Origin of the sequence: Enterococcus sp. DIV0170 (genome assembly GCF_051710765.1) — a bacterium.
Classification (GTDB): Bacteria; Bacillota; Bacilli; order Lactobacillales; family Enterococcaceae; genus Enterococcus_A; species Enterococcus_A raffinosus.
Window position 1 is genome coordinate 1 of the sequence record NZ_JBIOLG010000002.1, and the last position, 230,686, is coordinate 230,686.

The following is a 230,686-nucleotide window of genomic DNA, read 5'->3' on the forward strand; positions in this document are numbered from 1 at the left end:
GATAACAGATGTACCATTGGTGCTGCATGGCGGCTCTTCATCCGGCAATACGAATTTGAATCGCTGCGCCTTAAACGGTATTGCGAAGATCAATATTTTTACCGATTTCCTTAACGCGGCCTATAAAAAGAACATGGATAGTAAGCCAAAAGATTATTTAGAAATGAAATGGCTTTCGAACGAAGCGATGGCGGAGACACTAGAGTCCTGCTACAAAGTTTTCGCGACAAAAAACGCAAAATAAAAAAAGAGGTGAAAAGAAATGACCCACAAAATTAAGACCCCATTTTTCGTTTTCAATCCAAAATCTTATCTCTACGGTGAGGAATTAGTAGCATTAGCCAAGCATGCCGATGTACTAGCGGTGAAGCATCCCGAATGCTCCGTTTTGGTAACGGTTCCTTTCACAGATATTGCGGCTGTGAAGAACGCGACTGAGAATATCATCGTTACGGCGCAGCATATGGACGGGATTTATCCTGGGCGAGGCATCGGGCATGTCCTGCCTGAGTCCATCTATCATGCAGGAGCACGGGCGGTCTTCTTAAATCATGCCGAACGTCCGATGACCGTTGCTGCATTAGCGCAATCAATCAAACGAGCAAAAGAGCTAGGCATTCAAACCATCGTCTGCGCAGATTCAATCTCCGAGGCAAAAGCTGTAGCTGTTATGGGGGCAGAGGTCATTTTATGCGAACCAACAGAGCTGATTGGTACAGGAAAAACCAGCGACAGCAGCTATATTGAACAAACAAATCAAGCGATTAAAGAAATCGATGACACGATTTTAGTGATGCAGGCAGCAGGAATCAGTAAAGCGGAGGATGTCTATCGTACGATTGAGTTAGGCGCCGATGGAACAGGCTGTACCAGTGGCATTACCAATGCCGATTCCCCAGCAGAGATGCTGACGGATATGGTGGAAGCCTTAGTAAAAGCCTATAAAGAAAGAGGTTAAAAAAATGACAGTAAAACATGAACAACTATCCCTTGACACTCAAGCAGGGAAAGTCACGTATTTAGATATCACGCTGCAGCTAAGAAAAGCCATCAAACAATCAGGAATCAAAGATGGTTTTTGTGCGATTACCACTCCGCATACGACCTGTTCAGTGATTTTCGAAGAATATGTACACGATAAAGACTGGAAAGGCGACGAATTCCTGCAAGTCGATCAAAATCGAATCTTAGACAAATTAGTCCCAAGACAATACACAGAATCGGACTACTTATATCCCGGACCAGCCCACGTGGAATTCTTAAAGGACTTGGCCGCAAAAGACCCAAATTACTTGCCAGACCCAGTCTCTATTTTAAACGCCGATGCCCACATCAAAGGATCTCTATTTGGCGCCAGCGAAACAGTGATCATCAAAGATGGCGAACCATTAATCGGTTCGGTCGGCTATATGTATTTTGTTGATTGGGATCAAAACCGCGAACGGACACGGACCTGTAATTTAATGATTATGGGGGAATGAGTCTTATTGAGGAGCACTGATGGTTAATTGCTGTCAGTGTTTTTTTTTGTACTCGTTACGTTATTAGGTGATTGTTCAAGCAACATTGTAGACCGCCACGAATACACGTATACTAATGATTAAAAGAAAAAGTGTCTGTGACAGAGGAATCATGAAAGAAATGGGGAAAATGGAAAGGCAATGTTGGATGAAAAGATTTTTATTGAGGTCAATGGGACTCAGCAAGGAATGTTTTTACAAAGTAAACAGATAGAAAATCCGGTCTTACTGTTCTTGCACGGAGGTCCCGGATCACCGGAGATTGCCTTCACTCAGGACCATCCGACAGGACTAGAAGAATTATTTACCGTTTGCTGGTGGGAGCAGCGAGGTGGTGGACTCTCTTACCAAAAAAATACGCCAAAAGAAAAAATGACGATTGAGCAGATGATTGCCGATACACTTGTGGTAACGGACTATTTGCAGAAACGCTTCGCAAAGGAAAAAATTTATCTAATTGGGCATTCTTGGGGAACCTTGCTTGGCACGATGACCGCTCAAAGAAGGCCAGACTTATTTCATGCTTATATTGGGATCGGTCAGATGGCGAATCAGCTAGAATCAGAACGGCTAGCGTATACGTATATGCTGAAGGAATTTCGGAAAAATAAGAACCAAAAAATGATCAAAAAGCTCGAAAAGTTTCCCGTTGATCAGGGGGGTGAAGTGTCTACTGCGTACATTTCTGCAAGGAGCGCAGGGATGATGAAGCTGGGAGTTGGTTTCATGCGCAATTGCCGATCAAGTATGAAAATTGGCAGCATGCTAATGCGGTTCAAAGGGTACACATTGAGGGAAAAGGTTCAATTTATGCGGGGCAACTCCTTTGCGTTAACCTGTTTATGGGATGAGATCATGACCATTGATCTAGCCAAAGAGGTACCTGAATTAGCGATTCCAGTCTATATTCTCCATGGCCGTTTTGATTACCAAGTCTCCTACGCCCTTGTCCAAAAATACGCTCAGAAGCTTAAATCACCAATGGTTGGTTTCTATACCTTTAATCATTCCGCTCACAGTCCTTGTTTTGAAGAAGCAGAGAAAATGTGCAAAATTTTGCAGGAAGACGTTTTACAAAATCGGATCACGTTAGCGGATCCTCTTTAGCGTGCCATTGAACTGATAGCAGAGATTGAAGATTTATCATGCAAAAGGAGACAGCATGAGGAGAGCTCGGGTATGTCTAAAGTAAAAACAGCAGGACAGAAACGATTGACAATACATAGATGACCGTCTATATTATAAACATAGATGATCATCTATGTAAGGAGGAAACACCAATGAATTATGATGAAATGTCTAAAACGCTAAAGGCGCTTGCTGATCCGAAACGGCTTAAAATCGTTGATCTTTTGTCTTGTGGCAGTTTATGCGCTTGCGATATCTTGGATCATTTTGATTTTACTCAACCAACCCTATCGCATCATATGAAAGTGTTAGAAAAAGCTGGTGTTGTCCTCGTGACTAAAGAGGGAACATGGCACCATTATCAACTGACGGATCGTTTTGTTGACCAATTTATGGGTTCAATGATGCAATTATTTTCAGCGAAAGAGGATTGCATTTGTAAAAAAATAAACTGTGATTGTAAAGGAGAGAAAAATGATGAAAAAATTGGAACTATTTGAACCAGCAATGTGCTGTTCAACAGGGATTTGCGGCCCCTCTGTGGATGAGGAGTTGTTGATGGTCACTTCAGTGTTTGAAACATTTGAAGGGTTGGATTCAATCGACGTGTCACGTCATAATTTAACCAGTGATCCGGACGCGTTTGTGAACAACCCTACAATATTGAAATTACTTCAAGAAAAAGGGAATGATATTTTGCCTGTAACCCTGCTAGATGGAGAAATTGTCAAAGAAGGCTCATATCCTAGCTTAGAAGAATTTGGAAAATACGGAGATGTGCATTTTGTGACTCAACCAGCAAACAATACAGGCGGGTGCTGTGGTGGAAACAGCGGAAATGAAGGCTGTTGCTAATGGCCTTCTCCAAAACAAACGAAGGAGGAGATGGCATGCGCCAATACATTCCCCAAAAATTGGGATTAACTAAATATCTGTTTTACACTGGAAAAGGCGGTGTCGGAAAAACAACGACGGCCTGTGCCACAGCGACTTCATTGGCGCAAGAAGGCAATCAGGTCATGTTGGTTAGTACCGATCCGGCTTCAAACCTGCAGGATGTTTTTCAAACCACATTAACCAATAAACCGACAGCGATTGAAGGGATCGATCATTTGAAGGTAGCGAACTTTGATCCAATAACTGCTGCTGAAGAGTATAAGGAAAGTGTTGTTAGTCCCTATCGTGGAATTCTTCCTGATAGCGCTTTAATAAATATGGAAGAACAGCTTTCGGGCTCTTGCACCGTGGAGATCGCAGCGTTTAACGAATTTGCTAACTTTTTGACTGATGGAGAAGTCGCAGACCAGTTCGATTATGTCATTTTTGATACGGCACCGACTGGTCATACATTAAGAATGCTCCAATTGCCTTCTGCATGGAATAATTTCCTTGATGAAAACACGACAGGTGTTTCCTGCTTAGGCCAGTTATCCGGGTTAGGTGATAAAAAGGACATGTATGAAAAAGCTGTAGAAACCTTGAGCGATGCTGCCCAAACGACCTTGATCTTAGTTGCTCGTCCGCAATCTGCTCCTTTGATTGAAGCAGCACGTGCATCAGAAGAATTGCTGAAATTAGGTATTAAAAATCAAAAGTTAGTGATTAATGGCTTGTTAGAATCTCATGACGACGCTATTTCCCAAGAAATTTATAAAGAGCAGCAGGATGACTTGAGTACTATGCCAGACACGTTGACTAAATTCGAAAGCTACTACATCCCCCTTAGACCATATAATGTCACAGGAATAGAGAAGCTCCAATTGCTATTAAAGGATCAGCAGCCTGCTATTGTGGAAGAGGAGCAAGAACATGCTGAGTTCCGTAATTTGGATGCAATTGTCGACGCGTTTATTCGTACAAATAAAAAAATCATTTTTACCATGGGGAAAGGCGGAGTAGGCAAGACCACTATTGCCATCAAAATTGCTGAGAAGTTTGCGCAATTAGGCAAGAATGTTCATTTAGCTACGACAGATCCAGCAGATCATCTGAATCTATTTTTATCAAAGGATTTACCTATCTCAATTAGTCACATTGATGAGGAAAAGGAACTAGAAGCCTATAAAGAAGAAGTGCTTACCAAAGCTCGTGAGACAATGAAAGCAGATGATGTTGCCTACGTTGAAGAAGATCTACGCTCTCCTTGTACACAGGAAATTGCAGTATTCCGAGCATTTGCGGAAATTGTAGACAAAGCGGAAAATGAAGTGGTTGTAATTGACACAGCGCCAACAGGACATACCTTACTTTTACTAGACTCTACTCAAAGCTATGCGAAAGAAGTTGAAAGGAGTTCTGGAGAAGTTCCCATTGCCATTCAAAAACTATTACCGCGACTTCAGAACGAAGAAGAAACGGAAGTATTGATGGTCACCTTACCAGAAACAACGCCTGTCTATGAATCAATGAGGTTGGATGAAGATTTGGAGCGTGCCAAAATTGCCCATACCTGGTGGCTAGTGAACCAAAGCATGCTTGCAACGAATACGCAAAATGCTATTTTGAAAGCCCGTTCCTTCAATGAATTGGAATGGATCGAAAAAGTTTCAGATCTTTCAAAAGGAAAATTCGCTGTTGAAGAATGGCAACCAAACTTTAGCCCATCAAGGGTATAATTTTTAATCTATACATAGATGTTTGTCTATATATAGGTTTCTTGATGACGAGTAATTAAATGGAGGAAAGCAGTAATGAAAAAAATTTATTTCTTGTGTACGGGTAATTCTTGCCGTAGTCAGATAGCGGAAGGGTATGCGCGCAAACTTTTGCCGAAATCAGATGTTGAGATCAGAAGTGCAGGGCTTGAAACCCACGGCTTAAACCCTAGATCCGTAAAGGTAATGGCTGAAGATGGAATTGATATTTCTAATCAGACATCTGATTTGATAGATATGGATTATTTTGCAAAGGCAGACTTGATCGTCACCCTTTGCGGAGATGCAAAGGATAAATGCCCGACCATTCCTAAGGATGCTGCCCATGAGCACTGGGACTTGAAAGACCCAGCGCAAGCCACCGGTTCTGAAGAAGAAATTCTATCTGAATTTAGGAGAACGAGGGATCTAATTAGAGGAAAGATTATTAGTATGGGTTAAACTAAGCGACGCCATACGCTCGTTTTCAATAGAGGCTTGTCTGAGGAATAAAAAGTTAAGATGGTGAATTCTTAATCGGCTACATCTATTTTGTCGATTAGGATCAAAATCGCGAACGACAGGAACCTGCAATTTAACGATTATGGGCGAATAAACTTGGTTGTGGAGCACTGATGGTTGTTTACCGTCAGTGTTTTTTGTTTGAAATCCACCTGCTTTGCGAGTAGTTCAAAAGAATTTTTAGTCTTGTAAAAGGACCTCTCGAAAGAAAAGAATAGCAATTGGTTTATCGAATTTTGAATTTTTAATGTTAAAGGATAAAGAAAGTTTCGTAGATAAAAAAACTTTTAATACGTGTGAAAAAAAGAAGCCTAAAAAGAACAATGGAGACGAAGCAATAAAATCAAATGCCTGCGATGAAAATAGTTCGGGTTAATTGTTGCTAGCATAGCTATTTAAGGAGAGCAGAAGGAACAGTTAATTTTTAGAAGGAAAATTAACTTTATGGATGTAAAAATTATCTGTAACTGGATAGTTTTGTAGGAACTTAATCTTTGAAGATTACAAATAATTCCTTGAACTATAAAAATAATATATATATAATCAAAATAGTTTAATGAAATAAGGAGCAAAGAAAGAGGGAATAAAAATGAAAAAAAGAGTATCTTTATATTTGAGTCTCGTCATCATGATCAGTTCATTTTTGACAGTCTCGTTCATTGCGTTGGCAGAAACAACTGACTCAAGCCAAAGCACACAGCAAACGCTCTACAATGACTCTGAATCAGTAGTCAACAAGATTAATGAAGATGCTTTATCGGTCTCAACTCAAAAGGAGAAGGAAGTTGTTTCTTCAAACTCTCAAGAACAAGCTACTTCAACAAGTGAGAAAATAGATCGAAGACAGCAATCCAATTCAACTACTAATCAACCACGAGGCCCCTCATCTCGGAAGGCAGTTGCTAATATCGTAGATAGTATTTCTTTAACCGATTCGGCAGGCAATCCACTGACTGAAGTCACTCAATATACGGAGATTCGGGTGAACATTGCTTTTTCATTGCCGAATAATGAAGTGAGTAACGGTGACACAAGTACAATCACATTGTCATCAGAATTCATGTTAGAAAGCAATATCACATTCAATGTGACTAATGCCTCTGGAGATATAATAGCTGTTGCAAACACAAATGCTAGCAATAATACAGTTACATTGACCTATACGTCTTTTGTCGAAGAACACTCCAATATTTCTGGGAAATTGCATTTTATTAGTAAAATTGATACCAGCACAGTAGAGAATAAAACGGATGTTCCTATATATATTGATGTTGAGGGTGAACAGATATTTGCCGGGGACATTCATTTTGAGAATCAAGGAGATGATGAAAATGAAAAATTTTCGAAATTTTCTTGGTTTACAAATGCTGAAGGCACAGAAATATACAATGAATTACGAGTAAATCCATCTGGAAATACTTACTCGGATGTAACGATAGAGGATATTTTAAAAACCGATGGATTGTCTTATATGAAAGACACATTTTCCATTAAAGTAGGCAATTGGGAATTAAATAGTAATCATATTTGGATTTTTGAAGAAGAAGAAAATGTTACGGACCAATACACTATTGAGTTTAGTGAGAAGGGATTTTCGATTCATTTAGGAGATATAGGAAATAAAGAGTACCAAATATCTTATAAAACAAAATCGGACCACGAACCTATTGAGGGTGAAAAATTTACAAACTATGCTCGTATGACTGATAATCAAGTCGTTATAAACGATGTCGAGGTAACTCGAACTTATCAATCAGGTAGTGGTGAAGCAGATGGGTACAACTACACAATTGAGATCCATAAAACAAATGAAACAAATGAACGATTAGCAGGAGCGGTATTTGAGATTACTCGAGATAGAACAGGAGTAGTTGTGGGAACTATTGAGACAGATGAGAACGGTCACGGACTCATCCATCAGTTATTGAAGGATAGTTATACCCTGAAAGAAACCCAAGCTCCTCCTGGATATGTTTTATCAAGTGATGAAATTAAGATTTCTCCTGATGATTTTGGAAGTGATCGATCCGTTTTAAAAACAATCATAAATAAAAAAGAAACGCCTACGATAAACGTTTCTGGAGTAAAAAAATGGGAAGACAACAATAATCAAGCGGGAAAAAGACCAGAAACGATAACAGTAAATCTATTGGCAGACGGCCTACAAGTTGATTCAAAGAAAGTAAGTGAAGCCGACAATTGGTGTTATGAGTTTAAAGAGTTACCAAAATTTAACAAGGATCGTGAAATTATTTATACAGTAACAGAGGATAGTGTGGCACACTATACAACCCAAATAAAAGGTTTCGATATTACGAATACGTATCAAGACGGAAAAACAAGTCGCACGGTTACGAAACATTGGGAAGATAATAACGATCAAACCCATCTTCGCCCAGAGAATATCATGATTCAGTTATACGCGAATGGTCAAAAGCAAGGGGAACCAGTGCAATTGAGCGAAAAAATGAATTGGACGTTTACTTGGGATAATCTCGACTTGAATGATCCGTTTGGAAACCCAATTCAATATACGATTAAAGAGGTAGCTATTCCGGCTGGCTATACAGCATCAATAGCTGGAGAAAAGACTGGGAACCTGTTGATTACGAATACACTTAAAAAGAAAGCCGAAAAAAATAACTCGGAAAAAACGCAGGACACAACAACTTCTTTTACTAGTTATGGGTTACCAAGAACTGGTGAAGAAAAAGGTTGGTGGCTCACCATAGTGGGTGGACTTTTAGTAGCGAGCATAGGCGGAGGCCTATATTTGAGAAAGAAAGCAAAGGAATAAATTAGCTAAAATGAAGAAACATCCCTTCCTTATTTTGTTCATCGATGTTTAAGTCTGTGTAAAAGCTTATCAGTAGAATAAAAAAAAGCGTTCCTGTTATGAAGGATTCCCTATGAAGTAGAAAAGGAAAAAAATTCCAAAACTACTTTATAGGGATTTTTGTGTCAAGAATTTTGAAGAAGAAGGATTCGGTCATCCCTTATGTTATGTAACCTATGAGTTATGATAAAAGGGAAACAGGTGAAACAACTACACTTGTTTCCCTAACTCTTTATCTACGAAGCATAAAGAATTCTCTTGCAGCCAAAGCATGAATTCTATCTGAATGGATGATTTTTCCAAAAAGATCTTCGGGGTCAACATTGAACACATTCATTGGGGGAGCATCGACTGTCCCTCAATGAGAAAATCATAGCGTGGTATCAGAATCAGGCATCCTCGTCATTTTTGGTTTTCAAATTTTAAGCAATTGTTTACAATTGTTCTTTAGTGCTGAACAAGCATTACTGATAAAAATATTATCATATCGAAAATGTAATGTAGCATAAATGAAATCCATAAATTTCTTGTTCGAATATAGACGCCAGTCATAAACAATCTTTCGACGCCAATGATTAAGAACATTTGCGCAAGATGCCAATTGTATGCATCAAAGTGTAGAAGACTAAATAGGACGCCAGATAATATCCAAGCTAAGCCTATAGCAGTTGATCTTTTCAAATATCTAAAAAGAATAGCATTTATTGTTAAGAAGAAGAAGATACTTATTATTTCTTCGATCATTAAATTACTGAAATTATCTAAGGCAAGTATGGAGAATACTTTTGGTGTATGGGGTAGTTTAGCATATTCGAGTGCGGCCCGATTTTCAGTAGTCAAATTCAAAGCAGCAAGAACCGATGACATGGTTAATGAATAAACTACTTGTGATAAAAATATTAATAGGCCTATCTTTAAATCAGCCCATCGTGGAATTTTAAATAATTTAAAAGGTGAATAAGTGGTGCAAAGCCAATAGCTAAGTAAAAACAAAAAAATCAATACATTAGGTACTAGCAGTTTTGTCAATAAAGACTCAGAATTAAATAAGTGAATTTTTCCTATTCCAACCAATAAATAAAGGGAAAAAATTCCAGCCGTCAATAAAAAAAGTCCAATCAATCTTCGATTTGAAACGGTGTTGTCACTTAAGGGTAGTTCTTCCGTAGTCTCTTTGCGTTCTAAAAAAAATAAGTCATTCATAATAAAGCTCCTTCTAATTTAACATAATGAAAAAAGTATCATATAAAATTAGAATTGTCATTGATAACGACTGGTATTTTATTTTCACAGTGATCATTCTTATTAAGGGGATCATCTTTTGTATCAATTAACTTTTGTCAATTTGTACAAAAGTAGGAAACTACTCCAATAAAATAAGAAACTGTATTTTCTTATTTTTAATAGTTCAGTAAGTCTTTCTCAAATATGTTTATACGCATCTTTCCAATACATGTCTTGACAGCATCTTCGGTATGGTGTTACATACAAGGATGCTATTTTAAAAAAACAAGTATACAGGTGGGATTAACATTATGCTGGGAAAAAATATGGCTCTTTTAACTGATCTATACGAATTGACTATGATGCAAGGCTATTTTAAAAATGGTGATAAAAACAAAATTGCTGTTTTTGATATGTTCTATAGAAAGAATCCATATAATGGTAGTTACGCAATTATAGCTGGTTTAGACCAAGTAATCCAATACATCAATAACCTTCATTTCTCAAAAGAAGATATTCTTTATCTTAATTCTCTCGGGATTTTTGAAACGGATTTCCTTGACTATTTAAGTAATTTTAAATTTACAGGATCAATATGGTCTGTTCCTGAAGGAAGTATTATTTTTCCACAGGAACCAATCGTAAAAGTTATAGGACCTATCATTGAAGCCCAACTTATTGAAACAGCCTTGCTTAATATTGTAAACTTTCAAAGCTTAATTGCTACAAAGGCGTCTAGAGTATGTTTTGCAGCTCAAGGAGATGAAGTGATGGAGTTTGGTGCTCGACGCGCTCAAGGACAAGATGCAAGTGTCTATGGAGCTAGAGCAGCGATAATTGGAGGATGCAGCGGAACATCTAATGTGCTAGCAGGCAAGCTATTCGATGTCCCTGTAAAGGGAACAAATGCACATTCATGGGTTATGCGTTTTTCAGACGAGTTAAGTGCCTTTCAAAAGTTTACTGATGTTTATTCGAAGAATTTTACTCTTATTTCTGATACTTACGATACATTAAAAAGTGGGATTCCTAATGCGATTCACGTGTTTAATGCGTTAAAGAAAAAGGGAATTCATCCAAACTTCTATGGAGTAAGGCTGGATTCAGGGGATCTGACTTACTTATCAAAAGAGGCTAGAGATATGTTTGATCGTGCTGGTTTTTCAGATGCAAGTATTATTGGAAGTAGTGATTTAGATGAGTTTTCAATTACATCTTTGAAATCTCAGGGGGCGGAGATCACACATTGGGCCGTGGGGACAAGTTTGATTACGTCGAAAGGTTGTTCCTCTTTTGGCGGTGTTTACAAGCTATCAGCTATACAGGAATCTGGAGAAATTTTTTCTCCCAAAATTAAGATTTCAGAAGATCTAGAGAAGGCTACCTATCCAGGTAATAAAAAAATATTTCGTATCTATGATAAAAAAAATGGATTAATATGTGCCGATTTAATTTGTTTGGAGAATGAGTATTTTCGAGAGGATAGGGATATAGTGGCTGTTAATCCTCTAAACAACAATGAGAAGATCGAGCTTTCCTTCAAAGATTTCAATATAAAAGAACAACTTATAGAAATTTTTTGTAAAGGGGAAAAGAGCTATATATCACCCTCTGTATGGGAAATAAGGGAATTTTGTCAAAAGGAATTAAAAACTTTAAATTTTGAAAATCGTCGTTTAACGAATTCTCAAAAGATACCAGTGTTGATCTCTGAAAAACTTTATACTAATAAAGAATTATTACTTTCACAAAAATAGCTGGATACAGTAAGGTAAAGGAGAACTTCTATGAAACAAAACAAAAATTTATCATATAAACATGCCCATGTAATAGCTACAACCAGAGGGGTAGCTTTCGCCGTGATAGCGGCTATATATTTCATTTTAGGTGAGGTATTTTCTGAAAATCTCTGGTGTGTATATTTAGGTTTTTTGCTAACAATGGCTTTAGGTACGGGTGAGACCGGTGAAGGAAAAATTATTAATTATTTATGCAGCTTCTTGATTGGCTATGTTTATGCCATACTATTTTTTAGTATTAAGTCAGTTTTATCAGGAATTCTTCCGAATCTCCCTACTGTTATTGTCAGTGAGTTTCTAATTACTTTTGTAGTTATTTTTGCACATTTAGCCATCTTTAGGGAATCAAAATTCAATGTAATACCGATGATATTCGCAGCTGTCACAACGGTTTTTGCAGCAGGTAGTATTTCAAAAGTTCCCTATTATGGGCTTTCCACAATCATCGGAATATTGATTGCATTTGCAACAGATAGAGTGATTCACATAGTCATGAAAAAAATTAACATTTGAAATACTTTTTTTCAAAAGAGATATTCTTTTTATGATAGTTAAGAAGCACCTTTTGTGAAGGATATCTAAACTATTTCCACTGGATTTATTAATTAGTAAGGGGGATAGCAAAGAAGATCTTTCAAAAAAATCGACACTGTTTATAAGAAAAACAAGAACAGACTGGGAAGAAGAATCAACGAGGATGGAACAAAAGTTGCTTTCTCGTCAAACTATTTTGTGTACCCAATAATTCTACAATTTACTAATGAAGCCATTAAGAGTCACCCATGGCGGTGAAGCAATTTCTGTCTTCACTCGTTTACGACTGAAGACGCCGTTAATAAATTAGGTAGTTTTCCAAGTACAATTACTATAAAATAAATGGTAGCTAAATAAATTTTAATGGTGGAGGAGAAAAAATGGCTAGTGCAGAATGGTATCAAAAAAGAGACGGGCAAGCAGAGCACTTGGTTTATCTGGATAATGAAGGAAAAGAACTAGAAAAACTGATAAATGGGACAAAATCAATGATTATCCGCGGGGCTGCAGGAAAGAAGAGTCCTCTTGGTGGTCGAGCAAAAGAGGGAGATATTCTCTATTTTGTTGAAAAAGGTGGAAACCTGGAGGTAACTTATCGCGGTGTCTTAACCAAAGTGGTAGAAAAATACAAAATGACCCCAGAAGAGTCTACGGCGTTCATCAAAGATTTTGGAGAAGAACTTAATCTATCCGAAAAGCAAAAGACGAGATGGTACGGGAAAAAGTGTATAGGACTCTATGAGGTCGACCATTTAGAGCAGATCGAGCCCTTTTATTACAATAGAGAAAAGAATATGGATGATTGGGTAATTACTGATGATATCAATGATATTAAGAAATGAGTATTCTCTGTACCTCTAAAGTGAAATAAATAACTTTCTCCAATGCATAAAATAGTCAGAGGAATTGCATCCGCATTTTCCTCTGACTATTTTTTTCTATTTATTAGGAAGGTCGTCTTTTTGCCTTTGAGAAATTTAAATTATTGAGTCAGCTGAATATAGCGATTTCCCGGGGAATACATATTTATGTTCAAAAAAAGATTACTATAGTCTTCTCTTGCTAAAATATAGCCAGTAGTCATGGTGACCGTTTCACCTGGAGCAATTGGCTGATCGTCTGACTCATCATCAACGATCAGATTATCCACGACTTTTCCAACAGTTTTTGGCAATGGATGAGCAGGGACGTCTATATAACGATAGGTATTGAAAGGATCTGATAGATCTTTTCGAACTAGGTGAGTCTCTTTGGGTAATTCCGTGATGCTATCACCTTGTTTGACTAACTGTTCTACTTGCGGAAGAACAGATGTATGGTTTATCGTTTTTTCTTGTATATTTTTGACTTTTATCTCGATTTCTAAATATTTAGGATGTATTTCAAATTCTCTGATTTCTCTATTCAAAGTGTTTTCACCATCACCATACGCGTATTCTGTTGCTATAATCGGTTGAAGCTTGCCCTTTTTGTCCCACTTTTCACCAAAGTCTTGTTCCTCATAGGTTCCCGCTTTCATTCGCTTCTTTAGTATCGACAGGTATTCCGGTGCGATCGTATCACTAATTGCTACCTTAGATACAGTAATTTCCTCTATGGGTGTACCGTAGATATCCACCCTGTTGATTGCTTCATTGAGTTGTACGACTTCATCTTTGTTGTTGCTATCTAAGATCATTGGGTCCACCGTTTCAATCCGCTCTGCCGCATCCGCAGGAGTCAGATAGTCTTGGACGAAAGTTGCTTCTTCCTTGGTCTTCACATTGACAAGGGAAAGCTGGTCAAGAATCTTAGTTATCTCTTTTTCCGAAATGTCTCCATAACATTTTAGCTCAACAAACTTATTTTGCTTTTCAAAAAATTTTCTCCCTATTCTCACTTCTATCCCACCAAAAGGATCAGATTTTTCCAAAATATAGGCAGAGCCTTTTGAAAGCTTGATCTCCTTATAGTTCTTAACGTAATCATCAATAACAGTATCTTTATTGTTTAGCGCATAAAGGGTAAAGGTGACCCCTCGTGTCTTTTCCAAAGCTTCTAAATAATCATCACTATCCGAGGACACAGTTATTTTCTCTTCAAAGTACAATTCTCTTGAGTCTTCAGAAATGGTTAGATATTTCGGCGCATAGCCAGCGACCAGTCGATAATTACCAGTATCTGGCTGCTGAAGAGCTGGTTTTTCGATTTTCGTTGTAAGTTGATAGTTCTGTTTTTCAGTCGTGATTTCCCATAATTTTGCTGCAACATAGGTTCCTACTGGAAGAAAAAGTACTACGAGCACGGCAATCATTAATAACTTACGCTTAGAAAAAGTAGCTAAAACAATGGGGGCTTTCTTTTTCACGCGTGTCTTGTGTACAATAGTCTCTTTATTCTCAGCGGAGTAGCTGCTACCGTAATAGTCTAAAATTTGGTCAAGTGCTTCATCAGAAAGCTCCCCTAGTGGGTGTTCATCATATTTTTTTACCACTTTTATCCACTCCTTTATTTAGTGAAAATAAATAGTCCCTATCATCTTCGTCAAAAGCTTGCTGCAATAGCCTTTTTCCACGATAAAGATAATTATTCACTGTCTTTAGAGGAATATTCAGCTCCTCGCTAATCATCATGGGCGTGTTTTCAAAAATATAGCGCTGTAAACAAATTTCACGCATGGGACTGTTCAACGTGCCAATCAAATAAGCGATTTCTTCCACAAATGCGCGATGATCCTCCGATGCGGGTACATTATCGAGTGTGAATTCATCATTAAGCAGGTAATCTTTCTTGCTACGTTGGAGTTTATTGATGCTTAAGCTCCTTGTGATCAATATTAGATAGTTTTTGAGCGTTCCCCGACTGGACTGATACTTTGTCGGAAATTTCCAGATTCGAAGAAACGCATCACTGACGATTTCTTCAATATCATGCGGATCATGATTTTTCCCAAGGATGGATAAAGAAACGACCCAAAGCAGCTTTGAATACCTGTCAATCAGCATTTCGAACGCTTCTTCGTCCTGCTGTATAATTTTTTGCAACAATTCTAAGTCTTCCAAAAAACAACCCTCCCTTTCAATTATTCCTATCATAAATATATACACAGTAAGAACAGAGATATACTAGAAATTTTTTTAATTTTCTACAAGTCAATGGAAGAGAGTAAAGCTGATAATTAGGCAATAGTCTAAACAGGTAAAGAAAACGCTGTCTATTCTTTTTTTCGAACAGAACATAATGATCTTTGCTTTGGGAACTCGTTCTATTTACTAGGTGATTGTAGTTAGAACCTGTCATTGTTAATAAAATGGATACTGATAAAAAATTCAGTTCCTAACCGACTCATAAATGCAATCTTTACAGACGAATGACAAACGTCAAGTTGAAAGCCATAATCTTTTTTATGGAAGGCGAGAGAAGGGGGGATTTATCTATTAATAAGGATTCTTTTGCCGATAAGATTTTTCTCATGCTCTTAGTTCAATAGTTTTAAGAAATCCTTGATAAGTGTAGTATAAGTGCAGCTTACAAAAATGAGTGCTACCAGTGGAATCAGACGAAATCACATTAATCGATACGATGTTTTATCTAAGGGGTGGTTATCCGTCGAAAAAATCTAATAGCAACTCCTGAACCGATAACAGTTCTGTGGTAAAACTCCGTGTTTAAGTGATCAGCGAATTTTCTCTATAGGTTATCGAAACCACATAAATTAAACTACTCATACATATCCATTTTGTTTGAAATAAATGGATCTATCTATTTTAAATAACAACAACCCACACTCGTTTTTTTTTGAGTGTGGGTTGTTTCTTAAATGGTATCCAGTGTTTATTAAATATCTCTGACAGTCATTTTACTTGGGAAAATTTCAATATAGGTGAAAATAAACAAACGTATTATTGGGTATTCTAGTATAATTCAGAATATTAATAATGGATTGTTAATTGTTTCTAATCTTGGCAACAAATTTCACTGAGTTCTATTCACTTTCTGTTTTGACTACTTAGCAAACAGAGAGATGAGCCAAGTAAAGATATTGCCTCCTTCATCCCAGAAGGCAAATACTGAGCCTCGAGCGATTTCTTTCGTATAAAAACCAGTCATTTCTAATCCTTGAGTAACCCACGGGGCCATGTGTGTAGCGATGAGAGCAGTCAAGATAATCCATAATGAAGTCACGATTGTTGTGTGAACAAGGTTTCCTCTAGTATAGGGCACTATCGCACCTATGTAATAAGGAAGTGCCATCAAGCTTGCTATCGGAATAAAACCAATACCCGGTACGATGAATGACAATACGACAGAGATAGGAACCATAAGTACGAAAGTAGACATTACTGATGGATGCCCTAACAGGATCGCACCATCTACAGCGATATTAAGCTCTCTGCCTTTGAATCTTTTTTTCATGAATATGGTAACAGCTGTGGAAAGAGGGACCATACCTTCTAACATTAAACCAGCCATTTTTGGGAACAGTCCTAGTGTTGCCGCTAGCATCATAGCGGTGGTCAGTGAACCAGCAATATCATAACCAGCAATGAGTGATAAGATTAATCCTAAAATGAAGCCAATAGTCATATTTTCCCCAAATACACCAAACTTATCTTTAAGATCATCTGACTGTACATCGACTTTATTTAATCCAGGAATTTTATCAATCAACTTCATTATTAACATCGAGAAAGTGGCTGGTAGTGTAGCAGCAGTTGAGATAAGGGTGATATTTCCTATATCATTAAATTCTTGGAAACGCTTAGCGTGAAGGTCAGCCAGTTTCAGACTGATGATCATGCTCAACAATGCCAAACCAATGCTTAGCGGGATATTTTTTGTAATGACCCATGCAATCAGCCCAACATAGTTTCCGTGCCAAATGTTATGCACATCTACCCAGAGTGTCTTCGTCAACTTCAAGCCGATCAAGACGATATCTATCAGGATAATGGCAAACATGACGATGAAATTCCCTGGCCACACTTGGATATTTGCCGCTGCGCCATACCCTAAATCTACAATATTTAATGACAAGCCGAGTCTTTCACTCATAGCCGTGGCCACTGGTGATAGATGTTCTATGGCTATGCTCATCAATGTGTTAATTCCTATAAGACCGACACCAAATGATAGACCACTTCTTATCGACGATTGAAATCCTGCTTGGAAAATGAGTCCAAGCAAAGCAATAACGATAGACATAAATACAAATGACGGTAATGTTAATATATAAGTACCAATCGAGCTCAGAATATCCATATGTTTCCTCCCCAGGTGCGTACTAATGCTCATCTTAGTGAGCGGCGATCATTTCCTGCATAACTCAAGCTTAGTCCCTGCCCTAAGGGACTTTATTTAAGCTGAGTTGTTGTGATTATTTGGTCATTATTCTTCGCTTAATAGCTGTACGAGCTGTTCGATAACTTCCGCTTGCCCTGCTTCATCCCCAGTAACATAGGAGATTCCATTAATAACTGGGAAATCATGCTCGCCCTTGTAATTCGTAGAACTTACTAAGATATCGATCTTGTCCTTGTATCGCGTGATATCTCCCATCATGCCGTGTTGAATGTTGACGTTTTTGATCTTTCTTTTTTTAAATTCTTTCCGAATGCCATCTGCAGCCATGAAGGAGGTTAATTTCCCCGCGCCGCAGCAAACAAAGATAAATTTCTTATTTGCCATGTACTTCACCGTTTCCTTTCTTGCCTATATTAGGCTTTAACATTAATACCAATCAATCATTTTCCGATGATTCCCTGTACTTTTCCACCTCGCTTTCTACATACGCTGCTAGCTGCTCTGCTGTTTTTGCTTGCATGATCATTTGTGGAAATTCTGGACTCTTGAATAAGGTCACGATATCACTGAGCAGCTTAATATGCAGTTGTGAATCTTTGCTGGCAAGCATAAATACGATTTCTACATCTATGGTGGTTTCTGGATCTACCATAGATTTAAAGGGAATGGGCTGTGTGAGTGTAGCCACGGCGATTCCATCCTTCAAGACATTTTTGGGATAGGCATGAGGGACAGCGAAGCCATAGGAAACGCCCTCGACTTTCAAGCCCGTTGGAAATTCATTCTCTCGATCTAATAAATCTTGAAGAAATGCTTCTTTTGCATAGCCGTTTACGACAATCTTTGAAGTCATCTGCTTAAAAAGATCGTTCTGGTCAATGGCATTCAAGGAACAAGTGACAAGGTCTCTATCTAGTTTCATAAGTTTATCCTTTCTTACCCGTGGGCAGCGAGAATTTTCACGTTTCCTTCTAGCGTAAATTCTTCTACAGCAGATGTCAGTACAAAGCAATCGCCTTCGTTTAGTGGCTGTCCATCAATTGACCCTTCACCTTCAATGACAAAGCAGGCATAATAAGGCTTCTTCATTGGAACTGTACCTTTGTCCTCGCAGGTAAGTAATCGAGTGCTGAAGTTCTCGTTATCTGTAAGAAGACGTTCGTTCACACCATCATAATCACTTAGCTCTGTAGTATAGCTCATTTCTTCATATGGAATAAGAACGTTGTCGTAAAACTTCTCTTTTTGAAGCGGGCGTTCTTTGCCGTCTGCGTCTTTTCTGTGATAGTCGTACAGTCTGTATGTAAGGTTGCTAGCTGAACAGACTTCTATGAAGGTGGTGCCTTTTTGTAGTGAATGCAGTGTACCTGCGAGTAAATTGAAAAAGCTACCTTTCTCAACGGGGCTGCGAAGAAACAATTCATCAAAACGTTCGGCTTCAGCTAACTGTTTGAATTCCTCCAGTGTTTGGGCTGTATGTCCAAGGATTACATCTGCGGGTTCCTGATCTACATCCACGATGTACCAACATTCCGATTTGCCATGGGTATTCTCACGCTTCATCGCGTATTCCTCACGAGGGTGGACCTGGATACTTAGATCTTCGCAGGCATGCCCGATTCCCATCGAAATAGCTGGATGCTCCCAAGTCGGCTTCAAGGGACCGAATAACTCAGGCTGGCTCTTGAATAAATCATATAACTTTTCACCGTCATGAACGCCTCCGACGATTTCGTTTGAAAACTCAGGTGCAATCGCAAAAGCTCCGATGATAGCGATATTGCTCGTATCGATCCCTTCGTCAATACAGGAGGGATAGCGTCTGGCAATACTGCCGTCTCCCCATATAGCGCTTACATATGATGGTTTTAAAAATAAAATACATTCATTGTCTTTCATTACTTTTCCACCTTACTTCCTTTATTTATCAGACGTTGTGTCTAAGTTCATTATACACACCATCAGATAGTCAAATATTTTTCTTCATGTTACTTTGTAACTATGTTACTACTTACGATTTTATCATGGTTTTGTGAATTGTCAATAAAAAAAAAGTATTTAGAATGCTTGTTTTTTACCTGTTTTATAATAATTAGAGATAATTATTTTGAAACCTGATGTTGACAACGGTTTTAAATTAGGTACAATGTTAGTATGTCGTAACATAAAGATTGGAGAAGAGAATATGTACAAATCAAAGTATGATGGAAAGTCGTTGTATGATTGCAAAAGCCGATTGTCAAATTTCGATACGAATCCGAAAATGAGCTGTAATTATGAAGAAACGGTTTTAATTGAAGGCTATGAAGACATCGCGAAAACGTTAAAAGCAGAAGTTCAAAACGAACTGAACCTCAAGGATCGTGTCACACTGGTGGTTGATTGCTACCATGGTGTTGATATGAAGGAAGTTCGATCCGAACTTTTAGCGAAAATGGACGCAGTGGTGATCATTGATGCAGCCGATTGTTTACTTGCTCCTGAAGTTTTGGATCAGAAATTCGAAAAATTTATCAATCCCTCCGATCGTACGTATGGTGTCTATGCGGTCGCTGATGTAGAAGATTACTATGATGCCAGTAAAGTTGATGCTGCCAGAAAGGAGCTGCAAAGTGCTAAAGGGTTAGTAGTAGTATTTGGGATCGCTGCTTCTTACATTGCAGAAGGGGATATTTTAGTATATGGGAATATCACCCGTTCAGGGATCTCGGCACGCTGGTCGGACGGTCTAAGTAATTGGGGCGCAAACAACGCGGACCTGGAAAAAATCCAAAAAGAAAAACGCGGAACATTCTTAGATTGGCAAGTATTAGATAGATATAAACGAAAATTGCTTAATCGCATGGCTTATATGGTAAGCTTTGAAAATAAAGGAGCACCAGTCATGGTCAACGGCGAAGCGTTTCGTAAAGAAATCACTTATATGTCAAAAAGACCATTCAAGTGTGTACCAATGTTCCTGCCAGCAGTATGGGGCGGTGACTGGATTCAAACTGTGATCGGAGCAGGGAAAGATCAGCCGAACATGGGCTGGGGGATCACCGGTATGATCGATATCCAATCAATCAATCTGGAAAATCATGGACAGACCATCACATTTCCAGCGCAGGATATGGTCGCTATGAAGCCAACTGAGTTCTTAGGAAACAAGATCTTTTACTTCTGGGGCTACAAATGCCCGCTACATGTGAACTTCTTGGATACATGGAACGGTGGAAATCTGAGTCTGCAGGTCCATCCGACGACTGATTATGCGTATGAGGTTTTCAATTCCAGCTACGGGCATCACGAAAGCTACTATATTTTAGACGCAAAACCAGAAGCAAGTGTCTATCTAGGGATGAAGGAAGGTACGAAGGTCGATGAGTTCGTCGAAGCGTTAGAACAAGCGCAGGAAACAGGTGAAATGGATGATGGAAAATATGTCAACCAAATCCCAGTGAAAAAACACGATCATGTATTCATTCCTGGTGGCACTGTGCATAGTTCGGGTCAAGGGTCATTGGTCTTGGAAATTGATGCCTTCACTTTTGCAACATTTAAGCTCTGGGATTGGGGCCGTGTAGATTTGGATGGTAAGCCGCGGCCTATAAACATCGATCACGGAAAACATTGCATCCAAGAAAAATTCCAAGGTGATTTTGTCTACGACCGACTGATCTCAAAACAATTTGAAGTAGACAGAGGATACGGTTGGCGGAAAGAGGATACCTCTACGATCGATTATGAACCGATGACGGTAAATCGCTATTGGTTCACTGAAAGAATTAACTTTGAAACGAATGATAACATTATTATCCTGGTGCTGGCAGAAGGTGAAGAGGCGATTGTTGAGAGTACCGATGGTTCATTTGAACCACTAGTGATTCACTATGCTGAGGCGATGTTCGTACCAGCAGATGCCCATAAATACACGGTACGACCGTATGGTAGATCAGAAGGTAAAGAATTGGGACTGTTAGAAATCTACTATCCAATGTAAAAAAGGAGGTCATTATGAAGAAAGTTGTTCATTTTGGAGCTGGAGCATTAGGCAAAGGTCTGGTAATACCAGTGCTTCACGATAGTGAAATCGAAGTTATTGTGGTGGATGCAGATAAGGAAGTTGTAAACTATTTAAATGAAAGACAGGCATATACCATGCATGTTCCAGGAGAAGAGGCCTGTCCTATGCGAGAAATACCCGTAGATCACGCATACTTGCTGGGTGTTGAAGATACTGATATTGTAGATGTGATCGCTTCTGTCGATACCGTGACGACCTCTGTTCGTCGTGAGAACCTAGCGGCTGTAGCACGAATGGTGACTGAAGCGTGGGGAGACACGAAGGAAGATAAAAAAGTGATTTGCTGTGAGAATATCGAAAATGTCTCCAACTTATTCAATAAATTATTGGTAGAAGCTAATGAGAAAAACCTCAATCTGGGTCATATCATTGTGCCGGATACGATTGTCGATCGAGGCTGTGCACCTGATCCAAGTGATCGGATGGCCGTATATACGGAACCTTTCTTTGAAATCAGTGTCGACGCCAATGTATTGGCGAATAGTGGGATCAAGCTGATCGCTTCTGTCGAAAATATCGAAAAAGATTTCATGCGGAAACGGTTCTTACTCAATACTCATGTGGATCTGACCTCTTATTTCGGGATCGAAAGAGGACTAACTGGCTTTGGCGCTGCGGTGAGAGATGAAGAGCTTCAAAACTACCTTGCCCCATACATGGAAATAATAAAAGCCGCCTTGCAGAGTACCTATAATATGAGTGAGGAAGAATATCAAAAATGGGTCGATTTCTATCATAACAGATGGGCCTCATCCGATAATTCACGACCTTTATCATCTATTGCTAGAAGTATCTGGGCGAAACTAGATTATACTGAACGTATCGTCTATCCTTTAGTTTTAGCAGCTGAACATGGATACAATATCGATGCAGGTTTAGTATTGGTAGCAGATGTGGTCAAAGCAGAAATAAATAATGAGCGAATTACACAGATAGAAGCCGAAGAACGTTGTAAGAAGTTATGGTGTGTTAGCAGCATCGGCGAATCTATTTACCAAGGTGTCTTCACATTAATTTGACAAATTGTTAGTTTACTGGTTATGCCCGATATGCTAATATGTAGATATATAATGACATAATAACAAAAGGAGTCGGCATATGGAAATCAACAAAAATATACCTGTGCCTCTGTACTATCAGCTAAAGGAACTATTACAAAATGATATAGCTAAGGGTAAGTATAAACCAGGGGATCTAATACCAACAGAAGTTAAATTGATGGAGCGCTATGATCTTAGCAGGACGACCGTGAGACAGGCGATCAACGCCCTTGTGTACGAGGGATACCTTGATAGAAAAAAAGGCGTGGGTACAACTGTTCTATCTCGGGATGATTCGAATGATCAAGGAAATCTGCCAAATCAGATTAAAATGAATGGATATGCTGTATCTACAAAGCTTCAAGGGCTAGAATCAGTCCGTGCTGACAGCTCTATTGCAGATAAATTAGATATAAGTATGAATGAAAAAGTCTATGTAATGGAGCGGGTGCGCTATGGAGACGATATTCCATTGGTATACTCTAGAACGTTCATTGCAGAGAAGACTGCGCCAAAATTACGGGATAATATCGATACTGCCTTTACGGGATTTCATAACTACCTCTTTTCAATCGGTAGAGCAGTAAAGCAGATCAACAGAGCCTGTGAAGGTGGTATCACCGATGAAAAAACGGCGGAGCTTCTTGGACTAAAAACAAATGCACCGATTATTATACTTACTGATCAGTGTTTTAGCTCTAGTGGAAAGATAATTGAATACACAGTGTCAATCGTAAATACGAATGTGCTAAAGCTTAATGAAACGATAAATCTATGAGTACGATTAAATTAATTGATAACTCTGAGCTGTCTGAGAGCTTATTCCAAAAGGGCATTCGATATTATGACATTATGAATAGCAATAGTGAGTGTGTCGGCTATTGCTATTTTATTTATAATGAAGCTTTACTAGAGCAGACTGGGAGTATAGGCTATCATATTCATACTGAACATAGAGGAAAAGGATATGCTACCTCAGCAGTAGTGGAATTAATCAACTATATAAACGAGGGTAGTATTTTATTCATCAAAATTGATGAAAGTAATAAGGCATCTAAAAAAGTGATTCGCAAAGCTGCGGCACATATTGGAGCTATTGTGGAGGATACATCGACAGGTGTACGACTTCGAAAGTAAACGAATGCAGCATGTTAATTTAGCTATCTATGACGAAGATGTTGACCAGTTGAATAAATCTGTACCCAGATAGTTATTCTTCGCTTCCTCATACCACTTGTAGAAATTCCTCTTAGAGAGTGACCCCCAATTTCTCTGAGACGATTAATAGATAGTGGCGGCTATCAGTAGCGCATGAAATGTCTATTTGGATATCTTCGTAGGCTCGCCACCAATACATGTTTTTCAAATAAAGTGAAAAAAAGGATCAAGAAATGAACCGACCTAAAAGTTAGACCCAAAATCTAACTTTTGGAGGTCGGTTCAATTGTGATCTTTTTTCTTTTATTGATTAAAATACTTGCCATTTCTATTCAAAATTTATAAAATCCCTCATTTTTTGATTCTAGCTTTACTAGTTGCTCATTCTCCTTATTGGACAATGGTTTTTTTATCAAGAAAAAATTGATATGCTACAGAAATCTTAATGATTAGGAACAAAAAGAGTTACAATTATGGTAAAGGCAAGAAAAAGAGAGTAAAGGAGAACCAAGATGGAAGAAATCTATAGAAATGCCCATAAGTATTGTACAGGAAATAGAAAACTGCTAAAGAAATCTGGTCTATGCGGCTGCTTTTATTGCGGGGCCCTTTTTGAGTATGAAAAGATTGATTCGTGGATTCAGGATGCTTCTGGTGATACGGCAGAGTGCCCTAATTGCGGCATTGACTCTGTTCTGCCAAAAAGTGATCAATATACCTTATCAGAAGAATTTTTAGAAAAAATGAGAGAAGTCTGGTTCTGGTAAAGGGAATAGAGTTAGTGACCGCGTTGAAGAATTGAGCGACGTGCTGAAAAGAGCTTATTCGGAATTTTTATCATTTGATTATAAAAAGTGCAGACTCATCAAATCATTTTTTGACATTTTGCTATAATACGGATATCAGTGTCTCACGAAGCGATATATTCGTGGAAACAGAATTTGAAGAAAGGCTGTAAGTGCTATGTATACAATGCTCTCTCTTTTGTTTTTTCTGCTTACTTGTTTATTTATTATTCTGGGAGTGCAATTCCATCGTGGAAGATGGTTAAGACTACTTGCTGGAAATACTTTTGGTGATTTACCTAAAGAAAAGACATTATTGGCAAGTAAAGAGACTAGCCATCTTATGTATTTCTCCGCGGTGTTTTGCTTGTTTATTTGGTGGTGGCTTACTTTCAGTAAAAACCGCTTATTATTTTGGTGTGGAGTTGGACTTGCGTTAATTGTTTATGGGATAACCTTGATTAAATCTTTAAAGGAATGGCTTCGAACGGGCTACTGATTGAATAATTTATAACACCTGCGACAACCAACATCGTCGCAGGTGTATTTGTCTCTAGTCGTCACGGATCACGCCCGCTCAACCAGTGGTTGACTAGGGCGATGATCAGCCCCACAAAGAGCGGAGCGAGGACATATCGAATCAGCTCGCTCAAGGTGCATCACCTCCTCTCCGATGTGGAGGCTGACGACTTGAGCAAGATAGACCTACGCATTGTTTATTTGAGAAGGGCAAAATTTAGCTGCTGGGATCACCGTTTCGAGAACGGATATCTGGATCGTCCTTGTTTCGATTGATTTTTTGACGAAGCCAAGCGGAAAAGCCTTTTTGCCGACTCTCTTGTTCGGGAACATTCGACTGCGCAGCCGAAAGATCAGAAGAATTCTCAGCAGCAGTATTTTCTAATGATGTAATTGTTTTTTCTCCGATTTGTGGTGCAGGTATTATTAATGAAGGGAAGTCGTTTCTTGTTTCTGCTGGTTCTTCCAAACTTTTAGCAATCGCAGTTCTCGATGTATTAAACAAATAGTCGCAGCTGTTTCCTGTTTTAACAGCGGGCATTTCCGGTTCTTTCTCTATTTTTGGAGAAGGAACCGTTTTTTCTTCTTTAGGTTCCTTTTCTTTATCAAAAATCTCGGTTTCTTTAGTAGTAATGATCTTCGCTGTCACCACGGAATCAAATAGTTTTACGCCATTTTCTTCAAAAATGTCTAATGTCGTTAAGAGTTCGCAAGCTTCTTTGATCACTGGTATTGGCAGATCATTCTTTAAATTGTTATATTTCCAGTCATGTGTTGCGCCCAGACCGTTGGTAAAGGTCGCCACTAAATCCTGTCTCATAGCTTTCTTTTCCTTTCTCAATTTTTTTGCGTAGGTCATCTTCTATCAAGGTTCATTCGTTTCATCGGGACGGACTTTGGCAATCAAGGAACGGACAAGGGACACGGCTTTTTCACCGAAGTTACGGACTGGGAAGGTTCTCAGTTTTAAGGCTTGCCACTCTGGGGCCATGAAGTAATCTTGAAAGTAGTAAAAGAAGCGCTTCATGGTGCGAGTAGCTTTCGTATTCATGAAAATCTCACGGACAAGATCTTTCAGAATGAAAGCAAACTCTTCCGCACCTAACTGGTGTCTCACACGTAAAGCTAAAATGTATTTAATCGTTAGGCTGCTGTTTTGTGTACTGTAGTAATACTCTTTGATGCGTTTTTCTAAGGTTGTTGATTTCAAATGGAACAATTGGCGGTACGAAAGGGTCAGTTCATTCATTAAAATAGTTCCTCCGTTTCATAGTTTGTTAATATCGGCCGGTGACTTAACGATAAGGTACAAAATAAAACTAGGTCAAAACCGTGAAAATTACATTTAGGGGCCAATTTTGCAGAGGCAACGACTAAAATATTTTGAATAATCCTGATTTCATAGGCTTTTGAAAAAAAGAAGCACCAAATCCCCTGCAAAATTCAGGTCCAAATGCAGAATTCAGCACTTTGACAACGGAGAGGTTTTTATGCTTGCAGAAGAAATGTTGATATATAGGCATTTATTGGTAAAATATTATTTGAAATTGGTTAGTTAAAATAATTGCTTTCTATTTTTCTTTAGTTTTTCTTAATATATTTTGGTTGGAAACGAAGAAAGATTCCTTCTATTGGTATAAACAGGTAATCGAATCAAATGGGGAAGTCATGTAATTAATACAATTGTTTAGTTTTAAACAAGTACGGCTTTCTACTTAATAAAAATAATAAGGGAACAAACCGCACTCGCAGTTTGCTCCCTTATTTTGACTATTCTATGCTACTTTCACTCTTCTTAGGCAACGTAACAATAAACTCAGTCCCTTCACCCACCGTACTCGTAACCGTAATGTCTCCTTGATGCTGCTGCGTGATCAGCTTGGCAATGGATAGTCCTAAGCCCAAACCATCTGGATTTTTCTTTCGCGAGTTGGTGACTCGGAAGAAGCGATCGAAGAGTTTCGTGACATTCTCTTCAGAAATGCCGATGCCTGTATCCTTGACAGAGATTTGAGTATCCTTTGGTAAATTTTTAAGGGTTAAGGTGATTTGTCCTCCTTCATTGGAATATTGATAGGCATTATCAAGCAGAATCATCACTAATTGATTGATTCTTTGCTGATCACCATAGAAGGGAACCTCAGAGGCTAGATTAGCCTTTAATTGAATGGTCTTATTTTGACAGACTGGTGAAAATTTTTCTACGATGCTTTTTAACAAGCTATCTAGTGAGAAAACTGTTCGCTGGATTTCCTCTTCTCCCGTATCCGCGCGAGAGATAGTAAGTAGATCAGAGACTAAGCGTTCCATGTGCTGCTGTTCGATGTGGATATTTTCCAGCCACTTCATTTGGCTGGCGACGGTTTCCTCAGGGCTATCCATCACGATTTCTAGATTGGTTTGAATGACTGCTAGCGGTGTTCGAAGTTCGTGAGAAGCGTCCGCGGTAAAATCCAATTGCTTCTGCCAAGCATTTTTGATAGGCAAGACCGCTTGTTTGGAGATCAGGTAACTGCTGACAAAAGCGATCGCTATACAAAAAATCGCGACAAAAAATATGCGATGGAGTGATAGCTCGTTCTTGGTTCCCGCGAAGATGGTCACTGACAGTACAGTGATCAATAGTAGGACTACCAACATATTAAATAGGATGAATCGAAGTCTTAATGTTTTAAGCATGCTGCCACTCCTTTAGCGCGTAACCAACACCACGAATGGTTTCCAAATTCAGCTCTGCCGCTGAAAAATCGATTTTTTTGCGAAGGTAATAGGTATAGAGATCGACATTTTTTAACTCCACCTCTGAATTAAAGGGCCAGACGCGATCGAGAATTTGTTCCTTTGTGAGTGTTTGGCCCTTGTTTTGAATGAAAAGTGCCAATAATTGGGCTTCCTTTAGACTAAGCTTTACTTGAGTTTGTCCGATTTGGACTTCGCAATCTTTGCTGTTTAACACAAGCGTTCCCGCCTTTAAGTGATCGTTTTGAACGATGTTTTCATTTCTTCTGCTCAATGCACGGACGCGGGCGATCAATTCACTGTTAGCAAAGGGCTTGATCAAATAATCATCGGCGCCAGCTTCCAAACCTTCCACCCGATTCGCCACAGAATCCTTGGCTGTCAAAAAAATGACAGGCGAGGCAATCTGCTGACGACGTATTTCCTTTAGAATCTCCACGCCTTCCTTATTAGGCAGCATCCGATCTAAAATAATCACATCATAAACACCCGTCTCCGCTAATGCTTGCGCTTCTAATCCATCACCGCTGACATCTACGACATAGCCTTCTTTTTTCAAAATATGCGTAATTGCTTCCGCTAAACGTTCTTCGTCTTCCACTAATAAAATTTTCAAGAAATGGCACCTCCTTCATTGAATTCTTTCTTCTATATAAGTATACGGGATGTTTGTTTGAAATTCATTTGAAGGTTGAAAACATTTTTTTGATTCAAACGAGATTCAAACAAAGCTTCGGCATAATGAAGGTAACATGAAACAAGGAGGAGTTTTCAAAATGATTGAAATGACGAATGTATCAAAGATTTATCAAACAGGAAAGGTGGCCTCGCAAGCACTCAAGGAAATCTCTTTGACAATTGAGCAAGGCGAATATGTGCTTTTAACCGGGCGGTCAGGCAGCGGGAAATCAACTTTATTAAATATTTTATCGGGTGTGGATCAATTAACCGAAGGGAATGTCGTGATCAATCACCAACACATCTCATCGTTGAGGGAAGAGGAGTTATCTAGCTGGCGGGGAAAAGAATTAGGGATAATTTTCCAATTTTTCCAGCTTATTCCGACGCTTTCAGTGATGGAGAATCTCTTATTACCAATGGATTTGATAGGGGCTGTACCGTCAGAAGAGCGTGAAGCCAAGGCCTACGCGCTGCTTGAAATGGTAGGACTGGAAAAGCATCAGGACAAACTACCAAGTGCCTTATCTGGCGGCGAGCAGCAGCGAGTAGCGATTGCCCGTTCACTGGCCAATGATGCACCGCTTATTTTAGCCGATGAACCGACGGGGAATTTAGATTCAGTGAATGCAGAGAGTATTTTCTCTTTATTGCGTGAATTGCATTTGCAGGGAAAAACAATTGTGATGGTCACACATGAGCGGGAAGAAATTGACGGAGCGACGCGTAAAATTACCTTGAAGGATGGCCATATTATTGAAGATAAGATGATTGGAGGTTATGAGCATGTCTTGGCTGCTGTATAGGATGGCGTTTCGGGATTTATTCAACAATCGAAAGAAATCAGTGTTGGCGTTGCTGGCGATTTTAGTGGGAATGATTGCTTTTGGTACTATGCTGTTTTCTAACGAGCTTATCACCAACGAGATTACGACCACTTATTCATCGATTAATCCCTCATCGGCTACATTGAATGTGGACAAAGTAGATGAGCGCATGATCAAACTGACAAAAGAATTTGAGGGAATTACTGGCTATGAGACGAAATCTTTTCATCAGTTAAGAGGAAAAGATGCGAAAGGAAATTGGAAAACAGTCGAGCTTTTTTCAGCTGAAAATTATGCTAACTTGAGAATTAACAAGGTCTTTGCGATGGATGGGAAGAAAAATCCAAAGAAAGATGAGATGCTGATTGAACGGGATGCCATGCTGGTTGCCGATAAAGGAATCAATGATACATTGACAGTCCAACTGCCTAATAAGGTAGAAAAGAAACTGTCGATCTCCGGTGTTGTTAATGATATTAGTGTCCACCCGGCAACCATGCACAATACCATTTACGCCTATGTTTCCCCAGAAACTCTTTCATCAATGGGGTTGTCACAAAATCGGATGGATATCAAAGTTTCAGGAGATGCCTATGATCGAGAGCACATTGTTGCTGTTAGTAATGACTATATGCGGATGCTGGAAAGTAATGGCTATCAGATCAAGAATGTTCTCATTGATGATACACCAGGAGTGAGTATGCATTTGGAAGAGTATAAGACGGCTTTGTTTCTACTTCGTACCTTTGCCTTTATCGCACTGGCATTTAGTTGTCTGATCATGAGCAGTTTGATCACATCGATCTTTTCACAATTAGTAAAACAGATGGGGATTTTAAAATCATTTGGAGCGAAAAGCCGACAGATCGTCTTGGCTTATCTGGCGATAATTCTATTGCCGATCGTTGCAGCAAGCGGCATCTCTTTACCTATTTCACAGCTTTTAGCGCGATTGATTTCAGAGAAATTGCTTCGAATCAGTAACCTATCTTTGGTTAATCAATCAGTCCCACTGTTGTTATCAGGCTTCTTTATTGGTTTGATGCTCATATTGCCGATAGGTAATATCTATCCAAGTATTTCGAAGGGAACAAAAGTCACCATCCGTAAGGCCTTTTCAGGTGTAGCAAATGACAATATAGAAGGAAAGAATCTTTTAGGTACGTCCTTTTTCGAACGCCCTACCAGGCTGTCTATCAGAAATGCGTTTCGTAAAAAAAGTCGTCTAGTAATGAATGTTGCTACTTTGACGATGAGCGGCATTTGTTTCATCACGGTCTTGATTGCGATGCTATCAGTTCAGTCTACGTTGAATACCAATCTTGATTCATTTGATTATGAATATCGCTTCTTGACCAGTTCAAAAGAAGATACAGCAGCAAAAGAAAAATTAGCTTCAATGAAGAAAATCCAAGATTACGAAATGTGGGGCAGCATCAACGGAAAGTATTTGGCAAATGGCGATAATCAGGATAAGACGTATTCAATCATGGGGCTACCCAAAGAAAATAAATTTATCCGTCCTGATATGATGGAAGGAGAATGGTTGAGCGGCTTGAAATCCGATCAGATTGTTGTGAGTCATGGATTTATCAATAAACACCCGAGGGTGAAGCTAGGGGATAAAGTATCGTTAGATATGCAAGGTCAGAAAGCGACCTTTACTATTGGCGGTGTGATGAAAGATTTGACGGGTGCAACGATCTATATGAAGCAAGAAGTTTTGGACAAGACAGTGTCCACAAGTAAACAACAGCGGATTTTTCAAGCAACCTTAAATAGCAAGGCAAAGAGAAGAGAGCGCGTAAAGATGATTCATCAAGTAGAAGAAAAGCTTCTGGAGGATGGTATCTCCATTTTACAAAGTGAAACTAAGAGTGATGCCGCCTCTATTTTAAGCAGCCACTATATGCCGACCTTTCAAACGTTGCTGATTGTTATTGTTATGGTCGCGGTTGTTTCAGGTTTTGGTCTTGCTTCGACCACGAATATTCAAACGTTGGAGCGTGTGAAAGAGATCGGTATCATGAAATCCTTCGGCGCAACTAGAAAACAAATTCTTAAGTTGATTACGGCAGAAAATTTATTCATCACGTTATTAAGCTGGGTATTGGCCGCTGTTTTATCAATTCCAGCAATTCTGTTGAGCACCGATTATTTTAGCAAAGTGACTTTGGAGGCACCGATCCAACTCTCATTTTTCAATATCGTTCTTAGTTACGTCATCTGGCTGATTGTCATCCTGATCATTGGCCGAAGAGCGAGCAAAAAGCCTGCCTCAAGAGCAGCGAAAATGACCATCAAGGCTTGTTTGATTAGTGAATAATGCATTGTTCGTATATGAGAAAGCATGCATGAATGGGCAATCGCTTTGAAGTCTTCACGAAGCTGAAGAATGGCTCGATGTAAATTTGAAAAAGAAAAAATGGACGTCTCGTAAGGGGACGGTTTTTTTTGTATTTAAGAGTGCATTAAAAATAAAGGTCCTGCATAGTGGATTTCAGCACACTTTTTAATCAGATTATTTATTTTTTAATGTTTATTGGTTGAGTGGAATAATCATAAATATTAATTGTAATAATTGAGAAACTATTATTCCGTAACTTATCATAGATTTATTGTCAAATAGTAAGCTTAAATAATGCGTATTTGGATATTGTGAGCTGAATATTTCAAAAATAAAATAAATCAAGTTATGATGATTTATGTAAGGTGATTTACTTTTACTAAAAAAGCTTTTAATTTTCTGTTAAAAATATGGATAAAATATTGGAAATTAAAAGAAAGATTAGAAAAGTGATCCGCATTAGCAACATAATTTATTACTGAGTTCCTATTATGAAGGAGGTGTACAATTATGAATCGTGGAATAAAAGCAATCGGGATTATCATCTCAGTTATCTTGATGTCAGCTCTGCTGATGGTTATCGCAATCAGTTCTCCTTATATGAATTTGCCGTTTGGCATTCATCGTACGGAATTTATCAGAAATTCTCTATCTAATTACTTTCTTCGCGAGTACTTATTTTGGGTAGCGTTAGTCTTCTCAATAATCTTACTGATTTTCATTCTTTTCCTTATCTTTTATCCAAAGGTCAAACAAACATTTGTACTGAAAGAAGAGAAGGGACGTCTTTCCTTAGACAGAAAAGCGATCGAAGGATTTGTTCGGACGAAAACGCAGAATGTCGGATTTGTTGCTTCACCAGATGTGAAGGTGCGTGCGACAAAAAATAAGATCAGGATCAAAATCAAAGGCCAATTGAACCGCACATCTGCCCATATCGGAAAAACAGAAACATTGATGAAAGAAATTCAACAGGAACTACAAGAAATCCTAGGTAGTCAGGAAAAAATCAAAGTGGATGTTGCTTATAAGTCTTTTGATGATGAGCAAGACAAGAACACAGCCGATCACTCACGAGTAAAATAGTACAACGCAACGCTCAAATGGGAGCAATCAATTACACGAATAAGGAGGGAGCCGCTTGAAAGATTTAATGAATCAATACAAACTCCCGATTATTTTCGGGATCGCAGGGTTAATTTTAGCCATATTGCTGGTAGCGATCGGTTTTTTCAAAACATTGTTGATCGTTTTATTAACTGGATTAGGCGCAGCACTGGGCTATTACCTGCAGCAAACCAATTTATTAGATGAATATTTTAAACAAAACAACCATTAGGAGGAAAAGTATCATGGAAAACAATTTTCAAAACAAAAATGTAAACGATAAAACAGCCGTATCAGGACAAACACCAAACAAAGCGTCAGAAGTCAAAGGTGAATTAACGTATGACGATAAGGTTATTCAAAAAATCGTTGGCACAGCGATTGAACAAATTGATGGGTTATTAACCGTAGATGGCGGATTCTTCTCAAATATCGCTGAAAAATTGGTCAATACAGATAACGTAACGACAGGTATCGAAACAGAAGTCGGTAAAAAACAAGTAGCTGTGGATATGGATGTTGTGATTGAGTATGGAATAGACATTCCAAAAATTGCGGATCGTATCAAAGAAGTCATCCATGATGAAGTGGAAAAGATGACACATTTAGATGTGATCGAAGTAAATATCAATGTCGTGGATATCAAGTCTGAAGAAGAGTATGAACAAGATAGTGAAACGGTTCAAGACAAAGTAACTAGTGCAGCGAAGACAACAGGTGAGTTTGCTTCAAAACAAACAGACAAAGCAAAAGGTGCAGTGAACCGCGGCACAAACAAAGCGCAAGCAAAAATCGAAGAAAATCGTGAACCACGAGTAAAATAAGTGTATTGTAGGAGGAATTTGTCATGGGTTTATTATGGTCATTAATTATCGGAGCAGTTATCGGTGCAATCGCTGGAGCGATTACAGGTAAAGGAAACAGCATGGGATGGATCGCAAACATCATTGCTGGTCTAGTAGGTTCAGCGTTAGGTCAAGCAATATTAGGTTCTTGGGGACCTTCATTGGCTGGAATGGCGTTAGTACCATCAATCATTGGAGCAGTCATCTTAGTCCTAATCGTCTCATTTTTCTTAGGTAGATCTAAATAGATATCTAGATTAAGAACACGGCGCTAAGATAGGAATCAACAGAAGTCGAGCACCTTTAAATGAAAAGATACAGCTCCTTGATGAAGCTTGTACCCAGTAATTAATAAGTGAAGTTTACCGAGTGTTTCCCCCGAAGAAGATTTTTATCTTATATGAGAAAATGGGTATATTGTTCAAGCATCAACGGAGGAAGGAAAGCATGAAATGTGCTTTCCTTTTTTTGTTCATTCTCTTGTATGCAACAGTAAGGTCCCTTTTTAAATACTGTTCCTCTTCTGAGCTCAATTCTTTTAAAGGATTGAGCTCTTTTTTTTACGAAAAATAGTGTTTCTCTCCGTTTGTTATTAAAGCTGCTATTTCTCTTTTTTGGTTCCTATTCTTGGACTTGGGTCCAAAGAGTGGAAGGAGTATTGTAACGGGTTTCATATGTTGGTAGTCTGAGGTCAAGAGATACGTATACTCAATAAATTGAATGGAGAGAAACGATGAAAAGTAAATTTTCTCAGACGATGCAGGATTTTTCTCGAGCGGTAATCGTTCCAGTGAAGTTCATGGCGGTAATGGGGCTATTCTTGGCAGTTTCTGTTATTTTACAATTGGAATTCATGCCGAATGTTTTGCAGACCTTTGGCGGGCTGATCAAAACAATGATGGACAGCATGTTAAATAATTTAGCATTGATTTTCTGTGTAGGAATCACTGCTTCGCTAGCGAAAAAGAAAAAAGTTGAGGCTGCTCTGATATCATTGATCGCGTTTTTATTCTTTTTGGCAGCAAACAATGCGTGGCTGACGCTGACGAATCAATTGGCTGAAGCAGGGGATATGGGTCTTTTTGGGACAGGACAGGCTGTAGTTTTAGGCTTTCAAGTTGTCGATATGAATGTCTTTTTAGGGATGTTGGTTGGCTGTATCGTCGCGTTTATTCACAATCGCTTTTCAGATAAGGAATTTGTGGACTTCTTGAGTATTTATGGTGGTTCACGCTTTTCCTTCATGATTCTGATCCCGGTTATTTTAGTGACAGCGATTGGAATGAGCTACATTTGGCCGGTGGTGAATGGCTGGATTTCTTCCTTGTCAGGCTTTATCTTGACGACAGGCTTGTTGGGCGTGTTCATTTATTCGTTCGGTAATCGATTCTTGATTCCGACGGGGTTACATCATTTATTATGGATGCCATTTTGTTTTACTGCGTTAGGCGGTACCGCAAAAATTGGCGGTCAGGTTTACAATGGTGCGGCAAATATTTTTTACGCAGAAATGGCCAATGCGGGGTCAATTACCAGCTTAGACCCATCGTTACGCTTTGCGACGTTTGGCTTTGTGAAGATCTTTGGCTCGATCGCGGTTTCTCTTGCATTGATCCACTGTGCGAAAAAGCAGCGCAAAGAGGAAGTGAAAGGGATGATCCTGCCGTCAATGTTCGTTGCGGCAGTAGCCGGCATCACGGAGCCGTTAGATTTCTCCTTCTTATTTGCTTCACCGCTGCTATGGCTGGTTCATAGTTTACTAACGGCGGTATCAGAAACAATTCTGTGGGGAATCGGTGCCAGAACCTATATGCTGTATGGCTTGATTGACACCTTTGTCTCTAATTCTGTGTTTAGCCCTTCTGTCACGAAATTTTACTTGGTGATTCTTGTTGGAGTCATCATGTCAGTCATTTGGTACTTTGTGTTTATCTTGTTGATTAACAAGTTAAATATTAAAACACCGGGTCGAGAAGATGAGGAATCAGAAGAAGCAGTACTAGTAAATGAAACGAATGGCGAGTTTACGGCAGATGGCAGCGCAGACTTTGACTTAGTTGTTGCTGGATTGGGTGGAAGAGAAAATATAGAAAGTATTTCCAATTGCTTTACCAGATTAAGGGTCACGGTGAAAGACGAAGCGCTGGTTGATTCGGCTCAATTAGAGAGAATCTCTCAGCAAAAGGGTGTTGTTTTAAATGGAACGAGTGTCCAAGTCATCATCGGGATGGGGGTTCAAGGATTTAAAGAAGATATCTGTGAGAGATTAGGTATGAGCGAATCATAAATTATAGAGAGTCAATTTGAAAGGAAGAGAAGAATGAAGTTGGAAAAACAGTCAGTCGTAATTGCAGGTGGGGGAAGCACCTATACCGCAGGAATCGTCATGATGCTTATCGAAAATCAGGAGAAGTTTCCTTTGCGCAAATTAAAATTTTACGATAATAATAAAGAACGTCAAGATATTGTTGCGAAAGCCTGCGAGGTGATTGTAAAGGAACGCGCGCCAGAAATCGAATTTTTAGCAACAACGGATCCTGAAGAAGCCTTCACCGACGTTGATTTTGTGATGGCCCACATTCGAGTGGGTGGCCTTGCAATGCGTGAACAAGATGAGAAGATCCCTTTGAGGCATGGGGTTGTTGGCCAAGAAACCTGCGGGCCTGGAGGAATGGCTTACGGGATGCGCTCGATTCCAGGAGTGGTGGAATTGATCGACTACATGGAAAAGTATTCGCCAGAAGCTTGGATGCTCAACTATTCGAATCCAGCAGCGATTGTAGCGGAAGCGACACGTAGAATGCGTCCAGAGGCAAAGATTATCAATATCTGCGACATGCCTGTTGCAATCAAGAAGTCCATCGCGGATATTGTCGGCTTAGAAAGTGAAAGCGACATTGTCGATCGTTATTATGGATTGAATCATTTTGGCTGGTGGACAGAAATGACCGACAAACAGGGCAACGATCTTATGCCGAAATTGAAGGAGCATGTAGCAAAATATGGCTATGCCGCTGCCAAGGGAGAAGGCAACCCATTACTAGAGGAAAACAGCTGGATGGATACCTTCCAAAAAGCCAAGGATGTTTACGCAGTTGATCCGCTGACTGTTCCAAATACGTATTTAAAATATTACCTATACCCTGATTACGTGGTGGCTCATGCCGATCCAAACTATACTCGCGCCAATGAAGTGATGGATAATCGCGAGAAAAATGTGTTTGCGGAATGCGAGCGAATCGCTGCGGCGCAAACAGCTGAGGATACAACGATCGAAGCAGGTGAACATGCTGAATTTATCGTCCAACTGGCCGGAGCGTTAGCCTACAATACTTATGAACGGATGCTTCTCATCGTTAAAAATGAAGGGGCGATCGCCAATTTATCTGATGATGCGATGGTAGAGGTTCCCTGCATTGTCAGCAAGCGCGGTTACGAGCCGTTATGTATGGGGAAAATCCCCCATTTCCAAAAAGGAATGATCGAACAGCAGGTAGCGGTTGAAAAATTAGTCGTGGATGCCTTTGAGCAAAGGTCGTATCAAAAGCTTTGGCAGGCGATGACACTATCTAAAACTGTTCCTTCTGCGGCAGTGGCAAAAGAGATTTTAGATGAAATGATTGAAGCAAATGGCGACTGGTGGCCAGAATTAAAGTAAATCTGCAATGAAGGTATGAATGGTTGGCAACGATCGTTCATACTTTTTTTCTATAGGGAACACGCTGCATTCGTTTTAGGATAAAATAAGATGAAAGAGTAAGGAGGCTGGCTATGCTTTTTTCTGATATTGTCAATCAACATTATGAGGCATTAAATGAAGTGGATCTCCAAATGGTGAAATACATCCATGCACATCCAAAAGAAATGGCGACAATGGGAACCAATGATTTCGCGAAAATATGTCATTCTTCAAAATCATCCGTGATTCGTTTTACGCAAAAGCTGGGCTTCACTGGGTTTAGCGAGCTGCGGAATTTTTTAAAGTGGCAGAATAACCCCAGTGATGCACAAAAGGAGACGAGCTTCAAAACTCGTATTTTTTCTGATGCGGAACGGACAATCAATTATCTCAAAACAAACAACTGGGAAAACATTTATAAGGCGCTGGAAAACAGTCGAAACGTCTATCTATTAGGAACCGGTGTCACCCAGCAAAACCAGGCGGCAGAATTGCAGCGATTATTGTTGCTAATCGGGAAACCCGCGCAAATGATCCCGGCGTCCTCTCAATCCAATGAATTCAAACGGATCATGGAAAGCATCAATGAAGACGATTTGATTTTTGTTTTGTCATTATCTGGAGAGAATCAACATCTCTTTAATGTGTTAAATGTTCTTTCCACCTATCGTTCGACGATTGTCTCGATTACAACTATGCAAAATAATTTATTGTCTGGCAGAGCAGATTTTTCGCTGTATGCCTCAAGTAGTCGCAGCCCGAACCCGACAGACTGGTGGTTGCAGACTGCCTCCTCATTTTTCTTATTGATTGAGGCCTTTGCTTTTGGCTATGTGGATTATTGTCGGAATAAAAAGTAACCGTGTTCACAGGATTGTCTTTAATCGCAAGAGATAACCCTCTATAATGAAAGAAAGGAGGCGTTTGGAATGAAGAAAATAGCTCGCGTTGTTGGACTCTTTTTCACTTGTTTGTTACTTTTTGGTTTTTCTCTTGAAGCTTCCGCAAGTGTTGCTGTCTATCGGTTGTATAACCCGAATTCTGGTGAACATTTTTATACGCCTGATTTGTCAGAGGCAAGGCATTTACGAAGTGTTGGCTGGCGCGAGGAACAGATTGGCTGGTTTGCGCCGAATTTTCATACAGGAGCGCCTGTCTATCGACTGTACAATCCAAATGCCGGGGATCATCATTATACGATGAACAGCTATGAAGCGGCACACTTAGTAAGTGTCGGGTGGAGAGATGAGGGTGTTGCTTTTGTGTCCGCTTTCTCTAATCACCCACGAGTGCCTATTTATCGGTTATATAATCCAAACGCAAAAGCAGGTGCCCATCACTACACGCCGAATTCGAATGAACGGGATCATCTTGTTCGAGTTGGCTGGCGTTCAGAAGGCATTGGCTTCTATGCAGAAACGGCTGAATAGAAAAAAGCATGCAGTCCGCTGCATGCTTTTTCTGTCTAAAGGGATTGTTCGTTTTTAGTAAATGAGGAATAAAACCGTGAAAGTTCTTTTTTTGTCCTGAAAACAAAGTAGAATACAAGATTTAAATGGAGTTATTAAGGAAAAGAATCAAAACTTAATATTATATGGATTGTTTTGCAGAAATGTTCATGTTTTTTTGCTTTTAGGATTTATTCATGTTATGGTAATTAAGTAATACTTTGATATGTGACTAGGTAGTTATCTAGATAATTTAAGATACTTTTTCTTACACGTCATTTTTTATTACAAAATAAACACAGTTGATGTGTAATTGGAGGTACTTTCTATGAATAAAGGTACAGTAAAATGGTTTAATGCAGACAAAGGTTTTGGTTTCATCACTGGAGAAGACGGAAATGATGTTTTCGCACATTTCTCAGCAATCCAAGGAGACGGATTCAAATCTTTAGACGAAGGTCAAGCAGTAACGTTTGACGTTGAAGAAGGCCAACGCGGCTTACAAGCTTCAAACATCGTTAAAGACTAATAATTGTTTATCGACGGATGACTAAGAAGATCGGAAACGATCTTCTTTTTTTATAATATTTGAAGGAGGATATTCAAATGGCGAACACCTATGGATTCAAATCTCCAAAGCCCTCATTTTTAGGGGAGCGCTTCTCAATTGGACAAGAAGTATATTTCGAATATAAAAAGGAAACACAACTAGGAATTGTGAAGAATAAATTAAACAATTCAGCGATCGTTAAAATCATCAAAAGTGAAACAGAAGATTTCATTGATTTTACAACGGTTGTTAGTTATGGGGAACTAGTCGATCCTGAAAATAATTTTTAAATCAGCGGATAAAACAACGACCTTAGCGAATAAGCTAAGGTCGTTTTTAATCGTCAAAAAATTCGATGACTCCGATGGTGCCATTTCCTCGGAAAAGAATGCGATAATTTTTATAGGATAATCCATCCTCATACATCCGGGCATAGACTTTCACGGCATGCTCAAAGGAATCCTTATTGATCCCCAAATAATCGGCGCATTCCCAAACGGTAGAGAAACGTTCTTTATAACAGTCAATGATGTCCTGCGGCGATACCACCAAAGTTGCTCCGACATCACGGGCTTTTTGTTCTTGTTTGCGTTTTTCCTTGGTATCCTGGGGGGTAATATCACCGGAACTAGTCAAGTAGTGGGCGATCTCCTCCGCGACTGTATCGGTCAATTCTTCAGAGGTTTGGCGTGGATTCAGATAGACATGGTTGTCGATATACAATCCTTTTTGACCATCTGGCATAGCTGGATCAAAAATATAATTGATTCCTGGAAAATGAGCCATTAATTTTTCTGCTTTATCCATCCAATCAATCCTTCTTTGCGTGTTTCTGCTTAATAAAATCAATATAGTTCAAAATATCTTCCATTTGTTCCTCAGTCACTTCATCATCAATATGAGCCGCGACAGTCATCTGTTTGGTGGAAAAAGAAGACTTTTGTTCTCGTCCGTGCAAGTAATCTAAAGTCACATTAAAAAAATCAGCGATCCTATTTTGCATCTCTATATCGGGCGTTCGTTTTCCTTGTTCATAGGAAGCGTAAGTCGTTTTAGCGATCCCTAATTCTTTAGCCATGTCCATCTGAGTTAGGTGAGGTGTTCTTTTTCTTAATTTTTTTAATTGTTGTGCAAACATAGTCCCACTCCCTTCTTCCCTATAGTACCACGAAATGTCGTAGATTTTCTATAAAAAACAGACGATATGTCGACAAAATGATTTACATAGTACGCGTAATGTATTACCATTAATCTACAAAAAAGAATTTTACGTCGGTTCAGAGAAAATTTAGTATTAAAAATAATTTACTATTTCTCTGATACTTCAAGTAATAGTTATTTTAAGGAGGAAAGACCATGGAAAAATGGAAGAAGGATTATTTAAAAGGCATTTTGCAGGATTATCCTAAAATGGAAGATTATTATTTAGAAAGAAAAGAAAAACTGCTTTTCCATAGTAAAGAGACCCATCAACACTCAAATAAAGGGATCAAAGATAAAAAGCTGTTGATTTCTATCTCTTTAGACCGTCAGCTGATTAATTTAGAGCGAAACCAAAAGATCATTTCAATGTGTTTAGAGACGGCAACTGAAGAAACAAGAGAAATCATCGAACGCTTGTATATGTCCAATAAGCAAAAAGGAACGCTCGACTTAGTCGCAGATCAAGTCTTTTTAAGCAAGCGGCAAGTGATTCGCTTGCGTGATGCCTTTTTCGAAGAGCTAGCTGAACATCTAGGAATTTGATGTCTTTTTTTTGGCAACAAATCGAACATAAGTTCGTATATAGTTTAGATAGATCAAACAGGAAGGGATGAAATGTATGAAGAAACGAAGGCATAAGTAATCGCTTGAGGTAAGTAGGAAGCAGTAATTTTAAGGGTTCGGAAGGATTTTTGGTAGACAGTTTTTCTATTTTCAGGTGTTAAATGGCGCGTTTTCAGTGTGGATAGAGAATTTCGAAATCACGTATAGATTCAATTGTTCTTCTGAATGATCAAGAAGTAATGAACAAGAAAACAGAATAATTTTAGGAAAGCTGGTGAAGCATGGATGATTTTATTTCAACGTTTCTCAATAATCCTGAAAGCATCGGATTTCCAGTGCTTTTTGTCTTTCTCTTAGTATGGGTGATGAAACAAAACAATGCGCGAGAAGAACGCTATTTACAAACGATCGACGAGTTGACGGAATCACTCAAGCAAGTAGAGAGAATTGAGACAACGGTCAATCATATTAATGAGAGGATAGGAGAACATGGATAAGGTTTTGACACATATTTTGGCGACAGGAGTTAGTTTTTCACCAATCATGATGATTATCACGGAAGCTGTAAAGCAGACACGCTTATTGGAGACACGCTATTTGCCGATTGTATCGCTAGCATTGGGAGCGACTTTGGGCGTGGCTATGGCATTTCTTTTTAATCAATCAATAGGAGAATTGGCATTAGGTGGACTGGTTGCAGGAGGTATGGCATGTGGGCTGTATGACGCGACCAATAAGTATAGTTTGAGAAGTGAAGAGAGATTATGAGCGTTGATATCGATAGGGCAATTGGAGCTATGAATGAATTAATGGAAAAAAAGGTTACTTATTCTATGGAAGGAAGTCGAGTTGGTATAGATGGAACAGCAGATTGCTCAGGAGCAATTTATAGTTCTTTGCGAAAAGCTGGTGCTAGTGATGCTGGTTGGATATTAAATACGGATTCTATGCACGAGTGGCTTGTTCAAAATGATTTTAGCTGTATTGCTCAAAATACGACATGGAATATGAAGCGCGGCGATGTGATAATTTTTGGTCTTAAAGGCTCTTCAGGTGGAGCAGCAGGACATATAGTTATGGCCATAGATGAAAAAAAAGTAATCCATTGCAACTATAACGCAAACGGTATTTCGCTAAATAGTGAAACTGAGATGCCATACACAATGGGATGGTATGTTTATCGATTGGAAATTAAAAATTTACCATTTGCAAATTCAGCTACTTCAGATAGCAGCAATGGTATCGCCATTGATAACATTAATTTTAGCCAAGCTCAAATGATGGTTTCATGGTTACAAAACAGGTATTCAGGAATATTATTGCGTGAACAAGTTCAGTCAAAGAGACAAAGAGATAACCGTTTTACATTGGTAATAATTGTAAACAGTGCCTGGAAAAGCGACCATACAATTAATCGCATGAAGCAAGAATTAGCAACTTTCTGTCCGGAATATATGCAAGAAAATATTGCGATTGTTGATGGAGATAAAGAATGGAACAGGATTGAAGCACGCAATTTAACTCAGAAACAATCAGATAAGATGCTCCCTCATATGCGTAGTTTTTTGAAAGATATTTTGTTATCGGATCAAGTTTATGGAGAAGAGAATAGCTATGGCTCGTGGGATGTCAGAATTCGTGGCGAAGGTTTTACTAATGAGGATATTCGGATTGTATTAAGGGAGATTCAAGTGGAAGGAAATAAGGTAAATATCCCTAGCGATCATATAAAAACTTTTAAGTATTAAACAAATTTATATAAGAAAAGAGGAGTTATTATGGAAAATACAGAAAAAACACAAGCGTTAAAAGCAGGTTTTACAGAAGAACAATTCGAGCAAATTATGACCATTCCTAAAGTTTCTTCTGAGGAGATGCAAACTTTAACCGTAACGCGTGCAGCTATGACGAGTGACCAAACAAAAGTAGTGAACAAAGCAAAAGAGCAATTAGGAAAACCTTATGTTTGGGGAGCTTCAGGACCAGGATCATTTGACTGCGGTGGTTTAGTCAAATATGTTTATAAACAAGCAGTAAATATTGAACTTCCCATGGGAACATTTAACCAAGAAACATATGGAAAAGAAGCCAGTTTAGGTTCTCTGCTTCCAGGTGATTTACTATTTTATGGGACTCGAGGAAATACTTATCATGTAGGTATCTACATTGGAAGTAACCAGATGATCCATGCACCTCAACCAGGGCAAAACGTGACAACTGTAGATATTAAATATTTCTATCCAAGTTTTGCGCGAAGATTACTAAGTGATGCACCAGTATTGAAACAGATGGAATTTACTGAAATTGGCAGAACAGTCATGATCAATCAAATTGAAAAAGAGATCGATACTTTGCCTTGGGGGAAAAAAGGATATGGAAAATTAGGTACTACAAAATCCATTCAAGGTAAAGTAGTTCAATTAACACAAGAAACAGGTTCCTACGCGTATACGCCAGATCTAAAAGGTTGGGTAGACAAAAAAGGAATGGTAGAAGTCGTAAAGACTAATTGTTCAGGTAAAATTGAAAATGGAGGCTATCAAATCAATCCTCTTCCTTGGTTTAACGGTGTGCCAGTTCTTGGGTATACCAAAGATTATATAGGAAAACAAGTAGTTGTATCTGCGAGAAATGGTTCCTATTATTATGTTGCATCATTAGGATGGATTGACAAAAAAGCATTCAATCAAAGTTTAATTAATCAGGTGGATTCTGTAGAAAATAGTAATACGATTACTACTAAAAAACTTGTAGTGACTGAAATTGAAAAAAATGCAGTTATCAATACTACTGAAAAAGAGATTGATACTTTGCCATGGGGACAAAAAGGATATGTAAAACTGGGAACAACCAAATCAATGTCGGGTAAAGCTATCAAACTTACACAGGATTCAGGATCTTATGTGTTCAGTCCAGATTTGAAAGGCTGGGTTGATAAAAAAGGGTTAACAATTAAGTAATATAAAAAAGAGAGGACTGAATTTCACTAATGTTAAAGTGAGATGCAGTCCTCTTTTAAAAGAATCATTGTTAAAATAAGATTTAACTTTTTTCCGCCGCAACAATCAGCATCATTGGCCGCCGCATTTCGTCTTTCATCCCTGGGATGTCCATCATATTTTCAGAGGGCATCGGCTCAACGATGCGCTTGATTTGAAAGCCATTGGTTAACAGATTATCCAAATAACTGGTCAGCGTGCGATGGTATTTTGTCACATCGCTGCCGAGAAAATGCGCAGTTCGCTGTCCTCCGTAAAAATAATTATCGACAGGGAAATGCAGGATAGTACCGTTTTCATCATAAACCCAATCTTGTGAACCTTCAGCAGTAAAGATTGGATGCTCGACTGAAAAAACTAATTGTCCGCTTGGGACTAACCATTTCGCAATGTTTTTTGTGAGCTTTTCAAAATTGGCAATATAATGAATCGCTAGTGAGCTGATCACAACATCAAAACTTTCCGGTTCAAAGGTGACTTCATCAATACTGGCATGAAGATAAGTAATAGTATCGAAAGTATTCTTTTCACGAGCCACGGCGAGCATTTTTTCAGATAGATCTACGCCTACTACAGAGGCAGCCCCATGCTCAGCGGCATAAAGGCAATGCCATCCATAGCCGCAGCCAAGATCCAATACCCGCTTTCCTTCAAAATCAGGCAGCAGCGCTTTTAATGTCTGCCACTCACCGGCACCATCTAGTCCCTGCTGGCTGCGATTCATTTGGCTGTAGCTTTCAAAAAATTTCTCATTATCATAAATATTAGTCATCGTAATTCCTCCATGTAATTTTTAATGATCTTAAACTACATGGAGTCCATCTCTTTTGTGTGCAATCATTTTTTATTCCTCGCTTTCTAAATTTCGTTCATCCAATAAGTGCGGTCGATTGGTTCGACAAAAATCTCAAATTGGATGGACTCGCTTTCAATAATATGAGTAATCCCATGGACCAGCAAAAATTTCTCTGGTTCCTTCAATTGTAAGGTATCGCCCACCTGAGGGATCAAAGTAAGATCGATTGTCCGCTCTTCTTTGCGGGTGAGGATATTCTTTAAGTTGGCTTTATACATGTCCTTTCCTCCAATTGCACTGTGTGTCAACATACCTAGTTTAACACACAAAAGCTAGAGAAAAAGAAGGATTTCAATAGAAAGTAGGGTATTTTTAGGCGTCGATACTAAACAAAAAAAGACCGGCCCCAAAAGGCAACGGTCCGCAAGTGAAAAAACAAATTCTATAAAGGATGGGTAATACCCGCTTATAACTATAATTGGAAAAGGCTTTCTTTGCAACTTTTTTGCTCAAAAAAAGGCCGTCGCAGGGCAACGACGGCCGGAGTCCTGGGAAGGAACTCGGATAAACAAATGAACTACTGTAACCTTAACGGATTGGCAAAAGAGATACAAGAAAAATGCTCACAATAGAAAAAATAGTTTGGATTTTTAGACGTTCCTGTATGTAAGGATCTTTTCTTGTTTGGATCAGTAGAAAAAAGGTGATTTCGTTTCACAGTTTTCTTGTTTTCCTTTATACTTAAATAAAGGAGGCGGTTACAATGCTTGATAACTACAAAAATATTTTAGTAGCAATTGATGGGTCTGAGCATTCAGAACATGCTTTTGCTGAAGCAGTTGAAGCGGCTAAACGCCATGATGCTAAGTTGAATGTTATTTCAATCATTAATGACAGTGAACTCTCCACAAGCGCGTTTTCTTTCAGTAAAATTTACGCGGCAGAAAAAGAACAAGTTGAAAAAGAACTATTGAAAAAAGTACATGATGCGTCTCGCAAAGAATTTGAAAATATTGAACCATTTGTTGATTTAGGCAGTCCAAAGGAGAAAATCGTTGAATTTGCAAAGGACAATGATGTAGATATGATTTACCTTGGAGCTACGGGAAAAGGGGAAATCAGTTTATCACGCATAGGCTCTACTGCGGCGTATGTTGTGAACCATGCCCCATGTAGTGTGACGGTGATTCGATAATTGAAGTAAGGAGCGGATAGTATGATTGGTAGATATAAAAATATTATGGTGGCTGTTGACGGATCGGATCAGTCTGAGGGGGCTTTCTTTGAAGCAATCGGTGCGGCTCGACGAAATGAGGCCAAATTGTATGTTGTCCAAGTCATTGATGATTCCAGTATTTTAATGAGCAGTGCCCAGCCGATGGATGATATCCTGGCTGAAGAAACACAACGGGCAAAACAATACCTAGAGAAGCTGGCTGAACGGGGACGTTATCAAAATATGGAGCTCGTTCAATATATCGGAAATCCTAAAAAAGCGTTGACGGAAGAATTGCCGAAACAATATGGGATTGATTTAATTTATGTTGGAGCTACTGGTAAAGGTCGTTTCCAACGGTTACTAGTAGGATCTACCAGTGGGTATATCGTGAATCATGCACCTTGTAACGTAATGGTGGTAAGATAAAGAAGTTTTGGCGGATGTTTTAAATTCGCCAAAACTTTTTTTCTCGTCACAAGTATAGTCAATTGGTTACATTTTGGTCAAAAGACGTGTCACAATTCCAAGGATCAAAATACGAAAAATATTGTTTGTATAAGTGTAACCAGTTTTTTTAATTTCTTCGATAAATTTGTTTAAGCAAAAGACTTCGGGAGAAACGGAGAAGTGATTTTTTGAAACACTAAAGCCTATGATAAATGTTTCATGGTGAGTAAACACAGGCTGATTCCAAGCAATACGTGTCTCGAGTTCAGGAAAATCCTTTAGTATTTTTGGAATAAGTCTCGCAGTTTTTCTCGTTGTTTTACATTTTCAATTGTTTCTAAAAATTCTACCAAGTTTTCCATAGAGAGCCTCCTTTTTATCGAATTTTAACAAAATAGAAGATTAAACTGAATTAATTAGTTTGCTTTTCGACGGATTTTGATGATCCATTAACACCTGACTAAAGTAGTGCTGATGAAAATCCCCACGATCAGTGAACCAGCTCTGTAATAGAGGCTGCTGACTCAGTGTCTGTAGAAAAGGCGTGTTTGCCAGTTCGATATAACTGAGGGGATTTCCGCTTGTACGAGTCGTGATCATATACTCACGCCGCAGGTAGCATAAGGAGTAGAGCGCCTTTTCAGCTTGATTCAAGAAACTACGCTTCTGAAAAGGAAGCTCTAAGACCAATCCATTGATCAATTCCGCATAGCATTTTCCTTGAATCATCTCCTCCTCATAGACCTCCAGCGGGTTCAACCAAGCCCCGTTCTCCGGTGATTCCAAAGGGCACAGGATATAGTGCCAACTCACAAAAGGAACCTTATAAGAAGGAAACCCCTCGATCAGCTTAAAACAGCGCTGCGTCACCGAATAATCAAAAAAAGGATGCGAAGAATAAAAAATTCTCAAAGCTTCCATGGGACTGCCGCTAAAAAAAGAATGCTCATTCTCACGAATAATCACGGTTCCCAAGTCACAAGGAGCCGACAATAGCGCTGTAATCGATTTCAAATCAAGGTGATTAAAATCCGACGCATCCTCTAACAAATTCAACCAATCCACAGACATCCTCTTGTTGTACAAAACCCTTTCAAAATACTTTTCATTTGACATGTGCATCACTCCTCAATTCTTAATAGCTACAGTATATCTAAAAATAACTATTCAATTTCCTTAAATTATTTAAAGGATAACGCATCGGGAAACGTCTTACAGAAATTGACTTATGGAAACAATTGAAATCACATTTAATTTTCGTTCTAATTAGATGGAAAATCCGCCAATAATAGTTAATATTCATTGACTATGTTCGTTATTTATTTTAAAATTTAAGTTTCTTGTGAAAAAAGAAAAATGACGTTTTCTAACGAACAATGAGGAAGAAATAAGGAGTTAAAGGACAAAGAAAAACCATCAGAGAAGGATTCTATTTGATGGTTGGAATTGATTTTGTTGTTTGTAAGACAAAGTGGAAAAGTAAGGAAATCACTTTTAATTATCAATTATTCATTTTACTTGTTTTAAATAAAAACAGGAAAAATGACAAATAATCAGAATAAAATATCTCATGTCGGCTTATCATTAGCTTTTCATTACAAATTATAGGATATTATAAAAAGAATTGCAATAATAATTTAAAAGTTATTCTTCTTTTTTTGATTTTTTAGATTAGTTAATAGTGGAATTCATCTAGAAAGTTTAATGAAAAGTAATAATTGCAATGACCGTCAGATATACTCGTCAAACTAGATAGAAAGAGTGGTTATTTTATGAACAGCCGATCAAGAAAAGGTGACAATATCTACTATAGGAAGGATGGAAGATGGGAAGGACGATATAAAACTGGTAGAAAGAGTAACGGCAGGCTTAAGTATGGTTACGTGTATGGAAAAACCTACTCTGATGTCAGAGAAAAGCTGTTCCCGTTAAAGCAGCAGTCGGAAAGAATGATCGAACTATATGGAAAAAGTTTGATAACTTATCACGAATGGATTGTCCAATGGAAAAAGGATGTTCAAAGAACAATTAAGGCATCAACGTACTCAGATTACTGCTACAAACTCTCTCGGTACCTTCTTCCAAAATTAGGAGAGCTGCCGTTGTATCAATTATCAGCAGAGCGAATCCAGGAAGTTATTGATTTATTCGTTGAAAAAGGACTTTCACCGAATAGCATTCAAATAATTATTTGTTTATTACGGAAGACACTCAATGATGCGAAAAAATACGGGATTGTATATAAAAATCCTTGTGAGAATGTTCAATTACCAAAAAAAAATATACAGAAAGTTCGTGCATTGACGATTGAACAACAAAGAACTCTAATAGAAGCGATAGAGGATTCGAAAGAAGATAAAGCACAGGCTGTAACATTGTCGTTAAATACTGGAATGCGGATTGGTGAGGTTGCAGCACTAAAATGGGAAAATGTCGATTTTGCAAGAGGGATTATTTCAGTCAATAAAACATGCAATCGAATACAAGATGTTCTAGGCCGAAAGACAATAGTGAACTATGACTCGGTAAAAAGCGATGCTTCTCAAAGAATCATTCCTATGAATCAAAAAGTTCAACAATTACTAGAGAGGTTGAAAGAAAAAAATACAAGTGAATTTGTATTCTCAATAGGCAGTAAAGGATGTGAACCACGTGTATTAACTTATCATTTCCATCAAATTAGGAAACGAGCAAATCTTGAAGGCATCCATTTTCATCAACTACGTCATACATTCGCAGCTCGCTGCTTAGAAGCTAAAGTTGGAATTGCATCTGTCAGTGCATTACTGGGTCATTCCTCAACAAAAATGACACTTGATGTATATTCTGACTCAATGTTAGAAGAACGGACCATGGCTGTGTATGCTATTGAGAATCTTGCTGTTTGATTGAAAATTATTAAATTTAAAATAAAGCTTAATGAAAATAACTTAATTTTTCCCGATGGCATAGAATTTCTATGCCTTTTTAAAGTAAGCGCTAACATTAATTTACTTTTGGATAATACTAAAATAAATTGGTAGTTGATCATAATATTAAGAGAATATTAAGAATTACTCGTGAAAAAAATGCGCTTCTGTTATTTAATCAGGTGTTTTCAATTGGATAAAAATCGTCAATATAAGCCGTCAAAGGTATTTGTTAGCTTTGCTAAGCCTTTATTGAATTAGTACTTATTATTATTTAAAACAAGATAACTCGAATTTGACTCATCAAGTTAGTATAACATGCTATTCCATATTATTTTGTTACCTTTTGGTATCAATGAGGATTTCCTCTTGATATATAAATCTCGAAAAAAATCAAAAAAAGGAGAGAAAAAGAGATGAAGAAAAAATTATTAGCTGGATTATTAGCCAGTGCAAGCGTATTAGGTGTTTGCATGGCAGGAGGGACTGCGTTAGCTGGTGAAACAGACACTGTTACTACAGATGCTGGAATTGGGTTTACAGACTACAACCCAGGTACAAGCGGAGATGACCTAGAAATCAAGTGGGCACCAGGTAATTTGGATTTCGGTAGTGCTAACAAGGTGAATTCAAGTGCGACAGTATACAACGAAGATTCAGCTGCAAAAAAATATGTGGTTGTAAATGACAAGCGTACAGAAAGTAATTCAGACAAATGGGAATTGAATGTTTCTCTAAGTGAGCTTATGAGTGGTAGTGCACAATTAACTGGTGCTACGCTAGAATTCGGTGCTGCTACACAAGCTTACCAAGGAACTGCTGCACCAGAATCACCAGGTTCAATTGTTGAGCCAACTGCTGCTCATACGGCTACAGTGCCTAGTGCAACGCAAACTTTAGAACAAGGTGGAACTGCAAAGAAAGTTATGGAAGATAACGGATCATCAACTTCATCTTATAAAGGGACTACTGCTTTAGAGATGGACGGAATCAAAATGAACGTTCCAGCTGGCGTTGCAAAAGAAGGTAGACAATATTCAGGGACTCTGACTTGGTCTCTGGATGACACACTTTAAAAAAAGTAAGAGAAAGAGGAGCAGGAGGCATCTCCTCTCCCCTTTTTTATTGGAGGAGGGCGTCATGATGGAATGGGAAAAAGGGAAAAAAGTAAGTCTTGTCTTTCTTTTTTTATGGATGAGTTTCTTTTTCCCAATTGCTGGACAGGCTGAGGAAGCAACACAAAATCCTGCGGGTTTCACTGTGGAGAGTGTGATTCCCGATAATCAAGTCGATAAAACAAGGACATATTATTACTTAAAAGTTGCACCCTCAAAAAAACAAACGATTCGAGCAAAGGTTATCAGTACCCAAAAAGACCCAGTAACAGTAGATATTAACGTCCATGATGCTGTTAGTAGTTCTGTTGGTGCGATTGATTATGCAAAAAAGAATCCAAAATTAGATGAAAGTTTAAATGATCCAATTACTGATTTAGTCAAAGTAAAAAACAATCTAAAAAAAGTAACTGTCCAAAACTTTGAAGAAAAAACTATTGAGTATGAAATCAATGCACCAAAAGAAAGATTTTCTGGAGTTAAGTTGGGTTCTTTAAGATTTGTTCGAATGCCAGATCAAAAAGAGAAGACTAAAAACGGGTTGTCATCAGAATATGCGCGAGTAATTGCTTTGATGTTGACGGAAGATGAAAGTACCTTTAATAGTGGAGCCGATCTACAGGTAAGAAAGGTTCAGTTAGCTTTATCCAATGGTCGAAAAGCAATCAGCGCAAACATTCAAAATGATCAACCAAAGGTGGCACAAGATTTAACTCTAAAAGGTAATGTAGTAAAAAAAGGGGAAAAGAAAATTATAGCCAAGCGTGAGATAGAAAATTTCTCTGTAGCACCTAATTCGAATTTCAATTTCGAAATTCTATTAGGCTTGGATCGTTTCGCACCAGGCACTTACATTTTTAAAGGGGAAGCCAAGGGTAAGGAGAAAACTTGGAGCTGGAAGAAGGAGTTTAAGGTAGGAAATAAACATGCCAGCAAAGTGAATGAAAAAACAGTTTATCGAATTCACATTCCCAAATGGGTACCATTTGGAGGCGCAGGGTTGATTCTTTCGATGATAGGGTTGATTGCGTATTTGGTTCGTCGTCAGCGGCAATGGCTGAAAGGGAGTAATTAATATGAAGAAAATCATCTTTCTTTTATGTTTGATTATCGTCAGTTCATTTCCGATTTCAGCGCAGGGAGCAGAGGCTTACTTTCCAGTTGGGATAGGTTTTGCTAAAGAATCAGTTAAGCGAGAAGCTGATCCGCCAATCAATGTGCCGACTGAAACAAGATACATCGCTTCAGGGAATACGTTTCGCAGCAGAAGACTGCCTCAGACAGGAGATAGTCATACGCATGGAGTGCAGTTCTTAGGTTTGTTATGTTTATGTTCCTGTTTTTGGGGATTTCTAGTTACTCAACTGAGAGAGGAGGAAGAGAATGAATAAATTCAGTAAAATTTTATTTTTTGGTGGTTTATTCCTTTTTCTTTTTCCAACGAGCTTAGTAACAGCTGAGCCTTTGAAAGAGTCTTCTACAAATGAATCCACTCTTGGTTCAGTGTCGGAGGATCTATTGCTGAAGAATGATCAAACGGTAGAGTTAACACGTTCATCACAAGAAGAGAGTACTGATACTTCAAGTGATCTAATTGAATCTAAAGATACTCTGGATCCTATTATTGAAGGAAGTCAAGCTTCTGAAATACAAAACCAAACTGCGGAATCGATAGTTACTCAAGCAGAAAGTGATGTATTAATAGAAGGCTTACCAGGAGATGCTTCTTATGATATTGATAAAAATTTTGCAGATGCAATAAGAAGAGACCTGAAGGCCGCACCTCGACCGATGACAAGAACGTTTATGAAGAGTATCACTAGTTTAGATGTTAGTAATCAAAATCTTTCTAGTCTAAAGGGCATTGAACTTGCAACAGCTTTATGGCATTTGTTTTGTCAGGACAACCAGTTAACAAGTTTGGATATAAGTAAGAATCAGAGACTAGGAACTTTGGAGTGTCAGAACAATCAATTAACTAGTTTGGATATAAGCCAGAATTCTATAAATTATCTCACTTGCAGCAACAATCAAATAACGAGTTTTGGAGAGGGCCCACTTCCAGCTTCCACAGGCAGGTTGATATGTGATAGAAACCAGTTGACCAGTTTAGATACAAGCAAATGTAGAGCTCTGGCGATATTGATATGTGGTAGTAATCCTTTGACCAGTATCGATCTGAACCAGTGTGTTGGTCTAACGGAATTTGATTGCTCAAATCTCCCTCAATTAGACATTCTAAATCTAAGAGACTGTAAAAATTTAGAAAAACTAAATTGCAGCAATAACCAATTACAAACATTGAGTGCTGATTTTTTTTTAATTCCCAACTTAAAAGAGCTTTATTGTTCTAATAATCAATTGACCAACTTGGATGTCAGCCGATTTACTGGACTGCAGAAACTTGAATGTCAGAATAATCAATTGAGTCAATTGACTAATAGTGGAAATAAAAAATTAGTCTCCCTCAATATCAATAACAATAATATGACTGACCTTAACATGAGCGATTATGAACAGCTAGAAACACTTAACTGTAGCAACAATCAATTGACTAAATTAAATCTAACAAAATGTATCGCACTCAGCGAATTAGATTGTAGTTCAAATCAGCTAGCTGATTTAACTCTGAGTTCAAGCAAAAATCTGACAAAACTGGATTGTAGTAATAATCAGCTAAAGGATATTACTAGCGCAAATGGACTGAACCTGTTAACTACTTTAAATGCTAAAAGTCAAGCCGTCACAGCACCAAGACCGTTCATCACTGAAGGGAAAGCGACAATCGATGTTTTACGTACGACAGCTCAAACAGGACTAACTTCGACAAACGGAACAATTTCTCCAACACCTGTCTTTAATTACAGTGGCGATAAAATTTTGTTGTCAAATCTTACCACTGCTTCACTAGTTGGGAAGCGTATTAATTTTTTTTACAATGGCAGCAAGCTGTCTGAAGGGGCTTCATCGGGAACTAAATCTTTTGATGGAACGATTTCTTTTTACGATATTAGTGAACTAAGCAGTGAACTAAAGCCGAGCCAGCGGAAAATCCATTCAGGTCAAATGGTTGAATGGACATGGAAGATTAAAAGTTTGGCACCAATCAAAGCACAAGATGTGCGAGCAACATTGAATTTACCTGCTGGATTAAAAATTGATCAAACAAGTATCAAAAAGAATGGTGTTGCGGCAAGCATGAGTGATATTGATGGGACTAACAATTTAGGTGTGTTAAATGAGGGGAGCAGCATTACCTTTACATTTAAGACTACAGCAACAGGTCGTGTTGATGATCAATTGAAGGCAAACGGGCGAGTGGAATGGAAAGATGAAACAAATGCTGGTCCATATGTCAAAGAAACAATTAATGAGATTCAAATTTTTGATGATCAGCAATCTTATACACCAAAAGATGATAAAAACCTAGCTCTAGTTTCTACACCATTGTATTTCAATTATGGAATACAAGACATATATTCCACGACAAGGACGCATTCTCTTGACTCAACACGCTATCAGACAAATACGAATGTCGAAACAAAGGGTTTTTATACCCGAATGAAGGATGACCGCCCAACAAGTACCGGATGGAAGTTAACGGCACAACTATCTGACTTCACTGACATTTATGGACGAAAAATGCCGAATAGCGCAGGGGCTTCTGTAAACTTCAATAATCTGTCTATCGAACGAATCATTAATCGCGATACTTCACAAGAAACAATCGATCCTCTTCAGCCTGGAAGACCGAGTACAGTGGAAAAAAATGCGACGTTGATAGTCGGCCAATCTGCCAAAATATTAATCTCAGCAAAAACAGGAGAAGGTCAAGGAACTTGGCAACTGCGAATGCCTTTCAGCCAGATTACATTGAGGTTACCAGCGAATGCTGGAGAAAAAAGTACTGTTTATAATGCGAAATTAACTTGGTCGTTAAACGATACACCATAGTGAAGGGAGAAATATTCAATGACGATTCCATTATGGCTTGGTGTTTTTTGTGCAACCGCAGTGATAAGTCTAGTCACTTTTTTGATGTTTTTTATTAAGGATAGTCAACTTCGAATAAAGTATGGGAAAAAGTCGACAATTTTATTAGCAGATTGCGGCTTGCTGTTCATTATGCTGTTAGCAATTGCTGGGGCAATTTTTCTATATCTTGATTGGCAAGCCCAGTTGAATTACTTTTTATCAAAATAATATGATTGGAGGGGTGAAAGAAGCTCCTTCAATCATTAATGAAGGTGGTTAATGCTATGAGTCCAATTTTAATTTTGACAAAAAATTTATTAGTGGAACAAACTTTACAAGAACAACTGCAATACCTTAGCTATGAGATATTTTGCTCAGTTGAACTGCTCAACCGTTTAAAGGTAAGTGATCATTATGATGAAGGAAAAAACAATGATTTAAAACTACTGTTCAAAAATTTTCAAGCTATCATTTTAAGCGAGACAATTTCAGATAATGATATACAAGTCTTAATTCCCCTTATCCAAGCAGATAACCGAGTACTATTTCGCAAATTGAACAGTAAACCTTCTAAGAAAGAAGAAGAACAAATCACAAAGATGGGAATCGACGGCTGGATTATTGCGGACCATTCAATTGATTATTTAAGGGAACAGATGGCAGAAAAACTATCGGTGAATCAAAGAGAAGAGCAAAATATTGTTTTTTTATATCCTAATCAAAGAGAGTCGGAGAATTTCGTCTGGCTTAAGAACAGCTTATCTAATAAGGAGAGATCAGTGTTTGACTGTTTAATTCTAGCCGAGGGTGCGGTGGTTACACGAGAAGAGTTATGTACTTGTTTGTGGAATGATGTTCCCAATAATTCACATCTATCTCAGATTTCCGTACTTATAAAACGAATCAAGTTAAAATTAGAGCAAGCTGGTTATGATCCAGAAATACTTAAAACGGTTTGGGGTAGCGGTTATCTTTTATCCACTAAAAGCATTACACATGAATACTTAGAAAAAGTGAGATGACCGAGCAAAATGTCATCTCTTTTTTTATCACACTAGACAGTCGATCTTGAAGTATACTAATTATCGATTGAAAGCATGTAAGCGCCGAACCACTGAGTACCTACAATCAAAAACCACCTCCGACTATACTGACAATACAAGTACAAATCGGAGGTGGTTGCTTTATGAAAGAAAAGCAAGAGGTCGTCGCCATTAAGCTTGAAGGTCAGCCGCAAGGAAAACGCGCAATTCCCGCTAAGATAGGAATAAAAATTAAGGCGGAAACGCATGATATTTTTATCTACAATGGCGCTAGTCAATATCTTGTGCAGACGATATTGAAGGAGCTGATGGCTCATGATACTTGATTATCAAAAAGTCGCTCATATTTTTATTGTTTGCGGAAAAACAGATCTAAGGAAAGGAATCGATGGCTTGGCTGCCATCGTCCAGTATGAGTACAATCTGGATGTTTACGATGATGCTCTTTTCTTATTTTGTGGCGGCAGACGAGATCGTTTTAAAATGTTGTATTACGAAAAAGATGGTTTCCTTCTTTTATACAAGCGCTTGGATCAAGGACAACTTCGTTGGCCGAGATCAAAAAAAGAAATTCGTTGCCTTACGCACCAACAGATTCGATGGTTATTAGAAGGATTAAGCATTGATCAGCCAAAAGCAATTTCTGTTGGGAAACGTGGTATTTTCTAATTTAAAGAAACAAAGGAGAATCAGCAAGAAACCTTGATTTCATGCGATTTCTCCTTCTTTTTGTATCTGGTTAATGGTATAATAATAACAGAATATATATTTTGAAAGTGGTGCATTTACTTGTTAAGTCAAGCAAATGATAAAAACGGAAAAAACGAAACCACCACACAATTAATCGCTATGCTTCATGAGCAAATGCGTACAATTCAAGAACAATCAAAAGTAATTGACACACTGACTGGAGAAGTACAATTACTCAGAGAACAAATTACTTACTTAACCAATAAACTTTATGGAAAATCCAAGGAATCCTTGCCAGAACAACTCTCTGGTCAGATAAGCTTGGATCTATTTGATGTACCTACAACTCCGCCGCCTCTTACAGAAGAGATCACCATCAAAGCTCATCAACGAAAAAAAGGACTGAAAGCAAAGAAACTGGCGAATTTCCCAACAAAAGAAATTCATCATGAGTTGACAGAAGATGATCGTCTTTGCGCTCACTGCGGAACCTTGATGATTGATATGGGAACGAAAAAAGTTCGAGATGAAATTTCCTTCCATCAAGCACGAATCGAAACGCTTCAGCATGTCCAACACAGTTATTGTTGTAAAGTGTGTGAACAAACAGGAGAAACTTCTCTAAAAAAAACGTCTGTTCCAAAGCCGCTTCTCCAAAATAGCTTGGCTTCATCAAGCGTAGTGGCCGAAACGATTCGCTTAAAAGGTGCCTGCCTATCGGCAGGAAGAGTATTGGCAACAATTAGGCTTGGATATTTCACGAGATAATATCTCGAACTGGCATATTCGAGTGAGCCAAGACTACTTGTCTCTTATAGTCGAACGATTTCATCAGGAATTATCAAAGAGGGACATTGCTTACGCAGACGAGACGACCTATCGAGTGCTGGAGAGCAATAAGACAAGCACCTATTATTGGATCTTTAGTAGCTCTCTTCAAGAAAAAAATCCAGTCGCAATTTATCATCATAGTGAAACTCGCAGCAAGGAAATTCCCAAAGATTTCTTGAAATTGTATGGGGGATACCTTCATTGTTATGGTTACACTGGTTATGATGACCTTCCCAACATTTTCACCGTTCGGTGTTGGGCTCAAGTTCGCAGGAAATTCTATGAGGCTATGCCCAAAGCTCAAGGCGAGACAGAACATCCAGCTGCTCATGTCCTGGCAGTCTTTAAGACTTGTTTCCAAAAAGAGCAAGACTGGAAAAACCTGCCCACAGAGGTGCGCCTTCAGAAAAGAAAAGAAGAATTAAGACCATTGCTCAACCAACTTTTTTCTTATATCGCAACAATTCCAGCTGTTCCAAAATCGAAATTAGATAAAGCAATTCAGTACATGGGGAAACATCGAATCTCGATGGAGCGGGTATTTGAAGATGGTCGTCTGGAGTTAACGAACAATCAAAGTGAGCGATTGGTCAAGGAATTGGTGATGTGTAGAAAAAATCAATTATTTTCTACTAGTTTGAGTGGCGCACAGACATCAGGAGATATCCTAAGTGTCATAAAAACGGCTGAACTTAATGGTCTCAACAGTACAAAGTATCTTCAGTACCTATTTGAGGAGCTGCCAAATTTGCCGGTTCTTACCGCTGATCTTTTAGATGAGTACCTTCCTTGGGCAGTAGGTGTTCAAGAAAAGTGTAAATAATCGAAAAAAAAACGATTCTCGCCTGATTGTAGAATAACAATCGGGCTAAAAGTCGTCTAGGTACTCTGTGTTTCGACGCTTACCTTCAAATTCATTGCAGCAAACACTAGCATCGTATGCGTCGCGACTTTTTCCAAGCCTCGATACTTGGTCCAACGCATCCCATGCTTCTCTTTTGCATCTGCAAATATTCGCTCGATCGTTTCTTTTCTCTTTTTGTAAATCTCTTTATTCAAATCTGTCAGGCGAAGCTGCTCAATTTCATCCATCAAATTCGCCCAAACGTGTCGTGTGATCACTTTTTGATGATTTTTACTTTTCGTGCAGCTTCTTAGCAACGGGCAACTTATGCATTTTTTCGGATTTGATTTGTATTCTCGATATCCCTCTCGGTTGACTGTAGAAAATTTTAACATTTGATCGTTAGGACAAAGATAGCAATCGTGAAACTCATCATAGACAAATTCTTTTTTGGCAACAACCCTTTCTTTCCTTTCGGGCGTGAGTAGGGTAAAATTGGCCGAAGTTTCCAGTGCGTCAAAAAGTGAACAAACTTCGGAGTCTTATAACCGGCATCCGCAATCACTCGTTTGATTTCTGGAAAAAGTCTCTTCGATTGTTTGACGAGTTGGAACGCGACTTGACTGTCATGGATATTTCCGGGAGTCACGATCGTGCTAAGAACAAATCCGTTGTCATCGCAGGATGTATGGGCAGAATAAGCAAACTGTTTTTCTCGTTCGCCTTTGACATAGTAGCCACTTTCTGGATCGGCCTTACTTATTTTTCTTTCTTTCAGCTCCACTTCCTTTTCTAAGTCCAAAGTAAAAGGGCGTTTTCCTGCTTCGATTCGTTGACGATTGATTTCATCTTCTAATTCATCTTGATAGGCCTTCGCTTCGTCATGAGTCATTTCCTTCGTGAACTTATGTTTATTGGCATTGGCTTTGATGTGCGTCGAATCAAGGTATAAGTTATCTTCTGTCACAAAGCCTGCTTTGACTGCTTGTCCCAAAATATAAGCAAAAATGTCTTCAAACAACGTGGTTTCTCGAAACCGCCGGACATAATTTTTACCAAAAGTGGAAAAATGCGGGATGTCTTCTTCGAAGGAAAATCCCAAAAACCAACGATAAGCGATATTAGTATCCACTTCCTTAATTGTTTGTCGCATGGAGCGAATCCCAAAGAGGTATTGGATAAACACTAATTTGATAAGAATAACGGGGTCAATGCTTGGTCGTCCTAGAGTTGAATAAGACTCTTCAACAATTGGATAAATGAACTCAAAATCAATCGCCGCATCAATCTTTCGAACAAGGTGATTATGAGGGACCAGATCATCAATCGTGAGCATCGCGAATTGGTTTCTACCATTCGTATTGTTTTTGGACATCATAAACTATCCCTCCTGTATTCGGTTTCATAAATCCATTATAAAAGAAAAAACTGTAGACAGCATCCATAAAATGGACTTTGTCTACAGTCTGAGGCAATAGAAATATATTTCTATTGCCTTTAAATCAACGTTTAGAAAATTAAAAAAAAATTTATTGCTAGAAGAAGGAGGGAGATAAGATTCAGCAGAGCGCTTGAAAATATTTTTTGCTAAGGAAGTCAAATGAGGAACACAGAAGTGAACATTGCCGATAATTTTAAAATGGATCGAGTCTGAATTCTGACACAAAAAAGCACCTACCGTGGATTCACAGCAGGTGCTTTTAACGCAATTTCGCGTCTTCCATTGAAGAGTCACTCCTTGTTCATATTAAGGAATTCATTTTTTGAGAAAAAATGAGTCTTATTCTCAACCCGTATGTCATTTCACTAACCAATCTAAAGCTTGGAGTGAAACTGAAATCCTTGTTCGTATGAAGGAAATTCTATTTTGTTTTTTGCAATTCTTGTACCGCTTTTTCAATCGTTACACCGGTTGCTACGTGGTTCTTATTGTTTTTATCAAAAACGATAAAAAGATTTAAATCAGTATTCAATGTGACACGGTATTGCATATTTTTGTTATCGAATGTCATAGTCATTCTCCTTTCTTGTAGTGACGAAAGGCAACGATCAAGTTGATAACGAAATTCCAATGATCACTATAGCACAGAGTTAATTAGTTTTACTAATAAAAAGTTTGTAAATGCTCTAAAAGGCAATGAATTTATCAAATCCTTAAAGTGTGTTTTTTAATAAGATAAAAAAGTATTAAACTAGTTTTAGTTTAAGGGTTTTTCTTTGGTACATTTCCTAATAAACCGTATAATTTCCGATGGACTATTAATGTTAGGTGATGGCATGAAGAAAAAGAGAATAATAATACTGTTGTTTTTTATCGCATTACTTGGAGGGATTATCTACTTTGCTAAAGGAAAAAATGAACTGACAGAGCTCATTGAACAGCCACAGCAAAAAAATAAAGTGGTTCTCAATGTTCCTTTGGAAAGTCAGTTTGATGGAGAGGCGTTGGAAAATGGCTGTGAGGTGACGGCGTTATCTATGCTATTGCGCTATTACGGCTATGAGACGAATAAAAATGAACTAGCTGATGAATTAGATTATCAACCGCTTTATACAGAATCAGGAAATCACGGAAATCCTCATCTAGGCTTTGTCGGAGATATAACGGGAGGCGATGAAGCAATGGGTGTTGCGGTTGAGCCTATAGCGAAGTTGGCAAAGGAATATGTAAGCGATGATTATCGCGTGGTGTCTAGTGAGAAGACACCCTTTGATAAACTCATTAATGTTGTTGCCAGCGGGAAACCTGTGTGGATTGTTGCGACGGTGGATTTTCAAGTTCCCAAGGACGATGACTGGCTGCTGTGGGAGACTGATCAAGGGAGTATGTATGTCACACCACTGATTCATTCTGCGGTTATCACAGGTTTTGATCGTGAGAAAGAAATTGTCTATGTAAATGATCCTTATGGGTATCAGAACCGCGAAGTTGATTGGTCTGACCTAGAAGATATTTACAAAGAATCTGACCAGCAATCCCTTTATCTAGAAAAAATATAAACTTTTTACCACTTCGATGCATTTTGAAGTGGTTTTTTATTGTTTTTTGAAAAAAGCCAAACCCACAAATCATTGTTTTACAACAATCTTTTGGTTTGAAAAAGTGCTTACAAATCTTTTTCTGGTTGCTATACTGGAACAAAGGGGGAAGGCACAATGAAAGAACGCTATTATAATATTCTAGCTGCAGTCGATGGTTCACCACAATCGCACCAGGCATTAATGGAAGCAGTTGAAGCCGCACGTAGAAATAATGCACGTTTGTACATCGCACGGGTTGTCAATACTACGGGATTGCTAATAAATAGCGCGACGCCTGTTTCCCAGATTATCGAAGAAGAAAAGCGTGTCGCAATTAAGCAGCTGGAAGAAGAAGTGGCTGGGATTGATTACTATAATAAGCAAATGGTTACCTGTGTCGGGAGTCCTAAGAAGGCTCTTTGTTTTGAATTGCCTGAAATCTATAAGATCGATTTAATTTATATGGGGGCAACAGGAAAAGGAGCAATTGAACGCAGATTGGTCGGTTCTACGACAGATTATGTGGTGAATAATGCGCCTTGTAATGTCATGGTTGTTAAATAGTAGACATCGGCTGCCAGCAGAATACTGCTGGTTTTTCCTTGACCTCACAAGTTGAGGACGTTTAAAAAACCAAAGTATTGTATGAATGAACCGATAAATAGTAAGAAGGGATCAGATGGAGTATACGATCAAAGAGGTAGCGGAAATCTCAGGGCTCAGCATTCGCACGTTACTATTTTATGAAAAGCGAGGCTTGCTAATGCCTGTTTATTTAGATAAGGCAGGTTATCGGAGATATACAGAAAAAGAGATGGATAAGCTGCAGCAGATTTTATTGTACCGATCGGCGGGTGTTCCTTTGAGAGTGATCAAGACTCTGGTGGATCGGCCAGCTGAAAGAATTCTAGAGACCTTGTTAGAGCAAAGAGCTAAAGTGGTGGAAAAACAAGAAGAATTGGCTCGTTTGTTGCAAACTTTTGATAATACACTGCTTTATTATAAAGGGGAAATCAAGATGATGAACAAAGAAAGATTTGGAACACTTCAACACAAATCGTTAATAGAAAATGAAGAGAACTATGGAGAAGAGATCCGAGAAAGCTATGGAGGAGTAGCGGTGAAAAGTTCTAATCAGGACTGGCTAGAAATGAGTGACTTTGATTATTTAAAGATGGATGATATTGAAAATCAACTGTTCGATAAGTTATCCCGATACGTAAAAGAAGGGGGCGTGCCTAGTTCACTAGTAGAGGAGATTTTTTCTTTACATAGATTGTGGCTGCAATATAGTTGGGAAAAATATACAAAGGAAGCCCATCGAAGTTTAAGTGAGTTGTATCTTAGTGATGAGCATTTCACCGATTACTATGATGAGAAATGCGGATTGGGTGCAACAGAAGCGTTATGTGAGATTATTCAATATTATACGAAATAAGGGATTGAGAAGTTTTTCTCAATCCCTTTTTAATGCCAGTAAGCTCAAGGAACGCTGAGCTTCCATAAAATAAAAAAGAAATTTTGTGTTTTAATTCACAAAATTATTGATTTCTATTATTAGCTATGCTATCATCAAAAAAAAGAAGAGGTGATGGGAATGAAAAAAGTAGTTGCAAATCCAATGGAGTTAAGAGATGCCATTCGTTGTGAGAAACAAAATATTTCAATCACAGGCGGCTTTGCTAAGATGATGCAGCCGATAGCGACACAACAGGAAGCGGATGTAGAAGCAATGGAGCTGCCCACATTTATGAAATTGGCTTTAGATCCTGCGACCATGAAGACATTAGCTACCGCATACAAGGTCGCTATGAAAAATGATTCAAAGGGTTTCGAATTAGAATACGTAAAGGTTTAATTTTTTTACCCGCATTTGTGAAAAAAATATCAAACTGATTGCTGACTCATAAAAATAGCGATAAAAAAGATTTTTGAATGTTTGGAAATAGCACTATTTAAGTAAAATAATCTTTTTAATAATCGTATTCTGACATAATTAAAAAAAAAGACACTTTTGTGGAATGAAATTATTTAGTCAGATTCAGAATAAATTTAAAAATGTTAAAAAAACAATTCAAAAAAACACCAAAAAGAAGGACAAATCTGTTAAAATATGAGTATGAGGAAGACCTCTCTCAATCTTTCTTAGCTAGTTTTATTTGACTAGCATCCCCTTTAAGCACCTTGGTGATCAAGGTGCTTTTTTTGAGCCGATAAAAGGAGATAATGAAATTCCTTGATATTTGTAGATGAAAAGGCTTACAATTAAATTGTATAAAGAATAAAGGGGGGCTTTTTATGAAAGAATCATACAAGAAAATACTAGTTGCGGTGGATTCATCGGACCAAGCACGTCGAGCTTTTCAAGAGGCAATTGAAGTTACTCGTAGAAATGACGCGCATTTGTATATTTTGATCGTGTCAGACACCAATCATTTAGGCGCCGAACCATATGCGGTTGAACACATCGTTAAAGAAGCAAGGAAAGCAGCTGGTGCAACGGTCGAATCCTTAGAGGAGCTGATTCCAGAAGATATTTCCTATACATCGATTATTGATGATGGGAACCCAAAAGCCAAAATTGTCGCGTACGCTGAAGAGAAGAAGATTGACTTGATTCTGATGGGGGCGACAGGAACGGGAACATTTTCGCGCTTGTTGCTAGGATCAACAACGGCTTATGTAGTCAATAATGCACCATGCAATGTTATGGTTGTTCGTTAATAGAAAAGAAAGCCAGCACATGATATGCGCTGGCTTTTAGCTTGCTGTTTGGTAGGTTTGAAAATCATTCATGAGTTTTGTTTTTCCTAACACGGCGTATTTTGCAATGATTAATTGTCCGCGAGCATTTCGTTTACCCAGGACAAGAATCTTCATACCGTTTTCGACATCCGCAAGAAAATTCAGTGAGTGAGCCGCGATTAAGCAATGGGTGTTTTCTAGCTGAAAATAGACCAAAGGCTGCTGTGAAAATTGAATGATTTTTAGTTTTGATACGGTTCCTTTAAGAGATTCCATTTTCCTTCCTCCTCGTATGGATACCTTTGAAAACGAGCTCATCGTTCTTACGCTCAAACTGAAAATAAATATCTTTTTTGCGGCCGGTTTTTTTAGCAGGGATAACAAAGTAATCACGATTTTCTTCATCCATCTTAGCAGTAATTTGGCTCAAAAATAATGCTAACGGCAGGGAGTCTTTTACTAGAGAATCATAGGTTCGATAAAAAATTTCAACAGAATCTGGACTAATCATAGACATGGTCATCACCTCAAAATCATTATACGAACATTTGTTCGTAAAGTAAAGTAGTATGCGACTATTTTTCAAAATAAAATACGCAAAAAGAAAAGTATTTCTGCACAGGACGATGCTTGATAAAATAAAAATATCTGCTGTTTAGCAGTCAGTACGGATGAACATGAAAAGATATTTAAGATGGAGTTGACTATGAGAATAGAAAAAAAATACCGACCAATCGATTTGGCAAGGGTGTTTAACCTTCATCCCAATACGATAAGACTTTATGAAAAACAAGGGTTTCTATCTTTGTCAAAACGAGATAAAAATGGCCATCGCCTTTTTTCCGACCTGCATGTCTTGCAGGTAAAAATATGTCGATGTATTTTTGGCTACTCGTTTACAAATAGAAAGATTCGAGACGCTGGAAATAAGGTTATGTGGGCCTCTGGAAAAAAACAATGGCAGTCAGGGAAAGAATATGCAATTGACTATTTGAAGATTATCGAAAATGAATACAAACTTGCTCAAAGAACTGCTGATATTCTACATCATTGGGCAACAGATAAAAATGAAGGGCCCCTCACGTCTAAACAAGATCATCTTTCTAGAAAAGAAGCGGCAGAATTGTTTGGGGTTACCGTAGAAACAGTGAGAAATTGGGAGCGGAATCGTTTGATAAAAGCAAGTGTTACTGGAAATTTAGGAGAAATACGCTATGACGATGAAGAATTAGAAAAGATGACTGTTATCTACATGCTACGTCAAGCTGGTTACAGTATCACGGCGATTCAGAAAAGTATTATGCTGTATGAACAAGGACGAGGAGAACAAGTTTTGAAAGCTCTGAATGAGCCGGTCGATCAAAAGGAGATTCCTACTGAAGATCGGTGGCATTTTGAATTGTCTGTCGGAGATCGGTGGCAAACGGAGCTAAAAAAAATATTGGCAGCCGCAGAAAAGATTCCAGCAATTTTTGATGAGCTTTCTACCTTATAACTGCCTTACAGTTGTACACCACCCCTTTCTGATTCAGTTATTCTATTGTAGAGAAAGATTTCTCTAATACGAATAAAGGGATGGAAAAATGATCAACAAATGGATGAGTAGGATAGCAAAGGAGCGACCCGTAGGCACAACAATAAATAATCGAATACTTGAACAACTTGAAGAGCTGTTTCAGAAGATGGCTTATGAGGTGAAATCCCTTCCTTTTCCTTGCTTTACTTGGCATAAAAGTCATTCATTTATAGTAGTAGATGGGAAGAAGTATCCGGTAATGCCTAGTCCTTTTTCGAGACCCTACAGAGATGAAGCGAAATGGGTAACAGCCGGATCGCTTAAGGAGCTGAAAAGTCTTGATTGTCGAAAAAAAATAGTGTTTCTTCATAGTCAATTAACCAAGGCATCTTTACAACCAAAAGATTATCCTTTTTATTATCCTAATGAACACAAAGAACTAATTGATGCGTTAGAAGATAGTGGAGTAGCTGCGATTGTTGCAGTGACTGGAGAACATCCTACCTATGGCTTAAAGCCCTTTTCCTTATTTGAAGATGGTAATTTTAAAGTTCCCTCCGCCTATATTTCATATGAAGAATGGGAAAAAATGAAGCCCGTGTTTAAAAATAATTTGCTTAAACTGGTCATTGACTCTCACATTGAGCAAGTGAGAAGTCGTCAACTCATTGCACAGAAAAAGGCGAAAAATGCGAAGGGGAATACCCTAGTTTGTGCACATATGGATAGCAAGTATGAGACTCCCGGTGCACTTGATAACGCTGCGGGTTTAGTGATGATGATGCAGACCATGGAATTATTGAAGAAAGAAAACTTAAACTATGCTATTGATTTTGTTCCATTTAATAGTGAGGAATATTACGAAGCAACTGGTGAATTAATCTATTTAAATGATTGTAAACGGAAAAACAAAGAGTTTGCGCTTGTTATCAATATAGACAGTGTCGGAAATGTTGGATCGGGAATTGCTATATCCACCTATAATATGGACAGCAGGTTCGCGGCTATTTTGGAAAAGCTTTGTGATGACAATCCCATGGTAGCAAAGGGGCCAGAATGGTATTCTGGAGACCATGCCATCTATGCGTTCAAGGGTGTGGCAAGTCTAGCAGTGACCTCTCAGGATTTTTTTTCAGGGGGCTTAAAGAGGACACATACTCCAAAAGATATAAAAGATACGGTAGATTACGAGACGCTTGCGCTCGGCGCAAAGTTCATCGCGAAGTTGTTGCGGGCACTTTAGGACAGTTAGCGAATACAGAACGAAGAGACACAGTTGTTCAATTTTGCTGTTTCGCTACATAAATTTTATCAATAGATTCATTTAAATAGAAAAAAGAGCGCAAACCAAAAAAGAAGGCAGACGATTAAAAGTAAGCGATAGATTTTGTGTCGAGGTTGGCGATAGAGCCAAGCATAGATTTTCTTCATATCAGTAATCCTTCTATTCAATGTTTCTAACAGAAAAACTGTTACCAAAAGGAATCCTACCCCATTGAAGAAAAGAAGTAAAGAGTGACAAATTAAAAATACGTGAAAGCACGAAAGACATAATAAAAAAATAAATAATACAGACAAAATCACTGATTGAAATAAGTGTTTATAATGAATTTAATAAAGTTGAGAAGTTGGACAAAACTGAATTATTGTAGCTTATTTACAGGAAGATGGGGGTTTTCTGTTAAAAGTCTTAATTTTATTGTGTCAATTAAATAAGAATTTTATACATAAAAAAAATAATTTGTGAAAATTATCTCAAATTTGTTTTTTTAGTGGTATTATAATCCTCCAGAAAGGGGGGATAGAATGAAATTAAAAGATTTGGAGTACTATATTTTGGATGAGATCGCGAAGAAAAACTTTGGCAATTTAAGTCACCATTTCTTCGAGACTTCTAAAACTGAATTTGAAAATAGTTTAGATAATCTGAAGAAACATGGCTTCATCCAGGGAAATATCTTTGATAGCAATGGCTCTATCAAAAATCAATTTAAGTTTTTCTTTTTGTCTGAAAAAGCAGAAAGCTTATTAAGTAAAAACGTATTCTAAAATCTACTTTGGATCACTCATCATGAGTGATCCTCTTTTCTTGTCATTAAAAACCTTTGTGAAATGGTAATCGTAATAAAAAAAAGAAGCCTCTCAGCTTCTTTTTTACGTGGACGGCTGGAATCGAACCAGCACCTCTGTCTTAAATGCGGACTACATCATTGAACGAGTAAAACACCAAGTTCATCCACGCCTATAAGTATAGCGAAGTCTCAAGCCATTTAAAAGAAGTTCAAGAGCAATAAAAAAAATATTATACTTTGAGTTTTTTTTCGTAATCTCCTGCAAATTCTCTAGCGATCATCCAGCCGTAGCTTTCAGTGATAGCAGCAGCAGTAGAACCGTTAACGATATTTCCGGCGACTGGGAGCTTTCCAGCTAAAAACCTTGCAGTCATTTGCCCAGCCTTTTGCGCTAGAAATTGTGTTGCCAAGGCTCTAGCAGCACCCTCTTCAAGTTTAATATGGAAAACTTTGCCCAACGCAATGACCATTGCCGTTTGAATCGGCAACAGGACAGTAGCATCGGGAAATGGAAGTTGTGCCATTCCTGCACCAACCCCTGCAGCAGCGGTGGAAGCACTGTGAATAATCAAGTGTGCTTTTCTTCGTTGTGAGTTGTTCATTTTATTTCTCCTTTCGGAAAATCAGTGTAGAATTATCTATTCGTTCGTGAAGAAAGTTTAGCACCTTACAGAGTGAAGAACAATTTATTCGATCATCTTTAAAGCAGTTTTAATGATTGTAAAAGTAAAAAAATAAAGAGAAACGACGATTTTTATTTTTCGAAAGAAAAGCAAAATGATAAACTAGGATTTGAAAGGGGCGGTAAAAATGGTTGATGAATATAAAAATATTTTGGTTGCTGTGGATGGCTCTGAACAATCTAAAAAGGCGTTTGACGAAGCAATCAATATCGCGAAGAGAAATAAGGGGAAGTTGACCTTGACGACAGTGATTGATACAGCTAGTTTTACTGGGACAACAGGTGGGAGTTCCATTCCATTGATGCAGGAGGTCCATGAAAAAGCCCAAAGCATTATTAATGAGCTAGAGCAGCACCGTGTGGCAGAGGAAAAAGAAGTTCATTTGACTTCTCAAATCATTGCCGGCAATCCTAAGCGCGAGATTGTCGAACTAGCAGAAAAATTAGAGATAGATTTAATCGTAATAGGTGCAACTGGACTAGGGGCATTGTCATTGCTGCTGGTCGGTTCAACAACTGCATATGTAGTAAACCAAGCACCTTGTAACGTGATGGTCGTAAAATAGATAAACTAAAACCGTCTGACTGAAATGTCAGACGGTTTTTTCGTCTAATGTCATAAGTAATTCATTGCCGTCATCATAGACATACATGGCTTTTGGAAATTCAATGTCTTTATAAGCTTCAACATAAGGGGCCGTGATCCCATCAGAAAAATAAGGGTCACTTTGTGAGTAAACGACACTCAATGTGCCAGCAATTTTGTTTTTAAAAAAATGGAAGCGCTGTGGCGAAGTAAGGGGCAGTCCTTTCATAGGACGCATAAAAATCATGTGCCAAATTTCCTGCTGCATGTGTTCAGGAACAACGTCAAAAGGGACATCACTATGTCGTGGTTTTGTTGGTTCAAACATTTTCTCCATCCTCTCTTTGCTTTATCATAGCAGTTTTTTTTAAGAAAAAAAGTAAAAGCAATCATTTTCTAGAAATTTAGTTCGTTGAAACAGTTTTTTTAGATTAAAAATGATAAAGTAAAATTGAAAAGGGTGGATTAATTAGTAAACACGATTAATTTTTAAAAGTATTGAATGAGGGTGAAAAAGATGCATTATGGAATATTTTTTAATCCGAATGCTGGGGATGGAAATGCAGAAAAATTAGCAGAGCGAATGTGTGAAAAATTGGAACAAGCCGGACATTCCGCAGATTACTTAACCGCTCCTGATCCTGAAAAGGCGGTCGAAACAGTGAAGAAAGCAATCGAGAAACTTGATGGAATAGTGTCCATCGGCGGCGATGGTTCGTTGAATATTGTTGGAACAGCATTTGTTCAAGCAGGAAAAGCAATACCGCTGGGAATTATTCCAGGAGGAACAATCAATAACTTTGCGAAGCGTTGGCACTTGCCTATGGATGAAGAAGAAGCGATGGATGTCATTATCGCTGGTCATCAGCGAAATGTCGGCATCGCTGCTTGTCAAGATCGACAAAAAGCAGTAATCAGTTCCTTCACCTTTGGCTCATTTGCGGATATCTCAAACGAAGTACGCCAAAGTGAGAAGCAGAAATTTGGTTTAATCGTCTATCCACTAAAGGCGATGAAACAAATAGGCAAGGATACGTCTTATCCAGTAGAAATCAAGGCAGACAATTATCACGAAAAACTGAAGGTTTGGTTTTCTTTAGCGACAACGACCCATTCGATTGGGGGAAGGACCTATGTAGATTCAGATTACGACGAACTGCATGTCAGCATTCTGCACAATATGCGCTTTCGGAAGCTTCTTCAACTTTTCCGATTAGTCTTTACAGGACGTCTGAAGGAGTCAGATTCATTGACGTATTTGGAGACAAACAAATTGGAATTAAAGCCTTTGACGGACAAAACCATTTATTCCCGAATCGATGGCGATAAGGGTCCCGCGTTACCGTTAACGGTAGAATTTTTGGCAGACTTTGTGCCGCTTTATGTACCAGAAAAATAAAAGATAGGAGGTTTTTTCAATGGATAAAGGCATGGAAGCATTATTAACGAAAGCCGATACGTTCACCTTAATTACGATCGACAATCGCGGATTTCCTCATGCGATTGCTGTGTCACCGCCGCTTGAACGAAATGGCTTTTACTATTTCAAGTTTTATATCAATGGTGACGGTCGAACAGCAGAGAATATTCGACAAAATCGTAGTGGCAGTCTCTTTTGTTTTGACAAAGAAAAACACGAGAGTATCGCTTTAAAAGGCTATCTTTTTGCTGAAGAGTTGGTCGAATACAAGAAATTAGCTGCTCAGTTAAATGAATTTCAAAAGGAATTGAACTATGAGCATCCAATGATCGCTGTGTTTGAAACGTTGAGTGTGAAGCATTATGAGAATATGCATGGTGAATTTTTAGATGTACCGGAAAAATAAAACGTTTCATCCCTCGAGTTTCAAGGGATGAAACGTTTTTTTTATTCAATTTCAGTAGAGACAGCAGCAGCGGCTTTATCTTTTTTAATGATCGCTGTTAGAACGAATGAGAAGATAATACAGCCTACACCCATTGCGATTGCATACATGAACATCATGTTAAAACCAGCTTTTCCAGGATTTGCATCTAGCCATCCACCAATCATTGTGTACATAAAGACATCTGGTAAATAACCTAAACAAGAGACAATACCTGAAACACGACCAGTCATTTCAACTGGGAAGCCAGCATCATCAATGATAGCAAAATATTGACTGCGAACCACATAGATCAGGAACAAACCGAAGATAAAGTTTGCAATGATTGCGACTAATAATCCTGCACTTTCAGGCAATACCAAGAAGCCTGCGAAGCAGAGTGTTAATAGAGCGGCCCCGCCAATAATAACACGGATACGTGATCCCAGTTTATCTGCGATAATCCCTCCGATAATTCCTCCGGCAGCCTGGACTAAATAACGGACACCACCGAGCGTGGTTCCTCCGGCAACGGATAAACCATAGACATTAATTGCATAGGTGTTGATGTAGCCTAAAATACCATAAATGCTGTATGCAAAAAATACGATCGCTACTAATACCCATGTGCGAGGCATTTTCAACGTTTTAAACATTCCGATGGCAACTTTTGAAATTGGCTCTGTATGAGTTTCGGCTGTCGTATCTTCAATTACAAACCAATTTAAAATACCGATAATAATAACAGCGATTGCACAGACACGAATAGCCCAAGTAGTTCCTAAAACTTCGTTCGAAAAGCGACTGTATACGGCTGTCATTCCGAATACCAATAGAGCATTCAACAGACCACGTAACCCTTCTTGCCAACCAAACAAACGTCCTTGTTCCGAACTGTCTCCTAGCATCCGAGTCGCTTTGATGGCTGCCGACCAATAAGTGATGATGGTAGAAATTCCCATCAATACAAAAATAATTCGGCTTACTTGAAATCCCGGAAAAGTTGAAAACCAAAAACCAAGAACCCCCGTAGCTAAGAAAGAAAAGGTCAGCAATTTACGGGCTGAGAACTTATCGGCTACGATTCCTCCAATAAAGTAAGAAAAGGTCGCCATCGTAGCATAGCCGGATGATAACATCCCCATTTGTGCGTTGGTTAAATTCATAGCTTTCTGGATCGGTACATAAAACGTTTCTCGAATGTAAGGGAGCTGAAAGATAATTCCAGCACCGGCTGACAATAGCAACAAGGTTCCCCATTTTTTTACTGCTTGCTTGTTCATATAACACCCTCCTGTTTGTGAATTTTCTTACAAAAAAACAAAAAAGAAGCAACGCTTAAGTAAGCGTTACTTCTCTCTGGTCTCCAGTAACACCCAAAGTATAGAAGGGAGTGAAAGCGATGTCAACAATTTTTTGTACCCAAAATAGTTCAAAAATATTTTTCATCTAAATTTTTGAGTTTTTTTTGCTTGAATAATGCCGATATATCAATGTTTATTCGAAAAATAGATTTTTTTAGTGTGATTGACGAAAAAGCGGTTATCCCTTAGACTGAAGAAACACAATCATAATGAATCAAGAAATGTTGAGTAAGCAAGATAAAGTCTGAAAAAATATTTTGTTATTCTCAGAAATTTCTCGTACATAGATTTGTGAGCCACGCTAGAATGAAAGCGTATTAAATTACGTTGGTAGGGATATGGGTGAAGATGAAGGAAAAAATTATTCAAATGATGGAGGACAATCCGCTAATTGCTGCCATCAATAATAAGCGCAGTTTTGAGAAGGCATTGACCTGTGAAAGCGACATTATCTTCGTCCTTTACGGAGATGTGTGCAGCATCGTGGACATCGTTGATCGCTTGAAAGAAGCGGGAAAAATCGTAATGGTAGATGTGGACTTGATTGATGGGTTAGCGACAAAGGAGACGGCCGTTGACTATTTAAAACGGGCGACAAAAGCTGATGGTATTATCAGCTCAAAATCAATTCTTTTGCGAGCGGCGAATGCCAGAGGAATGTTTACGATTCATCGTTTCTTTTTGATTGATTCGAAGTCTTATCATAATTTACCGAAACAATTAGGAACATCAAAGGCAGATGTTGTGGAGGTTTTGCCAGGGGCGATGCCTAAAGTTTTATCATGGGTACAAGAAGTTGTAGATGTGCCTATTGTAGCAAGTGGTTTAGTTTGTGATAAGGAATTAGTTATGACGGCTTTGCAGGCGGGTGCAGTTGCCATTTCAACAACCAACATGGATGTTTGGGAAATATAAAAAATGAAAAACGGTAGTTGTTGCTAAGAGGACAGAGAAAAGCGGACACCAGCTTATTTGGTGTTCGCTTTTTTATTTTGATTTTAGTACAAACGGTTAAAACTGAGTAGATTCGGTCGGGAATGAAGAGAATTAATTGCGTCAGTAATTAGCTATCATACAATCGGAGGGAAGATAAATGGAAATCACAGAATTCAGTATGGATCTTTTTTCACTGGATGGAAAAGTTGCCATCGTAACAGGAGGGAATACAGGGATTGGACGAGCATTCTCATTAGCATTAGCCAAATGTGGAGCAAACATCCTTGTGCCTAGTTTGATTGATGACGATGGAACAACACAGAAAATTATTGAGGAAACGGGTTCGTGCTACGTTTTTATGGAAGTGGATCTAACAGAAGAGGGTGTTCCGCAGCAGGTAGTAGAACACTGTGTGGAGGTTTTTGGGACAGTAGATATCTTGGTGAATTGTGCTGGAATGCACCTGTCAGCAGAAGTAACAAAGTTCGATCGTTCAAAATGGGACCCAATGATTCAATTGAATCTGACGGCTGCATTTGAGATGTCTCACGAAGCAGCAAAAGTGATGCTTTCACAAAAAAGCGGCAAGATCATTAATATCTGCTCCTTATTCTCTTTTTTGGGTGGACAGCAATCACCAGCAAATGCTGCAGCAAAGCATGGATTAGTCGGTCTAACAAAAGCTTATTGTGATGAATTGGCAAGTAGCAATATTCAGGTAAATGGTATCGCTCCGGGATATATGATTACTGATAGGACTGAAAGCGAGGATTCGGAAATCACTCAACGCGTCTTGGCCCACGTTCCCACGAACTATTTTGCGGAGGATGTAGACTTGATGGGAGCCTTAGTTTATTTAGCTAGTCCAGCTTCAAATTTTGTTAATGGACATATTTTGTCAGTCGATGGCGGATACCGAGTAAGGTAATCAGTCAATTTTAAACGTCGTGACAGCATTTTTTGTCACGGCTATACATAAGGACGGAGGAATCATTGGTATGATCGAGTTTGAGCAGGTAGAAAAAAGATATGGAGAAAAAGCGTTTGCTGTACAGCCCTTTGACTTAACGATCGAGGACAATCAATTCATCTGTGTTATCGGTACGAGTGGAAGCGGAAAGACTACGTTGGTTCGAATGATTAATCGGATGATTGAGCCCTCAAGTGGCAGTATCAAAATTAACGGACAAGATGTTACTAAACTGAACGAGGACGAATTGCGGAGACAGATTGGCTATGTGATCCAGAATATTGGATTATTTCCTCATATGACAATACGTGAAAACATTATGATCGTTCCTAAGCTGTTGAAATGGAGTGAGGAAAAAAAATCAGGAGTTGCGGAACGGCTGATTCAGCGAGTAGATTTACCCATCGAGTATTTAGAACGAAAACCGAAGAATCTTTCAGGCGGTCAGCAACAGCGAATTGGTGTAATTCGAGCATTAGCTGCTAGTCAAGATATCATTCTGATGGACGAGCCGTTCGGTGCTTTGGATCCAATTACGCGAGATGCGTTGCAGGAGATGATTAAAGGCTTGCAGCAGGAGATGAAAAAGACCATTGTTTTCGTTACGCATGATATGGATGAAGCAATCAAGCTGGCGGACAAAATTATTATTATGGATCATGGGGAGATTGTTCAATATGATACGGTCGATACAATCTTAGAAAAGCCAGCCAACGATTTTGTAGAGGAGCTGATTGGAAAGCGGAAGCGTAATGGGTATTACAATAACGAGATGACTGTATCTGATTTGATGGTGGATCGAGTCGAATCGATCTCCTTAAGTAAATCAATCACCGAAGCAATCCGCCAAATGTCAGAAAAAAAAGTGGATACTTTGCTTGTTGTAGACGATCAAAATTGCTTGAAGGGCTTTATTGATATCAACTTTGTTGAACGAAATATTTCCAAACTTAAACCGACTTCTTCAGTTTTTGAGGTAATGAGAACAGATACGGCAAGTGTGAATCAAAAGGATCGAGTAGCGGATGTCATTGAACCCCTGATTAATCATGTTTTTAAATACTTGCCGGTAGTGGATGACGAGGAACACTTAGTGGGTATCGTGACGCGCTCATCACTAGTGTCGCTTGTACAAGAACAATTGCAGTAGGAGGGGATGACATGAATTTTTGGTCAGAATATGGTAATGAGATTTTATTGAAATTCTGGGAACATTTTTATTTGTCCTTTTTAGCGATTTTTCTTGGCATCCTCGTGGCTGTTCCGCTGGGCGCGCTCTTAACTCGTGTAGAAAAGGGTTCAGAAACTGTGATTAAGGTTGTAGGTGTTTTTCAAACCATTCCGTCACTGGCACTGTTATCGATTATGATTCCTTTTTTTGGGATTGGAAAGATTCCAGCGGTGATCGCGCTGTTTTTATATTCACTGTTGCCAATTCTAAGAAACACCTATGTAGGAATTAAATCAGTCGATGCGACCTATTTGGATGCTGCTAAAGGGATGGGGATGTCTCAGATGCAGCGATTAGTGCAAATTGAACTGCCCCTAGCAATAGGCGTTATTATGGCAGGTATTCGGGTATCGACGGTTTATGTTATCTCATGGACCACCTTGGCATCCTATATCGGGGCTGGTGGATTGGGAGATTTTATTTTTAACGGATTGAATCTGTATCGAATGGATTTAGTATTGATGGGAACAATTCCGATCACGCTGCTAGCCTTACTTTCTGATGCATTGCTTAAACGTTCAGAAGCAAAACTAACGATGGATAGAGGGTGAATCGATGAAAAAGCGCGTGTTATTATTAGCTGCGATGCTCCTGCTTTTCGGAAGTTTTGTCGTGCAAAATTTTTCTAATAAGAATGATACGATCACGGTTGCGGGTGGTGTCACATCGGAATCTCAGATATTAGGGAATATCGTAGTTGAACTGCTTCAGCATTCAACGGATAAAAAGATCGTTTATCTAAATAATCTAGGATCAGCAAACTTGATGCATGAAGCCATGCTTCGAGGGGACCTGGATATTGCACCTACACGTTATACAGGAACAGATTTGATTGGAACTTTAGGACTCCCAACAGAGAAAGACCCCGCAAAAGCACTAAAAATTGTACAACGAGAGTTTGACCAGCGATTTGGCTTTGAATGGTTCCCAAGCTATGGCTTTTCTAATCAGTTTACGTTTATGGTCACGCAAGAAACTGCCCAAAAATATGACTTAAAAACCGTTAGTGATTTAAAAAAATGCGCGGACAAAATGCGTCTAGGCTCCGATCAGACGTGGTATAAGCGAGAAGGCGATGGCTATAAAGGTTATACGGAAGCTTATGATACGAAGTTTCAACGGGTTTATCCGATGCAGGTCGGTTTGCTTTATGATGCACTCGTCTCTAAGGAACTGGATGTAATCTTAGGATACTCTACAGATGGACGAGTGGGCAGTTATGATCTTGTGATGCTAGAAGACGACTTGAAATTTTTCCCACCCTATACAGCAAGTGTTGTCGTCTCAGGAGATACTTTAAAAAAATATCCAGAACTAAAACCACTTTTACTGAAATTACAGAATACGATTGATACAGAAGCGATGCAGCGGTTGAATTATGAATCTGATAATGAACTCCTAGAGCCAAAGCTCATTGCTCGGCGCTTTTTGGAAAAGCATAATTATTTTGAGGAGGGAAGCTAATGTTTGATAATTTGATACAATATTTGAGCGAAAACTCTTCGTACTTGATTACGCAATTTGGCGTGCATGTGTATATCTCTGTGATTGGCGTGGTATTAACTTTTTTAATTGGATTTCCTTTAGGCATTCTATTATCTGAACGACAGAAACTTTCTGATCTTGTGATTGGTCTCATCAATGTGATTCAAACGATCCCTTCCATTGCGATGCTGACAGTTCTCTTGATTTTAATGGGCTTAGGACAAAATACTGTAGTTGCAACCGTAGTTCTGTATTCATTGTTACCTATCGTCAAAAATACGTATGTTGGATTAGTAAATGTAGATCCAATGTATATAGACAGTGCAAAGGGAATTGGTATGAATCGCTATCAAATTCTTTATATGATCAAAATACCATTAGCGATGCCAGTGATATTAGCTGGTGTGCGCAATGCGCTAGTAATTTCAGTAGGGATTACGACGATTGGTTCTTTCGTTGGCGCTGGCGGGGTCGGTGATGTCATCTTGCGTGGAATCGCGATTACGGATGGCGGTCCAATTATTGTCGTTGGAGCAGTCCTATGTGCGTTTATTGCAATAATGATGGATTGGCTATTTGATTGGATCATGAAATAGTGATAAATGTTTAGAAATGAAGAAGACCTCCGCAAGTTATTCGCGGAGGTCTTCTTTCGTTAATTGACGTATGACTTCTTCGATGTACATCAATAAAATGGTTCGAGTTTTTTCATGAGACTTTAAATGCTCATCTTGGTGCGACTTAGTCAAGAAGATGATCTCACTGGCATCAAGAGTTAAATCAGTGTTCATTTCCTCCATTACCAATAAAGACTTGGCATGATGCTTTTTCGCTTCTTCAAACAATGGATCAAAATTCGCGAATTTTCCAGCGACAGAAAAAATCAGTAGCAAAGAGTCCTCCGTTAACAAATCAGGAATCAAGGAAGGCTGACTCACTCGAATGACATTTTTATTGAGAGTAAAATTTAATTTGTACTCAAAATATTCCATACAAAAATTTGTCGGACCATAACCAAAAAGTAAAATTTTATCCGACTGCTGAATCAATCCAGCTAAATAATCTACCGTTGATTCATCAAAATTCTCCATGAAATCCTTGATACGAGCAAATTCGCTATTTAATTTTTTTTGTTTAATTAATTCTTTGCCAGTCAAAAAACGAAAATATTCTTTGTAGCCAGAGAAGCCCATTTTTTTGACAAGTTTAGAAATTTTGGAGGGTGAAACACCTGAAAGCTTTGCCGCTTCCGTGATGGTCAGGTTTGGATTTTCTTTGCTTTCTAGCGTTAAACGATTGTGGATGCTTATTTCTAAATCGTTTAACCGATCCAGCTGTATTTTCATGAGGCATTCCTCCTAATTCTCATTGAGTTATCTTACATTCAGAATAGCATAATCAGGATCTAAAAAGCAAACAACAAGCGGAAAATTTTCCGTTATATTTATAAAAAACAAAAATAAATAGAAAATTTAATCAAATTTTAATGTAAAACAAGAGTCAACCCTTTATACTGAACTCAAGAAAAGCGCTTTCGAAAAAATGATGAATGGAGTTAATTGAATGAATTCTGAAACATTGGTGAAAGAAGCAATTATCAAGGACGTTAAAAAAATCGTTTCTGAAGAACAGGTAGTAACCGATCATGCAACTTTATATGATGCAGCCTCTGACCGCTACCGCAAATACATGAAAGCAAAAGGGGTTCTAGATAACCCGCTGCCAACAGCAGTGGTTTATCCTAACAATGCAGAAGAAGTCAAAGAGCTCTTGATGTATTGTAACGAAAATGACATCAACGTCATCCCTCGAAGCGGACAAACAGCAACGGAAGGCGGATTGGAAAACTGGAAAGATTTGGCATTAGTAATTGATGGCTCGCGTATGAACAAGATTTTAAAAATTGATCCTTACAATATGCAGGCAACTGTTCAGGCGGGTGTTCCACTACAAGCATTGGAAGATGAATTAAGAAAAATCGGGTACACAACAGGGCACTCTCCCCAATCAAAACCGATCGCTCAATACGGCGGATTAGTTGCGACACGATCAATTGGACAATTCTCTACCTTATACGGTGGGATCGAAGATATGGTCGTTGGCCTTGAATGTGTCTTTCCGAATGGGCATATCTCGCGAATCAAAAATATTTCTCGTCGTGCCGGTGGACCGGACATTCGTCATATCGTAATTGGAAATGAAGGAACGTTATGTTACATCACTGAAGTAACAGTGAAGATCTTTAAGTATTACCCAGACAATAATAAGTTTTACGGCTATTTAGTAAATGATGTAGAAGATGGCGTGAAGGTCCTTCGCGAAGTGATGGTAAATGGCTATCGCCCATCCGTTGCGCGAACATATTCACCAGAGGATGCACGCCAGCATTTCTATCATTTCTACGAAGGAAAATGCGTGCTGATCTTTATGGCGGAAGGGCCAAAAGGAATCGTTGAAGCAACAGGCAAGGGAATCGAAGAAGCGGTGGAGAAATTTAAGGATGGTATCGTGAAACAAGTAGATTCTCAATTGATCGAAAATTGGTTCAATCAATTGAACTGGACACAACAAACGATCGATGATGAAATCCAAGGCATGATCGACAATGATAAACACGATGGTTATACGACAGAGGTTTCGGCAGATTGGGAAACAATCACGAAAATTTATAACAACGTCATTGACCGAATTCGTAATGAGTTTCCTCGTGCAGATGATTTAACGATGCTAGGAGGACATTCTTCACACAGCTATTTAAACGGAACGAACATGTACTTTGTTTATAATTACGATATCAATTGCGAACCAGAGGATGAAATGAAGATTTATCACCATCCGATTCAAGCGATCATCGTAGAGGAAACGCTAAAATTAGGCGGTTCTATGTGTCACCATCACGGAATCGGGAAGTACCGTAATGAATGGACAAAAGAAGAGCATCAATCTGCCTACTATATGTTAGAAAGCTTGAAAGAAGTTTTCGATCCGAAGGGTGTTATGAGTTTTGGAAATATTTATCCAGTTCAAGAAGGCTTGAAGTATCAAAAATAAGTACACGATCTGTTCAAGGGCGAAAGCCCTTGAACAAATAATAATACTACGCATTAGGAGGAAATAGCATGAAAATCATCTGCTTAGTCAAATTTGTTCCAGATACAGAGAAATTTGTCTATGATTATAAAACGGATAAAATCGATCGAGATAGCTCCCGTTTAATCTTGAATCCGGATGATAAAAATGCGGTGGCTTTTGCGATGATGCAAAAGAAGCAGAACCCTTCTATTTTTGTTGAAGTTGTAACGATGGGGCCAATGAAGCTGGAGGAACCAACGAAAGATTTTGTACGTTTGGGTGCGGATAAAGCTGTTTTAATCAGCGATCGTCATTTTGCCGGCAGTGATTCATTGGTGACTAGTCAAATTATTTCAAGCTACCTCTCCTCTACAAAATATGATGTACTGCTTACTGGTACGCATACCTTAGATGGCGGAACAGGACATGTCGGACCGCAGATCGCGGAGATTATGGGAATCAATCAGTTTTCCAACATTGTTTCTATTCCATCGCTCACAGAAGAGTGTTCCATTGTTGAAGCTTTTCAAGAGGAAAAAACGTATCATTTAAAAATTAAAAACCCAAGCGTATTGAGCGTCACTCATCAGATGAATCTGCGCCTCGGTTTTGTAAGGTATGAAAATATTGGGAAAAATGTGGAGGACCAATTTGAGCTGGTGACGAATGAAACGTTACAATTGCCAGCTGGAGAAATCGGCGGTAAAGGCTCACCAACTAAAGTGAAAAAAAATGTGGTGGTAAAAAGAGAGCAAGTGGCCCACAAAGTAGTGAAAGTTGACGATCAAGGTATTGATGAAGTGGTTCAGTTTCTAAAAGAAAAGGGGTACTTATAATGTTTAAAGGACTCATTCTGATAGATAATGATCAGGTTGACTATTCATTGGATCTGATAGCTGTAGTCAATCGATTGGCTCAAGGAGAAGCATTTATTTACGGATTAGGGATCAATTTGCCTGAAGAAGTTAAAGGGCTTGATGCATTGATTAACGTTGAAGGACCGTCGATCCAACTAAAGGATAGTCGTGTAATGACAGATATCATTGAGCAGGTTCATAGAGAGTACCAATTTGACAGTATCATTATTTTAGCGACGGAATTTGGACGAATGGTGGCTCCGCGCGTGGCGATGCGACTGGGGGTAGGATTAGTGGCTGATATTACCGACATTCATGTCGACAAACGTGGAAAGAAATTGGTGCGACCCGCTTTTTCAGGCAATATTATGGCAAGTATCGTCTGTGAAACGTCACCAATCATGGCGAGTGTCCATCCTAATGTTTTTCATGCAGAGGATTTAACGAAAATGCCAGAGAAAATCGATTTTTATCCTACAGAATTGAAAGCGTCATCAATTGAAATTTTAGATATTAACGAAAGTGAACATAGCGGTATTGATATTCGGGAGGCTGACGTAATCATTTCAGCAGGCGGAGGATTCTCGGAACCTATTGATCAACTACAGGGGTTGGCGGATGAATTGAGTGGTGTCGTGGCAGTTTCGAAACAGCTAGTTGATCGTAAGAGAGCGCCGCGAGAAATACAAGTCGGACAATCAGGAAAGACAGTGAGTCCAGATTTGTATTTGGCACTGGGCATTTACGGTTCGACACAGCACATTGAAGGATTAAAAAATGTAAAAGAGATTATTTCGGTAAATACGGATTTGGGTGCACCGATGAATCATTTAGCCAGTATCGTTGTACATGGTGATGCAGCGGAATTTGCAAGGAAGCTAAGTACCAGACTTAAGGGATAACCCCCAAGCGGGTGAAAAAACAAAAATAAAGGAAAAGAAGGTAGAAGAATGGAAATCAAAGACTTCAAGATGGATATGTTTCATATCAAAGGGAAAAACGCGATCGTAACAGGCGGAAATACTGGACTAGGACAAGCATTTTCCTTAGCTTTAGCTGAAGCAGGAGCAAATATTTTCATGCCATCGATTATGCCAGATGATCCAGAATTCAATGCTGTGTTAGCAGAGCGTGGAGCAAAAACAGCTTATATGGAAGCAGATATCACAAAAGACGGCGTCTGCCAAGAAGTTGTTGAAAAATGTGTCGCTGAATTTGGCTCTGTAGATATCTTAGTAAACTGCGCAGGAATTTGTCCTTGCGATGACGTAGTGAGCTATGGTCGTGATAAATGGGATCCAACGATCAACATTAATCTAACTGCAGCCTTTGATATGAGCCATGAAGCTGCTAAAGTGATGATTCCTCAGAAGAGTGGAAAGATCATTAATATTTGTTCCATGTTCTCTTTTTTGGGAGGACAATGGGCACCGGCTTATGCTGCATCTAAACACGGCTTAGCTGGTTTGACAAAAGCTTACTGTGATGAGTTGGCACAATACAATATCCAAGTAAATGGTATTGCACCTGGCTACTTCAAAACGCATGCGGCAAAGGCGTCAATTGAGGATCCAGAACGCAGTAAATGGATTGTGGATCACACACCAGAAGGCCGATGGGGAGATGTGGCAGATTTGATGGGTGCAACAGCTTTCTTAGCTTCTGAAGCTTCGCATTTTGTAAATGGACATATCTTGGCTGTTGATGGTGGTTTCTTAGTACGGTAGTCCAGCTATTTAATAGTAGAAACATGAAAAGGAGAGACTATGGAAAAGAAATATATCGTTGGTATCGATGGCGGAAGCCAGAGTGCGAAGATTGTCATTTTTGATTTAGAAGGCAACATTGTTGGCGAAGGAAAAGAAGCGTTGCGTCCAATGCATTTAGGCGAGGATGTCGTTGTTGAGCATCCCGGTGACGACTTGTGGGATGCGCTATGCAGTGCATCAATGAAAGCAATGGATGAGTTTGGTGTACGGAAAGAAAATATTGTGGGAATCGGGTTAGGTTTTATCCGCTGCTGTCGTGTATTATTAAAAAAAGACGGTACTTTGGCACAGCCAGTGATTAGTTGGATGGATAAACGGACCTCAACTCCGTATGTCCATGACAATCCAGACGTTCAATACGTAACCTCTACAAGTGGGTATATCACTCATCGATTAACCGGTGAGTTTAAAGATAATATCGGAAATAATTTTGGTCAATGGCCAGTAGATTATGAAACATGGGACTGGTCGACCGACGAACAAATATTGAAGCAATACAATCTTCCAGAAGAAATGCTGTTTGAAGCCGTTAAGCCGGGGGATAAGCTAGGAACGATCACGAAGGAAGCTAGTAAAAAAACAGGCTTACCAGAAGGAGTACCTGTTTTTGCTACAACTAGTGATAAAGCTGTTGAAGCACTAGGAGCGGGGCTGATTCAAGATACTAGTGCAGTTGTTTCTTTAGGAACCTATATTTGCAGCATGATGATGGGCAAACAAATGCCGCCTAGTGATGCGGTGAATTATTGGGGAATTTTATCTTCCATGCCAGGACGTTATATCTATGAAGGCTATGGCATTCGTCGAGGAATGTGGACGGTTTCCTGGTTCAAGGATCTTTTAGGTGAAAAAATCAGTATTCGCTCTAACTATCAAGGTATTAGCGAAGAAGAATATTTGAATGAACAAGCAGCGAATATTCCAGCCGGAAGTGATGGCTTGATGACAAAGTTGGATTGGCTGGCGAACCCGTGGGAACCCTTCAAGCGTGGTGTGATGATTGGTTTTAACGCCCATCATGATTATCGCTATTTGTATCGTTCGATCTTAGAAGGTATCGCTTATACGATGAAAAATAATGTAACGAATATGACTGATGAACTGGGGCACCCGATCGATGAGGTCATCGTGACAGGCGGTGGGTCAAACAGTGATTTACTGATGCAGATTTTTGCGGATGTCTTCAACCTGCCGATCAAGCGAAATGTGGTGAACGGCAGTGCCAGTGTAGGGGCAGCAATTAACGCTGCAGTTGGACTAGGTATTTATGAAACATATGAAGAAGCCGTAGAAAAAATGGTTAAAGTAAAAGACGTCTTTACTCCAAAGCCAGAAAACGTATCGATCTATAAACAGTTAAACGAAGAAGTGTATCAAAGCTTGACGGATTATACGGATGAAGTATTGAAAAAATCGTATAACGTTTTGCATCCGGAAGGATAATCGATTTTGAAGAAGTAGTTCCGTTAACCAATGGAGCTACTTCTTTTTCTTATGATAAAAAAAGTAGCTTATGAAATTGGATAGACTGACGGTTAACCTAATTTTCGACAAAATGATCTTAAGTATTACGATTGGGGCTGTTGATTTTTTCTATTTATAAAGGAAAATACACTTTGAGCATTTATTCCATCAAAGAGCCTTTCATAGTGATCCATCTACTTACCTATAAACAGGAGAGATTAGTATCATTTTAAATGAACTCAAATTAGTAGTGATTCGAGGGAGTAACCCTGCTATAATAGAAAAAATATTTAAAAAGGGGAGAGGAAATTGAACAAAAAGTCATTAAAGCGCCTGATTGATGTAGCAGCGGGACGAGTACCAGCTGATCTAGTTTTAAAAAATGCCCAGGTGGTCGATGTTTATCAAGCAGAAATCCTGCAGGGAGATGTCGCCATTGTGGATGGAAGAATCGCCGGAGTCGGTAAGGGTTATCAGGGAGCAGAAAGCATTGATTTACAAGGAAAATTTGTTGCTCCAGGATTCATTGATCCTCATATCCATGTAGAATCTTCCTATGTAACACCGGAAGAGTTTGGTCGTCTGCTCGTTCCTCATGGCACAACGACTGTGTTAGCGGATCCCCATGAGATCGTGAATGTTTTAGGGTTGCAGGGGTTGGACTATATGGTGGAGGCTGCTAAAGAAACAGCATTAGATATTCGCTATATGATGCCTTCTTGTGTACCGGCGACGAATATGGAAAATGCTGGTGCAGTAGTGGAAGCCGCGGATATGATTCCGGCATTTGAAAAAAATCAAGTGGATGGCTTGGCAGAATTTATGAATTTCCCAGGTGTAATCAATGCACAAGAGGAGGTATTGGATAAACTGCTAGCCGCAAAAGAACGGAATTTGCGGATTGACGGTCACTCACCAATGGTGTTTGAAAAAGAATTAAATGCCTATGCAGCGGCAGGGATCGCTAATGATCACGAATGCTCAACGGTGCAGGAATTAAAGGATCGGGTTGCTCGCGGGATGTATGTCTTCTTACGGGAAGGCTCGGTTACGCAAAACCTGCGAACCTTATTGAAGGGTGTCACCGAAAATAATTATCAGCGTTGTGTGTTATCGGCGGATGACTTACAAGCGAAAACCATGCTGGAAAAAGGACATTTGGATAACAGCATTCGGATTTGTATCGAGGAAGGAGTTTCACCGATTCGAGCGATTCAGATGGCAACGATCAATGCGGCTCAATGCTGTCAACTGACGGATCGCGGAGCGATTGCGCCAGGATTGAGAGCGGATTTGGTCATTTTTTCTGATTTAACAGAAATAGCGATCGAAGCAACGTATATTGCTGGTGACTTGATCGCTGAAAAAGGGAACTATCTTCCAACTATTACCCGTGTGTCAACGGAAAACGTTCAATCAAGTGTGCATATTGATACCTTTCATAAAGCGCAATTAGGCTTAAACTTGGCCAGTAATCAAGCACGAGCGATTGAAGTGATTCCACAAGAAGCGTTAACAAATGAGGCAATCGTCTTCGTTCAACGAGATGGTGAGGGACAATTTGTATTTGACCCGCAGCAGGATGTAACAAAAATCGCAGTAGTTGAGCGTCATCACAATACAGGAAATGTATTTGTCGGACTATTGAAGGATTACGGACTGAAAAAAGGAGCGATTGGTCTGTCCATTGCTCACGATTCTCATAATTTGATTGTTACTGGAACCAATGACGAGGATATGGCTACAGCGCTGCAAGCACTAAAAGAGCAAGAGGGCGGTGTGGTATTAGTCGAATCCGGCGAAGTGATCGGAAGTATGGCGTTGCCAATTGCCGGATTAATGAGTGACCTTACAGGTGAAGAGGTCGCAGAACAAGAAGCGGAGATCAATCGCTTGGCTCATGATGTATTGGGGGTATCGGAAAAGGTAGATCCGATCATGACACTAGGCTTCATGTCTTTAGCCGTTATTCCCAATTTAAAAATCACCGACATCGGATTGGTAGATGTGACGAAGTTTGAAGTCGTACCCGTATCAGTTGCAGAATAAGAAAAAGCTAGTTGAAAGATTCTTGCGAGAATCTTTCAACTAGCCTATTTTTTTGTTTTGAAAATAGCTGGCAGAAAAATAAAGAAGGATAAAATTACCACACTCACACCAACAGTCAGAACTAATTTTGACCAGCCTAGCTGAGAGGCATTGGCAAAATTACTAAAGACATTTGATAAGATAATCAGCAAACTCACCAGCACTGTTGCAATAATTGCTTTTCCGCGTTCCCCACGTTTTTCAAAATAATGAATCACTGAATAAAGTCCCCAACCCAATAAAACAATCGTAAATGTATCCATTTCTTCAACTCCCTTTCTTTGATAAACCAATCATACCAAGGAATAGGGCGCGAAAATACTTACGAAAGAGTAGTTAAACTTACAATCGTGAAAGGTAAAAAGCAATCCCTCAAATAATCGAGGAATTGCTTTTCACTAATCCAATACTTCTTTGCCATCACTAAGGGAATCGTCAGATGACTCCAGGGGTTCTTTGTAATGGAAATTGGAAGTATCGTATTTGAAATTGTATTTGTTTCCTAAGAAGTATTTCGCAATGTGAAGCGTCCGGTCGCTAGAACGTTCAAGGTTGGAGCTGATATCAATCAAGAGAACGCCGTCTGCTGCACGTCCTTCCCCTTTCGTCATTAGACGAATGTATTTCTTACGCAACAATTCAACCAGTTGATTGATTTCTTCTTCACGATCCAGCATTTTTTGTGCAAGTTCAACGTCATCATTTTCTAAAACTTGCATCGCATCTCGAATATTTTTTAACACTTTATCGAATAGTCGTTCAAGGTCTTCATCATGAAGCAAGAAGGTTTGCCGATTGTTGGTTGATTTCGTTTTATTTCTTTTATCCTTTGCACGTTGTTTTTCTTCTAATGCGATAGATTCTTCGACGTAGTGGATAATGTTCATTGAATGATCTCCAATGCGCTCGAAATCTTTCGTAAATTCCAGCAGCATCGCTTGTTCTTGACTCTCTAATGGGGTCAATTCAGTCGCGGAAATTTTAACGAGGTACTCTGTTAATTCTATATCACACTGATTAATAGCATCTTCGTACTGTAGAACGTCGTCCCGCCATTCTTCCTTCGTGTCGTTGTAATACTTACGCGCGGATTTTACTGAAGAAAGCACGTAATTCCCCATTTGAATGACTTCTCCTTTGGCCTGTTCGATGGCCATAACGGAAGAAGTGTGGATAATGGGCTCACTCAAAGTAACAGAACGAATATTCAAATTCTTCTCGCTGCCTGGGACGATCTTCTTCACGATCATCTCAATCTGCGGAATAAACCAGAATTGAATCGCTAAGTTGGAAATATTGAAGAGTCCGTGTGCGAAAGCAATCTGCATGGCTGGATTCAAGCCTAATGAACTCGCGAAAAAAATAACGAGTTTAGTAAAAGGAGCCAGTAAAATTGTAAAGATAATCGCTCCAACCAAGTTGAAAATGACATGTGATGCAGCCGTTCTTTTCGCTGCAACACTTGCGCCTAAGCAGGCAATAATAGCCGTTATCGTTGTTCCAATATTATCACCAAATAAAATCGGCAAGGCGGCTGTTAAGGAGACACTTCCTTGCATGTAAAGCTGCTGTAAGATCCCGATTGTTGCACTGGAGCTTTGTAAAACCATGGTTAACAAGGTCCCGATACCCACACCTAGTACAGGGTGATGGGAGACACTGATCATCAATTCATTAAATTGCGGGAGATCTTTCAAAGGGTCCATCGCTGTACCCATTAGTTTCAATCCATAGAAAAGCGCGCCAAATCCGAAAAGTATTTGTCCGATCGATTGCAACGAGGTTCGCTTTGAAAAGAAGAGTAGAATGGCGCCAGCTCCAATAATCGGCAACGCATATTCACTCAAATTAAAACCGATGATGAAAGCGGTGACAGTCGTTCCCACGTTTGCCCCCATGATAACCCCGATTGCTTGTTTTAAGGTCATAAAGCCGGCACTAACTAATCCCACAGCTAAGACCGTTGTTCCTGAGCTGCTCTGGATCAACCCTGTGACAATGATCCCGGCTAAAACGGCACGAAAGGGCGTTGAGGTAAATCGATTTAGGATTTCTCGTAATCGATTTCCGGCGGCTTTTTGCAAGCCGTCACCTAAATATTTGATCCCAAAAAGGAAAATTCCTAATCCGCCTAAGAAAGTAAAAAGCATTTCCTGATAAGACATAATGCGTCCTCCGCTAATTTTTTTTGCATGCTACTACCAAAATAATAGATTCACAAGTAAAAAGAAAGTCTTTTATTTAAAAAAATGCTGATTTTTTCGAAATAATCCGCTAATTTTAGTTTAATTCGAAAAAATCATCGGATTGATAGCAGATTGCAAGGAATTCTTTTGTATTTTTTAGCGCTTTCAGCTACTCTTATTATAGAAGAAGATTTTGTTCAATTCGGGTAAATAAGGGCACTATTTATATAGAGGAGACGTGGTCAAATGCTTTATGGAAAGAAAGATCGACGTGAGGCGAGTTACTTGGAACCAATTTTCGGATCAAAGAATGAGGATGAGCTATTGCCGTCCTATCATTTAGGAAAAAAATCCATCGAACCGCGGATCGCCTATCAGATGATTAAGGACGATCTATTAGATGAAGGAAACTCTCGTTTGAACTTGGCGACTTTTTGTCAAACCTTCATGGAACCAGAAGCAGTGAAATTAATGAGTGAGACTCTCGATAAAAATATGATCGACAAGTCTGAGTATCCCCGAACCGCTGAGATGGAAAATCGCTGCGTGAATATGATTGCAGACCTGTGGCATGCTAGGGGACCAGAAAAATACATCGGAACGTCTACGATCGGCTCATCCGAGGCCTGTATGCTAGGCGGTATGGCAATGAAATTTGCCTGGCGTAAGCGGGCTGAAAAGCTGGGTGTTGCTGTTCAGGCGAAAAAGCCGAATCTAATCATTTCGTCGGGGTATCAGGTCTGTTGGGAAAAATTCTGTGTTTATTGGGATATTGAGCTTCGTGAGATCCCAATGTCAGCGGATCATTTATCTCTAGATGTTGAAAAAGCCATAGAAGCAGTTGATGAGTATACGATCGGTATCGTAGGTATTCTTGGAATCACCTACACAGGACAATATGACGACATCGAGAAATTGGATCAGCTGGTGGAAGCATACAATCAACAGACAGAACATAAAGTGTACATTCATGTGGACGCAGCTTCAGGCGGGTTATACGCGCCGTTTGTTGAACCGGAGTTGGCATGGGATTTTCGACTGAAGAATGTCATTTCCATCAATACTTCAGGGCACAAATACGGTTTGGTTTATCCGGGCGTTGGATGGGTCGTTTGGCGAGACGAGAAATTTCTCCCAGAAGAGCTTGTCTTTAAGGTCAGCTATCTCGGTGGGGAGATGCCGACCATGGCGATCAATTTTTCCCATAGTGCATCTCAGATGATCGGACAGTATTATAATTTTGTTCGTTTTGGCTTTGAGGGGTATCAAAGTATTCATCAACGAACCCATGATGTAGCAGTTTATTTGGCTAAGGAAATCGAACAGTCGCGCCATTTTACACTTATCAATGATGGCAGTCAGTTACCACTGGTTTGCTACAAATTAGCGGAAGATTCAACACGTCAATGGACATTGTATGATTTATCTGATCGGCTGCTAATGAAGGGCTGGCAGGTTCCTTCTTACCCATTGCCGAAGAACCTAGATCATCAGATTATTCAGCGTATTGTAGTTCGAAGTGATTTTGGCATGAGTATGGCACATGATTTTATTGAGGATTTGAAGGCGGCGCTTAAAGAGCTGGAGAATAGTCATTTGGTATTTCATGAAGAGACCGAAATTAAAAATTATGGCTTCACCCATTAATGGAATATAAGGAGGCGTTTTAAATGAAAGTAGTTTTTCATGTCGATGAGTTAGGAATGATCCGAGAGGCCCGTCACAATATTGAGCATATCTTGTTATCGGAGCCAAAAGCAGATATTGTCTTGCTAATGAACGGCGAGGCCATCCAAGGATATTTATTGCCGCGTGTGATCAAGTTTATGAAAGAATACCCGCATATTACCTATCAGGCTTGTCATCATTCGATGCGTAATTTCCATGTTCGCTCAAAACAAATGCATGAGCAAGTTGAAATCATTGAATCCGGCGTCATTGGTTTGGTTGAATTGCAGGAGCAGGGGTATTCCTATATTAAGTGTTAAGCAGTTATCAAGTCCTATTTATTTAGGGCTTGTTTTTTTTCGCTTGGATCGCAATAAAGTCACTATCGAGAGGGAGAAGAGTGTGCTTTAATAGTTAGTGCATCTTTTTATTCAGTCTAGTTTTGCATTTTTTAATAGAAAAAGTTGCCATTTTAAGTAAAGGGCTTACATTGTATAGTTTATCTGTAAGCGGGAGGTAGTTATGAGACAAGAAAAAATTGTTGAATACTTATATGCAAAGAAGCAAGCGATTGCTCCCAAGGCATTGGCCGCTGCATTTCAAATCTCGGAGCGAACGCTTTCAAGTGATATTAAATGGTTGAAGGCTATCGGAACAACAGAAGGCTTCACCGTCGAACGAATCCGTTCCAAGGGTTATCAACTAAAAGTTATTGATCGGGAGAAGTTTCAATGCTACCTATCTCGGTCAAAGCAGCAAACCCACATTGATGCCTCTCTTCCACAAGAACGGATTAAGAATATCGAACTGCTTTTGCTGTTTCATGAAGAGTACATCACGATGCAGCAGATTGCGGAGTGGCTGGCCGTCAGCTTATCAACCGTTAAAGCCGATATCAAGCAGGTTGAACAGTTTTGTGAAAAGTACGAGCTGACGCTTTTTAGTAAAGCGCATTATGGCTTGAAAATTATCGGGACAGAAAGTAAAAAAAGACGAGCGATTTTATACCTGCTTCGTAACACGATCCACACCCCCGTATTGACCGAAAGGTATAAGGAGTTCAATTTTACATTCGATGAAACAGACTTAAGGCGTTTTTTACAGGAACGTCTACAAAAGAATCAGTTGAAAATTAGCGATATCGTCTTTGAAAACATTGTTCAGCATATTCGTTTACTGTGCTTTCGAATCATGCAGGAGAATACGATAAACCAAGAAGAGTCTGAAACGCTGAGAGTCGTCGATAAGTACGATCAGCTAACGGAAGAATTGGTGGGTTACCTTGAAGCTGCCTATCCCATTGTTTTTTCTAAAGCAGAAAAAAATTATTTGGAAGAACAGCTTCGTGGGAAATTTGCTGTACTTGATGATGTTGAGAACAATCAGCAGTTAAAGCAAGCAATCGAAAAAGCACTAGATTTTGTTGATCGACGTTATCAAACGCATTTTCGTGGGGATCAAGCATTAACCAATGCACTGCTGATGCATGTGGCCCCCTTATTGCAGCGGCTTTATACAGGTCATCAACTAGAAAATCCTATTATCGAGGATATCTACACACAGTATGCCAATGTGTTTAATGTGGCGATGGTTTTTATTAATGAGCTGAATAAAGATTTAGAAGCAGATATAAGTAAGGATGAGATTGGGTATGTCGCGATTTACTTTGCAGCAAGCTTGGAGAAGCAATCCAATCAAGTGATTGAAGATTATCAAAAAATCGCGGTTATTTGTTCTACAGGTGGAGGAGCTTCCTATTTATTGAAAGTGAATCTGGAACGTCTTTTCAGCAACGCGGAGGTCGCAACTTTTGCCTTAAATGAAATTGATCAGATCGATGACACCTTTGATTTACTGATTTCGACAGTACCAGTGCAGCAGGAGGAGTTTGACCTTCCGATCATTTATACCAAAACAATCTTGAATCAGGCAGAGATCAGCAAAATTGAACAGGACCTGAACCTTTTACGTGAATCAAGAAATAAGGTTTTCGATGTTCATCAGCTCATCCTCAGTTTATTTGATAGGAAATGGTTCCAAATTCTTGACCCTCCTGCCGAATATCTGACACTTTTGGAAAATGAAGGCGCTCGCTTAGAAGAACTGCATTGGGCGGAGCAAGGGTTCAAGCAAAGTGTCTTAGAGCGGGAAAAACTGATTGACACGATTTATCAGCATGGCATCGCTGGTCCTCATCCCATGGAACAGGCCGCGATTAAGGAAGTCATTGATGTCATTCTATTAAAAAAACCACTAACATATCGGGAAAAGCAAGTAAGAGTGATTTTCTTGATCAATATCAAGAAGGATCATCTGAATCTCCATAAAGAAATTAGTCGGTTGATGATTAAAATGATGGATGATCCGACATTAGATACACAGTTGACAAAAATTACACACTTTCAAGACTTTATGTCTTATATGAAAAGCTTAATGAAAGAAGGATAAAACAATGAACGATCAAGAAATGGATATTTTCAAAATTATCTCTGCGGCGGGAGATTCCCGAGGATCTGCCTTTGAAGCCCTGCGCTTAGCACGTAAAGGGAAGTTTGATGAAGCAGAAGAAAAAATGCAAGAAGCCAAAGAAAAAAGCATCGATGCACATGATGTACAGACCCAATTGATTACCAGTGAGATCAACGGCGAGAAAACGGAAACTAGCTTATTAATGGTACATGCGCAGGATCACTTAATGACCAGTATCTTAGCACGTGACTTGATCGAAGAAATGATCGGTATGTTGAAAGAACAAAGCGAAGCCAAGGCTTTGCATTAAAAATAGGAGGAAAAAGGAATGAAGACATTACTAGTTTGTGCAGGGGGCTTCTCAACCACCATGATGATGGAGTCAATGAAAAAGGTGGTCAAGGAGTCAAAAAGTTTAGACGAAAAGGATTATCCCATGGAAGCAATTGGTGTTGATAAGCTTGAGCGTTACATCAACGATTATGACGTGATTTTAGTTGGGCCACAATTAAGTCATAAATATGACTTTATCAAAGGTGAAGCGGAGAAGGCGGATAAGCCGACTGTTTTATTAACCTCAGATATTTATGGGTCAATGGATGGAGCTACCGTGATGAAGCAGGCGTTAGTTGCCTACCGAAAAAATCAAGCATTAAAAACGCAATAGTTAGGAGAGAAAAAAATGGAAAATCCAAAGAAACAGGGTGCTTTTGAAAAAGTAGAAGCCTTTATTCGTAAAACATTGGTTCCAGTTGCTAACAAAGTTGACAGCAATCCTTACTTAACGGCTATTAAAAAAGGGATGGTCGTCATGACACCGGTGCTATTGCTAGGTTCTATCGCGGCGATCTTCCCCTCTATTCCAGAATTTATCAAAACACAGGCAGTAGCAAATTGGTTCGAGAATTACGGGTATATATTTGGTATTATTTCTAAAGTTTCCTTAGGGTTAGTTGGTTTATACGCGGTTTTAGCAATTTCTTATTTCTTAAGTGAGCACTATAAACTATACACCGTAGGCTCTATGTTGCTTTCTGCCATCGCGTTTTTAATCGTAGCGATGGATGTCGATGATAATGGCAATATTGTTGCTTCATATCTTGATTCAAAAGGGTTATTCACCGCTATTTTCGTAGCAATTATCTCAGTGAAGCTGTATCAGTTTTTTACGAAGCACAAGCTGGTAATTAAGATGCCTGAAGGAGTACCTGATTTTGTTTCCAGCTCATTCGAACTGATTACACCAACGGCCGCTATCGGCGTTTTATTCATTGTGATTCGGTCAGTTACCGATAGTTTGTCGGGCGGTGTACTTCTTCCGCAGGTTATCATGGATGTTTTGGCACCAGCAATCGGTAGCTTGGATTCATTATGGATCATCTATTTTGTTTTGGTATTGCGTTTAGTCTTCTGGTTTTTCGGGATTCATTCAGCAGTATTGTCACCAATCCTTTCACCAATTGCCGTGCAGTATTTGTCAGAAAATATCGCTGCTCATGAAGCAGGTGAACCGTTACAGCACGTGATTACGAATGGAACATTATCTGCGTTTGCGAATTTTTCTGGTTCAGGAGTGACGATCGGTCTGGTGTTGGCGATGCTGATCAGCAAGTCGTTACGCTATAAAAAGGTTGGAGCAGTGGCTTTATTGCCATCTTTGTTCGGGATTAATGAGCCGGTACTTTTTGGGGTTCCAATCATTTTGAATCCGGTGTTAATGATTCCATTTATTTTTGGTGGCGCTTTAGTTGGAATGTTCCCAATGATTTGTATGAAACTAGGATTATTGAATTTCCCAATTTTCGATCCGCCTTATGTTCCGGTGTTTATGGAAGGCTTCTTAACGGGATTTGATTGGCGTGCGATCGTCATTCAAGTCATTCAGGTAGCTATGTCCTTTGGCTTATATCTGCCGTTCTTTAAGGTATTAGAAAAACAAGAATTAGAACGAGAAGCACTATTAGAAGCTGAAAAAGCGAACTCTGTCATTTCTGATGACGACGAACAATATTTAACGGATATTGATTTCTAACCAATAAAGCGGGTGTGACGAGAGTTTTGTCGCACCTTTTTTAAATAAGGGAGAGTGTCACATGAACGTGGATGAATTACGTAAAAAAATTGCTGCAGCTAACTTAGCGGGACTACTCGTGACAGATAAGATCAATCGCCGCTATCTATGCGGATTTACTGGATCGAATGGTTTGTTGCTGGTTACAGAGAATACGCTGCGATTATTTGTGGATGGCCGCTATACAAAACAGGCGCAGCAGCAGACTAGTAATGTCGAGATTTGTGAAATACCTGTAGGAGGCAGCCTAATTGAAACGCTGCGGCCATTTATAAAAGGGTTAGCCCTAGGATTTGAAGCTGGAACGATTTCATATCAGTTGTTTAGTACCCTTCAAACAGCAGTAGCTGAAGAAGAGGGGCATTTAGTCGAAACAAAGAATATGATAGAAAGCTTGCGAATGGTCAAACAACCGGAAGAAATCGCGGCAATCAAGCAGGCGGCATCGATCGCTGATCAAACCTTAGAAAAAATTCTGCCAATGATCCGTGTCGGAATGACCGAATTGGAACTAGCGAACGAAATTGACTATCACAGCAAAAAACTAGGAAGTGAAGGTGCGGCCTTCGAGACAATCGTGGCTTCAGGAGAACGAACGGCCTTGCCTCATGCCCATGCCAGTCAGAAAAAAATTGCGGAAAATGAACTGATTATGATTGATTTTGGGACGATCTATCAAGGTTATTATTCGGATATCACTCGAACCTTTGGATTTGGTGAAGTACCGAAGGCGATTAAAGAAGCTTATCAAACCCTGCTATCCGCTCAAAAACACGCCGTTGCCGCAGTTTCGCTAGGGAAAAAGCTTGGAGAAATTGATCAAATGGCACGGATGTTTTTGGAGCAAAGAGGACTGGATCAATTTTTCAGCCACAATTTAGGGCATGGACTTGGCCTTTCTTGTCATGAATATCCTGCATTAGCGCCACAAGAAACGGTGACCATTGAAAAAAATATGACATTTACCATCGAGCCAGGCATTTATTTGCCAGAAGCAGGCTTTGGCATTCGAATCGAAGATGATGTGGTCGTGAACGATAGTGGAGACGCTGAGAGTTTAACACGATTTAATAAGGAGTGGATGACAATTGGTTGCAACGGATAGCTTATTGATGGCTCTTTCCAATCTAGATGCTTTACCCGGACAAGAGACGCAGGTCCAGCGAGCATTACAAGAAACGATTGAAGGACCCAATAGAAAAGACACGTTTGGGAATGTGTACTTTGGTGATTTGGAGGCAAAAAAGAAGAAAGTTGCATTATATGCTCATATGGATGAGGTTGGCTTTTTCGTCCATCAAATCACGGAGGATGGATTTGTTTACTTTTATCCTATTGGCGGATGGTGGGGTCATGTGGTATTAGGGCAACAGGTAAGGGCGACCTGTCGTAAAAATGGCGCTGTTTTGGAGGGTGTTGTGGGAACGTTACCCAAAGCAAGTCATAATATGAATGATGTTGTATCAATCAGTGAAATGTATATTGATTTCGGCGTCCACTCAAAAGCAGAATTAGAAGCAGCAGGCCTGCAAATTGGAGATATGATCTTGCCGAACACTCAGGCGAAGAAAAGCTTCAATCAAGAGAAGGTCATTGGTAAGGCGTTAGACAATCGAGTAGCCTGTACGATTATGGCTCAAGTAAAGAATCAGGTTCAGACAAAAAAGATTGAACTTATCGGCGTAGCGACTGTTCAAGAAGAAGCTGGAACTCGAGGTTCGAAAGTGGCTGCTTCTCAGGTCGATGGGGATATAAACATCGTGATTGACGTCGCCAATGGAAAAGACACACCGAAAGCCGCAGAGGTGCCAAATCGAATTCAAGGCGATGGCCCGGGACTAGTTTTGGCGGATAAAACCGCGTTGGGAAACCTAAAATTATTGGACTATTGCAGAGAAATTGCTGAAAAGAAGAATATCCCTTGGCAGTATGATTTACTAGGTGGCGGCGGGACAGACGCAGGCTCGGTCCAATTGTTTGCTGGAAAACCGACGCTGGTCGTTTGTATTCCTGTCCGCTATTGTCATTCATGGAATTCCATCGTAAAAATTTCCGATATAGAGGCAACGATCGAGTTATTATCAGCAGTTGTTCGTTCGTTTGACGAGGGAGGAATTGATTTTGAGCAATTTTAAGGAGCAACGGTCTCGCTATGACACCTATTCAACTCAATGGGATTATGTGCAAGATCGGTTTGGTGAGAAAAATTTATTGCCCTTCTCCATTTCAGACACAGATTTTATGATTCCTGGTGGAACGATTGATGTTTTGTCTAAAGCGGTTGATCGTGGATTTTTTGGCTATACACGATGGAATCATTTGGACTACAAACAAAGTATCAGTCGTTGGTTCCAACAGGCGTTCACTTGCCGGATTGATCCGAACTGGTGTGTTTATTCACCAAGTGTGATCTATAGTTTATCCGTTTGTCTTCAACTTCTGAGTAAAACAGGCGACAAAATTGTAACGTTCACACCTTGCTATGACGCTTTTTTCAATTGTATCAATGGCAATGAACGAGCATTGATTACTTTCTCACTGACGAACGATAAGGAGCGGTTTACCATTGATTTCTTTGCTTTAGAAGAAATTTTTGTTGCAGAAAAGCCCGCAATTTTCCTGTTGTGTAATCCTCACAATCCTACTGGTCGCGTTTTTACAGAGGAAGAATTGACTCATTTGATTACATTGTGCAACAAATACTCTGTGGCAATCATTAGCGACGAGATTCACATGGATGTGCGCCGACCTGATAAAAAACATTTGCCGATTCTAATGTTTATTAATCAGATCGAAGTACCTGTAGTGTTGCTGTCTTCTGCATCAAAAACCTTCAATTCTCCAGGACTTGGTGGGTCCTATGGGATTTTTTCAGAAGAAGTACTGCGGGAGAAATTTCTGAATATTCTAAAGGGGCGGGATGGTCTATCCTCCATTCCTTATCCCGCGTTGCTAGCGACGATGGATTGCTATAATAATCAAAAACAGTGGGTAGAAGAACTAAATCGAACGGTGGACGAAAACTTCACCGCTTTAAAAGGAATTTTAGCAAAGGACCCGCGAATTGATTTTAGGGTACCGGAAGCCACTTATTTAGGCTGGATCAATATCGCTAAGCTGCCATACACGATGGACGAATTGCAAACCGTGTTAGTAAAGCAAGAAAAAGTAGCCATCATGAAGGGTGAGACTTATGGAGTGGAAGGGCAGCGTTATCTGCGGTTTAATCTTGGTGCACCTAAAGAAAAAATCGTCGATGGTGCCGAACGACTCCTACGTGCGATTCGATCTTTAGACGAGCAATAAAAAGCAGAGAAGCAGCCAACAAATTTTGGCTACTTCTCTGCTTTTTCGTTCCATTTTTTGGGGCTCCAAATATTCCCCTCTAATGCTACTTGAAGACTCTCGTTGTCGTCTTCTAGCTGTTCGATGTATTTAATTACTTCATCAACAACAAATTTATTCTGCTCATTGGAAATCGTAGCCAATTGTTCTTGCAACCATGTATTTCGCATTTACTTCACCTCAAAAGCAGTGTAGCATAGAATTAATTAGTAGTCGGTGCGTGATGCTTGAGAGGAGAAATACAATGGAATTGAATGAAAGCGTTCTCTGCGAGATAAAAACAGAATTAGCTGCGGCAAAAATCGAGCTGGAACGATTGAAGCAGTTAGAAATCTCTAGTGAATTAAAGAATCAGCGTATAAAAACACTTCAGCAAGAAATTCAACAGGCAGAGCGCCTATTGAAAGGCTAAGCAGATTCTTAGCCTTCTAAATTTACGGGTGGTAAACTATTGTTAGAAGTAATCATCGGTATGAATGAGGAGGGCTTATTATGGCTAACAATGATGAATTAAAAGGAAAAGTAAACGAAGCAAAAGGAAAAGTTACAGATGATGAATCAACAGAATTAAAGGGCAAAATCCAACAAGGTTTCGGTAAAGCGAAGGATAAAGCCAAAGAAGCCGCAGATGATGTTGCTGGTAAGATCAACAAGAAAATTGACAAAGAAAAAGAAGATTAGTCTTTTAGACCTGCCGCGGCAGGTCTATTTTTATATTTTCTATCAGGGGCGATAAACAGTGAACGCGACATTATTGTCTCGTAGTAAGAGTCTATTAGTGTTTGACATACAATTTCTAATGAAAGCCTTTTTTGTTTGCATTATAATTAGATAAAGATGAAAGGGGAAAGGTTGGAGGTACATGTCAAAAAGTGCATTATTGGTAGTAGACGTTCAGACGGGAACTATAGCGCCGTTGATTGGAAAAGAGCCGTTTTTGAAAAACGTGAATGCGGTAATTGATCAGTTCCATAAAAAAAGACTGCCTGTGGTTCTGATTAAGAAGGCAGGCTATGGAGAGTTGTCACCAAAACTGCATCAAAAAGCCTGTGATTTAGTAGTAGAGAAAGTCCAAATGAACACTTTCAAGGCAGCAGAGTTTAAGACGCTAATGGAGGAAAATGATTTCGAAAAATTCGTTGTGGTTGGTTTGATGAGCAATGCGTGTGTTCAAGCGACCTGTAAAGGAGCTTTGGCAGAAGGCTTTCCTGTGACATTGATCGAGGATGCTCATGACTCTGTACTAAAGCCTATGCGGAATATTTGGAATAAAAAGCTGAAAAACGCTGGTGTAATGACAATGACCACAAAAGAATATATTGAAAAGCTAAAAAAGGAGTGACAAACTGTGCGGATTTTAGTAGTCGGTGGTAAAGGAACAATCGGACAAGCAATTGTGAAGAAATTAAAGGACAATCACGAACTCATCATTGCGGGGAGAACAAGCGGGGATGTGCAGGTAGATTTGACATCGGTGGACAGTATCGAAACAATGTTCAAAAAAGTGGGGCACGTCGATGCGATCGTCAATGCATCAGGAACCGCAAAATTTCAGCTGGTAGAAGAGATGACACCGGAGGACAATATGGTAGCTGTGCAAAGTAAATTACTTGGTCAGATTAACCTTGCATTGATCGGACAGAAATACTTGCGACGTGATGGGAGTATTACTCTTACAACAGGAATCATGAAGGACGATCCTATTCCTGGCGGTGCTTCGGCGGCGATGGCGAATGGCGGTGTCTTAGCTTTTGTAAAATCAGCAGCGATTGACTTTACTCAAGGGATTCGTATTAACTGTGTCAGTCCGAACGTTTTGGTGGAATCTTATGAAAAATACAAAGATTCTTTTAAAGGATTTGTGCCAATACCGGCAGAGCGTGTAGCAATGGCCTATGTTAAAAGCGTTGAAGGAAAACAAACGGGTCAAGAATATCAAGTTTATTAAAAAGATACTCACTTTCGCATGAGCGGAGGTGAGTTTTTTGTAAACGTTATTGCTTTTTATGGAAAAATAGTTTCATATATTGTCTGATTAGCCTATAATAGGAGTTAATATTATAACAATAGTTTCGAAGGTGTTGCGATGTTAGCGAAAAAGCTTTACTTAGATAGTCATTTAAAGGAATTGATGGAGTTTCCAGATAATGCGTTTCCTTTTGGTATTTGGCAGGATGACTTTAATGAAACGGTAGGCCAAATGTTAAACTATCATTGGCATGAAACAATTGAGATGAATGTCCTATTAAAGGGAACACTGGACTATCGTTTAGATGACCAATGCTTTCTCTTAAAAGAAGGAGATACCATGATTGTCTATTCAAATAGTTTACACGGAGCGGCTCTAAGTAAAAAGGAGACGACTGCTGAGATGCTGACCATTGTCTTTTCGCCAGATCTGCTGACAGGCGGCGGTGCAGGAACTATCTATCAAAAGTATTTTCAATCATTAAGTGAAAAAGGCTTTCTTGGAGAAAAATTTGAACACTCTGGAAAGATGGGACAAGAAATGTATAAACGACTCATCGATTTAGCGACTGTCGATGAAGGAGCGGGTTATGAGCTGAGAATCCTCTCTAAACTTAGTTCAATTTGGGAAAAACTATTCCTATATCTGCTGGAAAAAGACAAGACTCCGCTGAACAAACGTCCGGAAAAATATGAGAAAGAAATAAAAGCGGTTATGAACTATATTCAGCAAAATTATATGAAGCGTGTGACGATTCAAACAATTTGTGAACACAGCAAGATTAGTCGTTCAGAATGTTTTCGGATTTTTGCTCGTTTCACTCAAAAGAAGCCCATGGAATATATCAATGATTATCGACTATCAATGGCTGTCGGGTTGATGCTGAATACTAAGTGGACAGTCGAGCGAATCGCGCAAGAATGCGGGTTTAAAGATGCCAGCTATTTTGGCAAGCTGTTCAAGGCCCGTTTTAATCAAACGCCTAAAAGCTATCGGACAAAGCAAAGAAAAGAGGAACGATCGATTGGATAAGATTGCAGTATTGATCCCTTGCTATAATGAGGCACAGACCATTCAAGCAGTGATCGATGATTTTAAACAGGAGTTGCCAGAAGGGCCAATCTATGTGTATGACAACAATTCCACTGACGATACCTATGAGATTGCCAAAGCGGCAGGTGTTAAAGTCAAGAGGGAAAGTCGACAGGGAAAGGGAAACGTTGTTCGGACGATGTTTCGCGAAATTGAAGCAGAATGCTATTTGCTAGTAGATGGAGATGATACCTATCCCGCAAAAGATGCGCGCAATTTGTGTCGTGAAGTCCTAGAGAATGGTGCGGATATGGTCATCGGTGATCGCTTATCTTCAACGTATTTTTCAGAGAATAAGCGACCATTTCATAATTCTGGGATGTTGTGGTTCGTAACCTGATCAATTACTTCTTTAATGGGAACATCAAGGACATTTTAACGGGCTATCGAGCGTTGAGCCCCTTGTTTGCTAAAAGTATGCCGGTCTTGAGCAAAGGATTTGAGATCGAAACGGAAATGAACATTCATGCCTTAGATAAAAACTTTGTGATCAAAAATGTGGAAGTCGATTACCGTGATCGACCAGAAGGCAGCGATTCAAAATTGAACACGATCTCTGATAGGCTGCGAGTGATTAAAACAATCTTCCAACTATTCAAGGATTATCGTCCGCTAGTGTTTTTCAGTGTATTGGCAGCGATTTTAGCAGGATTGTCGATTGTTTTAGGTATTCCTGTTTTTCTAGCCTATTTACGTACTGGGTTAGTAGAGCGAATGCCAACACTGATCACCGCAGGATTTTTGATGCTAGCTGCTTTACTGAATCTCTCCTGTGGCTTCATTTTGGATACAGAGAATAAAAAAGCACGACAAAATTTTGAGCTGCAGTTGAATATTTTACAGCAGCTTATCAGAGGAGGAAATATATGATTAAGGCTGTAGCAGTAGACATGGACGGGACATTTTTAAATAGCCAAAATGACTATGACCGTCCGCGATTTGAAGCGCTTTTTTCTCGGATGAAGGAGAAGGGGATTCGTTTCATTGTGGCTAGTGGAAATCAGTATTATCAGCTCCGCTCGTTTTTTAGCGGAGACCGAGGAATTACTTACGTTTCGGAAAATGGCGCATTGATCTTTAACGACCAAGGTCTACAATGGGAACGTCATTTCTCAAAGGAATTGACAGAAAAAATCATGACGTTTTTAGTAGAGGGCGCCCATGATTTAGAGTTTGTTGCGTGTGGGGTCAAGTCTTCTTATTTATTGGAAAGTGCCAGCGAAGAGTTCAAAAAATTTGCTAGAATTTACAGCTATCGACTGGAAGAGCTGGCGGATTTTGACGATCTTCCAGAAGATCCGATTGTAAAATTTGCCTTAGATGTGGAAGTTGAAAAGACGTATGAGATTGCCGCTCATTTGAATGAAGCCTTTGGCGGAGAAATCACAGCCGTTACTAGCGGTCATGGCAGTATCGACATTATCATCCCTGGGGTGACGAAGGGACGAGCAATCAAAAGCTTACTAGATGAATGGGGAATCGAGCCCAACGAACTCGCGGCCTTTGGCGATGCGAACAATGATTTGGAGATGCTCGCCTTGACAGAGTACAGTTATGCTATGAAAGAATGTAGTCCAGAAGTTTTAGCGACAGCCAAGCATCAAGCGCCGTCTCATAATGAATCTGGTGTTTTGCAGGTGTTGGAAGATTTAATTCAATAAAAAGGAGTGGAAACAGCTATCTTTCGCTGTTTTCACTCCTTTTTTATTTGTCTGCTTCTTCTGTATATTCCTTATACGATCGGGTTTTATATAGTTCTTCTGTTGAATGCTGATTGTTGTGAGAATAAACGCTGGTAGATTTTTCTCCAAGCTCTTTTTCGATGTCTGTTAAGTCTTTTATCGAGTTCTTGTAATTAATGTCCTCTGTTTTTACAGGTTTGATCCCGCTGTCATAATAAAAGCGCAGCAAATCGCCATTATTGATTTGATCGGAGGTGGCTAATTGCTCATCTACTTTCTTCTTCACTTCTTTAGCCGATTCAACGATTTCAGGATGGCTAAAGTTTAGTAAATCTCCCGTCTGGTTATCGTAAACATCGCCTTTGTGATAGGAGTAATCTTTTGTAACGAAATTGCCGTTGCGAAAGGCCACTACTTCGTCTCTGTTGGGCGAAAGTAAATCCTGCCCTAGCAGCATCAAATGATCGGACTCATAACCAATTAGGCTCAGAAGGGTTGGCAACACATCCACTTGTCCGCCATAGGTGTGATTGATCGTTCCCTTATCTTGACCAGGAATATGGATAATGAGGGGGACTTTTTGTGCTTGTATCGTATCAAAGGTGGTCCAGTCCTCTTTGCCAAACAATTCTTTTGTATCCTTGATACGAGAATCTGAAATACCGTAATGATCGCCATATAAAACGATCATAGAATTTTCGTAGAGCCCACTTGCCTTTAGATAATCGAAAAATTCCTTGATGGCCGTATCTGTATAATTAGCTGTCGCGAAATAACCATCAATTGTTGAATCGCCAGTATTGACCTTTGGAAAACCGTTCTCAGCTTCCGGTAGTTCTGAAAAAGGATAGTGGTTCGAAACAGCCAAAAATTTTGCATAAAAAGGCTGCTGCAAATGCTCTAAATATTTCACCGATTGTTGGAAAAAGGGCTTATCATGCAACCCATATTGGAAAGAATTCTCATCATCCAATTTGTAATAGCTGGCGTCGAAGAAATGCTGATAACCAAATTTTTTATAGGTTTCGTTTCGATTCCAAAAATTTCCAGCGTTTCCGTGAAAAGCCGCTGTTGTATACCCCAGTTTCTGATTAAGGATGGCAGGAGCTGCATTAAAGGTATTTTTCCCGCCTAATTGTGAAAAAAGCGAGCCTTGATTCAGTCCGAATAAAGAGTTTTCCAACAAGGTCTCCGCATCACTGGTTTTTCCTGCGCTCACTTGATGGTAGAAATTATCGAAGCTAAAGGAATTGTTGCTGTGGTACAAGCTATTTACGAAGGGCATCACCTCATGTTCGTCCCCATTTTCGTCCTTTAGTTTGTAATCGATCAAGAACTGATGGGCGCTTTCCAAGTGTACATAGATGATATTTTTCCCTTTTGCAAGGCCAAAGGTTTCTTCATTCTTTTCTTTAGGCTGCTGCTTCAGCTTGTCTGCTATAACCGCCATATCATTTGGACTGGCTTGCGCGCGGATTTGGGAAACTTGATAGGTCTTAATCCCGTCATAAACGGTGTAAGCGTTGATTCCTAGATATTTCACTAAATAATCTCTAGAGAAGGTTCGTGTCAGTAGTCCAGGTCGGCTTGTTTCCGCTAAAGCAATGTTTCCTAATAGAAATAGCAGTGAAGCAATCGTAGTTATAAAAGCAAACTTTCCACGTACCGGACGGGTATCCAGCGGAATCTTTTTTAAAAGCAAAGCCACCAATACAACGATACAATCCAGGAAATAAAGAACATCATGCGGCCTAAATAGCCGAATCGCACTTTCACCCAGCCCACTTGCGACTTTTCCAGCACCTAGTATCGTATCGATGGTAAGAAAATCAGTGAACTCCTGATAATAAACGACGTTCGCAAAAAGCAAAATACTTAATAATAAGTAAATCAGATAGCCTGTAACATAAGCAGCTCTTGTTCTTCGGATAAACAAAAAAATCGATAAAAAGAGCATCGTTGTCGCTATCGGATTGATCAAAAGAATAAATACTTGTAAGGCATTATCTAACCGCAAATCAAAATCAATAAAGTAGGCGAATACGCTTTTTCCCCATAACAGCAATGTCAATAGTAGAAAGAAGCCGAAGCGTGCATTCATTTTAGCTTTGAACATACAGAAACCTCTCTTAATCAGCTTTGTAATTAGTTTATTGTACCGAAGATTGAGTGGCTATGTAAAGGCTATCATAAATGCAACTTGCTAAATTTATAAAAAAAGCAATAGTGGATGGCGAAACAACAAATTATTTCCATCTTTTGAATTCTTTGCAGAAAAAAAAGAACGATAGGTTTTTTCTATCGTTCTTAACTTATGCTTCTTTGGGTTGCTGTTGATGCTCCTTAACGAAGGCTTTTGCTTCTCTATTGATCGTTTTGAGGTCGCAGCCCTGTTGCTTTGCGGCAAAAACACAGCCGCAGTAGCATTGACGATACACATCGTATTCCTTACACATTTCAATAGAGCGTTGATAGCCAGAATTCTTCTTAAAATCACTAGGCAGATAATGTGTATTGTAGATTTTTTGAATATCCATGCCGATTTGATTGATTAATTGACTATTTTTTTTCGGAGAGATCGTCAGAGCGCTACCGAAGTAATCATATCCTCGTTCCAATGCTTCTTTTGCTGCTAAATCGAGGCGCATATTGAAACATGCAGTACAGCGTTTGCCGCCTTCAGGTTCTTCAGTTAGATTGTTTTGCTGCATGAATTGAATAAAGTCGTTTGGCTTATAATCATCAATAATCAGCTCCACATGATTGCCTGTCGCCGCGTTAAAATCATTGATAAATTTTTCTTGGACGAGCACGCGTCGTTGGTATTCACTCTCTGGATGAATGTTTGAGTTGGAAAAGAAAATAGTTACATCTGCATGCTGAGTTAAAAATTCTAGTGTGTATGTGCTGCAAGGCGCGCAACAAGAATGAATCAGAATACGTGGGCGAACCTTCTCTTTTTCCCACGCTTGAATCATTTTGTGAAGCACTCTATCATAATTTATTTTTTGATTGCTCATTTTTTCAACGATTTCCGTTGCATCAATTGTATTCATAAAATCACCTGAAGGTATTATAAGTGAAATGTCGTTAGAAGGAAAGCGGTGATAGGTAGTCCACTATCTTAAAACAAGCTAGATTAAACGTTAAAAGTCTCTTAGATGATTGAATTTTATCCATTATCAGTATAGTATATACTAGAAGGTATATACCGAATAGACTACTGAGAAGATTAGCCTAGCCAAGGCATGAAAGAATCAGTATAGTGAGAATGATGATTAAAAACGAAATACATAAAGCGAATGAAGGAGAAAGTATGGAAGAGAAAAAATCAACAAAGGCAAAATTTGATCAAGTCTCCGCCGAAATTGAAAAACGCATTCACGAGGGTGTGTATGTCAGTTCGCAGAAATTGCCTTCTGAATACGATTTGGCAAAGGAATTTGACTGCAGCCGATTAACGATACGTAAGGCGATCGATGATTTAATCACTAAGAACATTTTAGTGAAACGACGAGGCAAAGGCAGCTATGTGATGTCACAGCCCAAAATTCAAAGCGGACGCTCCGGGCTGCAAGGCTTTACTGAAGCAGCGAAAGCTTATGGAAAAACCAGCAGCACAGAAGTTATCTCTTTCCAGCATGTTACCGAACCATCAGAAGAGATATTGAATGCCTTGCAATTAGAAGAAGATCAGCCAATTTATGAACTTGTTCGGCGGCGAATTCTAGATAATGAACCAATGACGGTGGAAAAAATTTATTTATCCGAATATTATGTCAAGGGCTTAACCAAGGAGGACTTCAACGGCTCCTTATTCCAGCTATTAGAAGAAAAAACTGAGATTGCTTATTCCCATCAAGAAGTAGAAGCAATTTTAGTACGGCCAGAACTATCAAAACTTTTGGATGTGCCAATGGGTGATCCGTTGTTACAGGTTTATTCCGTGACCTATGCGTTAGATGCGACACCAATATTTTATGATATTTCATACTATCGATCAGATCGCTATGTATTTAAAACAACGCTGACTCGATACAACCACTAAACAAATACATTGTTGATAGAAACGAGGAGACTTCTCATGACCATTGATTTTAGAAGAGTGATTGAAGAAAATAAAGAGCAGTTTTATCAGGATCTTGATCAGGTGATGCGAGTGGAGAGTGTGAAAGGGGAATCTGCAGAACACGCACCATTCGGTCAGGGACCAAAAGCAGCTTTAGAAACGGTTATGGCATTGGCCGAGACCTATGGTTTTAAGACCGCAATCGTCAATGATGCTGTTGGGTATGCGCAATGGGGGGAAGAGAAAGACTATATTGCTGTCGTAGGACACTTGGATGTTGTTCCTGCTGGGGAAGGCTGGACCTTTCCCCCCTTCAAATTGAGCAAAAAGGATCAGCGTTTTTATGGTCGCGGCATTTTAGACAATAAGGGCCCGATTTTATCCTGTTTGTTTGGATTGAAATTATTAAAGGATATGGATTTGCCAGTAAAAAAAACCATTCGAATTGTCTTTGGAACCGATGAAGAAAGCGGCAGTTCAGATATCCCGCTTTATCTAAGTGAGGAACCAGCACCAGTGTTTGGTTTTACACCAGACTGTAAATATCCAGTAGTTTATGGCGAACGTGGAATTGTAAATTATGAGATTTTAACCTCATTTGCTGAGGAAATGCTGGGGCCTATAGGAGAATTTGTCGGGGATCAAGCAAGAGATCATGTGCCCGATGACTTATCGGTGAGGATCGACGGGGAAGAGGTTCGTGTTACAGGGAAAAGAGCTCCATCGAATGCGCCAGAGCTTGGGATGAATACCATTACGTTATTAGCAGAAAAAATCAATCAGGAAAGACGACTTTCAGGAAAACTGCAAGAATACTTTTTATGGCTAGAAAAAAGTTTGGCGAACAAGCATTATGGGGAAGGACTTGGTATTGATTTTTCGGATACAGACAGTGGGAAACTAATGGTCACTCCTTATGAGCTGCTCAAAAAGGGGAATCAGTTGTCTCTTTCATTAGCCATTCGCTATCCAGTTTCTGTGACAGAAGCAGAGGTAACGAAAGCACTAGAAAAACATCTTCCACCTAAGAGTCAACTATCAGTGGTTCGCCGCATTCAAAGCAGTCATTTTCCAAAAAATGATCCGAACGTTCATGCTTTGTCAAAGATTTATGAAGACGTTACAAAGCTAGATGGGACGCCAGTAACAACTACAGGAGCCACTTACGCACGTTTTGTACCCAATATCGTCGCATTTGGGCCGTCATTCCCTGGACAAAAGGGGATTGCCCACAATCAAGATGAATATATGGATGAAGAAGATTTATTGCTGAATATGGAAATCTATATGCGTGCCATGTTAAAACTAATTGAATAAAACCAATGAGACCTGACATGGATTGTCAGGTCTTTTTTCATGGCGTGATACTTTCTGGGAACAAAATAAAAAAATTTTAAATTTAGTATATACAAAACAGTATATACTATTTATAATGAGGTCAGATTTTTAAATGTAAACGGTAACGAGAGGGGCATGAAGATGGCGTGGGGAGCGATTGCCACATGGCGTATGGCGCACGATGGCGTAGTTGAAGCAATGCGATTATTAGAAAACAAAGCAAATGCAGGAGATGCTGTGGAGGCTTTAATCAAAACAGTGGAGGATTATCCCTATTATAAATCAGTTGGATTTGGAGGGCTGCCAAATGCGGAAGGTATCCTAGAAATGGATGCAGCCTTTATGAATGGAGACACGTTTGAAATTGGCGCGGTGGCGGGCATCACAGATGTAAAAAATCCAATTTCTGTCGCACGAAAATTGAGCAAGGATAAATTTAATAGCTTTCGCGTAGGTGAAGGGGCAACGAAATATTCAATGCTGGAGGGGTTTGAAAGAAAAAGTATGCTGACGGAGCGTGCTCATAAAATATGGGAGAAGCGTTTGAAAGAAATTCAGGAAAACAATTTGAACCCTTACGACGGTCACGACACAGTCGGAGCTATTACATTGGATCAAATGGGCACCATGACTGCGGGAACCTCTAGCTCGGGACTCTTCATGAAAAAACCAGGGCGTGTAGGAGATTCACCATTATCTGGTTCTGGTTTTTATGTGGATAGTGAAATTGGCGGCGCGGCCGCGACAGGGTTAGGAGAAGATTTAATGAAGGGCTGCTTATCCTATGAGATCGTTCGATTGATGGGAGAAGGTATAAAGCCACAGGCTGCCTGTGATCAAGCGGTTTATGAATTCCATGATAAATTAACGGCGCGTTATGGAAAAGCTGGCGCCTTCTCATTGATTGCGATGAACAAAGAAGGCGAATGGGGCGTAGCGACGAATGTTGAATTTACCTTTAGCGTTGGAAATGATCACGAAGAACCGCAAATTTTTATCGCTAATATGGGGATAGAGCATACTACTATCATTGAGCCAATTACACAAGATTGGCTAGACGCTTATGAAAAACGGATTAAGGCACCAATTGTATAAAAAATTTTAGGAGAGTGAATACTATGAGTAAAAAACAAATTTATCTATTTTGTGATGCAGGAATGTCCACAAGTATTATGGTCAATAAAATGATGGAGGTCGTAAATAAGCATAATATGCCTCTTCAAATCACTGCTTTTCCGGTCGCACGGTCACAAGAAGTTGTTGAAAAGGAAAAACCTGTGGCTATTCTTTTAGGTCCACAAGTAAAATTTCTATTGGAAAAAACCAAGGAGCAATTCGCACCATTAGGCATCCCCGTCGCTGTAATCGCTCCAGAGATTTACGGGATGATGGATGGCGAAAAAGCGATGAAAGAAGTTTTGAAATTAATTAAACAAAATAAAAAATAGTACCTGATTGATTGGAGGAAAAAAAGATGCAGAAGTTTTTAAACTGGTTGGAAAGAGTTTTGACCCCATTGGCTAAAATTATCGGGGAAAATAAATATTTGATTGCGATTCGTGACGGATTTTTGATTTCCACGCCATTATTAATTGTTGGTTCTTTTTTCTTATTACTGGCGAACTTTCCAATTCCTAATTGGAGCAACATCATTACTCCAATTTTAGGAAGCAACTGGGAATCGTTGATGTCTGTTCCTGCGTCAGCCAGTTTTGATGTCATGACGATTTTAGCTGTCGTTGGAATTGCCTATAGCTTGGGACGTCAATTGGACATTGATGCGATACAATCCGGTGCGTTAGCTCTAGTATCTTTCTTCATTTTGACCCCTTTTACAACCCAATTTACGCCAGAAAACAGCACACAGGTTTTTGATGTTACTAGCTTACCGCTGAAATGGATGGGTTCAAGTGGTTTGTTTTTAGGGATGATTATTGCTTTAGTATCTACACGAATTTTTGCAGCAGTTATTCATCGCGGCTGGACGATCAAAATGCCTGAAGGGGTACCACCAACCGTAGTAAAATCCTTTGAAGCATTAATTCCGAGCTTTGTGGTTGTGACGATTATGTTTGTGATCAACTGGCTAGTTTCATTGACTCCAATGGGGAATTTGCAGGATGTCATCTTTAAGTTTTTACAAACGCCTTTACTAAGTTTAGGAAACACTTTAGGCGCCATGATTATTGCTTATCTATTTTTACATTTCTTCTGGTTCTTTGGTATCAATGGAAGCAGCGTGGTAGGTGCGGTATTTAATCCCGTTTTACGTGCGCTGTCAGTTGAAAACATGCAGGCCTTTAAAGATGGACACCCAATTCCAAATATCATCACAGGGCAATTTCAAGATATGTTCGCAACATTTGGCGGTGGCGGCTCCACCTTATCATTGATTATTGTGATGGTCATATTCTGTAAGAGTCAGCGGGTAAAAAAATTGTCTCAATTATCACTAGTACCCAGTATTTTCGGAATCAATGAACCGATTATCTTTGGATTGCCGATTGTCTTGAATCCGATTCTTCTAATTCCTTTTGCACTTGTTCCTACTATTAATATTATTATTTCTTACTTCGCTATGGATTGGGGAATCGTTCCTTATACAAACGGGATTCAGCTACCATGGACGACACCGCCGATTATTTCTGGCTTCTTAGTTAGTGGCTGGCAGGCGTCTGTCTTGCAGGCATTACTGATTGTTTTGGGTATGGCAATTTATTATCCCTTCATTAAAGTATTAGACGATCAATATTTACGAGAAGAAAAAGAAGCAGAAGAACTTGATGCAGAAGAAATCGACTTTGATACGTTTGATTTTGACGAGATCTAAGATAATCGAAAAGCTAAAAGTATGCCAGTAACTTGTAACGAACAAAGCACCATGAAAAGATAGTAAAAAGTCAGTAGGACGGATTTATTTTTACATGTAGAAGGGATTTTTGACAATGAATGACGAGCAACTACAAATAGTGATGGGCTTAATCATGAATGCAGGAAATGCAAAGGGGGAGGCAGTTGCAGCATTAGCCGCCGCAAAGAGCAATGATTTTACTGAGGCGGAAAAACGAATGACTGCTGCAAATGAAGCATTGGTGGAGGCGCACAACACTCAGACAGGTTTATTGACTGCCGAAGCCAGCGGGAACAATGCCGAAGTCACATTACTAATGGTGCATAGTCAAGACCATTTAATGAATGCTATCTCCTATATCGGATTAACACAAGAATTAATCGATGTTTATAAGCGATTAGTCGAATCAGATAAATAGTCTTTCAAGAAGATAACTTAAAAAAAGTATATGTCTAGTTAAAAAGCGTTCGATCAAATACGATCGAGCGCTTTTAATAATCATTCGGGTAGTGTACGACAATAAATTTCACGACATTACTTGTTTGGTTATCCCAGTTATGATCAATCGTAGAGAAATAATGAGCAGAATCGCCAGGATAGAGCTGGTATGTTTTATCTTCAATCACCAGAGTCAAAATTCCCTCCAAAACGTAAACAAATTCTTCGCCCTGATGGGGGTAAGTAGTAGGTAATTCTCGTCTTTCATGAGGCATAATCTCAATCATTTTCGGAGCAATTTTTTTATCCTGAGGCGTTCGACTCAGTTGCTTGTAGATCATGTTGTTCAATTCATGGATTACCGGCTGATCGTACCCACGTATGATAGGTTCTACTTCTGTTTCTTCTTCAAAAAAATAATTCATTCGGACTTCAAATAAAGCAGCGATTGTTGATAAATGTTCCACTGCAATAGTAGTAATTCCTCGTTCGAATTGAGACAAGAAGCCCGTTGATAATCCAGTCGCTTCGGAAAGCTGCTTAAGAGTCATTCCACGTTCATTGCGCAGACTTTTTACTTTTTCACCGATATTCATTCATTTACTCCCTTACATCTTTTTCGCTATTTTAGTATACCCGAAAAAAGATCAAATTCCCAACCATCATTTAAATGAAAAATACAGATAAAAAAACCCGGAATGTTCATTATTATGAATTAAGCGCTTGCAAGTACTGACGAAGGACTTTATAATGAGAGATGGGAGGGAAGCACGTGAAAAAGCCTACGATATTTAATATACAAAAATTTTCGACCCATGACGGGCCAGGTATTCGTACAACGATTTTTTTCAAAGGGTGTCCCATCAGATGTGAATGGTGTCACAATCCAGAGAGCCAAGTGTTTGCACCAGAGGTTATGTTGAATAAATATGGGAAAGAGGAGCTGATTGGAAAAGAATACTCCATCCGCGAATTGGTAAAGAAAATTCAAGCAGATCAAATTTTTTATGATCAATCTGGCGGAGGAGTGACATTTTCCGGTGGAGAAGTGATGGCGCAAAATATGGATTACGTCATCGAGCTTGCGAGTGAATGCCAACGATTGGGGATTTCTGTAGCAATCGATACGTGTGGTGTTGCACCAACTGAGAATTATCGCCGGATTTTACCCTATACGGATTTATTTTTGTATGATCTAAAGTTCATAAATTCACATGACCACCAACTATATACCGGTGCAGGGAATCAATTGGTTTTAGAGAATTTACGTTTCTTATCGGAGCAGCAGGCAGAGATCAATTTACGCTTGATTTTATTAGACGAAATTAATGCAGAGAAAGTGGATGCGAAAGCAATCATCGATTGGTTAACAATTGAAAAAATTCATGTGAGTGAAATATCACTCCTTCCATATCATGATTTCGGTCGGGATAAGTATGAGCGCTTGAAGCGGGTTTGTACACAAAATTTTATCAAACCTGCGGATGAAAAAGTAGAAATGGTAAAAAAAGTCTATCAAGAAGCTGGCTATCAAGTGACGATCGGCGGCTAAAAATAGTTTAAAACAGGAGGAAAAGCAATGACTGAATTAACACTGGAACCAACAAGAAGGGGAAGTACAGAGCGCATTAAACGATTGCGGGAAATCAGTGACAAAGAATGTACACCGAGTATTTCGATGGAACGAGCAGTTTTGCTGACTGAAGCATACAAAAAGTGGGAAGGCAAAGTATCCGCACCGGTTTTACGTGGGTTGGCCTTCAAGTATATTATGGAGAATCGAACAAACTACATTGAAAAAGGCTCACTGGTTCTCGGTGAAAAGGGAGACAAACCTTGGGCGGCTCCGACTTTTCCTGAGCTATGCTGTCACACGTTAGAAGACTTCGATAATATGCACAATCGTGAAAAAGTTTTCTTCCGTGTAAGCGAAGAGGATCGTCGAATCCAAGAAGAGGTAATCATTCCTTATTGGCATGATCGTGCGATGATGACACGGATGAATCGTTTATTACCGGAAGAATGGCATTTATTGTTTGATGCAGGATTGTATACAGAGTTTTTGATGCAGCGGGGACCAGGCCACACTGTAGCTGATGGAAAAATGTATCAAAAAGGATTCGCCGATTTTAAAGCAGACATTCAACAAGAAATTGATCAACTAGATTATAACAACGATATGGAAGCGTTAAATAAACGAGAAGAATTAGAAGGAATGAAATTAGTCTGCGAAGGCATGATTATTTATGGGAAACGTTATGCCCAACAATGCCGCGATCTAGCTGAAACTGAAACAGATCCACAATGGAAGCAAGAATTGCTGGAGCTAGCTGAGGTCTGCGATGTCGTACCTGAACATGCGCCGCAAACCTTCCGTCAGGCGATTCAAATGTACTGGTTTACTCATATCGGTGTCACAGTAGAAATGAACAATTGGGATGCTTATTCTCCTGGAAAGCTAGATCAGCATTTAGAACCATTTTATGAAAAAGATATTGAAGAAGGGCGTTTAACTAGAGAAGAAGCTCGAGAATTATTAGAAAATCTGTGGATTCAGTTTAATAATCAGCCAGCACCACCTAAAGTAGGCATCACGCTAAAAGAAAGTGCGACCTATACCGACTTTTGTAATCTTAACACAGGAGCATTACGCCCCGATGGAACGAGCGGGGTGAGTGATGTCAGCTATCTGATTCTAGAAGTAATGGATGAAATGAAGCTGCTTCAGCCAAGTTCAAATGTTCAGATTTCTCGCAAATCACCGGAGAAATTTTTACGTGAAGCGCTAAAGGTTTCTCGCAAAGGCTGGGGACAGCCCGCGATGTACAATTCAGAAGCCATCTTGGCTGAATTAAGCTATTTAGGAAAATCGGTGGACGATGCCAGAGAAAGCGGTATTTGTTCAGGCTGTGTAGAGGTTGGTGTAGCAGGTAAAGAAGCCTATGTGTTGACTGGCTACCTTAATATTCCGAAAGTATTTGAATTAGCAATGAATCGTGGTTACGATCATTATACGGATAAGCAAGTAGGAATCGATGTAGGGGATTTCACGAAAATGAAAACCTACGAAGAAGTCTTTGAAGCTTTCCATAAAGAATTGCAGTATGTAGTGGATGTGAAAGTCGCTGGGAATAATATGATTGAGAGAATGTACATGGAATTCATGCCAGTTCCTTTACTTTCAGTGATGTCTGATGATTGCATTTCAGTTGGTAAAGACTATAATGCTGGTGGTGCTCGTTACAATACAAGCTACATTCAATGTGTGGGGATTGCAACGATCACTGACTCATTAGCCGCGATAAAACACAATGTGTTTGATGAAAAAACGATGACAATGCAGGAATTATTAGATGCATGCGAAGCGGATTTCGAGAACTATGATGAAATCTATGACCGAGTGTATAACGAGACACCTAAGTATGGGAATGACGATGAATATGCAGATACTCTACTACGGGATGTAGCAGAATCTCTGCAGGAAGTAATCGCAGGACGTCCAACGCCGAAGGGCTCGAAAACAGTGGTTGAATTCTTACCGACGACTTGTCACGTATACTTCGGTCAAGTCATGGAAGCTTCACCGAATGGTCGACATAAGGGGATTCCATTACCAGATGGTATTTCACCAGAGAAAGGGGCTGACCGCAATGGACCAACAGCGGTAATCAAATCGGCCTCAAAAATCGATCAAACCAAAACAGGTGGAGCCTTATTGAATCAGAAGTTTACTCCTAGTGTAGTGGCAGGGGAAGAGGGAATTACCAATATGGCCTCACTGGTTCGTAGTTACTTTGCATTAGATGGTCATCATATTCAATTCAATGTAATCAACCGCGAAACTTTGCTAAAAGCGCAAAAACATCCGAAAGAGTATGAGAACCTGATTGTACGCGTCGCAGGATACAGTGATTACTTCAATAATTTGGAGAAAGCCTTACAGGATGAGATTATCTCAAGAACCGAGCAGGCTTTTGGTTAAAGAGTCGTTTTATTAAGTCAGAGAAAAAAATTCTCTGACTTTTTTTATGCAGATTTTTATTAACTTTGTAGTTCAGATTAAATAAAAAAACAGAGAACCCTTTCAAAACAGAACAAAAAACTTTTAGGTAAAAACTGATTTATTTTTTAGGAAAAATAGGAGGTGTTGAGGACAAATAAATAAATCGGCAATCTCATATGTTTAGAAGAGACGTACAATGTGAAAACAATAACTTTTCAAAAGTTATTAGGATAACAAGGGATAAATTAAAAAGAAATTTTGCCTTGGAAAATAAATTTGAAATATTAAAATATAAAATAAATAACGAAAAAATTGAATTTAAAACGGATTGCATAGTTAACTAAATGCTGGTAGAATGGGTTTCTAAAGATAAAGTCGTTTGTCGACAATCGACCTTATAGAATAGTTTTGTAGCAGCTGTAGATTATAAATGATAGAGAATATGTATGTTCATATGATCACAAAAGTTTTAGGATACAGCTTTTTTTGAAGGTTCTCAAGTAAGCGCTAACATGGGGAGAAATTGAAATTTTATCGTATTTTATAAAGAAAGGGATGAAGGAGAGTTATGCAAGTGTATGACGTTATTATCATCGGGGCTGGACCAGCAGGTTTGTCAGCAGCAATTTATGCGGGTCGGGCGAGACTAAAAACATTACTTATTGAAAAAGGAAAGGATGGCGGACAAATTATCCTGACTTCTGAGATTGAAAATTATCCTGGAAGTCTCGAAAAAGAATCTGGACGTTCACTGATTCAGCGGATGACTGAGCAAGTCGCATCATTTGGTGTTGAACGAGTCTCTGATACAATCACCGAGGTACATTTAGCAGAAGACACAAAAGTCATCAAAGGGAAAAAAGATGACTATCATGGGCGTTCGATCATTATAGCTACAGGAGCATTCCCTCGGCCCATCGGCTGTGAGAACGAAAAAGATTTCATGGGCAAGGGACTATCATATTGTGCGACCTGCGATGCTGCTTTTTTTGAAGATATGGAAGTTTTTGTCATAGGTGGCGGAAATTCCGCTGTGGAAGAAGCCATGTTCTTATCTACCTTTGCACGCAAAGTAACCATCATTCAAAATTTGGCTGAGCTTACCGCGGATGCAATCGCAGTTGAACAGGTGATGGCTAATGAGAAAATTCATTATGTTTACAATTCTGTAGTAGAAAGCCTTGAAGGTGACGGTATTGTTGAAGCTATCACGATTCGAAATACAGAAACAAATGAAACGACCCGCTTCGAAGCGGACGAAGAAGATGGGCTGATCGGCATTTTCAGCTTTATTGGTTATTTACCTCAGTCGAAAATCTTTGAATCTAAGGTTGAAATGGAAAACGGCTATATTAAAACCGATGAAAAAATGGCAACGAGTGTTCCAGGTGTGTATGCGGCAGGAGACGTTCGTGTGAAAAATGTACGACAAGTTGTAACTGCTAGTGGTGATGGTGCAACAGCAGCAGTTGCAGTGGAGAAGTATTTGCGTCATTAATAATTTTTATTGAAAAGTGGAGTAGAAATTTGGATAGGGAGTGTTAAGCGATGAAAGTTTTAGATAAAAAGAATTTTGAAACAGAGGTGTTACAAAGTGAAGGAACAATGTTGGTAGATTTCTTTTCAGAAGGCTGCGAGCCATGCCAGGCCCTGATGCCAAGTATTGAAGAATTCGCTGAAAAATATGGAGAGAAATTACCATTTGCAAAACTAGATACTGCAAAAGCAAGAAGAGTGGCTATCGGCCAAAAAATTCTTGGTATCCCAGTGATTGCGGTTTATAAAGATGGTGAGAAAATCGAAGAGTTGGTCAAAGATGATGCTACACCTGAAAATGTAGAGGCAATGATTCAAAAGTATATTTAACGGGAAGTCCCGATTAAATAATAAAAAACAAGGAGGAAATATTATGTTGCTGAAAGACAAAAAAGTAATCATCCTCGGCGACAGAGACGGTGTTCCTGGTCAAGCCATTGAAGAATGCGTGAAACCATTAGGCGCAGATGTAGTGTTCTCATCCACAGAATGCTTCGTCTGAACGGCCGCGGGAGCGATGGATCTGGAAAATCAAAAGAGGGTCAAAGAGTTTACAGAGGAGTTTGGTGCGGAGAACATTGTTGTTCTTCTTGGCGCATCAGAAGGTGAAGCTGCTGGATTAGCAGCTGAGACTGTAACTTTAGGCGACCCTACGTATGCCGGTCCATTAGCAGGAGTCCAGTTAGGACTTGACGTATATCATATCGTTGAACCAGAAATCAAAGAAGTAATCGACTCTGAGCTATACGAGGAACAAGTTGGGATGATGGAAATGGTATTAGACGTTGACGATATCGTTGACGAGATGTCTTCGATTCGAAGTCAGGTAAGTGAATAGATTCAATGTACAGCTTTTATGATACTGGACATTGATTTGTTCAGTATCATTCCACAATTTTGAAAAGAAAGGATGTTTCTATGTATAGCGTATTGAAAGGGTCGAGTTATTTTCTGGCGCATACGCCAGATATGGTAGTACACAATGGCACTACTCAAACACTTCAAAGAAAAATTGATCCTGATTCAGAATACTTAAAAAGCATAACGAAACACTTAAGAGATTACGAGGCTTGTGTGTCTTATCCACCTAACCAAGTCTATATTGGCAATATGACACCCGAAGAACTCGAAACAATTGAAACACCTTGGTATAACAAAAAGACTGATGAAAAACGTCAGGGAACATTTGGTGAAATCATGCCCGAAGATGAATTTATCGGCATGATGAAGTATGTCGATGTTTTTGACTTGGTGAAATTGGCTGATGATTTCAGCAAGGCAGTAAAAAATAAGTTGGCAAAGCATCCATTATTGGATGAGAAGATCTTGGAAAAGCTGGCAGAGGAGGTTTCTTTCGAAGAAATCTCGGGTTTCATCGAAAATGAGAAGGCTGAACCAATTTATTTTAATGGAGAGATAGTCGGCTGTGTAAAAGCCGCTCATAATTTAGACGATACTTTATTTGCTCATGTTATTTTTGAAAATCTTGTCTCCAAAGCTTCTTGTACAATGGCGATTTTACATTTGCTTCAACAGACGGGGATCAATAAAACGGATATTGAATATGTTTTGGAATGTTCTGAAGAAGCCTGCGGCGACATGAATCAGCGCGGGGGCGGGAACTTTGCAAAAGCAGCAGCGGAAATGGCTGGCTTGGAAAATGCAACAGGCAGCGATGTTCGCGGTTTTTGTGCTGGCCCGACCCATGCACTGATTCAGGCGGCATCTTTGGTGAAATCTGGAGTATTTAAAAATGTAATCGTTTGCGCGGGCGGTTCGACGGCGAAATTAGGGATGAACGGGAAGGATCATTTAAGTAAAGATATTCCAATCTTAGAGGATTGCGTCGCAAGTTTCGCAGTATTGATTTCCGAAAATGACGGTGTTAGCCCAGAGTTGAATATTGATATTGTGGGACGGCATACTGTTGGCACTGGGGCTTCTCCACAAAAAGTGATTTCCTCCTTGACGAGCATACCATTAGAGAAGGCAGGGTTAAAACTAACGGACATTGATAAGTACTCTGTAGAAATGCAGAATCCAGATATTACAAAACCGGCAGGTGCAGGGAATGTACCTGAAGCAAATTACAAAATGATCGGTGCTCTGGCAGTAATGAAAGGTCAGATACAAAAAGCTGACCTCCCGGATTTCGTCAAGCAACACGGAATGGTTGGTTGGGCACCAACGCAAGGTCATATTCCTTCTGGTATTCCGTATTTAGGCTTCGCTCAAAAAGATATTCTTTCCGGTGAGATCAACCGAGCGATGTTTGTAGGAAAAGGGAGTCTATTCTTAGGACGAATGACTAATTTGTTTGACGGTATATCCTTCGTGATTCAAAAAAATAGTGGGAAACAGGAAGAGTCAGTTTCTGAAGCACAAATTAAGCAAATGATTGGTGAATCTTTACGAGATTTTGCGAATCATCTTGCTGGAAAGTTGGAGGAATAACTCTATGGCCGGAAAAGAGACAAAACAGATGATCGCTGATGTGTTTCAAGAGCTCGCGGATACACTAGAAACTGGTCGAAGTGTTTCATCAACAGTAGCCTTGACTGCTTTAGGCAGTGAGCATGACGAAGCAGAATTGGTCGAAGCAGCAAAAAATGCCGCGGACAAAGGTATCTCTGTGAAGGTTATCGGAACACGAAAAATTGATTATTCAGGGATTGAAAGCTGCTTAGTTTCAGACGCGGATGAAGGGCATAAAAAGCTAGAAGCGCTTTTGGCAGAGGGAATAGTGGATGCGGGGGTAACGATGCACTATTCATTTCCAATCGGTGTTTCTACTGTTGGTCGTGTTATTACTCCGGCTAAGGGAAAGCATATGTATCTGGCAACGACTACAGGTACATCCGCTTTGAATAGGGTAGAAGCATTAGTGAAAAATGCCTTATATGGCATTATTACAGCCAAAGCCTGTGGTGTTGCAGAACCAACCATAGGTTTATTGAATATTGACGGTGTACGCCAGGCGGAGCTTGTCTTAAAGCAGCTAGCAGAAAATGGTTATCCGATTCATTTTGCGCAGTCTAATCGCAGTGATGGCGGAGCAATCATGCGTGGAAATGATTTGCTTGCTGGAACTTGCGATGTCATGGTGATGGATTCTCTGACGGGAAATATTTTACAAAAAATCTTTTCTTCCTATAATACTGGTGGCAATTATGAAGCTCTGGGGTTTGGGTATGGACCTGGTGTAGGAGAGGAGATGGATAAATTGATTATGATTGTTTCCCGTGCATCAGGTGCGCCAGTGGTGAGTGGTGCAATCGAATTTGCAGATGAGCTGATTCGCGGAGACTTTATCCAGATCCAAAAAACGGAATTTGAAAAGCTGAAAGGAGCATCATTGGATGCATTATTAAAGGGAGTTCAAGCGCAAAAAGAAGAAGTACAAGAAACCGTTGCTCAACCTGAGAAAGAGATTGTTACCGAAGAGATTCATGGGGTTGAAATTCTTGATCTTGAGGATGCGGTTCAACAGTTGTGGAAGCATGGAATTTACGCTGAGAGCGGTATGGGGTGTACGGGGCCAGTGGTAATGATTGCAGAAAAACGTTTGTCAGAGGCTAAGAATATTTTGGCAGATTCAGGATATATAGGACGCTGACTTTGTCCGAAAGGATGGAAAAGAATCCATTCAGATATTAATAGAGGCAATTAGGGGCTCTAGAAGAGCTGCATGAAATGAGAAGGGAGCAAGCAAATGAAATTAGATATCGCAAATTTTCATGTTAAAGATATTCAATTCGGTGAAAAAACGGAATATGTCGATGGAATTTTGACTGTAAATAAGAAGGAAGCGTTAGACGTTGTTTTTGAAGATGAACATATTACTGAAGCAGATTTGCATATTGTAAAGCCAGGTGATGAGGTCCGATTAGTTCCTGTGAAAGAAGCTGTAGAACCTCGTTATCGCGTGGGCGGCGGTCCTGTATTTCCTGGTGTAACAGGAAAACTAATGCAGGCAGGTGATGGTGTCACGCATGCTTTAAAGGAGATGAGTGTTTTAGTGGTCGGTCAACATTGGGGTGGGTTCCAAGATGGATTGATCGATATGAGCGGTGAAGGTGCGAAGTATACGTATTATTCTCAATTAAAAAATGTCGTGCTGGTGGCAGATACTGATGAAGAGTTTGAATGGCGCGAGCAGCAAAAGAAAAACCATGCGTTACGTTGGGCAGGTATGCGTTTAGCAGAATATCTTGGCGCTTGTACAAAAGGCTTAAAATCAGATGAAGTTGAAACCTATGAATTAGCACCGATTACGAAGCGCGAGGCGGCGGTGAACAAATTACCAAGTGTGGTTTTTGTTTTACAGCCGCAATCGCAAATGGAAGACAGTGGCTATAACGATTTGAACTATGGTTGGGATTGCAATTTAATGTTACCAACATTTATGCATCCCAATGAGGTGTTGGATGGTGCGATGATTTCCGGTTCGTTTATGCCATGCTCATCAAAGTGGTCTACGTATGATTTTCAGAATTTCCCTATGATCAAACGCTTATACGAAGAGCATGGTAAAACAATCAATTTTCTAGGAATCATTATGTCGAATCTGAATGTTGCCTTGGAGCAGAAAGAGCGTGCGGCTTTGTTTGTTGCCCAAATGGCTAAAAGTTTAGGGGCTGACAGTGCAGTAGTTGCTGAAGAAGGTTATGGGAACCCGGATGCTGATTTCACTGCTTGTTATGTAGCGTTGGAGGATGCCGGAGTAAAAACGATTGGATTAACCAATGAATGTACCGGTCGTGATGGAGCGAGTCAACCACTGGTATCTATGGATGAAAAATGTGACGCAATTGTATCAACAGGAAATGTTTCTACTTTGATCGAACTACCTCCAATGAAAACTGTATTGGGAGAATTAGAAGCTTTGGCACGTGATGGGCTTTCTGGAGGATGGGCCAATGATGAGATTTTAGGTGCTTCAGTAAAACCTGATGGATCGATCATCATGGAAAATAATGCTATGTTCTGCGGAGATCAAGTCGTTGGTTGGTCGACAAAAACGATGGTGGAATTCTAAGGATAGTTTATTGATAAGTGGCTCTTTCCATTGAAAAAAGGAGGAAAAATATGAAAGCGATTTTATATATTAATCAGTTTTTCGGTCAAATCGGCGGAGAGGAATTCGCTGGTCACGAACCTGAAATTCGAGAAGGGATTGTTGGACCTGGAATGGCCTTTGCAAAGGCCTTGAAGGATGAGGTTGAGATCACTCATACGGTTATTTGCGGAGACAATTTTATGGGTTCAAAGACAGAGGAAGCGATTGAACGAATTCTAGGATTTTTAGACGACAAAGAATTTGATCTCTTCTTTGCCGGCCCAGCATTTCGTGCAGGACGATACGGTGCAGCCTGTGGACATATTTGTTCGGCAGTTCAAAAGAAATTCGGGGTTCCAGCAATTACTTCGATGAATGAAGAAAATCCTGGTGTCGAGATGTATCAGAAGGAAATGTATATTTTTAAAGGCGGTGCTAGTGCGGCAGCGATGCGAAAAGATGTCGCAAAAATGACCGAATTTTCGTTGCGGTTGTTGTATGGAGAAAAACTTCATTCGGCAGAACAGGAAGGATATTTTGGACGCGGTATTCGCGATCAAATTTGGCTAGATCCGCCGATTCCTGCGACTGATCGTGTCATCAATATGCTGCTGAAAAAAATAAAAGGGGAAGAATACCAGTCGGAATTGGTGATTCCAAAATCCGAACGGGCACCTATTGCTCCAGCTATTCCAACAGAAGAGCTGGCAAAAATCAAAGTAGCATTGGTTACTTCTGGGGGGATTGTTCCCGTTGGAAATCCTGACCGAATTCAATCGGCTTCGGCAACCAAATGGGGAAAATATAACGTGGATTCAATGGACAAGCTGAAAAAAGGAGAGTTCATGACGATCCACGCTGGATTTGATCCAGCTGCGGCGAATGATGATCCTAATGTGGTTCTGCCGTTGGATGTCATGAAGGAATACGCAGAGGAAGGAAAAATTGGTGGGGTTTATCCATATTTTTATGCAACAGTTGGAACAGGAACCACTCAAGCAGAAGCTACTCGGATGGGACAAGAAATCGCACAAGAATTGATTGAAGATGGTGTTAAGGCCGTTATTCTCACCTCTACCTGAGGCACCTGTACTCGTTGCGGTGCAACGATGACCAGAGAAATTGAAAAAGCCGGAATTACGATCGTTCAAATGGCGAACTTGATTCCAGTTGCTCGTACAGTAGGCGTGAATCGTATTGTACCAACCATCTCAATTCCTTATCCTTTGGGAGATCCAGCCACACCGAAAGAGGTTCAGCATGCTCTTCGATATCATCGTGTTGGTGTCGCTTTAGATGCTTTGTCAACTGAAATTGAAGAACCTCGACTCTTTGAAGTGAAAATTTAACAGTGAAATGACGAGCCGCACTGCCGGCTCGTCTGATAAAAACTTTGAAGAGGAGAGTTTATATGAAAAAAAATATCGTTTTTTATGTTTCTCTTTTAATTACTGCTGTGATCGTGCTAGTTGGTTTGATTGCGCCCGAACCATTTGCACTAGCGATGAACAATACAAAAGCCTTTTTAGTTGATACGTTTGGCTGGTTCTATTTGATTGCTATGTTTGCTTTCGTCGTCTTTTCGCTGCTTATTGCGTTTAGCCGATTTGGAAAAATAAAACTAGGACCTGATGACTCTGTTCCTGAATACAGCAACCGTTCGTGGTTTGCGATGTTGTTTGGCGCAGGAATGGGAATTGGACTGGTTTTTTGGGGTGTCGCAGAGCCGTTAAATCATTTTACTACGTTTGGCGGAACCGAAAAAGCTGCGGATTTAGCCATGCAGAAGTCCTTTTTACATTGGGGATTTCATCCTTGGGCTGCTTATTCAATTATTGGCATGGCCTTAGCTTATTTTCAATTTAGGAAAAAGACGCCAGGGTTAATTAGCAGCATTTTTCTACCAATTTTAGGAGAAGAGGGTGTCAGAGGCCCTATTGGAAAACTTATTGATATTTGTGCTGTCTTTGCGACTGTAGCTGGTATCGCGACATCACTTGGTCAAGGAACGCTGCAAATTAATTCGGGTTTGAACTATCTGTTTGATATCCCGACAACGCGACTGGTGCAAATCGTGATTATTGTTGTTTTGACAGTTATATATACTTGGACAGCGGTTAGTGGTATTGATAAAGGGATTAAACTGCTATCGGATATCAATTTGTTTTTAGCGGTTGCACTTCTATTAGGCGCTTTTTTAGTGGGACCAAAAATTATGTCATTGAACATTTTTACTAATTCTTTTGGCGGTTATATCAATAATATTGTATCAGAAAGCTTTTCGATCAATCCATTTGGTGACAATTCGTGGCTTGGTTCATGGACTATTTTTTACTGGTCGTGGTGGATTGCCTGGGGTCCTTTTGTAGGAACGTTCATTGCCAGAATTTCCAAAGGAAGAACCATTAAAGAGTTTGTTTTAGGAGTAATTGTTGCGCCATCGATGGTTTCCTTTGTTTGGTTTTCAATCTTTGGTAGTTTAGGCCTGAACCTGAAGATGGAGATTATCAACAAGGCCAAGGAAGTGACGGAAACTGCACTTTTCGTGGTCTTTGCTGAATATCCTTTGGGTATGTTTTTCTCAATAATTGCGATTTGCCTGCTGTGTACTTTCTTTATCACTTCAGCTAACTCAGGAATCTTTGTATTGTCAATGTTTTCTTCAGAGGGCGACTTGAACCCTGGTAACGACAAGAAGATTTTGTGGGGAGTGATTCAAGCTTTGTTAGCACTGGTTTTGCTGATGACAGGCGGATTGGATGCGCTGCAAACCTGCTCGATCGTAGCGGCCTTGCCATTAACAGTAATCATGCTGCTGTGTGCAGTCTGTCTGGTGAAGGCTTTGATGCAGGAAACGAGAAAGCAAGCAGAATGATTACCTCTACTTAATTGATGAACTGATAACAGATCAAACCAACATGTGAATTTAAACACAAACGTGGCTATCAGGTTGCTGAAAGTGGATTCTCAGCGAGACTGAAGTGAATGAAGCGATCAAATGCCGAACGACAAGAGACTTAGTAAAGGCTTTCTGATATAATTAGTTGGATATATCGGAAGGGGAGCTGATTTATTTATGGATATTATGCCTAGATACGAAAAACAGAGTTTGAGCGATATGGTCGTATCTTATGTTAAAAATCGAATCTTGTCGGGGACATTAAAAGGCGGCGATCGATTAATTGAAACGGATATCTCAAATCATTTTAATATTAGCCGAGCTCCGGTAAGGGAAGCCATGCGTATTTTGAATGAACAGGGATTGATTACATTTTCTCCCCGTAAAGGAAACCATGTGATTGAAATGGAACCGGCTGAAATAATGGAAGTTTTTGAAATTCGAACGTCACTTGAAACGCAGATTTTAAGAAAAATCTTACGAAATCAAATGATTAAGGAAGAAGATTTTCAACAGTTGACTGAAATCGCGATGGAAATGAAAGATGGAGAAAACCGCTGTCGCAATGAAGAGGATAATGTCTTTTTATTGAATACGCTAGATATTTCATTCCATAAATACCTTTGGGAGTTGTCTGGGAGTGTAAGAAGGGCTCAAATTCTGGAGAGTTTATTTTATCAGTTACTCATCGCCATGAATGAAGATTTGTCTTCATTGGGAATCCTTGAAAAGAAATCGGAAGAACATCTAGCGTTTGTGGAGGTTTTGCGGAAGAATGAGCTACCTTTAGTGGTCCGCGCGTTCCATAAGCATATACAAGACTATGTGCGAGCAACTTTACCAGAAGAAGAACAAAACTTCTGTTTGGATTGTTAAAACAGTGAGTCTCCTTGCCTGTTTCTGAGTTTTGGAGGAAATATGACAAATAAAATAAAGGTTTGGACCAAACAACATAGCGCTATTTTGGATGTGTTGGAGAAAAAAGGTCGATATATTGTGAAAAAAGAGTATATCGAACAAAAAATGGAAGACCACAGCGGTCTTTATTTAAGTGTCTATGAATGGTATGTTCATGCGGCCTCACATTTTGTCTCGCCACCTTCAGATGTGATGTACCCAATTTGGGTGTCTTTATCGGAAGAAAACAGCATTCAAAATAGTGAAGGGAATGCCCTTATAGAAATCGAGATTGACAAAGATCAGTTAATTATTGTCGATTTGTATAAATGGGGGAATATTGTGAATCACCTGTATATTCCTAAAGATTTAGAAGATCAGAAAGAACATTCACAAATGATGGATAATTATGGGATTGATGACGTCACTGCCTTTATGACACCCTTTTATCCTAATATTAAACGAAAGATTCAGCGAAGCCATGAACGCCTTTTTGATGACACGAGTGTACTAGGAGAGATGAAGGTAGGGACAATATGGGAAATTCGCAAAGAATGGATTACAAAGATAACCAGGTGATACTCTATACTTCGCAAAGCCAAGTAGTTATTGAGAAGCTATTGAAAAGGGATCGACACATTGTGGAGCGTACTTTTATTCAAGAAAAATATGGTGAGGTGTCACAAGCTTTTTTGCAGGTGTATTCATGGTACTGTCAAAATGCTTCTCAAATTGTTGAACGGCCCACGGATGCCGAATCTGGAATCTGGACCTTCTTAAGTTTGAAATATCTCGATTGTTCTGCTGATGCACAACTCATTAAGCTGCATGTTCCAATTGAAAAAATTGTATTTTTTCGTATGTCTGATTGGAATAAGGTTTTGAATTTGCGTCTGTTAGGAACTGTTGAGGAAGAGCGCCAATATGCAAATAAGTTGAAAAAGTTTAATGTGGCCTATGAAGGGGACGTCTTTACTACGCCCTTTTATCCACATTTGAAATCAGAGCTGGTTCAGAGCTGGCAAAAACTTTTTCAATATGACTCTAAAATCAAAGAAACAAGAGTACTGCCTTTTGAGGATATTCAAGGGGGACTATGGGAAATCCGCCGTAGCTGGATAGCCTCTTTTTTGAACGGATAAATGTGAACAAAAGGAACCGCCCTTTTTCGGGACGGTTCCTTTTATTTTTTTAAAGCAATTTGCTGAGCTTGGACTGTTTCTAGGAAGGTTTGATCGTGTTCGACAATCAGCATCGTAGGTTTGATTTGCAGCAGGAGTTCTTCCAGCTGCTTTTGATTGAAGACATCGAGATAATTCAACGGCTCATCCCAGATATAAAGCTCTGCTTCCTGAGCGAGGGATTTTGCTAATTCCACTTTTTTTCGTTGTCCCATACTCATTTCTTCAATGCGGTTTTGAAAAACATTTCGTTCCATGCCGAGCTTTCGCAGATTATTTAAAAAGGCAGAATAATCCAACTGTTTTTTTTCAGCGAAGTCTTGTAAATTCCCGCTATTGTTTTCGTAGTTTTGGCGTACATAACTGACTCTAGCAGATGGTCGAAGAAGCTCACCGTCGGCCTCTCCTTCAAAGGTACCTAATAGGTAATGAAGGACACTGGATTTTCCTATCCCGTTTGGTCCAGTTAAAGCAGTGATTTCTCCACGTTTCAATTCAAAAGATAGGGGAGCGAAAAGTAGTTCCTGGTCCGCATATCGAAGTGTTAGATTCTCTAATTTTAGTAATTGTCCATGTCGGCTAGGCTGATAGTTCATTGTTAAGCGATCAACATCTTCCAAGTCTTTTAAAAGACCTTCTTTGGCTTCGATTTGATCATACATTCGCTGTTCGATAGTTTTGGAACGCTTCATTGTGCGAGCTGCACGAGCGCCAATGAAGCCAGTATCGAAAATACCGCCGCTGCCCTTTTCGGAGGGCTTACCGTATTTGTCGGTTTCACGAGAGCGAGACCATTCGGCTTTTTCAGCGGCTGTTTTCTTCAAACGACCCACTTCTTTTTTGATTTTTTTATTTTGAGCCAATTCAAATTCATCTCGTAGTTCTTTTTGTTCTTCGTAAGTGGCGAAATTTCCTTGGTAGAGCACTAACTGACTTTTTTCAATCGCTAAAGTGTGGTCGGTTACTTGATTTAAAAATTGACGATCATGGCTGACGACGATAAAGCCATCTTTCCGTTGCAAATACTCTGCAACATGCTGGCGACCCTGCAAATCCAAATGATTGGTTGGTTCATCAATCAATGGGAAAAAATTCTCTTGAGTAAAGAGCAGTGCTAATAAAACCTTGGTTTGTTCGCCTCCAGAAAGGGTTTGGTACGGCTGCCATAAAATCTGCGGGTCTAATTGAATCAAGTTCATTTCTCGTTCCAATTCCCATAATTCAAAATCCGCCAGTTCCAATAAGGCATAATAAGTCAGCTGTTCAGGCTCCTCAACAGCCGCTGGAAAATAGACCGGCTGCAGGGGAAACTGAATTTCTCCTTGATAGGCATGATTCCCTAGCAATAGCTGCAGTAATGTTGTTTTTCCGCGACCGTTCCGGCCAACTAAGCCCAATTTCCAGATGCTATCAATTGTCAAATTAGCATCCTCAAATAATAAATCTACTTGCTTGTCAAAGCCAAAGGTCAAATGTGTAATTTTAATTGTAGACATAAAAAATTCCCCCTCTTTGTTTCACTATGGAAACAAAAAAATCCGTTCCAATTTTCAGGAAAGGACTAGGGGGTGGGTGGTAGCCTTTTTCTGAGTCGACTGCTAACAGCTAACTCATTGCTTAAGAATTCGTTTTTCAAAAAGTGAAAAATGATTCTATTTTCTTGTGCTCGCCATTCTGCTAAAAAAGCTTGTTCGCTACATTCACGAAAGGGTCATTTCCTTCTCATATGAAGCAAACTGCGAAAAGCATAACTGGCAAAAAAGAGACCATCCCTTGAAACCCTAAGCCAATCCTGAAAATTTGCCCACTAATCCCTTTGATATACGTTAATCTAAGATTAGCTTGCAACTTCCAACATTCGCTTAGTTTTTCAATGGCATAATCCCTCGTTTCAATAATAGTTGTCTTTATTAAAGCAAAATTTACTGGCTTTGTCAAAAAAATACGGACGCAGCCGCTTCCCCAAACATGCTACGCCCTGGAGTGATCCTCGATATACGAGGCGAAGAAAAATTTATTCTTCTATTATTATAGTAGCATATTTTGGCTAAAAAATGGTTTTTGAACACTTAGGAATTGATTAGAGTGGAGGAGCTATTAGAAAATTTGGTATAATCGATCCAGAAATGGAGGTGGAGGGATGAACGATGCAGGAATTTATCATCGTCCCGAGAGTGAGTATGCGTTTCTATATAGCGAAGACGTGATGCGGATTCGCTTACAAACCGCTCGTAATGAGATAAAAACAGTGGGGTTGATCAGCGGCGATTTTTACACTTTTGCTGAAGAAAAATGGTATCAAAAGGATCAACCAATGGCTAAAACGTATACGACAGCTACACATGATTATTGGGAAATCGAAGTAACAGCACCGCATCATCGCTTGGCTTATGCTTTTTGTATCACAGATTTTTCTGGGAATCAGGTGTTTTACACTGATCAAGGTATCTTTGAAAAAGAAGAAGATCGTTTGGCACGGGATTATTTGTACTTCAGAATGCCTTATTTTCAAGAGATTGATCGATTTAAAGTGCCAGATTGGGTAGCTAAAACCGTTTGGTACCAAATTTTTCCAGAGCGTTTTTACAATGGCGATCCCTCTAACGATCCAGAGGATACTCTTGTTTGGGGAAGTGAAAAACCGACGCGCACGAATTTTTTTGGTGGTGACCTGCAGGGGATTATTGATAAATTAGATTATTTAGAGGATTTAGGTGTGAACGGGCTGTATCTTTGTCCGATTTTTACCTCACCTTCGAATCACAAGTATGACACGGTAGATTACTATGAGATTGATCCGCACTTTGGAACGAAGCAGCTTTTTCGTGAATTAGTGGAAAAGGCTCATGAACGCGGCATTCGTGTGATGCTGGATGCGGTTTTCAATCATTTAGGGTCGAGTTCCCATCAATGGCAAGATGTCATTTTGCACGGTGAAGATTCAGCGTATGCAGACTGGTTTCATATTGATTCCTTTCCACCGCGTTATAAGGCAATTCCTGATTCAGAATACGCTAAGGAAATCACTTATGACACCTTCAGCTTCAATCCTAATATGCCGAAGCTCAATACGGCGAATCCTGAAGTTCAGAGATATCTATTGGAAATTGCCACCTATTGGATTCGGGAGTTTGATATTGATGGCTGGCGGCTAGATGTGGCCAACGAAGTGGATCATCACTTTTGGAAGGAATTTCATGAAGCCGTTTTACGCCAAAAGGAAGACTTGTACATTTTGGGAGAAATTTGGCACTCGTCACAGCGTTGGCTAGAGGGAGATGAGTTTCATGCGGTAATGAATTACGCATTTACCGACAATATCAAGGCGTTCTTTGTTGAGGAGACGATCTCGATCTCACAAATGATTTTTGGTATGAATCGGCAACAGCTGTTGTATCGCGATCAAACCAATGAGGTCAGCTTCAATCTCTTAGATTCCCATGATACACCAAGAATTTTGACTTTATGTAATGGAAACAAGGAATTAATGAAATCGGTGCTGACCTTCATGTTTATCCAAAAGGGAACCCCCTGTATTTACTATGGGACGGAAGTCGGGATGGAAGGCGAGATGGACCCTGACTGTCGACGGTGTATGGTCTGGGAGGATCAGGATGAAGACCTAAGAAACTTTTTCAAACAGCTGATTGCATTGCGAAAACAATTCTCTGAAGTCTTCAGCTATGGAACAATGACTTGGCATTATGATGATGATAAAAAAACATTCTCACTAACACGTAGTTATAAAGAGACAACGTTAACCGCGACCTTTAATCAAGGAGAGTATTACGAAGTAGAAAAAGAAGGACGACGGGTATTTGGTCAAAATTACCGTGAAAACAACGGTTACCAATTGCAACCAAACGGATTTATCATTGAAGAACGTTGATTACGAGTCGCTTTAATTGGAAAAAAGTAAAAAGATGAATATAGTAAATGAATCAAGGATAAAGGGGTTCTATTTATGGAAAGGATCATTTTTTTACTTTCTGGACTTATTGGACTGCTTCATTTAGTCATCATGGGTTTAGAAATGTTTGCATCAAAGGAAAAACAGGCGAAAACTTTTGATATGCCGTATGAATTTGTCACTCAAGCAAATGCTCAAATCGCTTTGAAGAACATGGGAATCTATAATGGTTGTTTAGGATTAGCGATGCTGACAAGTTTATTGCTGTTTCAAGGGGAAGTACGTTTGATGGTTTTATTGCTATTTAATCTTTTCGTAGTCATTGTCGGTCTTTATGGCGGAAAAACAGTTACCAAAATGATTTATTTGATCCAAGCATTACCCGGAGCAGTAACAGCATTGCTTATTCTGTTTCAATCAATATAAAAGGGGTTCGGCTAAGAGTGATTTCTTAGTCGAATCTTTTTTATTTAGCGAAGGATTCCTGAAGGATATGGTATAGTTAGAAAACTAGTCGGAAGTATGGAGGAAAAAATGAATAATAACGATTTATTGCTGCGGTTAAGATACGCGTTGGATATTAAGGACAGCGATATTGTAGAGGCTTTTCAATTAGGCGGCGTGGAGATTTCTAGAGAAGAAGAAAGAGCTCTCTTGACGAAAGTGTATGAACAAGACAAAGAGAAGGCACCTTTTGAAAAGAATGTCTACGAGAAGATGCTGAACAATCAGGCATTCGATGCATTTTTAAATGGCTTTATTTTGCTGAAAAGAGGGCAGCCAAAGAATCCAGCGCCGCAACCGCAGAGTGGTGAAATCAAGCATATCAATAATGTTTTATTGAAGAAGGTGAAGATCGCTTTGTCACTGACCAGTGACGATCTATTAGATATTTTTGCTGAAGCGGAGATTTATCCTTCTAAGGGCGAGCTTGGCGCAATTTTGCGAAAGGAAGGACATCGCAATTTTAAACCCTGTGGTGATAAATACGCTCGGAACTTTTTAAAAGGATTAGCCCTGTATTATCGAGAGTAAGCTTAGAAAGACCAATCTTTTAGGAGAGAGGTCTTTTTTTATACCTAGATTCAAATCAATCCTAGAGAATGGTTTTTAACACGGCTTATATGTGCGTAATAAAATTATATAAACATCTTATTGACTTTATATAATCATCGTATTACACTGGAATCAGGTTAAATAAAATTATTTTAAGAGGAGAAGCGCATGAATCGTTGGGTTTACTTATTTTCAGAAGGTTCAAAAGAACAAAAGGATTTATTAGGCGGCAAGGGAGCCAATCTTGCTGAGATGACAAAATTAGGTCTACCAGTGCCAACCGGCTTCACGGTTACAACAGAAGCATGCTTATATTATTTGAATCATGGCAATCAACTGATTGAAGAAATGAAGGATCAGGTGATGGAGGCTGTTGAGACTCTATCTACTAAAACAGGGAAGAAATTTGGTGATCTGGAGAATCCCTTGTTGGTCTCCGTCCGAAGCGGTTCTAAATTTTCGATGCCGGGTATGATGGATACTGTCTTGAATTTAGGCTTAAATGATCAAACCGTAGCAGCTTTAGCTGAAAATAGCCAGAATGAACGGTTTGCTTATGATTGCTATCGTCGTTTGCTGCAAATGTTCGGAAACGTCGTGATGGGAATGGACAATAGCGACTTTGAGAATCGAATTACTGCTTTAAAAAAAGTGAATGGCCTGTCTTTCGATAATGAACTGACAGCAGAGCATTGGAAACAAATTGTAAGCGAGTACAAAGAAATCTACCGCAAGAAACTGCAGCGTGATTTTCCGCAGGATCCGATTGAGCAATTGTATCTAGCAATCGAAGCAGTTTTTGGCAGCTGGAACAATCAGCGTGCGAAAACCTATCGCCGCCTCCACAGTATCAGCGATGATTTGGGAACTGCTGTAAACATTCAGGAGATGGTGTTTGGAAACTTTGGGGATACTTCGGGCACCGGGGTAGTGTTCTCACGGAACCCATCGTTAGGCGATCCCGGTCTATTCGGGGAATACTTGATCAACGCTCAGGGAGAAGATGTGGTTGCCGGTGTACGAACACCAAAACCGATCCAAGTTTTAGCGGATGAATTGCCAGAACAATTCCAACAATTAAAAACGATTTGCGAGAACTTGGAAAAGCATTACCATGATATGCAGGATGTTGAATTTACCATTGAACGGGAAAAATTATTTATCCTGCAAACTCGTAGTGGGAAGCGTACATCAAAAGCAGCATTAACCATCCTATTGGATTTTTATAAAGAAGGGATCATTGACGAACAAGAACTAATCAGCCGAATCGAAGCGAAGGATCTGGAAGCAGCACTGCATCCAAACTTTGATGAAAAAGAACTAAAACTGCATGAATCATTTTTATCCGGCTTAGCGGCTAGCCCCGGCGCTGCAACAGGAGCGGCATATTTTACTGCCGAAGCAGCGACCGAGGCCAAAGCCCGCGGAGAAAGAGTGGTATTGGTACGAGAAGAAACATCTCCAGAGGATATTGAAGGGATCGCAGTCAGCGAAGCGGTTATTACTAGTCGTGGCGGCATGACTTCCCATGCGGCAGTGGTTGCTCGCGGAATGGGCATTTGTTCGGTAGTTGGCTGTGAGCGTTTAGACGTATTAGAAGAAAATAAAGCAACTGTCGGAGACAAGGTAATCGAAGAGGGAACCATTCTATCTGTTGATGGAACAAGTGGCAATATCTATTTTGGTGAAATACCAATGGAGGAAGTGACCAATACAGTGGCTCTGGATGAGCTGCATGTGATTTGGGATCGACACGCGGAAATCAAGGTACGAGCCAATGCGGAAACACCGAATGATATCGAAACCGGGATGGCTTTAGGCGCAGTTGGTATCGGTTTGGCACGGACAGAGCACATGTTCTTTGAAAAGAGCCGCTTGCTGCAATTCCGTCAGTTGATTTTGGCGGATAGTTTGAAGGAACGTGTAGAAGTATTGAAGAATCTAAAAGAAGTGCAAAAGCAAGACTTCAAGTTTATGTATGAAGCATCCAAAGGCAAAGCAACAACGATTCGTTTGCTGGATCCCCCATTGCACGAATTCTTACCAAAAGGTGCAGACGAGTGCCGCGAAGTAGCAAAAGAGCTAGGCAAGACTTTCAATGAAGTGAAACGTAAAACGGATAATCTAGCAGAGGTCAATCCAATGTTAGGCTTCCGCGGGCTTCGATTAGGTGTGGCCTATCCAGAAATCTATCAGATGCAGGCTGAGGCCATTATTGAAGCCGCCTGCGAGGTAACGAAGGAAAATGAGTTTACCATCCAACCAGAAATCATGATTCCATTTACGATTGATGCAGAGGAATTTGCTCGTGTTCGTGCATCTATCGAAGAGGCGATTCAAAGAAGCCTGAAAGAGTATAAACAGGTGCTGGACTATCAAATCGGAACGATGATCGAAATTCCAAGAGCCTGTTTTGTGGCTGCTGAAATCGCGAAACATGCAGACTTCTTCAGCTTTGGAACCAACGATTTGACTCAAATGGCTTTAGGGCTATCCCGTGATGACTCACCACGAATCATCAATCAATATATGGAAACGGGAATCTTTGCGGATGATCCGTTCCAAGTGTTAGATGAAGCAGGGGTCGGTGCCTTGATGAAACTTGCGATAGAAGGTGGAAGAAGTGTCAATCCGAAGCTGAAGATTGGTATTTGCGGTGAAGCAGCGGCCCATCCGAAATCCATTGCCTTTTTAAACCATCTAGCGATCGATTATATTTCTTGTTCGCCATTCAGAATTCCGCAGGCGAAGATGACATTGGCACAAGCCGCAGTGAACGGCCAGTAGGAAAATAAAAAAACAGTAATATGAGTTTTTGGTTAAAAAACAAAATGATTTTAAAGAGAAACAGCCTTTCGATAGGTTGTTTCTTTTTTGTTATTATCTGGAAAATTCAAAAATTTAATATTAATAATAGATAACAAATAAATGAGAAACAAAGCAGTTAAATTAATGAAATATAATTTGTAAACGGATACAACCTTCGTTATACTTCTTATAGGCTTTAAATATGTCATGTCACAATAAAATAGCCTCTTTTTTGATTAGCTTGAATAACAAAGGTTCTTTACGAGAAAACTTTATTTTTAATGAAAATCAACTTTTTTCTATTAAATGATGGTTTTTTCACAATGACTTATGAATAAAAATACGGTATAATGCTGACTTGGGAGGTGAAACAAACTGCGGAATTAGGAATCATAGAATAACATCTTGACATTCATGAGCGGTCTTTTCCGTTGATTGTTTTGACGTATTGCATCCTCAAAAGGGACCGTGAATTCGTCTTTTTAAGAAGGTTATTCTAAGCTGTCAAAATTTGAAAACTATATTTAGACATGATCTTTCTAATGAATCTAACAGGTTCTTGAACTTGTTACAAAAAAAAGAAAGCAGGGATTAAACAATGACAATTGATTGGCAAAAAGAAGTAGAAGCGCGCAAAGACGACTTACTGAAAGACTTAGGCGATCTTATTCGTATCAACAGTATTCGCGACGTGGAACATGGAACAAAAGAAGAACCTCTTGGACCTGGACCAGCTGCCGCATTACGTAAAGTATTAGAAATTGGCGATCGCGACGGATTCGTTACGAAAAATATCGAAAACGTAGCCGGCCATATCGAATACGGTGACGGAGAAGAAATGTTTGGTCTTTTAGGACACGTTGACGTGGTTCCTGTCGATGATAACTGGGATACAGATCCATTCGAACCAGTGATCAAAGATGGGAAATTGTACGCACGTGGGTCAGCCGATGATAAAGGACCTTCAATCGCTGCTTATTATGCAATGCGCATCATCAAAGATTTAGAATTACCGATTTCTAAAAAAATTCGCTTTATCTTCGGTACCGACGAAGAAAGTGAATGGGTTGGAATTCATCGTTACATGGAAGTGGAAGAAATGCCAAAAGTTGGTTTTTCTCCAGATGCACAATTCCCAATCATCAACGGTGAAAAAGGAATCTTATCTTATGAAGTGACTTTCGCAAACAAAGACAACGCTGAAGCTGGTGATTTTGATCTTGTAAGCTTCAAATCAGGCTTGCGGACCAACATGGTACCAGGGGATGCGACAGCTGTACTTAAGGTTAACAACGAAGCAAAAGTTGCAGACATGAAAGCTGCATTTGATGCATTTGTTGAAAAATCTGAAATCAAAGGCGAGTTCGCGGAAAGTAACGGCGAAATCACTATTACAGTGATTGGTAAAGGTGCTCACGCACAAGAACCTAAATTCGGTGTAAACTCTGCAACATTCTTAGCAGCATTCTTAGCTGACTACAACCTAGACGGCAATGGTGCCAACTATATTCAAACAACCGCTGAATACCTTCACTTAGATTACAACGGTAAGAAAATCAATGCTTACACAAAACACGATGTAATGGGTGAAACGACTTCATCAGCGAACTTGTTCGATTATACTGCAGAAGGCGACAAGAAGATTACGATCAACGTTCGCCATCCAGAAGGCATCGACAAAGATACCATCTTAGCTAACATGGAAGAAGTCCTTAAAGCTGCAGACGTTTCAATCGCGATCATTGGTGACGTGAAAACTCCTCATTATGTTCCAGCAAGTGATCCATTAGTGAAAACCTTATTGGACGTTTACGAAGAACATACGGGTCTTGAAGGCCACGAAGAATCAATCGGCGGAGGTACTTACGGTCGAATCCTAGAACGTGGTGTCGCATACGGCGCGATGTTCCCAGGGGAAGAAAACGTAATGCATCAGCCAAATGAATTTATGCCTATTGATAGCTTGTTCAAAGCAACAGCTATTTATGCTGACGCTATTTATCGCTTAGTTAAATAGTCGGTAATGAGAGACAGGAATCCTGTCTTTACAGGATTCCTCATCTCGTTGGGGAAAAGATAGTAAGGAAGGAATTTCAAAGATAATGAAAAAACTCTCAAAAGACGCTTTTGGTGGAGTAGCAGGGAAAGATTATGTCCCGTATGTAGCTGATAAGCCTAAAAAATCAGGCTCACCAATCATCATGATTTTAGGTATTTTGCTAGCTGCACTATTCGCTGCATCAACCGCTTATTCAGGTATGAAGGCTGGTTTGACTGTAGCCGCAGGTATCCCAGGTGCAATTATTGGATCAGGGCTAGTCGCTCTATTTGTAAAACCTAAAACTATTTTAGGGAAGAACTTATTGCAATTGATGTCAAGTGGTGGGGAATCTGTCGCATCAGGGATGATTTTCGTATTACCAGCCGTAATTTTAGTTGGCGGTAAAGTGAACTTCATCGAAGGTGTTGGGTTAGGTATCGGTGCTGTCTTACTAGGTGTCGGTGTTTTCTCAATCGTTCAAGATTACATGTTGGTTAGTGAACACGGTAAATTAGTTTACCCTGAAGCAATGGCTATTTCGGAAACATTGGTTGCTTCTGATACTGGTGGCGATTCATTGAAATACATGGGTATCGGTTTTGGTATCGGTGGGATTTTAACTGCTTTAACAGGTTCAGTGTTCGGTATTATGAACAATGTAATCAGCTATGTCAATGAAAGCTTCTATAAATGGAAATTTGAAACAGAAGTAAACCCATTATTAACGGGTATTGGATTCATCGTTGGGATGGATGTCTCTGTCTTGATGTTTGCTGGTTCGATCTTAGCGAACTTCGCGATCGCTCCATTACTTGGTTACTTCATGGAAATGGCTAACAGCAATGCCCATGTCTGGGACAATGCGGCTCAATTATTGAGTGCATCAGACTTCGCTGTCATCTCTGGTTCTTATGTTAAATACATCGGAGCAGGTATGATGATTTCTGGTGGATTGATCGGCGCGATCAAACTGATCCCAACCATCATTTCTTCTATCTCTGCAACCTTAAAAGGTCGTAAAGATGGAGTTGAACAAGAAGGCGGCGGCATGCTTCCATTAATCGTTGGTGCGGTTATCGGTATCGTAATGGGCTTCATCATTACTGGAAGTGTTGCAATGGCACTTGTTGGTGGTCTATTGTCAATTATCTTAAGCTTCCTGTTCGTTATCGTTGCAGGCCGTTTGACTGGTACGATCGGTACGTCAAACTTGCCAGTATCTGGTATGACGATCGCTTCAATGGTAATCTTGACCTTAGTCTTTGTTATGATGGGCTGGACTTCAGCTGAAAATACACAACAATTATTAATGTTTGGTACATTTATCGTACTTGCAATTTCAGTAGCTGGTGGTTATTCACAATCACAAAAAGTTACTTTCGTAATGGGCGGAAACTTCAACGAAGGCCGTCGCTACTTCTTGATCTCTAATATTGTCGGTGTGGTTATCGTTACTGGTATGATGGTGATCTTATCTCCACAATTAGCGATCACTGGTTCTAACCCTCCATTTGGTTTGCCTCAAGCGAACTTAATGGCAACATTGACTTCAGGTATTACATCTGGTTCATTGCCATGGCACATGGTAATTGCCGGTGCAGTAATGGGGATCGTGTTACACTTCATGAAAGTGCCAATCATGACATTTGCGATTGGTTTCTACTTACCAATTTCAACAACTTCAATCATCTTAGTTGGTGCGTTGATCCGTCAATTGATCGATGTATTGAACAAGAAGGAAACAGAAGAAGTTGCAGAAGAACGTATTACTTTAGGTGTCAGCTTGTCATCTGGTTTAATCGCTGGTGGTTCAATCATCGGATTGATCGGAATTATTTTACAAGTAACTGGTGTCGTAACACCTGGAACACCAACTGGCTTCTTAGGGTCTAACGGGTCCGCATTCTTATTGCTAGCGATCTTAATCGTTGCAATCATTGCGCCGTTGTTAAGTGTGAAGAAAGTGAAACACAATGACTAATCAACAGCCAAATGCTGTGAACCCTGAAACACAAGAGCTGTTAGAACGTGTCTATCGCATCAAAGAAGGCTTGCATTATGAAGTACGTGACGGCATCGTCTTTGTTATCACGGAACAAAATGCCTGGATCCAACGAGTCTTACGCAAGATTCATTACAAGATTCCAGAAACCACTGAGATGGAGCTGGACAAATATGGCAGTTTTATTCTTCAACAAATTGATGGGAAGCGTACAGTCAAAGAAATTGGCGAAAACCTTGGCGCAGCCATCGAGGAAGCCAATAATCAGTTGTACGATCGATTATTGATTTATTTACATCATTTAGAGAAGAATGAAAAATATATTGAGTTAGTATAAGGAAAACCACTTCAAGCAATCCGCTTGAAGTGGTTTTTTCCTTTATTGTTAGGTTTTTGTTAGAATGTTTTACGTTAATCATTTTTCTTTAATCGTTGTTCCTATTCGTGGGCAACTTGCCGCTGTCCAAGCTATTATTAGAAAAAAAGGTGGAGTCCAATCAATTTTAGTTGATCGGTCTTCACCTTTTTCAAGAGTTCAATAAATTATCTAAGTCGTTTAAGCTTTTTTCCAGCGCTTCAGATCTGGGAAGAAGCTGTTCAAAAATTCTAACGTTTCTTCTTCGGTTTTTCCTTGTTCTGCTAAGATTCCTGCTTCCTTCATATGGTTAATACTGATAGTGATCATATCCTCCATGGTGAGGTCATCTACAAAAGCCCCATGTTTGTAGCAATATAGACAGTACTCGCTGCTTTTTGCTCCATCATGCTCAGTCCCGTGTGTTCCTTCGGTTAAGGGCATCCCGCAGCTTTGGCAATAAGTCATTTCTGTCATTGGTCATCCTCCTTAATAAAACTAGTAATCGTTTTCATTAAACTTTAACAAACCGGTCAAAAGGATTTGTTATAATTATTTTATCAGAAAAAAAGCAGAACTAATACAGCTTTTCTATTGTCTTTATTTTTTTTGTGCGAGTGATGAAGAAAAATGATGCTGCAGCTGCTTTATCTGGAATAAATGCAAAGATGAAAAAGGAGAGAAGTAAATGAAAATCAATCAATTTGGTTTAAAACGTGTCTCACTTGAAGAAGCGAAGAAGGAGTTGACCCAGGCGGGCTTTCTGACAATCGATTCAGCAAAAGACGCAACGAAACTGTGGTTTGAATTTTTACGTAAGAGCTTTTTAACTGTGAAGGAAGAGAGCGGATTTATTAGTAAGCTGGGCAATTTCTTAGCAGACGAAACGACAGATCTAGCCGTTTTTTATCAGATGAATACTCCTTTGACTAAGAAAGTTTTTTATACAATGGGGTTGCAGCAGTTAGATTTCGAACCGACAATTGATTTCGAGCCTAAAAAAGTTCTTGATGAGGCTGAAAAAATTGGTATTTCCATGATCGACGGCGATTTTTCCGATAAAAATACAGTGATTGAGGCGTGGTATTTGTTATTAACCAGCCATACGAAAAATGGTTTGAACTATTTAGATAAATTAGCTTCTGAGGGCTTTTATGAGAACAAAGAGGTTAGCAAGCCGTTCTTCTTCAATGGAAAAGCACAAGCGGTCTTTGATACCTCACGCCTGATCCGTGAAGTTGTCTATGTGGAAGCCCCGTTGGATACGGATCAAGATGGCAAGCGTGATCTTTTGAAATTAGAAATTTTACGACCAGCAGAAACAGAAGCAGGGCTGCAGGTCGCAACTTTATTTACCGCTAGTCCTTACAGCCAAGGAGTGAATGGTCCTGCTGGTGAAGAATTGACCTATGATGTGAATGTGCCATTAGAACGCAAAGAACCGACTGAAACAACCTATGAAGAAATTCAATACCAACCAGTAGAGCCAGATCTACCAGCAGAACGAGAAGTGAAGGGCAAAGCGACTCATGCGACCGAAACCTTTGTTCGCGAGAATAACCATAGCTTGAATGATTTCTTCTTGGCTCGCGGCTTTGCGGTAGTGTATGGATCAGGGATCGGAACGAGAGACTCTGACGGGATTCAAACCTGCGGCTCTGTTGAACAAACGACGGCGATGGTAGCTTATATTGAATGGTTGGCTGGCAATCGTCGCGCCTTTACCAATCGGACCGATAATATCGCCATTAAAGCCTGGTGGAGTAACGGAAAAGTTGCGATGACTGGGAAATCCTACTTAGGGACCTTAGCGACGGCATGTGCGACCCGCCAAGTGGATGGACTTGAGACAATTATTTCGGAAGCGGCGATCTCTGATTGGTATCAGTATTATCGTGACAACGGCTTAGTCATCGCACCTGGCGGCTTCCCGGGAGAGGACGCGGATGTGCTGGCAATCGAGACCTTCAGCAAGATGCGTAACGCCGGAGACTACCTTCACAGCAAGAAATTTTTCTTAGATTATTTAAAGGAGATGGCGGAACTTCAGGATCGCAAGACAGGCAATTACAACACCTTCTGGGATGAACGCAATTATCTGCCGTTTATCAAAGACATCAAATGCGATGTGGTGATGGTTCATGGATTGAATGACTGGAACGTGAAGCCGCGTCAGGTCGCTGATCTATGGGATGCTTTGAAAGAAGTGCCAGTGGAGAAGAAATTGATTCTTCATCAAGGACAGCACATTTATATCAATAATATGCCGTCATTGGATTTCCAAGATATGATGAACTTATGGTTGAGTCATAAGCTCTACGGCGTGGAAAACAAAGCCAAAGAAATCTTGCCTGATATCGTTTATCAAAACAATACCACTCCAGAAACTTGGGAAAGTCTAAAGGACTGGACTCCAGTAAGTGAAAAAGTGTATCACCTAGGTGAAAAGGAATTATCTGAAAACACTGTGTTAGGTCAAGTTTCATTCAATGATCAATTACCGGAAAAACAATACCAAAGCTATACAAAAAATATTGATCTTTGGGAGAAGGAATTGAAGGAAGACGGCGCCATGAGCGGGCATCGCTATTTAGCGAAGACTGAAGCTTTAAATGAAGCAATCTTTTTAAATGGTCGGCCAAAGGTGAAAATCAAGGTTGCCTCTAGTGTGGATCTTGGAATGTTAAGCTTTGAGTTGATTGATTTCGGTACGGCAAAACGTTTGAAGCCGGTGCCAGATGTAGTGGCTCTCCATGGGTTGCCATTAGGCAGAAATTGGCGCGAGGATAATTTGGTTGAATTTAAGCTTGGGGCAGAGGATGATTACAAGCTGATCAGTCGCGGCCACATTAATTTACAGAATCGTGAAAACCCTTGGAAAAATGATGATCTGAAGGCGAATGAATTCGTTGAGGTGGAAGTGGCTCTTCATCCGACGATGTATCATCTACCAGCAGGGCGTCAAATCGGTCTAGCCGTTTATGGGACAGACTTTGGAATGACGGTTCGTGGCAATCAGGATATCACCTATACTCTAGAGTTAGCAGATTCACAGGTAATTTTGCCGATCGGGGAGTAAGTAAAAGCTTTCTAACAAGCCCAAATTATTGGGCTTGTTTTTTTTGGCAAAAAAGGATCTGGAGGATTTGTATATGAATGCTATAATGAAGAGAATTCTTTGTTTCACCTAGTATTTTCATTTGAAAAGTAATAATTATTTATTGGTAAAATGAGAGAATGCAAATTATCATTAAATCCATAGTAAAGGAGCAGACAATGAAGCTTAGGGGGATTGGCTTAGCGTGTTCGGCGGGGGCTTTATGGGCGCTGTCGGGAATCATGTGTCAGATTCTTTTTGAAGAATATCAGGTTTCGCCGGAATGGCTGGCGAGTGTCCGTCTTTTAACGGCGGGAGTGTTATTAACAGGATTAAATGCATTTCAAACAAAGGCTCCGCGAAGAAAATTTTCTACGAGGGATTTTGTGGGCCTCTTGCTATTTTCTTTGATCGGCATGTTAGGGGTGCAGTATACGTATTTTAAGGCAATCCAATATAGCGGGGCTGCGATTGCAACGATTTTGCAATTTACAGGTCCGATCTTCATTTTTATTTTTTTAGTCTTTAATAAGGAAAAGAAAATCAATGTTTTAGAAGTCCTATTGATGGTCGCGACTTTCGTCGGTGTTTTTTTGATTGTGGCGGAAGGAAACCTTCAGACACTGAATATTTCAACGATGGGCTTTGCAATGGGAATGGCTTCAGCGGTCACGTTAGCGTTTTACACGCTGCAGCCGCGAAAGCTACTGGTAAGGTATGGCGAGATGCGAATTGCTGGCTTGGGCATGCTCATTGCAGGGGTGGCCTTTCAACCCATTCGCCCGATTTGGCATCCGGAATTTCAAATGGATAGTTACTCGCTTGCTTTAGTGGCAAGTATCGTTGTTTTCGGAACAGCAATGCCCTTTTTGTTTCAGTTATCGAGCTTACGTTTTATTGAGGCTTCGCTGGCAAGTGTATTGACAGTGGTAGAGCCAATTTTGGCGACGATATTAAGTGTTGTTTTGTTCAATAGTCACTTCGTCGCCGTTCAAATCATTGGTTTTGCAGTCGTTATTGGTTCTGTTCTCCTATTGACTCGTTTGTCAGATAAACAGGTTTTGCCAAAGGAGGAACGGGTCGAGTAAAAATAATTTCATAAGCTCCCCTTATCGTTATTCTTTTTTAGTTACTTGGTATATGATAGGTCAGAAGAACGAAAAGGAAGTGGAATAGATGAAGGAGCGCGTGGTTGTTTTTGGCGATGCCATCATTGCGATTATATTGACGATCATCGTCTTAGAATTACCGATTCAAACTGCTGCAAATGGGGCAGTTGATCTGTACTCGTTATTTAGAGCGGTGGGAATTTACTTTATAAGTTTTTGTTTTGTAGCAAATTTATGGTTTCAGACGGGGTATGCTTTTAACAAAATCGATCAGGTGAAGAATAAAGAGCTAGTCATTTATTTACTGCTGCTATTTTTCTTGTCATTAGTTCCATCGGCTACGCGGTTGCTAATTGAGGATACAACAAAGCAAACGCTCTTGATTTATGGTGTTTTGACATTGATTGTTACAGGAATCATGCGTCGTTTGATAGTAGCGTTGACAGCTCAAGCATTTAAAGAAGAGAAGCAGCGGAAACGGCGAATCAATGAGTTGAACAAGCAAGATTTGCTGGCTATTGGTTTTCGGGTTCTCGTCTTGATTTTTGGTTTATTTTACGTAAGACCAGCATTGATCATCTATCTGATCTTACCGATTTTAGCCTTCTTGCAGAATATCATTGATCGGGAGGAGGACAATCTGGTTGCTGCTTTGGACGATCAGCAGCAAGCCGATTATTTTCAGGATCGGAATCAAGTCTGGGGAAACTCGATGCGCCGTTACTCAACATTACTACGGGATTCATTGATAGCGAATCAGGATCAGGATCCTGACCGTTGGAAGCAAGTAATGGCGGATTGGGAAGGCCGTATCAATAATGAGATCAATGATCGGAAACAGCGTCTATCTTCATTGGATGAAAAGGAACGGCGGCGAGTAGAAAATGAGATCGACCGTTTAGAAAAACAGAAGCAGCGGATGACCTTTCAGAAGGAAATGACGGAGCGTCGCCTAGATCAGGAAAAGACAAAGACGGAGCAGCGTTTAAATCAGGAGAAGGATAGGACAAATCGACGCTTAGGACGAAAAGAAGAAAAATAAGGACTAAGGCGAGATGTGAGAGACATTTCGCCTTGGTATTTTTTTAGTCTTAATTATATAATGAAGTATAAATATCGCAGGAGAGATAGGTGGCAAAATGACAAGAGCATTCATTGAACATCCAATTAAAATGTATATTCGTCGCGATCTAGGCATCACTGTTGAACAATTTGGCAAACTTGCGGGGATTCCTCAATCCACCTTAGCTACTTGGATCAAACGGGAACGGCGTGTGGAAAAGCTGCCGATTGATTTTTATAGCGCACTGGCGACGGTTCGTCAACAGAAAATCGAAGTCGTCTATGGTGAGCTTTTGAAATGGCAGCAAAGATATGATCGCTATAAGCAGGAAAGTTTACAGGCGATTGCGGAGGAGCAGCCGCTGTTTTCGTTGGCTGCAGAAGAGGGACGAAGGATTTATCGTAAGTATCGAGGGCGGAAAATGGAAAGTCAGTTATTAGAGCCTGCTCGACGATTGCGAAAAGCGATTGATCAATTGAACGTACAAGCCTTTATTCAGGTCATGATTGAGATTTATAGCACAGTCGAAATCCCTATGCCTACTTGGATCGTGAAATCCTTTAATAAAAGTGAACTGAAGGAAATTGGACAAGCATTTTATAATGAGTTATTAATGAAGGGATAGATCTGGCGGGTTCGCTAGGTCTATTTTTTGTAAATGAGCTATAAAAAAGAAGCGAGATTTCGCTTCTTTAAGGTTGGTTATTAAAGCTCTTCTTTGATTGTGTTGGTGATCTTCTTCAGTTCATCAGTCATTTCACCGGAATGCTTAATGATATCTGACACGCGCAAGAAGCTATTCTTGTACATCGCCACTTCGCGAAATTTCTTATATTTTTCTTCGATCTCGTTAAAGGTTGCAGGCTTTCGATCATCCTTCTCAACCGTTTCCGACCCATTCACATAATGCATCCCTAAAAATGAAAGGGCATCATTGATCCCATCCAAGAACGCCTCATATTCCTCTTGGCGAATCTTGCCATCTGCTAACCGCTGCCGCTGTTTTTCAATAAAAAGCTCAACTACTTGTTCCATTCCCAATCCTCCTGCCTCAACGCATTTTTCTTGTTGCTCATCCAGTTTATTGTACTATGAAACCGCCTCTTTGTGTTATAAAAAAATGTTTTTTTTATGATAGTTTCCATAGATAAAGAAATTTTATAGTGAGAGGAACAAATTTTCAAAATTATTTGACAGTTTAAATTTTTTTGGGAATAATAAATGAAAGATTAAAACTACCTAATAAATAGGTAAATTGAAGGAGACGTTCATATGGAACAAAGTAAACGCAAGCAATTATTAAAGCTGATCGAATCCGACTGTCGGTTAAGTATGGAAGAATACGCGGTGATGCTAGGCGAAGATGAAGTGATCGTTTCTGCAGAAATCAAACGACTGGAAGAAGAAAAAATTATTTGCGGCTATCGGGCCTTGATTGATTGGGATAAAGTAGAGGATGATTGGATTGAAGCGTTAGTTGAGGTACAAACGATTCCAAAAGGGGAGGATGGCTATCGTGAAATCGCGGAACGGGTACGTAAATTCCCTGAAGTGAAGTCCTTCTTTTTTGTCAGCGGCGGCTTTGATTTTATTTTGCTGCTGCAGGGGCGGAATATTAAAGAAATCTCGAAATTTATCTCTACCAATCTAGCGTCGATTCCTGATGTTTCAGGGACGCAGACGCATTTCTTACTAGACAAATACAAGGAGTGGGGCATTGATATGTATCAAGATGACTCCGACCCTAGAATTCAGGTGAGCCCATGAGAAACTTTTTAACGAAAAAAATTACGGATATTCAGCCTTCAGGCATTCGAAAATTCTTTGATATCGTTTCTGAACAACCTGACGCGATTTCCTTAGGGGTGGGGGAACCGGATTTTGATACGCCTTCTCACATGACACAGGAGGGGGTTCGTTCGATTCAAGAGGGACGAACATTCTATACCGCGAATGCTGGTCTAATCGAATTACGTGAAAAAATCAGTGATTATTTGCTTTTTCGGAACAAGGTTGCTTATGATCCCAAGACTGAGATTGTGGTGACAGTAGGAGGAAGCGAAGCGATCGATATCGCGCTCCGTACCTTTGTTGATCCAGGTGATGAAGTGATTATTCCTCAGCCGAGCTTTGTATGCTACGAGCCGATCACACAAATCGTTGGCGGGACACCAGTGACGATCGATCTGAAAGCAGAGAACCAATTTATGCTGACCCCTGAAGAGTTGGAAGCGGTATTGACCGATAAAAGCAAGATTTTGATCTTGTCTTATCCTAACAATCCGACAGGCGGTACGATGGATCGCGAGGCATTGATTAAGATCGCAGATGTCGTGAAAAAGCACGACCTACTAGTCATTTCAGATGAGATTTATGCGGAACTGGTTTATGATGAGCCTTTTACCAGTATTGCTGAATTGCCTGGGATGCGTGAACGGACGATTGTCATCAACGGGTTTTCTAAGGGCTTTGCGATGACAGGGTGGCGCTTGGGCTTTATGGCCGGTCCAGAAATGTTTATGGAGCAATTGTTGAAGCTGCATCAATACACGATCATGGCAGCACCAACAGCTAGTCAATACGCAGCACTAGCGGGATTGAAGAACAATTGGCAGGAGACGGTAGAACCGATGCGTCTGTCTTATGAAGAACGGCGGAACTATCTGCACCATGCGTTAGAGAAGATGGGCTTGCCATGCTATAAGGCGAAGGGCGCTTTTTATCTCTTCCCGCAAATCAGTCAATTCGGACTGACCAGCGAGGAGTTTGCGTTGCGTCTATTGGATGAAGAAAAGCTAGCAGTCGTTCCCGGTTCGGCTTTTGGAAAAAGCGGCGAAGGCTTTTTACGCCTTTCCTATGCCTATTCGATCTATGAATTAAAAGAAGCGATTCAACGTTTAGAACGTTTCGTGACACGGTTGAAAGAGCAGTAAAGAGTGGAGAAATCTGCTCTTTTTTTGTGAAAAAAATCTGTCCAAAGCTGGACAGATTTCTTAGTTATTAGGGTATTCTTCTTGGGAAAACTCGGTATTCTCATATTCGCCTTCGTCCGCACCATAATAACGGTTGTAGCGTTGCTTGAATTTGCGGAAAAGGAACACACCAAAAGCTTTAAAAATCGTATAGGTTGGAATGCCAAAAACGAGGCCAAATAATCCAAATAGATTGCCCATCACCAGTAACACCAACACGATCGTGACTGGGTGAACCTTCAGTTGATCACCTAAAACCTTTGGCTCAATCACGTTTCCGTTCAAAATTTGTTCAACGATCCAGACAATGATTAAGCCAATTAGCATCTGGAAGGAATGAAGTACCGCGATCACTGCACAGGGAACAAAAGCAATGAACGGTCCAATGTAAGGGATCACGGAAGTAATCGTGACTAAAATTGCTAACGGTAAGCCATAGGGCATACCGATAATTAAAAAACCAGCGAATACAATCAAGCCATTTGCTAAAGCGACGATAAATTGCCCCTTCAAATAATCACCCACTTGACTGTTCAAAATCGCGCCCAGTTCATTAGAGTCTTCCCGAAATTTAGGCGGCAGCAGCTTTAAAAAGTAACGATGAAATTGCTTAGCATCCTTTAATAGAAAAAAAGCAATGATCGGTGAAGTAAACAAAATGACGAAAAAGCCACTAACGGTTGAAAACAAATCACCGACAATTCTTTGGATATCACCCAAAGAATCCGATAAGGTGTTGATGACCTGATACACGAGATCTTCTAACGAACCAAAAACCTCTTCGATAGGACTTTCCAATAGCGTCCCAGCGACCAAGTCCTGCAAGGTCAAATTAAAAGAATCAACATGCCTCGGAAAATCATTCATTAAATTAGCCGTTTGACTGTAAATCTTGGGAACGGCCCACACACTAAAAGCGGCGACAAGCAGCAACAAAACAATGGCGATTCCTAAGATGGAGAAGATTCTCTTGATGCCTTTTTTCTCAAAAAAATTGACGATTGGATCTAGTAGATAGTATAAAATCAAGGCCAACAGAATAGGGGCAAAGATTGTTTTGAAAATAATCAGCAGGGGATTGAAGATAAACCGTACATGGTAGAAAACAAAAATTAAAGCGCCTAATAAGACACCGGCAAACAAGGTAAAGATAAGGTTCCGGCCGCCGATAAACTTGATCCAACGGGTCGCTTTTGTCGATGGTCGTTCCATTTGTATCAAATCCTTTTTTCTTTTATTGTAACGGAGAAAGAAAACCTGTACAAAAAATAGGCTTACTAATCTTTTGCTTAACCAATAAATTGTAGGGACACTATTTTTACTGAAGAATTCTGAATTTTCTATAAAACTTCTTCTTTAATTTTACAAAAAGCATTCTTACTTGTTGCAAGAAATGATAAGATGAAGCCATATCCTTGGGGGATAAGAATTTTTAAGGAGGCGTTTATGCTGACACGTTTTAAACAATCGAAGTTGTTCTTTTGGACAGCGGAGATTGTCTTGACTATTATTGGTATTTATTTTTTACTGCAAATGCCTAACATTTTCGAACCAGTGTTGGGGATGATCTCGGCGATTATTCTGCCATTACTGGTTGCGGGTTTTCTCTATTATATGTTCGATCCAATCGTTGTATTTTTGGAGGAAAGAGGTGGTTTGCCGCGGGTTGTAGGGTTTCTCCTGTCCTTTATTGTCATCGCCTTTATCATTGTTCTGATTATGATGAACGCCGTTCCGAAGGTCATTGAGCAAACCGTTCAACTAACGCAAAACCTGCCTGTTTATGCGGAAGAATCAGGTCGTTGGCTCAGCGAGCTGGCTAAGCGTGATGAATTCAAAAATTTTAATCTTGAGGAACAGCTTGCTTCAGCTAACTTGACGATCAATAATTTGATCAAAGTAGGAATTGTCAGTGTGACGTCTAGCTTGTCACGGATCGTTGGCTTTGCGATGAAATTTTTCGTGTTGCTGTTCACGGTTCCTTTTATTTTGATCTTTATGTTCAAGGATGGGCATAAGTTTTTGGATGCTATATCGCAATTCTTTCCATTGTCTATCCGAAAAGAACTGCGTCAAACGGTACGAGAATTGAATGAAACCTTATCTGCGTATATCAGCAGTACGGTTCTAGATGCTTTCATTATTGGAATCTTAAGCTTTATTGCTATGACGATCTTTAAGCAGCCCTATAGTTTGCTGTTGGCGTTATTCTGCGGAATTACAAACATCATTCCTTATGTCGGTCCTTTTATCGGGGCGGTGCCAGCAATCATCGTTGGATTATTTATTTCGCCGTTACAGGCGCTTTATATGGTCCTTTCTGTGTTGGTGATTCAGCAATTAGATGGGAATTTGATCAAACCCTTGCTGTTTGGCAAGTCATTGAACATCCATCCATTAACGATTATTCTTGTTTTAATCGGTGCGGGAAGTGTCGCTGGTATAGTCGGGATGTTGATCTGCATTCCCGTTTATGCAGTGATCAAAACATTGATTATCAACATTCATAAAATCTACCAACTTCGCCGAGAAAGTCATCTGTTCAAGGATGGCGGAGAAGGGTAAAAATAAGATAGCCCTCCAAGTTTATAAACTTGGAGGGCTATCTTTATTGTAAGTGGTATATATAGAAAAAATAACTGATTTCACTTTTGGTTGTCAAAAAGATGAAAAATTTTATTGAATATCGGTTTCCTTTTTTCGAATTTCACATGGTAAATTCCCAAAAGAGCAAGAAACCAGAGGGGTGAGAAGATCAGTGCTTCCCGGGTATCTTCCGCCAATGCTAGAACGAACAAAACGAAGGCGAGAAATAAAAAGACTAGATAGTTCGTATAGGGAAAAAGTGGTAGTTTAAATGTATTTTTTTTCGCCAATTTCGAGTTTGTTTTCCGATAGCGCATATGGGTAAAGACGATCATTCCCCAAATAAAGAGAAAACAGATGGTGGCAATCGAGCTGATCATTGTAAAGATCCGACTTGGGACAAAGAAATTCATGACAACCGCGAGAAAAATGACGAGTGTAGAGAAAACCAACGCATTTCCTGGCACACGATTGCGTGTTAATTTTGTAAATCTACTCGGTGCACTGCCTTCTTGTGCCAACGAGCGAACCATCCGACTTGTACTGTAGATGGCGCTGTTGCAGGCAGACATGGCAGAGCTAAGGACAACTAAATTGACGATCGAGGCCGCTGCCGCAACTCCGATTTCGGAGAAGACTTGAACGAAGGGACTTTGATCCGCAGACAAGCTTGACCAAGGGTAGATTGACATAATCATGAAAAGTGATCCTAGGTAGAATAAAATGATGCGTAGCGGAATCGTATTGATTGCTTTAGGCAGTACGGATTTAGGATCAGAGGTTTCTCCGCCGATCAGTCCCACCAGTTCAACACCACAAAAGGCAAAGGTCGCCATCTGAAAGGAGAGCACGAAGCCATTTGCTCCTTTTGGGAAGAAGCCGCCATGCTGCCATAGGTTGCTGATCCGCACGGAACCTGCGCTAGTCTTAAAACCGGTAAAGATCATAAAAGCGCCAGCGATAATGAGAGCGATGATCGCGACGACCTTGATCAAGGCAAACCAAAATTCCATTTCGCCAAAAAGTCCTACTGCGACAAGATTCAAACCGAGTAGTAAAGCTAACGCAATGATTTCCGGCAACCATTGAGGAATATGTGGCAGCCAATAGCTGACATACATCCCAGTCGCGGTCAGGTCCGCCATGGCGATGGCGATCCAACAAAACCAGTAGGTCCAGCCAGTGACAAAAGCCGCTTTATTTCCTAAATAATCTGCGATAAAATCTAAAAATGAATGGTATTTCAAATTTGAGAGCATCAGTTCCCCCAGTGCTCGCATGATCAAAAAAATAATACAGCCGGTGATTGTGTAAGAAAGAAGAATGGAAGGACCAGTCAGCTGGATGGTTTTTCCGGCGCCGAGAAAGAGTCCTGTACCAATAGCGCCTCCAATTGAAATTAATTGGACATGGCGATTTTTCAATCCTCTATCCAATTCTTCATGTGTTTCCAATAGAATCAGTCCTTTTTTTAAGAATAGAATGAGTGTATCAGAAACCAATCTGAGGGTGAAACATTTTCTATGAGTACGCTGAAGAACTGGAATTTTCTAATAATTGTAAAATAACATAAAAATAAAAAGAGTTACTAAAGTTTTTCCTATCACTTGTACTTTGCCAGGATTAAAATGCTATAATATTGACAAATTGCCAAGATTTTTTTGCAAGATTAATCTAGAGAGAATGGAACATCAAATGAAGCGTTCTTTTTCGTGCTTTTCGAAAAAGGACTTTACTAAAACAAATAAGGGGGAGCCGGTTTGAACAAAAAAACAATCGGTTGGGTAGTATTAGGACTGGTTGTGTTTGGCGCCGTAAGTTTTGCAAGCTATCACATCTACCAAGAGAAAATGATCCAGTCAGAAAAAGAGACCAAGAAAGTGCTGAATGAGCGTTTAGCCGACCTGTATGAAGATCAAAAGGCAGGCTATTTTAAAGCGGACATCTCAAAGGATGCGTTTGATGATCTGGCGACAGAGGTAAAAAATCAACGAGGTGAGAGTCAAACGCTAGAAGACATTGACCATGCTAAGAAAAACTTTGAGATTCAAGAGGCATTGAACCAGCTTTTTGAAAGTGACGTGTTAAATGGATTAGACTTGTCTGCACATCCAATTTTGAAAGACCCTGAACAGGAAAAGATTAAAAATTTGAAGGACCAGTTGAGTGAAAGTACCGCGAAGGATAAGGACTGGGGACAAGATATCAGCATGCTTTTACGCATTGCGGAGACTCAGTCGAAGGATTTCACGAATGCGGAGAGCGACGTGACGAATCTGCTAAATAAGGGAGACAGCTTGACCTTGTCTGATTATTTAGCTGGCGTGAAAACATTAGCCGTTTTACCTGATGGAAAATACAAGCAGCAATTGCTAGATAAATTGGAACCAGTTAAAAATCAATTGTCCAACGAGAACAGCAGCTTTGCAGCTCAGATTCAGCAAAGCGACGCTTCAATGGCAGCAGCAGAGAAAAGCTATCAGGAACGCCAAGCGAAGGCACTAGCTGAACGAACAAAAGAACTAAATGAACTAAAAAAAGATTTGGCTGAGAAACAGGAGACCTATGATTCCTATAAAGAGATCCTCGATTCGATCGAAGATAGCAAAAATGATGAGTCTTCTCGGAAAAAATCGGAGTCAGAGTCTCGTTCGCGAGAGTCAGATTCTTCTCGATCCTCTAGCTCATCAAGCTCAAGCTCCAGTTCTTCAGAGGAGCATCATCAAGACGGAGACTAAAAAAAGAGCAGCGACCTTACATAAAGTCGTTGCTCTTTTTTAGTGTCATCTTTTCATTTGTAGAGGCCTGAAAGTCCTCAAACAATGCGAAAATCTGCGTTCGTTTTTTTATCTCCAGCTTAATAAAAATGTTGTGGACATGCGTTTTGACCGTTCCTAATGAGAGGAAGAGCTGATCAGCGATCTCCTGATTGGTATGATGGAACAGCAGCAATTCAAAAATTTCTGTTTCCCTTTGCGTGAATTGGTGAGCATGACAAAATCTTTGGATCAGAATCGATTGTTCTTGTTCTTCTGGTGACGTTTCTCCATCTACTTGACGCTCCTTCAAGAAGAAGTGCAGCAGTAAGAGACAAACGATGATAGAAAAAATATCTTCTGAGAGGCTCCGATTATTGATCTTCGTAGCAAGCGAGCTATATTGATCAACATTGAAGATGACGAAGCTGTCTTCGATCACGATTAAGATGCTAAATAGGATATTAATGATCGTGAGTTTCTTTAAATAGCCTTTGTTTAAGTCAGGAAGCTCTTTCTTTGTGCCGCGCCAACAGTAAAAGCCTAAATAGAAGAGAAACACTTGATTCCCCAAATAATAAAGCCAGACTTTAAAGGCTGAGTTGGGCATTAATGGCGTGGTGATCATCCATACTGCTAAGATGATTAATAAACCATAATGGAGTGTTTTCAGTTTTTCTTTTCGTAATTCCGCAATAATTGAGACAGAGAAAAAGGCATTTCCCATGAAAATGATGGTCTTGACAGCAGGTGCACTCATAAACGCTTGGTCATAGCTCTGAGCGAAGGAGTTGATGAACTCGGTCATATAAATAATGATATTGTCAAAAATGAAGAAGGCCAAATAGAGACTGATCAGCAAAAACAGCTTGTTCTTTTCTTTTAGATAGGAATTTATTGCAAACGCCATAGTGATGGAATATAGAATGATCAAAAGAATATTATAAATGAAGATAGCTATCATATTGAATCCCCTTTCATTTAGGATCAAAAATCTCATTTCTCAACTTAAGTATAACATCATTTATTCTCTCTTCGTGTCAAAATACGCTAAACTTTTACCTAAACTTTTCTAAACCCTTGAAAAATAAAAGGTTTACATCCAAAAATAAACCAGCTTAAAACAGGTGATAAGCCAGATGATAGCGTTTACATCCTTTAGCTTATCGTAAACTTGGGATTTTCTCTCTAAAGTATGGGATGTAAAGCAAACAAATTACTTAGGAGGCGTCAACATGGCAAAGAGAGATTTTATTACAACAGAAAATTACACGAAGGAGGAGATTCAGTACATCGTTGATTTATCATTGAAAATCAAAGCTTCTATTAAGAACGGTTTTTATCCGCCATTATTAAAAGATAAAGTGTTAGGCATGATCTTCCAACAATCTTCTACGAGAACTCGAGTTTCATTTGAAACAGCGATGACGCAATTAGGCGGACACGCTGAATATCTAGCACCAGGACAAATCCAATTAGGCGGACACGAAACGATTGAAGATACAAGTCGTGTACTTTCTCGATTAGTCGATATTTTAATGGCACGTGTAGAACGTCATCATAGTGTCTATGACTTGGCAAACAATGCGACGATTCCAGTCATTAACGGCATGTCCGATTTTAATCACCCAACACAGGAATTAGGCGATCTTTGTACAATGATCGAGCATTTACCTGAAGGCAAAAAAATCGAGGACTGCAAAGTTTCCTTCATTGGCGATGCGACACAAGTATGTTTCTCATTAGGTTTAGTCGCAACGAAAATGGGCATGGAATTTGTACAATTTGGTCCAGAAGGGTTCCAATTGAATGACGACCATCGTGCAAGATTGGATGCCATTTGTAAAGAATCTGGTGGCTCATATACTGTCTCTGATCAAATCGAGGTTATTGAAGGTTCAGACTTTGTGTATACCGATGTGTGGTATGGATTATATGAAGCAGAACTATCAGAAGAAGAGCGCATGAGCACGTTCTATCCAAAATACCAAGTAAATGATGAGTTGATGGCTCGTGCCGGCAAAGATGCGAAATTCATGCATTGTTTACCTGCAACTCGAGGAGAAGAAGTAACCGATGAAGTAATGGATGGACCAAATTCAATTTGTTTCGATGAAGCAGAAAATCGCTTGACTTCGATTCGCGGCTTGCTGGTGTACTTGATGCACGATTATGCAGAGAAGAACCCAATTGATGAAAAGAAAAAAGCAGCAGCCAAAGCAGACTTGGAAGTCTTTTTAGGCAAAGCACTATAGACTCAGAGGTGAGGACGGAAATGATCTGCAGCTTTACGTAAAAATCATCAAGATTATTTCCATTCGGGGATTGAGGCGATCCTCAATCCCTGTTTCTACCGGAAAGGAAGAAAAAATGGAAGAAAAAAAGAAAAAGTTTAGTTTGATGAGTGCAATATTATCCGTTATCTGTGTCGTATTCGTGGCAGAGGCAGCGGCGCCGGTTGCGGCGATCGGGAATTCCCAGTTTTTTTGGTGGATCTTCCTACTAGTCGCGTTCCTTTTACCCTATGGTTTGATTTCTTCAGAATTAGGGACTACGTATATTGGTGATGGTGGGATTTATGACTGGGTGACTCAAGCGTTCGGGCATCGTTGGGGGTCGCGGGTATCTTGGTACTATTGGATCAACTATCCGCTATGGCTAGCTTCACTAGCTGTTGTTTGCCCAGATTTATTAACAACAATCACAGGGATTGAATTTTCAACTCTACCAGCTATTTTGATTGAGTTGGTCTTTATTTGGGTCATTGTTTGGATTAGCTTTTATCCAGTGGCTGACAGTGTATGGATTTTAAATGGTGCGGCAGTGATTAAGATGCTGTTGGCGATCTTAATCGGGGCATTAGGCCTGTATACATTTGCTACAAAAGGCGCGGCGAATGAGTTTACCTTGTCTTCGATGCTGCCAAGTTTTGATCTGAACAGCTTATCCTTTATTTCGGTTATCATTTTTAACTTATTAGGTTTTGAGGTTATTTGTACCTTTGCGGATGATATGGAAAATCCTAAGAAACAAATTCCGCAATCAATTATCGCTGGTGGTTTAGTGATTGCGGCGATCTATATCTTCTCAGCATTCGGGATCGGTGTGGCGATTCCAACGGATCAAATCAGTACCGGTAGCGGCTTGATGGACAGCTTCAAGCTATTGACGGGGTCAACTGGCGGTTGGTTCATTATTGCGATGGCCTTCCTGTTCTTACTGACGTTGTTCGGTAACATGATTTCGTGGTCCTTAGGGGTTAACAATACCGCTTGTTACGCAGCTGAAAATGGCGATATGCCAAAAATTTTCGCGAAACGTGGCGGAAAAGATGAGATGCCAATTGGTGCGGCAATTATGAATGGAGTGGTTGCTTCAGTTGTCGTTGTGATTGCACCGATTTTACCGAATCAAGATTTATTCTGGGCATTCTTCTCATTGAACCTCGTAATGTTCTTAATGTCCTATGTACCAGTTTTTCCAGCATTTTACAAATTACGTCAAATTGATCCAGATACACCACGACCATTCAGAGTGGGCGGAAGCGATGGTTTCTTGAAGCTTTTGGTTGCATTACCAATGATTATGATCGTGATTTCATTGATCTTTACCGCATTGCCGTTGCAATTTGATGCTGAAACGTTAAGTCAACAACTACCGATTACGATCGGAGCTGTAGTCTTCACACTCTTTGGTGAAGCGATTATATGGGTGAAAAAAATCAAGAAAAAAGGAGTAATTTACAATGGCGAAGAGAATCGAAAAGACAACACCGAAACAAGACGGGTTTAGAATGCCTGGCGAATACGAACCACAGGAAAAGGTTTGGATGATTTGGCCGGAGCGTCCAGATAACTGGCGTGACGGTGGCAAGCCAGCACAAGAAGCCTTCACAGAGGTAGCAAAAGCGATTAGCAAATTCACACCGATGAATGTGGTGGTTTCTCAGCAGCAATTCCAAAACTGCCGTCGTCAATTACCGGAAGAGATTACGGTCTATGAAATGTCCAACAACGATGCCTGGATTCGTGACTGTGGTCCGAGCTTTGTCATTAACGGCAAAGGAGAATTACGTGGGAACGACTGGGGCTTCAATGCTTGGGGCGGTCTTGTCGACGGCTTGTACTTCCCATGGGATCAAGATGATTTAGTGGCACAAAAAATTTGTGAAATTGAACATGTGGATTCTTATCGCACAGATGATTTCATTTTAGAAGGCGGTTCTTTCCACGTAGATGGAGAAGGTACGGTGTTAACGACGGAAATGTGTCTGCTAAGTGAAGGGCGCAATCCTCACATGAGTAAAGAAGAGATCGAACAAAAATTATGCGATTATTTGAACTGTGAAAAGGTTCTTTGGTTGGGTGATGGGATCGATCCAGAGGAAACAAATGGGCATGTGGATGACGTTGCTTGCTTTGTTCGACCAGGTGAAGTGGCATGTATCTATACAGAAGATGAAAACAGTCCATTTTATGAAGCCGCTCAGGATGCATACAAACGTCTAAATGAAATGACAGATGCTAAAGGCCGCAAGCTAAAAGTTCACAAGATTTGCTGCCCAATCGAAACAGTGACAATTGACGGCAATTTCAAGATTGACTATGTAGAAGGAACGATGCCGCGTGAAGACGGCGACATCTGTATCGCTTCATACATGAACTTCTTGATCACCAACAATGGAGTAATCGTGCCGCAATATGGAGACAAAAACGATGCTCTCGCATTAGAACAATTAGAAATGATTTTCCCAGATAAAGAAATTGTGGGTGTAAATACAGTTGAGATCGTCTACGGCGGCGGAAACATTCACTGTATTACGCAGCAGCAGCCACAAAGATAGGAGAGACACATGTCAAAAATCGTTATCGCATTAGGCGGAAACGCATTAGGAAATTCTGCCAATGAACAATTAACCAAAGCTGAACTAGCGGCAAAATCCATCGCGGATCTGATCACAGCGGGACATCATGTGGTCATCGCTCATGGGAATGGCCCACAGGTCGGCAAAATCCGCTTGGCCTTTGAGGAAACCAGCCAAAAACCAGAGGATACAATGCCGTTTCCAGAATGTACAGCGATGAGTCAAGGCTATATTGGCTATCACCTGCAACAGGCGATTGATGAAGAATTGGTGTCACGAGGAATGGCAGACATTCCGGTAGTGTCCATGCTGACGCAGGTGGTAGTAGATCCAAATGATCCAGCATTCTCTAATCCGACAAAACCGATTGGAGGCTATTACAGCGAAGAAGAAGCCAAAAAACTGATGGACGAAACGGAGGATGTCTATGTAGAGGATGCGGGAAGAGGCTGGCGCCGTGTAGTACCGTCACCAAAACCTGTCGATATCTACGAAAAAGTCAGTCTGCAAACCCTCGTCGACGCGGGGCAAGTCGTGATCGCCTGTGGTGGAGGAGGCATTCCGGTAGTATATGAAGGTACCCGATATAAAGGCGTCGATGCAGTCATCGACAAAGATTTCGCGGCAGCGAAAATGGCGGCACTGATTGATGCGGATGTCTTCATTATTCTAACCGCAGTAGATCATGTCTTCGTCAATTTCGGCAAGCCAGAACAGAAAGCACTAGAAACAACCAGTGTAGCGGATATGCAGAAATATATCGAAGAAAAACAATTCGCTCCCGGCAGTATGCTGCCGAAAGTCGAAGCCGCTATCGACTTCGCTGAATCAAAAGCCGGTCGACAAGCCATTATAGCTTCTCTAGAACAAGCGTCAGAAGCAGTGAAGGGCAATAGTGGAACGACGGTACAAATGTAAAGAATCAAAGCTCGTATGCTTGGTAAATATCACCCAGTATACGAGTTTTTTTACAAAATAATTGAACCGGTTCAATTATTTTTCAAAACCTATTGTAATTATTGAAATCGTTTGCTATTATTCTTTTTGAACCGGTTCAAAAAAGATAATAGTTAGGAGTTTTATTATGAATCTCGTAGATAAGCTGTCTGAGAAATTATTGCCGATTGTGTCAAAAATCAATAATCAGCGTCATCTTCTGGCCATTCGTGATGCCTTTATTATTACGATGCCGTTAGTAATGGCCGCATCCTTCATGGTCTTATTGAATGCCTTAATTTTTTCGAATGCCGCCGTACAGAAAATAGTTGATTTGAGTTTTTTGTCAGAATTGGCTGTCATTGTTAACAATGGGACAATGAGTATTTTAGCGATCATCGTTTGTTACAATATTGGTGTGAATCTAGCAAATTTTTATGTTCAATCAAAAGCGATTGATGATCCAGCCTTCAATTCTGTTCACGCTGGGGTATTAAGCTTAGCGACTATGTTTATTTTAATGCCTGTAAATACCTTAGTGACTCTTGCTGATGGTGCTACAGCTGAAGTAGGAGGCGTCTTCTCACAAGCCTTAACCTCTAGTTCCGGCTTAGCAACTGCAATGATCTGCGCACTAGTGAGCACCGAGCTGTTTGTTCGGTTCGCAAAATTCAAAAAGCTGAAAATAAAAATGCCAGATGGTGTTCCTCCAGCAGTTGCAACGTCATTCAACTCTTTGGTTCCAGAAGTACTCGTTGTGTTGATTTTTGGACTGTTCGTTTTTGTATTGAAGAAAGCGACGGGGTTAAATGTTCCCGATTTGATCAATTTAGCTATTCAAACGCCATTAAAAGGATTTGTACTATCTGTTCCAGGAATGCTGTTTATTCAATTCTTTTCTGATTTTCTTTGGGTATTTGGAATGCACGGCTCTAGTATCTTGGCACCAATCAAGCAAGCACCGATGCTGCAGTCAATCGAAGAAAATATGCTGGCCTTTCAAAATCATCAAGATATCCCAAATATTATTACCGAGCCCTTTGCCAATGCCTTTGGCTTGATTGGCGGAGGCGGCTGTATTCTTCCTTTAGTTATTGCTATTCTTTGGGTATCTCGCAGAAAGGATCAACGTCAAGTAGCGAAGCTTGGATTGACTACCTGCATGTTCAATATTACAGAACCAGTGATGTTCGGCCTGCCAGTCGTGATGAATCCAATCTTTATGATTCCTTGTGCGATTATCCCGTCTATTAATTTGATTATCGCCTATTTTGCCACAAGTATCGGTTTAGTAGGAAAAACAGTGGCAGCAGCACCGTGGATCACACCACCGGTGATTCAGTCCTTTATCGCAACAGGTGGAAATATCATGGCGAGTGTTTTGACAATACTACTAATCGTATTGGATGTTTTCTTATTTATGCCTTTTGTGATCGCATCAAATAAGGAAGCTCAATTGAGAGGAGAAGAATTGCTTGAGTAAGTATCCGTACCAAGATCCAGCCCTGCCTATTAAAGAACGTGTGGCGGATCTGTTAAGCCGAATGAGTATAGAAGAAAAAGCGGGTCAGGTGAATCAACACCTGTATGGCTGGGAATGCTATGAAAAGAAGGTGAATGGACAGGTCTCGTTAACAGACAAATTCAAAGCACATGTAGAATGGGGCGGAGGATTGGGGGCCTTATACGGCCTGTTTCGTGCCGACCCATGGTCAAAGGTTGGATTTGAAAATGGGATAGCTGCAGCAGATAGCTGGAAGCTTGCCAACCAAGTACAAGAATATGTGATCAATCATTCCCGCTGGAAAATCCCGGCTCTACTCGTGGAAGAATGTCCTCATGGTCATCAAGGACTAGAGGGAACTTCTTATCCAACCAATATCGGACGCGGCAACAGCTTCAATACAGAGCTTACGAAAAAATCCAGTCAGTTAATGGCACAGGAGCTTGCAGCTAAAGGCGTTCACTTAGCACTTGTATCGACGTTGGATTTAGTGAAGGACCCACGCTGGGGCCGATCGGAAGAATGCTTTGGAGAAGATCCGATACTAGCCGCAAAAATGAGCGAAGCGGTAGTTACAGGTTTTCAAGGAGATTTAATCACAGATGAAAAAAGCTATCTTGATCTTACCGTTGATGAAATCAATCGACAACCGGATCAAATCGGAGTGGTATTAAAGCATTGTATTGCACAAGGAGAGGCGCTAGGGGGGCATAACTCTGGAACTGTGACGCTTGGAAGAAGAGAATTTCAAGACGTGTACTTTCCCTTACTAGAAAGTACAAGAAATGCCGTAGGAGTAATGGCAGCCTACAACGATGTGGACGGTGTTCCTTGTCATATCAATGGGCAATTGTTCCAAAACATCCTGCGAAAGCAGTTGGGCTATCAGGGAATCGTCATGGCTGACGGAATCGCGCTAGATCGATTACAGGATGTTTTTTCTGACAAGGTAACCAGTGCCAATGCTGCATTGCAGGCTGGTGTTGACTTGAGTTTGTGGGACGAAACATATTTGCAGATCGCTGATGGAGTAAAAACAAAAAAAATTATGGAATCGGCTCTTGATGCCGCCTGTGCCCGCGTCTTAGGTATCAAGTTTCTATTAGGGTTATTCGAGCATCCGTTTTTAAAGGATCCTAGCCAGAAACTGACGGAAGTACTCAGTGCTGCAAAAAAAATCAATGCTCAGGCTGCTGAAGAATCATTGACGCTGCTAAAAAACAATGGTCTTCTTCCACTGGATCGGTCTATAAGAAAATTAGCTGTAATAGGTCCAAACGCAGATAGTGTCTATGCGCTATTAGGCGATTATTCAGCACCGCAGTCGTCAGAAATGGCTGAGAAAACAATCTATCAACAAGTGAAACAGGCATTTTCTGAATCAGAAGTTGTTTACGCAGAGGGCTGTGAGGTCCGAAACAAGGAGAACCAGCACGAAAAAATTGAAGAAGCGATAAAAGTCTGTCGAGGCGCAGATACGATTCTCGTTGTTTTGGGCGGGTCTAGCGCGCGGAATTTCGATATGGAATTTTTAAACAATGGCGCTGTTTCTTCTAAAGGAATTAACATGGATTCTGGCGAAAATGTAGATGTGGCTTCCTTGTCTTTGGGTGGAGAGCAGTTAACGTTACTAAGAAAGCTAAAAAAATTAGGAATACCAATTGTAACTGTGATGATCCAGGGCAGAACTTATGATCTCCAAGAGGTTCAACAGCTTTCTGACGCTGTTTTAGTTGGGTGGTTTCCTGGTCAAGAAGGAGGAGGCGCTATTGCTCGAACCTTGCTGGGTATCAACAATCCTAGTGGTCGCTTAAGCGTCAGCTATCCACTGAATTCAGAGCAATTGCCCGTTTATTACTATCAACGAGCGGCTTCAAAAAAAGACGATTATTATGATGAGTCGGGGGCACCTCTACATGCGTTTGGCTATGGATTGAGTTACACGAGTTTTTCCTATGAGAACTTGCATGTCACCCCAGAGTCTGACAAAATAATTATAAGTCTTACTGTCAAAAATGACGGAGAAATTGCTGGGAAAGAATCGGTGCTCGTGTTTGTTCGTTTACTGGGTGGAGCCGTGATTCAACGACACAAGCTGTTGAAGGAATTTATCAAGGTAGAATTGGCACCGAATGAGTCAACAGAGGTAACCTTTAGTGTTCCTTTAGAGGCGCTTTGCTTTACAGATTTCGATGGAAACTATAAGCAGGCGGAGAGCTGTCGAATTATGGTGCAGGAGCTCTCGCAAGAAGTGTCGCTTACTAGCTGATTCTCTTTGTCTAGTTAACTTTTCAGGCAGTAACAATAGCAGAACAGGAAAGGAATCGATCAGATGTCATCTATTCGAAAAGTTGCTGAGTTGGCGGGTGTTTCATTAGGAAGTGTCTCGCGCTATCTTAATGGTCATCAGCTGAAAGAACAAAATATGAAAAAAATTGCTGCTGCCATCAAGGAGCTGGATTACAAGGAAAATATCATTGCTAAAGGGCTTAAGAACAATCGCAGTTTTTCTGTCGGCCTTTTGATGAATAGCATATCCAGTCAATTTGGTGCTGAAATTGTCAGTGCGATTGAAGGTGTGATGGAGCAAAATGGTTATTCTGTTTTGTTAAGCGGGTTCAAGGGTGACGTTTCTCTGGTTGATCAAAAAATTGATTATCTTGTCCAGCATGCGGTGGATGGGTTGATTGTGTTTATGTCAGAACAAGATTGGGACGGAATGGAGCGCTTAGCCGAGCTGCCGATTCCTGTACTGACTATAAACAGTCCAATTCAGCTGCCGGGCGTGGATCGTGTACAGGTAGCGGACCGAAAAAGCGTCCATGAAGTAGTAGAGCATCTTATTCAGGAAGGCCATACAAAGATTGGCCTTTTAGCGGCCCCGCAAAATGATTATGTGGCAAGAGAACGCTTATCGGGAGCGAAAGAGGCAATTGCGAATCATCCTGAGGTGTCATTAGAAATTGAATATGGCGATTATTCTCGGATCAGCGGGTATCGAGGCGGAAAGAAATTGATCGCTAAAGAGATAACGGCCCTGATAGTGACCAACTACAATATGATGACGGGAGTCCTTGAGTATCTGTCCTCAGTCCCATCCGATCAAAGGGAGCTGGTCTTGGCTCATTATGATTATACGAGTGAGATGGCTGCGCTGTTGGAGAATCGGATCGTGATCAAAGCACCTACTAAGCTGATTGGCCAACGCGCTGCACAGCTGCTGCTAGATCGAATGAATGAAGACGCGGAGGCAGGGAAAGAAGAAATTATTGAGAATGAGATTTTTGGACTGTAATTGCCCGTTCTTAACCTATCTAAACAGAGAATATATCGCAGCGATTCATAAATGGATGAGTCGCTGTTTTTATGAACAGAAGCAATCGGAAAAACGTAAACTTATTAAAAAGGGGAGTTATTTATGCATCAATTTCCAAAAGATTTTTTATGGGGAGCAGCGACAAGCGCACCGCAATCAGAGGGGGCTGCGTTGAAGGATGGGAAAAGTCCTTCGACTTGGGATAAATGGTTTGAAATGGAGCCAGAGGCTTTTTATGATCAGGTCGGACCAGAAAATACGTCAAACCTTTATGAAATGTATCGGGAAGAAGTCGCCAATATGAAGGCAATGAACCTGAATTCTTATCGGACATCAATTGCTTGGACACGATTACTGCCAGATGGGAAGACCTTAAATCCCAAAGCTGTTTCCTTTTATCGTGCCTATTTTCAAGCGCTTATTGATAATGGGATCGAGCCGATAATCAATCTATTTCATTTCGATATGCCTTGGTGGTTGATGGAGAAGGGCGGCTGGGAAGTTAGAGAATCTGCGGATTCTTTTGCCTACTATGCTAGTGTGGCTTTTGAGCAGTTTGGTGATATTGTAAAAAAATGGGCGACATTCAATGAACCGCTGGTGCATATTGAATGCGGGTATTATGGGGACGCTCATTGGCCGAGAGTGCGAGATTTTAAGCGTGCTTTGCAAGTAGGGTACCATACGATGCTGGCTCATGCGAAAGCGGTAGAGGCTTTCCGAAAAGCCGCCCTCAAGGATGGGAAGATAGGGATTATCTTGAATTTATCGCCGGTTTATCCTAAAAGTGAGTCACCAGAGGATAGGGAAGCCGCTAAATGGGCAGATCATCTGTGTATTCGAAGCTTTTTAGATTGCGCTGTTAAGGGCAGTTTCTCTGAGGAATTTGTAGATATGTTGAAAACTTCAGACTTATTGCCTAAGACAAACGAGGGGGATAAGCAGCTCTTTTCAAAAAATACCGTTGACTTCATTGGCTGTAATTATTATCAGCCATTACGCGTACAAGCTGTATCAAAAGAGATGAAAGCAATAATAGAAGGGCCACAGGATCTGTATCAAGGGTATGATTGGCCTGAAAAACAGATTAATCCTCATCGAGGGTGGGAAATTTATCCAAAGGGCATCTACGACATCGCGATGCGGCTGAAAAATGATTACAGTGAAATTCCGTGGTATATCTCTGAAAATGGCATGGGCGTCTCTCAAGAGGAGGTCTTTGAAAATGAAGAAGGAATCATCCAAGATGACTACCGTATCGAATTTATAAAAGAACATTTAGTAGAATTGCATCGAGCGATCACAGAAGGCGCCAATTGCTTTGGTTATCATTTATGGACATTTTCCGATTGCTGGAGCTGGTTGAATGCCTTCAAGAATCGTTATGGTTTTTACCGAGTTGAACTAGATGAAGAGTATAAGCGAGTGCCTAAAAAATCCAGCTTCTGGATGGCAGAAACAATCCAAAGAAACGGTTTTGAGAACGTGGAACGCTAAAAAGAGAAAACTCCTGAATACTTGGCAACAATCGTCCAAGTATTCAGGAGTTTTTGGTCTACATTATCAATGTTGGCAATATCTTCTCAATGTCTCGCTGAATCAAGCTCTGCATGCTTTCTTTATAGTGATCGAGGGTCAAATTTTCTAGCTTGTGGCGAATGTGGGGAATTGTTTTAGGCTTTGCCTTAGCTAAATAGGTCAAATAGGGAATACATTGACGTACGACTGGGGCTTTAGAATCGTCCAAAACGCCTAAAATATCTTCCAAGTGTTTCTCGATGACGCCTTGCGTATCCCAGCGGGCATTGATCATAAAGAATTTGAAGGTGCGTCCTCGCCCACACGAAGCTTCCGTTTTAAGGGCAGGTAGAAATTGTTCCAGCTTATCCGCGAAAATAGGTTCGTTCAGACATTCTGTTTGCAATTGATTGAACTTAGCCAAGGCTTCTTTCGTATCCTTTGCGGTTAAGAGTGCATAAACTTCTTCCATCGACTTCAGTCCTTTCTCCTAGTATAAGTAGAGTAAAACAGTCGCCGATTTGGCGACTGTTTCTTTAATCTTCTTCCTCTTCAAGCTGTTTCTTTAGCTCATTGATCCGCTTATCAAGGTCCTTGCTTTGATTTTTTGTCTCATTGATTTGATCTTTGACCGTGTTGATGGCAGAATCACGAGCAGCCTTTTCGTGGGCGTACTCGGCCTCTTTGTTGCGATAGACACTAGTGTATTGTTCTGAAAGAGTGCCGCCAGAAGGCTCGACTTGCTGAACCAGGGCGAAGACCTCTTGTGCATATTGATCAAAGGTTTGCCAATTATCCTGTGTATCGGTCACGATGATTTCAAATTGATTCAACGTATCGATTCGCTCAGAAATCAATTGGTTGCTAAAGGTGGAGGCTTCTTCCACCATTGGCGTACTTAATTTCGCCGCTGTCAGCTCGTTAGCCTTTTGCTTGGCTAAGGTATCAATGTTGGTCGTGGCTGTCTGCAGCGCATTTTTCCGTGTCGCCAATACCTGTTTGGTTTGACTGGAACGGGTAACTAGCTGACCGCCGGCTTTTTGTACCGAAGACGGCATCTGAAAATCAACATCTTCTTTGCCATTATTCAGAAGATCCATTGTTTGCTTAAAGATTTCTTTTGTTGCTTGTCCTACGCTGGTGTTGTCCTGTGGCTGAGGCGTGTCATCACCGGCCCAGACCGCTACTGTGTAGTAAGGGGTCGCTCCGACGGTCCACAGATCCTTCGCTTCATCCGTCGTTCCCGTTTTGACAGCCCAATATTGATTATGAGCCAAGGTTAATCCAGCAGCGGTTCCGTCAGCGTTCTGATGAACAGCTTTCATCGTATCAATGGTCAAGTACGCCGCGTCATCGCTGTAAACCTTTTGTTGAGCGATGTCATTTTGCGAGAAGATTTCCTGCCCTGTGTCTTTGCGCTTGATCGTTTGGATATTTATGGGTGCGCGGTAATTTCCTTGGTTTACTAATGTTGCGATACCACTGGCCATTTCTTGCGTGGTCGCCCCATAGGTCATTCCGCCCACTGCGATGATTGGGTTATCATCTTCCACATCGAGTCCGGTAAATTGCATTTGCGCCAATGGCTGATACACTGGTTCCTTCAATTCATTCCGGTTTTCATCAGCCAGTTTATAGGCGACGACGTTGGAGGAAATCGCCAAGGCATTGCGTAATGTCAGGTTTCCTTTCGAACTGTTGTATACATTGTTTGGATACGTATTATTTGGTCGATCATCCGAAACGGCACTGCTTTCTAATAACCCCCGTTCGTAGGCGGGAGCATAGGAGACCAACGGCTTAATCGCCGATCCCGGCTGACGATAGGAGAGAAAGGCTCGATTGTAGTGGTTGCCTTCTTCACCGCGACCGCCAATACTTGCCACCACGTCTCCTGTCTGATTGTCAATGACTGTCATAGCCGCCTGTTTAGTGTAAAAATTATTTTCCCCATTTTGATCCTGCCAAGCATTCATGACGTTGCTGACGATCCCTTGCAATTGATCATGCAAAGCCGGGTCAATGTTGGTACTGATTTGATAACCGCCGGAAAGAATTCGCTGATATACCTTGTTATACGCAGATTTGTACTCTTCGTTGTAGCGATCCTCTTCTTCTTTGGAATCAAATTGGTATTGGAAACGGAAGTCCTGCTGTCCCATCAAAATCTTGGTGGCATTGTCCACTGCCAAAGCGACTTCGTTATTGTCCAGCTGATTGTTCAACGCATTGCTGTGGATTTTCGCCGAAATATCATCCGCCACAGCCTTGTCGTATTGATCTTTAGTGATGTAGCCTTGCTGATTCATTTGTTTAAGAATTAGCTTCGCCCGTTTTAACGCATTTTTCTTATTGGTCGTAGGATCGAAAATTCCCGGGTTATTGGTGATCCCTACAAGCGTTGCTTTTTCCAGCAGGCTGGTATCATTGATGGACTTACCAAAATAGACCTTTGACGCAGCATTGATCCCATAGGCACCATGACCGAAGTACACATTGTTCAAATAATATTCTAGAATTTGGTGTTTGGTGAAGCGTTTTTCTAGTGCTTGTGCCATCACCATTTCTTCGATCTTCCGTGAAATAGAAACCTCCGGCGTTAAGTAAATATTTTTTACTAGCTGCTGAGTGATGGTAGAGGCCCCACGGACACCGCGTCCAGTCGCTGCATTTATCCCAACGGTCAATAGCCCTTGGGTATCTACCCCGTGGTGGTCGTAAAACCGTTTATCCTCGATAGAAATCAATGCTTGAGAGACGAGAGGGTCCATCTTGTCATAGGTGATGTAGTCCCGTTCTTGGGTCTTTAATTCCTTGAGAACCTGCCCATTTTTATCCAAAATCGTCGTTGGATGGTATTGCTTAAAGTCACTTTCTTGGATTTTCGCCGCATGTTCTTCCCCAGCATCAATCGCCGCTGTGACTTCTTTTCCATATTTTTGGAAGAAGAAAATGGTCCCTGCGACCACTACTAAGAGCATCGCCGCTAAAATACTCAAGGAGATTTTTGTGGACCGGGATAGTTTTCCCCGTTCCGTCTTTTTCCTCGTGGGTTTTATTCTCTTTTCTTTTTTTTGTTGATGTCGTTCTTGTCTGTTTGCCATATCCGCCTATCCTTAAAAAAATCATTTCCTCTAGTGTAATAGAAAATGACGAGAATAACTATCATATTCATATTTTTCCAAGAAAAAATTTAGATTATTTCATAAAAATAGGCTGAATTTCACTAGAAATACTTGACGCTTGCTTAATTTGTCGCCACAATGTAAAGGAGATGAGGTGACCTATGGAGACAAAGAAAAAATGGTTGATCTTTTGGGGGATTCTGGCCGCTTTGTTTGTTGGGACATTTGGGATCGTTTTAAGCGGCAATTTTCCGCAATTTACGATACCCTTTAGTGTTTTTGCCAGCGATGACAAGGTAAAGAAAAAGGAAGAACTACCGAAGTTAAACGTATTGGCGTTGAAGGATGTCAACGATCAGTCATTATTAGAAGAACAAACGGAGAAAATCGATGCTTTGAATAAGGCATTTGAAGACAATAACAGCTTTTCCAGCTCTCAAGCGATGGCTGACGCGATCGAAAAAGTCTATGGGAAGGCGAAAGATGGGAAGAACATCTTTAACCTTTATCGTAAAATTTATCCGATGGTGAGTTCGGAGGAAAGCGGCTTTGTCAGTGTCAGTTTAGTTGGATTCGGGCAGCGTCTTGTAGACGATCAGACGATGACGACGCAGAGACAGGTTTGGAGCTTTACCGATACTAGCGGTTCGCGTCACGATTACACCATTAACATACGTTATAACCAAAAGGAGCTGAACGAATTAACCGCTGAAGACGGCAGCGAGGTAAAGTCGGTCATCACCAAAGAGGATACTTATTTAGATAAGTCGGCAGATTTTGAAACGGCATGGACGGAACTGGTACGACGCGGAACAGATACTCAGCTTTACCGTCAAATGCAAAAAGCGGGAATGGACAGCAATCAGACAGAATTCAAAGCGTTGGAAAAAAGCATCAATGTGACGGATCAAAATGGGTTCTTTGATTTATTCAAGGATACTCGGGGAGATATTGCTCATGCGTATCTTTCTGGTTTTTATCATACGAATACACCCACAGATGGGCAATCGGATTATTACTTCCGAGTACCTACTTCTGAAAAGGACGTGGCTACCTTTGTAGTCGTCTATGATCGCCTACAACAAAAAATTGTTTCTATTAATAAGCAGTAATTATGGGAAGACCATCCATGTGGATGGTCTTATTTTTTAGGATAAAACCGTAAAAAGCAATCATAATATTAAATATATTATAAAATATATGGTGTTTCGCAAAAATATTTCGTCATAATCCAAATATTTTTTTTGAATTTTGAGGGATTATAGAAATATATCACAATTATTGTTATATTTTGTTTAACAGGAAAATTACCCAAAGATCACATTTCTTAGAGGCGGGGAAACATGAGAGAGCAATTCCTGTAATCCAACAGATTTGTTGGTATGTTTCTTACTTGATGGGGGGTGGTATATGCGACGTGCTTCTGTTTTTGGCCAAAAACAAACTCCGAAAAAAATCGACTACTGTCTTCCTTTTGAAGGCAGTGGTTTCAATCGTTAGGGTAGGTTTATTTGTTGTGCATTTTTGCATAGGGCAAAGAACGAAAAGGAGAGCGAAATGAAAAGAAAAGGGTTAATGAAAAAGTTAAAGGGGATCATGTCGTTGGTAACGCTGTTGATTATGACAGTGTCTTCGTTAGGGATACCAGCACAAGTTTTTGCAGCAGATGAGGGAAACGTTCCTGCGAATCTGACAGTCAAACATAATGATACGCAGAAATGGACAGTAATTCAGTTCGATAAAGTCGAAGATGCCGACAGCTATAAGATTTATCGAGCAGAAGAGCAAGATGGAAATTTTGAACATATTCAAACACTGAAGAGTGATACTACCTATGCGGTCGATCCTTATACGGAGCTGAAGACCGATGGGACTCTGAAGGCTGATTATCTTTACTACTATAAAGTGTCAGCTGTTGTCGAGGGTAAGGAACAAGAAGCTGCTGGTCCAGTAGCTAATCAAGACGTTGCCACAAAAGCTAGTGATGATCAAATCGAAGAAGCCGCAGCAGCACCTTCAGTAGTAACTGAAGAAAAAGCAGAAGAAGTGACAGAAGAAACAACAGAAGAACAAACAGCTGCTGTGCAAACATACAGCTCATCTAGACACGACAAAGACTGTGATACTAAGCACAGCAGTAGAAAAAAATGTAACTCGAACAACTGGAAACACGGCGACTACTGCGACAAGAAACATAGTGGTAAAAAATGTAATGAGAAAAACTGGAAGCATGGCGACTATTGTGATAAGAAGCATAGCGGACACGGCTGTAACGAAAACAAATGGCAGCATGGGAAAGATTGCGACAAAAACCATAGCGGTCACAACTGTAACGAAAACAACTGGAAGCATGGAAAAGACTGCGATGAAAAGCATAGCGGCCACAACTGCAACCATAACTGGAAGCATGACGAAGATTGCGATAAAAAGCATGACGGAAAAGAATGTAACCAAAATAACTACAAAGAAAAATGGGATGCAGTGAAAAATGTCTGTGTAACTGAAACACAGCACCATTGGTTGAAGCTAAGCTGGGAATCAAAAGGCAGCGATGCAGAATACAAAATCTTCCGCGCGACAAAAAAATGCAACGACTATAATTCAAAAGACTTTAAAGAAATCGCTACGGTAAAAGGACAAACCACGTATAATGATACCAAGTTGAATCACAATACGACTTATTGCTATAAGGTAATGGTAAAACGTCCGAAAATTTGCCCATACACGATCGAAACAGTGAGCAGTTCGAATGTCGGTAAATTTACTATTTGCGGAACGACATTGAACCCATCGATCAAAGCAACCGCCGTTTCTGATAAGGCGATCAAAGTAACATGGACAAATACGAAGAGTGACAATGCGTCAACACGTTACGCAACAAGCTATACATTGTACCGCAGTACAACAAACAACATCAACAAAGCAACTGCGATTACAGTTGCCGGCAAACAAGACGGCTCTGAAATGAGCTACACAGATGATTGCTTGAACCAATGCACGACCTACTACTACTGGGTGAAGGCAAATTACGGTCAATGGAGCAACTGGGTGAGTCCGCAATGGGGACCAAGCTGTGCAACAACGTTGAAGAAAAAGGACATTGGTACGGACTTGAAGGGTTGTGTTAAGAATTACCTTAAATGCGGTTGCATTCCAACTCGCTACTATGGGGCACAAATCTTCTTAGGAACGAAGAAACCAACAGATTATACAAAAGTTCGTGTGTATCGTCGGACGAGCTCAGGAAAATATACCTCTGCTTACAAAACGATTGATGTTCGCTATGCGAAATATATGAATGGTTCATTTGGTAAAGGTTACTACTTGGATTACACATTAAGCAAAGTGTGCCTATCTAGAGGAACGTACTATTTTGCAATTCAAGCTGTTGGCTATGATGGCGGAAAAGAAATCACCGGACCAATGAAAGAAATTGGCTGTGCTTACGTAAAATGGTAAGCTAATTAAAAAATGTCAAACTACTATTTGTAATTAAAAACGTAACTTAAAAAGAAATCGCTGTTTTTGATATACCTTCATGCAGCGAAGATCGTCCAAAAAAAGTGTTAGGAGAGGGGTCTCCTAACACTTTTTTATTGTTCATTAATCAATGAAAAGAGCCTCATGGCCGGTATATGGCAAGAATTTCTCAAATAGATCCGCTGTTTTCACCTTCATATAATTGGTGACAGACCCAGAACTACAGCCATACCATTCTCGTTCGGCTACTGATTTGTCGAAGACCAACTGAATCTCGTGTTCTGGGTCCATCAATAAGCCGAAGATTGTTGCTGCACCAGGAATGACGCCTAAGCGTTCTTTCAGTAAATCCGCTGAAGCAAATGACACTCGGGGAATTTCTAATTTCTTACCGAAGTCCTTTGTGACGAACTTGAAGTCGGCTGGTGTAATGTACAGGTAAAACTTGGTTTTCTTTTGATTGCATAAAAAGATGGTTTTAACGACTTCGATCCCTAAACGATTATCGATATCGATACAGTCCTCCATCGTCAATGCCTCGCCCGTAGCCACTTGATAAAAAGGAATTTCAAGCTTTGCTAGTGTTTCGTAGGTCTTTTCTTCTAATTCAGATCCAAATTCGGTTGGTGGGGTAGTCTGCATCTCGCTAACGTAAACCATAACGGCCTCCTTGTTGTCTGTAATACATACTACGATACTATTTTTTAATCGAATTCACAATATATTTTCATTTATTTCTCTGATTGAGCCAAATCTTTCTTTACTAAACGATCAAGTATTACTTCAATATCCATGAAATCCGTAGTCGTGATATTCGAACGAATGATCACGGATTCTTGACCTTCAGAGATGAAATTTTTACAAGTCGGTGAGGTTCCGATGATTAGCTGAGCCTCTTGCGGTGTTTCCACGAAAGTTAGATGATACCGGTTTTTAAAGTGTAAATTGATCTTTTCTTGAATGAAAATGCTGAAGAGATCGCTATGTTCAGAAAACGCATACACCGAGATTTTCGGTAGGCAGTTTTCTAATGAATAGAGTGTTACACAGGTCAGGAACGAATAGACACGTAATTGGCGATGATCATAACTTGGCATCGCTTGAATAAAGTCTTTCCAAAAAGCTTCAAAGCGTCGATAATAGTAAGGAAACTGCTGCTGTACGTGGTTTAACGCTACGCTGTTTCTAAGCTCATCAATCATTGGATCATTTAAACGGAAGAAAGACAACGCCGCATAATGCTGTTTGATTTTTCGACCAACAAATCTTTGCTCGCGACTGCTTAATTGTCGGAAATGAGCAGAAAAAGAGCCGATCCAATGGGCAGTAGCTTGATTGAAAAAAAGTTCTCTGGAAGAATTTTTCGGTTGAAGCTCAAAATCATTTAACAATGAGCTGTATATCGCATACAGGAAAAAACGCCATTCATTGGTGTTCCAAGTTTTTAAAAAGCCTGGTTTTTTCGGATATTTAAAGCGATTTAATCTTTCAAGTTCGATAGTGTTAAAAACGAGTTCTCCTTTTTTACTGAGAGATTTGTTCGTTATCAATAACCAAAAGCAGATCATCTCCAGATTTGTTGGGTTATGGGGAAGCTTTAAGTATTCTTCTATTTGATTCGCCTGTTGCGTATAGCTGTCAGTATTAATCCATTCTACTTGAGTGAATTGATGGTATAAACCGCGAACAAAGATATAATAAAAGCGGCGAATGTCCACTTCGCGTCCCTTCAGGCTGATCTTTGTCGAGCATGAGATGTAGAGGTTGTAATCCGTCAACTCTTTATTGATTTCTTTGATTTTTCGACGTAATTTTGATTCACTGATATTCTTATCCATACAGAATTGAATCGCAGAAATTTTCCGTCGAGTTAAAATGTCGCGAATGATTTCACAGGCGAGATCATGCTGATACAGGTAACTGGTTAAGGATTGGAGGTTAGTGGAGGAACGATCCAATTGTATTCCACGTCCATTATCCATGCGAAGCTTCAAAGAATAGTCCTTTTCTGTATAAAGCTCTTCAATGATAGACTGTAGCTCTTTGCAGTTCACACGAATCGTGCCGAGGCTGGCATAGCCAATTTTTTCCTGCAATTCCTTCAAAGAAATTGGCGCTTGCAGACCATCTAATGTATCAATGATCTGAATTTTTAATAACGTATTCTTATCCATTCCCAGCATGAGTAATCCCTCCATTCTTATTTAATAAAAATTAATCGCATCATTTTATATAATAAATCGAAATATCATTTAATACAAATAATAACCTAATAAATGGCGAAAAATAAAGTCTTTTTCTAAAGAATTCATAAAAAACTCGCTTTTATTAAAAATAACTCAAGTTATATTATTTAAGTTTTCTTATCCTGTAAGGATATTTGGAAAAAATCATGACTTCTCGAACTTTTTATGAAAGCGGTCGTTTCCGCTTTTATTCTAAGGTATAATGAATCTAAAAGGAGTAAGGAGTCAGCGATGAAAATCTCAGAAATGAAAAATATTGGTGTAGTAAATGAGGAAAAGTTGGAGCAGGTAGGAATTACAACGCCGGATCAATTGCGGGAGTTAGGAACAGAGGCGGCATTTTTAAAGATTCGTCATCTAGTAGATGATGGGGCATGCTTGCATTTATTGTACGGACTAGAAGGAGCTATTCAGGATATTCCTAAGCGAGAATTAAGTGAGCGCCGAAAAGCAGAGCTGCGTGATTTCTTCAAAAAATTAGATTAGATTTTAGCGGCTTTGCTTGCTGCGAGAAATAATTCACGTTACACTAAATACAAAAAAGAAGGTGGCTTTTTGTATTTAATCGCATTAGTGATTTTTGTTATCCTTGTCGGCGCATATAATATTTTTATCAATCTTGCCCGCAGGAAAAAGAAGAATGTGACCCCTTTGATGGTGAACATTCAGGTAACGCTGAATTTGATTTTAATTGTAGCAGGTCTGATATACTTAATTTTTGGATAAAAAGAGAGGAAGACAGCTGTCGTTCCTCTTTTTTTATCGATAGATTTACACTAATTTTTGACAGTAGTCATAAGTGCCCGCCGCCTTCTTAGCGAATGGAGACAATTTGGGCGCCAAAAGGCATCAGAGCTAAGCGAGCAAGCTTGAGGGATTGTGCAGCAAAGGGAATACCAATAATGGTGACACATAGCAAAGCAGCGCTGAATAGATGACCGATCGCCAAAGGAACCCCCGAAACAATCAACCAAATTATATTGACGATAAAGTTTACTCCCGTGGTGTGATACACGATATCCTTACCAAAGGGGGCAAAGCTCAGACTTGCAAACTTAAAGCATTGCAGTCCGATTGGAATACCGATAATGGTGATACACCATAAAATGCCGGCGAGACACCAAGTCAATCCACCGACCAAACCGCCGAAGATGAACCAAATGATATTTCCTATACAAGACATAAGTCATTCCTCCATTTTGTTTAAGTGTACCATTTTTAAGAAAAGTTACCTCCAACTTTAGATGGATTTCGATAATTTACGTTTTTTTAGAAAGGAGACAATCATGGCAGAAACATTTGAATTATACTCCGTGGATCAAAAAACAGTACTTCAGGGCTATCATTGGTCGTGCGAAGAACCACGAGCAGTCTTGCAATTGACGCATGGAATGGCTGAACATTTGAGGCGATACGAGCCATTGGCGAATTATTTGAATGACCACGGCATTGCAGTAATCGGTCACGACCATTTAGGACATGGTGCCTCTGTGAATGAGAACCCTCACGGCTATTTCCATGATGAGACGATCAAACATGGGTTGGTTCAGGACTTGTATCAAGTAAGCCAGTGGGGAAGAGCAAAATACCCAGAATTGCCTTTTTTTCTACTGGGGCACAGTATGGGCTCCTTTGTATTGAGAAATTATCTTTATGAATACGCTGATGAAATAGCAGGTGTGATTGTCGTCGGAACCGGTCAGCAGCCGATCTGGTTAACTCGTTTTGGTCGAACCTCTGCGAATCTGCTAAGTAAAATCCAAGGAGACAAGCATCCTAGTAAGTTGATCGATCAGCTTGCTTTCGGAAACATGAATCGCAGAATCACTCACAAACGAACCGATAAAGACTGGCTGGTCAGTCTATCAGAAGAGGTGGATAAGTATATCGCCGATCCCATGTGCGGCTTTTTATTCACACTAAGTGGCTATCAGGAGCTCTTTTCTTTGATTATTCGCGCGCAAGACCCGGAGCTTTTGAAAGAAGTCCCTAAAAAGCTGCCAATGCTCTTTTTATCTGGTAAAGAGGATCCTGTGGGTGATTACGGTAAAGGAGTAATGGCGGCAGCGAAATCATACCAGTTAGCTGGTGTAGAGAAGGTAACCGTTCAGCTATACGAAAAAGCTCGCCATGAGCTCTTAAATGAGACCCAAAAACTTACAGTTTTTCATGATATTTGCAAATGGATGGAAAATATTTTTGAAAAATGATATCATTGTAAAAATTTTAGGTAATTGAGGGATCATATGAAGGCAGAATTTTTGATTGATTATTGTCACCAAGAAGATTGGGCACCTCAGGGAGGTCATCGCCAATCACCTATCGATATCCAAACAACTGAAATTGAAAACAATGATACTCTTGCAACTATAGAAGTAAATTTTTCGGAATCCACTGCTACGTTTCTAAATAATGGGCAGAATCTGCAACTTTTGGCAGCGGGACAGGCATGTTTCAACCATCGCTTGTTTCAATTTGTCCAAGTCCATTTTCACGCAGACTCCGAGCACCGTCTCAATGGGAAGAGCTTTCCGTTAGAAGGGCACTTTCTTTTCCAAGCACCCAACGGTCAATTAGGTGTGATGGGGGTGTTCTACGAAATTGGCGTTTTTAACCCTGATTTTGAGCAAGTCTTGAATCAGTATGAGCAGGAAAAAGGGGAAGGGGCCTTCTCTGTCTCAGAATTGATTCCTGAGGATAAAAGCTATTATCACTATATTGGTTCGTTAACGACTCCGCCTTTGACGGAAGGTGTAGAATGGTATGTCTTGAAAAACACGGTAGAAGTCTCTGAGGAGCAGGTTCAACGATTTATTTCTATTCATGGAAAAAATAATCGTGATTGTCAATGTATGAATGAGCGCAAAGTATTAAGCTATAACGAATAAAGTCGCCGCCAGATCATTCTGGCAGCGACTTTTTTTGCGGTTAAAAAGCTCAAGAGAGATAGTCGTTTAGTATATAAGCGACGCCAGCTTCTTCATTTGTTTTCGTTAGGGTATCAGCGATTTTCTTTACTGCAGGAGCAGCGTTTCCCATCGCGATACTCTTGCCGCTAAGCTTCAGCATCTCTAGATCGTTCTCCTGATCCCCGAAGGCCAGTACATCTGCGAGGTCGATATTTAAATAGCTTGTTAAAAATTTGAGGGCAGCCCCTTTGTTTACTCCTTCAGCCATGACCTCCAGCCAATATTTATCGGAATAAGAGCTGTTAATTTGCTTTTTTTCTAATTGTGAACGCAGTTTTACTAATTTGCTAGTATCCCCATCAGTAAAGGCCAGCTTAAAATAGCTGATTTCTTCCTGTTCTATCTGTTCCAAAAGCTCCTCAACCTTTGATTCTTTCAAATTGAATTGCGCATAATAAGGACTGTTCACTTCATTCTTATCCTGGGCAAAGGAGATGCGGTCGTCTTGAGTCGCGCGACTTGCTACCACCGTCACCTCTGTTTTCATCGCAAGAGAAAGCGCTGTGTTGACCGTTTCTGGAAGAATAGTATAGCTTTTTAATACATCTTGAATTTCTCCCTTTTCGATTCGGGCAACGTAAGCGCCGTTGGAGGCTAAGGTGTAGCCACTAAGTTCTAACTCAGCAAAAACTTCTTTCGCTGATTGAATAGAACGGCCTGTTGCTAGTACAACAGTTCCTCCTTGACGATCAAATGCTTTTAACGCCTTCGCGTTTTCCTCTGATACGACACCCTCTCTGTTCAGTAAGGTGCCATCGAGATCTATTGCTGCTAATTTCATCTCTATCCGTCCTTTTTTCATTAATATAGTATAAGGGTAGTTCAATTTTCAGAAAATGAACAATTAAACGCTCATGTGATTACAAGTGCAAACTATATGCAAGAATTAAAAACTATTCTTTATAAAAAATTAATAATTGCCAAGAAGATGCAAATGACAAGTCTTTTCATCGATTTTTTGAAGAAATGAGAGGGGTGTCAAAGCATTAATTTTGATTAATTTCCGTCAGGCGTCTAGTCTGGAATTTGTAAACAACTGTTATTAAACATATGAAAAAATGAGATAGGAGTGAAAGAATATGTTCTCAAAAATTGAGGAAATCCCTGTAGTCACAGCAGCTGACGAAAATTACGCTCCTTATCTGAGTGTAATGATTGCAACATTGCTGGACAATACTTCAAGAACTACACCAATTCGTTTCTTTATTATTGACGATGATCTTTCCATTTCAAGTAAGGAAAAGTTAATCAAAACCGCCCACAAACATTCAGAGGCGGCTGTTATTCAATTTGTGAAAGTCGATGAGGAAGTTTATGAAGACTTTTTAGTAAGCGACCATATTACAACGACTGCTTACTTCAGAATTTCCATGCCTAAGATGCTGGCTGGTAAAAATTATCGAAAAATTCTGTATATTGATTCGGATACATTGATTCTCGATGATATCCAGAAATTGTATCAACAAGAGTTAGATGGAAAAACGATCGGCGCTATTATCGATCCAGGTCAAACGAAAGCACTAGAACGTTTAGGTGTAGACTCCCAAGATTATTACTTTAATTCAGGCGTAATGGTCATTGACGTAGAGCGCTGGAACCAACAGCACATTACCGAAAAAACCATTGAGTATCTAAAAAAACATGGCGATAAGATTATCTACCACGACCAAGACGCGTTAAATGCGGTGCTGTATGAACAATGGCATCCATTCCATCCGCGCTGGAATATGCAATCGTCGCTTATTTTCGACAAGCATCCAGCACCAACAAAACACTACGATGATTTATATAAAGAAGGACGGAAAAATCCGGCTATCGTTCATTTCACAGGCCATGACAAACCTTGGAACACGTTAACAGGACATCCTTATCAGGATTTGTACATGGAGCTATTAAATAAAAGTATATTGATGAAGACGGTGAGGGTAAAATGATGAAAAAAGAGAAGATTACGGTAGTATCAAGCTGCAACGACGCATTTGCTGAACACGTATCTGCATTATTTGTTTCAGTCCTAGAAAATGCTGAGCAACCAACAGAAAATTTTGATTTTTACGTGATTGATGATGAGATCACGATTGCAAATAAACGCTTAATGCGAGAAACAATTAAAGGATACGATGCATCCTTGCACTTTATGACGATCGATAAAAAGTATTTTGCAGATGCGGTGGAGAGTGATCGTATCCCGGAAACCGCGTATTATCGCATCGCGATTCCAGAATTATTCCGAGACAAAGGTCTTGAAAGAATTCTCTATCTTGATTGTGACATGATCGCTCTGACGGATATTTCCGAACTGTGGGAGGTTGATCTATCCGGTTATATCTTAGCTGCGGTAGAAGATGCTGGCTTCCACCATCGTCTAGAGAAAATGGCTGTCGCTTGTGACTCAACAAAATATTTCAATTCGGGCTTTATGCTGATCAACATGGAAAAATGGCTTTCGGAAAACGTGACGAAACGCGTCCTGCGGTACATTCACGACAATCCTGAAAAATTGAAATTCCATGATCAAGACGCATTGAATGCGATTCTCCACGATCAATGGCTGCAACTGCATCCAAAATGGAATGCCCAAAGCTATATTATGAAGCGTGAAGTCGAACATCCAGATCCAGAGGGTGAAAAGGAATATTTCCAAACCCGACGCGATCCTAAGATCATCCATTATTCTGGACATATCAAACCTTGGAGTAAAGAGTGTACCTCTTCCTTGAAAAAATATTATGAAGAATACGAAGAATTAACGGCATTTTCAGAGGATGATGAGGGTGAGAAGGCCTCGCTGAACACAGCGTCAACAAGAAAACTAGGCTAAAGAAGGAGCGCATTTATGAAGACTAAGATGAAAAGTAAGTGGGAACAACCAAAAAGTCGTTTTTCTACTAAGAATAAATCAAATAGAAAACAATCTACGCAAAAAAATAGCGCAGTTCATTCATTGTTAATGAAGCTTCTGTCTGTTTTTATCATTGGTTTCATCACAAAGAAGCTTAACAATCGAAAAAATAAGTAATTGATCGAGACCTATCAGCGAAAGTCTGGCATGAGCCGATGAGATAGACAAGAGCCTTAGAAGAAAAATAATCTTCTAAGGCTTATTTTTTTGCTGTTATGGACGGCCTCGCCGATCACGAGGCTTGTGTTTGACTTGGGGTTCAAGCTCGTTGATCAATTTGGTCAAGATATGGTCGAATTGTTCCTTTTCCTCGTGACTTAAAACATCCAGTATAACGGGCTGGAAGTCATCGCTCTGTTGAGCGGCGATTTTTCCGCGAGCAGTCAAATGGATATTCATGACACGTCGATCTTCCTGCGATTTTTCACGTGTGATATAGTCCTTTTTTTCCAGTTTGCGAATCATTTCAGAGGCTGATTGTGGGCGCATATCGAGCTGGCTAACAAGCGCCTTTTGCGAGATCGTTCCATGTTCACGGATAATCGCTAAAATTCGGCTCTGACCACGATTCCGGTTTTCGAACTTGAATGGACCACGAGCATTTTCGCGGAAAAATTGCGTCAATAAATCGTTCAAATCAAAGTATTTTTGGGTAACAGCTACATTTAATTCTTTTTCGTCCATGGATTCATAACTCCTATAAGCAGAATAGTAGGGATTGCTTCATCCAATATTTTATCAGGTTACCGAAATAAATTAAAGACATCCGCTGAACCGATGATTTTAAAAATGAAAGAGAGAATAGTCGCTATTTATTTTTAAATAGAGAAAGGACCATATACATACGATAGCGAATATGCTATCATATGTATATGGATAAACCTCAGTTTGATTTCATTAGGAGAAAAGACGGAACAAGTGAATTTGAAGATTTTCTAAATTCGATACCTGAAAAGATTCTGCTAATTTATTAGCGATAATCAGTAAAACAGAAGAGTATGGATTGTTGGTAGCGCAGAGAATGGAGTGGGTGAAAAAACTTGAGACGGATTTATACGAGTTGCGCTCAAAAGTCGGTAAGAACATTCAACGAGCGATTTATTTTCAGAAAATCGGGAATGAGTTTTTGATCACACATGGTTTTACTAAGAAACAGCAAAAGACACCGAGAACAGAGATAGAGCATGCAAAAAGTGTCAGAGCACAGTATGAGAAAGGAGAATTACGATGAGTAAGATTGATGACCTCATCAGTAAGAAGAAAGTGGAAAGCGCCACATTTGCTGATGAATATGAAAAAGAAGCACAACGTTTAGATATCGCTATTGCTTTGACGAAACTGCGAGAAGAACTAGGTGTGACGCAACGTGAATTAGCTGAGAAAGTCGGAAAGCCTCAATCAACGATTGCAAGAATTGAAAATGGCTCAATGAATCCCAGCCTAAATATTCTATATGAGATTGCAACAAAAGTTGGAAAAGAGCTGCATGTTGAGTTCAAATAGATTGAAGTGAATACAAAAGAATATTTCATGTAAGTGACCAAGCGAAGGATAGTATCGTTTGGTTTTTTTGCAGGTATCGGCAAACGTGCGAAACAGAAAACCAGCTGTTTTACGGAGGATGGAAGTTAAAAGTTATACGGAAAAATCTCTTCACTAGCGTTACAAAGTAGCTACTAAGCGTATTGAGTGTCTCAGATTATGAAGACCTTTTTAAGGAGAAAAGAGTGGTAAAACCAGCAAAGGTGATATAACCAATAGGGCTTGAACAAAGTGAGAACTGGCATCTTAAGTCACTAACTAGTAGTGGAGCCTTGCAGCAAATTACTCTATTAAAGGGTGTTTACGTTATAAAAAATTAGAAATGAAAGTATCATCGTTATTTATTGAAAGCAAAACCTCGATTAAATCCTATTCATAGTCACAAGTCCTTTATGTTAATTTCAAATAAAACTTTTGGAATTGCAAAATCCGTAAAAAAGGGCTTATTTTAGTTGTGTAGAGCTCTCAGGTGAAAGTAATTATCAAAAAGGAGGAGACCATGAAAGATTATGGCTTAACTCGGCAACAGCTGTTCCAGTTAACAAGAGGAACGTTGGAAAAACGGATAAATCATTATTTCAAAGAAACTCATGATAGCAATGGAACGATTCAATTCTTAGTTGCGTTGCAGGTAAGGGATGAATTGTGTGAAGGAGATTTTTCACTGCTGCTGAAGGATCTCGTGCAATACATTTTTTTGCATATGCGTTCAACGGCTTTGATGCGGCGTTTCTATGGGTATTTTGCCGAATACTTCGATAAAAAGGAATGGCGTCTGTTATCTGTAAAATTATTTCCAGCGAAAACGTTTGTTTGTGACAAAATAAAAGCGCTTTATTCGCAATTGATTAAGAAACCATTCGCGAGAGTAGCGGAATCATGACGAGATAAAAAAGTGAAATACACGAAAAAATCAGAAAGGAAGAAAGCGATGTTCACATTAGATGCAGAATTTGAAAATAGCGATGCCAGATCTCAACATTTGAAGATTAAACACTTTGATCCTACCAAGACAGGTGAGGAGATCAAAGCCTCTTTAACAAAATTAACCAAGCTGAACCTCTTTGAAAAAAAGGGCGTCGGCTTATTTAAGAAGGTTAAACATGCGACCTTGATTGAAACCATTGAGACAGAACTGTTTAATAAAACCCTTGATGAAGGATCAGAGACGGCTCAACTGGAGAAAGAAGGGACACAATTAACAGATATAGCGGAAGAAAGCCCACAGACGGTGGAGTTTGTTGTTCGAGAAGAAAGACCTGAGCCGGGGCTGCTGATCCAGCAAATCGAATTGCCGAAAGAAATAGACCCAAGAGAAATGACACAGGAGCAAGCACTGTCTTTGATTTCAGCGTGTATGCCGGACGCGTATACGTTGGAAAACATTCAGATAGAGGATAAGGAGAAACCAGCGCGGATAATCTTGACAGAAAAGCTGAAGGAAAAAAATGTGTCAGCCACACACATCCAGCAGACACGACCAGCTGTTCCTTCGAGAAAGCGAAAGCGACTACTTGAGCGCATCCGAAAACGAGAATAGCGTGTAATGTTGAATTATTATCGAAAATCCAACGTTGGGTGAGGAAGAAGGTGTGAAAAAGTCCTATCACATCTTCCGTTCTCGAATAATCGGTGTTCCAGAAGTAGCTTCTTCTGGAATAAGCCGAAATTTCTTGAAGCGGCTTACTTCTGTCACAAATGCTGATAGTAAAAAATTTTGTCCACTAGCACAGTGGGCTCTTTGTCGTGAATTGTGGCATAATTCGTTATCAAATAAGAAATTTTGTCAAGCAGATGAGTCTGAAATAGGCGCATCTGTTTTTGCTTTTTTTGAGATAATTTTGAAAGAAGAGGTGATAGTAGTATTATTAAGGTTTTTTTGTCGAATTTTATCAAGTGATCAGGCACATGTTTTTTTGCTTTTTCTGAAGAGTGATACGATCAATTTAATCATTGAGAGAGATCTCAAAAACTTATTTTTAAAGGGAGCGAACAACATGGGAAATCTATTGAAATTATTCGGCGTAGCGGCAACAACTTTTCTAGTCTTGGATTTATTCTGGCTACTTGTATTTGCGCGACGAATGTATCAGGATCATTTGGGGCATTTGATGGGACAGACAAAGATTGTACCCGCTGTGCTTTTCTATTTGCTTTACTTGATAGGAATTCTCTTTTTTATCGTTACTCCTGCTTTAGAAAAGGATAGTCTATTTTATGCGGTGGCCGCAGGAGGGTTCTTAGGGTTGTTATGTTACGGGACGTACGATTTGACCAATTTGGCGACTCTGAATAATTGGCCAGCCTTCATTACCGGTGTGGATTTAATTTGGGGTACAGCTGTTACAGCCGCAGTGTCAGGAGTCACTGTTTATGTAGCACAGCAGTTCAACTGGAGGTAACAGAAGATGGAAGTTCGTCAAACAAATTCAGTCATTGATCCGAAGAAATTACTTTTTGCTTTTCATCAAGGAGCGATCCAGCTAATCAATGAGAAGCAAGTCCTGAATCAGATAAATGTTTTTCCTGTTTCGGATGGGGACACCGGCAGCAACTTAGCATCACTGATGCAAACTATTTTGGAGGAGACATCCGAGGAAAGCAGTACGGTCGTTGAGGTTTTTGGGCAGGTAGCGGATGCTTCTTTGTTAGGAGCAAGAGGAAATTCAGGGATTATTTTTGCTCAATACTTTAATGGCATATACAATCATCTACTGCAGATGGAAGAGAAGGAGACTGTACAAAGTTTTGTTCAAAGTGTAAGATCAGCGATCACAGAGGCGTATCAAGCTATTGAACGACCAGTAGAAGGAACGATTATTACAGTGATCCGTTCTTGGGCGGAAGCTTTGGATGTCAGTGACTCCTTCGCTACTTTGGAGACATTATTGCCCCATGCCTTGATTAAGGCGAAGCAGGCGTTAGATAATACCACGAATCAATTGAAGATTCTGAAAAAAAATCAAGTCGTTGATGCGGGAGCGAAAGGCTTCTACCTATTTCTCGAAGGCTTCACAGAGGCTCTTGTGGCTAAAAAGCCGGCATTGCACTTAGTACAGTCTGCAATTAGTACGGTTTCTATCGAGCGATCGATGGAGACACATATGCATACTGAAGAGCCTGTTTATCGGTATTGTACAGAGATTCTACTCGATCATGTGACGTTGACTAAAGAAGAATTGCAGAATAATCTTCGCTCTTTTGGCGATTCATTGATTGTCGCAGTAAACCGAGGCAAGGCACGTGTGCATATTCATTCCAATCAACCTGCAGAGGTTTTAGGCTATTTAAGTAGTGTTGGAAAACCTATTCAGCAAAAGGCGGATGATATGCTATTGCAATACCAAGTCAATCAGCGTCGAAAGGCCCCTATTGCGTTAGTGACTGATTCTATCGCAGATATTCCAGCGGAGTACCTGCTGGATCATCAAATTCACGTTTTACCAATGAATATCTTAATGGGCGATACTAGTTATATCGACAAGATTACCCTTCTAACGAAGCAATTTCTTACGCTGTCTAAGCAGACGGAAGAGCCTGCGACCAGTTCACAGCCAGCATTAAAAACTGTAGAGCAGCTTTTTTCTTTCCTGGAGACTCGGTATGAAGCAATCCTAGTAATTACTGTCGCAGGTAAATTAAGCGGGACCTATTTTACAGTGAAGGAAGCAGCCAAGCGGAAGCACGCAATCCCAATTGAGGTCATTGATTCTAGACAGAATTCTGCAGCGCAAGGCTTGTTAGTAATGCAGGCAAATGAATGGATTCAAGCAGGAATTCCCTTTAAGACGTTGAAGTCACGACTTGCAAAAAAAAGAGAAGAGATCGAGATTCTAGTAAGTGTAGATGACTTAAATCCCATGATCCGTTCTGGACGAATTCCTCAAGCAGTAGGCAGGGTCGCAAAAGGAATCAATTTGAAGCCGATCGTCAGCTTGGATGAGTATGGTGAAGGGAAATTGAGCAGCTTCGCCTTGAGTCGGCACGGAAACGAAAGAAAAATCTTCCGTAAATTGGTAAAGGTTAATAATGAGCACGGACTTAAGCGATATGCAATCATTCACGTGGGTAACGAAGACAAAGCCATTCTTTGGGGACGAAAACTTACTGAGCAGCTTGGATTTCCACCAAGCTTTATTACGGATAGCTCAACAGTAATTGCCATGAGCGCCGGAGAAGGAAGCATAGCGGTAGCGTATGAAATGGAAGGGGATGAAAAAGGATGATTGTTTGGTCAATAGTCGTCATTCTATTTATATATTTCACGGCCTTATTTTTTCTGGCACAGGCACTTCATAATAATTCTATCGTTGATTTGGCGTGGGGAATTGGTTTTGTCATTGTTGCGTTGGTGGGCTATTTATTGATGCCTGAGAAAACAACAGCGGCGGCTTTTGTAGTGATTCTTGTGACTGTTTGGGGGCTCAGACTGTTCTTTCATCTGGCGAAACGAAATATTGGAAAGCCGGAAGACTACCGATATGTGAATATGCGTAAACGGTGGGGGAAACGGTATGCCAAATTAAAAGCCTATCTCAATGTTTTTGTTTTGCAAGGGGTACTTTTATGTGTGGTAGCACTACCGATTTTCTTAGTTGTGACTGGCTCAGAAAAAGCTTTTTATTGGTGGAACTGGCTAGGGATCATCGTCTGGGGGATCGGTTTTGCCTTTGAAACTATTGGAGATTATCAGTTAACGGTATTTAAACGTCATGCTGAAAAGGGAACACTGCTGACGACAGGTCTATGGTCTTTAACGAGACATCCAAATTATTTTGGAGAAGCATTGAGCTGGTGGGGAATTTTCTTGATTAGTTTGAATGAGCCACGCACCCTCTGGGGGATTATCGGTCCTGTCACAATTACGCTGTTATTGCTTTTTGTTTCAGGTGTCCCACTGCTAGAAAAGAAAAATAAAGAGAAGCCCGGATATCAAACGTATGCGAATAAAACTCCGAAATTTGTCCCTTTCATTGGAAAAAAAGGGATTTAATTGGAGAAAAGCAGTCGAGATTATCGGCTGCTTTTCTACGTCCTTGGGCGGATGGTTCTTTTTATGATTTCAGGTATAGTTAGGGGGAAGGAAGGAGAGGACAATGAATGATGTTTCTAGGCTGCTTATTACTTGCTATTGCATTAATCGTTCTTTATTTTTTTCTACCGGGTGGTACTGCCTGGAAAAAGTATTTGGCGGAGGTTGAATCTTCTTTTCGACAGGAACCAGTTTCAGAGGAACCACAAAGGATTACTGAAGAGGCGATAGCGGAGCTTCCGCCACTGCTGCAAAAATACCTCAAGAAGAATGGGTACGTGAATCAACCATTGATGCGGAACATGTTTATTCGCTTTGGGCATACGAGGTTTCGAATAGCTGCGGACAAGGCGCCGATCCCAATTGAGTTTTGTCAGGTTAATTTTGTCGAAAGACCCGATCGCTATGCCTTCTTGAAGGCGCGGATGTTTGGGCTTCCCATCCAAGTGACAGATCAAGTCCAGAATGGTCGCGGCGCGATGATCGGAGTGTTGGCAAAACATTTCAAATTGTTTCACTCAACTGGACCGGAGATGGATCAGGGACAGCTGATTACGTCCTTGGCTGACGCAGTTTTTCTGCCAAGCCTATTTTTACAGGGTTACGTGACGTGGCGTACCCTTGACGAACGCACGATCGAAGGGACGATCATGTGGAATGGTGTGAGCGCAAAAGGGCGGTTTACCTTTGATGATTCTGGGGACATTGTTCGCTTTGATACTGAGGATCGATACATGGACGAAAATGGAAAGGGTACCTCATTAGTCCCTTGGTTTGTTCTGTATGAAAATTACGAAAGCGACAAACTGTACCGCAGACCTGGTTGTGTCAGTGTTAATTGGAGGCTGCCAGAAGGAATCGATAACTATTTTGTTAGCGATCAGATTCAGGTGAACTATTCAGTTGACTTAGCGGAAATAATACAAGTGTAAACAGAACGAGGCATCACTCTCAATGACGAGAGTAATGCCTCGTTTTTTGTACTTTCTTTCAGGGAAATTCGCATAAAATCAGAATATTCCTAGAAAATATTTTTAGTGTCCTTTATGCTTTTCGCGTTTTTTGACTTGCCTTTGCTGAAAACGAGCTTCCGCATCTGCTATTTTTTTCTGCCGACGCTGAACTTTGCTTTCACTTTTAGCCTCTGCTCTCAAATCGCTGATAGCCTGCTGCGCTTTGGTCGAAACCACTGGCTGCCGCTTTTCACGATTGATTAATCGTTGCATTCGCTTCGGATTCATCTTTTTCTCAGGCCTCTTTTTCGCAGAGACAGTCCCTGACTGCTCCAGCAGATGAGGCAAGCGCGTCGCGATAAATGCGAAAATATCCGCATCCTTTGGTTCTGGACCAAAAACATATCGAATGGCTTGGTAATGACCGTCGAATTCAGCTTCTACCAAGCCGCACCAAAAACTGCCATCGAAGTAGATCGTCAACTTCATGATGACACCTCCCTTAAATGAATTTCAAGCAAGGGACAACCCGGGAGGGCAGGTTACTGACATTTTCATGCGGCGGACTACCAACCGCCATGTGTTTTTATGCTTGTCTTTAGTTTACTAGCTTTGAGAAGAAATACAAGCGTGTCAATAAAGCTGATGAATAGCTATTTGACATTTCATTCCAGGGTCATTACTCTATAGATAGTTTAGTAAACAGTAAAAAGACAGGAGGGTATATATGGCTAGCATCAGAGACATTGCTAAATTAGCCGGGGTTTCAGCCGCGAGTGTTTCTAGAATCCTCAATAATGATGAAACGTTTAGTATTAACGAAAATACACGTAAACGAGTAATTGAAATAGCGACTAGCTTGAATTATTCGAAAAACGAAAATAGAAAAAATCGAGACGTGGGGGATAAGAACACGATTGCTCTTATAACACGTCATCAAATAGATGATGAAAAAAGTGACCCCTATTTTATGTTTATCCGAAAAGGCGTGGAGTCGGAGGCAAAAAAATGGCGCTTAAAAACCTTTCGGGCATTTTCAATGCGCGATAAAAAGAAAGAAGTTTACCAGCTAAAAAAATATGGTGCCGTAGTAATTATTGGAGAGATGACGTTAGCTGCCTTGAAGGAAATCCAAAAGATTAATGATAATATTGTATTAATTGATTCCTATTCAGAATATGCGGAGTTCGATTGTGTTCAAACGGATTTTGCCCAAAAAACACATGAAATTCTTGACTTATTAAAGAGCAAGGGGCATAAAAATATCGCCTTTGTCGGCGGCTTGGGAAGTAAGGTCGCTCTTGACGGAGAGGTCGTCTATTATAAAGAGGAGATTCGTGCTGAAAATTATCGACAATGGATGATTTTAAACCATCTTGATGAATATACAAATGTACTACAGGGGGAATGGTCTCCAGATACTGGGCTAGAGCTTGGCAATCAGATAGTGCAGATGGAGCCGAGACCGACCGCTATCGTGGTAGCCAGCGATCCTATGGCTGTCGGTGTCTACAAAGCAATAACAAATGCGGGGTTGTCTATTCCTGACGATATTTCAATTATTAGTTTTGATGATATTGAGATGGCAAAGTTCATGTCACCATCTTTATCTACGGTGAAATTAAATGCAGAAGAAGTGGGGAAAATTGGTGTAGAGTTAGTTCGTGGAAAATTATTGAATGTTAGAGCAATGCCCGTCCGAGTCATTTGTACAAGCGAGTTAGTGCTCCGTGACTCAGTAAAAGATATCGCGGATAAAGAAGTTTGAGGTTCTTTCAAACTTTTTTATTTTTTTACTTGTGTAAACGTTAACTAAACAACTATACTGATGTTAGTAAACGTTTGCATACTAATAAAGGAGTGTTTTAAATGAAGTTCTTAGATAAAATGGCCGCAAAAATTGTTCCATTAGCACAAATTATTGCTGACAACAAGTTCTTATTAAGTCTTCGTGATGGCTTTATGGTAGCGTTTCCCGCGACCATGTTCGCCTCCATCATGATCATTATTCAAAATTTTCCGACAACCTTTGGCTTTGCCGATAAGCTGCCGGAAGGCGTCAATGTTTTTTTGAATGATTTTTTTGGTCCAGTCGGAAATGCGACAATGAGTGTTGGAACGCTCTTTATCGTTTTTGGTATCGGATATCAGCTCGCAGATAAATTCGGACAGCCGAAGTTATTTGCAGGAGCAATTTCGTTATCTTCTTTCTTGATGTTGTTGCCATTCAGTAGCCAGGAGAAATTAGGGACAGTCATTCCAATATCAAAATTAGGTGCGGAAGGTATGTTTGTTGGTATCGTGACAGCAATGATTGCGACGATTATTTATTCAAGAATCAGCGCGGCAGGAATCACTATCAAAATGCCGGATTCTGTTCCTCCAATGATTGCACAATCATTTGTAGCGATTATCCCAGGGGCGGTCCCACTATTCATTTTTAATATTATCCGCTATTTGTTTACCTTTACAGAATGGGGCAACGCAGTTGATTTTGTTTATCAAATTCTTCAAAAACCATTGATGGGGCTTGGAGGTACACTACCAGCAGTGTTGATTGCTGTATTCTGTATGCAATTTTTCTGGTGGTTTGGGATTCATGGAACGTTGGTTGTCAATGCCGTAATCGATCCAATTATGAACGCTTTAGCTATTGAGAACTATGAAGCATATAAAGCGGGGGCTTCTGAGCTTCCTCATATTATTAATACGACTTTTATGGGGGTATTTGTCAATCAGGGCTTACAATTAGGCATTTCGATCACCATGGCCTTTTTCATTGCGCGTTCTATTCGAATGAAGAAGTTAATGAAGACAATTATTGCGCCGTCAATTTTTAATGTATCTGAACCAATGACCTTTGGGCTGCCAATTGTAATGAACCCAATTGCCTTTATTCCATGGATACTTGCGCCATTGGCATCAACGACGATTTCTTATCTTGCTATTTATATGGGACTTGTTCCCAGACCGATTGGCGCTACAGTTGTGTGGACCACTCCAGTATTTCTTTCTGGTTGGATAGGGACTGGCTCAATAGCGGGGGCTATTTTACAAGCAGTAACATTAGCTGTGATGGTTCTAATTTGGGTACCTTTCCTTGTTGTGATGGATAGGGAGTACTTGAAAGAAGAGAAAGACCTGGAAATGACCCACTCTGCGGCAGAGTAAGGGGAGGAATGAGCGTTGAGAATCGATACACTAAGTTATAAATACCAGATAGACGTAAGCAAGCAGCGAGTATATGAGGTTATTCGAAAAGAGCAGGAAACTTATTTCCGCTCAAAGGGTTACGTAGGAAAAGGGCTAAATGAAGGAGCGGCAGTTACTCTCTCTATGCCTTCAAAGCTTGGAGCAACGAGCATTCCTGCCTCTATTCAATTATCAAAGCTTAATGAGAATGAAATTGAATTACTCACTTCTCATAGCAAAGGAACAATCACTCAAAAATATCGGATAGATGAGCGTTCCGATTCTAAGACACAGGTGATATATACCGAAAAGAACGCGTTTACCCATGCTAGAAACCAGTATAGTTTTATCTTTCTAGCTTTTGTGTACAAATTCTTTTATAACAGAGGGATGAAAAAGAGGATGGTTTACCTAGAAAAACAATGTTATGAAAAAGAGGATGATGCAAAGTGATTGAACTTCTGAGTAAAAACATGTTTCATCTGCGAAATGAAAAGATTAGTTATGTGATCAATGTTTTGCCAAATGGTCACCTAGGACATGTCTATTTTGGAAGAAGTCTGGGAAAGATTACCATTGAGGACATTCAATACATGGCATCAACAGAAAGCAAGTCTGCCGGGACGGTCAAGTTCAGTCCGGCAATTCCGAATTTTAGCTTACAAGATCAATATCAGGAAGTCCCTGTTTATGGAACCTCGGATTTTAAAGAAGGCATACTGAAGGTTTCAGAGGAACAGGAGTGCTTATATTTAGACTTCCAATATGTTTCTCATACAATAAAAAAGAAAAAACAAAGAGAGTTGGGCGTTCCAGCAACATTTGCGGAAGAGGGGCAGGTTGAAAGTATAACGTTTTGTCTTGAGGATTCTTTCAATCAGTTAAGGTTAGAAGTGACTTACTCAATATTTGAAAACCAAGGAACCGTTTCTCGCGGGCAAAAGCTTACCAATCTTGGAGCAAACAAGCGACAGGTTCTTCGATTTTTAAGTGGCGCTTTAGACATGAAAAATCAGCAGTTTGAGTTTCTTCATCTTTCTGGCGCCTGGCTAAAAGAACGACACATAAAGCGACACTCTTTAGAACAAGGGACGGTTAGTATTGGTTCGTTAAAAGGGGCGTCCAGTCATCAGCATAATCCTTTTGTCGCCCTACTGCCAGAATGTTCTTCTAATAATCAAGGCGATGTGTATGCAGCGAATTTGATATATTCGGGAAATTTCTTAGCACAAACAGAGGTTGATGAATGGAACAACATACGCATGATGCTAGGGATTCATCCGAGTTCATTCTCTTGGGAGTTAGCGCAGAATGAAACGTTTGAGACGCCGGAGCTGCTATTGCATTACTCAGCGGAGGGCTTGAACGGTCTTATGCACGAGACTGGCCAATTTATTGAGAAGCACGTCATCAATCCGACCTGGTACCAAAAGAAACGACCTGTGGTTCTTAATAATTGGGAAGCAACATACTTTGATTTCGATCAGGATAAATTACTAGCTTTAGCTGATAAAGGAAAAAAATTAGGTATCGATTGTTTTGTTGTCGATGACGGCTGGTTTGGAGAGCGCGACAATGATCGGGTTTCGCTTGGTGATTGGGATGAAAATCCAAGAAAGTTCTCAAAAGGAATAGCCGCATTTTCAGAGAGTATTCATCATTTAGGATTGCAATTTGGCCTTTGGTTTGAACCAGAAATGGTTTCGCCAATCAGCGACTTATACAACACTCACCCTGAATGGGTGGTAAGACACACAGATTCTTCACGGGTGGCTATTGGCAGAGGTCAGTATGTTCTTGATTTCTCCAATCCAGAGGTGGTGGAAAACATTTACCAGCAAATGAGAAAAATTATTTCTTCAACAAAATTGGACTATATCAAGTGGGATATGAATCGTAACATTACTCAAGCCTATTCGACGTATTTAAAACAGCAGGAAATCCATCAGTCAGAATTTTTCCACCGCTATATACTGGGTGTTTATCGCCTGTACGAAAGGATCTTATCAGAGTTTCCACATGTTTTAATTGAAGGCTGTGCCGGAGGAGGCGGACGATATGATCTTGGAATCCTCTTTTATAGCCCTCAGATTTGGCCAAGTGATGACAGTGATCCAGTCGAGCGTTTAGCCATTCAATCAGGAACGTTATTAGGGTATCCCTTATCATCATTTAGCAACCATGTTTCAGCTGCGCCTAATCATCAAGTCCATCGTCACACTTCTTTAGAGATGCGAACGAATGCAGCACTGTTTGGCCCTTTAGGCTATGAGCTGAATTTGTTTGAGCTTTCTACTGAAGAACAGGCACAGATAAAAAAAGATATCTCCTTTTATAAAAAGAATCAAAGACTGCTAACTTTCGGTAGGTTTTACCAGCTGACGGACATTCTCGATCGTCCCAATGAATATGGCTGGGCAGTTTTCGATGAAAAGAACGGCAAAGGGATGATTGGTTTCTACCGTATTTTAACTGAAGCGAACAGCAGTAATCGAGAGTTCATGAAGCTCCCATTTCTAAAAGAGACTGAAAGCTACCTCGTAAATGGTGAAAAGCTATCCGGTAGTGTGTTGAAAAGAATGGGGATTAGAAAGCCGTATCAATTTAATAGTGTTAATAAGGATAAAGCACAAGTGATGGGAGATTATCAATCATTTATTTATGAGCTGCAAAGGGATGAATGAGAGAAATTTTTTTCTACTTCTTCAGCTTTAGTGTCGTATTCCATAAGTTGACCTTCATGATTTTTATCGTGAAGGTTAATTTTTATCCTTTATCGAGAAGAAACGTTATTCTTATAAGGTTTATCTCTATAAGTATGGTTTGTACAATAGTATGACTGGATTTTTATTTATAAAAGTATAGACATATAATAACTTAGTCTATATAATGTAAATAAATCGAAGGGAAGAGAAAATATGATTGGTGCAATTGAAGCAGGTGGAACAAAAATAATTTGTGGGATCGCAGAAGAGAATAATGTAACCGAAATCATTGCTGAGCAGATAGTCAAAACGGGTGACCCAGTAAACAATATCGAACAAATTATTCGATTTTTTTCGGAGCATCCGGTAGATGCAATTGGTGTCGGGTCTTTTGGCCCAATAGATGTCGATCGCGACTCAAAGACATATGGGTATATCACCAATACGCCCAAAACAGCATGGAAAAACGTCGATTTCTTAGGAGCTTTAAAAGACTTGGAAAGCCCAATTTATTGGACGACTGATGTCAATGCTGCGGCGTTCGGTGAAATGTGTTATGGCGCGGCTAGACGGACTAATAATTCAGTTTATCTTACTGTTGGAACTGGTGTCGGCGGCGGAGTAATTTTAAATAAGGAGCTCTTACCTGGCAAGAAGCATCTTGAAATCGGGCACATCTCTGTTGCTAGAAAAAAAGGGGATCACTTTAAGGGCGTATGTCCCTACCACGAAAATTGTTTGGAGGGACTCATTTCGGGACCAGCGATCTATCAAAGATCGGGCAAGAATGGGGAAGAATTGAACCAAGAGGCATCTGTTTGGGATACGGTGGCGTATTATCTTGCTGAATCCTGTGTGAATTATGCCTTGTCCTTTGCTCCTGAACGAATTGTTTTGGGTGGCGGCGTGATGCATCAAAAACATTTATTTCCGCTTATTCATAAGTACTATGCCCAACTTATGAATGAGTATTTACCAACAAAAGACATCGAACAGTTTATTGTTCCCAGCAAGTTGAATAATCGGGCAGGAATGATTGGCGGATTAGCGTTAGCCAAGAAAATTTTAGGAGGCGAATAATTGATGGATATCAAATTTCCAACGAACTTTTGGTGGGGAGCCGCTACGTCAGGACCCCAATCAGAAGGACGCTTTAACAAGGAACATGCCAATATGTTTGACTATTGGTATGATACAGAACCAGAAGCTTTTTATGATCAAGTAGGTCCTAATCTTGCATCTAACTTTTTTAATGACTATGAAAAAGACATACGATTAATGAAGGAGATCGGATTGAACTCTATTCGGACGTCTATTCAGTGGACACGCTTGATTGATGATTTCGAAACAGCTACGTTAAACGAAGAAAATGTTCAATTCTATAACAACGTGATCGACGAATGCTTAAAATATGGGATCAAGCCGATAATCAACCTGCATCATTTCGACTTGCCAGTGGAGCTCTATCATAAGTATGGGGGATGGGAGTCCAAGCATGTTGTGGATTTGTTTGTAAAGTTCGCTGAACAATGCTTCAAATTATTTAGTGATCGGGTAACAGATTGGTTTACATTCAATGAACCAATGGTGATTGTAGAAGGGGAGTACTTGCACCAGTTTCATTATCCCAATCTAGTGGATGGTAAAAAAGCTGTTCAAGTTGCCTATAATATTCAGTTAGCTTCGTCTAAGGCAATTGCTAGTTTTAGAAAAATAAATCAGAACAAAGCAGGACGGATTGGGATCATTTTGAATTTAACTCCAGCTTATCCAGCGACGCAAAAAAACTCTGATCTAGCAGCCGCAAAATTTGCGGATTTATGGCTCAACCAACTGTATATGAATGCTTCGACTTTGGGAGAATTTCCAGCGGAATTGACTGAGACACTGGAAAAAGACGGTGTTCTTTGGGAGACTAGCGACGAAGAGCTGGCTGTCATAAGAAACAACACGATTGACTATTTAGGGGTAAATTTTTATCATCCACATCGTGTAAAGGCACCAGAGGTTTCGCCCGACAGTCTCGCAGTGGATTGGCTGCCTGAAAAATATTTTGAAGAGTACGAAATGCCGGGAAGACGGATGAATGTGGATAAGGGCTGGGAAATTTATCCTAAAGCGCTTTATGATATTGCCATCAATATTCGTGACAACTATAACAATATTGAATGGTTTGTTTCAGAGAATGGCATGGGGGTTTCTCGAGAGGAACGCTATTTGAACAGCCATGGAATGATTGAAGATGATTATCGCATTCAATTTATCCAAGAGCATCTTTATTGGCTACATAAGGGAATGGAAGAAGGCTCTAATTGCTTCGGGTATCATTTATGGACACCAATCGATTGCTGGTCCTGGAAAAATGCTTATCGCAACCGCTATGGTTTTATTTCTACAGATATCAGAACACAGAAAAAAACCATAAAGAAATCGGGGTATTGGTTTAAAACGGTGGCGGCTACTAATAAGGTGGCACTTGAAAAAGATATCATTAAAATTTTAACTAAACAGGAGGATTAGGAAAGATGAAAACAATTATGTTAGTTTGTTCGGCAGGGATGAGTACAAGTTTATTGGTGACAAAGATGGAGGCGGCAGCTAAAGATGAAAATTTTGATGCAGATATTTTCGCGGTTTCCGCTACGGAAGCTAACGGTGTTTTAGCTGAAAAGAATGTGGATGTTCTGTTATTGGGTCCGCAAGTGCGCTTCATGTTAAAACAATTTGAGGAGAAGGTTGCGTCTAAAAATATTCCAGTAGCGGTCATTGATATGGCTGATTATGGAATGATGAATGGTCAAAAGGTCTTGCAAGAAGCAAAACAACTAATGAATCAATAAGGGGGGATAGGCAATGGAACAAGAAAATTTGGAAGCGATTATGGGGTTGATCGTCCATTCAGGAAATGCCAAAAGTGATGCGGTTGAAGCGATACAGGCTGCTAAACAGCTGGATTTCAATGAGTCGGAAGCGAAGATTACGGCAGCAGAGAAGGCGTTGACAGAAGCTCATCACGCGCAAACAGGATTGCTGACTCAAGAAGCTCAGGGAAACAACATGGCAATTACACTTTTAGCTGTCCATAGTCAAGATCACCTGATGACTGCCATCGCATTCACTGATTTAGCGAAGGAGATAGTTGATATCTATAAAAGAATTGGTTAGCAAAAGAGAACAGTTGGTAAAGTGAGGGATGAACCTTTGAGGTTTGTTCCTCTTACTATATCGATATAGTAAGCGTTTGCTCAAAGTCGTAGAACGAAATGAATAGCCTGTCTCAAACCATTCATTTTTAGCTGTTGTGTGTTGGAGACGATAGATTTTTACGAACATATTTAAAAGGAGAATGAAAGATGAATCTTTTTGTTATTGATATTGGCGGCTCAACGATTAAGTATGCGGAATGGAATGGCGAGACATTAGAGGGCAAAAGGAGTCTTCCCACGCCTAAAACATGGGAAGGCATGAAACAGCAATTTGTCTCGGAGCTAAAAAAATCTACATGGAAGTTTTCAGGCGTGGCGATCAGCTCCCCTGGTTCGGTAGATACAAAGACTGGGATCATTTATGGTTTGAGTGCGATTGAGTATATTCATCGATTTGAGATTAGAAAGGAACTGGAGGCACTTTTCGGCCTTCGTGTTTCTATTCAAAACGATGCGAATTGTGCGGCTTTAGCTGAGGTTTGGAAAGGAAATGCCGCGGAGGTATCCAATAGTGCCTTTCTTATTATTGGCTCAGGAGTAGGGGGCGCGATCGTTTTAGATAAAAAATTATTTCCAGGACCCCATTTATTCGGTGGAGAGTTCGGCTTTATGATTTTAAACGAGAAGCAGCAGACACTCAGTGAACTGGCTAGTCCCGTAACTTTAGCTAGAAACTATTCTCTTGAAAAGGGGACGGGGAAAAGCTATGACGCAGTCCATCTATTTGATGCGGTTCAAGAGGATCTAGCCCAAAAGTATGTCAATCAGTTTTATCGCGCATTAGCAATAGGGGCTTTTAATGTGCTAGTGAGTATTGATGTTGAACGATTGTTAATCGGTGGAGGTATTTCGAGAAGACCTGGTGTCATCGAACGTCTTAGAAAAGAGGTCAAGGAGCTGTTAAATACTAAAAAAGCTCAAGATTTAACTGCTGAAATTATGACATGTAAATACTTCAACGAGGCAAATTTAATTGGTGCTGTTTATCAATTTATGCTGGAATCAACCAAATGATCGTAATAAGATAAATTAATTCCTTTTCACATGACTAAATAGTGTAAAATAATTTGCTTAAGGACAAGCGTGATCGATACCTGAAAAAAGGAAATCGGCACGCTTTTTATGCGTGCGCGAAACGCATGACTATGTTGACTAAACTAGTAAGTAGGACAGAAAGAAATTCACTGAATAACGAGAATAACTATTTGATAATCATATTTTTACTTTCTATAGAAATAATTGATAAAGACTCAAAGTGCACTTTTTTTGCAAAAATCTTGTGTTATTAAATTCGCTTGTAGAAAAAGCGTATGCATAAACAAACCAAGTATTAATCAGATTCACATGAATGATGAAGAACAACAAAGAAATCATTAAGTTATAAAAAAATAGATTACCTTAACTATAAAAATACTTTTTTAGAACACTTTTTAAAAATTAGATTAACAAGTGAGGAAATGTCCTGTATCGTAATATTTGTAGAATAACAGCGTATATTTAAACAGCGATTTAAGGAAAGGTGTTTTTAATAATGATTAAATTATATGGCTCGTCGAGTTGTAATTCGTGTAGGAAAGCAAAAGCTTGGTTGGAGGAACAAGGACTGGCTTTTGAGGAAAGGAATATGATCGCTGAACCACTGAACAAAAGAGAACTTAAAGAAATTCTCGCGTTGACTGAAAATGGGACGGAAGAAATCATTGCGACACGTTCGAAAGTATATAATAAGTTTTCTTTTGATTTTAATGACCTCACGTTTAATGAATTAGTAGCAGTTATTGAAGAGAATCCTACGTTGCTTAAACGGCCGATTATTATCGATCAAACGAAATTACAGATTGGTTATAACGAAGATGAGATTCATCAATTTATTCCACGAGAAGTACGAAAAGTTTATTCGAAGAAAATGACGGAAACATTATTTTATATGGATATGAAAAAGCAAAAATTTGCTTAACAGAGAGCTTTGGAGAAATAGAGTAGCCGCTTGAATGAATCAAGCGGAAGGTAAAAACCGATTGATCAAAATACTGTGCCCCTCAATTGGAGAGATACAGCCAAAAAAGCGAATGATTGAATAGTCGGCTAAGCCGCATCCCCACCAGAAAAGGTGACGGTGCAGTGTCTTTTTCTGCCAAGGTTTCATCAACAAGCTAAAGGATGAAGATTGGTGTTACACACTGAAGGAGGCCTATCATGACGACAGATTTTGAAGAAAGAGCCATCGAGACGATGCTGCAGGCGGGAATCAGCATGGCACATATTCAGGCACAAAAAAGAACTTTTTTCCAAACGTTGCCTGTAGACAATTATTACAATGAAATTGAAAATAGTGAAGAGCCTAACTTAGAGATTCCGGTGAATAAAATTCTCGCGATGCAAACGACATGGCCTGTAGAGGGGAAGTCGGTTTATGATCTTTTTATGGGGAAAACAAATGATGGAAAAGACAAAGCAGCGTTCAAGGCTCATCTAGTATCGTTGAAGAAATACGGACTTGATTGCCAAAACACCTCTTATGCTAGAAAGCAGAATCTTGACGGGAATAGACCTATTTGTTTCAATTATTATAAAGAAGATGATTGCTATATTCTGCAAAAAAATGGCGCCCACCGTACAATTGCTGCGAAGATGTTCAATGCGCCAGTCATATCAGGTATCGTGACTACCTATGAACGGGATGAAAAGAAAAAAAAGCTTTATGAAGATTATGAATCCTTCAAGGAAATTCTGCGGTTAACAGACCTTAAAGGCATGACATTGGATTTTTTTGAAGAAAAAAAGAAATCTCAGAAAAAAAATTCCTAAATTTTTTGAATTAAAAGCCCTGTACACTCCAGTTCAGACAGTGGAGTATACAGGGCTTTTGTTACATATATCCCTCAGCCTCTTTACGCGTCAGCCAAAAGTGAATGCCGCCAGTGGAGTCTGCCCAGCGATTGGGATTGAAATTTTCCGCAACAACGTATTCACCTACACGGTACACAAAATCCCCATCCACGTATGAAACGGCTTCGTCGTAATCCTCATTGGTGTACATATCCTTGATGGTCAAAACCTTCGCCTTATCACAGCGGCAGCAGGTATTCGTCGCAGAGGTTCTGCGGGCATCTGCTGGGATCAATAATTGTACGATCCGGTAATCAAAGCATTTTTTATAACCGATAAAGGGCCCTTCGGCAGGACAGTAAAGATCAAAAAATTGGGTTCGGTCGTCATGGATAATGCCCGTCAAGTCCGCGAGCTCCAGCATTGCGAAAAATAAATTCGCCCCCGAAATATCTGCTCCTTCCAGGCTGCATCCCTGAAAGTCGGTTCCCTGCAAAGAAGCGTCACGTAATATTGCCTCTGAAAAATTACAATCAATACATAGACAGTTGCTTAAATTCGCCCCAGTTAAATCTGCATTTGAAAAATTCACACGTTCAAAGGTCATATCATGAAAATTTGCCTGCTGCAGCTGACGAAAGGAATAATCATGATTTTTTAAGATGGCAGTCATTTTACATCGCATCCTTTCTCAGAAGTCTTCTCATCACTATTTTAGCATCCTAGCAGGCGTGAAACTATCTTTTATCTGTTAAATCAATCCAATAAATCTGAACTATCTGGCCATCCTCATGGACAAACGTTTTTTCCAAAACCCCACCATTTTTTTGGATCGTTCGAGCAGATGGAACATTCTCTTCATAGCAGGCGACCATGACCTTTTCAAGTCCCAGCATTTTACAATACTCTAAACCTAAACGCAGCATCTCCGTAGCATAGCCGTTTCCACGTTCAGTAGGTCGCACGCCAAAGCCGATATGTCCGCCAAACTCCCGTAAAAATTCATTCAGCTCATGCCGAATATCAATGGTACCGATGATTTTCTGATCCTTTTCCCGTACTGCCAGCAATGTAGTAGCAACAACCCAATCAGGCGTTACAGTTGTTTTGCTGGATTGCTTGATCAAATGGGTCAGCCAATCGCTGTAACTTTCCATTTCTATCAGCAAGGAAGAGCCATGTAAGGAATCTTCTCCTAAAGAGAAATGCTCCTGCATATACTCTAGAACTGCCGCTTCATGGTTCTTTTGGGGTGGAATAAGTGAGATCTTTTCCATGGGATTCACCTCTTTTTTTATCTTGCTGCTAGTTTAGCACGGTTCTGTTGAGAGAAGTAGTTCTTTTATACGCATAAAAGAGTTTCTTCATTTGGATTTGAAGGATAGAGAACAAATAAAAAGAACGAATCCTCTTTATCTGAAAGAAGAGAATTCGTTCTTTGTTAATCATCGATATAGAAGCCGACAACATTGTACCAATGCCGCTCGTCCTGATACATATGATAGCGGTTCGTTGAAAAACCAGACAAGGCATAGCCCAGCATCATCAGAATCACCCCGGCACCGATCAAATAGGTCGCGAGCTTTGGTAAAAGAAGTTTGGATTTCATACTTGGACCACCTTTCGTTGGAAAATATTGCGACGAATAATTCCCATCAAGCTGCGGTGCATATTCATGAAGACCGCGCTGAATTTATACGTCAGCCACATACATAAAAGACCGAAGCCGAATAAGAACATGCCTGCACCAAGCTGTGTAACCCCCATAAAGAATGAATCAAATAGAACAAAAGGACTTGTGAAGGCCGCAGCTACGCCGCCAATGATCGTTCCGGCAGCTAGACAAGCGCCTGTAAAAGGGATACACCAGATCACGATGTCAATACTCAACAATACCAGAAAGGCCGCTAGTGCCAAACTGCCCCATAAAGGAAAGCCTAAGATTAAAAGTGTGATCCATAGCCAACTGAAACGACGAGGTACCTTCACCTCTGTTGGGATACCTGCAGCTTCATAGGCCAACTGTTTTGGATCGCCTAATTTCTTGACAGCGGCCCGTTCAGAGTACCCGTCCTCCATTAAATCCAGAATCATTTCATCGTAATATTCAATCAAGCGATGGACTTCGCTAGGTCTGACTTCGTAAGCTAAATGATTGCTTAGTTCCTTAATAAACTCTACTCGATTCATTCTTCAACACTCCTTTTAATAAAATTGTGAACGGCTTCTACATCGTTCCATTCCTTTAAAAATTTCTGAATACTGGCAACACCTAAATCTGTCAGATGATAGTACTTTCGCAAACGCCCATTATGGACTTTGGAGTAGGTGGAGACTTTTTTATTGGTCTCCAGTCTTTTTAAGATCGGGTACAGTGTTGACTCAGTAATTTCAAGATGGGGATGGATTTCTTTGACGATTTGATAGCCATAGGAATCGATCTCCACTAACGAGGCCAACACACAATACTCAATCAACCCTTTTTTCAATTGACTATCCATCAGCAACACCTCTTTATACGTTATACTATACATTACATAGTATAGAGGGACTATAGGACTTAAGGCGTATTTTCCGATTATTAAAAAAAATTAGCCACATCAAATGCTCCTTAGCGATTATCCCCATGACATTGATGATAAAGAGGATACTGAAAAAGAAGAAGATCAAGCAAGCGCCGTACATGAAAATCATTGATATCGAAAAAAGATTGGATTGTTTATGTAATATAGAAGGAAAAAGATTTCGGTGATGCAAAATTCGGTTATTAAAACACTTGTAGCAACATATAACCGAGCTTTTTAGTTTTAATAAATTTTTTCATAGATTATCTCCATTCTAAGAATGATAGTAATTAGAAAATAGCTATATTCTAGGTTGTAAACATCTGCCTATTCAATTAGAATTTAATTATCATATGCTAGTATGATAATTAAAAATGGAAAAGAGGACACTTGTTTTGTTAGAATTTTTTAAACAACTTTCGTTAATCAAGCGAATTGTCATTGGGATTGTCGTGGGGGCAGTATTAGGGATTTTTCTACCTCAATGGAGCTTCATTGCAATACTAGGTAGTTTGTTTGTCGGGGCGTTGAAAGGGATTGCACCGTTATTAGTATTTGTATTAATCATGTCTTCGGTATCAAAACATCAAGCAAACACTCAAACTTTTATTAAGCCCATCATTTCTTTGTACTTATTTACTACTTTATTAGCAGCAACAGTTGCCGTATTGGCTAGTTATATTTTTCCTTTGACTATTTCTTTACAGGAAGTCTCTGGTTCTCAAGAGGCACCCAAAGCCCTGATCGATGTATTGACGACAATTTTGAATAATATTGTTCAAAATCCGTTACAGGCCATGATCGATGGAAATTACTTAGGGGTTTTATTTTGGGCAGCTTTAATTGGGTTTGCATTGCGAACACGAAAAAATTCGGTAAAAGAAGTTATTGACGAATTCTCTCAAGCAATCACTGGCGTTGTTCAGTTAGTCATCGCGATGGCGCCCTTTGGTATTGCTGGACTAGTCTTTGATTCGGTGGCTTCAACGGGACTAGCTGGATTAACACAATATGGCCGTCTCCTGTTTCTATTGGTAGGGGCCATGCTGGTTGTGGATTTGGTTGTATATCCTTTAGTTGCTTTTGTGCTGATTAGGCAAAATCCGTATCCTCTTGTTTGGTTCTGCCTAAAAGAAAGTGCGATTCCGGCATTTTTCACTCGCAGTTCTGCAGCGAATATTCCAATCAACATGATGTTGGCAAAGCGTTTAGGGTTAACTAAAGAATCCTACTCAATTTCGTTGCCATTAGGTGCAACCATCAATATGGGGGGAGCTGCGATTACCATCTCGATAATGACTTTAGCGACGGTTCATACTTTAGGAATTGATGTCCCTTTTAGTCTGACTTTAATGTTATGTGTATTATCAGCTTTGGCTGCTTGCGGTGCATCAGGGATTGCTGGAGGTTCGCTATTATTGATTCCGTTAGCTTGTAGTCTTTTTGGCATATCTAATGATATTGCTATGCAAGTTGTGGGTGTTGGTTTCATTATTGGTGTGATTCAGGATTCTGTTGAGACCGCCGTTAACTCCTCAAATGATTTATTTTTTACTGCGATCGGTGAATTCTCAGATCTGCGTAAACGGGGAGAAAAAGTCGATTTAAAAGAACGGTTGTCGGATAAATAAACGACAACTTATTGTTTTAGTAGAGAGGTCAGTAATAGATCATCAGTTCTAAATTAAAACGAAAAAAGTTTTAAGAACAAGCTAAAAACCTTACTAAATGTATCTTGCATTTAGTAAGGTTTTTTCTATAGTAGAAAAACGATTCCGACAGTATAAAAAATATGCGGTAGTGTAAAGACGCAATAGGCGGTTTCTTCGGGTAGAGCTTTCAATCCAATAAACAGACGCCATTCTTTACAGCGAATGGCGCCTATTTCATGGATCATCACTAACGCCAGTTCGATAGCAAAAAGTAGAGTGAGAAAAATCTCCATGCTCTCTCTTACTTTAATTCTAGAGTATGAGACAGGAATTTGAATGAGGGACCAACAGAATTATTTGTTTGATGGTAAAATAAATAAAATAGCAGATTAGTAGAGGAGTTTGTCCGATGATACATATATTCTTAGTGGAAGATGACCAAGCCATCGCAAAAAATCTGAAGATCTTACTTGGATCTGAGGGTTTTTTAGTTACCCATGCCGGAAGTAAAAGTGAGGCTTTGAAAACTTTGTCGAAAACTAAATTTGATCTGGCGCTCGTTGATATTTCTTTACCTGATGGCAACGGGTTTACGGTTTGTACAGAGATTAAAGCGGAGCAGGAGATTCCAGTCATTTTTTTGACCGCTTCAGGTGATGAATCTAGTGTTGTTACTGGTCTGAACATGGGGGCGGAGGATTACATCACGAAGCCCTTTCGACCACGGGAGTTGTTGGCGCGGATTAATAATGCCTTGCGAAAAAGCGGACAGACACCAGCAACCTTTGAATTTAACGGACTTTTTGTCGACAGTACTAGTGGCATTGTGCGAAAGAATGGCAGCGAGGTCTTTTTGTCTGCTTTGGAGTATCGCCTACTGCTCGTTTTTGTAAATAATCCAAAGATTATTATCACCCGGGAACGTTTATTAGACGAGCTTTGGGATGCGGCGGGGGAATTTGTCAATGACAATACGTTGACTGTTTATATCAAACGTCTCCGGGAGAAAATCGAAGAAGCTCCCACTAAGCCAACGATTATTCTAACGGTTCGCGGCATGGGCTATCGATTAGGAGGTAGTAATGGTTAGAAACCGAGAGTTCCGTAAGGTTACGTTCGTATTTCTGCTAGTCACGCTCATTCTGGCTATTGTTGGATTTAGTCAAAACACCGCTGCGGGCTTACTTGCAATGGTTGCGGCGGTAATCTTTGGCGGTTTGTTTTGTTTTTTTACCCAAGCTAGATACCGACAGATTGCTCAAATCGCTGATCAGATTGATCTGGTTTTACACAATGAAGACCGTTTGTTCATCGAAGAGCTGGACGAAGGAGAGCTGTCGATCCTACAAAGTGAGATTGCCAAAATGACTTTGCGGATTCGAGAACAGAACGCGGCGTTGCAAAGGGAAAAGGAAAACTTGGCAGATTCTTTAGCAGACATCGCCCATCAACTGCGGACGCCGCTGACTTCGGTCAATCTACTCTTGTCCTTGGCGGGTGAAACAACCAGTGAAAAAGAGCGAAAAATGACGCTTCGTGAAATTGAAGCTTTGCTTTTGCGAATGGACAAGCTAATCACCGCTTTACTGAAATTATCTCGCTTGGATGCGGATGTAGTAGCGTTTCAAAATGAACAAATTTCGGTTTCTAAGCTGATCGAGGAGGCTTTGCGTCCTTTTTTAGTGAGCTTAGAGTTGCATGAGATTCAGATAGAAAAGCAGATTCCTACAACTTTAACGATCCAAGGTGATGCCAATTGGCTATCTGAAGCGCTTCAAAACATCTTGAAGAACTGTATCGAAAGTATCGGGGAACAAGGGACAATCATTATCAACGCAGAGGACAATCCGTTATTTTGTGCGATCACGATCCATGATAGTGGCAAGGGATTTGAGACAGCAGATTTGCATCACTTATTTGACCGCTTTTATCGCGGTGAAACCGGCAGCCAAACAGGCTTTGGCATCGGCATGTCCCTCAGCCAATCGATTATCAAGCGTCAGGGAGGGACAATTACGGCCAAAAATCATCCTGCTGGCGGGGCGATATTCATCATCCGTTTTCCAAAGTGACGAATCTCTCACCTAGAAGTCACCGAGCTGAAAGGTGTGGCTTCTATGATAGAGAAGAACCATGAGGAAGGGGGGCTCATAAAAATGGAGCTGTTAAAAATCGAACACCTTTGCAAAGTCTATGGAAAAGATGAGAACAAGGTTGTGGCACTGGATGATGTATCTTTAACGATTGAAAAGGGAGAATTTGTCGCAATCATCGGGGCATCCGGCTCTGGAAAATCAACGTTGCTGCATATGATTGGCGGGGTGGATGTACCTACTAGCGGAAAAGTTTGGTTAGATGGACAAGATGTGTATGCACAAAACAATGATAAATTAGCGCTTTTTCGTCGCCGTCAGGTTGGATTGATCTATCAATTTCACAACCTGATTCCGACACTGAATGTGGTGGAAAATATCACGTTGCCAGTGTTGATGGACAGACGGAAGGTTAATCAAGAGCGGCTCACTGAATTATTGGCGCTCTTGGGACTAAGTCAACGGAAGAGCCATTTACCGAATCAACTATCTGGCGGACAGCAGCAGCGTGTATCCGTTGGTCGAGCGTTGATGAATGCCCCCGCTGTTTTACTAGCAGACGAGCCAACCGGCAGTTTGGATAGTAAAAATGGTCATGAAATTATCCATCTGCTGAAAATGAGTAACCGTAGGTATGGTCAGACGTTGATTGTTGTTACTCATGATGAGGAGATTGCCTTACAGGCGGATCGAATCATCGGTGTTTCTGATGGTCGTGTAATACGAGATGAAAGGATGATCTGAGTATGAACATCTTTCATAAAGTTACCCTGCAAAATATGAGAAAAAACCGCACGCGCACCTTGGTCACGATTCTAGGAGTCATCCTATCTGCGGCGATGATTACCGCGGTTGCCAGTTTCGCCATTTCGCTTCAACAGTATATGGTGAAGGGAGCTGAGCAGAAATACGGCGATTGGCAGGTGGCATTTTTGGATACTAATGCTGCTTTCGTTAAAAAGCAAACTCAGGATAAGAATGTTCTAAAAACAACGACGTATACAAATATTGGTTATGGTCAGCTTGAGGGAGGGAAAAATCCCAATAAGCCCTATCTATTTGTGGCTGGCTTCAATCAACAGACCTTTGACACACTACCAGTTAAACTCATCGCTGGCAGATTGCCGAAAAATAGTCAAGAAGTAGTAGTACCCGCTCACGTGGCAGCCAATGGTGGTGTAAAATATACAGTCGGGGAAACTTTGGCGTTAACGGTCGGTGAGCGCTTGGCTGATGGCAGACGTCTTAATCAGCAGGATGCGTACAAGAAACAAGAAGGATTGAAAAAAGCTGCCGAAAAAAGCTATAAAATTGTGGGTATTTGCGAGCGACCGGGGTTCGAAAGCCAGCATGCGCCAGGATATACATTGATTACTTGTGAAGATAAGATAGGGCCTCAGGAGAGTGTTAGTGCCTTTGTGACGCTCAAAAAGCCACGGAAGGCTCAGGCGTATGCCACTGCTGTTGGAAAAAAGCGATCCTATACTTTCAATGAAGAAGTGCTGCGTTTTACTGGTGCTTCTAATGATCGACTGTTTAATTTATTGCTGTATTCTATCGGTGCGATATTAGTTGTTTTGATCATGCTGGGATCTATTTTTCTGATTTACAATGCCTTTACGATTTCTTTGAATGAGCGGACACAACAATTTGGTATCCTGTCATCGGTAGGGGCGACACCTAAACAGCTGCGAAATTCGGTTTTATTTGAAGGGATTTGTATCGGTACAATAGGAATTCCCTTAGGCATTCTATTAGGACTTGGCAGTCTTTCTTTAGTGATCGCGCTTGTTGCCAAAAATTTCAGAAATGTTCTTTATGCCGATGTGCCATTAGCTTTATCCGTCTCATTGCCAATATTGTTGGTAGCGGCTGGAGTCAGCTTGCTCACTATTTTGATATCGGCGTATCTTCCCGCGAAAAAAGCGGCGAATACACCGATAATGGAGAATATCCGCCAAACTAATGAAGTAAAGATTTCAACAAAGGATGTTAAAACCACGAAGCTTTCAGAAAAGCTTTATGGTCTGGAAGGGCTACTGGCTTTTAAGAATTTCAAACGCAATAAGAAGCGCTATCGATCGATTATTTTATCACTGGCTTTTAGTGTAGTTCTTTTCGTTTCAGCTCAGGCTTTTGGTAATGGCCTGCAGCAATCAGCCAAGCAGATGGTGGTTGACTCAGATTACGACATCGTCTTTTCTAGTGCTGAGATGAAGGAGCAAGAGCTGTTTCGATTGTATGAAAAATTTCAAAAGGTTGAAGGAATCACTAGCAGCTCTTATCAATCCATTCTGCAGTACACTAGCCAAATAGAAAATAAGACACTTTCTCAGCATTATCGCGAATTGGAGAAGATAGACGCGACCAAAACAACAACATTTCAGGCAGATATCCAATTTATTGAAGACAAGGAATACGTGAATTTTATCAAGAGTCTTGAGCTTCCTGTGAAAGATTTTACTGGTGACAATGCTAGAGTGATCGCTGTCGCGAAACAGCGGATGAAATTATCTCATGAGAAAGAACAGTTGGTTGATCTTTTTCCAAAAGATCGAATGACACTTAGAATTGCACCGAAAATTGGAGGAAGAACGGATACAAATCAACAGCAGGTTATCAATGTACAATTCGCCGACACCTATCCATTAGATACTTTGCCACGACAGACTAATGAAAAGCACTCCTATGTGTTTATGCTCGTCGCACCGTATCAGCTGAAAACACGCTTTTCACCGGAAAGGATCGATCAAGTTAGTGGTCTGACCTTTCTTTCAAAAGACGCAGCCCGTTCAACTGCTGACATGAAGAACATCCTTCAAGAAGAAGGAGTTTCTATACCTTACGAGCTCTACAATGTACATGAAATATTTGATCAGAATCGCAATATTCTCTTTGTAGTGAACCTTTTCAGCTACGTTTTTGTTGGGATGATCGCATTGATCGCACTTGCGAATGTCTTCAATACGATCTCTACCAACATTAAGTTGCGGCGGCGTGAGTTGGCAATGTTGCGTTCGATAGGAATGACTGATTATGAGTTTAATAAAATGATGGTTTATGAATGTTTATTCTATGGCTTCCGTTCATTATTATGGGGAATTCCAATCGCAGGGCTCTTCTCTTGGCTCATTTACCAAGGAATGGTAAGAGGTGGAGCGGAGATTGCTTATCAATTTCCGTGGAGCAGCCTATTGATCAGTATGCTGGGCGTACTTCTTATTGTAGCGATCACGATGTTCTATGCTGTAGGGAAAATTAAAAAGGAAAATATCATTGATGTTTTGCGGGGAGATTTGGCTTAAATAAAAAATCAGGTGTGGATAATACACCTGATTTTTTTTGAGGATGCAATGGTCAGATAGTAAATTTAGGGAGTTTATGCTTGCATCCGCCGAATCATTTCTTGAGTAATTTGCTCAACGATATTGATAATAGTTTTTGGAGTGCGTTGATTTCTAGGGACATCGATTGGGTAAATTTTTGCTACACGACCGGGATTTGCATCCATCAAAACGACGCGATCAGAAAGCTGTACAGCCTGCTGAACATCATGAGTAATCATAACGATGGACTTCGTAGCAATTTGGTTGCCGAGCCAGATGGCTAGTAGGTCATTGGATAGTTGACTAGCGGTAATAATGTCCAAAGCGGAGAAGGGTTCATCCAGCAATAAGAGGCTAGGCTCGATCGCCAATGCTCGAGCAAAGCCCACTCGTTGCTTCATACCGCCGGAGAGCTCGCGAGGGTAGGCCTTTTCAAAGCCCTCTAGCCCGATCATTTCAATCAGATTACCCACGCGTTTTTTGATTTGTTCCCGTGATAGTTCCTCGCGATTCTCTAGCCCAAAGCTGATATTTTTCTCTACGGTTAACCAAGGAAAAAGTGCGAAATGCTGGAATACCATACTGATGTTGGCATCTGGCTCAGTGAGTATTTTATTTTCAAAGGTGATTTCGCCCTTCGTTGGTTGGAGCAGTCCGGCAATGCTTCTCAATAGAGTGGACTTTCCAGTCCCTGATTGTCCAATGATACTCACAAATTCGTTGGTTTTAACAGTCAAATCAATATTTTCTAAAACCTTTAAATGCTCTTTATGTCCTTCAATTTCAAATTCTTTGCAAACGGATTTTACGTTTAATAATTCAATATTTTCCATGCTTTTATTTCGTATACTGGAAAATCCAGTCCCAGTATACTTCTCCTTCCGATTAAACTTTTATGCATACTTGTACGCATCAGTAATGAAATTTTTCTTTTGCGACACGATACAAAGGTTGCCAAACAAAGGCGATACAAAGCCCTACCACAAAGCACATTGCCAATGTACCTAGAGCCGATTTGTCCTTGATACCGTCGTTCACCGAAATGTATTGGCCCAACCCAGTCACATTGATAGATTTTTTCCCCCATTGAATACTTTCAGCAGCAATATCTGCGTTCCAAGCAGCGCCGGCAGCATTAATAATCGCGGTGATAATGTAAGGTAAGATCGAGGGGATGAGATATTTCACCCACCAATGCCATTTCGATAATTTGAAAATTTTTGTCACGTCTCGAATATCATCTGGAATTGCTAAGTATCCAGCAATCACGTTAAAGAAGTAATACCATTGACACCCGACCATTATCAAAGGCAGAATCCACCATTCCAATTTATCAAACCCCATGCTTATAAAGATAACAATAAAGGGCGTATAAACATTAGAAGGAATCGAACCTAAAATTTGCCCAATAGGTTGCACGATATTTAACCGACGATTGTCACTAGCTACCCAAATAGCCAGAGGGGTAAAAATCAGTCCAGCTACAATCATTGCTAAGGTTACACGTAAGGTGGTGTAAAGTGTTAAACGTGGAATCATTCCGAAATCCTGATGAGGCAAAAAATGATACAGCTTGATAGAGCAGACAATGATTAAGACCCCCAGCCCGATATACCACAAGGTTTTAAAGAAATTCCGCAGTTTAGCGATTCGTTTATAGAGTCGATCAAGCTTCAAAAAATACCAAATTTTCGGTAGTTGATAGATCCAAAATTGACTAAATAGTGAAAAAATATGAGAACAATAGTGCGTCAATGTGGCCTCTTTGAGCAAACGATAAATAATAGATCTTGGCGGGATAGTACTTTCAACATCTGTCTCATACTTAAAGTAATAGGTTGCGCGAACCAATGGTTGAAAAACTAGAAAGTTCAGAATGATAACATTCAGCAGTAAGGCTAAGCCAGCCCACAAGCATGCTTTAAAATCAGCACGGTCCAACGCGATTTGAATATAGGAGCCAATTCCCGGCAAAAAAAGTGTCGTGTCTTTCGGAAGAGCAACAGAAGCTTGTTCACTGGCCACCAAGGCGAACCAAGCCGCCGTTTGGGAGATAATCACGTTCCACAGCAATCCTGGAATCGCGTAGACAAATTCTAATCGCCAAAATTTTTCCCAAGGGTTGTATTTGAACTGATCTGTGACATTCGATAAATCAGAAGGAATGACCTCCATGATTTGGTAAAGGGTCAACATGATGTTCCAAGCTTGTCCGGTAAAGATCGCGAAGATCGCCACACATTCGGCACCTAAGACATTTCCAGGGAAAAGCCCTAGCAACCAAGCGGTGGTGAAAGTCAAGAAGCCAAGTAGTGGAACGGACTCTAAAAAATTGACCATCGGTAAAATAATCCGTCTAGCGGTTTTATATCTTACCGCTAGAACACCGAACACAAAGGAGAAAAGAAATGACCAAATCATCCCGATGATCATTCGAAACATCGTTCGAATGGAAAAATAGAGCAGGTTTGAGATGGCTAAGAAATCGTGTGTTTTACTAGGGGTCGATAAAACCTCTTCTGAGGGTAGAGAATCTAGCGGTCGATTCATTTTTATTAAGGAAAAGACCAAAATAAATGCGAATAACGCTAAGATTATCACAAATGTCAGATTTCCAATGCTTTTCTTTAGCGTGGTATTCTTTTGAGATGGAGCGTGTAAAACTTTCAATGTAAAAAACCTCCTAAATAATCATATTAAGGAGGTCACCGAATAACTAATTTTATCAGGAAATCACGTTCATTGAGCTTTGGCTTTCTGAGACGTAAGAAAAGTTTCTAGTTATCTTGAGAAAGCCTTCATTCGACAATCCCTGCTTTACTCGTTACTGTCTCTCGACATTTCCGAGCGATAACCTATGTTCTTCAGAGTAACCTCACCTAATATGATTTTTATTTTATTGTGCAAACCCATCATACTCGTGAAAAAGGGGAAAGCAATCGAGAAAAGCTTATTGATGAATAAGCAGCAAGAGTGAGCTATTGGGAACAAAGGGTTTCTACACCTTTTCGTTTATTAAGGAATCGCATTCCAGATTCATGAAAGACGTTTTCCTTCAAATTTCAGAAAAAAAGCGATCAAACGTTAACCTCTGTTAAAGAATATCTGTTATTTAATGTTCTTTCTTGATTGTTTGGCCTATAGAGGAGCAAAATTAGGTTGACCTAAAATACTACATGTTTGGATGTGAAAAAATGTCAATCGAAAAATTAGAGTATTTCTATATTATCGCTAAATATAGCAGTCTTTCTAAAGCTTCTCAGGAACTCTATGTAGGAGTTTCTTCATTAAGCTCAGCATTGAAAAGTCTCGAAAACGAACTCGGCTATGATCTATTTCTTCGTCAAGGAAAGAAATTGATTTTAAGTGAAAAAGGAGAGAAAATCCTCCCTGTAGTCAAACGTATCATTGATGAAGCTAAGAAAATTCAATTTCCGCTCTATCAAATGATTGATCGACCAATCTTTAAAGTAGGCATCAGCGAATCTATTTTTATTTTTGAAGCTGGAGAATGTGCATGCAAAGAGGTGGATTACACGATTCGTTATGTGAATGCTGCTCCATTAGAGTTATTCAATCAATTAAAAAACAGGGAAGTAGATTTGGTGATTACTAGCAGTTTGGTGGAAGATCCTCAATTTGAGCGAATGGAATTGATTCGCTCAAAAGTAGTTTTGGCCGCAAATACCTCCCTAGTAAAAAATGAATTGAATCAAGCTGACGCCAAAGATCTAGAAAAAATACCCTTTATCGTTTTGAGCGATCACCTTGGCCATCAGCAATTAACACAACGGACAGCGGACTTCTTCAGTATTACACCTGAGTATCTCTATTGCCCGGACAGTTTGGGGATTCATAAGTGGTTGAAGGAGAAAAAAGGGGTGTTCGTGATTCATGCGATTGAAAAAGAATTGTTATCAAGGGAATCGATTCACTTCCTGTCATTGCCCAATGGATTAAACTTAGAGTTCTATTTATACAAAAATAAAACAAGCGCTCCTGCTTTTGACATTGAAGAAGTAGAAAACGACTTAAAGCAGATATTCAAAGAAATTGAGATGAAAGAAAACAGGATTACACATTTCTTCTAAAATATGCATGAATAGGTGATCAATAATTATAAAAAGACTTAGGAAACATAATAGTTTATTAGTATGAAGAGTTAGGAGCTCTTTTTAAAACATGATCTTTTATAAAATTATCATCATTTAATAGGTATCGAAAAGGAATTATATGAATAATTCCCAAAAAAGAGTGTTTTAAGAAATGTTTTTTAATTCAAATTATTCGAAAGTTTTTTCTATTTGTTTTAAAAATATAGATATATATGATCGGTAATACAATAGGTTAAATAATGCATCCTATTTAATTTACTAATTTAATAGTAGAATTCGATATCAGTGTTACCTAATTATATTTTAAGTATTTTTTAATTAGTACCACTCGTTTATTTTGCAATATCTTTTTTATTAATTTATAATTATATTACTTAAGTTATTTATTCGGAAATGAAATTTTTAAAGGGTTTATCTTTTTGTATCGTTAATAGTTATACTAAACTGTTTATGAATTAGTTATATTAATGAAACAATAGTGATTAATAGTTTTGAGGGTATTATAAGAATTATTGTGTGATTTTTTAGAAATTGTGGGTTTTCACCTACAAAAAGAATAGAAAATTTCTTATGATTTCCGAATCAAACTAGCTTAAATATAATGAATTGTTTGCAAAAAGGAGAAGGTGTAAAATGAGAAAAAAGAATTATTTAAAGCTTTTACTAATTAGTTTAATGCTAGGGGGAAATTTTTTTTCTGCTACTCTTGTTCTCGGGAAAGAACTTGATAGCCAAAGTTTAGATCAGAGGCAAGAATCTGTAGTGGAAAATAGTTCAGGTTCTTCTAAAGAAGTATCTACAGTTAATCAATCAGAATCCAATAGAAAAACAGAAAGCAGTTCACATGAAATGGATACTTCTGTTGTTAGAAGTTCTCAATCACAGGGTCAGCCTAGAATAAGGAAACAAACTTCAATGAATAGTAATGAGGCTATTGATATCAAGTTGACTGATAGTTTCTTTCCAAATGATAATTTTAGAAAAGCAATTGCAGATCAGTTGAAGGTATCAGAGGGGGCATCTATTACTGAAAAGATTCCTCAACTTATAGGACTTTCAGTGTCATCGAATATTGATAACTTTGACGGAATTCATTATTTGTCAAATCTTCAAACACTTATTCTTAACGGAGGAGTTATTAAAAGTGTAGATTTATCAAAAGCACAAATTACAAACTTTTTTCTAAATGCACCAGATATAACTGAATTAATACTTCCTGAAACGGTAAAGAATTTGTCGATTGAGCAACCTGCTCTAAACAAAGAGGTTATTACAACGAATGGACAAACTCTTCTTCCATATGTCGAAATATTTCAAAAAAATTATGATCCTACTCGTGTGATACTTGATTCAGAAGACGAAAAATTATGGGAAAAGGTACCACAAGGATTTCTATTAAGAAAACATGTTGCAGGTATACCAACGAAACTAAAATATGTTTATCAAGCAAATAGTACCAGCCGATTAACTGTTTCTATAAATATCACTAATAGTAAAAGTATTTTGTTAAATTCTGAACTGATTAAAGATCCAGGAGTATTAAAAGCACTTAAATATACACTTCAACAAGTATTAGATGGTGTGTATACGGGCGTTCCAGAAATTAGTAATTGGTTGACTCAAGGAATCATTGATGGAAACGAACCAATTACAATCGAGAATCTTGCTAGCATAAAAAGTATTGTCAATGATGAATCAGAACCATTAGTCATTAACAATTTGGATGATTTAAAGTTTCTTCCCAATTTGCAAAACGTATTTTTTAGAAATACATCAATAAAGAATGCGGATTTTTCTAGTGTAAATACTTTAAAAAATATCACAATTTCAACTGGATCTATAGGGAAAGTTCATTTAGGAGAAAACTACAATCTTAAGAATTTAACTATTGAAAAAGCTGAATTAACTGGTGAATTAGATTTAACACAATACAAAGAACTAGAAAGTGTTATTCTGAGTGGTAACTATCTTGAGAATATAATAATTGATCAAAATAGACAGTTAAAAACATTAGCTGTAGAAAATAATTTATTATCTGAGATTAACGTTAATAATAACGAAAAATTGGAGAGCCTTAATATAGAAAGCAATGTATCTATTAGCAGTTTAGATGTCTCAGCTAATCCAAAATTAATTGATTTGTTTGCTTCTTATACAGCTATTAGTGATCTCAATTTGAATGAAAATAAAAATCTTGAATTTCTAACTTTAAACCGTACAAAAATAAAAGAACTTGACTTAACAAATCAAACGAAACTGAATACACTTTTGATTGTGGATGCAGGGAAATTAGAAGAGCTAATTTATCCAAATAATACATTGAAACATATTGATATTAAAAGTAATGCCCTACCGTATTTGGATTTAGAAGAAGGTCTGTCATTCTCAAAAGCTGAGTTGTCCATTCAAACTTTTGAAAGAGAAATATCTTATGAAAATGGGAGTTGGGTATTGGATTTAGAAGCATTACTTAAGGATAAAGAAAGGATAAAAAACCTTTCACTTCGAGAAGTTCCAAAGGATATGGAAAAAGATTTGTTGTGGAGAATTGAAGGGGACAAAGCTATATTTGAAGGAGAAGGGATACCAATTAGTTTTGGGTATAATTATAGAATTGCTCAAGATCAGGATAATTTAATGGGCGTAAACGTATTTGTAAAAGCATCGAAAAAACAAGTGAATTTCGAACTTAATGGCGGGGTAGGAGATGCTGAACCTCAACAGGTCTGGCCCGGTGAATTCATTCAACAGCCTGATGAACCTAAAAAAGAGGGCCATGTTTTTGAAGGTTGGTATTTAGAAGGTGCTGCATGGGATTTTACAAAAGATAAAATGATTGGGGAAGATATCACACTTACAGCTAAATGGAAGGAAAGCGCCCCTAAAAGTCAGAATTTTGTAGTTTCGTTTGAAAGTAATGGAGGATCATTAATTCCAAATCAAGTAGTGGAAGAAGGAAAGCATGTTACTGAGCCGAAACAGCCTGAGAAAAATGGTTATGAATTTGTTGGTTGGTACCGAGATAAAAATTTAAATGATTTATGGGATTTTAAGACTCCTGTCACGAGTAATCAAACTCTCTATGCAAAATGGAAGGAAAAATCAGCTTTAAAAATTGATGAATCCACAAAAAGCAATAGTCCGAATAATTTGATATCATCCAAGACGACTATACCAGTAAGTAAAAGTCAACTGAATGCAAAGAAGAGTTATCCTAAAACAAGCGATAGCACAAACTATATATTGATATTTGTAGGATTTTTGTTTGTAGTGGTTACAATACGTTTAAAAATAAAAACAAATCATTACTTTAATAAGATGTGAAAAGTGGGACTTCTATTTGGAAAAAGGTTGGATGAATGAGGACACATCTTTTGAACATAAAACGAAAGATTAATCATACGATATTGAAAAAGCATTTATGATTTCAAAATTAGCAGCAGGTTCGTTACTTGTAAAAAAACCTCTTGTCTTATTCGCGTTACTTTGAATAAGATAAGAGGTTTTCTACGTTCCTTGGTAAAGTGAACACCTTATCAAGGAACAAAGCCATTTTTCGTTTTAACAGTCGGAAGCGAACCCGTCTCGGTATTTCCCGGTGTTCCAACATAAGTGTTGCCGTTATGGGAGGTGGATTCCTTCTCTTCAGAGGCTTCATCCTGAACAGAATAGTCGCTTTGATAGAGGTAATTCCCATTTGTTTGGAAGACAAAGTCCTTCTTATCTTGTTCATTCTTTTTATCTATTCCAAGACTTACTCTCAGTTCATGACTGACGTAGCGAATGCTGTCTGGGTATAGTTCCACCATACTACGCCCCTGATTACTGAAGGTTCGCCAATCAAAGGTGAGCCGTTGTTTGTCATAATCGCTGTAAGCCAAACTATTTTTCATCAGTGCTATTAGCTGATCGCCAGTAATATTGGTTTGGATATTGTTGTCAAACGAGTCAATGATTCCTGTAAGGTTTTTAACGGTATCCTTTGACTTCAATTTCTTTCCCACCGCCTGGATAATTTCTTGCTGGCGAAAGCCCCGCATGATATCGTTATCGCTGTGACGTTCTCGTGCATAGGATAAAGCCTTTGTTCCATCAACGTGCTGTTTCCCTTCATCGAAGTGGATGGCCCCTGGACCGTCTTTTGTTACACCATCAAAGGAATGCTGAACATTGATATCGATCCCGCCAATGGCATCAATAAACTGAATAAAGGATAAGAAATTAAACACGCAATAATGAGCAATCGGAATCTTCAGTAGTTTCTCTACCGTATTGACAGATGCAGTCGGCCCGCCAAAGGTATAGGCGGCTTCGATCCGCTGATTGCCATGATAGTTCTTGGCCTCAATAGGTACAAAGCTATCTCGCGGCAAACTGCAGAAGGTAAGCTTTTTCGTTTTATTATTGATGGTGATAACCATCATGGCATCCGTTCGAGTGGTGCCGAGCTTTCTTTCAATGGTGTTGTCTAAGCCCATAATCAAAAAAGCTTCACTATCTTGCTTGCTTTGTGTTTGATACTCATTTTTTATGGGGTGATAGCCGTTAGCCAGAGCTTTTTTTAAATGCTGATTGGCTAATAAGAAATAGGCGGAGACAGAGATGGTACACATTAGGATAGCCGTTAGACAAAGTAAAATTATTTTTTGCACGCGTTTCATGATAAATCTTCCTTTCAATTTAAAATTGTTTATATTAACAAAAAGGACAGCCTTCTTACACACAATAAGAAGGCTGTCCTTTCATGTCCTCTCATCGTCTGAGTTTTAGCACTATACAACGTAAAGAAAATTCTTAGCTATTTTTAGAAGAGCCTTAATTCGACCATTCGTGTTTTACACATTGGCATCTTTCGATGTTTTTGCGCAATAGCCTATGTTTGTATAGAAGCCTCACCTAACAAGATAATTAAGCTGTCAACTGAACATATAATAACGAGGAGAGATCAAATAAAACAGTTGAATCGTTTTTCTTAACAATATATTTATAAAAGACATTATTAAATAAACATTATTAAATAGGTGAAAAGCCTTTACGAAAAATCCGTAATGAGAAAGATAAAAGAACAAGAATATACAATAATATTTTTTAAAATAACGATTATTTCGTATTTAGGAAGGAGTGTTAGCGAAGGCCGTCTTTTAGGAGCGAAAAGAGTTGAAACAAATCATAAAGAAATGATTTTCACTGAAAAGGAATAGACATGGGATAACGTAACTCCTTTAAAAAAAGCCTGATACAGAAGGTCATTGTACAAATCTTCTTGTTGCGAAAACACGTCACTTGCGATATTTTAGGGTTGCCTAAAATAATTAAGAAGACGTTTTTGAAAGAAGGAATTTGATTGAATGATCCACAGCAAAGTAAACGGAGTGTGTCACACACAAAACATCATTTAGTTGAGTATGCAAATGGACCATCACTTGAAGAAATTAATGGAACCATTGAAGTTCCTAAGAACATGAATTTTTGGAGAACCTTGTTCGCCTATTCTGGACCAGGTGCCCTTGTTGCCGTCGGCTATATGGACCCCGGCAACTGGTCGACTTCAATTACTGGCGGTCAGAATTTTCAATACCTATTGATGTCAATCATTCTCATGTCCAGTTTGATCGCGATGCTTTTGCAATACATGTCTGCCAAGCTAGGGATCGTCTCTCAAATGGACTTAGCACAGGCGATTCGGGCGCGAACCAGCAAACTGTTGGGCATCGTACTCTGGCTTTTAACGGAGTTGGCCATTATGGCAACGGATATCGCAGAGGTTATTGGTGGAGCCATTGCTCTTTATCTGTTATTCCATATTCCATTATTCATTGCGGTATTCATTACCGTTTTTGATGTCTTGTTACTGCTGCTATTAACAAAAATCGGATTTAGGAAAATCGAGGCGATCGTTGTGGTGTTGATTGTCGTCATTTTCATTATTTTTGCTTATCAGGTAGCGTTGTCAAAACCAGTTTGGCGAGACGTGATCAAAGGATTGGTGCCAAGTGCAGAAGCGTTCTCTACAAATCATGCAGTCGCAGGACAAACGCCATTAACAGGAGCTCTAGGAATCATTGGCGCAACCGTCATGCCGCATAATCTTTATCTGCATTCATCCATTGTGCAAAGTCGCAAGATTAATCACGATGATCCAGAGGATATTGCCCGTACCTTGCGTTTTTCAAAATGGGACTCTAATATACAGCTGATAATGGCCTTTTTTGTCAACTCTTTGCTCCTGATTATGGGCGTAGCGGTTTTCAAAACGGGCAGTGTCAAGGATCCTTCATTTTTCGGTTTGTTTAAAGCCTTATCAGATCCCAATGTCATGAATAATGCCATTTTGGCTCACATAGCAACCTCTGGAATACTATCCATTCTTTTCGCAATTGCTTTATTGGCTTCTGGTCAAAATTCAACGATTACTGGGACGCTTACAGGACAAATTATTATGGAAGGATTCGTTCATATGCGAGTACCTATCTGGTTGCGGCGGCTAGTCACTCGATTACTGTCTGTCATTCCTGTATTAATCTGTGTGTACATGACAAGTGGAAAAAGTGAAGTGGAAGAGCACCTTGCGATTAATAATCTAATGAATAATTCACAAGTTTTTCTGGCGTTTGCTTTGCCATTTTCCATGTTGCCCTTATTGATATTTACAGACAGTCATGTAGAGATGGGAGAACGGTTCAAAAATTCTTGGCTAGTAAAGTTTCTAGGCTGGCTATCCGTTCTTGGGTTGATTTTTCTAAATATGAAGGGACTTCCAAATCAAATTGAAGGCTTTTTTGGCGATAGACCCACAAAAGAGCAGTTTAAGTTCGCGGACAATCTCGCGTATGGAATCATTGTTGCGGTTCTTCTTGTTCTTATTTGGACCATTGTTGAGCTATATAAAGGAGATAGGCGTTATGCCCAGCAATTGAGGCGGAAAAGTATGGAAAGGAGGCATGACGATGAGCTTTAGGAAGATTATGGTTGGCGTAGACGAGAGTCCAGATGCGCTAAAAGCATTTCATTTTGCTATACAGGAGGCACGTCAAGAGATGGCTGAACTAATTATTGTTTCTATTTTGGAGGAAAAAAATATCAATGTTTATCAGTCTTTAGATAAGAATTATTGGGAAAAGGAGCTAAATGATTTAAGAGGGCGAAGTGAAAAATACAAACAGGAGGCGCTCACTTCGGGTGTGGTACATGTAACCACGATCGTGAATAAAGGAAATCCCGGAGAATTGATCGTTAATAAATTTATCCCATTAAATCAGCCGGATCTGTTAGTCATTGGTTCAAAGTCAACGAGCAAAATCAGAGACTTTTTCGGAAGTCAGGCCGCTTATATGGCCAGATACGCAAAAGTCTCAACAATGATCATTCGTTAGACCGAAGGCTTTACACAAGAAGGCAAGAATTCAGAAAAAAGGTTCGCTTGTTACTAAAAACAGGCGAACCTTTCTTTTATCGCGGATCAATTTCATTTAAAGCTTTTTCCGGTACTTGATCTCTGCGAACTTCTTCGTAAGTTTCTACATGAGCACCTTTATTTGTTAGCTTCAGGTAACGATCGGTTTTTAATTCAGAGAGGCCGTTAAATTGAATCGTCCGTGTCTCTCCCTCTTTATTGGCTGCTAATTGCTGGTAGCTGGCTGTCCCATATTCATTGACGGATTGTGGTTTTGTTGTCTTTACATAGAGCTCACTTTCCTTTACTAATGGGTTTAGCTGATCCATAACCCCAGCGATCTCGCTGGATGAGTTTTTTGAGTAGAGCATCGATCCAAAGAGTAAAATGGCGATGAAGGCGATAACGCCTAATATTTTTTTGATCATAAGTAGTATGACCTTCCTTTCATTGTTGATACATATAGCGTATCAAGAAATGTTCTTTCGAAAATCGGGCGAGGGACCTATCTGAAACGAACAAAATTGTCACAACGTTAAGCTGAAAGTTGAAGGAGGAAAGGAGAGTGGTATACTCTAGATAGAAGAGAAAACGCTTTATTTTGATTGTTGGCTAGGTGCAAATGCGACTGTTGCTGATGGAACGACCTATTATAGGAGGAGAACATGAAGTTTTTTCTAGATACGGCAAATATTGAAGAAATTGAGCGGATCAATCGGCTGGGCTTGGTGGATGGTGTCACAACAAATCCAACGATTATCGCAAAAGAGGGCAGAGACTTTGAGACGGTTATCAAAGAAATCTGCGCGTTGGTTCCTGGACCAGTCAGTGCGGAGGTTACTTCGCTGGAAAGTGAAGGGATGATTCGCGAAGCGAGAGAAATAAGTCAATGGGCGAAGAATATCGTCGTTAAAATCCCGATGACTGAAGCAGGCCTACAAGCGGTCTATACCCTATCAAAAGAAGGAATCAAAACCAATGTGACGTTGATTTTTTCAGCGGCGCAGGGCTTAATGGCTGCAAAAGCCGGCGCCACTTATGTCAGTCCCTTTTTAGGACGTTTGGATGATATCGCTTCAGATGGAATCCAATTAGTCAGTGATTTACGAGATATTTTTGATATTTATGATTTTGATACAGAGATTATTGCTGCAAGTGTTCGGCATCTAGGTCACGTGGAAGAAGCGGCGTTAGCTGGGTCAGACATTGCTACGATTCCAGGCAGCCTGTTCCCGAAATTGTGGAGCCATCCCTTGACTACCAATGGCATCGCTCAATTCGAAGCTGATTGGCAGGCATTTCAATCAAAATAAAAAATCAGTGAGCAGAGTTTCTCCGCTCACTGATTTTCTTTATTTTTTACGGTTTCGACGAACCATGATAAAAGCGATAAGGGCTAAGATAATTACCCCAGCAACCGTCAACCAGGTTCTTCTTTCTTCACCGGTTTTTGGCAGGAAGCCGCCTTTGTCGTCTTTTTTGGTTGTCTCATCTTTTGCGGACGCTTTGTTTTCAGCACTTTGAGTCGTTGAGGCTGTCGTAGATTCCTCCGTGGTGCTGGTGGTTGTATTCGCAGCTGTACCATTGCGAATAGCGTCATCTTTCGAATAACGTGCGATCCAAGCGATGATGCCTGGGAAAAAGTCGCCGTCCGTACCAATCATCTTTTCTTGAATTGGTGAAATGTGTTTCAGAACATTGGTTAATTCCTGATTGCTCATTTGACGAATCGGCATGAATGAGCTGTTACTTGGATAAAGCGCGGCTAAATATGCCTGCAAACTGTCAATTTGATCCGCCATTTCAATCGCGTTGGTGTAGTTACTAGGATTGTAATTTAAGATATTTTGGATTTTATCCCAAGATAGGGTGTTGTCTTTGTAAAGTGCTTGAAGAATCCGAGCATAGCCGCCAACATCTAAACCATAGGTGTCTGTGCTGATTCTAACATTTACCGTCATAGCATTTAATAATTGCTGATCGGTATAGCCGTCAACTTCACTGGGAGAAATAATACTCTTCATTGACTCGTCCTTCAGCATCTCACGAATCTTATTGGTATCCTGTTCATTCCCGATAGGGTCGCTGCTTTTTTTCACGCCCGTTTCCTTTTCAATTTGATCAACGGTTTTATCCTGTGCTTTCTGAACATCTTTCGTTTCACTGTTTTCTGTGCCGCTAGCCATAGTTGCATCAGCTGGAGCACTTGAGTCAACCACAGTATTGTCGGCGCTTTGATCTTGGATGGGTGCTGATTGTTCGGTTGAAGCTACAGCCGCATTGTCTGATACAGTGGAGCTTTCAGTTTCTGCATAGGCACTGATGGGGAATAGAACGAGTAATGATAAAGCTACTAATGTTTTTTTCAAAAATCTCACTCCTTTAATGATGTGAACTCATTTCTTATGCGATACTCAACCACTCACTTCTGAGCATATTGGAGTTGAAGAATATCTTTAATTATTTCGTAACAATATTGTAACATAAGAAATGTATCTGTAAAGTAAAAGTGTGAATTTTCTTTCAAAAATTATTTTGGTGCCTGATACCCTGCCTTTTTTGCCTCCTCAATGGTTTTGAACCATGCCTTGGGATTTGTGGTATTGTCGTAATATTTACTACCTGGCAGATGATAGACGCCGCTTTTTGAGCCTTTGATCAATCCTTTTCCGTTACCATCGACATATTCCTTGCTTGAAGATGGGGCAGAGGACGAAGTATGGGTGCTTACTGTTTTTGCAAGGGTACTGGTTCCGTCCGCATAGTTCAAGGTGACGCCCTCTTGGACATTAAAGATGTACACGTTAAAATGAATCGCGTCACTGCCAACTGATTGCGCCATCATATGAACGCCACGAGCAAGTAATTCATCTCCACGGAACACGGGAACAACCGAGTAACGGACATAATTTTTCGTACTTTTCTCGAGGTAATATTTGATATCCATTTCAAACCGCAGCATTTCCGGACTATTTAACTGGCGAGTGCCAGTAATCAAGTTTTTCCAGTTGGCATTTTCTCCGCTTAGCTGATAACCGATCAGGTGAGAACGATTGTACAAATATTGGCCATTGATTTTTTTGCTGTGCCATCCAGTAGGCGTCACACTGGAAATTTCTCCCCGTTTTTCTGTTGGCATCAGCTTTTTATTCAACAATGCTTCCGCAGCTGTTGCTCGATTCAAAGAATCTAAATCTCCGTATTTTTCCCAAGGACCCTTTTCAGTGGAAAGGTCTTCTTTGGAAAATGTTGGCTTATTTTGGTTAATCTCAATGGTTTGAGTGCCTTCGTATTCAAGTTTGGCTAAATCCCCCTGCCCAGAGATTACATGTGTTTGAGAGGCAGTAGGTGACGTTGTTTTTGTATCTTGAAACTGATCTTTTACGCTATACACAGCGAAACTAGCTGCCGCAATCACGATTGCAGCAACTAGTTTAGTTTTCTTTGACAAGGGAATTGCTCCTATTCTTTTACTATCTTTGTGTTGCTCGATTTATTCTGGTGCACCGATAATCTTGATATATTCATCAGGATTCATGATCTCAAAGTGCTTGGCAACAAGCTGATTTCGTTTGTTGCGGCGACCTTCGATATGAATTCTATATTTATTTTCCGGCAGACGGAAAACGTAGCTTGATAAATAGCGGTCTTTGATCAAGACCTCTGTTTTGTTCTCGCCATCACTCATAATCAACAAAGACATCATGATCGGCTTTTCTTGCAGTAAAATCGTTTTTTCTAATAAGCCGCGATATTCTTCCAAAAAATCACTTCCTTTTTTATAAAAATCTATAGCTTGATTTTAGCATTTTTAGGCAATTAATGCTTTGATAAAGAAATAGTTCGCACTTTCAAACGTATATTTGATAAGATAAAAGAAAAAAGCAGGTGAGAACATGGCAATGTGGAACCCGTGGCGAGGCTGTCGCCGCGTTAGCGAGGGCTGTAAATACTGTTTTATTCATGAAGGCGACAAAAAACGGGCGATTGATACAAGCAAGATTGAAAAATCTGCTCAATTTGATGCGCCGATCAAAAAAACGAAAAATGGCTACAAAATGAAGGGTGGACAAAAGGTTTACGTCTGCTTTTCCAGTGATTTTTTGATTGAAGAAGCGGATCCGTGGCGTGAAGAGTGCTGGCAGATGATCAAAGAACGGAAAGATTTAGAGTTCATTTTCTTAACGAAGCGCATTGAACGGTTAATGGACGTGGTTCCTGAGGATTGGGGCGATGGCTATGACAATGTGACCATCGGTGTATCTGTAGAAAACCAGACGCGCGCAAATCAACGATTGTCCTTGCTGCAGCAGCTGCCGATTAAGCATAAAAATATTATCTGCCAACCTTTGATTGAAGAAGTGACCATCAATGATTATCTCGACGATGTGGAATTAGTGGTCGCAGGCGGAGAGTACCATAGAAATGCTCGACCCTTGAATTATGATTGGATTTTGAAGGTGAGGGAGGAAGCCATTACACGGAACATTCCCTTTGAATTTCGTCAATGCGGCACCCATTTCATCAAGGATGGAAACGACTACAAATTAACTTATCGCCAACTTTTCTCACAAGCGAAAAAGGCTGATATTAATTGGTATCCAAGCAAATAAAAAAACAGAAATCCTGTTAAATAGGGATTTCTGTTTTTTATTAGTCCGATAGATCTTCATCTAATTCTTTAGCAGCCAGTGCAACACGTTTATTGCCTTTGTGTAGTTCAACGACTGTCCATACTAGCAGAGCCAATACTGCGGCAATCAAAACATAAGCAATGGTATCGGCAGTTGCGAGTTCCATTGCGGTGGCATTGTCACCGAAGAAGCCTTCGATTTGGCTAGGTAAGCCAATCAAGTTCAGATACGTCAAGCCCACCACTGAGACCCAACCGAGGAACTGAATGATTCGTTTGTTTTTAAACCGTTCGCCCATTTCGACTTTACTATTGGTCATCATTAACAACGGCAGCATGGAGAATGGGAGGGCAAAGGCCAAGAAGACCTGTGAATTATTCATTAAATTGTTCAAGGCTTCATGCTCTTCAACCACTGTATCGCCACGAGTAAGCAGCACGCAGATCAATACAGGCACAACCGATATTAGACGAGTGACCAAACGACGAAGCCAGATTGGCATCCGCATATGGACGAAGCCTTCCATGATTACTTGTCCAGTCAAGGTACCAGTAATCGTCGAGTTTTGACCTGAGGCTAGTAATGCAACAGCGAATAAGGTGGAAAGTGCGCCAGTTTTTGCGACACTCATTAAAATACCGTTGCTCATAGTAGCTGGGTTTGACAAGGCTTCATAAAGACCAAAGAATGAGGGGTCCTTGACAGTGCCTGTTTTAAAGACTGCCACCCCCATGATTAATAGGAGAGCATTGACTAAAAAGGCTAAAGACAATTGAATATTCGAATCCCAAGTGGTGAAACGAACCGCATTTGCAACATCTTCTTCATCGTCATGATCGACTTCGCGAGTTTGTGAAACCGCGGAGTGAAGATACAAATTGTGGGGCATAACCGTTGCCCCGATAATTCCTAAGGCTCCTGTTAACGGGGTTTGCCCACCAATTGCAGGATCATTGGCGAATGTTTCGCTCGTCGGGATAAAGCCCTTTAAGACATCCCCCCAGTTAGGATCAGACAAGGCCACTTGATAAATAAAAACGAAAAGAATCACAAAAATCAAACAAACAACGATTGCTTCAATCTTTCGAAAGCCGACCTTTGTCAGCAGCAGTAATAAAAAGACATCGAAAACAGTAATGAAGACAGCGATGACCAGCGGAATATTGAATAAGAGATACAAGGCAATGGCAGCTCCGATTACTTCCGCAATGTCTGTTGCCATAATCGCCAACTCAGTCAATATCCAAAGAACAAGCCCCAATGATTTACTGGTTCGCGCTCGTATCGCTTGCGCTAAGTCCATGCGAGTGACAATTCCTAGTTTAGCCGCCATATATTGCAAAAGCATCGCCACTAAACTAGAAATCAAAATAACTGACATTAAAAGGTATTGGAAGTTTTGCCCCCCGGTAATCGAGGTTGACCAGTTTCCTGGGTCCATATATCCGACAGCAACGAGTGCCCCCGGTCCTGAATAGGCGAGCAATGTCCGCCAGAAACTTTTTCCTTTCGGTACCTTGATCGTACCATTGACCTCCTCTAAAGAAAGTCCGTTTGTATGTTCTAAAATGGGATGTTTGTTTTTACTCAAAAAGCTCCCACCTTTCTATAAACTTTTCTACGAAGCAATCATACACCCAAAATCAGGAAATGAAAAGAAAAAGATTCGGCATGCCTAAAATTACGAAAAAGCATATTTCTTTTGTGAAAATCGAATGTATTTTACACTAAAAAGAAGAAACTGAGGTGGAAGCATGAAAAAATGGCAGACGCAGCTTGATGGCACTTGGACAATCAAAGGTACGACGTTTCCTATGTGGTTGTCTGAGAAAAGAAAACATCCGCGAATCACTTACAAACGAACGGAGAAAAAGACAGTAGAGCTACTTGATCTGGTGGAATATGAAGCCAACGGAAAAACGAAGCAGATTAGAGGAATCGATCGTTTAGCGGGAGATCAGTTTGTCTGGCGTGGAGTCGGTATGTTGAGATTATTAAGTAGTCATTGGAAAGTCGTAACGATGAAGGGAGATCTATTGGTCATTCGGTTTGAGAAGTCCTTGGTCACACCGGCAGGAATTGATGTGCTGATCAAAGAAGGGACGGAAGATCCAAGTTTACGTCAGCGCGTGATGGAGAATTACGAAAGTTTTGGCTTGACGTTAAAGGAATGTAAAGAACTTCAATGGTTATAAAGACAATATGAAAGGGCCTCGAAATGGGAAGCCCTTTTTTTCTTTATTCTGATAGATCGATGGCTCTAGACTGGCTGTCATACCACAGTTCTTGAGGAGAATAACGGTCTTTGCCGAATAAAAGGACTGTACCATCCTCTAAGATCTCAATTTCAGTGCCAAGCCACATCGTTGCTGGCCCACCACCGATAAGGAGCCGTCTTTTTCCTCGTCCTTTTTTTAGAGAATAGGCATCTAAGTAGTCATCAAGGTAATGAGATCTTAAGTAGCGCGTTTCTCCATTGTCAAAAGTGATCATTAGATAATTAGCGGCATTCTCTACCTTTATCGCTTTTGGAACGGGGCCTTTTGGATACTCTGGTTTTGATTCAGGGGCATTCTTTTTCATAGTCCTGTTTCCTTTCTTTGAAAAGAGGGCCTCGAGGAATGATGGCGAAGCATTCCCCAGCAGTTTATCTGTCGAGATATGGAAAAAGTCACTCAGCTGAAGCAAAGTGTCTAGGTCAGGATAGCTTTTGCCAAGCTCCCACTTGGACACGGCTTGAGGTGTAACGTGCAGATGCTCTGCTAGCTCTTTTTGGGACATTCTCTTAGCCTGTCTCAATTCTTTGATAGTTGTTCCGATCTCTACCATTAGTTTATCCTCCAAGATATACAATAGGCAATCAACCTTTGATTGAACGCGTGAAAAAAGCCCTCAACTAACAGTTGAGCCTTAGTATTACTAATTAAATAGTATCACATCCCGTTTTATCGTGGATAAAAAAACGAGGAGTTTCTCTCAAAATTTTTCTTAAATCAAATTACGAAAAAAACTCCAGCAATTCTTCCTAGAAATAGGAGCAGTTGCTGGAGCAATTCTTATAGGCTAATTTAGTAGATTATTTACTGACTGATCTCGATCACACGATCGGTCCAATCCTGATAAAAACCTTCCTCATGGGAAACGACGATAACAGTGCCGGCAAAGTTCGCCAAGCTTTCACGCAGACTATCTTTTGTGGCTTGGTCGATGTGATTGGTTGGTTCATCGAGAATCAATAAGTTACCTTTTTGCATGGTCATTTGACATAGCTTGACCTTGGTTTGTTCTCCACCACTTAAGGTGCTAAGTGGTTCCTGAGCGAGTTGATTTGGCAACCCTGCTTTTGCAAGATGCTTCCGCAATTCTTTCACGGTTTCTTTTGGGAAATGCTCGCTTAAATATTGTAGCGGTGTTTGGTACGGATTTTCCCATTGCAGGTCCTGCTCAAAATAATTAATTTTTGTATTGGCTGGAAAATGGAATTCACCCGCTATTTTAGGAATTGCTCCAATCAATGTTTTCAGTAGGGTGGACTTACCAATTCCGTTAAATCCACGAATCGCGACCTTTTCCCCAAAACGTAAAGTAATGTTGATGGGAGCCAACAGCGGTTTTAGATAGCCGATCTCAAGATCAGTAGTTTCAAGCGCTAGTGTTGTTACAATCGGCGCATAAGGAAATTCAAAGTGAGCCACCGCATTGGAAGAGGGTGGAGTCAAACGTTCCACCTTATCCAATTGCTTTTGCCGGCTTTTCGCCATTGTTGAACGTGAACCGGCCTTGTACTTGCGAATATAGGCTTCTGTTTTTTCAATCTGACGTTTTTGTGCAGCGTATTGTTTCATATAGGTTTCTTGAAATTGCTCTTTTTGTTTTAGCGCCTTCGTCAAATTGCCTGTATACTTGGTTAATTTCCCAAACTCAATGTCGGCGATATGCGTGGTAATTTGATTCAAAAAATCACGATCATGAGAAATCACCACAAAGGTACCGGCAAAATCTTGAAGAAACTGACTCAGCCATGCAACATGCTCATCATCTAAATGGTTTGTCGGCTCATCCAAGATCAATACATCTGGTTTTTCCAACAATAATTTTGCTAAAATCAGTTTTGAACGCTGTCCGCCGCTCAAGTCTTCCAGCGGGGTGTCCATACCCAAAACATCTAAGCCTAATCCGCTGCTCATTTCAGCGATCAAGGTATCAATTTGATAGAAATCTCCTTGGTCTAACTCTGTTTGTAAGCGCCCCGCTCTTTCTAACAGCTTATCATCCATAGATTCGCTGTAGGCCATGTAAAGCTCACCGATTTTTGCTTCTTTTTCAAAATCTGCCGCATAGGCAGTTTTCAAGAATTCCTTGATAGACAGGGTTGGATCAACTTCAACGTATTGGTCTAAATACCCTACATGGATATTTTTTTGCCAAGCAATGGTGCCTTCATCCGGCAACTGTTCTCCGGTAATGATTTTAATCAAGGTACTTTTTCCTGCGCCATTTTGTCCAATCAGCCCAAGGTGTTCCCCTTTATTCAAATGTAATTCTAAATCCTCATACAGGATTTTGTCGCCAAATTGTTGGGCGATGCCTGTTAAATCTAAGATACTCATGTTTCTCCTACTTTCTTACTCAAACTCTCATCTTCTAACAAAAGAAGGGGATAGTCAAGAAAAAAAGAGCCCTTTTTAAGGACTCCGGAATTTTTTTAAAGCTGGGCAGAGAATAAATAGACAATAATATCCGAAATGATATCAATCATTTGTCCAAAAAATTCCACGCTCCAGCTGATTAAGCTGATAAAAAAGTCGATTATTAATTCAATCATATCGATTCCTCACTAATTAAACAAACCAGCCACCCAATGAATGGGATGAAGGGTCAGATGCAACGTCATATGAGCCAAGAAATAACTTACTGCGAAGAATGGAAATAACATTTTTTTCATGATTTTCAACCTCCGTATTTTTTTGTTGCTTTAGTATAGCTTGAATCAAGCAGAAGAAGACATGGATTTACCTTATCATGAACGAACAATTATGTAAGACGAAGACACAAAAAAGCCCCTGCTTTCCATTCATAAGCAGAGGCTTTTAATTATAGGCTTCATTCATTGAGAGATGCGCTCCTTATGCAGATTTTTTTAAGTCATAGATCGCTTGTTCAATGGTGATTCCAGTTCCTTGTTGACCAGTAAGAGTAGAATAAACAATGAAGATGTTTTCTTCCAGATCAAATGTGACACGGTAAGGCTTTTCTTGTTCGAAAAAGGTCATGTCTTTTCCTCCTCTCCTCCTTTTATTTAATAACAGACTTACAATTAAAAGTATAACACATTAAAATATAATAATAAAAGAGTTTTGTATTCATAAATTATTTTAATTATTTAGATTTTGAACGAACAGAGTCAATAGTGAAGTCGTTGATTAGTAGAAGGTCACTTGTTGAAAGGAGGAATGGATGACAAATCAGGTGAAATCGAAAGGCTTTTTTTCAATAAAAATAGCACCTTCAATCAATTAGACCATCGCTCTAACTTTTGAAGGTGCGTTTTTAAGGTTACTATTTTATGGAATGTATGTTTTACCTAATCATATCTTTTTCATTTTCTAAGCTATAGGCTACCTGATCCGCTCGGTGTTCAGGTGTTGGATTGAGATTCCTGTGATCTCTAAGGAATTTTGTCAAGGCTGGCCAAGCATAAAAGAGGGTCATGATAACGGCCATAAGTGCTACATCATTCCAAGTTATGCTGTAACCCTTCATTGATTCACCAGTCAGATCTCCAGAGAAGATCGGTACTAAATTATTATTTAAGAAGTGCATCGCAACCACTGTCCAAATGTTATCGGTCTTCATGTAGGCATAAGCGTAAAAGATTCCCAATGCAAGACACACAACAACCTGATTGGTTACTGAAATAATGCCGTCCGCTGGCGACGTATAAAAGAAGAAATTCAATGGTAAATGCCACAACCCCCAAAGAAGTCCGAGAAGTAAAACGCCCTTAATCGAGCCATATCTTTTTTGTAAGATTGGCTGAAAGAAATAGCGCCAACCGTATTCTTCGCCAAAATAAGGGACGAATAAAAGAATATAGGAAGCCAATGTTGAAAAAAGAGCGATCCAGGTCATTGAATCTGAGAAGGTCTTGATTAATGGGTCTATCCCACCTTCAAAAAGAAAAGCGACCAGCATTCGTGCAACGTATAAAATGAGATAAAGCAGGACCATTCCTATCGTTGCTTTCCAATTTTTTCGGCTCAACCCATAAGCCGCACGTCGTTCCTTTTTGGCGATCCCTAAGCAAATCAACAATAGCAGGCCACCCACCAGCATAATGATAGTTGCTTGTTGAACAAGAGCCTTACTATCGGTAAACAACCCCATTAAGCTGAAGCCGATCATCACGACAGTCTGCAATAAATAGCAAATAAAGAAAGGTTTAGGCAAAAGCTTATTGTCTCTTCCGCCAATCATC

Annotated in this window: 229 protein-coding genes, 3 pseudogenes and 2 riboswitches (1 of these 234 cut by a window edge); of the genes and pseudogenes, 168 read left to right on the forward strand and 64 right to left on the reverse strand. The window is 39.9% G+C overall.

Features of this window, described 5'->3' with window-relative positions; translation table 11 throughout:
• From IGI50_RS15605 to IGI50_RS15645, 9 genes are all read left to right on the forward strand, one after another.
• On the forward strand, nt 1-244 hold a 244-nt coding region (locus tag IGI50_RS15605; protein WP_438777605.1), incomplete at its 5' end, for a class II fructose-bisphosphate aldolase.
• A gap of 18 nt (nt 245-262) precedes the next feature.
• Nucleotides 263-958 (forward strand): triose-phosphate isomerase, encoded by a 696-nt coding sequence (locus IGI50_RS15610; RefSeq protein ID WP_438777606.1) that lies wholly within the window; start codon nt 263-265, stop codon nt 956-958.
• Nucleotides 959-962: 4 nt separating this feature from the next.
• Nucleotides 963-1,481: a YjbQ family protein gene (locus tag IGI50_RS15615; protein ID WP_010744056.1), complete on the forward strand. Its 519-nt coding sequence runs from the start codon at nt 963-965 to the stop codon at nt 1,479-1,481.
• A gap of 180 nt (nt 1,482-1,661) precedes the next feature.
• Nucleotides 1,662-2,627: an alpha/beta fold hydrolase gene (locus IGI50_RS15620; RefSeq protein WP_438777607.1), complete on the forward strand. Its 966-nt coding sequence runs from the start codon at nt 1,662-1,664 to the stop codon at nt 2,625-2,627.
• Between the two features lie 173 nt (nt 2,628-2,800).
• The gene (locus IGI50_RS15625; protein WP_028020806.1) at nt 2,801-3,148 is read left to right on the forward strand and encodes an ArsR/SmtB family transcription factor; all 348 of its coding nucleotides are present in this window, start codon (nt 2,801-2,803) and stop codon (nt 3,146-3,148) included.
• Nucleotides 3,126-3,503: an arsenite efflux transporter metallochaperone ArsD gene (gene arsD, locus IGI50_RS15630; protein WP_438778427.1), complete on the forward strand. Its 378-nt coding sequence runs from the start codon at nt 3,126-3,128 to the stop codon at nt 3,501-3,503. Before IGI50_RS15625 ends, arsD begins: the two co-directional genes overlap by 23 nt.
• Before the next feature lie 35 nt (nt 3,504-3,538).
• Complete coding sequence (arsA, locus tag IGI50_RS15635; RefSeq protein ID WP_438777608.1) at nt 3,539-5,263, forward strand: arsenical pump-driving ATPase; 1,725 nt, start codon at nt 3,539-3,541, stop codon at nt 5,261-5,263.
• A 75-nt stretch (nt 5,264-5,338) separates the two neighbouring features.
• A complete protein-coding gene (arsC, locus tag IGI50_RS15640; RefSeq protein ID WP_438777609.1) occupies nt 5,339-5,743 on the forward strand; it encodes an arsenate reductase (thioredoxin) in 405 nt (134 codons plus the stop codon).
• Nucleotides 5,744-6,392: 649 nt separating this feature from the next.
• A complete protein-coding gene (locus tag IGI50_RS15645) occupies nt 6,393-8,600 on the forward strand; it encodes a Cna B-type domain-containing protein (protein ID WP_438777610.1) in 2,208 nt (735 codons plus the stop codon).
• A 486-nt stretch (nt 8,601-9,086) separates the two neighbouring features.
• On the opposite strand, the gene IGI50_RS15650 is transcribed toward IGI50_RS15645, so the two are convergent.
• The gene (locus tag IGI50_RS15650; RefSeq protein WP_438777611.1) at nt 9,087-9,842 is read right to left on the reverse strand and encodes a lysostaphin resistance A-like protein; all 756 of its coding nucleotides are present in this window, start codon (nt 9,840-9,842) and stop codon (nt 9,087-9,089) included.
• A 332-nt stretch (nt 9,843-10,174) separates the two neighbouring features.
• Here IGI50_RS15650 and IGI50_RS15655 point away from each other — a divergent pair, with 332 nt between their 5' ends.
• From IGI50_RS15655 to IGI50_RS15665, 3 genes are all read left to right on the forward strand, one after another.
• Nucleotides 10,175-11,620 carry a nicotinate phosphoribosyltransferase gene (locus IGI50_RS15655; RefSeq protein ID WP_438777612.1) on the forward strand — a complete coding sequence of 482 codons (1,446 nt, stop codon included), beginning with the start codon at nt 10,175-10,177 and terminating at the stop codon, nt 11,618-11,620.
• 30 nt (nt 11,621-11,650) lie between these two features.
• Nucleotides 11,651-12,175: a hypothetical protein gene (locus IGI50_RS15660; protein WP_438777613.1), complete on the forward strand. Its 525-nt coding sequence runs from the start codon at nt 11,651-11,653 to the stop codon at nt 12,173-12,175.
• Nucleotides 12,176-12,576: 401 nt separating this feature from the next.
• Nucleotides 12,577-13,038 carry a hypothetical protein gene (locus tag IGI50_RS15665; RefSeq protein ID WP_438777614.1) on the forward strand — a complete coding sequence of 154 codons (462 nt, stop codon included), beginning with the start codon at nt 12,577-12,579 and terminating at the stop codon, nt 13,036-13,038.
• A 140-nt stretch (nt 13,039-13,178) separates the two neighbouring features.
• On the opposite strand, the gene IGI50_RS15670 is transcribed toward IGI50_RS15665, so the two are convergent.
• From IGI50_RS15670 to IGI50_RS15695, 6 genes are all read right to left on the reverse strand, one after another.
• The gene (locus tag IGI50_RS15670; RefSeq protein ID WP_438777615.1) at nt 13,179-14,669 is read right to left on the reverse strand and encodes a hypothetical protein; all 1,491 of its coding nucleotides are present in this window, start codon (nt 14,667-14,669) and stop codon (nt 13,179-13,181) included.
• Nucleotides 14,653-15,237, reverse strand: coding sequence for an RNA polymerase sigma factor (locus IGI50_RS15675; RefSeq protein ID WP_438777616.1), 585 nt, complete (start codon nt 15,235-15,237; stop codon nt 14,653-14,655). Before IGI50_RS15675 ends, IGI50_RS15670 begins: the two co-directional genes overlap by 17 nt.
• A gap of 943 nt (nt 15,238-16,180) precedes the next feature.
• The gene (locus IGI50_RS15680; RefSeq protein ID WP_438777618.1) at nt 16,181-17,470 is read right to left on the reverse strand and encodes a PTS transporter subunit IIC; all 1,290 of its coding nucleotides are present in this window, start codon (nt 17,468-17,470) and stop codon (nt 16,181-16,183) included.
• 93 nt (nt 17,471-17,563) lie between these two features.
• Nucleotides 17,564-17,863: a hypothetical protein gene (locus IGI50_RS15685; RefSeq protein ID WP_438777619.1), complete on the reverse strand. Its 300-nt coding sequence runs from the start codon at nt 17,861-17,863 to the stop codon at nt 17,564-17,566.
• Nucleotides 17,864-17,915: 52 nt separating this feature from the next.
• Entirely contained in the window at nt 17,916-18,401 is a 486-nt protein-coding gene (locus IGI50_RS15690; protein WP_438777620.1) for a PTS sugar transporter subunit IIA, read from the reverse strand.
• A 14-nt stretch (nt 18,402-18,415) separates the two neighbouring features.
• Nucleotides 18,416-19,378 (reverse strand): class I mannose-6-phosphate isomerase, encoded by a 963-nt coding sequence (locus IGI50_RS15695; RefSeq protein ID WP_438777621.1) that lies wholly within the window; start codon nt 19,376-19,378, stop codon nt 18,416-18,418.
• A 286-nt stretch (nt 19,379-19,664) separates the two neighbouring features.
• Here IGI50_RS15695 and IGI50_RS15700 point away from each other — a divergent pair, with 286 nt between their 5' ends.
• The 5 genes from IGI50_RS15700 (at nt 19,665) to IGI50_RS15720 (ending at nt 24,510) form a co-directional block, all read left to right on the forward strand.
• Nucleotides 19,665-21,461 carry a class I mannose-6-phosphate isomerase gene (locus IGI50_RS15700; RefSeq protein WP_438777622.1) on the forward strand — a complete coding sequence of 599 codons (1,797 nt, stop codon included), beginning with the start codon at nt 19,665-19,667 and terminating at the stop codon, nt 21,459-21,461.
• A gap of 14 nt (nt 21,462-21,475) precedes the next feature.
• Nucleotides 21,476-22,564: a hypothetical protein gene (locus tag IGI50_RS15705; protein ID WP_438777623.1), complete on the forward strand. Its 1,089-nt coding sequence runs from the start codon at nt 21,476-21,478 to the stop codon at nt 22,562-22,564.
• A 79-nt stretch (nt 22,565-22,643) separates the two neighbouring features.
• On the forward strand, nt 22,644-23,363 hold the full coding sequence (locus IGI50_RS15710; RefSeq protein WP_438777624.1) for a GntR family transcriptional regulator: 720 nt from the start codon (nt 22,644-22,646) through the stop codon (nt 23,361-23,363).
• A complete protein-coding gene (locus IGI50_RS15715) occupies nt 23,360-23,722 on the forward strand; it encodes a GNAT family N-acetyltransferase (RefSeq protein ID WP_438777625.1) in 363 nt (120 codons plus the stop codon). Before IGI50_RS15710 ends, IGI50_RS15715 begins: the two co-directional genes overlap by 4 nt.
• A gap of 533 nt (nt 23,723-24,255) precedes the next feature.
• A complete protein-coding gene (locus IGI50_RS15720; protein WP_438777626.1) occupies nt 24,256-24,510 on the forward strand; it encodes a cytoplasmic protein in 255 nt (84 codons plus the stop codon).
• 578 nt (nt 24,511-25,088) lie between these two features.
• On the opposite strand, the gene IGI50_RS15725 is transcribed toward IGI50_RS15720, so the two are convergent.
• The 5 genes from IGI50_RS15725 to IGI50_RS15745 all read right to left on the reverse strand — a co-directional run bounded on the left by IGI50_RS15725 (nt 25,089) and on the right by IGI50_RS15745 (nt 28,402).
• Nucleotides 25,089-25,181 (reverse strand): type I toxin-antitoxin system Fst family toxin, encoded by a 93-nt coding sequence (locus IGI50_RS15725; RefSeq protein WP_111945260.1) that lies wholly within the window; start codon nt 25,179-25,181, stop codon nt 25,089-25,091.
• Between the two features lie 83 nt (nt 25,182-25,264).
• Nucleotides 25,265-25,867, reverse strand: a complete 603-nt coding sequence (locus IGI50_RS15730) for a DUF2922 family protein (RefSeq protein ID WP_438777627.1) — start codon at nt 25,865-25,867, stop codon at nt 25,265-25,267.
• Between the two features lie 45 nt (nt 25,868-25,912).
• On the reverse strand, nt 25,913-26,296 hold the full coding sequence (locus IGI50_RS15735; protein ID WP_438777628.1) for a hypothetical protein: 384 nt from the start codon (nt 26,294-26,296) through the stop codon (nt 25,913-25,915).
• A 521-nt stretch (nt 26,297-26,817) separates the two neighbouring features.
• Nucleotides 26,818-27,726, reverse strand: a complete 909-nt coding sequence (locus IGI50_RS15740; RefSeq protein WP_438777629.1) for a sensor histidine kinase — start codon at nt 27,724-27,726, stop codon at nt 26,818-26,820.
• Entirely contained in the window at nt 27,719-28,402 is a 684-nt protein-coding gene (locus IGI50_RS15745; RefSeq protein WP_438777630.1) for a response regulator transcription factor, read from the reverse strand. The genes IGI50_RS15740 and IGI50_RS15745 overlap by 8 nt, the downstream gene beginning before the upstream one ends.
• Before the next feature lie 160 nt (nt 28,403-28,562).
• Here IGI50_RS15745 and IGI50_RS15750 point away from each other — a divergent pair, with 160 nt between their 5' ends.
• The 12 genes from IGI50_RS15750 (at nt 28,563) to IGI50_RS15805 (ending at nt 39,557) form a co-directional block, all read left to right on the forward strand.
• A complete protein-coding gene (locus IGI50_RS15750; protein WP_438777631.1) occupies nt 28,563-29,270 on the forward strand; it encodes an ABC transporter ATP-binding protein in 708 nt (235 codons plus the stop codon).
• Nucleotides 29,251-31,617: an FtsX-like permease family protein gene (locus IGI50_RS15755; RefSeq protein WP_438777633.1), complete on the forward strand. Its 2,367-nt coding sequence runs from the start codon at nt 29,251-29,253 to the stop codon at nt 31,615-31,617. Before IGI50_RS15750 ends, IGI50_RS15755 begins: the two co-directional genes overlap by 20 nt.
• Before the next feature lie 531 nt (nt 31,618-32,148).
• Nucleotides 32,149-32,724 (forward strand): alkaline shock response membrane anchor protein AmaP, encoded by a 576-nt coding sequence (gene amaP / locus IGI50_RS15760; RefSeq protein ID WP_028020795.1) that lies wholly within the window; start codon nt 32,149-32,151, stop codon nt 32,722-32,724.
• Nucleotides 32,725-32,779: 55 nt separating this feature from the next.
• A complete protein-coding gene (locus tag IGI50_RS15765; protein WP_028020794.1) occupies nt 32,780-32,977 on the forward strand; it encodes a DUF2273 domain-containing protein in 198 nt (65 codons plus the stop codon).
• Between the two features lie 13 nt (nt 32,978-32,990).
• The gene (locus IGI50_RS15770) at nt 32,991-33,569 is read left to right on the forward strand and encodes an Asp23/Gls24 family envelope stress response protein (protein ID WP_438777634.1); all 579 of its coding nucleotides are present in this window, start codon (nt 32,991-32,993) and stop codon (nt 33,567-33,569) included.
• 23 nt (nt 33,570-33,592) lie between these two features.
• Nucleotides 33,593-33,838, forward strand: a complete 246-nt coding sequence (locus tag IGI50_RS15775) for a GlsB/YeaQ/YmgE family stress response membrane protein (protein ID WP_028020792.1) — start codon at nt 33,593-33,595, stop codon at nt 33,836-33,838.
• Nucleotides 33,839-34,323: 485 nt separating this feature from the next.
• Nucleotides 34,324-35,877 carry a PTS transporter subunit EIIC gene (locus IGI50_RS15780; protein ID WP_438777635.1) on the forward strand — a complete coding sequence of 518 codons (1,554 nt, stop codon included), beginning with the start codon at nt 34,324-34,326 and terminating at the stop codon, nt 35,875-35,877.
• A gap of 33 nt (nt 35,878-35,910) precedes the next feature.
• Nucleotides 35,911-37,248: a 6-phospho-alpha-glucosidase gene (locus IGI50_RS15785; protein WP_438777636.1), complete on the forward strand. Its 1,338-nt coding sequence runs from the start codon at nt 35,911-35,913 to the stop codon at nt 37,246-37,248.
• Nucleotides 37,249-37,361: 113 nt separating this feature from the next.
• Nucleotides 37,362-38,129, forward strand: coding sequence for a MurR/RpiR family transcriptional regulator (locus tag IGI50_RS15790; RefSeq protein ID WP_438777637.1), 768 nt, complete (start codon nt 37,362-37,364; stop codon nt 38,127-38,129).
• Between the two features lie 69 nt (nt 38,130-38,198).
• Nucleotides 38,199-38,699 carry a hypothetical protein gene (locus IGI50_RS15795; protein WP_438777639.1) on the forward strand — a complete coding sequence of 167 codons (501 nt, stop codon included), beginning with the start codon at nt 38,199-38,201 and terminating at the stop codon, nt 38,697-38,699.
• Between the two features lie 346 nt (nt 38,700-39,045).
• Nucleotides 39,046-39,246, forward strand: a complete 201-nt coding sequence (locus tag IGI50_RS15800; RefSeq protein WP_028020787.1) for a cold-shock protein — start codon at nt 39,046-39,048, stop codon at nt 39,244-39,246.
• A 77-nt stretch (nt 39,247-39,323) separates the two neighbouring features.
• Nucleotides 39,324-39,557: a hypothetical protein gene (locus tag IGI50_RS15805; protein ID WP_010743897.1), complete on the forward strand. Its 234-nt coding sequence runs from the start codon at nt 39,324-39,326 to the stop codon at nt 39,555-39,557.
• Between the two features lie 46 nt (nt 39,558-39,603).
• Here the strand turns inward: IGI50_RS15805 and IGI50_RS15810 are convergent, their stop codons facing one another.
• Together IGI50_RS15810 and IGI50_RS15815 are read right to left on the reverse strand one after the other, a co-directional pair.
• Complete coding sequence (locus tag IGI50_RS15810; RefSeq protein ID WP_438777640.1) at nt 39,604-40,074, reverse strand: ImmA/IrrE family metallo-endopeptidase; 471 nt, start codon at nt 40,072-40,074, stop codon at nt 39,604-39,606.
• Nucleotides 40,075-40,078: 4 nt separating this feature from the next.
• On the reverse strand, nt 40,079-40,405 hold the full coding sequence (locus tag IGI50_RS15815; RefSeq protein ID WP_438777641.1) for a helix-turn-helix domain-containing protein: 327 nt from the start codon (nt 40,403-40,405) through the stop codon (nt 40,079-40,081).
• Between the two features lie 218 nt (nt 40,406-40,623).
• Here IGI50_RS15815 and IGI50_RS15820 point away from each other — a divergent pair, with 218 nt between their 5' ends.
• The 5 genes from IGI50_RS15820 to IGI50_RS15840 all read left to right on the forward strand — a co-directional run bounded on the left by IGI50_RS15820 (nt 40,624) and on the right by IGI50_RS15840 (nt 43,994).
• Complete coding sequence (locus IGI50_RS15820) at nt 40,624-41,013, forward strand: transcriptional regulator (protein ID WP_438777642.1); 390 nt, start codon at nt 40,624-40,626, stop codon at nt 41,011-41,013.
• 302 nt (nt 41,014-41,315) lie between these two features.
• Nucleotides 41,316-41,531 carry a BhlA/UviB family holin-like peptide gene (locus tag IGI50_RS15825; RefSeq protein WP_438777643.1) on the forward strand — a complete coding sequence of 72 codons (216 nt, stop codon included), beginning with the start codon at nt 41,316-41,318 and terminating at the stop codon, nt 41,529-41,531.
• On the forward strand, nt 41,524-41,802 hold the full coding sequence (locus IGI50_RS15830; RefSeq protein WP_438777644.1) for a holin: 279 nt from the start codon (nt 41,524-41,526) through the stop codon (nt 41,800-41,802). Before IGI50_RS15825 ends, IGI50_RS15830 begins: the two co-directional genes overlap by 8 nt.
• The gene (locus tag IGI50_RS15835) at nt 41,799-42,782 is read left to right on the forward strand and encodes a peptidoglycan amidohydrolase family protein (protein WP_438777645.1); all 984 of its coding nucleotides are present in this window, start codon (nt 41,799-41,801) and stop codon (nt 42,780-42,782) included. Before IGI50_RS15830 ends, IGI50_RS15835 begins: the two co-directional genes overlap by 4 nt.
• A 30-nt stretch (nt 42,783-42,812) precedes the next feature.
• Nucleotides 42,813-43,994 carry a C40 family peptidase gene (locus IGI50_RS15840; protein WP_438777646.1) on the forward strand — a complete coding sequence of 394 codons (1,182 nt, stop codon included), beginning with the start codon at nt 42,813-42,815 and terminating at the stop codon, nt 43,992-43,994.
• Between the two features lie 82 nt (nt 43,995-44,076).
• Here the strand turns inward: IGI50_RS15840 and IGI50_RS15845 are convergent, their stop codons facing one another.
• Nucleotides 44,077-44,805 (reverse strand): class I SAM-dependent methyltransferase, encoded by a 729-nt coding sequence (locus IGI50_RS15845; protein ID WP_438777647.1) that lies wholly within the window; start codon nt 44,803-44,805, stop codon nt 44,077-44,079.
• Nucleotides 44,806-44,891: 86 nt separating this feature from the next.
• Nucleotides 44,892-45,107 (reverse strand): hypothetical protein, encoded by a 216-nt coding sequence (locus IGI50_RS15850; protein ID WP_028020781.1) that lies wholly within the window; start codon nt 45,105-45,107, stop codon nt 44,892-44,894.
• A 485-nt stretch (nt 45,108-45,592) separates the two neighbouring features.
• Between IGI50_RS15850 and IGI50_RS15855 the strand changes: the two genes are divergently transcribed.
• On the forward strand, nt 45,593-46,024 hold the full coding sequence (locus IGI50_RS15855; RefSeq protein ID WP_438777648.1) for a universal stress protein: 432 nt from the start codon (nt 45,593-45,595) through the stop codon (nt 46,022-46,024).
• A gap of 21 nt (nt 46,025-46,045) precedes the next feature.
• Nucleotides 46,046-46,474 (forward strand): universal stress protein, encoded by a 429-nt coding sequence (locus tag IGI50_RS15860; protein WP_028020779.1) that lies wholly within the window; start codon nt 46,046-46,048, stop codon nt 46,472-46,474.
• Between the two features lie 66 nt (nt 46,475-46,540).
• Here IGI50_RS15860 and IGI50_RS15865 read toward each other — a convergent pair whose 3' ends face one another.
• A complete protein-coding gene (locus tag IGI50_RS15865; protein WP_438778428.1) occupies nt 46,541-46,789 on the reverse strand; it encodes a hypothetical protein in 249 nt (82 codons plus the stop codon).
• Between the two features lie 108 nt (nt 46,790-46,897).
• Nucleotides 46,898-47,611 (reverse strand): hypothetical protein, encoded by a 714-nt coding sequence (locus IGI50_RS15870; protein WP_438777649.1) that lies wholly within the window; start codon nt 47,609-47,611, stop codon nt 46,898-46,900.
• Nucleotides 47,612-48,267: 656 nt separating this feature from the next.
• On the opposite strand from IGI50_RS15870, the gene IGI50_RS15875 reads away from it, so the two are divergent.
• From IGI50_RS15875 to tnpC, 11 genes are all read left to right on the forward strand, one after another.
• A complete protein-coding gene (locus IGI50_RS15875) occupies nt 48,268-49,383 on the forward strand; it encodes a tyrosine-type recombinase/integrase (RefSeq protein ID WP_438777650.1) in 1,116 nt (371 codons plus the stop codon).
• Between the two features lie 437 nt (nt 49,384-49,820).
• Entirely contained in the window at nt 49,821-50,480 is a 660-nt protein-coding gene (locus IGI50_RS15880; protein ID WP_438777651.1) for a WxL domain-containing protein, read from the forward strand.
• Between the two features lie 64 nt (nt 50,481-50,544).
• On the forward strand, nt 50,545-51,594 hold the full coding sequence (locus IGI50_RS15885) for a DUF916 and DUF3324 domain-containing protein (protein WP_438777652.1): 1,050 nt from the start codon (nt 50,545-50,547) through the stop codon (nt 51,592-51,594).
• Nucleotide 51,595: 1 nt separating this feature from the next.
• On the forward strand, nt 51,596-51,910 hold the full coding sequence (locus tag IGI50_RS15890) for an LPXTG cell wall anchor domain-containing protein (RefSeq protein ID WP_438777653.1): 315 nt from the start codon (nt 51,596-51,598) through the stop codon (nt 51,908-51,910).
• A complete protein-coding gene (locus IGI50_RS15895) occupies nt 51,903-54,473 on the forward strand; it encodes a leucine-rich repeat domain-containing protein (protein ID WP_438777654.1) in 2,571 nt (856 codons plus the stop codon). The genes IGI50_RS15890 and IGI50_RS15895 overlap by 8 nt, the downstream gene beginning before the upstream one ends.
• Before the next feature lie 18 nt (nt 54,474-54,491).
• A complete protein-coding gene (locus IGI50_RS15900; RefSeq protein WP_438777655.1) occupies nt 54,492-54,722 on the forward strand; it encodes a hypothetical protein in 231 nt (76 codons plus the stop codon).
• Between the two features lie 56 nt (nt 54,723-54,778).
• On the forward strand, nt 54,779-55,516 hold the full coding sequence (locus IGI50_RS15905; RefSeq protein WP_438777657.1) for a winged helix-turn-helix domain-containing protein: 738 nt from the start codon (nt 54,779-54,781) through the stop codon (nt 55,514-55,516).
• Nucleotides 55,517-55,680: 164 nt separating this feature from the next.
• A complete protein-coding gene (locus tag IGI50_RS15910; protein WP_438777658.1) occupies nt 55,681-55,863 on the forward strand; it encodes a hypothetical protein in 183 nt (60 codons plus the stop codon).
• Entirely contained in the window at nt 55,853-56,206 is a 354-nt protein-coding gene (tnpB, locus tag IGI50_RS15915; protein ID WP_438777659.1) for an IS66 family insertion sequence element accessory protein TnpB, read from the forward strand. The genes IGI50_RS15910 and tnpB overlap by 11 nt, the downstream gene beginning before the upstream one ends.
• Before the next feature lie 120 nt (nt 56,207-56,326).
• Nucleotides 56,327-56,995, forward strand: coding sequence for an IS66 family transposase zinc-finger binding domain-containing protein (locus IGI50_RS15920; RefSeq protein WP_438777660.1), 669 nt, complete (start codon nt 56,327-56,329; stop codon nt 56,993-56,995).
• Nucleotides 56,934-57,881 carry an IS66 family transposase gene (tnpC, locus tag IGI50_RS15925; RefSeq protein WP_438777662.1) on the forward strand — a complete coding sequence of 316 codons (948 nt, stop codon included), beginning with the start codon at nt 56,934-56,936 and terminating at the stop codon, nt 57,879-57,881. Before IGI50_RS15920 ends, tnpC begins: the two co-directional genes overlap by 62 nt.
• 56 nt (nt 57,882-57,937) lie before the next feature.
• Here the strand turns inward: tnpC and IGI50_RS15930 are convergent.
• Both IGI50_RS15930 and IGI50_RS15935 read right to left on the reverse strand, forming a co-directional pair.
• Nucleotides 57,938-59,280 (reverse strand): annotated as a pseudogene (locus IGI50_RS15930) (IS1182 family transposase).
• Nucleotides 59,281-59,764: 484 nt separating this feature from the next.
• Entirely contained in the window at nt 59,765-59,914 is a 150-nt protein-coding gene (locus IGI50_RS15935; RefSeq protein WP_438777663.1) for a hypothetical protein, read from the reverse strand.
• Nucleotides 59,915-60,164: 250 nt separating this feature from the next.
• Here IGI50_RS15935 and IGI50_RS15940 point away from each other — a divergent pair, with 250 nt between their 5' ends.
• From IGI50_RS15940 to IGI50_RS15960, 5 genes are all read left to right on the forward strand, one after another.
• Nucleotides 60,165-60,902 carry a C39 family peptidase gene (locus IGI50_RS15940; protein ID WP_438777664.1) on the forward strand — a complete coding sequence of 246 codons (738 nt, stop codon included), beginning with the start codon at nt 60,165-60,167 and terminating at the stop codon, nt 60,900-60,902.
• A gap of 156 nt (nt 60,903-61,058) precedes the next feature.
• On the forward strand, nt 61,059-61,487 hold the full coding sequence (locus tag IGI50_RS15945) for a universal stress protein (RefSeq protein WP_028020776.1): 429 nt from the start codon (nt 61,059-61,061) through the stop codon (nt 61,485-61,487).
• A 115-nt stretch (nt 61,488-61,602) separates the two neighbouring features.
• Complete coding sequence (locus IGI50_RS15950; RefSeq protein WP_438777665.1) at nt 61,603-62,361, forward strand: MerR family transcriptional regulator; 759 nt, start codon at nt 61,603-61,605, stop codon at nt 62,359-62,361.
• A gap of 159 nt (nt 62,362-62,520) precedes the next feature.
• Complete coding sequence (locus IGI50_RS15955) at nt 62,521-62,781, forward strand: hypothetical protein (RefSeq protein ID WP_010743880.1); 261 nt, start codon at nt 62,521-62,523, stop codon at nt 62,779-62,781.
• A 440-nt stretch (nt 62,782-63,221) separates the two neighbouring features.
• Nucleotides 63,222-63,647 (forward strand): universal stress protein, encoded by a 426-nt coding sequence (locus IGI50_RS15960; protein WP_010743879.1) that lies wholly within the window; start codon nt 63,222-63,224, stop codon nt 63,645-63,647.
• A 36-nt stretch (nt 63,648-63,683) separates the two neighbouring features.
• Here IGI50_RS15960 and IGI50_RS15965 read toward each other — a convergent pair whose 3' ends face one another.
• Together IGI50_RS15965 and IGI50_RS15970 are read right to left on the reverse strand one after the other, a co-directional pair.
• A complete protein-coding gene (locus tag IGI50_RS15965; protein ID WP_010743878.1) occupies nt 63,684-63,944 on the reverse strand; it encodes a hypothetical protein in 261 nt (86 codons plus the stop codon).
• Nucleotides 63,931-64,185, reverse strand: coding sequence for a DUF5960 family protein (locus tag IGI50_RS15970; RefSeq protein ID WP_028020897.1), 255 nt, complete (start codon nt 64,183-64,185; stop codon nt 63,931-63,933). The genes IGI50_RS15965 and IGI50_RS15970 overlap by 14 nt, the downstream gene beginning before the upstream one ends.
• Before the next feature lie 189 nt (nt 64,186-64,374).
• On the opposite strand from IGI50_RS15970, the gene IGI50_RS15975 reads away from it, so the two are divergent.
• From IGI50_RS15975 to IGI50_RS15985, 3 genes are all read left to right on the forward strand, one after another.
• Complete coding sequence (locus IGI50_RS15975) at nt 64,375-65,163, forward strand: MerR family transcriptional regulator (RefSeq protein WP_035019737.1); 789 nt, start codon at nt 64,375-64,377, stop codon at nt 65,161-65,163.
• 88 nt (nt 65,164-65,251) lie between these two features.
• Complete coding sequence (locus IGI50_RS15980; protein ID WP_438777666.1) at nt 65,252-66,427, forward strand: M28 family metallopeptidase; 1,176 nt, start codon at nt 65,252-65,254, stop codon at nt 66,425-66,427.
• Between the two features lie 563 nt (nt 66,428-66,990).
• Nucleotides 66,991-67,233, forward strand: coding sequence for a hypothetical protein (locus IGI50_RS15985; RefSeq protein ID WP_010743876.1), 243 nt, complete (start codon nt 66,991-66,993; stop codon nt 67,231-67,233).
• A gap of 253 nt (nt 67,234-67,486) precedes the next feature.
• Here the strand turns inward: IGI50_RS15985 and IGI50_RS15990 are convergent, their stop codons facing one another.
• Nucleotides 67,487-67,858, reverse strand: a complete 372-nt coding sequence (locus tag IGI50_RS15990) for a hypothetical protein (protein ID WP_438777667.1) — start codon at nt 67,856-67,858, stop codon at nt 67,487-67,489.
• 208 nt (nt 67,859-68,066) lie between these two features.
• Here IGI50_RS15990 and IGI50_RS15995 point away from each other — a divergent pair, with 208 nt between their 5' ends.
• A complete protein-coding gene (locus tag IGI50_RS15995; RefSeq protein ID WP_010743874.1) occupies nt 68,067-68,504 on the forward strand; it encodes a universal stress protein in 438 nt (145 codons plus the stop codon).
• Nucleotides 68,505-68,531: 27 nt separating this feature from the next.
• Here the strand turns inward: IGI50_RS15995 and IGI50_RS16000 are convergent, their stop codons facing one another.
• Nucleotides 68,532-68,852, reverse strand: a complete 321-nt coding sequence (locus tag IGI50_RS16000; RefSeq protein ID WP_060789344.1) for a DUF960 family protein — start codon at nt 68,850-68,852, stop codon at nt 68,532-68,534.
• A gap of 189 nt (nt 68,853-69,041) precedes the next feature.
• Between IGI50_RS16000 and IGI50_RS16005 the strand changes: the two genes are divergently transcribed.
• Both IGI50_RS16005 and IGI50_RS16010 read left to right on the forward strand, forming a co-directional pair.
• Nucleotides 69,042-69,923 (forward strand): diacylglycerol/lipid kinase family protein, encoded by an 882-nt coding sequence (locus IGI50_RS16005; RefSeq protein WP_438777668.1) that lies wholly within the window; start codon nt 69,042-69,044, stop codon nt 69,921-69,923.
• Nucleotides 69,924-69,942: 19 nt separating this feature from the next.
• Nucleotides 69,943-70,350 (forward strand): pyridoxamine 5'-phosphate oxidase family protein, encoded by a 408-nt coding sequence (locus IGI50_RS16010; RefSeq protein ID WP_010743871.1) that lies wholly within the window; start codon nt 69,943-69,945, stop codon nt 70,348-70,350.
• Nucleotides 70,351-70,391: 41 nt separating this feature from the next.
• Here IGI50_RS16010 and IGI50_RS16015 read toward each other — a convergent pair whose 3' ends face one another.
• Complete coding sequence (locus tag IGI50_RS16015; RefSeq protein ID WP_438777669.1) at nt 70,392-71,651, reverse strand: MFS transporter; 1,260 nt, start codon at nt 71,649-71,651, stop codon at nt 70,392-70,394.
• Nucleotides 71,652-72,080: 429 nt separating this feature from the next.
• On the opposite strand from IGI50_RS16015, the gene IGI50_RS16020 reads away from it, so the two are divergent.
• From IGI50_RS16020 to IGI50_RS16045, 6 genes are all read left to right on the forward strand, one after another.
• Complete coding sequence (locus tag IGI50_RS16020; RefSeq protein ID WP_028021196.1) at nt 72,081-72,647, forward strand: glycerol-3-phosphate responsive antiterminator; 567 nt, start codon at nt 72,081-72,083, stop codon at nt 72,645-72,647.
• Between the two features lie 178 nt (nt 72,648-72,825).
• Nucleotides 72,826-73,596: an SDR family NAD(P)-dependent oxidoreductase gene (locus tag IGI50_RS16025; RefSeq protein WP_028021195.1), complete on the forward strand. Its 771-nt coding sequence runs from the start codon at nt 72,826-72,828 to the stop codon at nt 73,594-73,596.
• Between the two features lie 70 nt (nt 73,597-73,666).
• Nucleotides 73,667-74,788 carry an ABC transporter ATP-binding protein gene (locus IGI50_RS16030; RefSeq protein WP_438777671.1) on the forward strand — a complete coding sequence of 374 codons (1,122 nt, stop codon included), beginning with the start codon at nt 73,667-73,669 and terminating at the stop codon, nt 74,786-74,788.
• Nucleotides 74,789-74,799: 11 nt separating this feature from the next.
• Entirely contained in the window at nt 74,800-75,420 is a 621-nt protein-coding gene (locus IGI50_RS16035) for an ABC transporter permease (RefSeq protein WP_222227559.1), read from the forward strand.
• A gap of 4 nt (nt 75,421-75,424) precedes the next feature.
• Nucleotides 75,425-76,333, forward strand: a complete 909-nt coding sequence (locus IGI50_RS16040; RefSeq protein ID WP_438777672.1) for an osmoprotectant ABC transporter substrate-binding protein — start codon at nt 75,425-75,427, stop codon at nt 76,331-76,333.
• Complete coding sequence (locus IGI50_RS16045; protein WP_028021193.1) at nt 76,333-76,950, forward strand: ABC transporter permease; 618 nt, start codon at nt 76,333-76,335, stop codon at nt 76,948-76,950. Before IGI50_RS16040 ends, IGI50_RS16045 begins: the two co-directional genes overlap by 1 nt.
• A 36-nt stretch (nt 76,951-76,986) precedes the next feature.
• On the opposite strand, the gene IGI50_RS16050 is transcribed toward IGI50_RS16045, so the two are convergent.
• A complete protein-coding gene (locus tag IGI50_RS16050) occupies nt 76,987-77,700 on the reverse strand; it encodes a MurR/RpiR family transcriptional regulator (RefSeq protein ID WP_010743863.1) in 714 nt (237 codons plus the stop codon).
• Between the two features lie 217 nt (nt 77,701-77,917).
• Between IGI50_RS16050 and IGI50_RS16055 the strand changes: the two genes are divergently transcribed.
• From IGI50_RS16055 to ade, 6 genes are all read left to right on the forward strand, one after another.
• Nucleotides 77,918-79,405, forward strand: coding sequence for an FAD-binding oxidoreductase (locus tag IGI50_RS16055; protein ID WP_028021192.1), 1,488 nt, complete (start codon nt 77,918-77,920; stop codon nt 79,403-79,405).
• A gap of 68 nt (nt 79,406-79,473) precedes the next feature.
• Nucleotides 79,474-80,262, forward strand: a complete 789-nt coding sequence (locus IGI50_RS16060; RefSeq protein ID WP_438777673.1) for an electron transfer flavoprotein subunit beta/FixA family protein — start codon at nt 79,474-79,476, stop codon at nt 80,260-80,262.
• The gene (locus tag IGI50_RS16065; RefSeq protein WP_028021190.1) at nt 80,262-81,185 is read left to right on the forward strand and encodes an electron transfer flavoprotein subunit alpha/FixB family protein; all 924 of its coding nucleotides are present in this window, start codon (nt 80,262-80,264) and stop codon (nt 81,183-81,185) included. Before IGI50_RS16060 ends, IGI50_RS16065 begins: the two co-directional genes overlap by 1 nt.
• A 48-nt stretch (nt 81,186-81,233) precedes the next feature.
• Nucleotides 81,234-82,010: an SDR family oxidoreductase gene (locus tag IGI50_RS16070; protein WP_010743859.1), complete on the forward strand. Its 777-nt coding sequence runs from the start codon at nt 81,234-81,236 to the stop codon at nt 82,008-82,010.
• 39 nt (nt 82,011-82,049) lie between these two features.
• Nucleotides 82,050-83,495 (forward strand): FGGY-family carbohydrate kinase, encoded by a 1,446-nt coding sequence (locus IGI50_RS16075; RefSeq protein WP_060789336.1) that lies wholly within the window; start codon nt 82,050-82,052, stop codon nt 83,493-83,495.
• Nucleotides 83,496-83,825: 330 nt separating this feature from the next.
• On the forward strand, nt 83,826-85,565 hold the full coding sequence (ade, locus tag IGI50_RS16080) for an adenine deaminase (RefSeq protein ID WP_438777674.1): 1,740 nt from the start codon (nt 83,826-83,828) through the stop codon (nt 85,563-85,565).
• A 44-nt stretch (nt 85,566-85,609) separates the two neighbouring features.
• On the opposite strand, the gene IGI50_RS16085 is transcribed toward ade, so the two are convergent.
• A complete protein-coding gene (locus IGI50_RS16085; RefSeq protein WP_028021187.1) occupies nt 85,610-85,867 on the reverse strand; it encodes a hypothetical protein in 258 nt (85 codons plus the stop codon).
• 135 nt (nt 85,868-86,002) lie between these two features.
• Nucleotides 86,003-87,769, reverse strand: a complete 1,767-nt coding sequence (locus tag IGI50_RS16090) for a Na/Pi cotransporter family protein (RefSeq protein WP_060789334.1) — start codon at nt 87,767-87,769, stop codon at nt 86,003-86,005.
• 267 nt (nt 87,770-88,036) lie between these two features.
• On the opposite strand from IGI50_RS16090, the gene IGI50_RS16095 reads away from it, so the two are divergent.
• From IGI50_RS16095 to IGI50_RS16135, 9 genes are all read left to right on the forward strand, one after another.
• Nucleotides 88,037-89,437: a glutamate decarboxylase gene (locus tag IGI50_RS16095; protein WP_438777675.1), complete on the forward strand. Its 1,401-nt coding sequence runs from the start codon at nt 88,037-88,039 to the stop codon at nt 89,435-89,437.
• A gap of 23 nt (nt 89,438-89,460) precedes the next feature.
• Entirely contained in the window at nt 89,461-89,778 is a 318-nt protein-coding gene (locus tag IGI50_RS16100; protein WP_010743853.1) for a DsrE family protein, read from the forward strand.
• A gap of 202 nt (nt 89,779-89,980) precedes the next feature.
• On the forward strand, nt 89,981-91,906 hold the full coding sequence (locus IGI50_RS16105; protein ID WP_438777676.1) for a BglG family transcription antiterminator: 1,926 nt from the start codon (nt 89,981-89,983) through the stop codon (nt 91,904-91,906).
• Between the two features lie 4 nt (nt 91,907-91,910).
• A complete protein-coding gene (locus tag IGI50_RS16110) occupies nt 91,911-92,237 on the forward strand; it encodes a PTS lactose/cellobiose transporter subunit IIA (RefSeq protein WP_438777677.1) in 327 nt (108 codons plus the stop codon).
• A gap of 18 nt (nt 92,238-92,255) precedes the next feature.
• Nucleotides 92,256-92,594, forward strand: coding sequence for a PTS sugar transporter subunit IIB (locus IGI50_RS16115; protein WP_028021182.1), 339 nt, complete (start codon nt 92,256-92,258; stop codon nt 92,592-92,594).
• Between the two features lie 15 nt (nt 92,595-92,609).
• The gene (locus IGI50_RS16120) at nt 92,610-93,959 is read left to right on the forward strand and encodes a PTS sugar transporter subunit IIC (RefSeq protein ID WP_438777678.1); all 1,350 of its coding nucleotides are present in this window, start codon (nt 92,610-92,612) and stop codon (nt 93,957-93,959) included.
• A gap of 61 nt (nt 93,960-94,020) precedes the next feature.
• On the forward strand, nt 94,021-95,103 hold the full coding sequence (locus IGI50_RS16125; RefSeq protein WP_060789331.1) for a M24 family metallopeptidase: 1,083 nt from the start codon (nt 94,021-94,023) through the stop codon (nt 95,101-95,103).
• On the forward strand, nt 95,087-96,133 hold the full coding sequence (locus IGI50_RS16130) for a M42 family metallopeptidase (RefSeq protein ID WP_438777679.1): 1,047 nt from the start codon (nt 95,087-95,089) through the stop codon (nt 96,131-96,133). The genes IGI50_RS16125 and IGI50_RS16130 overlap by 17 nt, the downstream gene beginning before the upstream one ends.
• Nucleotides 96,120-97,304, forward strand: a complete 1,185-nt coding sequence (locus IGI50_RS16135) for a MalY/PatB family protein (RefSeq protein ID WP_438777680.1) — start codon at nt 96,120-96,122, stop codon at nt 97,302-97,304. Before IGI50_RS16130 ends, IGI50_RS16135 begins: the two co-directional genes overlap by 14 nt.
• A 29-nt stretch (nt 97,305-97,333) precedes the next feature.
• Here the strand turns inward: IGI50_RS16135 and IGI50_RS16140 are convergent, their stop codons facing one another.
• A complete protein-coding gene (locus IGI50_RS16140) occupies nt 97,334-97,513 on the reverse strand; it encodes a hypothetical protein (RefSeq protein WP_438777681.1) in 180 nt (59 codons plus the stop codon).
• A gap of 74 nt (nt 97,514-97,587) precedes the next feature.
• Between IGI50_RS16140 and IGI50_RS16145 the strand changes: the two genes are divergently transcribed.
• The 7 genes and pseudogenes from IGI50_RS16145 (at nt 97,588) to IGI50_RS16175 (ending at nt 102,065) form a co-directional block, all read left to right on the forward strand.
• Complete coding sequence (locus IGI50_RS16145; protein ID WP_438777682.1) at nt 97,588-97,755, forward strand: hypothetical protein; 168 nt, start codon at nt 97,588-97,590, stop codon at nt 97,753-97,755.
• Nucleotides 97,756-97,835: 80 nt separating this feature from the next.
• On the forward strand, nt 97,836-98,024 hold the full coding sequence (locus IGI50_RS16150) for a CsbD family protein (protein WP_010743845.1): 189 nt from the start codon (nt 97,836-97,838) through the stop codon (nt 98,022-98,024).
• 181 nt (nt 98,025-98,205) lie between these two features.
• The gene (locus IGI50_RS16155; protein ID WP_438777683.1) at nt 98,206-98,685 is read left to right on the forward strand and encodes an isochorismatase family protein; all 480 of its coding nucleotides are present in this window, start codon (nt 98,206-98,208) and stop codon (nt 98,683-98,685) included.
• Nucleotides 98,686-98,691: 6 nt separating this feature from the next.
• Complete coding sequence (locus IGI50_RS16160; RefSeq protein ID WP_438777685.1) at nt 98,692-99,291, forward strand: short chain dehydrogenase; 600 nt, start codon at nt 98,692-98,694, stop codon at nt 99,289-99,291.
• 138 nt (nt 99,292-99,429) lie between these two features.
• The gene (locus IGI50_RS16165) at nt 99,430-100,344 is read left to right on the forward strand and encodes an AraC family transcriptional regulator (protein WP_338289352.1); all 915 of its coding nucleotides are present in this window, start codon (nt 99,430-99,432) and stop codon (nt 100,342-100,344) included.
• Nucleotides 100,337-101,274, forward strand: a pseudogene (locus IGI50_RS16170) (glycosyltransferase family 2 protein). The gene IGI50_RS16165 and the pseudogene IGI50_RS16170 overlap by 8 nt, the downstream one beginning before the upstream one ends.
• Nucleotides 101,271-102,065 carry a Cof-type HAD-IIB family hydrolase gene (locus IGI50_RS16175; RefSeq protein ID WP_338289358.1) on the forward strand — a complete coding sequence of 265 codons (795 nt, stop codon included), beginning with the start codon at nt 101,271-101,273 and terminating at the stop codon, nt 102,063-102,065. Before IGI50_RS16170 ends, IGI50_RS16175 begins: the two are co-directional and overlap by 4 nt.
• 43 nt (nt 102,066-102,108) lie before the next feature.
• On the opposite strand, the gene IGI50_RS16180 is transcribed toward IGI50_RS16175, so the two are convergent.
• Together IGI50_RS16180 and IGI50_RS16185 are read right to left on the reverse strand one after the other, a co-directional pair.
• Nucleotides 102,109-104,202: an LTA synthase family protein gene (locus IGI50_RS16180; protein ID WP_438777686.1), complete on the reverse strand. Its 2,094-nt coding sequence runs from the start codon at nt 104,200-104,202 to the stop codon at nt 102,109-102,111.
• A 196-nt stretch (nt 104,203-104,398) separates the two neighbouring features.
• On the reverse strand, nt 104,399-105,142 hold the full coding sequence (locus IGI50_RS16185) for an epoxyqueuosine reductase QueH (protein ID WP_438777687.1): 744 nt from the start codon (nt 105,140-105,142) through the stop codon (nt 104,399-104,401).
• A gap of 260 nt (nt 105,143-105,402) precedes the next feature.
• Between IGI50_RS16185 and IGI50_RS16190 the strand changes: the two genes are divergently transcribed.
• The 6 genes from IGI50_RS16190 to IGI50_RS16215 all read left to right on the forward strand — a co-directional run bounded on the left by IGI50_RS16190 (nt 105,403) and on the right by IGI50_RS16215 (nt 110,762).
• A complete protein-coding gene (locus IGI50_RS16190; RefSeq protein WP_028021165.1) occupies nt 105,403-106,134 on the forward strand; it encodes a GntR family transcriptional regulator, LSA1692 subfamily in 732 nt (243 codons plus the stop codon).
• Nucleotides 106,135-106,170: 36 nt separating this feature from the next.
• Nucleotides 106,171-107,472 carry a Sapep family Mn(2+)-dependent dipeptidase gene (locus IGI50_RS16195; protein WP_438777688.1) on the forward strand — a complete coding sequence of 434 codons (1,302 nt, stop codon included), beginning with the start codon at nt 106,171-106,173 and terminating at the stop codon, nt 107,470-107,472.
• 162 nt (nt 107,473-107,634) lie between these two features.
• Nucleotides 107,635-108,588 (forward strand): N(4)-(beta-N-acetylglucosaminyl)-L-asparaginase, encoded by a 954-nt coding sequence (locus IGI50_RS16200; protein WP_438778429.1) that lies wholly within the window; start codon nt 107,635-107,637, stop codon nt 108,586-108,588.
• Nucleotides 108,589-108,611: 23 nt separating this feature from the next.
• Nucleotides 108,612-108,941 (forward strand): PTS sugar transporter subunit IIB, encoded by a 330-nt coding sequence (locus IGI50_RS16205; protein ID WP_010743834.1) that lies wholly within the window; start codon nt 108,612-108,614, stop codon nt 108,939-108,941.
• A 26-nt stretch (nt 108,942-108,967) separates the two neighbouring features.
• Nucleotides 108,968-110,323, forward strand: coding sequence for a PTS cellobiose transporter subunit IIC (gene celB, locus IGI50_RS16210; RefSeq protein WP_222226941.1), 1,356 nt, complete (start codon nt 108,968-108,970; stop codon nt 110,321-110,323).
• Nucleotides 110,324-110,438: 115 nt separating this feature from the next.
• Complete coding sequence (locus IGI50_RS16215) at nt 110,439-110,762, forward strand: PTS lactose/cellobiose transporter subunit IIA (protein WP_438777689.1); 324 nt, start codon at nt 110,439-110,441, stop codon at nt 110,760-110,762.
• Nucleotides 110,763-110,835: 73 nt separating this feature from the next.
• On the opposite strand, the gene IGI50_RS16220 is transcribed toward IGI50_RS16215, so the two are convergent.
• Nucleotides 110,836-111,378, reverse strand: coding sequence for a helix-turn-helix domain-containing protein (locus tag IGI50_RS16220; RefSeq protein WP_010743831.1), 543 nt, complete (start codon nt 111,376-111,378; stop codon nt 110,836-110,838).
• A gap of 176 nt (nt 111,379-111,554) precedes the next feature.
• Between IGI50_RS16220 and IGI50_RS16225 the strand changes: the two genes are divergently transcribed.
• From IGI50_RS16225 to IGI50_RS16285, 13 genes are all read left to right on the forward strand, one after another.
• Nucleotides 111,555-112,334, forward strand: coding sequence for a 4Fe-4S cluster-binding domain-containing protein (locus tag IGI50_RS16225; protein ID WP_438777690.1), 780 nt, complete (start codon nt 111,555-111,557; stop codon nt 112,332-112,334).
• A gap of 27 nt (nt 112,335-112,361) precedes the next feature.
• Nucleotides 112,362-114,764: a trans-4-hydroxy-L-proline dehydratase gene (gene hypD / locus IGI50_RS16230; protein WP_438777691.1), complete on the forward strand. Its 2,403-nt coding sequence runs from the start codon at nt 112,362-112,364 to the stop codon at nt 114,762-114,764.
• 589 nt (nt 114,765-115,353) lie between these two features.
• Nucleotides 115,354-116,283: a thioredoxin-disulfide reductase gene (gene trxB / locus IGI50_RS16235; RefSeq protein ID WP_438777692.1), complete on the forward strand. Its 930-nt coding sequence runs from the start codon at nt 115,354-115,356 to the stop codon at nt 116,281-116,283.
• A gap of 50 nt (nt 116,284-116,333) precedes the next feature.
• Nucleotides 116,334-116,651, forward strand: a complete 318-nt coding sequence (gene trxA, locus IGI50_RS16240) for a thioredoxin TrxA (protein WP_438777693.1) — start codon at nt 116,334-116,336, stop codon at nt 116,649-116,651.
• 43 nt (nt 116,652-116,694) lie between these two features.
• Nucleotides 116,695-117,159: a glycine/sarcosine/betaine reductase complex selenoprotein A gene (gene grdA / locus IGI50_RS16245; protein WP_148405765.1), complete on the forward strand. Its 465-nt coding sequence runs from the start codon at nt 116,695-116,697 to the stop codon at nt 117,157-117,159.
• Between the two features lie 80 nt (nt 117,160-117,239).
• Nucleotides 117,240-118,775: a glycine/sarcosine/betaine reductase complex component C subunit beta gene (gene grdC, locus IGI50_RS16250; RefSeq protein WP_438777694.1), complete on the forward strand. Its 1,536-nt coding sequence runs from the start codon at nt 117,240-117,242 to the stop codon at nt 118,773-118,775.
• A gap of 4 nt (nt 118,776-118,779) precedes the next feature.
• Entirely contained in the window at nt 118,780-119,937 is a 1,158-nt protein-coding gene (gene grdD / locus IGI50_RS16255) for a glycine/sarcosine/betaine reductase complex component C subunit alpha (protein ID WP_028021152.1), read from the forward strand.
• 96 nt (nt 119,938-120,033) lie between these two features.
• Nucleotides 120,034-121,359, forward strand: coding sequence for a glycine/sarcosine/betaine reductase component B subunit (locus IGI50_RS16260; RefSeq protein ID WP_028021151.1), 1,326 nt, complete (start codon nt 120,034-120,036; stop codon nt 121,357-121,359).
• A gap of 50 nt (nt 121,360-121,409) precedes the next feature.
• The gene (gene grdH, locus IGI50_RS16265; RefSeq protein ID WP_338289382.1) at nt 121,410-122,729 is read left to right on the forward strand and encodes a betaine reductase selenoprotein B; all 1,320 of its coding nucleotides are present in this window, start codon (nt 121,410-121,412) and stop codon (nt 122,727-122,729) included.
• Between the two features lie 62 nt (nt 122,730-122,791).
• Nucleotides 122,792-124,255, forward strand: a complete 1,464-nt coding sequence (locus tag IGI50_RS16270; RefSeq protein ID WP_338289384.1) for a glycine betaine uptake BCCT transporter — start codon at nt 122,792-122,794, stop codon at nt 124,253-124,255.
• Between the two features lie 201 nt (nt 124,256-124,456).
• Nucleotides 124,457-125,155 (forward strand): GntR family transcriptional regulator, encoded by a 699-nt coding sequence (locus IGI50_RS16275; protein ID WP_438777695.1) that lies wholly within the window; start codon nt 124,457-124,459, stop codon nt 125,153-125,155.
• Nucleotides 125,156-125,197: 42 nt separating this feature from the next.
• Nucleotides 125,198-125,755, forward strand: coding sequence for a DUF3841 domain-containing protein (locus tag IGI50_RS16280; RefSeq protein WP_438777696.1), 558 nt, complete (start codon nt 125,198-125,200; stop codon nt 125,753-125,755).
• Nucleotides 125,731-126,318: a DUF3841 domain-containing protein gene (locus IGI50_RS16285; protein WP_438777697.1), complete on the forward strand. Its 588-nt coding sequence runs from the start codon at nt 125,731-125,733 to the stop codon at nt 126,316-126,318. The genes IGI50_RS16280 and IGI50_RS16285 overlap by 25 nt, the downstream gene beginning before the upstream one ends.
• A 41-nt stretch (nt 126,319-126,359) precedes the next feature.
• Here the strand turns inward: IGI50_RS16285 and abc-f are convergent, their stop codons facing one another.
• The gene (abc-f, locus tag IGI50_RS16290; protein WP_438777698.1) at nt 126,360-127,853 is read right to left on the reverse strand and encodes a ribosomal protection-like ABC-F family protein; all 1,494 of its coding nucleotides are present in this window, start codon (nt 127,851-127,853) and stop codon (nt 126,360-126,362) included.
• A 644-nt stretch (nt 127,854-128,497) separates the two neighbouring features.
• Here abc-f and IGI50_RS16295 point away from each other — a divergent pair.
• From IGI50_RS16295 to IGI50_RS16325, 7 genes are all read left to right on the forward strand, one after another.
• A complete protein-coding gene (locus IGI50_RS16295; protein WP_438777699.1) occupies nt 128,498-130,246 on the forward strand; it encodes a glycoside hydrolase family 13 protein in 1,749 nt (582 codons plus the stop codon).
• Nucleotides 130,247-130,321: 75 nt separating this feature from the next.
• Nucleotides 130,322-130,693, forward strand: a complete 372-nt coding sequence (locus tag IGI50_RS16300; protein ID WP_438777700.1) for a DUF1304 domain-containing protein — start codon at nt 130,322-130,324, stop codon at nt 130,691-130,693.
• A 108-nt stretch (nt 130,694-130,801) separates the two neighbouring features.
• Entirely contained in the window at nt 130,802-131,302 is a 501-nt protein-coding gene (locus tag IGI50_RS16305; RefSeq protein WP_438777701.1) for a DUF1456 family protein, read from the forward strand.
• A 189-nt stretch (nt 131,303-131,491) separates the two neighbouring features.
• A complete protein-coding gene (ppdK, locus tag IGI50_RS16310) occupies nt 131,492-134,110 on the forward strand; it encodes a pyruvate, phosphate dikinase (RefSeq protein WP_438777702.1) in 2,619 nt (872 codons plus the stop codon).
• Nucleotides 134,111-134,729: 619 nt separating this feature from the next.
• On the forward strand, nt 134,730-136,148 hold the full coding sequence (gene pepV, locus IGI50_RS16315) for a dipeptidase PepV (protein WP_010743822.1): 1,419 nt from the start codon (nt 134,730-134,732) through the stop codon (nt 136,146-136,148).
• A gap of 85 nt (nt 136,149-136,233) precedes the next feature.
• Nucleotides 136,234-138,153 (forward strand): OPT/YSL family transporter, encoded by a 1,920-nt coding sequence (locus IGI50_RS16320; RefSeq protein WP_010743821.1) that lies wholly within the window; start codon nt 136,234-136,236, stop codon nt 138,151-138,153.
• The gene (locus IGI50_RS16325; protein ID WP_010743820.1) at nt 138,146-138,511 is read left to right on the forward strand and encodes a PqqD family protein; all 366 of its coding nucleotides are present in this window, start codon (nt 138,146-138,148) and stop codon (nt 138,509-138,511) included. The genes IGI50_RS16320 and IGI50_RS16325 overlap by 8 nt, the downstream gene beginning before the upstream one ends.
• Before the next feature lie 219 nt (nt 138,512-138,730).
• Here the strand turns inward: IGI50_RS16325 and IGI50_RS16330 are convergent, their stop codons facing one another.
• The gene (locus IGI50_RS16330) at nt 138,731-139,006 is read right to left on the reverse strand and encodes a zinc ribbon domain-containing protein (RefSeq protein ID WP_010743819.1); all 276 of its coding nucleotides are present in this window, start codon (nt 139,004-139,006) and stop codon (nt 138,731-138,733) included.
• Between the two features lie 211 nt (nt 139,007-139,217).
• On the opposite strand from IGI50_RS16330, the gene IGI50_RS16335 reads away from it, so the two are divergent.
• The 4 genes from IGI50_RS16335 (at nt 139,218) to IGI50_RS16350 (ending at nt 144,423) form a co-directional block, all read left to right on the forward strand.
• The gene (locus tag IGI50_RS16335) at nt 139,218-141,608 is read left to right on the forward strand and encodes a Xaa-Pro dipeptidyl-peptidase (protein ID WP_438777704.1); all 2,391 of its coding nucleotides are present in this window, start codon (nt 139,218-139,220) and stop codon (nt 141,606-141,608) included.
• A 197-nt stretch (nt 141,609-141,805) separates the two neighbouring features.
• Nucleotides 141,806-142,714, forward strand: coding sequence for a DMT family transporter (locus tag IGI50_RS16340; RefSeq protein WP_438777705.1), 909 nt, complete (start codon nt 141,806-141,808; stop codon nt 142,712-142,714).
• An 88-nt stretch (nt 142,715-142,802) separates the two neighbouring features.
• Nucleotides 142,803-143,777 carry a TMEM175 family protein gene (locus IGI50_RS16345; protein WP_028021136.1) on the forward strand — a complete coding sequence of 325 codons (975 nt, stop codon included), beginning with the start codon at nt 142,803-142,805 and terminating at the stop codon, nt 143,775-143,777.
• 97 nt (nt 143,778-143,874) lie between these two features.
• Complete coding sequence (locus IGI50_RS16350) at nt 143,875-144,423, forward strand: hypothetical protein (RefSeq protein ID WP_010743815.1); 549 nt, start codon at nt 143,875-143,877, stop codon at nt 144,421-144,423.
• Nucleotides 144,424-144,503: 80 nt separating this feature from the next.
• On the opposite strand, the gene IGI50_RS16355 is transcribed toward IGI50_RS16350, so the two are convergent.
• Nucleotides 144,504-144,833, reverse strand: a complete 330-nt coding sequence (locus IGI50_RS16355) for a hypothetical protein (protein WP_010743814.1) — start codon at nt 144,831-144,833, stop codon at nt 144,504-144,506.
• Between the two features lie 237 nt (nt 144,834-145,070).
• On the opposite strand from IGI50_RS16355, the gene IGI50_RS16360 reads away from it, so the two are divergent.
• Both IGI50_RS16360 and IGI50_RS16365 read left to right on the forward strand, forming a co-directional pair.
• Entirely contained in the window at nt 145,071-145,565 is a 495-nt protein-coding gene (locus IGI50_RS16360; RefSeq protein WP_010743813.1) for an Lrp/AsnC family transcriptional regulator, read from the forward strand.
• On the forward strand, nt 145,562-146,731 hold the full coding sequence (locus IGI50_RS16365; protein WP_438777708.1) for an aminotransferase class I/II-fold pyridoxal phosphate-dependent enzyme: 1,170 nt from the start codon (nt 145,562-145,564) through the stop codon (nt 146,729-146,731). Before IGI50_RS16360 ends, IGI50_RS16365 begins: the two co-directional genes overlap by 4 nt.
• Before the next feature lie 60 nt (nt 146,732-146,791).
• Here the strand turns inward: IGI50_RS16365 and IGI50_RS16370 are convergent, their stop codons facing one another.
• Nucleotides 146,792-147,982, reverse strand: a complete 1,191-nt coding sequence (locus IGI50_RS16370) for an AI-2E family transporter (RefSeq protein WP_010743811.1) — start codon at nt 147,980-147,982, stop codon at nt 146,792-146,794.
• A gap of 234 nt (nt 147,983-148,216) precedes the next feature.
• Between IGI50_RS16370 and IGI50_RS16375 the strand changes: the two genes are divergently transcribed.
• Nucleotides 148,217-149,335 carry an AI-2E family transporter gene (locus IGI50_RS16375; protein ID WP_028021133.1) on the forward strand — a complete coding sequence of 373 codons (1,119 nt, stop codon included), beginning with the start codon at nt 148,217-148,219 and terminating at the stop codon, nt 149,333-149,335.
• A gap of 80 nt (nt 149,336-149,415) precedes the next feature.
• On the opposite strand, the gene IGI50_RS16380 is transcribed toward IGI50_RS16375, so the two are convergent.
• A complete protein-coding gene (locus IGI50_RS16380) occupies nt 149,416-150,810 on the reverse strand; it encodes an amino acid permease (RefSeq protein WP_438777709.1) in 1,395 nt (464 codons plus the stop codon).
• 306 nt (nt 150,811-151,116) lie between these two features.
• Here IGI50_RS16380 and IGI50_RS16385 point away from each other — a divergent pair, with 306 nt between their 5' ends.
• A complete protein-coding gene (locus IGI50_RS16385) occupies nt 151,117-152,094 on the forward strand; it encodes a hypothetical protein (protein WP_010743808.1) in 978 nt (325 codons plus the stop codon).
• A 16-nt stretch (nt 152,095-152,110) separates the two neighbouring features.
• Here IGI50_RS16385 and IGI50_RS16390 read toward each other — a convergent pair whose 3' ends face one another.
• On the reverse strand, nt 152,111-153,076 hold the full coding sequence (locus IGI50_RS16390; RefSeq protein ID WP_438777710.1) for a LuxR C-terminal-related transcriptional regulator: 966 nt from the start codon (nt 153,074-153,076) through the stop codon (nt 152,111-152,113).
• Between the two features lie 271 nt (nt 153,077-153,347).
• On the opposite strand from IGI50_RS16390, the gene ptcA reads away from it, so the two are divergent.
• The 8 genes from ptcA (at nt 153,348) to IGI50_RS16430 (ending at nt 164,229) form a co-directional block, all read left to right on the forward strand.
• Nucleotides 153,348-154,367, forward strand: coding sequence for a putrescine carbamoyltransferase (ptcA, locus tag IGI50_RS16395; RefSeq protein ID WP_010743806.1), 1,020 nt, complete (start codon nt 153,348-153,350; stop codon nt 154,365-154,367).
• 115 nt (nt 154,368-154,482) lie between these two features.
• Nucleotides 154,483-155,904: an APC family permease gene (locus tag IGI50_RS16400; RefSeq protein ID WP_438777711.1), complete on the forward strand. Its 1,422-nt coding sequence runs from the start codon at nt 154,483-154,485 to the stop codon at nt 155,902-155,904.
• Nucleotides 155,858-156,955, forward strand: a complete 1,098-nt coding sequence (aguA, locus tag IGI50_RS16405; RefSeq protein WP_028021127.1) for an agmatine deiminase — start codon at nt 155,858-155,860, stop codon at nt 156,953-156,955. The genes IGI50_RS16400 and aguA overlap by 47 nt, the downstream gene beginning before the upstream one ends.
• Nucleotides 156,956-156,964: 9 nt before the next feature.
• Complete coding sequence (gene arcC / locus IGI50_RS16410) at nt 156,965-157,894, forward strand: carbamate kinase (protein ID WP_028021126.1); 930 nt, start codon at nt 156,965-156,967, stop codon at nt 157,892-157,894.
• Between the two features lie 166 nt (nt 157,895-158,060).
• Nucleotides 158,061-159,395 (forward strand): PTS sugar transporter subunit IIC, encoded by a 1,335-nt coding sequence (locus IGI50_RS16415; protein ID WP_028021125.1) that lies wholly within the window; start codon nt 158,061-158,063, stop codon nt 159,393-159,395.
• Nucleotides 159,388-161,685, forward strand: a complete 2,298-nt coding sequence (locus IGI50_RS16420) for a glycoside hydrolase family 3 N-terminal domain-containing protein (protein ID WP_438777712.1) — start codon at nt 159,388-159,390, stop codon at nt 161,683-161,685. Before IGI50_RS16415 ends, IGI50_RS16420 begins: the two co-directional genes overlap by 8 nt.
• A 63-nt stretch (nt 161,686-161,748) precedes the next feature.
• Complete coding sequence (locus IGI50_RS16425) at nt 161,749-162,711, forward strand: LacI family DNA-binding transcriptional regulator (protein ID WP_010743800.1); 963 nt, start codon at nt 161,749-161,751, stop codon at nt 162,709-162,711.
• Between the two features lie 123 nt (nt 162,712-162,834).
• Nucleotides 162,835-164,229, forward strand: a complete 1,395-nt coding sequence (locus tag IGI50_RS16430) for a glycoside hydrolase family 1 protein (RefSeq protein WP_438777713.1) — start codon at nt 162,835-162,837, stop codon at nt 164,227-164,229.
• Between the two features lie 58 nt (nt 164,230-164,287).
• Here the strand turns inward: IGI50_RS16430 and IGI50_RS16435 are convergent, their stop codons facing one another.
• Together IGI50_RS16435 and IGI50_RS16440 are read right to left on the reverse strand one after the other, a co-directional pair.
• Nucleotides 164,288-164,722, reverse strand: coding sequence for a hypothetical protein (locus tag IGI50_RS16435; RefSeq protein WP_438777714.1), 435 nt, complete (start codon nt 164,720-164,722; stop codon nt 164,288-164,290).
• Nucleotides 164,723-164,786: 64 nt separating this feature from the next.
• Nucleotides 164,787-167,354 carry a transglycosylase domain-containing protein gene (locus IGI50_RS16440; RefSeq protein ID WP_438777715.1) on the reverse strand — a complete coding sequence of 856 codons (2,568 nt, stop codon included), beginning with the start codon at nt 167,352-167,354 and terminating at the stop codon, nt 164,787-164,789.
• Nucleotides 167,355-167,536: 182 nt separating this feature from the next.
• On the opposite strand from IGI50_RS16440, the gene IGI50_RS16445 reads away from it, so the two are divergent.
• Complete coding sequence (locus IGI50_RS16445) at nt 167,537-168,487, forward strand: hypothetical protein (protein WP_028021120.1); 951 nt, start codon at nt 167,537-167,539, stop codon at nt 168,485-168,487.
• 445 nt (nt 168,488-168,932) lie between these two features.
• Nucleotides 168,933-170,834 (forward strand): fibronectin type III domain-containing protein, encoded by a 1,902-nt coding sequence (locus tag IGI50_RS16450; protein WP_218257455.1) that lies wholly within the window; start codon nt 168,933-168,935, stop codon nt 170,832-170,834.
• Between the two features lie 144 nt (nt 170,835-170,978).
• On the opposite strand, the gene IGI50_RS16455 is transcribed toward IGI50_RS16450, so the two are convergent.
• Entirely contained in the window at nt 170,979-171,515 is a 537-nt protein-coding gene (locus tag IGI50_RS16455) for a prolyl-tRNA synthetase associated domain-containing protein (RefSeq protein WP_028020677.1), read from the reverse strand.
• A 71-nt stretch (nt 171,516-171,586) separates the two neighbouring features.
• A complete protein-coding gene (locus IGI50_RS16460) occupies nt 171,587-173,038 on the reverse strand; it encodes a helix-turn-helix domain-containing protein (protein ID WP_438777716.1) in 1,452 nt (483 codons plus the stop codon).
• 294 nt (nt 173,039-173,332) lie between these two features.
• Between IGI50_RS16460 and IGI50_RS16465 the strand changes: the two genes are divergently transcribed.
• Nucleotides 173,333-173,587 carry a TfoX/Sxy family protein gene (locus tag IGI50_RS16465; protein ID WP_010743792.1) on the forward strand — a complete coding sequence of 85 codons (255 nt, stop codon included), beginning with the start codon at nt 173,333-173,335 and terminating at the stop codon, nt 173,585-173,587.
• Between the two features lie 69 nt (nt 173,588-173,656).
• A complete protein-coding gene (locus IGI50_RS16470; RefSeq protein ID WP_187373419.1) occupies nt 173,657-173,827 on the forward strand; it encodes a hypothetical protein in 171 nt (56 codons plus the stop codon).
• Between the two features lie 88 nt (nt 173,828-173,915).
• On the opposite strand, the gene IGI50_RS16475 is transcribed toward IGI50_RS16470, so the two are convergent.
• Entirely contained in the window at nt 173,916-174,284 is a 369-nt protein-coding gene (locus tag IGI50_RS16475) for a YccF domain-containing protein (protein WP_338289459.1), read from the reverse strand.
• A 103-nt stretch (nt 174,285-174,387) separates the two neighbouring features.
• Between IGI50_RS16475 and IGI50_RS16480 the strand changes: the two genes are divergently transcribed.
• Together IGI50_RS16480 and IGI50_RS16485 are read left to right on the forward strand one after the other, a co-directional pair.
• A complete protein-coding gene (locus IGI50_RS16480) occupies nt 174,388-175,311 on the forward strand; it encodes an alpha/beta fold hydrolase (RefSeq protein ID WP_438777717.1) in 924 nt (307 codons plus the stop codon).
• A gap of 36 nt (nt 175,312-175,347) precedes the next feature.
• Entirely contained in the window at nt 175,348-175,989 is a 642-nt protein-coding gene (locus IGI50_RS16485; protein WP_438777718.1) for a carbonic anhydrase family protein, read from the forward strand.
• 49 nt (nt 175,990-176,038) lie between these two features.
• Here the strand turns inward: IGI50_RS16485 and IGI50_RS16490 are convergent, their stop codons facing one another.
• Complete coding sequence (locus IGI50_RS16490; protein WP_438777719.1) at nt 176,039-176,851, reverse strand: Cof-type HAD-IIB family hydrolase; 813 nt, start codon at nt 176,849-176,851, stop codon at nt 176,039-176,041.
• A 298-nt stretch (nt 176,852-177,149) separates the two neighbouring features.
• On the opposite strand from IGI50_RS16490, the gene IGI50_RS16495 reads away from it, so the two are divergent.
• From IGI50_RS16495 to IGI50_RS16505, 3 genes are read left to right on the forward strand one after another with little or no spacing between them, the layout of a single operon-like run.
• Nucleotides 177,150-178,004 carry a glycosyltransferase family 8 protein gene (locus IGI50_RS16495; protein ID WP_438777720.1) on the forward strand — a complete coding sequence of 285 codons (855 nt, stop codon included), beginning with the start codon at nt 177,150-177,152 and terminating at the stop codon, nt 178,002-178,004.
• Nucleotides 178,004-178,891 carry a glycosyltransferase family 8 protein gene (locus tag IGI50_RS16500; RefSeq protein ID WP_431406043.1) on the forward strand — a complete coding sequence of 296 codons (888 nt, stop codon included), beginning with the start codon at nt 178,004-178,006 and terminating at the stop codon, nt 178,889-178,891. The genes IGI50_RS16495 and IGI50_RS16500 overlap by 1 nt, the downstream gene beginning before the upstream one ends.
• Nucleotides 178,892-178,906: 15 nt before the next feature.
• On the forward strand, nt 178,907-179,089 hold the full coding sequence (locus tag IGI50_RS16505) for a hypothetical protein (RefSeq protein WP_438777721.1): 183 nt from the start codon (nt 178,907-178,909) through the stop codon (nt 179,087-179,089).
• Between the two features lie 96 nt (nt 179,090-179,185).
• Here the strand turns inward: IGI50_RS16505 and IGI50_RS16510 are convergent, their stop codons facing one another.
• Nucleotides 179,186-179,656, reverse strand: coding sequence for a MarR family winged helix-turn-helix transcriptional regulator (locus IGI50_RS16510; RefSeq protein ID WP_438777722.1), 471 nt, complete (start codon nt 179,654-179,656; stop codon nt 179,186-179,188).
• A 188-nt stretch (nt 179,657-179,844) separates the two neighbouring features.
• Between IGI50_RS16510 and IGI50_RS16515 the strand changes: the two are divergent.
• From IGI50_RS16515 to IGI50_RS16550, 8 genes and pseudogenes are all read left to right on the forward strand, one after another.
• A pseudogene (locus IGI50_RS16515) lies at nt 179,845-180,203 on the forward strand (type II toxin-antitoxin system RelE/ParE family toxin).
• Nucleotides 180,200-180,475 (forward strand): helix-turn-helix domain-containing protein, encoded by a 276-nt coding sequence (locus IGI50_RS16520; protein WP_028020666.1) that lies wholly within the window; start codon nt 180,200-180,202, stop codon nt 180,473-180,475. Before IGI50_RS16515 ends, IGI50_RS16520 begins: the two are co-directional and overlap by 4 nt.
• Nucleotides 180,476-181,013: 538 nt before the next feature.
• Nucleotides 181,014-181,397 carry a hypothetical protein gene (locus IGI50_RS16525; RefSeq protein ID WP_438777723.1) on the forward strand — a complete coding sequence of 128 codons (384 nt, stop codon included), beginning with the start codon at nt 181,014-181,016 and terminating at the stop codon, nt 181,395-181,397.
• Nucleotides 181,398-181,445: 48 nt separating this feature from the next.
• The gene (locus IGI50_RS16530; protein ID WP_438777724.1) at nt 181,446-182,054 is read left to right on the forward strand and encodes a DUF2922 family protein; all 609 of its coding nucleotides are present in this window, start codon (nt 181,446-181,448) and stop codon (nt 182,052-182,054) included.
• 457 nt (nt 182,055-182,511) lie between these two features.
• On the forward strand, nt 182,512-182,916 hold the full coding sequence (locus tag IGI50_RS16535; RefSeq protein ID WP_028020663.1) for a DUF2177 family protein: 405 nt from the start codon (nt 182,512-182,514) through the stop codon (nt 182,914-182,916).
• A 6-nt stretch (nt 182,917-182,922) separates the two neighbouring features.
• Nucleotides 182,923-184,740, forward strand: a complete 1,818-nt coding sequence (locus IGI50_RS16540) for a DegV family EDD domain-containing protein (RefSeq protein WP_438777725.1) — start codon at nt 182,923-182,925, stop codon at nt 184,738-184,740.
• The gene (locus IGI50_RS16545) at nt 184,737-185,507 is read left to right on the forward strand and encodes a DUF1295 domain-containing protein (RefSeq protein WP_338289479.1); all 771 of its coding nucleotides are present in this window, start codon (nt 184,737-184,739) and stop codon (nt 185,505-185,507) included. The genes IGI50_RS16540 and IGI50_RS16545 overlap by 4 nt, the downstream gene beginning before the upstream one ends.
• Nucleotides 185,508-185,614: 107 nt before the next feature.
• The gene (locus tag IGI50_RS16550) at nt 185,615-186,478 is read left to right on the forward strand and encodes a DUF6544 family protein (RefSeq protein WP_438777726.1); all 864 of its coding nucleotides are present in this window, start codon (nt 185,615-185,617) and stop codon (nt 186,476-186,478) included.
• A gap of 102 nt (nt 186,479-186,580) precedes the next feature.
• On the opposite strand, the gene IGI50_RS16555 is transcribed toward IGI50_RS16550, so the two are convergent.
• Entirely contained in the window at nt 186,581-186,988 is a 408-nt protein-coding gene (locus tag IGI50_RS16555; protein WP_438777727.1) for a YjdF family protein, read from the reverse strand.
• Nucleotides 186,989-187,226: 238 nt separating this feature from the next.
• Here IGI50_RS16555 and IGI50_RS16560 point away from each other — a divergent pair, with 238 nt between their 5' ends.
• From IGI50_RS16560 to IGI50_RS16610, 11 genes are all read left to right on the forward strand, one after another.
• Nucleotides 187,227-188,267 (forward strand): LacI family DNA-binding transcriptional regulator, encoded by a 1,041-nt coding sequence (locus tag IGI50_RS16560; RefSeq protein ID WP_028020658.1) that lies wholly within the window; start codon nt 187,227-187,229, stop codon nt 188,265-188,267.
• A 101-nt stretch (nt 188,268-188,368) separates the two neighbouring features.
• Nucleotides 188,369-189,670 carry a PTS sugar transporter subunit IIC gene (locus IGI50_RS16565; RefSeq protein WP_028020657.1) on the forward strand — a complete coding sequence of 434 codons (1,302 nt, stop codon included), beginning with the start codon at nt 188,369-188,371 and terminating at the stop codon, nt 189,668-189,670.
• A 15-nt stretch (nt 189,671-189,685) separates the two neighbouring features.
• A complete protein-coding gene (locus tag IGI50_RS16570) occupies nt 189,686-190,144 on the forward strand; it encodes a hypothetical protein (RefSeq protein WP_028020656.1) in 459 nt (152 codons plus the stop codon).
• Complete coding sequence (locus IGI50_RS16575) at nt 190,141-192,375, forward strand: alpha-galactosidase (RefSeq protein WP_438777728.1); 2,235 nt, start codon at nt 190,141-190,143, stop codon at nt 192,373-192,375. Before IGI50_RS16570 ends, IGI50_RS16575 begins: the two co-directional genes overlap by 4 nt.
• A 234-nt stretch (nt 192,376-192,609) precedes the next feature.
• Complete coding sequence (locus tag IGI50_RS16580; protein ID WP_438777729.1) at nt 192,610-193,476, forward strand: ROK family protein; 867 nt, start codon at nt 192,610-192,612, stop codon at nt 193,474-193,476.
• A 3-nt stretch (nt 193,477-193,479) separates the two neighbouring features.
• Nucleotides 193,480-194,916, forward strand: coding sequence for a glycoside hydrolase family 1 protein (locus IGI50_RS16585; protein ID WP_438777730.1), 1,437 nt, complete (start codon nt 193,480-193,482; stop codon nt 194,914-194,916).
• A 5-nt stretch (nt 194,917-194,921) separates the two neighbouring features.
• Nucleotides 194,922-195,236: a PTS sugar transporter subunit IIB gene (locus IGI50_RS16590; protein WP_028020652.1), complete on the forward strand. Its 315-nt coding sequence runs from the start codon at nt 194,922-194,924 to the stop codon at nt 195,234-195,236.
• Nucleotides 195,237-195,249: 13 nt separating this feature from the next.
• Entirely contained in the window at nt 195,250-195,561 is a 312-nt protein-coding gene (locus IGI50_RS16595) for a PTS lactose/cellobiose transporter subunit IIA (RefSeq protein WP_028020651.1), read from the forward strand.
• Nucleotides 195,562-195,749: 188 nt separating this feature from the next.
• Nucleotides 195,750-196,616, forward strand: coding sequence for an ROK family protein (locus IGI50_RS16600; protein ID WP_338289495.1), 867 nt, complete (start codon nt 195,750-195,752; stop codon nt 196,614-196,616).
• Nucleotides 196,617-197,133: 517 nt separating this feature from the next.
• Nucleotides 197,134-197,559, forward strand: coding sequence for a transcriptional regulator Spx (gene spx, locus IGI50_RS16605; protein ID WP_028020649.1), 426 nt, complete (start codon nt 197,134-197,136; stop codon nt 197,557-197,559).
• Between the two features lie 239 nt (nt 197,560-197,798).
• A complete protein-coding gene (locus tag IGI50_RS16610) occupies nt 197,799-198,410 on the forward strand; it encodes a hypothetical protein (RefSeq protein ID WP_438777731.1) in 612 nt (203 codons plus the stop codon).
• A 61-nt stretch (nt 198,411-198,471) separates the two neighbouring features.
• Here IGI50_RS16610 and IGI50_RS16615 read toward each other — a convergent pair whose 3' ends face one another.
• From IGI50_RS16615 to IGI50_RS16635, 5 genes are all read right to left on the reverse strand, one after another.
• Nucleotides 198,472-199,104 carry a pentapeptide repeat-containing protein gene (locus IGI50_RS16615; RefSeq protein ID WP_438777732.1) on the reverse strand — a complete coding sequence of 211 codons (633 nt, stop codon included), beginning with the start codon at nt 199,102-199,104 and terminating at the stop codon, nt 198,472-198,474.
• Between the two features lie 64 nt (nt 199,105-199,168).
• A complete protein-coding gene (locus IGI50_RS16620; RefSeq protein WP_438777733.1) occupies nt 199,169-199,708 on the reverse strand; it encodes a GNAT family N-acetyltransferase in 540 nt (179 codons plus the stop codon).
• A 164-nt stretch (nt 199,709-199,872) separates the two neighbouring features.
• Nucleotides 199,873-200,040 carry a hypothetical protein gene (locus IGI50_RS16625; RefSeq protein WP_438777734.1) on the reverse strand — a complete coding sequence of 56 codons (168 nt, stop codon included), beginning with the start codon at nt 200,038-200,040 and terminating at the stop codon, nt 199,873-199,875.
• On the reverse strand, nt 200,037-200,621 hold the full coding sequence (locus tag IGI50_RS16630) for a DUF1700 domain-containing protein (protein ID WP_028020847.1): 585 nt from the start codon (nt 200,619-200,621) through the stop codon (nt 200,037-200,039). Before IGI50_RS16630 ends, IGI50_RS16625 begins: the two co-directional genes overlap by 4 nt.
• A complete protein-coding gene (locus tag IGI50_RS16635; RefSeq protein WP_010743767.1) occupies nt 200,618-200,932 on the reverse strand; it encodes a PadR family transcriptional regulator in 315 nt (104 codons plus the stop codon). The genes IGI50_RS16630 and IGI50_RS16635 overlap by 4 nt, the downstream gene beginning before the upstream one ends.
• 458 nt (nt 200,933-201,390) lie before the next feature.
• Here IGI50_RS16635 and sstT point away from each other — a divergent pair, with 458 nt between their 5' ends.
• The gene (sstT, locus tag IGI50_RS16640) at nt 201,391-202,626 is read left to right on the forward strand and encodes a serine/threonine transporter SstT (RefSeq protein WP_438777735.1); all 1,236 of its coding nucleotides are present in this window, start codon (nt 201,391-201,393) and stop codon (nt 202,624-202,626) included.
• A gap of 125 nt (nt 202,627-202,751) precedes the next feature.
• Here sstT and IGI50_RS16645 read toward each other — a convergent pair whose 3' ends face one another.
• The gene (locus IGI50_RS16645; RefSeq protein ID WP_438777736.1) at nt 202,752-202,940 is read right to left on the reverse strand and encodes a DUF6713 family protein; all 189 of its coding nucleotides are present in this window, start codon (nt 202,938-202,940) and stop codon (nt 202,752-202,754) included.
• A gap of 116 nt (nt 202,941-203,056) precedes the next feature.
• Here IGI50_RS16645 and IGI50_RS16650 point away from each other — a divergent pair, with 116 nt between their 5' ends.
• The 4 genes from IGI50_RS16650 to IGI50_RS16665 all read left to right on the forward strand — a co-directional run bounded on the left by IGI50_RS16650 (nt 203,057) and on the right by IGI50_RS16665 (nt 208,045).
• Complete coding sequence (locus IGI50_RS16650) at nt 203,057-203,737, forward strand: response regulator transcription factor (RefSeq protein WP_438777737.1); 681 nt, start codon at nt 203,057-203,059, stop codon at nt 203,735-203,737.
• Nucleotides 203,730-204,719, forward strand: a complete 990-nt coding sequence (locus IGI50_RS16655; protein ID WP_438777738.1) for a sensor histidine kinase — start codon at nt 203,730-203,732, stop codon at nt 204,717-204,719. The genes IGI50_RS16650 and IGI50_RS16655 overlap by 8 nt, the downstream gene beginning before the upstream one ends.
• An 84-nt stretch (nt 204,720-204,803) precedes the next feature.
• On the forward strand, nt 204,804-205,484 hold the full coding sequence (locus tag IGI50_RS16660; RefSeq protein WP_438777739.1) for an ABC transporter ATP-binding protein: 681 nt from the start codon (nt 204,804-204,806) through the stop codon (nt 205,482-205,484).
• A 2-nt stretch (nt 205,485-205,486) separates the two neighbouring features.
• Nucleotides 205,487-208,045: an ABC transporter permease gene (locus IGI50_RS16665; protein ID WP_438777740.1), complete on the forward strand. Its 2,559-nt coding sequence runs from the start codon at nt 205,487-205,489 to the stop codon at nt 208,043-208,045.
• Between the two features lie 74 nt (nt 208,046-208,119).
• Here IGI50_RS16665 and IGI50_RS16670 read toward each other — a convergent pair whose 3' ends face one another.
• A complete protein-coding gene (locus IGI50_RS16670; RefSeq protein WP_338289522.1) occupies nt 208,120-208,899 on the reverse strand; it encodes an ABC transporter ATP-binding protein in 780 nt (259 codons plus the stop codon).
• Between the two features lie 79 nt (nt 208,900-208,978).
• A complete protein-coding gene (locus IGI50_RS16675) occupies nt 208,979-210,736 on the reverse strand; it encodes an ABC transporter permease subunit (RefSeq protein ID WP_438777741.1) in 1,758 nt (585 codons plus the stop codon).
• A gap of 57 nt (nt 210,737-210,793) precedes the next feature.
• Nucleotides 210,794-210,960: riboswitch (M-box (ykoK) riboswitch) on the reverse strand.
• Nucleotides 210,961-211,260: 300 nt separating this feature from the next.
• On the opposite strand from IGI50_RS16675, the gene IGI50_RS16680 reads away from it, so the two are divergent.
• Nucleotides 211,261-212,157, forward strand: a complete 897-nt coding sequence (locus tag IGI50_RS16680) for a LysR family transcriptional regulator (protein WP_438777742.1) — start codon at nt 211,261-211,263, stop codon at nt 212,155-212,157.
• Nucleotides 212,158-212,814: 657 nt separating this feature from the next.
• Nucleotides 212,815-215,505, forward strand: a complete 2,691-nt coding sequence (locus tag IGI50_RS16685; RefSeq protein WP_438777743.1) for an InlB B-repeat-containing protein — start codon at nt 212,815-212,817, stop codon at nt 215,503-215,505.
• A 212-nt stretch (nt 215,506-215,717) separates the two neighbouring features.
• On the opposite strand, the gene IGI50_RS16690 is transcribed toward IGI50_RS16685, so the two are convergent.
• On the reverse strand, nt 215,718-216,842 hold the full coding sequence (locus IGI50_RS16690) for an LCP family protein (RefSeq protein ID WP_438777745.1): 1,125 nt from the start codon (nt 216,840-216,842) through the stop codon (nt 215,718-215,720).
• A gap of 83 nt (nt 216,843-216,925) precedes the next feature.
• Nucleotides 216,926-217,092: riboswitch (M-box (ykoK) riboswitch) on the reverse strand.
• A 463-nt stretch (nt 217,093-217,555) separates the two neighbouring features.
• Between IGI50_RS16690 and IGI50_RS16695 the strand changes: the two genes are divergently transcribed.
• Both IGI50_RS16695 and IGI50_RS16700 read left to right on the forward strand, forming a co-directional pair.
• Nucleotides 217,556-219,139 (forward strand): Nramp family divalent metal transporter, encoded by a 1,584-nt coding sequence (locus IGI50_RS16695; protein ID WP_438778430.1) that lies wholly within the window; start codon nt 217,556-217,558, stop codon nt 219,137-219,139.
• Complete coding sequence (locus tag IGI50_RS16700; protein ID WP_438777746.1) at nt 219,129-219,554, forward strand: universal stress protein; 426 nt, start codon at nt 219,129-219,131, stop codon at nt 219,552-219,554. The genes IGI50_RS16695 and IGI50_RS16700 overlap by 11 nt, the downstream gene beginning before the upstream one ends.
• 76 nt (nt 219,555-219,630) lie before the next feature.
• Here the strand turns inward: IGI50_RS16700 and IGI50_RS16705 are convergent, their stop codons facing one another.
• Nucleotides 219,631-220,002, reverse strand: a complete 372-nt coding sequence (locus IGI50_RS16705) for a YxeA family protein (protein ID WP_438777747.1) — start codon at nt 220,000-220,002, stop codon at nt 219,631-219,633.
• Nucleotides 220,003-220,239: 237 nt separating this feature from the next.
• On the opposite strand from IGI50_RS16705, the gene fsa reads away from it, so the two are divergent.
• Nucleotides 220,240-220,887, forward strand: coding sequence for a fructose-6-phosphate aldolase (gene fsa / locus IGI50_RS16710; RefSeq protein ID WP_010743763.1), 648 nt, complete (start codon nt 220,240-220,242; stop codon nt 220,885-220,887).
• Between the two features lie 39 nt (nt 220,888-220,926).
• Here fsa and IGI50_RS16715 read toward each other — a convergent pair whose 3' ends face one another.
• The 3 genes from IGI50_RS16715 to IGI50_RS16725 form a co-directional block, all read right to left on the reverse strand.
• Nucleotides 220,927-221,943, reverse strand: coding sequence for an LPXTG cell wall anchor domain-containing protein (locus tag IGI50_RS16715; RefSeq protein WP_438777748.1), 1,017 nt, complete (start codon nt 221,941-221,943; stop codon nt 220,927-220,929).
• A 161-nt stretch (nt 221,944-222,104) separates the two neighbouring features.
• Complete coding sequence (locus IGI50_RS16720) at nt 222,105-223,025, reverse strand: DNA/RNA non-specific endonuclease (protein WP_438777749.1); 921 nt, start codon at nt 223,023-223,025, stop codon at nt 222,105-222,107.
• A 42-nt stretch (nt 223,026-223,067) separates the two neighbouring features.
• Entirely contained in the window at nt 223,068-223,337 is a 270-nt protein-coding gene (locus IGI50_RS16725; RefSeq protein ID WP_010743760.1) for a hypothetical protein, read from the reverse strand.
• Between the two features lie 133 nt (nt 223,338-223,470).
• Here IGI50_RS16725 and IGI50_RS16730 point away from each other — a divergent pair, with 133 nt between their 5' ends.
• The gene (locus IGI50_RS16730) at nt 223,471-224,187 is read left to right on the forward strand and encodes a DUF5131 family protein (protein ID WP_438777750.1); all 717 of its coding nucleotides are present in this window, start codon (nt 223,471-223,473) and stop codon (nt 224,185-224,187) included.
• Nucleotides 224,188-224,227: 40 nt separating this feature from the next.
• Here IGI50_RS16730 and IGI50_RS16735 read toward each other — a convergent pair whose 3' ends face one another.
• A complete protein-coding gene (locus IGI50_RS16735) occupies nt 224,228-225,799 on the reverse strand; it encodes an Nramp family divalent metal transporter (RefSeq protein WP_438777751.1) in 1,572 nt (523 codons plus the stop codon).
• A gap of 163 nt (nt 225,800-225,962) precedes the next feature.
• Between IGI50_RS16735 and IGI50_RS16740 the strand changes: the two genes are divergently transcribed.
• A complete protein-coding gene (locus IGI50_RS16740) occupies nt 225,963-226,403 on the forward strand; it encodes a hypothetical protein (RefSeq protein WP_338289548.1) in 441 nt (146 codons plus the stop codon).
• Between the two features lie 43 nt (nt 226,404-226,446).
• Here IGI50_RS16740 and IGI50_RS16745 read toward each other — a convergent pair whose 3' ends face one another.
• The 4 genes from IGI50_RS16745 to IGI50_RS16760 form a co-directional block, all read right to left on the reverse strand.
• Nucleotides 226,447-227,037 carry a helix-turn-helix domain-containing protein gene (locus IGI50_RS16745; protein WP_438777752.1) on the reverse strand — a complete coding sequence of 197 codons (591 nt, stop codon included), beginning with the start codon at nt 227,035-227,037 and terminating at the stop codon, nt 226,447-226,449.
• Nucleotides 227,038-227,288: 251 nt separating this feature from the next.
• On the reverse strand, nt 227,289-228,818 hold the full coding sequence (locus IGI50_RS16750) for an ABC-F family ATP-binding cassette domain-containing protein (RefSeq protein ID WP_438777754.1): 1,530 nt from the start codon (nt 228,816-228,818) through the stop codon (nt 227,289-227,291).
• 516 nt (nt 228,819-229,334) lie between these two features.
• Nucleotides 229,335-229,481: a hypothetical protein gene (locus IGI50_RS16755; RefSeq protein WP_010743752.1), complete on the reverse strand. Its 147-nt coding sequence runs from the start codon at nt 229,479-229,481 to the stop codon at nt 229,335-229,337.
• Nucleotides 229,482-229,788: 307 nt separating this feature from the next.
• On the reverse strand, nt 229,789-230,686 hold the 3' portion of the coding sequence (locus tag IGI50_RS16760; RefSeq protein WP_438777756.1) for a CPBP family intramembrane glutamic endopeptidase. Its footprint extends 176 nt past the window's final position; 898 of the gene's 1,074 nt are visible here — the last part of the coding sequence; its start codon lies beyond the right edge, outside the window; the stop codon is at nt 229,789-229,791.

Bases quoted from the DNA above. Each gene is read 5' to 3' on its own strand.
- IGI50_RS16520 (WP_028020666.1), top strand. From the start codon at position 180,200: ATGAGTAAGATTGATGACCTCATCAGTAAGAAGAAAGTGGAAAGCGCC.
- IGI50_RS16325 (WP_010743820.1), top strand. From the start codon at position 138,146: ATGACTAATCAACAGCCAAATGCTGTGAACCCTGAAACACAAGAGCTG.
- IGI50_RS15855 (WP_438777648.1), top strand. From the start codon at position 45,593: ATGCTTGATAACTACAAAAATATTTTAGTAGCAATTGATGGGTCTGAG.
- IGI50_RS15870 (WP_438777649.1), bottom strand. From the start codon at position 47,611: ATGTCAAATGAAAAGTATTTTGAAAGGGTTTTGTACAACAAGAGGATG.
- IGI50_RS15965 (WP_010743878.1), bottom strand. From the start codon at position 63,944: ATGGAATCTCTTAAAGGAACCGTATCAAAACTAAAAATCATTCAATTT.
- IGI50_RS16670 (WP_338289522.1), bottom strand. From the start codon at position 208,899: ATGGAAAATATTGAATTATTAAACGTAAAATCCGTTTGCAAAGAATTT.
- grdC (WP_438777694.1), top strand. From the start codon at position 117,240: ATGTATAGCGTATTGAAAGGGTCGAGTTATTTTCTGGCGCATACGCCA.
- IGI50_RS16270 (WP_338289384.1), top strand. From the start codon at position 122,792: ATGAAAAAAAATATCGTTTTTTATGTTTCTCTTTTAATTACTGCTGTG.
- IGI50_RS16495 (WP_438777720.1), top strand. From the start codon at position 177,150: ATGTTCTCAAAAATTGAGGAAATCCCTGTAGTCACAGCAGCTGACGAA.
- IGI50_RS16155 (WP_438777683.1), top strand. From the start codon at position 98,206: ATGTCAAAAAGTGCATTATTGGTAGTAGACGTTCAGACGGGAACTATA.
- IGI50_RS15885 (WP_438777652.1), top strand. From the start codon at position 50,545: ATGATGGAATGGGAAAAAGGGAAAAAAGTAAGTCTTGTCTTTCTTTTT.
- IGI50_RS16180 (WP_438777686.1), bottom strand. From the start codon at position 104,202: ATGTTCAAAGCTAAAATGAATGCACGCTTCGGCTTCTTTCTACTATTG.
- IGI50_RS16440 (WP_438777715.1), bottom strand. From the start codon at position 167,354: ATGGCAAACAGACAAGAACGACATCAACAAAAAAAAGAAAAGAGAATA.
- IGI50_RS15785 (WP_438777636.1), top strand. From the start codon at position 35,911: ATGAAGTTGGAAAAACAGTCAGTCGTAATTGCAGGTGGGGGAAGCACC.
- IGI50_RS15815 (WP_438777641.1), bottom strand. From the start codon at position 40,405: ATGTTTGCACAACAATTAAAAAAATTAAGAAAAAGAACACCTCACCTA.
- IGI50_RS16055 (WP_028021192.1), top strand. From the start codon at position 77,918: ATGAATTCTGAAACATTGGTGAAAGAAGCAATTATCAAGGACGTTAAA.
- IGI50_RS16150 (WP_010743845.1), top strand. From the start codon at position 97,836: ATGGCTAACAATGATGAATTAAAAGGAAAAGTAAACGAAGCAAAAGGA.
- IGI50_RS16035 (WP_222227559.1), top strand. From the start codon at position 74,800: ATGAATTTTTGGTCAGAATATGGTAATGAGATTTTATTGAAATTCTGG.
- IGI50_RS16335 (WP_438777704.1), top strand. From the start codon at position 139,218: ATGAAAATCAATCAATTTGGTTTAAAACGTGTCTCACTTGAAGAAGCG.
- IGI50_RS15665 (WP_438777614.1), top strand. From the start codon at position 12,577: ATGGCTAGTGCAGAATGGTATCAAAAAAGAGACGGGCAAGCAGAGCAC.
- IGI50_RS16585 (WP_438777730.1), top strand. From the start codon at position 193,480: ATGGATATCAAATTTCCAACGAACTTTTGGTGGGGAGCCGCTACGTCA.
- IGI50_RS16260 (WP_028021151.1), top strand. From the start codon at position 120,034: ATGAAATTAGATATCGCAAATTTTCATGTTAAAGATATTCAATTCGGT.
- IGI50_RS16105 (WP_438777676.1), top strand. From the start codon at position 89,981: ATGAGACAAGAAAAAATTGTTGAATACTTATATGCAAAGAAGCAAGCG.
- IGI50_RS16465 (WP_010743792.1), top strand. From the start codon at position 173,333: ATGAAAATCTCAGAAATGAAAAATATTGGTGTAGTAAATGAGGAAAAG.
- IGI50_RS15905 (WP_438777657.1), top strand. From the start codon at position 54,779: ATGAGTCCAATTTTAATTTTGACAAAAAATTTATTAGTGGAACAAACT.
- IGI50_RS16580 (WP_438777729.1), top strand. From the start codon at position 192,610: ATGATTGGTGCAATTGAAGCAGGTGGAACAAAAATAATTTGTGGGATC.
- IGI50_RS16490 (WP_438777719.1), bottom strand. From the start codon at position 176,851: ATGAAATTAGCAGCAATAGATCTCGATGGCACCTTACTGAACAGAGAG.
- IGI50_RS16015 (WP_438777669.1), bottom strand. From the start codon at position 71,651: ATGAACAAGCAAGCAGTAAAAAAATGGGGAACCTTGTTGCTATTGTCA.
- IGI50_RS16195 (WP_438777688.1), top strand. From the start codon at position 106,171: ATGACCATTGATTTTAGAAGAGTGATTGAAGAAAATAAAGAGCAGTTT.
- aguA (WP_028021127.1), top strand. From the start codon at position 155,858: ATGGCGAAGAGAATCGAAAAGACAACACCGAAACAAGACGGGTTTAGA.
- IGI50_RS16625 (WP_438777734.1), bottom strand. From the start codon at position 200,040: ATGAAATCCAAACTTCTTTTACCAAAGCTCGCGACCTATTTGATCGGT.
- IGI50_RS15805 (WP_010743897.1), top strand. From the start codon at position 39,324: ATGGCGAACACCTATGGATTCAAATCTCCAAAGCCCTCATTTTTAGGG.
- IGI50_RS16475 (WP_338289459.1), bottom strand. From the start codon at position 174,284: ATGTCTTGTATAGGAAATATCATTTGGTTCATCTTCGGCGGTTTGGTC.
- IGI50_RS16120 (WP_438777678.1), top strand. From the start codon at position 92,610: ATGGAAAATCCAAAGAAACAGGGTGCTTTTGAAAAAGTAGAAGCCTTT.
- trxB (WP_438777692.1), top strand. From the start codon at position 115,354: ATGCAAGTGTATGACGTTATTATCATCGGGGCTGGACCAGCAGGTTTG.
- IGI50_RS16295 (WP_438777699.1), top strand. From the start codon at position 128,498: ATGAACGATGCAGGAATTTATCATCGTCCCGAGAGTGAGTATGCGTTT.
- IGI50_RS16665 (WP_438777740.1), top strand. From the start codon at position 205,487: ATGAACATCTTTCATAAAGTTACCCTGCAAAATATGAGAAAAAACCGC.
- IGI50_RS15895 (WP_438777654.1), top strand. From the start codon at position 51,903: ATGAATAAATTCAGTAAAATTTTATTTTTTGGTGGTTTATTCCTTTTT.
- IGI50_RS16365 (WP_438777708.1), top strand. From the start codon at position 145,562: ATGAGAAACTTTTTAACGAAAAAAATTACGGATATTCAGCCTTCAGGC.
- IGI50_RS16010 (WP_010743871.1), top strand. From the start codon at position 69,943: ATGGATAAAGGCATGGAAGCATTATTAACGAAAGCCGATACGTTCACC.
- IGI50_RS15830 (WP_438777644.1), top strand. From the start codon at position 41,524: ATGGATAAGGTTTTGACACATATTTTGGCGACAGGAGTTAGTTTTTCA.
- IGI50_RS16610 (WP_438777731.1), top strand. From the start codon at position 197,799: ATGACGACAGATTTTGAAGAAAGAGCCATCGAGACGATGCTGCAGGCG.
- IGI50_RS15810 (WP_438777640.1), bottom strand. From the start codon at position 40,074: ATGGATAAAGCAGAAAAATTAATGGCTCATTTTCCAGGAATCAATTAT.
- IGI50_RS15715 (WP_438777625.1), top strand. From the start codon at position 23,360: ATGAGTACGATTAAATTAATTGATAACTCTGAGCTGTCTGAGAGCTTA.
- IGI50_RS15750 (WP_438777631.1), top strand. From the start codon at position 28,563: ATGATTGAAATGACGAATGTATCAAAGATTTATCAAACAGGAAAGGTG.
- IGI50_RS16645 (WP_438777736.1), bottom strand. From the start codon at position 202,940: ATGGAGATTTTTCTCACTCTACTTTTTGCTATCGAACTGGCGTTAGTG.
- IGI50_RS16450 (WP_218257455.1), top strand. From the start codon at position 168,933: ATGAAAAGAAAAGGGTTAATGAAAAAGTTAAAGGGGATCATGTCGTTG.
- IGI50_RS16095 (WP_438777675.1), top strand. From the start codon at position 88,037: ATGCTTTATGGAAAGAAAGATCGACGTGAGGCGAGTTACTTGGAACCA.
- IGI50_RS16430 (WP_438777713.1), top strand. From the start codon at position 162,835: ATGCATCAATTTCCAAAAGATTTTTTATGGGGAGCAGCGACAAGCGCA.
- IGI50_RS15840 (WP_438777646.1), top strand. From the start codon at position 42,813: ATGGAAAATACAGAAAAAACACAAGCGTTAAAAGCAGGTTTTACAGAA.
- IGI50_RS15890 (WP_438777653.1), top strand. From the start codon at position 51,596: ATGAAGAAAATCATCTTTCTTTTATGTTTGATTATCGTCAGTTCATTT.
- IGI50_RS16550 (WP_438777726.1), top strand. From the start codon at position 185,615: ATGATGTTTCTAGGCTGCTTATTACTTGCTATTGCATTAATCGTTCTT.
- IGI50_RS15660 (WP_438777613.1), top strand. From the start codon at position 11,651: ATGAAACAAAACAAAAATTTATCATATAAACATGCCCATGTAATAGCT.
- IGI50_RS15645 (WP_438777610.1), top strand. From the start codon at position 6,393: ATGAAAAAAAGAGTATCTTTATATTTGAGTCTCGTCATCATGATCAGT.
- IGI50_RS16285 (WP_438777697.1), top strand. From the start codon at position 125,731: ATGGATTACAAAGATAACCAGGTGATACTCTATACTTCGCAAAGCCAA.
- IGI50_RS16685 (WP_438777743.1), top strand. From the start codon at position 212,815: ATGAGAAAAAAGAATTATTTAAAGCTTTTACTAATTAGTTTAATGCTA.
- IGI50_RS16400 (WP_438777711.1), top strand. From the start codon at position 154,483: ATGGAAGAAAAAAAGAAAAAGTTTAGTTTGATGAGTGCAATATTATCC.
- IGI50_RS15875 (WP_438777650.1), top strand. From the start codon at position 48,268: ATGAACAGCCGATCAAGAAAAGGTGACAATATCTACTATAGGAAGGAT.
- IGI50_RS16690 (WP_438777745.1), bottom strand. From the start codon at position 216,842: ATGAAACGCGTGCAAAAAATAATTTTACTTTGTCTAACGGCTATCCTA.
- IGI50_RS15775 (WP_028020792.1), top strand. From the start codon at position 33,593: ATGGGTTTATTATGGTCATTAATTATCGGAGCAGTTATCGGTGCAATC.
- IGI50_RS16050 (WP_010743863.1), bottom strand. From the start codon at position 77,700: ATGAAAATACAGCTGGATCGGTTAAACGATTTAGAAATAAGCATCCAC.
- IGI50_RS16060 (WP_438777673.1), top strand. From the start codon at position 79,474: ATGAAAATCATCTGCTTAGTCAAATTTGTTCCAGATACAGAGAAATTT.
- IGI50_RS16110 (WP_438777677.1), top strand. From the start codon at position 91,911: ATGAACGATCAAGAAATGGATATTTTCAAAATTATCTCTGCGGCGGGA.
- IGI50_RS15970 (WP_028020897.1), bottom strand. From the start codon at position 64,185: ATGTCTATGATTAGTCCAGATTCTGTTGAAATTTTTTATCGAACCTAT.
- IGI50_RS15975 (WP_035019737.1), top strand. From the start codon at position 64,375: ATGAGAATAGAAAAAAAATACCGACCAATCGATTTGGCAAGGGTGTTT.
- IGI50_RS16390 (WP_438777710.1), bottom strand. From the start codon at position 153,076: ATGATAGCTATCTTCATTTATAATATTCTTTTGATCATTCTATATTCC.
- IGI50_RS16700 (WP_438777746.1), top strand. From the start codon at position 219,129: ATGAGCTTTAGGAAGATTATGGTTGGCGTAGACGAGAGTCCAGATGCG.
- IGI50_RS15685 (WP_438777619.1), bottom strand. From the start codon at position 17,863: ATGGCAAATAAGAAATTTATCTTTGTTTGCTGCGGCGCGGGGAAATTA.
- IGI50_RS15825 (WP_438777643.1), top strand. From the start codon at position 41,316: ATGGATGATTTTATTTCAACGTTTCTCAATAATCCTGAAAGCATCGGA.
- IGI50_RS16600 (WP_338289495.1), top strand. From the start codon at position 195,750: ATGAATCTTTTTGTTATTGATATTGGCGGCTCAACGATTAAGTATGCG.
- IGI50_RS15710 (WP_438777624.1), top strand. From the start codon at position 22,644: ATGGAAATCAACAAAAATATACCTGTGCCTCTGTACTATCAGCTAAAG.
- IGI50_RS16165 (WP_338289352.1), top strand. From the start codon at position 99,430: ATGTTAGCGAAAAAGCTTTACTTAGATAGTCATTTAAAGGAATTGATG.
- IGI50_RS15730 (WP_438777627.1), bottom strand. From the start codon at position 25,867: ATGAGACAGGATTTAGTGGCGACCTTTACCAACGGTCTGGGCGCAACA.
- IGI50_RS15695 (WP_438777621.1), bottom strand. From the start codon at position 19,378: ATGAAAGACAATGAATGTATTTTATTTTTAAAACCATCATATGTAAGC.
- IGI50_RS16730 (WP_438777750.1), top strand. From the start codon at position 223,471: ATGGCAATGTGGAACCCGTGGCGAGGCTGTCGCCGCGTTAGCGAGGGC.
- IGI50_RS16220 (WP_010743831.1), bottom strand. From the start codon at position 111,378: ATGAATATCGGTGAAAAAGTAAAAAGTCTGCGCAATGAACGTGGAATG.
- IGI50_RS16655 (WP_438777738.1), top strand. From the start codon at position 203,730: ATGGTTAGAAACCGAGAGTTCCGTAAGGTTACGTTCGTATTTCTGCTA.
- IGI50_RS15780 (WP_438777635.1), top strand. From the start codon at position 34,324: ATGAAAAGTAAATTTTCTCAGACGATGCAGGATTTTTCTCGAGCGGTA.
- IGI50_RS16505 (WP_438777721.1), top strand. From the start codon at position 178,907: ATGAAGACTAAGATGAAAAGTAAGTGGGAACAACCAAAAAGTCGTTTT.
- IGI50_RS15850 (WP_028020781.1), bottom strand. From the start codon at position 45,107: ATGTATAAAGCCAACTTAAAGAATATCCTCACCCGCAAAGAAGAGCGG.
- IGI50_RS15860 (WP_028020779.1), top strand. From the start codon at position 46,046: ATGATTGGTAGATATAAAAATATTATGGTGGCTGTTGACGGATCGGAT.
- ptcA (WP_010743806.1), top strand. From the start codon at position 153,348: ATGGCAAAGAGAGATTTTATTACAACAGAAAATTACACGAAGGAGGAG.
- IGI50_RS16755 (WP_010743752.1), bottom strand. From the start codon at position 229,481: ATGACCTTTTTCGAACAAGAAAAGCCTTACCGTGTCACATTTGATCTG.
- IGI50_RS16635 (WP_010743767.1), bottom strand. From the start codon at position 200,932: ATGGATAGTCAATTGAAAAAAGGGTTGATTGAGTATTGTGTGTTGGCC.
- IGI50_RS15990 (WP_438777667.1), bottom strand. From the start codon at position 67,858: ATGAACAACTCACAACGAAGAAAAGCACACTTGATTATTCACAGTGCT.
- IGI50_RS16500 (WP_431406043.1), top strand. From the start codon at position 178,004: ATGAAAAAAGAGAAGATTACGGTAGTATCAAGCTGCAACGACGCATTT.
- IGI50_RS16185 (WP_438777687.1), bottom strand. From the start codon at position 105,142: ATGAATACAATTGATGCAACGGAAATCGTTGAAAAAATGAGCAATCAA.
- IGI50_RS15800 (WP_028020787.1), top strand. From the start codon at position 39,046: ATGAATAAAGGTACAGTAAAATGGTTTAATGCAGACAAAGGTTTTGGT.
- IGI50_RS15720 (WP_438777626.1), top strand. From the start codon at position 24,256: ATGGAAGAAATCTATAGAAATGCCCATAAGTATTGTACAGGAAATAGA.
- IGI50_RS15755 (WP_438777633.1), top strand. From the start codon at position 29,251: ATGTCTTGGCTGCTGTATAGGATGGCGTTTCGGGATTTATTCAACAAT.
- IGI50_RS16375 (WP_028021133.1), top strand. From the start codon at position 148,217: ATGCTGACACGTTTTAAACAATCGAAGTTGTTCTTTTGGACAGCGGAG.
- trxA (WP_438777693.1), top strand. From the start codon at position 116,334: ATGAAAGTTTTAGATAAAAAGAATTTTGAAACAGAGGTGTTACAAAGT.
- grdD (WP_028021152.1), top strand. From the start codon at position 118,780: ATGGCCGGAAAAGAGACAAAACAGATGATCGCTGATGTGTTTCAAGAG.
- IGI50_RS16485 (WP_438777718.1), top strand. From the start codon at position 175,348: ATGAAGGCAGAATTTTTGATTGATTATTGTCACCAAGAAGATTGGGCA.
- IGI50_RS16065 (WP_028021190.1), top strand. From the start codon at position 80,262: ATGTTTAAAGGACTCATTCTGATAGATAATGATCAGGTTGACTATTCA.
- IGI50_RS16745 (WP_438777752.1), bottom strand. From the start codon at position 227,037: ATGGTAGAGATCGGAACAACTATCAAAGAATTGAGACAGGCTAAGAGA.
- IGI50_RS16555 (WP_438777727.1), bottom strand. From the start codon at position 186,988: ATGAAGTTGACGATCTACTTCGATGGCAGTTTTTGGTGCGGCTTGGTA.
- IGI50_RS15880 (WP_438777651.1), top strand. From the start codon at position 49,821: ATGAAGAAAAAATTATTAGCTGGATTATTAGCCAGTGCAAGCGTATTA.
- IGI50_RS16360 (WP_010743813.1), top strand. From the start codon at position 145,071: ATGGAACAAAGTAAACGCAAGCAATTATTAAAGCTGATCGAATCCGAC.
- IGI50_RS16030 (WP_438777671.1), top strand. From the start codon at position 73,667: ATGATCGAGTTTGAGCAGGTAGAAAAAAGATATGGAGAAAAAGCGTTT.
- IGI50_RS16085 (WP_028021187.1), bottom strand. From the start codon at position 85,867: ATGGATACATTTACGATTGTTTTATTGGGTTGGGGACTTTATTCAGTG.
- IGI50_RS16460 (WP_438777716.1), bottom strand. From the start codon at position 173,038: ATGCTGGGAATGGATAAGAATACGTTATTAAAAATTCAGATCATTGAT.
- IGI50_RS16275 (WP_438777695.1), top strand. From the start codon at position 124,457: ATGGATATTATGCCTAGATACGAAAAACAGAGTTTGAGCGATATGGTC.
- IGI50_RS16090 (WP_060789334.1), bottom strand. From the start codon at position 87,769: ATGTCTTATCAGGAAATGCTTTTTACTTTCTTAGGCGGATTAGGAATT.
- IGI50_RS16370 (WP_010743811.1), bottom strand. From the start codon at position 147,982: ATGGAACGACCATCGACAAAAGCGACCCGTTGGATCAAGTTTATCGGC.
- IGI50_RS16305 (WP_438777701.1), top strand. From the start codon at position 130,802: ATGAATAATAACGATTTATTGCTGCGGTTAAGATACGCGTTGGATATT.
- IGI50_RS16145 (WP_438777682.1), top strand. From the start codon at position 97,588: ATGGAATTGAATGAAAGCGTTCTCTGCGAGATAAAAACAGAATTAGCT.
- IGI50_RS16100 (WP_010743853.1), top strand. From the start codon at position 89,461: ATGAAAGTAGTTTTTCATGTCGATGAGTTAGGAATGATCCGAGAGGCC.
- IGI50_RS16345 (WP_028021136.1), top strand. From the start codon at position 142,803: ATGAAGGAGCGCGTGGTTGTTTTTGGCGATGCCATCATTGCGATTATA.
- IGI50_RS15610 (WP_438777606.1), top strand. From the start codon at position 263: ATGACCCACAAAATTAAGACCCCATTTTTCGTTTTCAATCCAAAATCT.
- arsD (WP_438778427.1), top strand. From the start codon at position 3,126: ATGAAAAAATTGGAACTATTTGAACCAGCAATGTGCTGTTCAACAGGG.
- IGI50_RS15620 (WP_438777607.1), top strand. From the start codon at position 1,662: ATGTTGGATGAAAAGATTTTTATTGAGGTCAATGGGACTCAGCAAGGA.
- IGI50_RS15650 (WP_438777611.1), bottom strand. From the start codon at position 9,842: ATGAATGACTTATTTTTTTTAGAACGCAAAGAGACTACGGAAGAACTA.
- IGI50_RS16045 (WP_028021193.1), top strand. From the start codon at position 76,333: ATGTTTGATAATTTGATACAATATTTGAGCGAAAACTCTTCGTACTTG.
- IGI50_RS16740 (WP_338289548.1), top strand. From the start codon at position 225,963: ATGAAAAAATGGCAGACGCAGCTTGATGGCACTTGGACAATCAAAGGT.
- arsC (WP_438777609.1), top strand. From the start codon at position 5,339: ATGAAAAAAATTTATTTCTTGTGTACGGGTAATTCTTGCCGTAGTCAG.
- spx (WP_028020649.1), top strand. From the start codon at position 197,134: ATGATTAAATTATATGGCTCGTCGAGTTGTAATTCGTGTAGGAAAGCA.
- IGI50_RS16445 (WP_028021120.1), top strand. From the start codon at position 167,537: ATGGAGACAAAGAAAAAATGGTTGATCTTTTGGGGGATTCTGGCCGCT.
- IGI50_RS16140 (WP_438777681.1), bottom strand. From the start codon at position 97,513: ATGCGAAATACATGGTTGCAAGAACAATTGGCTACGATTTCCAATGAG.
- IGI50_RS15655 (WP_438777612.1), top strand. From the start codon at position 10,175: ATGCTGGGAAAAAATATGGCTCTTTTAACTGATCTATACGAATTGACT.
- IGI50_RS16000 (WP_060789344.1), bottom strand. From the start codon at position 68,852: ATGTTTGAACCAACAAAACCACGACATAGTGATGTCCCTTTTGACGTT.
- IGI50_RS15960 (WP_010743879.1), top strand. From the start codon at position 63,222: ATGAAAGAATCATACAAGAAAATACTAGTTGCGGTGGATTCATCGGAC.
- IGI50_RS15945 (WP_028020776.1), top strand. From the start codon at position 61,059: ATGAAAGAACGCTATTATAATATTCTAGCTGCAGTCGATGGTTCACCA.
- IGI50_RS16205 (WP_010743834.1), top strand. From the start codon at position 108,612: ATGAGTAAAAAACAAATTTATCTATTTTGTGATGCAGGAATGTCCACA.
- arcC (WP_028021126.1), top strand. From the start codon at position 156,965: ATGTCAAAAATCGTTATCGCATTAGGCGGAAACGCATTAGGAAATTCT.
- IGI50_RS16190 (WP_028021165.1), top strand. From the start codon at position 105,403: ATGGAAGAGAAAAAATCAACAAAGGCAAAATTTGATCAAGTCTCCGCC.
- IGI50_RS16200 (WP_438778429.1), top strand. From the start codon at position 107,635: ATGGCGTGGGGAGCGATTGCCACATGGCGTATGGCGCACGATGGCGTA.
- IGI50_RS16565 (WP_028020657.1), top strand. From the start codon at position 188,369: ATGAAGTTCTTAGATAAAATGGCCGCAAAAATTGTTCCATTAGCACAA.
- IGI50_RS16680 (WP_438777742.1), top strand. From the start codon at position 211,261: ATGTCAATCGAAAAATTAGAGTATTTCTATATTATCGCTAAATATAGC.
- IGI50_RS15770 (WP_438777634.1), top strand. From the start codon at position 32,991: ATGGAAAACAATTTTCAAAACAAAAATGTAAACGATAAAACAGCCGTA.
- IGI50_RS16005 (WP_438777668.1), top strand. From the start codon at position 69,042: ATGCATTATGGAATATTTTTTAATCCGAATGCTGGGGATGGAAATGCA.
- IGI50_RS16455 (WP_028020677.1), bottom strand. From the start codon at position 171,515: ATGGTTTACGTTAGCGAGATGCAGACTACCCCACCAACCGAATTTGGA.
- IGI50_RS16425 (WP_010743800.1), top strand. From the start codon at position 161,749: ATGTCATCTATTCGAAAAGTTGCTGAGTTGGCGGGTGTTTCATTAGGA.
- IGI50_RS16215 (WP_438777689.1), top strand. From the start codon at position 110,439: ATGAATGACGAGCAACTACAAATAGTGATGGGCTTAATCATGAATGCA.
- IGI50_RS16115 (WP_028021182.1), top strand. From the start codon at position 92,256: ATGAAGACATTACTAGTTTGTGCAGGGGGCTTCTCAACCACCATGATG.
- ppdK (WP_438777702.1), top strand. From the start codon at position 131,492: ATGAATCGTTGGGTTTACTTATTTTCAGAAGGTTCAAAAGAACAAAAG.
- IGI50_RS15835 (WP_438777645.1), top strand. From the start codon at position 41,799: ATGAGCGTTGATATCGATAGGGCAATTGGAGCTATGAATGAATTAATG.
- IGI50_RS15690 (WP_438777620.1), bottom strand. From the start codon at position 18,401: ATGAAACTAGATAGAGACCTTGTCACTTGTTCCTTGAATGCCATTGAC.
- IGI50_RS16530 (WP_438777724.1), top strand. From the start codon at position 181,446: ATGTTCACATTAGATGCAGAATTTGAAAATAGCGATGCCAGATCTCAA.
- IGI50_RS16660 (WP_438777739.1), top strand. From the start codon at position 204,804: ATGGAGCTGTTAAAAATCGAACACCTTTGCAAAGTCTATGGAAAAGAT.
- IGI50_RS15795 (WP_438777639.1), top strand. From the start codon at position 38,199: ATGAAGAAAATAGCTCGCGTTGTTGGACTCTTTTTCACTTGTTTGTTA.
- IGI50_RS16125 (WP_060789331.1), top strand. From the start codon at position 94,021: ATGAACGTGGATGAATTACGTAAAAAAATTGCTGCAGCTAACTTAGCG.
- IGI50_RS15705 (WP_438777623.1), top strand. From the start codon at position 21,476: ATGAAGAAAGTTGTTCATTTTGGAGCTGGAGCATTAGGCAAAGGTCTG.
- IGI50_RS15995 (WP_010743874.1), top strand. From the start codon at position 68,067: ATGGTTGATGAATATAAAAATATTTTGGTTGCTGTGGATGGCTCTGAA.
- IGI50_RS16020 (WP_028021196.1), top strand. From the start codon at position 72,081: ATGAAGGAAAAAATTATTCAAATGATGGAGGACAATCCGCTAATTGCT.
- arsA (WP_438777608.1), top strand. From the start codon at position 3,539: ATGCGCCAATACATTCCCCAAAAATTGGGATTAACTAAATATCTGTTT.
- IGI50_RS16535 (WP_028020663.1), top strand. From the start codon at position 182,512: ATGGGAAATCTATTGAAATTATTCGGCGTAGCGGCAACAACTTTTCTA.
- IGI50_RS16525 (WP_438777723.1), top strand. From the start codon at position 181,014: ATGAAAGATTATGGCTTAACTCGGCAACAGCTGTTCCAGTTAACAAGA.
- hypD (WP_438777691.1), top strand. From the start codon at position 112,362: ATGACTGAATTAACACTGGAACCAACAAGAAGGGGAAGTACAGAGCGC.
- pepV (WP_010743822.1), top strand. From the start codon at position 134,730: ATGACAATTGATTGGCAAAAAGAAGTAGAAGCGCGCAAAGACGACTTA.
- IGI50_RS15740 (WP_438777629.1), bottom strand. From the start codon at position 27,726: ATGCTTAAAACATTAAGACTTCGATTCATCCTATTTAATATGTTGGTA.
- IGI50_RS15980 (WP_438777666.1), top strand. From the start codon at position 65,252: ATGATCAACAAATGGATGAGTAGGATAGCAAAGGAGCGACCCGTAGGC.
- IGI50_RS15910 (WP_438777658.1), top strand. From the start codon at position 55,681: ATGAAAGAAAAGCAAGAGGTCGTCGCCATTAAGCTTGAAGGTCAGCCG.
- IGI50_RS15935 (WP_438777663.1), bottom strand. From the start codon at position 59,914: ATGACATTCGATAACAAAAATATGCAATACCGTGTCACATTGAATACT.
- IGI50_RS15845 (WP_438777647.1), bottom strand. From the start codon at position 44,805: ATGACTAATATTTATGATAATGAGAAATTTTTTGAAAGCTACAGCCAA.
- IGI50_RS15940 (WP_438777664.1), top strand. From the start codon at position 60,165: ATGTTAGGTGATGGCATGAAGAAAAAGAGAATAATAATACTGTTGTTT.
- IGI50_RS16750 (WP_438777754.1), bottom strand. From the start codon at position 228,818: ATGAGTATCTTAGATTTAACAGGCATCGCCCAACAATTTGGCGACAAA.
- IGI50_RS15625 (WP_028020806.1), top strand. From the start codon at position 2,801: ATGAATTATGATGAAATGTCTAAAACGCTAAAGGCGCTTGCTGATCCG.
- IGI50_RS16415 (WP_028021125.1), top strand. From the start codon at position 158,061: ATGAATCTCGTAGATAAGCTGTCTGAGAAATTATTGCCGATTGTGTCA.
- IGI50_RS16510 (WP_438777722.1), bottom strand. From the start codon at position 179,656: ATGGACGAAAAAGAATTAAATGTAGCTGTTACCCAAAAATACTTTGAT.
- IGI50_RS16070 (WP_010743859.1), top strand. From the start codon at position 81,234: ATGGAAATCAAAGACTTCAAGATGGATATGTTTCATATCAAAGGGAAA.
- IGI50_RS16075 (WP_060789336.1), top strand. From the start codon at position 82,050: ATGGAAAAGAAATATATCGTTGGTATCGATGGCGGAAGCCAGAGTGCG.
- IGI50_RS16435 (WP_438777714.1), bottom strand. From the start codon at position 164,722: ATGGAAGAAGTTTATGCACTCTTAACCGCAAAGGATACGAAAGAAGCC.
- IGI50_RS16300 (WP_438777700.1), top strand. From the start codon at position 130,322: ATGGAAAGGATCATTTTTTTACTTTCTGGACTTATTGGACTGCTTCAT.
- IGI50_RS15950 (WP_438777665.1), top strand. From the start codon at position 61,603: ATGGAGTATACGATCAAAGAGGTAGCGGAAATCTCAGGGCTCAGCATT.
- IGI50_RS15615 (WP_010744056.1), top strand. From the start codon at position 963: ATGACAGTAAAACATGAACAACTATCCCTTGACACTCAAGCAGGGAAA.
- IGI50_RS16630 (WP_028020847.1), bottom strand. From the start codon at position 200,621: ATGAATCGAGTAGAGTTTATTAAGGAACTAAGCAATCATTTAGCTTAC.
- fsa (WP_010743763.1), top strand. From the start codon at position 220,240: ATGAAGTTTTTTCTAGATACGGCAAATATTGAAGAAATTGAGCGGATC.
- IGI50_RS16650 (WP_438777737.1), top strand. From the start codon at position 203,057: ATGATACATATATTCTTAGTGGAAGATGACCAAGCCATCGCAAAAAAT.
- IGI50_RS16175 (WP_338289358.1), top strand. From the start codon at position 101,271: ATGATTAAGGCTGTAGCAGTAGACATGGACGGGACATTTTTAAATAGC.
- IGI50_RS16355 (WP_010743814.1), bottom strand. From the start codon at position 144,833: ATGGAACAAGTAGTTGAGCTTTTTATTGAAAAACAGCGGCAGCGGTTA.
- IGI50_RS16560 (WP_028020658.1), top strand. From the start codon at position 187,227: ATGGCTAGCATCAGAGACATTGCTAAATTAGCCGGGGTTTCAGCCGCG.
- IGI50_RS16025 (WP_028021195.1), top strand. From the start codon at position 72,826: ATGGAAATCACAGAATTCAGTATGGATCTTTTTTCACTGGATGGAAAA.
- IGI50_RS16540 (WP_438777725.1), top strand. From the start codon at position 182,923: ATGGAAGTTCGTCAAACAAATTCAGTCATTGATCCGAAGAAATTACTT.
- IGI50_RS15985 (WP_010743876.1), top strand. From the start codon at position 66,991: ATGAAATTAAAAGATTTGGAGTACTATATTTTGGATGAGATCGCGAAG.
- IGI50_RS15735 (WP_438777628.1), bottom strand. From the start codon at position 26,296: ATGAATGAACTGACCCTTTCGTACCGCCAATTGTTCCATTTGAAATCA.
- IGI50_RS16595 (WP_028020651.1), top strand. From the start codon at position 195,250: ATGGAACAAGAAAATTTGGAAGCGATTATGGGGTTGATCGTCCATTCA.
- IGI50_RS15900 (WP_438777655.1), top strand. From the start codon at position 54,492: ATGACGATTCCATTATGGCTTGGTGTTTTTTGTGCAACCGCAGTGATA.
- IGI50_RS16330 (WP_010743819.1), bottom strand. From the start codon at position 139,006: ATGACAGAAATGACTTATTGCCAAAGCTGCGGGATGCCCTTAACCGAA.
- IGI50_RS15700 (WP_438777622.1), top strand. From the start codon at position 19,665: ATGTACAAATCAAAGTATGATGGAAAGTCGTTGTATGATTGCAAAAGC.
- IGI50_RS16545 (WP_338289479.1), top strand. From the start codon at position 184,737: ATGATTGTTTGGTCAATAGTCGTCATTCTATTTATATATTTCACGGCC.
- IGI50_RS16350 (WP_010743815.1), top strand. From the start codon at position 143,875: ATGACAAGAGCATTCATTGAACATCCAATTAAAATGTATATTCGTCGC.
- IGI50_RS16320 (WP_010743821.1), top strand. From the start codon at position 136,234: ATGAAAAAACTCTCAAAAGACGCTTTTGGTGGAGTAGCAGGGAAAGAT.
- IGI50_RS16615 (WP_438777732.1), bottom strand. From the start codon at position 199,104: ATGACTGCCATCTTAAAAAATCATGATTATTCCTTTCGTCAGCTGCAG.
- IGI50_RS16480 (WP_438777717.1), top strand. From the start codon at position 174,388: ATGGCAGAAACATTTGAATTATACTCCGTGGATCAAAAAACAGTACTT.
- IGI50_RS16620 (WP_438777733.1), bottom strand. From the start codon at position 199,708: ATGGAAAAGATCTCACTTATTCCACCCCAAAAGAACCATGAAGCGGCA.
- IGI50_RS16280 (WP_438777696.1), top strand. From the start codon at position 125,198: ATGACAAATAAAATAAAGGTTTGGACCAAACAACATAGCGCTATTTTG.
- IGI50_RS15955 (WP_010743880.1), top strand. From the start codon at position 62,521: ATGAAAAAAGTAGTTGCAAATCCAATGGAGTTAAGAGATGCCATTCGT.
- amaP (WP_028020795.1), top strand. From the start codon at position 32,149: ATGAATCGTGGAATAAAAGCAATCGGGATTATCATCTCAGTTATCTTG.
- IGI50_RS16040 (WP_438777672.1), top strand. From the start codon at position 75,425: ATGAAAAAGCGCGTGTTATTATTAGCTGCGATGCTCCTGCTTTTCGGA.
- abc-f (WP_438777698.1), bottom strand. From the start codon at position 127,853: ATGTCTACAATTAAAATTACACATTTGACCTTTGGCTTTGACAAGCAA.
- IGI50_RS16705 (WP_438777747.1), bottom strand. From the start codon at position 220,002: ATGATCAAAAAAATATTAGGCGTTATCGCCTTCATCGCCATTTTACTC.
- IGI50_RS16590 (WP_028020652.1), top strand. From the start codon at position 194,922: ATGAAAACAATTATGTTAGTTTGTTCGGCAGGGATGAGTACAAGTTTA.
- IGI50_RS15820 (WP_438777642.1), top strand. From the start codon at position 40,624: ATGGAAAAATGGAAGAAGGATTATTTAAAAGGCATTTTGCAGGATTAT.
- IGI50_RS16340 (WP_438777705.1), top strand. From the start codon at position 141,806: ATGAAGCTTAGGGGGATTGGCTTAGCGTGTTCGGCGGGGGCTTTATGG.
- IGI50_RS15790 (WP_438777637.1), top strand. From the start codon at position 37,362: ATGCTTTTTTCTGATATTGTCAATCAACATTATGAGGCATTAAATGAA.
- celB (WP_222226941.1), top strand. From the start codon at position 108,968: ATGCAGAAGTTTTTAAACTGGTTGGAAAGAGTTTTGACCCCATTGGCT.
- IGI50_RS15680 (WP_438777618.1), bottom strand. From the start codon at position 17,470: ATGAGCATTAGTACGCACCTGGGGAGGAAACATATGGATATTCTGAGC.
- tnpB (WP_438777659.1), top strand. From the start codon at position 55,853: ATGATACTTGATTATCAAAAAGTCGCTCATATTTTTATTGTTTGCGGA.